A 230,686-nucleotide genomic window follows, 5' to 3' on the forward strand; every position below is an offset into this window, starting at 1 on the left:
GAAGTAGTTAAATGTATCACCTTCCCTTTCAATTGAAACAATTCCATAATTGTCAGTTTCGATAAAACGTTTTTCAACAGTATCGTAAACACCGTTAGCAAAAGCATAGAATTTTCCTTTTTTATTCCATCCTAATTCCTGGACGGTGACAGTCGGAGTTTCATCGCGTTGTAACATATCCTGCAATCTTATCAAATCAAAATCCTGTCCCTTCCATAGAAAATTCCCTACACGCGCGATGACCTTCTTAAATGATCCTGCACTAACAAAATCGTCAGTATTAATCCGAACAACTCTATCTAATCCATGAATATTTTTTATGCTAATCAATCGATAAGCGGCTTCATTGCTTGTTGTCATGTGAAACAGGATCTTCATTTTGAAATTGGAAATCTCCCGTGGACCTCCCTTCGTATCCAATGAAAAATAAGTTTGGGTTCTTTTATTGAGATAGATACCATATTTAGCCCAATCTTCTCCCGAATCGGGATCACCAATTATTGATTTTGCATCAGCTAGTTTTTGCTGTTCTTCGATAGTACGAGGTAATTTAATCTCGCATCCTTCTGATTGCGCTATTTTAAAAAATTTGCCAGCAGTTTGAAACCTTCCCTTTTTTACTGCATCATCAAACTTATCATCAGTAGCTTTTGGATCATATTCAGCATGGAATTTTGATACCCTGTGGAAAATGTTTCTTCCGGGTTCACCTAGTGCGGCCAAAGAAAATGCAATAAGCTGCCAGTCATCGTAATCCGAAGTAAGATCGATTTGCTTTTCCTCAATCTGTTCCACAACGTACAATGCACGTCTTAAATCCTTATTCTTTTTAAATTGAGCTTGGGCATCTTCTTCCTGTTTTATGAGTTTCGGTGATTTTTCTTGCTCCAACTCAAATGGTTCAAATTCATAAGGTTCCGAAAGTTCTATTTCAAATAATTTACTACCAGGATTGTAGTAAAGATTTGGATCATAAGAAAGAAAACATGCACGTGCTATATCTCTCACACCCTTATCAACAATTAATGAAAGCTCTTTTTCGAAAAACTCTTTTAAAACATCAAACGTATTTCCGTGGTCATCGGGAACGATCTTTATGCCAACTTTATATCCATTACCGGATGGAGATCTAAAAACAAAACACACAAAATCTAACTGACACAATTCGTCAAAAACAATATCAAATTCTTCCAACAAACGAGGATTTGAAATTTCTTCTTTGCCTTTAACTTTTTTATATGGATCCAGGTCAATGCAAATTATCCCTGAATGCTTAACCAAAAATTCCGTATCTCGTTGTTTAAATTCACCCGAAAAAGTAACGTATGGCAAACAGTTTTTTAATGTCTTACGAACAATCTTATTGTTGCATGCCCTTAGCTTCTCAATGTCGGCTTTGTAACTTTCAGACTTAATAAGATCCAATGTCTCCTTAATGCCCAATTTTTTTGAAGGCTTTGTATTTTTTATTGGTCCAGGATAAAAACTAAATATATATGAATTATCCATTATCTACCTCCTTTACATGATTGTAATAGTTTACAGCTATCCCATCCTTTATCAGATAATTCAAATCTCCGTGCCTTTTGTAAATCTCTTTGAAAAACTTTTCATAATCGAATGCGTACCCAAATTCATTTGAAATGCCATTTTTTCCAATTGAAAATTTAAAAATTGTTCTCTTTGGGTGAATTAGACCCCATTCCTCAGCATTGAAATCATCGTATAACCTAACGCTCCTTCTACTTACATATACTTGCAAATCATCCTTCAATGACTCAATCTTTTTACAGCAGGAAATAAAGATTTCCTTCCATTCTTCATGAGTGAACGAGGTTATAGGCCGCAAGATCGGCCTTATTTTATTTAACGATGGTTTACTACCTCCAACAGTCAAAACACTCCAAAACTGACCGTTCTTGTCCCATTGATGTAATCCAACTATTGTATCAAATTGCTTGTTGACGTAGTCATTTTTATAATCAAGCATTTCAGCTTGCAAGCCATATGGTAGATAATTTGATAATATTTCTACAGTTAGTGTTTTCATTACTTTCCCTCCTCCAAATCATTTAATAAATATTTACCTAAGTCATCGCAATAAGAAATCTCATCTTCAAAAGAATGAATCGGCATACAGAACACCTCTACCTCATTTATTCTAAAAACTGTTTTATCGTATTTCTTAGTTTGAGATACCATTGTAACCGTATTACTATTTAATATTTTAGCGGCTTCAATTAGCAGAATCAAACAATCACCACTGAAAATGTGATGCCCAATTTTAACACCTACATATTCACTAAAAACTTTACTGTGGTAGGTTCTTTGATATTTATCTTTCAATCCGGAGCCTTCACATATAGGACACTCGTTTTTATGTTCAAAAACTTTATTTTGATACTGGAAATTGAATTTTACATCTTTATCCCCCTTACAAGCCTCGCATAGAGGAGACTCCATTGGTATTTTTTTCATTGCCTCATTCAGCCAACTTAATGGTATATCTATCCAAAGATTTTCCGAATAGTACGCTAAAACAGTAACTAAATCGCCACGATCTTGATAATCACTTTTCTCAGGAATCATCACCAAGGAATACGAATTTGTTGCAACTGTTTTATCATAGAAAGTAAATGGAGATTGCATCCACGTTCTACCATACCTATCGTTTTCCTCTTTTAGTTTAAAGAGGTCAAGCAGCTTTACATATTCATCTTTCATCTTTTCTATTTTTTAGGTTCACTATATTTTTTTAGTTCGATACATGCAGCAATGACGATAACCACCATCATTGCTGCTAATTCGTAGGATGCCATTGCTAGAATGGTAGATCATCTTCTGCGTCGGCGGCAACTCTGACCCTATCTCCAAGCTTGAACACCTTGATATTCATACCTACTGAATAACCTTTACCCTCTCCATCTTTGCGATCAAATTCACGGCCTTTTAGATAAACCTCAACATCTATTTTTCTACCGATATCATTTGTAGTAATTGGGTTCTTATCGATATTATCATTGAATTGATCGATTTGAAATTTTTCGTCAGGACCTTTCTTTTCACCATAACTGTCGGTCCATCCAGGGACCATTACGACAATGCTCTGTCTTTTTCCGGTTTTTAAACCTTCACCATAATTTGAGATTTCAACGCTTTCGACGATTCCTTTAAAACTTGTTGTAGCCATGATATTTATGTATTTAGAATGATAGATTTTATTAACTAACTAATGCTCTTACTTGATCGAGATTGACCATTGGAAGTAATGACCCACTAGATTCCTTTGGTAGTAAATCAAAAGCCTCAGGAAAGTGCTTTTTAACCTGTAATGCTGTTTTTAAACCAAAAATAGTTTCACTTACTATCTTAAATGATTGTCTGTACTCACTTCTGAGTTTATCATATTGAGCATCTAGTTCGAAAAGTTTTTTGATCTCATCAGAATCTCCTGATATAACAATTGTATTACTCCAACCTTCACCATTGAATGGGACCCTGTGCGATAAGTTAACTTCAATACGTGATTTGTTGGTGTGAGGGTAAATAAATTGTGCTGCTTTAGCATATTTAAAGTATCCTTTGTACTTGTAAGAAGCTTCCAAAATAGTCTTTGGAACAGAATTAGTAGCTATTACTGTAGCAATTTGTTCCATTTGAGATTCAATAATTTTGTAAGATTCTTTTTTCTTTGCCAGTAATTGTTCGGCTGTAGCCTCAGCTAGATTTTTTGATATTCTCATGTTTTTATTGATTAGTGTTATTTTACTTGATTAATTTCTTTGAACTCGGCGCACCACAATACGATCGGTGCAATTGTGTCCTGGAATAATGGGAAAAATCTACTTTCCCTGTGAGGGGCGAGCATTTTGATAAAATCCATATTGCGAACAACTTTGGCGCAAACAGACTTTAAAGAACTCTCCATATTGTTTGCTATCATCAAAAGCAGTTTGTCGATTGCTGCTGCCCTGCGACCGTCAAGGCGTTTGGAAGCCCTAAGATTATTTTGGCGACTCACCACCCATTTACGTATTCGATCCAAAATGTAAGAGCGAACCTCACGTTCCCAAATGATAACAGCAAAATCCATCGGAACGATATTCAAAGTTTTCTTTGGAAGCCTAGCCTCCTTTGGAAAGCAAACGACACCTTGACCATTTGCTTGATTTACATTAATCTGTAGCATAGTTTATATTTATTATTTAATAGGTTTGATATAGATCATTTCGGAGTAGGGCAAAACGCTTGTAAGTTGCTTACCCATGACGTATAGAGACAATTCTATTCCATCTTCGCGAACATCGGTTACGTAGCACATGTGCGCACCACCTTTACGGATGATTTGCAACTTATTACTTCGATCCATGCTAAATCGGAAAGACGATGACCACATTTTGTTAGCTAGTTCAAAACACTGTCCTACTTTGACCAGGTCTTTACACATTTTCTTTGTTGCCATAATTTTTAAGATTGGTTATCTGATATTTTTTAGAATCGCAAATGATACCATTTCAAGCTTGTTATCTACACCGAGTTTGCGTTGTATATTCTGATTATGCGTACTTACAGTATCTTCAGAAATTGAAAGTATATCAGCTATCTCTTTATTAAATTTTCCCTGAGCTACGCATCGAAGAACTTTTACTTCCTGCTTAGTAAGGAATCCATTTGCTACCTTAATTGTAGCGCATAGCTTACCTTCATGCACACAATTACCACGTCTACCACAATCAAAAAATTCAGTGTAATCAATATTTCCTTTGGAATCTATATCCGGCTCTAAATCGAATCCTCCAAATCGACAGATAATATATTGCTTAAGCATTTCATCGCGCTGAGTGAGATCCCATGCCACTAAAGCATTAAGGGCTTCCTGATTTTGTAGCATATCAATTGCCACTACTTCTAGTATCCAATTGGGAATATTTTCCCAATCAAATGTTTGACCTCTATGCAAACATTTGATATCATTGTTATGAACATAGAACTCAACGCCATTATCTTCAAGCCCTGCAGGTAATACCTGGGATATTTTATTTAGGTTAAGCATGGTCTATAGCTCTTCAATTTTTCTAAACAATTCCGACTTCTCCTTTTTATCCTCTTCGATTACTTCTAATGCTTTTGCAAGAACATCATTCAATTGTTTCTTATTTCTTCCTGAGAATACATTGCTAACAGTGCTTACACTTACATTAAGTTGATCAGCTATTTTCTCCATAGCACCGTTGGGAAGTAAGGACTTAACCTTGTTAAGTTTTTTGGTAGTAATGTGGGATTGTGGTTGCATATTTTTATAACGTAATTTGATGACACAAATATGCAATCAAATAACATAAATGCAAAATATTTACACTCTAAACGCAAAACAAATGTATAACGCATTGATTATTAACGCAATAATTTTACGTTTTTTTGTAGTATGAATACGGTTTTCGGAGAAATAATAAGAAAAGAGTGGAGAAAATCAGGAATTCCGCAAAAAGAATTCGCTGATAATCTAAAAATGTCATTAAGAAATGCTCAAAATCTGTTCGAGCGAGATGATTTCTCTATTTCACAATTAATGGAAATATCTAAAGTTTTAAAACATGACTTTGTATCACAATATTTAAAAGATAAAAATTATACACTTTTAAATTCTTCTGAATCAACTAAAGGTTTTGAAGATCACATAGAAGAATATATAACATCGAAAAAAGCCGAAACAAATCATATTAGTGTGAATATTAACATCAAAGGGGATATTGATGCTATTTCGCGATATTTTCCAATTTTGATTCAAAATATAAAAAAAGAAGCTGATAAATACGGTCTCGCCATAGCCTAAATTACTTACATTTTATGAAAAGATTATTACTAGTTTTTATTCTAAGTTTGGTATTAACGTTATCCTTTAGTTGCAAAAAAGATGACGGTCCAAAAATGCCTGAGGGAACTCCAACGAAATTTGATATTCACACAGACCAACCTATCACAAGTCTTACTGTAGAAAATAAAAAGTTTAAAAAAATAATATTCCCAACTCAGCCTATAAAAGTATTGAAAACATACTATGACAAGGCAGGAAATCAAATATTTCTGTATTCCGAAAAAGTCAATGTAGCCGTAGGTGATAGAATAGAATTTCGAGTACCTACTAAAACTACTCGAAAAATTTTCAAAGTTGCGATATATGAAAATAAGTTTTTTGAAGGCTTTTATGAAGATAATGGCAACCAAGTAAGAGTATTTGTTGTACCTGAAAAATTATAAAAATGGAAAAATTTGAAAAGAAAGCAGAATTTGAAGCATTAAAGCATACAACTTTCATGGCACTGACAGATATTGCCAAAAAAGTGAACCCTTCGCTTGTTATGGCTGAATATCTCACTATGCTCCAGCATAACTTCGAAACCGAAAAAAATAGAATTGCTAACAGAACAATAAGAGGCGAAGATTGGTAGAACTTCGCAAAACCTTCGCAATAAAGGCTTAAAACCCTTAAGATCAATACAAAAAAATACACCAGGTGGGAGCACAAAACAAAAAGTCGCTTTTCTGAACAAGAAAGCGACTTTTTTGTTTAATACCCAAAAAAACGGCTACTTCAATTTATTCGCTTTGGGTAGACCCAATAGCGTTGACAATCAAAGATAAACGAAAGGGTGTCCTTGTTATTTTTTGGAAGGTATACTATCGAAAATGACAGCATGAGCACTCCAAGAATCTACCTCTTTCTTCGGATTAGCCGGAAATTTATCTCCATTTTTATTGTAACTCTCCGCCAGTAGAATCATGGATTCACTTGTTGTCTCAAGTAAATAGTCTTTACCAGTAGCCTTATCTTTCCAAAAAGTTCGTTTCACCATCCGCGGGTGTAAAGCCCGCTCCATTTGTTCAGGTTTCACCTGATGCTGAGATTCAATATCATCAAGGGCAGCTTGTTTGATCGCTACACTATCCTGTTTTGTCTGCGCCAATAAACTACAGGTAAATGCTAAAGACATGACTGGAGTAAAAAGATATTTCATTCTCATTTCAAAATTGATTTACTCATCGCACTAAATAACATAATAATAAGACAACACTTTATAGTTATTGATAGGCTTTAATCGTCCTATAGGTACTAAAGCTCGAATATATTCTGGTTTCTTTTAGCTTGCCTTTTTTATATAGCTCAATTTTTTCGGTGTCACCGGATTCTTTATTAAAATAACGTATACTGGTCAGTTGCTTTTTAGAATCGTAAAACTCAGCTGTCTTATTTCGTCCGTCCTCCTGAATATAAATCGCCTTCAAATCACCATTCTTTCTATAGGTATAACGCTTTGAATTATAGAAGTTCCCCTCCTTGTAAGTGACACCTTCATAAATAAAACTGGCACTAAATTTCCCCTCCAAAACCAATTGTTGTTTATCATTGTAAATGAGATAATATACCCCATCTTTCGGGGCGATCAATTCGTAGCTTTCTACCAACTCTGGCTTACTACAGGGGCGAGCCACGATATTTTCTACGCTTCTAAAAATTGTTGTATCGTGCTGTGAGACCCGCAAAGTATCGGTCTCACAGCACATATTTCCATACGTCATTGTTGAAATATTTCCACCATTTCCACTCTCTTTTGATATAACACTATCATGGGGAGCAATAAACAACCAACAAAGTAAGGTCAAATAGTACATATCCATGCAATTACTATAAAATTATCTACTGAATACCTATATCAAATATACAAGCTATTGTCATTGCCGGATGATAACAGTTAAAATTCGTAGACCCTTATCTATTATTCGCTGGATAAAACCCGTTTTTAACTATTGAATACTTCGTACACCGCTTTCATTGCTTAGTGGAGCTAAATATCTTTTCTATTATCATCCGAATCTATGTCAATCAGTTTGTTATATGGATCAATACCGACCTGAATAGGCTGCTGATCAACAATCAATGTCAACTTATTATTAATTTGATCAATACGATGTTTTCTCAGATAAAGTTCCTGTGGTTTTCCATTTTTCTTATCCATTGATTTTGAAAAAACGCCAATCTCAATATAATCCCTAAGAGGCAAAGATTCCAACGTCACCCGATCAGATTTCTTAAACACCAGTGGTTTGCTCCCGTGATCATTATAGCTCTTTTTCCCATTGGCATCCACGCGATATTTGGCAACTTCAAATTGAATATCGACTTGGTATTTTCCATTTTTCAGTTTTTTAGAACTCACACTTTCCACCCTATTGTTATATAAGGTAATCGTTTCAAACATATCTTTGATCAGATAACGCAACGAATCTGGTGTGGCTCTTCGAAAGGAATCCACAAACTCAATTGATGTTGTATAAGGCGGATTTTGAAAGGCAGTACTTTTCAAATACGCTTTTGCTGTCTGGTTGAAAACAGCTTCACCTAGATAGTCACTCAGTGCGTACAATACTAATGACCCTTTTTGATAATGGATATACATCTGATTTTCATTGTACATCAATGGTCTTTCACCCAATGCCTCCGCACCTCTTCCCTTTAAATAGCCGTCCAGTGCGTCTTTGAGAAACTTGCGCATCTGTCCTTTTCCATACCTTTTTTCCAGGACTTTCAAAGAAGAATATTCAGACATACTTTCAGACATCAAAGTTGCTCCTTGCGCGTTGGCACCTACCACTTGATGCGCCCACCACTGATGAGCTATTTCGTGTGCTGTGACAGCATAAGGATAATCCACCGCATCATCTTTTTTCTCATCCACATCTGCTATAAAGCCTATTGCCTCGGAAAAAGGAATAGTATTGGCAAAAGACTGCGCGAAAGTTCCGGCTGTCCGGGGAAATTCAACAATACGCAACTGCCGATGCTGATAAGGACTATATTCGGCAGTATAATACGCTAAAGAGGCTTTGCTCGAAGCCATCATCCGATCGAGGTTGTAGGTATGTCCTTTGTGGTAATATATCTCTAAGTTGACCCCATTCCATTTGTCTTTTTTAGTTTCATATCGAGCAGAGTTAAATGCAAAGAAATTCAATATCGACGAATCCATTTTATACTGATAATATTTCCGCCCATCTTTCTCCCATTGCTTGGTCAGGTACCCCGGAGCTATGGCCAGCTGGTCCGGATCCGTGCTCACAGTTGCCTCAAACCGGACCCAATCTGCATCATTTGAGATATAATTATTCCGCAATGCTATTGAATCAGTGGGTGGAGCCATACGATCGCGATGAGGTAATCCGTATTTCTTGCGAATATCATTATCCACCAGTTCGCCTCGATCCAGATAGCCAATATTTGGAAACAGCATATTGTTAATAAAGGTTCCGTTACCTTTGACAGGAGATTTCTCGTTCACCCAGGTGTTAAGCGGACTAACTGTACTGAAATTTAAGACGATGGAATCTCCCGGAGCCATTGGCTTGGCCAACTTGTAGATATTGAAATTGTAAATATCATCTGCAGAGACCAACTTATTGGGAACATTGAAGGAGAAAGTATAGTCATAATCATTATAATTGACAAAAATAGAATCTATAGCGACCGCAGTCTTATTCTTTAACACATAAGACGCTTGCGCTTTAAAACTACGTTTAGAAGGATAAATATCCATATTAAACTTAATATCAACAACACGGGGTTGTGGTCTAAATTGATATTTTTTAAATTTCTTCTCCCATTCTACAGATTGTTTTTCGTGATCCAAGCTGGTATAATAAGGGTTTTTAATATGATCTTCATAATAGATCCCACTACCGATAGCAATAAAACCAACAAAACTCAGGATAAGTACGGTCATACTGCTCGCCTTTACATTCGATCGTAAGATAGCCCAACGCTCTCTTATACCAGCGAATCCACCTCTCCGCCACAGCAAAAGGGCTAGGGTTAGAAAAAACACAGCAAATAACAACCAATACACCCGATAGGTTAAAAAAGGTAAGATATAGCCAAAACCGTCCATATCTGAATAATCGAGATCAGGTCCCTGGTTAAACTGATAAATCGCCTGCTCTACTCCCATAAAAGACAAAAATGGCAATCCGATAAATAAGGTTAACAGGATAAAAAAACCAGCCAGATAATTTTTGAAGAGCGTATGTACAAAGATCGATACAAACAACCATACGATATTTCCCAACATACCATATACCATCAGGTGCATAATGTACTGCCCGATTTCGAAATTATAATAATGATGGTAAACCTGAAATGCCATACAGGTGAACATGACCACCGCAAGCAAGGTTAATTGCATCAAGATGATCGCGATTATTTTGGACCCCATGAGCGCCCAATTTGGAACGGGTGTCGCATCCAATAATCCGCCCATACGAGTGATGCTACCACGGTGAACCAATAAACCGCTGAAGAGGAAGGTCAAGATCAACAAAAAGAACTTAAAAGTCGTTCCTGGTATCATCAGCATTTTCCAGGTAACAGGATATGTCGAAGTACCGAATATTGTACCGATTGTACTAGCCATCAAGATGATAAAAAGTACACCGACCAAAGTCAAAATCAGAAAGACTGGATTCTTAACAATATAGCGATAATCATACCGTGCCAGTGTCCAGGTCGTTTTCAGGTAATGGACTATTGAGAAATCGTAACTCACTTTCGGGAGATTGATACGAAAAACACTGTCAAAATTATTTTTTGTCAAGCGCTTTCCTTTTTTCCCTGTTTTTATCGAGATGGAATCCTGCGAGAAAGAAAATAACAGGTAAAATCCACCGATAAATAAAGCCGCTACAGCTAACCAAATCAGTCGATTATAAATTATTGCACCAAGAAACGGAAGATTGTTTGTATTCTTTTCCTCCGGAGACCAATATTGGGTATAGTAAGAAATGGCACTATCGCCAAAAGGGTCTATCAATGCCCCAAGATAACGGTTATCAGCATTTGTGGTCAGATTTTGAATAAGCACCTGTAAAATAATAAGCACCAGAACCGCAACAAAACCCACATACACATTGCGGGTGAAGGTTACCAATACGAAAATAATGGCACTTAGAATAACCAGATTAGGAATAACCTGAATCAAATAGGTCTGAAAGTAAGCTAAAACATGTACCGGCCCCAATAAGCTTGGATTGATACCAGGGATAAACTGTGCGACGATAATACCTAGTGTGGATGCCAGTACGATTATCAGTACAACAGCAACTGATCCAAAAAACTTACCCAGTAAATAGTCTGTTTTGGTAAATGGGTAACTAAAAAGGATGGTATGTACATTATATTGAAAGTCCCGATAAACGCAGGCTCCCACAATCGATGGAATTAAGAAATAGATAATGGAAGACATTCCATTTATCATCTCGTTAATAGCCCAGGGTGAATTTCTGATCGTATTGGATGAAGTGGTCGCTGTGACCCCATCAAATATCCCTAGTGAAGAGAGCATGATGAAAAGCGAGAGCGCAAAGAATAAAGCCATATAAATATAGACAGCAGCATTCTTAAACCAACGCATAAACTCAAATTTAAAAATCGGACTAAACATGGCGCTGGTCATTTTTTAGTGCTACAAAATAAACATCTTCCAGTTGCCCTTGTGCATTGACAAAAGATTCATCTGGTTGCACATCACTATAAACCCGGATATTGAGCGTATTATCCTGATTGTAGTTGGTAGAAATGACATTATATTTCTGGGTATATTCATCCAATTGATCGCGACTAATAATACGCACCCAGATCTTGCCTTCCAATTGTCCTATCGTCTCCTTTGGTGTCCCCCGCAATAGTATCTTACCACCATTGAGAATCGCAAGTTCATGACATAGTTCACGTACATCATCCACAATATGTGTAGAGAAAATAACGGTATGATCGGTACCGATCTCACGTAATACATTCAAAAAACGATGTCTTTCGGCGGGATCAAGTCCTGCGGTAGGCTCATCAACAATTATCAGCTTTGGATCATTCAATAATAGCTGGGCTATTCCAAATCGCTGTTTCATCCCACCTGAATAGCCACTGACACTCTTATTACGAACATCCCAAAGATTGGTAACCTCGAGCACACGCTTGATGATGGCCTGTCGGTCGGCACTTGTTTTAATGCCTTTGAGCTTTGCAAAGTATTGCAATAAATCTGTCGCTGACAGGTTCGGATAAACACCGAATTCCTGTGGTAGGTAACCCAGAACCTTTCGCAGTTCCATCTGCCTGCCAAGTACATCAATATCACCAAAAGTAATGCGACCGCTATCTGGCTTTTGTAGCGTCGCTATGGTACGCATCAAGGATGACTTTCCCGCTCCATTTGGCCCGAGAAGACCAAACATACCCGGTTTAATTTCCAAATTTACTTCATCAAGGGCTTTTACACCATTCGGATAGGTTTTACTGAGGCTTTCTATTGATAAATTCATAAATTAGTTTAACTGTTAATAATTCGTTAGTATGCTAAAACGACAATTTGTTACAACAATATAACAAAAGTTCATAAGAAAATCCGTAGATCTATCTATTTTTCAGCACAATATCAAATAAAAACAGCTATTAATCCAGCTTCCACATCTCGAAAAAACAGTGTAAACAAATTGGCTTGATTACTTCTCTCAAAGCTTTATCTCAAACAAACTTACAATAGCATTGTCATAATGTGCTGGTAAGCCTGCTGTATTACGAAGCTTCTTTAAACCCAAAAAATCAAAACCACATTTGGTGTAGTAGTCAATCAGTCCTTTATTCTCACCTACTGTATCCAATCGAACAAACTTCTTATTATTTGCAATAGCATATCCAATCGACCAATTCACAATATTGTTAACAAGATTCTTACCTCTAAAATTGGGATTCGTTGCGATGCGATGGATGTAAACTGCTGGGTCGTCATTTCTCTCTTCCCAAATATCAGGGTCGTCGAATGTTGTCGCCCAGACACAGGCGATATCCTGATCAGTAATCATTTTCCATTGTCTACGCTCTTCCAGCTCCTGTTCGATAAGTTTCCGATCAAACTCAGGCCAATAAACCATGGATTTTGCCTTTTGAAAATCAGTTGCAATCCTATAAAACTTAAAGATCGAATCAATATCGTAAAGTGTGCTATTCTGTATCTGTAATTCCATGATGATGACTAAGCTATTTATAATAAAACTATGCCTAAAGCATATACAAAGTTACAGTTCGGCGAATAGTAGTAATGGGTACAGATCAGATACATCTTGCGGTATCAGTCCTGGCTTCTGAACGAATATCATCCGCTTAAAATCGTCGCAATAGGGGTTGCGTACTACAGCGGAATGAACCACCAAAACTTCTGCTGATCTGGAAGTCAATATATTCGACATATATCCCATAAAGTGAAAGCTTATCGCCAATAGGTTTAAATACAGGGTCAGTGACGTATACATTGGGGTTGATCGGTAGACCGTTGGTTGCCAACTGCCCGGCCTCGGTTAGGGTAACATTAATCTTATCCCATTGTTTTAAATGTTCCGGTATGCCCTCGAGAAAAGCATCTTCACAAACAACCATTAGCCCTTCACGAATAAGTCCGAGTGCACAGTCCAAATGCAAAATATCCGGATGCAATCTTATTTCCTCGACCTGATAACCATAGGGTTTGAGTAATTTTGACAACCAACGAATTCCTAAGCTATTGGATGCAAGTCCAGAGTTACCGACAAATACCTGCTTGCCAAGTACCAACACATCCCCACCCTCGATAAAAGGCCCATGCCAACGCGAAAGATCACTATGATCATGGATCGCGGGTTTGGGTGCAGCAACATAGAGGCAGTCATCTGGATAGACCTGTTGTTCAAAAATATCCCGGATCGGCAAGATTTCATTTCTTCGTTGGAGAAAACGCAAGGAACCTTCGATGACAGCATTACCCACAGTAAAAAAAGGATCGCGTACAAAGAAGTTGGCATAGCCGTCTTTAGCTTCGGCTTCTTTCTCCAATTTTGTCAACTGACGGGGACGCAACACTTCTACCCCATATTTTTCCAGTACAGCAGCAAAATTTGCACGTTCAAGATCCCATGCTTTTTGTTGCTCAGGATGCACTTCTGCGAAATCTTTTCCCGCATTTGCAACATCACTTTCAGTGTCGGTATAGGGGAGAAAACGAAGATCTTCCGCTCGAATTGCTTTCGGAAACCCAAACTCTGAAACCGCCAAGATCACTTTCTGCAAAGGAGCGAACTCATTTTCTACATATACCATAACAATAAAGCTTTTTATAATACTACTGATTTTGCCTTAACTTAACAAAAAAATAAGATTTAAAAATCACTATTGAATCCCCAATATCCACCTTACGTCGAAAATATCTGTTACTTCTACCAGCTGGTCTGTCTCATTATTTCCCAATACAGCTTGTCGTCCAGCCGCAAGCTTGGTGACAAGACGACCACGATCAATCACATTTGTACAAGGCAAAAACACTGAAAGATAATTGCCAATTTTTCGTCCATCATCATGTACCAGATCCGAGCCGTAGATGACCACACTTGGGGAAGTAAGAGAGGCACTTACAATGGGTAACTCTGAATACCCATTTATCTTTTTATCCAGCCTGTCAAAATGTAGGCTTCCGCCAAAACAGGACTGATAAAAACGAAGTGCCTTTCTACAATTCCCTGAAAACGTGATAAAAACCCCGCTTCTTAACCCTTCCATATCCTAAATTAATTATGCGTCTGGTATGACGGGTTCTACAAGTTTTTTCATTTTTTCCAAAGATTCCTGCCAGCCCAGGTAACACATTTCAGCAGGAATAACTTCAGGAATTCCTGTTTGCTCTATTTTAAGTTCAGTACCACAGCTGACAGCACGCAGTGAAACTGTGGTTGTCATTTCTCCGGGTAAATTCGGATCATCAAAGCGGTCAACATACTTGATAAATTCATTGGGTGTAATTTCCAAATACTCTCCCCCAAAGGAATGACCATGACCTGTACCAAAATTGATAAACGTCATCTTAAATTGACCACCGACTTTAAAATCCATCTGTTGTACAGTACAGACAAAACCATAAGGAGGCAACCAAGTAGCGTGCGCTACTGGATCCGCGAATGCGCGGAAGACTTTTTCAGGGCTTGCCTGAATAACCCGATGTAAAGAAACACTATTTGTTTTCATCTCGATTGATTGTTTATAATGTAAATAGATAATACTACTTTTTGTTCTTTCTAATAAATTTTCGCAGGATCCAACCTTTCGGAAGCGAACACTGTCATACCAAGATATTACGATATCGCCGATGCGCCAGTATGTGCATTCTGCTGCGAGGTACGACTTGCACCAGCTAGCTTGGACCGATAGACATAAGATAACATCAGTATACCCAATACGATAAGTGGCAATAACATATAGGTTATATTTTTATCCACACACGCATGACTGATAAAGGCAAATAGTAAACTGAATGTCAATCCTGCGTAAGCCCATTCTTTTAGCTTAGCCGGAAACTGTGGAATAGCAATGGCAATAACCCCAAGAACCTTACAGATAATAAGGGCATAGGCAAAATAATCAGGGTAACCCAAGGGTTTGGTTCCTGCATTCATATATTGCGGTGCAAATAGTAATGTGCCCAGTGGCATAACGCCTTCCCAGATAACAATAAATATTGTCGCTATCCAGAAGATAATTTTATTCTTTTTCATGATGTTGGTATTTTGTGGTGATTAATTTGTTGATTCAACGTGTTTTACAAAATTATTGAGAATAGCTTGCCAACCTTGCTTCTGAAATTCAGGATCATTCATCTGCTCCGCATCAAAAGTGGTACTCATCATTGTCTTTCCATCTCTTTCGGAAAACACTGTGCTTACTGTCCGACCATCAGACATGGTATAGGCGATTTCCTGATGCAATTCAACCTTATCATAAGTTCCCTCAAAATCGAACCCAAAACTTCCATCCTTTGCTTCCATCCGATTTTTAAAAGTGCCATTCACACGCAAGTCGTTTTGACTGCTTGGACAATGCCAGCTTTCATCCGCGGCATTCCATTGCATAATATCTGCTGGCGCATTCCATTGTTGCCATACCTTTTCTACTGGCGCGTTTACCGCTGCTTCTACCTTAATTTTTGTTTGTCTTTCCATGATTTCTTTTTATTTGTTGATTATGATATAGCAAAGATGCGAAGGATTTTAAGGGGAGGTACATTGTAAAAACGACAACTTTAGGGGTGGATTACGACAAAAACAATTTGTACCTTTATCTTATAAATCAAAAAGATATGCAAATCTCTGTTTTTGTTCCCCAATATGGTACTATTGAAGGCATTACACCAGCATTTAGAACCTTTCTCACGGCCAATGAATTTCTTTCGGCTTTTGGAAAAAAACCGATATTCAATGTTGAGTATGTAGGTCTTAGTGAATATGTACCGGCTAATAGTGGTGAGTATACCATAAAAACCAATCGTTTGCTGCAAGATGTGGAACGGACAGATTTATTAATCATACCACCGACTTTCGGAGATGTTGACACCGGAATAAAGGATAATGCCGAAGCAATACCCTATTTCAGAAAACTCCATTTAAAAGGTACCCGCCTGGCCAGCTTATGTGTGGGAGCTTTCCTCTTAGCCGAAACGGGTTTATTAAATGGTAAAAAATGCTCAACCCATTGGGCCTATGTGAGCGAATTCAAGGAAAAATACCCTGAAATAGAAGTGGAAGATGGGGCAGTTATTACAGAAAACGATAATATTTACAGCAGTGGTGGTGCCAGCAGTCTATGGAATTTGATTCTATATCTTGTCGAAAAATTTTCCGACCGTGAAACGGCAGTTATGATAGCCAAATATTTTGCGCTGGATATCAGTCGTGATAGTCAGTCCCAATTTGCGATATTCCGCGGCCAACGCAATCACGAAGATCTGGATATCCAAAAAGCGCAGGACTACATTGAACTGAAGTATGAGGAAAAAATTACGGTCGAAGATTTAGCCAATTTTGTTAATATTGGCCGCCGAACTTTTGAACGAAGATTTAAAGAAGCAACAAATAATACACCCGTGGAATATATCCAGCGTGTACGCATAGAGGCCGCAAAGAAATTTTTTGAAGCTTCAAGGAAGAATGTTTCCCAAGTGATGTATGATGTCGGATACACAGATACAAAAGCATTTCGGGATATTTTCAAAAAAATAACAGGCCTTACTCCAATAGAGTATCGAAACAAATTTGCTAAAGTCGCTTAAGATAGAACGACTTATTAACAAAAAGTAGCTGTATAGCATAGCAATAAAATCAGAAAGCCACCCGGTATCAGGTGGCTTTCCAATGCGGTTTCTTATACCTATTTTTTCAGCATCATTTCCCGGATATATTTTACGGGCGAATTACCAAAGCTCAGAAATTTCTCATTGAAGGCTTTCAGCTTAAATTGAGCACCCTCCTCCTTTTTCACAGCCTCTCTTAAATCATAGATTTCTTTATATCCCGTAAAATAAGATGTTAGCTGTACGCTACTGACAGATACCCTTTTCCATTTCCCAGCGGCCTCTGCCTGTTGTTGAAATGCCTCGTCAACCAATAAATGCATAGCATCCTTTTCACTCATATTCTTCACATGCACACTATAGTCCAAAATAGCATTACATACAGTACGTAGATGCCATTTATACCACATCAACCACATTTCAGGTGCATTATCGCCATAGCCATTTTCTAACATCATCTGCTCGGTATATACAGCCCAGCCTTCGATCATGGCTCCATTACCCAAAACACTCTTGATTAAGCTAGGCGACTGGTTGGCATAGACCAACTGCGTATAATGCCCAGGAATAGCTTCGTGGATATTCAGAATCTGCAAAATATAGTGATTATATTCCCGCAGATAGCTTTCTGAAGCTTCTTTGGTCCATCCGGCAAGGCTACCAACATTATAATACGTATTCCCACCTTTATCATAAGGCCCTGGAGCACTGATAGACGCTCCAGCAACACCGGCCATATAAGCAGGTTCTTTCCGTACAACCAAAGGTTTGCTATCATCTATGTACAGGAGATCTTTGTTTTTCACAAATTCCACCAATTTTGGAATCTGCGCTTCAATGGCCGATTGAAATTCATCTGCTTTGACGTGATTGACAGACAAGGTATCAATCATCTTGCGAATCAGCACTAAACTATCTGTGGGCTGTACCGTCTTTCCAAAATACTTTGGCCACAGTTCCTTACTGATTTTATACATTTCGCCATGTAAATAGCTCTTACGTGCCATTGCCGCATCATAGATCTGTGCAGCAGTAGACCCCGACTGGATATCAAACTTGAACTTTTGATCGTATAGCTCCTGCCCCAATCTAAAGCTTCGTGGCGATGGATTCGGATTCGTTTTTAAAAATGTTACAAATCCATTGATCGCCTTTACGGCTTGATCGGCTTTCGCTTGAATAGCAGCTTTTTCAGTCGCTGGAAGACTAGATTTTTTCAAGGAATCACGTAGATCCGTTTCAAACACAGATAATCCGCCCAAATTCTGCTGTATAGCCAGATCTGTTAATACCAACGCTGGATTCTTAATCTGTCCTTTCGCAGCCTCATAATAAGCTGGAATTTGTGCCATCCGTTGTTCAATAGCGTGAAGACGATCATGCAATGGAGCATAATTCTCAGCCAACATAAAGGCGATAGTTCCACTTACATTGTAGGATGAAGGATTCCACTCATAAGAACGCTCTTTTTCAATTGACCATACATTAGATTCTAGGTAATTCTGGATCAAATGGTAATCGGTCTGTTGGGAGAGATTCAGCTCGTTCAGATCAAAACTTTTCAAATGATCTAAATGTTGCTTAGAAAATTCCAAACGTAATGCCCTGCTTTTGGCATCGGGTATCGTTAACAGCGAATCGTATCGATGAAAACCCACCTGTGTAGCCCATTCTGGATTTTCTTTCCAGAGCTGCTCGATGAATCGATCTTCATAAGCTTTAAAATTTGCATTCGAAGTCGTATCCGCAAGGGCTTTTTTTGTATTGGATCCCGACCCACAGGAAGCCAGGATTCCCAAACCCAGGACAGTGAATGTATATGTTATCAGTTTCATTGGAGTAATTTGATTAAAAATAACAATTGTTGTTGATTTTTAATCAAACCACCTCAAGGATTTTACAATTAAAAATAGTTCCATCATTTTTACTTACAGCCAGGTATGGAATTTTCTGATAAACCAATTCTTAACAAACTGTGTCAACAAACAATAACCGATCAAAATAACTATCAGCCAAGGAAAATAAGACAATGGTAGCGCCTGTAATTTCAAAGCCTCCGCAAAAGGTGAAAATGGCAGCAGAATACCGATAACCATAACCAAGGTAGTCAAAGCCACAACAGGAGCTGCAGCCCAGCTTTGTATAAAAGGTATTTTGCGTGTACGGATCATATGGATGATCAAAGTCTGTGAAAGCAGTCCTTCGACAAACCACCCCGATTGAAAAAGCGTCTGATGTTCGGCCGTATTTGCCTTGAAGACAAAATACATTAATGCAAATGTCGCAAAATCAAAGATAGAACTGATCGGACCAATAAAAAGCATAAACTTTGACACACTCCCCGCATCCCATTTTTTCGGTTCTAGAATAAATTCTTCATCCATACTGTCCCAAGGAATAGAAACCTGTGAAATATCATATAAAAGATTCTGTATCAGCAGGTGAACCGGCAACATCGGTAAAAAAGGAAGAAACGCGCTTGCACCGAGCATACTGAACATATTTCCAAAATTACTACTGGCTGTCATCTTAATATATTTAATGATGTTACCAAAAGTACGTCGACCATAGATCACGCCTTTTCGCAGAACCATCAGATCTTTTTCCAATAGGATGATATCCGCACTTTCTTTGGTAATATCCACTGCCGTGTCCACACTAATGCCCACATCAGCCTCTTTAATTGCCGCAGCATCATTAATACCATCGCCCATAAAACCGACAGTATGTCCCTTGGCGCGTAGAGCTTTCACCACACGTACTTTTTGCAATGGACTTAATTTTGCAAAAACAGAAACGTCAACGATACATTGATCCAATTCTTGATCATTGATCTGATCCAGTTCGCTACCATTAATAATACGTTTCACAGGGATCCCCACGTCATTACAGATTTTACGTGTGACGATCTCATTGTCTCCTGTCAGCACTTTTACAGCTACCCCCAATTTATGCAGGGCTTCAATTGCTGGTGCTGCAGAAGGTTTGGCTGGATCCAAAAAACCGATAAAACCAGTCAATGTTAACTGGGCTTCATCAGCAACGGCATAAGTCAATGGATGTGATCCCTCAAATTCCCGAATGGCAACCAACAACACGCGCAAACCTTCTTCATTCATCTTTTTTGATGTATTCAGCACGATTCTCCGCATGGTATCATCCATAGGTACAGTGCGATCATTTTCAATATGCAGGCTACGATCATCCCCAGGATCAAAAGCATGGGTACACAATTCCAGCATTTCCTCCACAGCCCCCTTGCAGATCAAAAGATGCTTACCATTGTACTTTTTTAGAATGACCGACATTCTTCGCCGTTGAAAATCAAAGGGTATCTCATCCACTTTCAGGTATTGATCTTCCACTTTTAGATAATCATGCAGTTCAACATGTTCCAGTACAGCCTTATCCATCAAATTTTTTAAGCCTGTCTGATGAAAACTATTGAGGTAGGCCCATTTGAGTACCTCGTCATCTTCCACACCATAGACATTGAGATGCTTTTCCATCACAATCTTGTCCAGGGTCAGTGTACCTGTTTTATCCGTACAGAGAATATCCATCGCACCGATATTCTGAATGGAATTCAGACGTTTGACAATGACTTTACGTTTACTCATATTAACCGCTCCTTTAGCCAGATTTGCTGTTACAATCATGGGCAGCATCTCAGGTGTGAGCCCTACGGCCACAGCAATCGCAAATAACAACGCTTCGGTCCAATTCCCTTTCATCAGGCCGTTGATCAAAAAGATCAGTGGAACCATCACCAACATAAAGCGAATAAGTAGAAAACTCACCTTGTTTATCCCTTTGTCAAAACTTGTTTCAGGCCGTTCGCCTGTAATGGATTTACTGAGGCTTCCAAAATAAGTATAGTTACCTGTAGTTACAATAATCGCTATAGCTGAACCACTAACAACATTGGTTCCCATAAAACAGATATTGCTAAGGGCAATGGCCTGCTTTTCTTTTGCATCCCGAATTGGCAAATAATTCTTCTCTACGGGAAGCGCCTCTCCCGTCAGCATGCTTTCACTCACAAAAAGATCCTTACTCTGTATAATCCGGCAATCGGAGGGAATCATATCGCCTGCAGAGAGATAAACAATATCCCCTGGTACGAGCTCAGCAATAGAGATCTCTCGTCGTCCTTTGAATTTTCGCAATACAGTAGCTGTGGTCTTCACCATTCCTTTGAGTTTCTCAGCTGCCGCATTACTTCTATACTCCTGTATAAAACGTAAGAGGGCACTGATCAATACCATAATAGAAACCACAAAGACAGTCTTATAATCTCTGTCATCCGGTGATGCAAGCCAGACATCTAGAACGAAAGAGACAGCAGCAATGACAAGCAATATGTAAATAAAGGGATTAGCGAATGCCATTATCAATTGGATATACCATTTAGGAGCCTTTTGATGTTGTATTTCATTCAGTCCAAATTTCTGGCGGCGCTCAACCGCCATATCCTCTGTAATCCCCTCATCACTACTTTCCAGCATAGCACAAGCCATTTTTTCATCCTGACTCGCGACTTCATGCAATTTGGTGATCGTTCCCACGTTCATACCATTTGAACTAATCATGCTATGCAATGGATTTCTTATTTTGTCTCTAACGCTGATCATAACCCTAGTCTTTGTTTAATTTATATGCGATACAACTTACCGCCACAAGAAGTGGCACAACAGTTTTACAGATCGGCTTCAGTGCCGATAATTTTCCAGCTTATTTTGCTTACTTTTTCTTCCATCGTCAGTCGACTGGCTATCCGTTCAATCAGACTATCTTGTTGGCCAACAGCTTTGATAACAGCAGTAATTGCGGCCGCATTCGCCTCTACAGTATCATCGCTGGATAGTGAAGTCAATAATACCTTCTCCTCATTGCCCAACATTTGGATCAACAGCACACGGATATGATTTTCGATAGCGATGCCGCACCGGATGGATACCAGATAGTCGGTTTGTGCCACTGCTGATTTACTGAATTTGATGAAACCCATCCGCTGGCCAATGGGCCGGAAGATCAAATGCGTCAGAATAATGGCCGTCGCTACAAGCGCTGCCTGTGGATACAAACCCAACCCCGATAATGCACCTACGGCAGCTGAGCACCAGATCGTAGCCGCGGTATTGAGACCATGCACGTTCAGTCCGTCCTTCATAATCACTCCGGCACCGAGGAATCCAATCCCACTAACGACATAGGAGGCGATACGTCCAGTAGCATCACCACCTATTTCAATAGAAAGAAGTACAAAGGCTGCTGAACCGAGTGACACCAATGTATTGGTGCGAAGTCCGGCATTCTTCTGACGCCATTGTCTTTCGGAACCAACTGCGGCCCCCAAAAGTAATGCTGCCAATAATCGTAGTGCAAATTCAAAAATAGCCATAGCTCATCCTCCTTTGCGGGCAAAGGTCAGCAATCGTTACCAGGATGGCTGTTAGAGATCATATAGAAAATCATTAGAATTTCATTAGAAAAACAATAAGATTAAAAGTCTGTAAAACAACAACTTAAAAAGAAATAAAAATATATTTCAAGCCTTATGTCCAATTTCTTTAACTTCAATCATTATTGTAGTGTAAAACAGTTACACTTAAAACAATAATAAAATGAAACAACGAATCAATTTTTTCGCAAAAGGCCAAAATGCTATGAAAGCTATGTTTGGATTGGGTGCTTATTTAGGTAAATGTACAATCGAGCAAGAGCTTTTGCATCTGATTTATTTTAGAGTATCACAGATCAACGGATGTGCTTATTGCCTAGATATGCATTCAAAAGATTTGCTTGCTACTGGCGAAAATCCACAGCGTCTATTTTTATTGGACGCTTGGCGCGAGGCACCACTTTATAGCGCACGCGAAAGCGCTGCCTTGGAATGGGCCGAAGCTGTAACAAAAATAACCAATGGTGATGTATCTGATGACGTTTATGCTATTGCAAACCAGGAGTTTTCTGAAGAAGAATTGATAGACCTAACTTTGGCGGTAACAACAATCAATGCATACAACCGTTTTAATATTTCTTTCCGCACTGAAGCTGGAGGGTACAAGGTCGGTCAACATAAGGTGCAGACAGCATAATAACAAAAACTAGACGAATAATATTATTTAACATATTAAACTATAAGCATGAAAGATTTCATCTTATTATTTAGGCAAGCAGGCAATGAGCAGCCTCTTTTAAATGACGAAGAAATTGCCAAAATAAACAAAAAATGGTTCGATTGGATCGGCGACATTGAAGCGCAGGGAAAACTATCCGACCATGGTTCACGACTTGAAAAAGCCGGAAAGGTGTTAAAACCCGGGGGCGTCATTACGGATGGTCCATTTGTGGAGATCCGGGAAAGTCTTGGCGGGTTTATTGTCATCTCAGCAGAAAATCTTGAGGAAGCGACAACATTGGCACATGGTTGTCCTATTTTAGAATCTAATGGTAGTGTTGAGATCAGGGCACTTTTAGTTTAAAAAAATTAAAGGGCAGTTGTATAGCATACAACTGCCCTATTATGTATGATGGAATCTAACTTTCTAAAACAGCTTTTCCAACAAGAATTCACCAAGATTGTCGCTGTAATTTCAAAAGGTTTTGGTCTACAATATATTGAAACTGCGGAAGATATCGTAAGTGAGACATTTTTGCTGGCTACGGAATCGTGGCAGACAAAAGGTTTGCCTCCAAATCCAACGGCATGGCTTTACACGGTAGCCAAGCAGAAAACCTTAAGCCACTTTAGACGGAATAAGATTTTCGAAGACAAAGTAATCCCTGAAATACATCAAAAACAAATCGCAGTGGATCATACCGATGAATTTAGCTTCACGCAGGAAAATATTAAAGATAGTCAGTTAAAGATGCTGTTTGCCATCTGTACACCTGCGATTGCTAGTGAAGCCCAGATCGGACTGGCACTACGGATTCTCTGTGGTTTTGGTATCGAAGAAATCGCCGAAGCCTTCCTCTCAAATAAGGAAACAATTAATAAGCGGTTATTCCGGGCAAAAGAGAAACTCCGCACAGAAAAGATCCAGCTTGAGTTGCCATCCGAAAAGGAGATCGTCCAAAGACTGGACAATGTGCTGCATATTATCTACCTCTTATTCAATGAGGGGTATTATTCCAAAACCCAAAACCAGATTTTACGCAAAGATCTGTGTATAGAAGCCTTGCGTCTCGCGTTAATGTTATCCACCTACGAGAAGACCAATGTTCCAAAAACAAATGCACTCATCGCCTTAATCTGTTTTCATTCTTCACGTTTCGACGCCCGGCACAGTACCGATGGTGAATTTATCTTGTATGAGCAACAGAACGAGAAACTTTGGAATCAAGAGTTAATCAATCAAGGGGTTTATTTTTTGAATCAATCGGCCGATGGTAATCAGCTGACCTCTTATCATATCGAAGCAAAAATTGCACAATGCCATTGTACAAAAGCAGATACAGCGGAAAAATGGAGCGAAATCCTTCAGCTTTACGACCGTCTGCTACTGGTCAATTATTCACCTAGCGCAGTACTCAACAGAACATTTGCTTTATATAAGGCAAAAGGAGCAAAAACGGCATTGATTGAAGCAAAAAAACTGAATCTATCAGACAATCACTTTTATTTTGCATTCTTAGGAGAACTCTACAGGGATATAGATAGACAGAAAGCAATCGCGAACTTTCAGCGTGCGCAAGCATTAGCAAAAACCTCCCTGGAACGGGAGACTATCCAACGCAAGATCGATATGCTGTAAAGTTCGCGAGCTAGTGTACATTGTTAACGCATGCACGCTAATGCATGTACTCTTCTAATTACTGCACTTTAGTGTATCCCCGATTCCTTTTTTGAGAGCTTCCAATAACTCATAAACAATCCGTAGAGCTCGTCAGATTCGATGGTTATTACAGAAGCTGAATACATGATATTTAATTCTTGTGTAGCTGCATGATAAGCCATTTTCCATAACATCGATGGAAGCCGGTCTTTATAATTGGAAGCATTCCTCAAAGTGACAACCACCAAAGTATCACCACCGACTTTTTGCAAGTTAATTGCTGTAACATCTTCCCAATTTCCTGCGCCAAAAGCTTTTGCCAATGGGGTTGTTTTTCCAGAGAAATAGCTTTCATTCAAAACAATCTGAGCAGACTTGTCCCGAAGGCTTAATAAACTATTCAACAACAGGATCAGCATCACCAGTAATGCACCACCCGAAAATACGGCGGGTTTAACTTTTAATTCACCATCAAAAAGTCCAATACAGTACAAGAAGATCAATAAAAGAACGACACAAATCGCACCAGACATACGTAAAAGCTTAGCTGTTTTGCTTTTATTTCTATATAAGTTAGTTTCCTGCCCCATCTTAGTTACCCCAGTTCACATTAAGATTATGTTTTTCTGCATACGATTTTCCTAAAACATATACTTCATCAAATACTTTGTCGATCTCAGGCATAGCATCTTTTTGAATCTTTTCAAGTAATGCCTGCTTTTCCTCAGCAGATCCCTTCGTATCGCAAAGTTTGGCATAGGTAGTATACTCATTTTTATAAACTGGAAGTACCTTTTCAAATAAGGTGATAGACTTTTCTTTTAATGCTTTTGCATCATCATCCGAAACATGAAGTTCATTGATGTCTTTCAATGCTTTTTCTACAGTTTGAATTTTAAAATCCACTGTTTTTTGAGCCTCATTCCCTTCTTTCTTGCTGGAGGGGATATCTGGAAATTCGACGGTTTCCTGTTCAAGACGTTTACCAAAACGCTCGGGAGCAAAGTCTGCTACAAGGTTTGTATTTAGAACAACTTTTCCGAAAAAATTTTCCGGACTTGGGGATTGGCAAGCCGTGAAGAATAAACTCGCCGACATGAAAATAATAAATAGTAAGTGCTTCATATAAATTTTATTTTGTTCCAAAGTAGCTAATATTACTTAAACACACAAACCTGTTCGTGATCCCCCCCTCCATCCAAAATAGTCAGCAAATCATTATATTGAATGAAATACCGCACGATGTTTTATATTATACTTGCCCAACACACTAATTTTTAATATTTTAGTAAATACAAAAAGAACAGATTAAAAACCGCTGATTATGGGCTTTGATATTAGTTATCATCCGATTTCTGAAGAACAGATTAATACCTGGTATTTTGAAGTCATTACAAATCCAGAAAAAATAGAGGCACTAGCATCCGATCACCAAATTGACGACTTCTATAAAACCAAATATCAGGACACAATAAACGCTGGTCGAGAAACAGATCAAAATGATTATTTTGACAAAACACACGGTTTCTTTATTGCAGTTGTTCAAGGATTTTTTGAAACCTACTTTTATATCCGTGGCGGTGCATTATCATTCTCAGAAAATAATCAGTTAGATTCGTACTATAAAAAATGGGAAGAGTTTATCCCTTTGGAATCACTAACGAAAAAAGTTGAAAACAGGCTGGTTGAAAATTATTGCTCGGGTGTATATATTTCTGCTGATCAGGTCGTACGTTTATTGGAAGACTATCACAATAAAGTAGAGATTAAATCAGAACTGGATCAATTATTTTCCGAGGGTCGCATCACTGTTTTCCTAAAAGCGTTAAATTTTGCCAAAGAGCACGGATTGGGTTTATTGGAAGCGACTGAAGTAGTAGAACCTCAGCCTTTTGATTTGAATGAATCTAAAAGTTACTCCAATCTCTTTAACTGTGATAAAGAAGGGCCATTACTCTATCAAGCCGCAGCATTTGAACAGATCAAAGACATCGAACAACGCAATGGCCTTCCTGAAAATGAGGTCCTACACAATGTTAAAGTCGAGAAAGTGCATGTAGAGCCAGAGCATACAACGGCTGATACAGAGAAGACAGATGTCGTTGCCCAAAAGAAAAGTTTTTGGAAACGATTATTTGGTTAATATAAGCACAGCAGAGACCATGACCAAAACCCCTTTCATACTTTCACCTGACAATGAAATTGTCAGTTCGAGAATAGTAAATGCAGCAATAGACCTAGTCTTTGAAGCATGTGCCAATCCTTCTCATTTAGAAAATTGGTGGGGTCCAGCCGGATTTACCAATACATTCGAAGAATTTGACTTTAGGCCCGGTGGACGATGGAAGTTTATCATGCATGGCCCAGATAAAGGTAATTATCAAAATGAATGCATTTTTTCCGAAATAATTTACCCCAAATTAATTACCTGGGACAGACTGTCCAAACCGCTTTTCCGAATGGAGCTATCGCTGAGTGATATTGCTCCCGGTAAAACAAAATTCGGTTTTCGAATGATATTCAATACTACTGCGGAATGCAACAAAATCAAAAGCTTTGTCTTAGATAAAAATGAAGAAAACTTTGATCGGCTTGAACGTGAATTAAAAACAATCATTTAATTACATTCGCCTAATAATTTTATTTGCTGCTATGGACATCATACTTATTGTTATCGTTGCTTTATTTGCTGGATTGATTTATCTACTACGTTCTACAATAAAAAAACAGAATAAAAAGATATCTTCTGTTGGATATGCTGTTATTATTGGCTACATCCTGTCCTTAGCTATCTCTGGAGTTGGTCTATTAACCCATTCCAGTCAATATCATGAGGCCGTTGATCCCGTTGATGGCGCTTGTTACTTACCTTTTGGTGGAAAACATGCCTTATCATTGTTTATATATTTTGTTGCTTTCAATGTCGCCGTGATGGCTATTTGGATAAAAGGCCGAAAAATACCACCTATTCCTCTTGTCCTCGCCCTCATTATTTTGATGATAGGATCAATAATCAGTATCTTCGTATTGACGCAAGTAAGCTATCACGATACATCTACCCTAAGTATCTATGTCGGTAATGAAGGAACATTTTACTTTATTTTCACTCCTCTTTTCTGTTTCTGTTTTGGCATAGGCTTTATTTGGAAAATCATCCAGGAGGAGAGGGAAACATCGTTGCACAGAACTTATCGCAATCCCATACTGAACAAGATCAATATACTGCTTTCCTCCAAACTAGATTATCCGCTATGGGCGCTTATCCTGCTCGTTCCTGTCTTTCTCGTGGTGACCGCAATTCTTATTCTATTTGGTCAAGATAGCGATTCAATGGCCAAGGTATTCACAGAGACCACGACCTGGGCTTTCTCTCAAAAAATGCACCCTCCTATTTTAGATCACCGTGGACATTACCTTTGTACAGTGGCTGCCAAAGGGGGTCCAACAGTTGTAAAGCCACTACGCTTAGGTAAGCGACATGGAAATACGATCATTGTTAACCGTCAACTATTGGTAGCTAATGCTTTTGAAGAAATTTTAAGTGATCTATCTCCAGTCCTTCATCGTTATGTACGCTCTTTTTACGACAGGTACGGATATAATATCTCCACCAGAATCAACTCGGTCAGGGCATCAAATCTGACCTACATGATGATGAAACCACTGGAGTATATATTTCTTTTCTTTTTATATATGTTATATATAGAACCAGAGAAGAAAATCGCCAAACAATACGCTTAATCATTTTCGATTATTACACAATAATATCTCTTAAACAGACAATGCTGGGCTGTATTGGAGGGGTATGACATTTTTTTAATATGGATCAGACAAATTATTTTATTGTCCTCACCGGGGGACCCGGTGTAGGCAAAACCACACTACTTAACGAACTACAAAAGCAGGGGTATAGAACTGTACCGGAAGATGCACGTAGAATCATTAAAGAACAATTGGAGAGCAATGGTGATGGTTTACCCTGGAAAAACAAACAATACTATGCTTCATTGATGTTGACTTCGTCCACGAATAGTTTCCTTCATGAAATAAAAGAAAGCTCTGCAGATCCAGGCTATGTCTTTTTTGACCGTGGAATTCCTGATACACTGGCCTATATCGAAATGGAAAATCTAATTATCGAAGAGTCCCTGCTTGCCGAAGCCAAAGCACACCGCTATCATAAAAAGATATTTATCCTCCCCCCTTGGCAGGAAATTTATAAAACTGATAATGAGCGAAAACAGACTTGGGAAGAGTCCGAAGCCACATTCAATCAGATGAAAAGGATATATGAGCGGCTTGGATATGAGGTCATAGAAATACCTAAAACAACGGTCGAACAACGTTATCAATTTATACTTGAAGCGCTCAAATCAGCAGATCATTGATTTTTCATTAACTTTTAGTTGTTTTTATAAACTGGCGTTAAAAATTGATATTGCAATCCCAAGCGAAATACATTCAATCGAGCCGGCCCCGGGTTAGCTCCAATTAACCCATCGAGATAATCCTTTAAACCCCAAGAATAACCTGCAAAAACCGTATAACGATCATAATTGACATTAAACTGTAGTCGCGGACGGATATCTACATCAATTGCTTTACCTCTATCATGTGTAAAACTTGTTTTATTGCCACTCTTATCTTCAATACTTCCATTTTCTTTGATGCTCAAGGTCTTCGCTACATCAATACCGAATTGCAGATCCATTGTCATCGGTTCAAAATAAACGCGATAACCAACAAAGGGATTAAAATTCAAAAATTGTTGATTGAGTTTGGTCAGTCCGCGACTACCATTAGCGAATTCGCTGCCTTCTAGGTCAACCTTGGTCTGTAAACGTTCAAAAGCTCCCTCTACGCCTAAAAGAAAATTATTCGCAAAGACATAACGGTAATTCACTGCGCCACCCAAATTAATTCCATACTTTTTACCGTAAGGACTATTGGTATAATAATCCTGTTGACTAGAACCATTGAGGTTACTCTTGGCAGTGCTTCCAGATCCCGTAAAATTGGAAACGCCCGAAGTGATACCTACACGAAGTTCATGGGACTGTGAAAAAGCTGCAAATGGAACCGTACTAGCTATACATGCGATAAGTAAAAATCTCTTCATCATAAAAAAAGTAAAAACAAACTAAAATTAAGAAAATTTATGCGATTGAACTTACATTAGCATTTAATTTTTCGAAGAGATATTTTTCATTCCGTCGCCCAACATATAGCTACGAATTTAAGTGGGTAAATAAACAGCTATTTTTTCGATCTTTTCTATATTTATTGAACTACATCAATGGAATTGAATCAATTCGACTTTAATTTTGTTCTATAAGAAGCAATAGAGAAAATTGTATGAAATATATTTTAGAGAATCCCATCAGCGGTCATATCGGCCAACAAAAATATAAAACGACCATCTTATGGCGAAATGGTGAGCTTATTACAGATGAGCCTGAAAAACTTGGTGGAAAAGATCTCGGTCCGGATCCGTATACACTATTGATCTCTTCCCTCGTTTCCTGTACATTGGCAACCTTACGTATGTATATTGACAAAAAGGAACTTAACATCGATGAGATTCAGGTAACTGCCAATATGTATCTACGAATTGAGAAAGAGCAAGTGGTTACTTATTTTGACCGTGAAATTTCATTCGGGCAGGCTATTGAAGAAGACACTCTATTGCGTCTTCAACAAATTGCAGATGAATGTCCGATTTCTAAGATATTAAAGGGTAACGCCATCGTCAATACAACTATGAAAACCAACTCTTAGATGAAAAATTTAATCATTATTGTATTTGGAAAAAACGAAGAAATTCTCCAGACGTTAAAGCGGATTATAGAAAGTAATCATGGATGGCAGGCCATCATTCAACAAGATATGTCAACTTGTAAGGGTTACCTCTCAAACTATCCCAGTGATATCCTCTTGTTGAGCTCCGGTCTATCGACTCAGGAAGAGACAGAGATCACAGACTATCTATCGCATTTAGACCATCCTATTGGCTTAATAAAACATTATGGCGGTGGAAGCGGGCTTTTGAAAAATGAAATTTATAGCTTATTCCCCGATTTGATTCCCAACAAATAAACCCATAAGCATCCTTATTTGCCAATTTCCCAAAAGCAATGAATTTCGATTACAAAGCTTTTATTAAACTAGTTCAATGAAAATTAATCCCTCGTAGATTAATTTTGAACACATCAATACGAAGATCATGAATAGACAAAATTTTATAAAAAAGGGACTTTTAGGTTCTGGCATATTCGCAGCAAGCGCTGCCTCAGCACGTATTATGAAGAATGACATCGACGAAATAGAACCTTTGGAAGCTCTAGATGCCGATGCCGTCCATTACGATTCAGATCAATTGGAAAACCATAGTGTACTCCATAAAGCAACGAGCCGAGGGCATGCAAATCATGGTTGGTTGCAGAGTAATCATACCTTTAGTTTTGCAAATTACCATAATCCCGAACGCATGCATTTTGGTGTACTCCGTGTGCTTAATGATGATATTGTTGCAGCAGGCAGAGGCTTCGGATTACATCCGCACGATAATATGGAAATTATCAGTATTCCTTTAGAAGGGGACCTGGAACATGAAGATAGTATGGGGAATCAAGCCATTATTCGAAAAGGAGATATCCAAGTCATGAGTGCAGGAACGGGTATCATGCATAGTGAATACAATAAAAATAACGATCAGGCTGTTAAATTTTTACAGATCTGGGTCTATCCGAATAAACGCAATGTAGCACCTCGCTACGATCAGATTACCTTGGATAGATCGCAAAGACACAATAAGTTGCAGCAGATCCTCTCTCCAGATCCGTCAGACGAAGGCGTATGGATACATCAGGATGCCTGGTTCCATATGGGACATTTTGACAATGGTATCAGCACAAATTATAATATTAAACAAGCTGGAAATGGTGTTTATATTTTCGTCATCAGCGGAAGTATCAACGTTGAAGGACAAGAATTGGAAACAAGAGATGGCTTTGGAATCTGGGATGTTTCGGAAATTAAACTCACGGCGACCTCAGCAGATACCGAAATCCTTTTGATGGATCTCAACATGATATTAAACTAACGAAACATCATCTTGAAGCTACTATTCCCATTGATAATCAAGACATAGATTAGCTTCATAGCTTCCATTGTCGAACAAGTTCAGGGATAATGACCAGCAAAATTACAGTTTCACTGTTCGCATGATTTTACAAAAAGCGAGGGTATCCAAAACAGCTATTGGATACCCTCATTTTTGTTTGATTCTATTTGTATCCCCTATCGTCTCTTTTCAAAGATTCAATGTTCAGGGGTTTGCCTTTACTTTCTAAAAGCTTATTTGTTCATTGTATAAAATCTATTTTAAAAGCTTATCGAATTGAGTTTTTTATCAACTAAAATACCATCTACAGCCTTTAAATTGAAATTAACGTTACGTTTGGCTTTCAGCTTAATCTTAAACAGAATTTCAGAACCATTCAGTGTTTCCTTATTGCCCAAATTCACAAAAGTAGGATACAACGCTTTACTACCGTTTGTATGCAGACGGTCATTGGTGTAATTACTCATCTCTTTCAGCTGTAATGGATCTATTCCCACAAACTCAAAATCTCCTTGATTATAAGGCAATGCAAAGCTAAGTGCGTTGACCGCTTTAAGGTTTTCACCACTGACCGCTATTTCAACGATATCACCAGACTTCAAGGTAGTCTTGGAGGCTGTCAATTTCAGCTTACCAGCAACTTTCTCCTCTTTGGTTGGTTTCGCTCCACCCTCGATCATGACGGCAACATTTGAGATATCATAGGCATCAATCAGATTATTTTTATTGACGTCACCATTACTCACATAACCCTCAAAATCGCCGTCACCCATTCTTAATCCAGTATAATTGATATAAGAAGTCAAATCATTTTGATCGATCAGACGGTCATTATTGATATCACCCGGTAGATAGCTAGTAGATCCTGGCACCTTAAAGACATAGAGTTCCCGACCTGAGCCAAAACCTCCGACAGCATCTGTAACCGAAATCTTAATAAAACGAGCGACAGGGTGTTGGCTAAAATTAAATTGCTTCATTTCACCATCACGCTTCCAATCAAAGCTTCCAGCCTCAGACCATGTATCTTTGTCATTGCTGTAAAAGACTTTACCTTTTAAAATGATTCCGTTGCCACCGTCTGTGCGAGGAAGATACTCAAACTTATCCAGTTGATTGACTGATTTCAGATCTAGTGTCATGTCAAACGGAACAGCAGTTTGTCCCCATTTGGTATGCCACATATCCCCTTCATCATAGTTGAACAACTTATTGATGCCATTGCCACCTTGATTGTCCACCGAGGTCTCTGCTTTAATACCTTCGATCGCAAATTCTAACGGATTAGCTTTTGTTTTTGCTGTAAATGTACTCCAATCGGAAGCACCGGCTTTATTGACGGCCCTAATTTTAAAGGCATAATCCGTCTCAGCGTCTAAACCTTCAAAGAGCAATTGATTGTCTTTAATGGTAGAGTAGATCAGGTCATTGAAAGCAATCTCATAATAGTCCGCATTGGCAACCTTCTCCCAAGTTGGTGTTACAGTATAAGCTTGTATATTACTATCCGTTACTTTGGCTGTAGGAGCGGTCAGCGAAGCTGTCTGCGATAAATACTTATCAGCTGGCGTAAATTTGAAACCATCAACTTGTATTTCAATTGCTGTCGATGATACATCCTGTTTACCAATACGCACCAATACCATCGGATTTTTGATTAAGGCAACTTTCTCAAATTCCGATCCCTTTGTCGCAAATTGATTCAGATTAGGCTGTGCATCATAGAAATAGGCATTTTCTAAGCCATTAAACTCGGTTAGTGAATGAGCCTCTTGAAGTTTTACTCCTTTTTTGTTCACTTTAGCTGTTACCTTCTTTGGTGCCGCAGTTACATTGAAACGAACCTCAGTCGATTTCGCCTTTTCGAAGCCTTCAAATTCACCTTGTGATGGCGCTATTGTGAACAACACTTTATTGTCTTTATGTAGAGAAGAAATCTTTGTATTCACTCCTTTTCCGTAACGATAGGCCTCAGTTTTCCCATCATCATCATATTCCACGAAATCGGAATTCCCTGATGGATAAACTTCGTAAATACGTTGATCCTTTTTGATTTCCTGCACATTATTGTTAGGATTAGTGATTGGGATGATAGCACCATTTTTAACAAACACAGGTAGCTTCCAAATTGGCACATCAAAATTATTAATGATACGCCCACCTTTATACTTTTCACCTGTAAAATAATCGATCCACTCTCCATCTGGCAAGTAAATACCATTACGAATATCATTGCCCTTCTCATCTACACGTGTTTCCTGATAGATCGGTGCAACCAAAAAATTCGGTCCATACAGATATTGATACTGCGTTGCTTTACCAAGCGTATATTGATTTGCTTGCTCCAAAAACATCGCACGGATGATTGGCAAACCATCGACAGCCTGTTTAGCAATACTATAGCTATAAGGAACTAATTGTGATTTCAACTTTAGGTAGAGGCGGTTAATGGAAGTCGCGGGTTCACCCAGAGCATGTGGATACTTTTCATTGGATCCCCAACCGTCCATATTCAGTTCCATTGGCGTCCAGGTTTTCCACTGAAAGTCTCTAATGTTGACTTTGAAATTTTTACCTCCAAAAATACCATCCATGTCGGAAGTTATATTTGGCTGTCCAGAAAGTCCAGAACCGATATAGGTTGGGATATGGAATCGAATATATTCCCATACACCACCTGTCTGATCCCCTGACCAAATACCGGCATAACGTTGAGTCCCAGCCCAACCGTCTAATGAAATAATAAATGGTCGTGCATCGTTACCATAATAAGGCATCGTATGACCTACATCAGCAACACCATTTAGACCAAAGGAATAACCCGGGCCTACCCAAGCAACGTCTGTCTTTAATACCCGTACACCGGCATCGCGCACTTCCTTAACGATATCTCTTTGCAATAATGCACTAATGCTGTCTTTGGGATGTAAATCAGACTGTGTCCACAAACCGATTTCCACACCATTTCTACATGCGTAATTACCAAATTCTTTTAGATTATTAATATTACCATCCAATGTTTCGGTCTGACCATATCCAGCACCATAACCATCATTGGGTAGAATCCAGCCCAAAGGCATATCATGCGCTTTATAACGGTCTATCACTGCACGAGCTGAAAATTGGTAGTTACCTTTTTCACCATTTAATGATTCTTTTGTACCACCATTGTCTTTTTGGCTTTCTTTATAACGTTTACCATCTTCAAATAGAATCCCTTTTTCATCCTCTTTCCAAAAATCCCTATTATATGCATTTAAGTGACCTTCATATAAGCCAAATTTTGGAAGAAGAATAGGATTACCTGTTAGCTGGTAGAAATCATTCAACAGCGGTACAGTACCGTCATTAATCATAAAAAAGACATCCAGGTAATCTGTATCATGGGAGAGTTTAACTGTTCCTTTTGATTTTGTACCAAATGCATAATTTCCCTTTTTAAAGGTATGCCACATAAACCCATAGCCATTGGTTGACCAAAAGTAAGGTGTGGGTGATGCTACACCGCCATCGGTCCAGCTATTTTGGTTCTCAATTGCGATCGCTTTACCTTTATGGGAGAACCGTCCATTCTGAACACCCCCGCCAAAGAAGTACTCATCCTTATTTTCCTTTAATTCTAAGCTCACTTGTTTAGATTCGAAAGCGATGGGTTTTAAACTCTCTACGACGATTTTATTCGTGTTACGGTTTAGGATACTAAACTGTGATGTCTGTTTATCTATGGAGAATATGATGTCTTTGGTCCTTATTACAGCCTTACTACCATCATCCTTTACTTCCAAGTTATCCACTGCTTTCCGTGGCTGTTCGACAAGGATCTTCGCCTCAGGTTTTGCTTCCGGATCGCGGATTATTCCACCATGTATATCTTGAAACATCCTGAAAATATGATTTCCATAGAAATCCAATGTCAGCCTTTGGTTGTTGTCATATACAATCTCTACTGTTGTTGGGTTAATTTTCTGTACAGCAATAATTTTACTAACAGGAGTGGTCTGTTCTATGCGATAATATGCAACTGTGCTAGTCATCGCACTAACTCTATTCGTTTGAAAAATAAACGGAGAAGCCAATCCAACCAACAAACTAACTTGCGCTTTTGTACTCCAAAAAGATATCTTCATGTATATAATTTATAATATTGAATAGCACAATTGCTTTTCCATCGTTGAGATAGACAGCAAGATGCTGTTAAATTAACAGAACAATAATACAATAGTAAATCCAAGTAAAAAAGAGCCTGCGAAATGCAAACGATTGTCTAATAATAATGTTGCAGGAGTAAAGTGATTTTAGGATGTCTCTGTGGAAAAGGAAAATAGCAAAAGTCTGTAAACGAAAGAAGCCCTTGACTGTTTCCAGCAAGGGCTTCCGTGTAAAAAAAGGCACCGACCTACTCTCCCACCTGTTACGGCAATACCATCGGCTCTGGCGGGCTTGACTGCTCTGTTCGGAATGGGAAGAGGTAGACACCGCCGATATAGGCACCTAAAGATCTTGTATAGTATCAAGTTTTAGATAGCAGTATGTAGACTTTCATGTGAAAGTTTATACCCATCTTATAGCTTAAACCATAATGACATATATATTGAAAGATTAATTCAAAAATTAAAGAGGAAGACAACAGTGTCTGTCTGCTTGAGAAAGCTTCGGGCTATTAGTACCACTTGGCTTTGGTCTCTCAACCTTTACACCTATGGCCTATCAACGTAGTCATCTCCTACGACCCTATAAGGAAGTCTCATCTCGTGGCTAGTTTCGCACTTAGATGCTTTCAGCGCTTATCTATTCCAGACGTAGCTACCCTGCCGTACACCTGGCGGCATAACAGGTTCACCAGAGGTCTGTCCAACCCGGTCCTCTCGTACTAAGGTCAGATCCACTCAAACTTCCAACGCCCACAACAGATAGGGACCGAACTGTCTCGCGACGTTCTGAACCCAGCTCGCGTGCCACTTTAATGGGCGAACAGCCCAACCCTTGGGACCTTCTCCAGCCCCAGGATGTGACGAGCCGACATCGAGGTGCCAAACCTCCCCGTCGATATGAGCTCTTGGGGGAGATCAGCCTGTTATCCCCAGCGTACCTTTTATCCTTTGAGCGATGGCCCTTCCATACAGAACCACCGGATCACTATGTCCGTCTTTCGACCCTGTTCGACTTGTTGGTCTCACAGTCAAGCAAGCTTATGCCATTGCACTCCACGTACGGTTACCAAGCGTACTGAGCTTACCTTTGAAAGCCTCCGTTACCTTTTTGGAGGCGACCACCCCAGTCAAACTACCCACCAAACAATGTCCTCCTCATAAAGGAGTTAGAAACCGAATACAGAAAGGGCGGTATTTCAAGGTTGATTCCACGACTCCTGGCGAAGCCGCTTCAACATCTCCCGCCTATCCTACACATCCTGTACCCAATCTCAATGTTAAGCTATAGTGAAGGTGCATGGGGTCTTTCCGTCCCGTTGCGGGTAATCGGCGTCTTCACCGATACCACAATTTCACCGAGCTCATGGCTGAGACAGCGCCCAGATCGTTACACCATTCGTGCAGGTCGGAACTTACCCGACAAGGAATTTCGCTACCTTAGGACCGTTATAGTTACGGCCGCCGTTTACTGGGGCTTCGATTCAATGCTTCTCTTACGATGACATCCCCTCTTAACCTTCCAGCACCGGGCAGGTGTCAGGCCTTATACCTCATCTTGCGATTTTGCAAAGCCATATGTTTTTGTTAAACAGTCGCCTGGGCCTTTTCACTGCGGCTGCTCTTACGAGACAGCGCCCCTTCTCCCGAAGTTACAGGGCCATTTTGCCGAGTTCCTTAGCCATGACTCACTCGAGCACCTTAGGATTCTCTCCTCGACCACCTGTGTCGGTTTGCGGTACGGGTCTTCATAACCTGAAGCTTAGCGGGTTTTCTTGGAAGTCTGTTTACCTGCTCTATCAGCGCCACCGGAGCTTTGCTGTACTATTGGGGTTCAGCAGGGTCGGCGGATTTGCCTACCGTCCCTATACCTACGCCTTTCAACGAACTATTCCGTCAGTTCGCGGCAGTGTCACTACTCCGTCACCACATCGCAGTTATGAAGAGTACTGGAATATTAACCAGTTGTCCATCGGCTTGCCCCCTTCGGGTGCGCCTTAGGTCCCGACTGACCCTGATCCGATTAACGTTGATCAGGAAACCTTGGTCTTTCGGTGGGCGGGTTTCCCACCCGCCTTATCGTTACTTATGCCTACATTTGCTTTTCCATACGGTCCAACACCCATTACCAGATATCTTCGCCCCATATGGAATGCTCCCCTACCAGATGCATATCTTTCAATGCAAATCCATAGCTTCGGTACCGTTCTTGATGCCCGTTTATTATCCACGCCCGGCCGCTCGACTAGTGAGCTGTTACGCACTCTTTAAATGAATGGCTGCTTCCAAGCCAACATCCTAGCTGTCTGGGCAACCGGACCTCGTTAGTTCAACTTAGAACGAATTTGGGGACCTTAGCTGATGGTCTGGGTTCTTTCCCTCTCGGCCTTGGACCTTAGCACCCAAAGCCTCACTGCCGGCCATATTTAATAGCATTCGGAGTTCGTCTGGATTTGGTAGGATTTGACTCCCCCGCACCCAATCGGTAGCTCTACCTCTATTAAACTCGATGCCGACGCTGTTCCTAAAAACATTTCGGGGAGTACGAGCTATTTCCCAGTTTGATTGGCCTTTCACCCCTACCCTCAGGTCATCCGGAAACTTTTCAACGTTTATCGGTTCGGTCCTCCATTACATGTTACTGCAACTTCAACCTGCCCAAGGGTAGATCACAAGGTTTCGCGTCTACCTCATCTGACTATGCGCCCTATTAAGACTCGCTTTCGCTTCGGCTGCGTCCCTGAAGGACTTAACCTTGCCAGACAAGAGTAACTCGTAGGCTCATTATGCAAAAGGCACGCTGTCACAGAACTTGTCTGCTCCAACCGCTTGTAAGCACACGGTTTCAGGTTCTTTTCACTCCCCTGTTCGGGGTTCTTTTCACCTTTCCCTCACGGTACTGGTTCACTATCGGTCTCTCAGGAGTATTTAGCCTTACCAGATGGTGCTGGTGGATTCCCACAGGATTTCTCCGGTCCCGCGGTACTCAGGATACCACTATGCCAATATTCTTTACCTGTACGGGGCTCTCACCCTTATCGCGCAGTTTCCCACCTGCTTCCAGTTCATAGCATTGTACAATATCGTGGTCCTACAACCCCGACTATGCCGTAACATAATCGGTTTGGGCTCTTTCCCGTTCGCTCGCCACTACTTGGGAAATCATTGTTATTTTCTTCTCCTACGCCTACTTAGATGTTTCAGTTCAGCGCGTTCGCGTATCATACGACTATTCTTCAAATAGTCAGGTTGCCCCATTCGGAAATCTCTGGATCAAGTCGCATTTGCCAATCCCCAAAGCTTATCGCAGCTTATCACGTCCTTCTTCGCCTCTGAGAGCCTAGGCATCCCCCGTGTGCCCTTATTTACTTTCTTCACCGGCATAGCCTTTTGCTACTATGCGGCTGCTTGTGATATATATACCCGTATGCTACGTAAAGATTCGTTCGGCCTTCGACCGAGGGTCTCCTCCCTACATCAAACACATACCAGCATTGTCTCTATACTGTTGTCTTCTCTTGTAATTTTTTTTCTCTTTCAATATGTCAAAGAACTCTTTTTCCGGTTTATATGATATGTATCTGTGATGCATATCCCCGGAGACGTGGAGAATAACGGATTCGAACCGTTGACCCCCTGCGTGCAAGGCAGGTGCTCTAGCCAGCTGAGCTAATTCCCCTTTTTGTTAGACCTGAGATGTTAGACATTAGTCCTTAGATCCCTGTATGTCGCCATCCATTTGTCTAAATACTAGATACTAAATACTCATTACTACCTGGTAGTCCCGAGCAGATTTGAACTGCTGACCCCTACATTATCAGTGTAGTGCTCTAACCAACTGAGCTACGGGACTAGCTATTCTGTTCATCTCTTCTCTCAGGGACCGCTCCATTAGGGGCGGGCACTTTCTTCTGATGTTTTTTCTTCTTTTGCAATCATATGTAACGTGACGAGTACCGATCCGCGATACTCTAGAAAGGAGGTATTCCAGCCGCACCTTCCGGTACGGCTACCTTGTTACGACTTAGCCCCAATTATCGGTTTTACCCTAACACGCTCCTTGCGGTCACATGCTTTAGGTACCCCCAACTTTCATGGCTTGACGGGCGGTGTGTACAAGGCCCGGGAACGTATTCACCGCGTCATTGCTGATACGCGATTACTAGCGAATCCAACTTCATGGGGTCGAGTTGCAGACCCCAATCCGAACTGTGAATGGCTTTTAGAGATTAGCATCATATTGCTATGTAGCTGCCCGCTGTACCATCCATTGTAGCACGTGTGTAGCCCCGGACGTAAGGGCCATGATGACTTGACGTCGTCCCCACCTTCCTCGCTGTTTGCACAGGCAGTCTGTTTAGAGTCCCCACCATTACATGCTGGCAACTAAACATAGGGGTTGCGCTCGTTGCGGGACTTAACCCAACACCTCACGGCACGAGCTGACGACAGCCATGCAGCACCTAGTTTCGTGTCCCGAAGGACGAGACCGTCTCTGATCTCTTCACTAACTTTCAAGCCCGGGTAAGGTTCCTCGCGTATCATCGAATTAAACCACATGCTCCTCCGCTTGTGCGGGCCCCCGTCAATTCCTTTGAGTTTCACCCTTGCGGGCGTACTCCCCAGGTGGATAACTTAACGCTTTCGCTAAGACGCTGGCTGTCTATCGCCAACATCGAGTTATCATCGTTTAGGGCGTGGACTACCAGGGTATCTAATCCTGTTCGATCCCCACGCTTTCGTGCATCAGCGTCAATACCAGCTTAGTGAGCTGCCTTCGCAATCGGAGTTCTAAGACATATCTATGCATTTCACCGCTACTTGTCTTATTCCGCCCACTTCAAATGGATTCAAGCCCATCAGTATCAAAGGCACTGCGATGGTTGAGCCACCGTATTTCACCCCTGACTTAATAGGCCGCCTACGCACCCTTTAAACCCAATAAATCCGGATAACGCTCGGATCCTCCGTATTACCGCGGCTGCTGGCACGGAGTTAGCCGATCCTTATTCTTCCAGTACATTCAGCTCTCTACACGTAAAGAGGTTTATTCCTGGACAAAAGCAGTTTACAACCCATAGGGCAGTCATCCTGCACGCGGCATGGCTGGTTCAGGCTTCCGCCCATTGACCAATATTCCTTACTGCTGCCTCCCGTAGGAGTCTGGTCCGTGTCTCAGTACCAGTGTGGGGGATTCTCCTCTCAGAGCCCCTAGACATCGTCGCCTTGGTAGGCCGTTACCCTACCAACTAGCTAATGTCACGCGAGCCCATCTCTATCCTATAAATATTTAATAATCTCCCGATGCCGGAAAATTATATTATGCGGTCTTAATCTCTCTTTCGAGAGGCTATCCCCCTGATAGAGGTAGGTTGCTCACGCGTTACGCACCCGTGCGCCACTCTCACCAATGATAGCAAGCTACCACCGGATCCCGTCCGACTTGCATGTATTAGGCCTGCCGCTAGCGTTCATCCTGAGCCAGGATCAAACTCTCCATTGTAAAATGAAGTTTTTGATTCCAACTATTTACATAATCAGAATTCTTTTTTTATATCTCTGATCTTGGATCGAATTGAACTAATTCTTGAATTTGTTCATGACTTTCGTTTTGTCTACTCGTCACGCTTACATGATTGTGTTTTCTTAAAGAACTTCTCTCGCTTCAACTTCCGTATCCGCTATATTCCGATGGCATTGCGCCCTCTTTATCTTTTTATCTTTCCCTCCGTTTCCGTTAGGACTGCAAAGGTAGAAATCTTTTTTGAAATACCAAAAAACTTTTGAAGTTTTTTTCTTTTCTTTTTTTTCGATTTCCGCGCCTAACTCCCGTCAGACCCTTCTTTTTTTCAGTGGTATCCCCTTCCGGAGTAACCGTTCCTCCCTTGCGGAGTGGTGCAAAGATAGGGAGTTTACTAACAAACTTCCAAGCCTTTTGTTCTTATTTATTTCAATATATCTGTAACTCGCTGGGAACTTGGCGGATTGTTTTTGTAAAACAGCATCTCGGGGGGCGCCGGGGAGCAAAAATGGACAGTTATACGGGAAAATGCTGTGGAAAGGCCGCGGGAACGTGGACGGAGGAACCGGAGAATCCGGCACGGCAGTGGATACACTGGGCGCAGGGGTTATGGAAACGGTGGACTCATGGGGAAAAGTGTCCCGGAGCGAAACGGGACACTAAAAATAACAGTCGCGTCCGCAAGGGCTCCCTACCAACACGCCGCAGTAGGCACAGAAAGCCGGTATGCCCACAGCAGCGAACATCCCGGAAAGATAGACGACCAGAAAAAAAGCCGATGAACCGCAGCAGGCAGATCGGATCATGGACAGGCATAAAAACCGAGGCCGGAAACAGAACGCGGAGACTGCAGAAAGATAATGCAAAAGTGGAGTCTTCAAGGTTAGCAGAAATTCATCGTTTAGTTAGGGTTTGTTTAGGTTTAGTTTAGGTATTGGTTAGGTTTTGTTTAGCTAAAACCTAACCAATACCTAACTGTACCCTAACTTAATAGTAGGTTATTGCTACTTTAATATTTGACTTATACCTAAAAAATACCAAAATTGGTATCCCTAAAAGCAAAAGCATCCTGCTTCCGGGCTCTGTTCGCACCTTCCTGTTATCTCGCTCGGCTTTTCTCTACCGTTTATCCATCCATTACCTTTCGTTTGTATAGGGGATGGATAGAGAATCTATAGGAAAATCCCGAGCATCGGCGAACAAGGTATGGCCAAAGCGCGATACAGATACCACATGTTGCCCAACAGCAGCAAAAGAACTTCACCCTTTTTCGGGAACGGGACAAAATATACTAAACACGCGAGCTCACTATTGGAATCGCTGTTTTTCGGAAAAGCAATAGAAAAAAAATACAAATTAAGCCGTACATTAGTAAAGGATAAATGATCATTAACAGGAATATTTAATACCTGCATTAGTTTTGAACGAACTTTTCAAAATATATCAAGTCGATGCGAAAGAAGCACTACGCATCCAAGAGTCGAAAAATGAAATGCACCAACATGATTTCGAAGAACTGATTATTGGTGTAAAGGGACAGTTAGAACATTTCATCGATTTTAAAGCACAAACATACAGTGCTCCCTTTGTCAGCTTTGTAGCGCAAGGTAAAAATCATCGTGTGAAACCGCTTCTCCAAGATAATAATATTGATTTTTGGGTTATCCGATTTAAAAGCGAATTCATCCCCGAAACCACCTTCCAACTTTATGCGCATTTTCATGAAAATGCGACATTGACTTTTTTCCAGCCAACTTGTTTTTCCAGATTGGTCATCCTGTGCCAAATGATCCAACAGGAAACACAACAATCTTTAGTAGACTATGCCGTTATTAAGCATTTGTTGAGTACAATTTTTATTATGATCGAGTCGGAACGAAAAAAACAATTTCCGGATACCCAACAACAATTGAAAAACCAGAGCACAACGTTCACCAGCTTTCTAGCTATATTAGAAGAGAATTATCGTCGACCAGAGGGTGTTAATTATTACGCAGAAAAACTTTTTATGTCTGCACGGAATTTAAACTTGATCTGCCAAAGCATATTGCAACAAAGCGTATCGGAGATAATCGAAACAAGAAAACTGATAGAAGCCAAAAATCTATTGTTAACAACCAATAAGACGATTTCGGAAATAGGTTTCGAATTAGGCTATCAGGAAAAATCTTATTTTACCAACGTTTTCAAAAAGAAAGCCGGAATGACGCCATCTGAATTTAGAAATGAAATACAGAAGTTGATTTCCGAATAATACAACAGATTGACTAAAAAACAATACCTCCCTCCGTCCTACGCTACTTAATTTTGTAATAACAATTAACGCTATTAGGAATATTCAAATGCGTAGAAAGGATTTTATAAAAATTATGGCAACATTACCCTTATCAGGCATAGCTAGTCCCGCAAGTTCATTACGTAAATTGTCTACTGAGCTTACTGCGACAGACAAATTTCCAGCTCTTTTTTTAGGCCATGGAAGTCCCATGAATGCTATTGAAGACAATGAGTTTGTTCAAGGATTCAGAAAAATAGGACAAACATTCGAGAAGCCCAAAGCAATCCTCGTCATCTCGGCACATTGGGAGACACGTGGAACATTTGTTACCGCTATGGAGCATCCGGCTACAATCCATGACTTTGGCGGTTTCCCCCAGGCTTTGTTTGACGTACAATATCCTGCGCCCGGAAGCCCCTCGTTAGCTCATGAAACACAGCGTATCGTCACGAAAACCGAAGTACATCTTGACGATAAATGGGGATTGGATCACGGTTCCTGGTCTGTTGTCAAACATTTATACCCCAATGCTGATGTCCCCATTATTCAGATGAGTATTGACTACACCCAACCAGCTTCCTATCATTATGAAATTGCGCAGCAGCTGGCTGAGCTCCGGAAAAAAGGAGTATTGATTATCGGAAGCGGCAATATGGTCCACAATCTCAGCATGGTTGCCTGGGATAAACTCAACACAACCGGATACGCCTACGAATGGGCCAGCATTGCAAATGATAAAATGAAAAAGTTTATTCAAGACGGCAACCATCAGGCTTTAATTGATTTCAGGCAACAGGGCAAGGAGTTTGACCTAGCAATCCCCACACCGGAACACTATCTTCCTTTAATTTATACACTGGCTTTACAGGAAAGAAATGAAGACTTATTTTTGTTCAATGACAATTCTGTAGCAGGCTCACTCACTATGACTTCATTAAAGATCGGTTAGTCAAAAAATATGATGAAATAAGATTCCACCCCAGCCTATCCGAAGACTATTATCAACAGTCTGGGGTGATTTCTTATGGATGTTTTGATGACAGCAGTGAGATAAGTACATTTGTTTTATTGAACGCATACTATCTTAGTTTAAATCATGGCATCAAAACCTGTTATCGAAATTGAATACTGTCCGAAATGCAATTGGATGTTGCGTGCAGCTTATATGTCCCAAGAGATTTTGAGCTCATTCACGGAAGATATCCACGGCGTCCTGATTATTCCAAGTGAAATTGCCGGCCGTTATACCATACGCATAGATGGTCAAGAAATCTTTGACCGAAAAAGAGCAGGCCGATTTCCCGAAATAAAGGAATTAAAGCAACTGATCCGGGATATTGTCGCCCCTGAAAAATCATTGGGACATTCGGATAAAACTTCTTAAAAAACTCGTTCAATTTAGCATAAATCGGATTTTATAAACTTCTTCTTCTTAGCAACTTTGTATAAACTAAATGGACAATCATGACTATTCAACAAGAAGTAGATTTTCAACGTATCGCCAAGGCAATACATTTCTTACAAGAAAATTTCAGAACTCAACCCACACTGGGACAGATCGCTTCTCATGTCTACATGAGTGAAGCTCATTTCCAACGGATGTTTACCTCCTGGGCAGGCACAAGCCCAAAGAAGTTCTTGCAATATATAAGTTTAAATCACGCCAAATCACTATTGAAGGAAAACAATATTGCAGAAACGACTTTTCAGCTGGGTCTTTCAAGTAGCAGCAGATTACATGAACTGTTTATCAATATCGAAGGGATGACACCTGCTGAGTACAAGAATGAAGGTGCCAATCTGCTCATTTCATACTATTATTATGAAACACTTTTTGGCCCCATCATTATCGCCTCTACTTCAAAAGGCATCTGTCATATTGCTTATGAAGAAGATAAAGAATCTGCGTTCGAAACGCTTCAAAAGCGCTTCCCAAACGCAAAATACATACTGCGGCAGGATGTAATGCATGAAAATGCACTAAAAGCATTAAATCCACAGGATAATGATATCGGTCAGGTGAAATTGCATCTCAAAGGAACAGAATTTCAGTTGAAGGTATGGGAAGCACTGTTAAAAATTCCCATGGGTAATTTAAGCACTTATGGTTCGATTGCTTCTCAAATTGGAAATCCCAAGGCTTCACGTGCAGTAGGCACAGCCATTGGCAGTAACCCTATTGCTTATCTAATTCCCTGCCATCGGGTTATCCAAAACAGTGGCATATTTGGTGGTTATCGTTGGGATCCGATAAGAAAGACAGCGATTATCGGCTGGGAGAGCCTCCACACTGCAATATAAGTCAACAAAATAGTAAGGATAACATGGAACTTTTCGACAATCTTTTTGATGGAAACAAAAATATACTTCCCTATGACGGGACAGTCAATTACTATGGCAAAATACTAGATCCGCAACAAGCGAATCACTATTTTAACCAGTTGATGAATTCCATCGAATGGGTAAACGATCGTGCGATTATTTTCGGAAACGAAATTATCACTAAACGCAAAGTTGCCTGGTATGGGGATCAGGCTTTTGAATATAGCTATTCCAATACCACCAAAAGAGCTCTCCCCTGGACAAAAGAACTACTCGAGCTAAAAACACTTGCTGAATTAAAAACACAGGAAACTTATAATTCTTGTTTATTGAATCTATATCACAATGGTGATGAAGGTATGGCCTGGCATAGTGACGGAGAAAAAGACCTAAAGAAAAATGGCGCAATTGCTTCTTTAAGTTTTGGAGCCGAAAGAAAGTTTGCATTCAAGCACAAAACGACAAAAGAAAAAGTAGATCTTATTTTGGGAAATGGTAGTCTCTTAGTTATGAAGGATCTTACACAGACGTATTGGTTACACCGTCTCCCTCCTACGAAGAAGGTATTTATGCCTCGTGTGAATTTGACCTTCAGAACTATTGACAATTTTCAATAACATGGACAATTGATTCGTCAAGCTGATTATTTTAAAGTTACCCATCCATATAGGAAAGGATAATCAGCACTGAAATCATCAGCAGCAAAGACATCAACTTTATGTTGGGAGCTGACCTAAGTGCATAACAATTTCATTTTCAGAGAATGTTCAGTTATAAATTTGACAGGAATTGTGTCAATCTCTCAATAAGAAGGAGATTGACACAAATAACGTTGTTACTTTACAGCTTCCCAATCATTGTCTTTGGCGGTGTAATCCATAAAAACGCCACCATCCAGCGTAATTTTTTTCACTTTCTTTGAAGATGACCAACTGATCGTTGCCTGTTTTTCATTCTGTTGCCAAATTGCAGGTGTTTGATGTTTTGTCTCCAAAGTGCCGTCTGTATAGGTAATCAAGACGTCAAAAGGCACCGCAAATCCACCTACGTTTGTGATCGACAAGGTATTTTTATTGCCAGACTGCTTAAAGCTATCCGCCTTTAAATCAATGTAATTATTGGTAAAATACCAGTTCTTCCAAAACCAATTTAAATTCTGACCAGCTCCAGCATTGATACTATAAAAGAAATCCCACGGCGTAGGGTGTTTACCATGCCAATGGTCCATATAATGATGTAAGGCTTTTTTGAAAACCGCATCACCTAAATAATCCCGTAGCGCGATATACGATAAGGCAGCTTTGATATAGGCATTATTTCCGTAACCCAGACCATTTAACTGTGAAGTCATCGTAATCAAAGGCTGATCCTCTTCTGTGGATGGGTCGAAGATATATCGTTTCACGCGTGACTCTTTGAAAAGCTCCTTATTCTTTTCGGCTCCGATCTCCGCATTACCAATCCAAAATTCAAGCGCTGTAGCCCAGCCTTCATCCATATAACCATATCGGGTCTCATTGATCCCCATGTAAAAAGGGAAATAGGTATGTGCGATCTCATGATCTGCTGTTTGTCGGGCGTCAACAAAATTGTCGGGCACACTCGAATCATTGATCATCATCGGGTATTCCATATCCGCAAATCCCTGTACTGCTGTCATTGTCGGATAAGGGTAGGTTACACCGGGCCAATTTTTGGAAAACCAGTCGATACAGTATTGCTGCCAGCCAATATATTGCTCAAAATCGGGTGTACCAGCAACATAACTGGATTGTACACTGACCCGTTTGGTTCCTAAGTCCACACTGCCGGCATCCCAAATATAATTGTCGCTCACACTGAAACAAAAATCAGGAACATAGGTCGCTTTAAACTTCCACTTGTTCCATTCTTGCTGCGCGGTGACCTTACCCGCCTTCATCTCAGAGGCTGTAGCAACATGGATAGGCTCATCACTTTTTTTCGATTGCTCGAAGCGTTCCAAAATAGGCTTTTGTAATACTTCTGCCGCATTCTGAAGCTCGCCTGTGGCCCAGACAACAAAATTTTTGGGTACAGCAATCTCAAACAGATAATCATTGAAACCATTATAGAACTCCTGTCTACCGTTATGCTCCAAAACATCCCAGCCATTGTAATCATCATAAACAGATACACGTGGATAGGAATAAGCACAATAGAAAGTAGATGCATTGAGCATGCCATCGCGGTCGCTCTCAACCGATAACGGATACTCCCAGCTAATCTCTAGGGTTGCCACCGTCCCGGGAAGAATTTTCTGCCCAAAATCACCGAGTTTGACTGTTCCCCAATCCTTGCTGTTTACTTCGTAAACCTGTCCGTTGAGCTTAAAGGATTTTATCTTTAACCCGGATGTCAAATAGTCGTCCGAAGCATAGTTAGCACGCGCAGCATTGGGTTTGTGGACATTGTTCACAAATCGGATCGCCAATTGCTTCAATGTATCAAGGCTATTATTGCTGTATAAAATGGTTTCATTTCCGCGGACGGTCTTCGCGATAGGATCCAACTGTACCTTGACATCATATTTCCCAAAGTTTTGCCAGTAATTTTTACCAGGCACACCGGTTGTGGTCCGCGTGCCTTTTTCAATGGCTTGTTTAATATTCCTGGGTGTATAGAGTTCCTGTGCTTGCGCAAAACCTGTTAACAACAGTAGGGCCAAACCGCAGCTATATATATTCTGTCTGATCATATCTCCGAATTAAATAATCAAAACTAAGATAAATTTCCCCTTACTTCCAAGTTTAATTAACCGATTCTCCCGTAACACTAAAAATTGCTCCACGCGCACAGTTATCATATAGCCCCTAGACGGTTCAAGCAGACAAATAGTTTTTCACGGTGATTCGCTCGGGCCAATAGCAGTGCTTTATGGAATTGGCTTTTATCCTTTTAGAAAACATTTTAATATTTTTGACGTTTAGATCTAAGATAAACCCCAAGGTATGCAGCAATTTTTACGTCATCGTTATTTATTCACTTTCATTTTTTTACTACCCTGCTTTCTGCTGATACCCAATAGGCTTGTGGCTCAATCTGAAACTGAGATAGATTCGGCTTCCGTCTATAAAAAGCAACGTGATTCGATTCTGGCGAGCCAATATGATATCTCGGACTTGATCGGCCGGATTATTCACCCCAAACGTAAAAAGGAAAAATCCAGCAAACGTTCTCCGATTACCTTAATGCCAAACATTGCCTATAATCCGACGATTGGTGGACAGATTGGTGTCAAGGCTGTTGCGGGAAAAGTTCTGGGTGATCCCAAAACAACCACCATGTCAATCGCAGCAACTTCAGCCTCTATTACGACCAAAAACATCATGGTTTTCTATATTAGCCACAATGTATTTACCCCTAACAATAAACTGAATTTTCAAGGAGCTTTTGCATTGGTCAAAATGGTTGCCCTAGACGCAGGTTTGGGTATGACCGCACCGGGGAAATGGAATAATGAAGAAGAGGAAATACTTGCTAATCCCGAACATAAAAAATATGGTGCCAAATACAATGCCTTTACTTTTAACGAAAAGGTCTATAAAAAGGTGTCCGACGGATTGTTTTTAGGAGCTGGACTAGCCTTCGACCTGCGCCGGAAGATTACGAGCAGTGGCCCCAATGGAAATGTTACCCCAAATACCATTTATACCGAAAAACATGGTTTTGCTCCAGATAGCTACAATTCTAATGGCCTCCTATTGAATATGCAGTACACTACGCGGGATAATCCCAATAGACCCTACAAGGGGATCTATTCAGACATTGGCCTACGTTGGAATACCAAATTATTGGGCAGCAGTAAAAGTGCCGTCCAGCTCACGACCGACTTTCGGAAATACTTTAGTTTATCACAGTCAGATCCAGCACATGTGCTTGCTTTTTGGTATTGGGGTTCTTATAAACTTGGTGGTGTCCTCCCCTACTTCGACCTCCCTGGTACAGGAAGAGATGCCGCTGTAAGGACAGGTCGCGGGTATACAATTGGTTATTTCAAGGGACCTTCTTTTGCTTATGCTGAAACAGAATACCGCTTTCCAATTTTAAAAAATCGCTTTTTGAGTGGTGCTGCATTTTTTAATCTCCAAAGTGCAAGTGATGAATTGGGCACAAAACTTTTTGAAAGATGGCAACCAGGCGGTGGTGCGGGATTACGCGTTCTGTTTAACAAGGCCACCCGAACAAACCTCTGTCTGGACTATGCTATAGGAAAATATGGGTCTCGTGGATTCTTTCTTGGATTGAACGAAGCATTTTAATTTATCGAAAGCGGCAAGACTTCTTTTCTATAAAATCATTAAATTAGCCGATATTGTGACTTCGTCTAAAATCCAATAGACGGAGTCCCCCATTGAAGATAAATACACATGAATTTACAGACAATTTTTCTATACCTTTTGCTTTTTGGATTTGCTTCCTGTCAGCAAACATCAAAATCTAATCCTCAGACTATTCCGACAAAAGACAGTACGGTCAATAACCAAAGTCAGCAGGTGGCTGAAAATCCCCATGCAGTGAAACCTCTGCTTGATACGTCTACCTATACTAATCCACGGTCCAATGAATTGGCCAATCAGCAACGACAACAGCTCGTCAAATTAGCTGATGAAGGGCTCTTTGGAAAATTACATCTAAAACTGCAAGCAGACCTTACCGAAGATCAAAAGAATTATTTCGAGACCCATACAAACCTCAATATATTGGCTCATACAAGAGGGGATATTTTTGGAAATAAAGGGAACGATTTTGCCTATGTTGTGTATGATAAAGAAAAATATCAAATTGAAATACTTCTTTTCGATCAGAAAAATAAACTCTTTAAAACACTGTATCGGGACGTACAAGTATCCAATTTGCTGCGTCAATCCGATTGTTACTATGCCAATGGAACAGTAGATTATAGTATTGGCGCAGAATTGATTTATCAAGAGGATTATATCCGTTCAAGTCAATCAAATTATTTGATTGATGAAAATGCATTCTCGATTGACAATATTTCAACCAATAATATCTTTGATCTAAAACGGGGCTGCTTAAGTAAGGATTTCCCGGCGAATGCGATGGCCAATACCCTGTGCATACCGACGAGCTCGGTATATGCCAATTATCAATGCTTGAAATATAATAGGACCAAAGCAGTTTTTGAAATTTACTTTAGCCAAGAATTTGCGGACTAGGCCAACCTAACCATTAACAATGAAAAGAAATTACCTACTTGCCGCAATTTGTCTATGTGGTAAATTATATGCCCAAACAACTGACAGCATCAACAATAGACTTGAACAGGTCGAAATTAAAGCTTATTTTAATAAACAACCCTTACTACGGCTTACATCATCAGCGGCCGTATTAAGTCAGCAGCGGATTCAATCTCAGCAATCGCCGGCACTTGTCGCTGTCATGAATACGGTACCCGGACTACGCATGGAAGAACGCTCTCCCGGAAGCTATCGCTTGGCATTACGGGGTAGCATGCTCCGTTCTCCGTTCGGTGTCCGTAATGTAAAGATCTATCTGGATGACTTTCCGCTCACAGATGCTGGAGGAAACACCTACCTCAATCTGATTGATCCTTACACAATAGACCAGATCAATATTTTGAAAGGACCTGATGGTTCTATTTATGGTGCCAATTCTGGCGGTGTAATCTCACTCTACAGCAAGGGTTTTAATACCCTGACCAAACCCGAAGTCAATTTACAGCTAACGGGTGGTTCATATGGATTATTTCAGCAGCAGCTCAATGCTGTGCTTCCAATCAATCAGACGCAGCAATTGGCGATCAATCAAAGCTGGACACGCAGTGACGGTTATCGACAACATTCATCTTTGAACAGGAAAACCATCCAGTTGAACTATAATTGGCAATATGCAAAGCATTCTGAACTCAAATTCACTGGGTTTTATGCTGACTTGGGATATCAAACTCCCGGAGGTCTTACTGCTGCACAAATGGAGAGCGATCGCCGGCAATCCCGACCCAAAGGTGGCCCGAATCCAAGTGCAACGGAACAAAAAGCAGCAATCTATGATAAAACTTTTTTTGGCGGCGTGAGCAACCAAACGAGTATCAGTTCTAAATTAACCCTGTTTGCCAATGTATTCGGTTCGTCCAACCAGATCAAAAACCCCTTTATCACCAATTATGAAAAAAGGGATGAAAAAAACTTGGGAACACGGCTCTATTTATCCTATGTTGATCAGCTTAGCAAAAACTTAAAGTATGAACTCCAAGTTGGTTTAGAGGCTCAAAAAGGTTGGTACGATATAGACAATTATGATAATAATCAAGGGCAGGCTGGTAATCCACAAGCCAAAGATAAGCTGGAAAATAGTCAACAGTCATTCTTTGCACGCACTCAGCTAGCTTGGTTGGAACGTCTTCAAGTCGAACTATCCATTGGACTCAATGAAAATAAAATCGCTTATCAACAACGTTATCCAGTTGCACAAGAGAATAAAGCAGCTATCAATTTTGGTAATACCTGGATGCCACGAGCCGCCCTCTCCTATTTGGCGATGCCAACACTAGCAGTCCGGGCTTCTATTTCAAAAGGGTTTTCAGCTCCGACAATTGCTGAAGTGCGCTCATCTGACAATATGATCAATAAGGACCTAAGGCCTGAGACTGGTACCAACCATGAATTCGGCGTTCGATGGCACCTGTGGAATCGTCGTGTGATATTAGATGCAGCAGCATATACCTATCAAATGGATGATGCCATTATTCGGCAAGTACGCGAATCTGGAGCAGAATATTTTCAGAATGCAGGAAAAATAGATCAGAAAGGAATTGAAGCTTCTATATTTGCCTATTTGTTAACACCAAGGTCAGCCGGACTGATCCGTAGTTTACAGGTCGGAAGCAATTTTTCATTAAATGACTATTCTTTCAAAAACTATCAGATTGGGGATAAAAATTACAGTGGCAACAAATTAACCGCTGTCCCAAAAACAGTTTGGGTAAATACCTTAAATGTTCTTTTCCCTTATCAACTTCATTTGGATCTACTTTCCAATTTAACCGCTGCCATACCATTGGATGACGCTAATACCGTTTATGCAAAACGTTACCATCTTTTACAAGGCAAAATATCCTGGAGCAAAGCTATAGGCCATGGACATAAAGTCAGTATTTTTGCTGGTGCCGACAATCTGTTGAACCAAAGATATAGCCTTGGCAATGACATCAATGCTTTCGGTGGTCGGTATTTCAATCCAGCCCCATTGCGAAATTATTATGGTGGCATGAATCTTAATTTTTAATATACTCCGTATGGATTTCCATCAACATACATTGACAACAATAGATTTCGGCACAGTAAGCCGTTACTCTTATTTTCCCTGGATGGATACCACCTTGGCAAATATCCAAATCAATGTCCTGGAGATGGAATTCAATCAAGCTACCTTTCACGTGGTCGAGAGCTATACGAATTTTCAGGTGATGGTTATTTACAAATCGCCTGTAACTTCACTTTTCTGCAACTGTGCGCAGAAAGGCTTTTGTACTCACCAGAAGGCGGCCTTAACTAAACTATTCGGCCAAGAAAATTGGTTATCTTTTTTCGACTTCAACCGTTATCGAAATCTACTAAAAAAGGCCGCTGTTCAGTATGGTTTAGAAAATGAGCAAGCGCTGGAAACCTATTTTTCGGCACAAGTTAAAGATGGAGATCTACAATTCGTCTTAAAAGACAAACACTTGACCTCCATAGATGATTTTGATCTACTGGAACCAAATGCAAGTCCCTCTAAACCTTCAAGTGAACAGCAGCATAGTTTTATTGTACTAACCCGCAATCGCTATTATAAGCAATTACAAGTCTTGTTATGCCAAGCGCCACATTCGAAATCGGGTATGCCTAAAAACCCTATTTCCGTCATCGAAAGTCAAACCCGTATCTGGCAAACTGATTCCATCGAAGAAACCCAGTTTTTTGCAGCGATCTACCAGCTTGCCCAACCTTTGCAACAAGCGGATGTCGCTATTGAACGCAGTTTGCGTGCTATTGCCAAAAATCCGCTGGTCCTGAATTTCTACCTCCACGATTATGAAAAAGCAGAAAATATAACGGCTACTTCGTTATTTCCGATTCAGATCAGTTTGAACAAGGGAGAGATTAAATTGTTAGTCGAGCAAAATGACGCATTCTATATTATAAAAGGGGAATTATCCATTCACGGTATCGCTTACGAGCTACAGGATCTGAGCATTCTGTTTGACCACTTTATCTTGATAAAAAAGCACCTCTACCTTGTTGAAAATAAACTTCACCTCAAGCTGATTCGCTTATTTGGAAACAAAGGAAATCAACTGCGCATACACCGCAACAAGTTTAAAGAGTTTAACGAGCTATTCCTAGAACCCCTCGCCAATTCAGTCGTGTTAAATTTCAAGGATATCCCCAAGGCCAGCAAACCACAGTTGAAGGAAAATCTCTACTATCAGGATATGCAAGCACTCCTTTTCATTGAGGAATCGGAAGACTTTGTCAACATTATACCTGTCATGCGTTATGGCGATGTTGAAGTGCCAATTTTGAGTAAAAGGAGCATTTTTGGAACTGATGCAAAAGGATCCCAATTTTTGGTCGAACGAAAAAAAGAAATAGAAACCAGAGTGATCTCACTGCTGCTCAAGCAGCATACTTATTTTCAGGAGCAATTGGATGATGATAGTTTTCAGCATCTCTATTTGCACCGCAAATATTTTCTGGATAAAGACTGGTTTTTGAATGCCTTCGATGAGTGGCATAATCAGGGTATCCAGATTATTGGGTTCAATACTTTGAGAGGAAATAAGCTAAGCCGTTTTAAAGGCAAAATACAAATTGAGGTATTAAGTGGACAAAATTGGTTTAATGCCAATATACAAGTCAAATTTGGTCCTAAAAGTGTTTCGCTGAAGAAACTTGAAAAAGCTGTTCGCAATCGTTCTCAATTTATCAATCTGGATGATGGTACGCTTGGTATTTTACCCGAGGAATGGCTGGAAAAATTTGAGGCCTATTTTAATGCAGCTGAAATCATCGAGGATGAACTTATTCAGATTCCCAAATATAAGTTTAGCGAAATCGACCTGCTTTTTGACAAAAAAGAGCTCGATCAGGAAGTATCAGCCGAGGTTAGCTATTTAAAAAATCAGCTTTCCTCTTTAGCAACATGCCCACCAGTAGAATTACCCGATATTTTTGTTGGAGATTTACGTACCTATCAGTTGCAAGGGCTGCAATGGCTCAACTTTTTGGACCAGTTAAATTTCGGAGCCTGCCTGGCTGATGATATGGGGTTGGGGAAAACTGTCCAAATCCTTGCCTTTCTGGCGACTCAAAAAGCAAAGGGTATATCCGCTCCGACACTGTTGGTTCTTCCGACCACACTGATTTTTAATTGGAAGCATGAAATTCAGCAATTCTTGCCATCTTTTAACATATTGATCCTCGAAGGACCAAACCGAAGCGATATAACTGACCAGTTTGAAGAACTGGATATCGTGCTTATTTCTTACCATAATCTACTGACCGACATCAATAGATTAAAAAAGTTGACATTCAACTATGTCGTACTCGATGAATCTCAACACATAAAAAATCCGGATTCACAACGGTACAAAGCAGTAAATCTATTGCAATCGAGAAACCGTATTATTCTTACAGGAACACCTATCGAGAATAACACAATGGATTTATTTGCACAGCTCTCGTTTACCGTTCCGGGCTTATTGGGCAATAAAAAGTATTTTAAAGACGTCTATACGACACCAATTGATGCTTTTCACGATCGCAAAAGAAAAAGGATACTGAAGGAAAAAATCAAGCCATTTATCCTCAGGAGAACAAAACAGGATGTATTGGATGATCTTCCCGTAAAAAATGAATTGGTACTCTATTGTGAAATGAAAACTGCGCAGCGTCGGATCTACGATCTCTATGAAAAGGAATTCCGTGAGTTTATTTCTGCTAAAGATGGGGATGAAATCAAGAAAAGTCCCATGCATGTTCTTAAAGGTTTGACCAAATTGCGTCAGATCTGCAATTCCAGTAAATTGCTTCAAAGTGAAGACCTGACATCTGCGGAAGATTCGGCAAAGATCGAAATGCTAGTGGAACAAATCCAACACAAAAAAGATCAACATAAAATCATCGTCTTCTCGCAATTTGTCAGCATGTTGCGACTGATTAAAGAAGCATTGGATAAGAATGGAATCCTCTCGCTTACATTGACCGGTCAGTCCAGAAACCGGGGACAGCTGGTCAGCGATTTCCAAACGGATCAAAATATCCATGTTTTTCTCATTAGCCTTAAAGCTGGCGGGACGGGTCTTAATCTCACAGCAGCAGATGTAGTCTATCTGGTCGATCCATGGTGGAATCCAGCCGTTGAACAACAGGCGATCGACCGTATCTATCGTATTGGCCAACGAAAGAATGTTACTGCCGTTCGTCTGATCAGTCCAAATACGGTTGAGGATAAAATTCAGACGCTACAACAGCATAAAAAAGAAATCAGCAGCACCATTCTTGAAGATGGTGGAAGTTTAAACGCTTTCTACCTCGATAAGGAATATCTATTGAAAATATTACGGTAGAAATTATTGATTATACATAAAAAGGGGCATGCATGGATGCCCCTTTTTATGTATAATGTACTATTAAATGCTATTTTTTATCAGAAATATAGGTTTTATTACCATTTCCATTGATGTAATATTTACCTCCTTTTGGACCTAGATAAACTGTATGACCGTTATATTTTTCGCTGGTTGCCTTATCGGCTGTTGCTACTGCGTCTTTTTTAACTGCAGACACCTGTTTTTGAGCTTTAGTAACGTCCTTCTTTACAGCTTTCTCTTTGGTTTCTACTTGAGCAGTTTTTGTCTCAGCAGCTTTCGTAGCTTCCTTCTTTACGGCTTTCTCTTTCGTTTCCACCTGAGCAGCTTTGGTTTCAGTAGCTTTTTTTGCTTGAGTAGATTTCTCTTTGGCTACTGCATCTTTCTTTTCCAACGCTTTCGCGGGGGCAGCTTTCGCTTTCGTTTCGGTCCCGGAGGCCTTAGTCTTTACCTCTTTTACTTTTTGTTCTGTTTTTTTTGCTTCTTTCTCCATTTTCTTAGGAGCAGTTTGCGCATAGGATTGTCCCAATCCAAATGTTGCGATCAGAGCTAATGCAGCTGTGATTTTTTTGAAACGATTTATTGATTTCATAACCCAATTGTTATTTAAATAATTATAGGTAAAAGTACAATACAAATGCCAAAATTTCTTTACAATATTTTTTTTAACAAAGCTTTAACTTAACTACATAATTACTTGATGATCTGCTTTCTATATTTCGAATCAATTATATATTTTACCCCTTTTGCATCCACAAAAACTTGCTTTCCATCATAGCGCTCGTCAAGCTGTTTATCCAAGGCTACACGATATAATGTGCTTGAACGGGAAGATGAGTATTTTATCCCACCTTTAGGCTTGCTATCTTCTACAACGGGAATCGAAACCTCTGTGGGCTGACTATCTACCTTATCTATAGTTTGTTGCTTTGCTCCTGAATTTTTGGCTTTATCATTGACGTCTAATTCCAATGCAACCACATTAGCCTGAATATTTAAAGGGAAAAAAGGATCTATCCAACGATTCGCAAAATGAAAATTTCCCTCCCAGCTACTGAAGGAAGTAAGCTGTTGACCGTTTACCCTGCCTGCCAACACGAAAATTGGCACTAGAAATAAACATCGTCTAAAGAATATTAATTCAACTCCAAACATATCTTTTTAACTTATCCCTCAATCACTTCCAAATAAAATGCCATGTACCTATTCCAATGAGATCTTTAACATTTTTTTAACTATCACAGACATCGGTGATCCCGAATGCCATACACTTTCCAATCGGTATCCGCGGGCACGGATAATGACCGGTGCTTTCTGCCCTCTAAAAGCACCGTAACTTAAGCTGGCTAAATCATCGCTGGAAACCTCCCGTCTCTCCCTTGCCAGATCATATTCTAGCGCTAATGACACGCATTCGGGCCGACCAAACTCTTCTTCAGCGAAAAAAATGCAACAAAGCCTCCGACAGATTCCGCTAGCGTGGCTTAGCTGATAAAGATTTCAGTAATATATCTAAACACGATACGTTGAGAAATTGCATACTTTTCAAACAATAGGCGAAGGTCATCGTATAAACTTTTATTTTCATCTCCTTCTTTAGGAAAATAAGAGGATGATCTTACCCTTCCCAGAAACGATTTTAGGTCGAATACCTGCTGGTTAGGTAAGGACACTTTCGTCATTGGCCTATCCGCAAAAAAACTCCGAAGGTCGTCATCAGTTATATTTTTATGACTGACAGATTGATAATTAGGGATATGATTACGCAAAAACTGTTCATATTCCTGCTGGAAAGCATCCGCTGGATCACGTTGATTCCACACCAAGACGATATGACCAGTTTTTGTAAGAATACGATTGAATTCGTTGTAACTGGCTTTCCGATCGAACCAATGAAAAGACTGTCCGGCGAAAATTAAATCCACACAACCCGATTCTATGGATGTATCTTCAGCGGTTGCATTTAATGCAATTAAATTCCGATAGGTTTTAAAATGGTGTATTAAAGATTCCCGCATCTCCCGGTTGGGCTCAACAGCAAAGACATCATTTCCATTTTCTAAAAACAGCTGTGTTGATAAACCTGTGCCACTACCAATATCCGCAACCAGCCATTTCTTATCCAAACCTATCTTTTCTTTAAGAATCTGAATAATTTCCTTTGGATAATTGGGTCTAAATTTTTCATAATCCACAACCCGGTCTGTAAATCGCTCAATACTATTTTTGTTCATGTTAGATTGTCCTATAGCTATTCGATTATATCTTCATCTCTGAAGCTATAATATCCATTGTCTGTAAAGATCAGGTGATCATTTACCCTAATATCCATAATTTTTGATGCTTCGACAATTTTTTGCGTCAGAATTCTGTCAGCATTACTGGGTTGCAAAGTCCCAGAAGGATGGTTGTGAATCAATACGATAGAATGTGCTTTTATTGCGAGGGCATTTCTTAGGATGATTCGAACATCTACCGGTGTAAAATCATTTCCACCACGACCAATGAGCTGTTGATCCAATAATTTGCATCCAGTATTCAGATATAGTGTCCAAAACTCCTCATGTGGTAAATCCTGTAGAATGGGTTTCATAAAATCATACACGCGCTTGCTGCTATTTAAGATCTTCTTTTCTTCTACTGGGGACCCCTTCTTACGTCTCCCCAGCTCCAACGCTGCAATAATCGAGATGGCTTTAGCCTCACCAATACCTTTATATCGACTCAATTCACTGACTTCCATCTTCGAGACTGTGTCTAAGCTATTGTTCGCATCGGCCAATATACGTCGGCATAGCTCCACTGCACTTTCGTCCATTGAGCCAGACCCGATCAATATTGCCAATAACTCTGCATCGGAAAGGGCCCTCCGTCCTAAATTTAATAATTTTTCGCGGGGTCGATCCGCCTCAGACCATTCCCTGATAACTAATTTGTGCAGATTTGACATTGTTAAAACTTTAATTGGCTAGCTCACATAAATATACAAAATATTTCGCATTATTTTCAGGTCGTTGATCCGTAGATAGATCAATTAAAAAAAAATGGAGATTACGAATTACTTCACATTTCACTCTGAAACATTATCTTTGTATTTCATAAAAATTTTTGAACATGAGTAAAGCGATTATTAAAACAGAAAAAGGCGACATGACTGTGGATTTCTACACAGCTGATGCTCCAAATACAGTAGCAAATTTTATTAAACTTGCTAAATCAGGTTATTATGATGGTTTGGCTTTTCACCGTGTTATCCCTGATTTTGTTATTCAAGGTGGTTGCCCAAATTCACGTGAAGGTGCTGCAGGCATTCCTGGAACAGGTGGTCCTGGTTATAAAATCGATTGTGAATTAACTGGAGAGAATCAATATCATGACAGAGGTGTATTGTCAATGGCGCATGCGGGTCGCAATACAGGTGGTTCTCAATTTTTCATTTGCCACAGCCGCAATAATACAGCCCACTTAGACCGTAATCATACTTGTTTCGGAAAAGTAATTGAGAATGTTGATTTGGTAGATGATATTAGACAAGGAGACCGTATTTTATCAATTGAAGTAATCGAAGATTAATTCTTGAAGATTTAAAAAAAATTAAAATGAATTTAAGAGCATTAGTATCTGTAACTGGTAAACCAGGATTGTTCAAGTTGGTTGGACAAAATAAAGGTGGTTTTATTTTAGAAACCCTTGATCAAGCGAAAATTAAGTCGATAGTAAGTTTATCTTCGACAAAAATGGCTACATTGGAAGATATCACCATTTATGGTGAAGAAGAAGAAATCCGTCTTTTAGATATTTTCGAAACCATTAAAGAAAAAGGTCTAACATTACCGGACACAAAATCGGATGGTGCTACATTGCGGGATTTCTTCCGTGAAGTTGCTCCTGGCCATGATGAATCTCGTGTATATACATCAGACATCAAGAAAGTTATTACTTGGTACAATATTATCAAGGAATTCCCTTTATTTGAAGAAGAAGCACCAGCTCCTTTGGTATAACAGGATAGCGAATAAATAGGAAAGGAGTTGATATGATCAACTCCTTTCCTATTTATTCATGCTTTGTTGTTATGCCTCGTTTCATAAAAAAGCCCCAGATTTTTCTCCGAGGCTCTAATTATCAACAATTATCTTTTACGGGCTACTTATTCCCAAATTAAGACTAGTGGCCTTTCGGTTCCACATCTACACGTTTGATATCTGCCCCTAGTTTACGTAGACGCTCCTCGATATCTTGATATCCACGTTCGATCTGTTCGATATTATGGATCACAGATTTTCCTTTCGCCGATAATGCTGCGATCAATAAGGATACTCCCGCACGAATATCTGGAGATGTCATTTCGATACCTTTCAAAGAATGCGATTTATTCATACCAATTACTGTAGCACGATGTGGATCACACAAAATGATCTGTGCCCCCATATCGATCAATTTATCGACAAAGAACAATCTGCTTTCAAACATCTTTTGGTGAATCAATACATTGCCTTTCGCTTGTGTTGCTACCACGAGAATGATACTCAATAGATCCGGTGTAAACCCTGGCCATGGTGCATCCGAGATTGTCAAGATAGAGCCATCTATAAAAGTATCAATTTCGTAAGAATCCTGCGCTGGAATAAAAATATCATCCCCACGCAATTCAAACTGAATACCCAAACGGGAGAATACCGATGGAATTACACCCAATTCTTGGAAACAAACATCTTTAATAGTAATTTCTGAGCCGGTCATTGCTGCTAAGCCTATAAAAGAGCCGATTTCGATCATATCAGGCAACATGCGATGTGACGTTCCACCAAGACGTTGTACCCCCTCAATGGTCAACAAATTGGATCCAATACCTGATATCTTAGCGCCCATGCGATTCAACATTTTACAAAGCTGTTGCAAATAAGGTTCACATGCAGCGTTGTAGATCGTTGTTACTCCTTTGGCCAATACAGCAGCCATAACGATATTTGCCGTACCAGTCACAGAAGCTTCGTCCAATAAGATATAATTACCTTTTAACTCTGTTGCATCCACATTAAAGAAATGTGTGGCAGCATCGTAAACGAATTTAGCGCCTAGTTTTTCGAAACCTAGAAAGTGAGTATCCAAACGTCTACGGCCAATTTTATCACCTCCTGGTTTAGGGATGGCAGCCTTTCCGAATCGAGCCAGTAACGGCCCTACAATCATAATGGATCCACGTAAGCCGCCACCTTTTTCTTTAAATTCAGGTGATTGGAAATAATCTATATTAATATCTTTCGCTTCAAAAACGTACGTATCTTTATCTATTCGATCAATTTTAACACCCAATGCGGCCAACAAATCAATTAACTTATTGACATCCTTAATATCGGGAATATTACTGATGGTCATGGGTTCCTCAGTCAGTAAAACCGCTGACAGAATTTGTAAAGCTTCATTTTTTGCTCCCTGAGGAATAATCTCTCCCTTTAACGGTTTTCCACCGATTATTTCAAATGCATTCATTTATATAACTGATATCTTCTTATTACAACAAAACCCGACTCATAATTTAGCTTATGTCACTAAATGACATTCCGGGATTCTTAAAATCGATAAATTGTATTGAAAAAATTTTGTGGAACTGTCTAATCAACAATCCTGAGTCGTCTAGGATCCTATTGATCGATCAACTAAACCAGGACTGACAGACAAATCCATACTATAAATAAAGAAGGCAATTGTAAAGAAATCTATGAATCACTTCGCAATTGCCTGCTTCTTAAATCAAAAACTTAAAGAACTAGCCTCTTTTATTATTGTAATTATTTTGAGGTTTTCTATTTCTATTGTTGTTGTTATTATTGTTACTGCTATTGCTACCAAAGTTGTTACGCTTCATATTGTTATTGTTATTTGACATACGAGGCTTACCACTACCACCGCCGCCTTTCGACTGATAACCTGAAGAGCTATTATTGTTGCTATTGCTATTATTGTTTCCACCAGAGTTGCTCGTTGTAGGACCTTTGATACGATTTCCTGGAGGCGGGGTTTTAAAATCAAGTTTAGTCAATACCGTACCTTCAGGTAAAGTTAATTGATATCCTGACAATTCTTTCAGATCCTGAATAATCAATTCATCAGATACTGAATCCTTGTTCCAAGTGACGTATGCCATTTTCATAAAATTAGCGATGCCGATAACCATCTGCTCGCGCTTAGGTTCATCAGTTACCTTCAACGCCTTATCGATCATTTTCTCCACTGTAAATCCATAGTGTTTGAATTTAATCGAATGTTGTGGATAGCCTAAGTGTTCAACTTCGTGTTTAACACTTTTTGCTGTGGCAATAGGATATGGCGAGTCGATATCAAGCTTAAAATCAGAGATAATCTGTAAGTGATCCCAAAGTTTATGCTTAAAATCTGAAACGTCTCTTAAATGTGGATTCAACACTCCCATCATGTCGATCACGATCTGGGCATGTTTATTTCTTTCTTCCTTTGTGGGTAAACTACAGATGTAATCTACCATATTTTGCACATTGCGGCCATATTCTGCAAGGATCAATTTTGGCCTAGTGCTGTTGTAGTCAAAGTTCATATAGCTAATATAAGTACCTAATTAAACGGTTAAGATCTCGTTTTGGTATTTTATTATTGAATTATTCTAAGTTTTGCAAATTTAAGCAACAATTGTTTCTGTCCCAACTCTTTAAAGAAAATAGTTGCTTTTATATCTCCTTTGTTTCCTTCGAGATTGACAACTTTACCAAATCCAAAACGTTCATGTTCAACTTCCATGCCGACCTGAAGATTTGATGTGTCAGAAGGAGCAAAACCCGCAGTAGGTTTGTGGGCTTTTGGCAGTATAGACGTTGTTTTAACCATTGCTTTAGGCTTAGGTTTAGAAAACGTATCATCACTGTCCTTTTGTTGCCATGCAATTCGTTCGCCTTGAAAACTGCCGGCTGAGGCGGAAGTTTGTCGTGGTTTAAAATCCAGTGCAAGACAAGCAGGATTCAATTCATCCAAAAAACGACTGGGTTCGCAATTATTCAACGTTCCCCAACGATATCGCGAAGTAGCATACGAAAGTAGTAATTTTTTTTCAGCTCTCGTAACAGCAACGTAAAAAAGTCTTCGTTCTTCCTCTAATTCTGTCCTGGAATTCAATGACAACTGAGACGGAAACAAGTTTTCTTCTAGACCTACGATAAAAACAACGGGAAATTCTAGTCCTTTAGAAGAGTGTATTGTCATCAAAGAAACTGTATCCGCATTTGGGTCTTTATCGTTGTCGTCATTGGTCAATAACGCGATATCCTGCATATAGATGTCGAGACCACGGTCTTCAATATCTTCCCTTTCAGAAAACTCTTTGATACCATTGAGTAGCTCCTGAATATTTTCATAACGTGCCAACCCTTCTACCGACTTATCCTCGTAAAGTTCTTTCAAGATACCACAATGCTGTGCAATATGCATGGCGGTATCAAATGCGTTGCTATTTTTAGCCAAAGCCTGAAAACTCTGTACCATCTGCGCAAAACCACCTACTGAGGTCGCACTACGACCATCCAGGAAATGAGCCGCATTGGCAACAACATCCCAAATACGATATTGATTTTGATCTGCAGCAATCATAATCTTTTCTATGGTTGTATCTCCGATTCCCCGCCGTGGGTAATTGATGACACGTTTCAATGCTTCCTCATCATTAGGATTGAAGGTAAGACGGAAATAAGCGATCAGATCTTTAATTTCCTTACGTTGGTAAAAGGATGTGCCACCATAGATCTTATAAGGTATATTGATCTTACGCAGTGCTTCCTCCATCGCACGTGATTGGGCATTGGTACGATAAAGAATCGCAAAATCTTTGTAATAGAGCCCCTTTAACGATTTTTCCTCAATAATCTGGTCCGCAACGATCTTCCCTTCTTCATTATCGGAAAAAGCACGTGAAACTTTTATTTTTTCTCCTTCTTCATTATCCGAAAAAACATTCTTTTCCAGCTGGTTCTGATTATTGGCGATCACCGAGTTTGCCGCATTGACAATCATTTTGGTGGATCTATAATTCTGCTCCAATTTGAAAATCTTCACGTCCGGATAATCTTTCTGAAAATTCAGAATATTCTGGATATTCGCTCCCCGAAAGGCATATATTGACTGCGCATCATCACCAACAACACAGATATTTTCATTGACTGCGGCCAGTCGTTTTACAATTAGATATTGAGAAAAGTTAGTATCCTGATACTCATCGACCATCAGGTAACGGAATTGATGCTGGTATTTGTGCAATACCTCTGGATGCTTATTCAATAAAACATTTGTCTTGAACAGGAGATCATCGAAATCCATGGCACCTGCGCGATAACAGCGTTGTGCATAGGTCATGTAAATCTGTCCCAATTGCCCACGTCCATTCGAAATATCTTCGGCTAATATAGCTTCATTTTTATTGTATTCCTGCGGCGATATCAAGTTATTCTTGGCTTGTGATATCCGGCCATAAACATGATTGACGTTGTACAATTTGTCATCCAGATTCATCTCCTTTAGGATGGCACGCAGCAGACTTTTGGTATCGTCCGTATCGTAGATGGTAAAATTTCTAGGGTATCCTATTAGTTCAGCTTCTACGCGAAGTATCTTTGCGAACACCGAGTGGAATGTTCCCATCCAAATATTTTTCGCTTCACTCCCTACCACTGAAACAATACGCGCGCGCATCTCCTTTGCCGCTTTATTCGTAAATGTCAACACCAAGATATTGAATGGATCAACGCCTTTTTGAATCAAATGCGCGACACGATAAGTAATCACCCGTGTTTTTCCTGAACCAGCTCCTGCAACAATCATGACAGGGCCTTCTGTTTGCTCTACGGCTCCTCGTTGTGAAGGGTTTAAACCCGCTAAATAATCCAAATTAACTCCTTAAATTTTAAAACCTGAGAATAGGGTATAAAAGTACAAATTTCCAATTGATCACTAAGGCAATCACACCAATATTTTTGCACAAAAAAATCCGACAATTTAAAATCGTCGGATTTTTATAGTATCACTTGTGTTTAACCTCTGCTATTATAGTTTGGTGACTCTTTGGTAATAGAGATGTTATGTGGATGAGACTCTCTCAATCCAGCACCTGTAATACGAACGAATTGTGCATCTTGCAGTTTTTCGATCGTTGCAGCACCACAATAACCCATTGAAGCACGTAATCCGCCGATATACTGATATACAACTTCAGCCAATGTACCTTTGTAAGGGACACGACCGACAATACCTTCAGGAACTAGCTTTTTGATATCATCTTCCACATCTTGGAAATAACGATCTTTAGAACCTTTTTCCATTGCTTCGATAGATCCCATACCACGGTATGATTTAAATTTACGTCCTTCGTACATGATAGTCTCTCCGGGAGCTTCTTCCACTCCGGCAAATAAAGATCCAGCCATAATTGTGCTTGCTCCAGCAGCGATAGCTTTTGCGATATCACCTGTTTGTTTGATACCACCATCAGCAATCAGAGGTACGCCTGTTCCTTTAAGTGCTTTAGCGACTTCATACACCGCATACAATTGAGGAACACCAACACCTGCAATAATACGGGTTGTACAGATCGAGCCAGGTCCGATACCTACTTTTACGGCATCTGCCCCAGCTTCAGCCAATGCTGTTGCGGCGGCTCCTGTTGCAATATTCCCTACGATCACCTGTAGTTCTGGAAACTTGGATTTCACCAATTTCAACTTGTCAATAACACCTTTAGAATGCCCATGTGCAGTATCTATGGTTACTACATCCACACCAGCTTTTACCAAAGCCTCAACCCTATCTAATGTATCTGGAGTAACACCCACTGCAGCACCTACTAATAAACGGCCGTGGCTATCTTTAGCTGCATTCGGATAATGCTTATATTTTTGGATATCCTTAAAGGTAATCAAACCCTTCAAGATACCTTCGTTGTTGACAACTGGAAGTTTCTCAATTTTTTCGTTCTGAAGAATTTCCTCTGCTTTCACCAAATCCGTTCCTTCGGGAGCAACAACAAGATTATCTTTCGTCATCAGCTCATTGATCGGACGAGTCATATCTTTTTGGAAACGAAGGTCACGATTGGTTACGATCCCCACTAATTGGCCTTTTTCATTAACCACTGGAATTCCCCCAATCTTATGTTCCTTCATAATATTAAAGGCATCACCAACAGTAGCATTAGCTAATAGTGTTACTGGATCTTGGATCATACCACTTTCAGAACGCTTTACTTTGCGTACTTCAGCAGCTTGCTCCGCAATAGTCATGTTCTTATGTAACATACCAATACCGCCCGCTTGTGCTATAGCAATTGCTAAATCAGCACCGGTTACCGTATCCATTGCCGCAGAAACCAATGGAATATTTAATTTGATTTTTTTTGTCAGCGAGGTACTCGTATCGACGTCACGTGGTAAAATTTCAGAATAAGCTGGAATTAATAAGACGTCATCGTAAGTGAGACCTTCTGCTACGAATTTTTGTGGATCTAATTGCATGGCAAATATGTATTGGGTTTTCTATTTGCCAGGCAAATCTAAGAAAAATAAGCAATATAAAAAAATAAAATAAACAAATTACAATCGCTAGACAAATTAGAATGGATATGAATTAATACAAAAGATCATCCCAGCGGATTGCATCTTTTTTTTGGCAAGCTATTTGCTTTTGGTTACACGAAAAGTAATTTTAATTAATGAAAATATAAAGTAAAGATAATTATGAAAAAGACCTTACTCTCATTAGCTGCTGTTGCAGCATTAGCATTTGGTGCACAAGAAGCGAAAGCTCAATCTCCACAACGTGCCGCTATTGGTGTTGTTTTCGACGGAACTGGTGGTGATCTTTGGGGTGTGCAATACAAGCAATCTTTTGGCGGAACAAACAATGGTCAAGCGCAAGTGATGTTTGATGACAACGTTGTTGCTGTAGGTGCGGATTATCAATATGCTAGACCATTCCGTGGTGTAAACGGACTAGGATGGTATGCAGGTGTTGGTGCTCAATTAACCTTTGTTGATGCTGGAAACGACAACATGACTCTTGTTGGTTTGAGACCACAATTAGGTTTGGAATTTAAAATCCCTGCTGCCCCTATCGGATTTCACGCAGACTGGAAACCAGACTGGAGATTAAACCACAATAGTGATTTTGATGCTTCAACTTTCTCTTTTGGTATTAAATATACATTGAGATAGTATTAAAAAACTACAAAAAAGGCCCTGTTCAAGTTTGAACAGGGCTTTTTTTATAAAATAAATCCATTAAATATTTCTTTTTTTCAGCATTTCTTCTAATTTTATGCCTTTGACCTAAATGGCATAAATAAAGCTTTTCATTCTACAAAAATTTTATACCTTTGCCATTCTTGGTAAAGTGTGATTAAACAAGAACTAATTATCAATTACATAAACAGTATTTAACATTAAAATTAATACAATTAATAACAGACGATGCAAGGTAAAGGGCTGATTAAACTTTTAGTGATAGTGGTGTCATTAGCGTGTCTATACTCCCTATCATTTACTTGGGTGACCCGCAAGGTGGAGCAAGATGCTGAGAATTTTGCCAAAGGAGATTTGGCAAAAGAAAAGAGCTATCTAGACTCTATGGCAGGTGAAGTAGTGTACAATTTAGGTTTTGCGAAATACACCTATAGGGAAGCAAAAGCGAATGAACTGGCTTTAGGATTGGATTTGAAAGGTGGTATGAACGTTACCATGGAGATCTCATTGGATGAGTTGATCCGTAATCTGGCCAACAATCCAAAAGATGAGAAATTCAACAAAGCGTTGGAACAAGCGGTAGCAAAAAGCAAAACCAGTCAAAAAACGGTCGTAGCTTTATTCATGGAAGAATACAAATCCATTGGAGCTTCTACCCCACTTTCGACATTCTTTTCTACAAAAGACAACGCTGCTTTAATTAAACCGGGTGATTCTGATTCAAAAGTTGAATCATTCCTTCAAAAAGAAGCTGACAATGCCATTCAAAATTCTTACAAAGTACTACGTACACGTATTGACAAATTCGGTGTTGCTTCACCAAACATCCAGATTCAACAAGGTACAAATCGTATCTTAGTTGAGTTACCTGGTGTAAAAGACGAAAGCCGTGTCCGTAACCTACTTCAAGGTTCGGCGAAATTGGAGTTCTATGAGACTTACACCAATCAAGAAGTTTATCCTGTATTAGAAAATATTGACAGAACATTAGCAACTACTTTAAAAGCTGCACCAGCTGCGACAAATAATGCCGTTACTGACACAACGAAAAAGTCAGACGATTTATTGTCCAACCTAACCGGTGGTCAAAAAGACAGCAAAGCTAAAAAGGATAGTGCGGCACTTAATCTAGGTCAGAAAAATCCATTATTTGAAGTATTACGCCCAGCAGTTTACATGGGCGAAAACCAACAAATGTCACTTATGCCTGGCGCTATGGTCGGTTTTGCTTCATTGAAAGATACCGCTAAAGTAAACGCTTATTTGCAACGCACAGAAGTAAAATCAATCCTTCCGGGTAACTTAAAGCTTTTATGGGCCGTAAAACCAGAGCAAAAAACACCAGAGCAACTTTCCCTATATGCTATCAAAGCAGTAGGAGCAGATAATGGTGCTGTATTGACTGGTGACGTCATCACTGACGCAAATGCCAACTTTGATGAGAAAAACCAACCTGTTGTTGGTATGCAAATGAATAATGAAGGTGCACGTGAATGGAAGAAAATCACAGCAAAAGCGGCTCAAAATAGAGATGCTATCGCTATCGTCTTAGATAATGTAGTTTATTCCGCTCCTTCTGTTAATGGTGAAATTCCAAACGGAAGCTCATCGATCTCAGGTTCGTTTACTGTAGAGGATACAAAAGATTTAGCAAACGTATTGAAAGCTGGTCGTCTTCCGACTACAGCTAAAATCGTTGAAGAAGCAGTTGTCGGCCCTACGTTGGGACAAGCGGCGATTGATGCAGGTGTCAATTCAGCGGTAATCGGTATTATCGTTGTGATGATCTTCATGATTGCTTACTACAACACTGCAGGTATCGTGGCTAACATTGCTGTATTGTTGAACGTATTCATTATCATGGGGGTATTAGCCTCACTCAATGCCGTACTGACATTACCTGGTATTGCTGGTATCGTATTGACAATGGGTACTGCTGTCGACGCTAACGTACTGATCTATGAACGTATCCGTGAGGAATTGGGCTTAGGAAAATCAATTCGCCAAGCAGTTGCTGATGGTTATAAACACGCTTTACCATCTATCTTAGATTCACAGATTACGACATTCTTAATCGGTATCATCTTATTCTTATTTGGTAGTGGTCCAATTTTAGGTTTCGCAACAACATTGATGGTTGGTATTATCACATCATTGTTTACAGCAATACTTGTAACACGTGTTATTTTTGAATGGATGCTGGAAAAAGATATCAAAATTAAAGTATCTTTCCCTTGGTCTGCAAACACCTTGCACAATGCAAACTTCAAATTCGTTCAAAAACGTAAAGTATTCTATGCAATCTCTGTTGTAGCAGTATTAATTTCCGCAGCTTCAATTTTTACAAAAGGCTTCAGTTTAGGTGTAGATTTCCAAGGTGGACGTACCTATACGGTTCGTTACGATAAATCAGTTGATCCAGAAGCTGTTCGTACCAGTTTGGATGATATTTTCCAAAAAACAACTGAAGTAAAAGTATTTGGTGCATCCAATCAACTTCGTGTGACAACAACGTATCATATTGAAGAAACTTCTGATGCTGCCGATAAAGAAGTATTGGATAAATTAAACCAAGGACTAGCTAAGGTAGATGCTTCTAACAAACATGAGATCCTGTCTTCACAAAAAGTAGGACCAAGTATCGCATCAGACATCAAGTCAAGAGCGACTAGTTCAGCAATCTTCTCCATTATCATCGTAGCGGCTTATATCTTAATCCGTTTCCGCAAATGGGAATACTCTGTTGGTGCAGCTATTGCAACCATCCACGATGCAATTATTCTATTAGGTTTATTCTCCATATTAGATGGTATTGTACCATTCTCTTTGGATATCGACCAACACTTTGTGGCGGCCATCTTAACGGTAATCGCATACTCGGTAAATGACACCGTCGTTGTATTTGACCGTTTGAGAGAGTTCGTATCAAAACCTAATGCACATAACGAAGATCTTGGCGAGGTTGTAAATCACGCAATCAACTCTACATTAAGTAGAACAATCATTACTTCATTGACGATCATTTTCGTTCTTGCGGTCTTGTTCATCTTTGGTGGTGAGGTTATCCGTGGATTCTCTTTCGCGATCTTAATCGGTGTTATTGTAGGTACTTATTCTTCCATTATCCTGGCAGCGCCTTCTGTATACGACTTACGTAAAGGAAAGCACTTAGCTGAAGGTAATACAGCAAAAAAAGCTGAAGTAGTAAGACCATAATAAGCTTTAAAATATCATAAGAGGGCGTTCAAAAATTTGAACGCCCTTTTTTATTGCATTCAAATTACTTGTTGTACTAAATAATTTTAGATATATTTGTTGCACTAAATATTTGTATGCTAAACGAAAAATTCGACCGTTATTCTTTCATCTTGGATCAAACGGCCAAGAAGGTAAAACAATTTGCACAATCTTCCTTTACAGAAAAGGGATTTGACATTACAGTGGATCAATGGGCTGTCTTAAAGGCACTATATGAAACTGACCAGCTATCGCAGAAAGAATTAGCCAAACGATGCGGCAAAGACCAACCTACGTTGACCCGTATCGTGGATATCTTACTAAAGAAAGATTTGGCTGAGCGTGTTATTGACGAGACAGACCGCCGGAGCCTCTATCTCCATTTGACGGAAGAAGGAAAACTTAAGGTGGCTTCCTTATCCCCTATCGTTGCAGAGATCCGCATGAAAGCCTGGGAGAAATTAACGGAAAAAGATTTCGAGGATTTTACAAGAATATTAAACACCATTTACAACAATTTAAATGTATAATAGCTATGATAAATACTGATATTTGTATCATCGGTGCTGGACCAGTAGGATTGTTTGCAGTTTTTGAAGCTGGACTTCTAAAAATGAGATGTCATTTGATTGATGTTTTACCTCAAGTTGGCGGACAGTTATCCGAAATATATCCACACAAACCCATTTATGATATACCGGGCTACCCGAGCATCACAGCTCAGGAGCTTATTGATAATCAACTCGAACAGATAAAGCCTTTTGCACCTACTTTTACACTGGGTGAACGTGTCGAACAGATCGAAAAACAGGATGATGGTTCTTTTATCATCGCCACAAGTGACGACACAAAAGTGCACGCACAAGTTATCGTCATTGCCGGTGGACTAGGCTGTTTCGAACCCCGAAAACCTGAGATTCAAAATCTACATCTCTTTGAAGGTAAAGGGGTGGATTATATGGTAAAAGATCCCGCAAAATATAAGGACAAAAGGATCGTTATTGCTGGTGGAGGTGATTCAGCGCTCGATTGGACTTACCATTTAGCTGATATTGCACAACAGGTTACGCTCATTCATCGCAGTGATTCTTTTCGAGGCGCCCCCGATTCAGCGGAAAAAGTCTTTAAATTGGCCCAACAGGGTAAAATCAATTTACTTTTGTCCCATAATCTAAGTAATATACACGGAAATGGTATGCTTACAGCAATTGAAACTGTAAATAAAGACAAGGAAACGATTGCGGTCGAAGCGGATTATTTCATTCCCCTATATGGATTGACACCCAAGCTGGGTCCAATTGCTGACTGGGGATTAAATATTGATAAAAATGCAATTGAAGTCAATACCTTCGATTATTCGACCAATGTTGAACGTATCTATGCCATTGGCGATATTAATACCTATCCAGGCAAACTAAAGTTGATCCTCTGCGGTTACCATGAAGCTGCGCTGATGTGTCAAAGTGCTTTCAAATTTGTTTACCCGGATCAAAAGTTAACATTTAAATATACAACCGTGAACGGTATCAATACTTTTTAACGATGGAAGACAATTTGATACAAGTAACTGTCGTCGATCGCGATGGTTCGGAAAACACAATCGAGATACCTACGGATATCAATCTTTCGTTGATGGAAATTTTAAAAGCCTCAGCATACGATATATTGGCTACCTGCGGAGGTATGGCCCTATGTGCGACATGCCATGTTGAAATCCTTGAAGGCCTGGATAATCTTCCAGACGCTAGCGACCAGGAATTGGATATGTTAGATACCTTACCGGATGCAGATGGACAAAGTCGACTCGCCTGCCAACTTCATCTTCATAATAATAACAATGGCATGAAAATCAAGCTGAAAGGTTCGTTGCAATAACAAAGTCATTGTGTATAAAATACACAATGACTTTGTTATCTATGCAAGTTTTTTTTAGCGTCTTTCTGAAACATAAAATACTTAAAACCAAAACACTACAAAATATTTTATTAAAAGAATTGACCTTGTAACGATAAATTTCACAACGTATTGCCATAATAAATAAATATTTTTTAGTTTTTTGGTTCAAAATTTAAGATATTTGCAGCTTAATTCGATTGTACGAATTTTTACAACAAACTATTAAAAATATGCCAAGCAATAGTTCAAATAGAAAATTCCCAAGAGTAATCATTATTGGTGCTGGATTTGGAGGAATTGAAGTTGCTAAAAAGCTTAAAAATAAGGAAGTTGAAATTCTGTTATTAGATAGAAACAACTTTCATACCTTTCAACCATTAATGTACCAAGTTGCTACTGGTACGCTTTCGGCGGACTCAATTTCCTTCCCTGTCCGTAAAATGTTCAAAAATCAGGAGAACTTCCGTTTTAGACTTGCCGACGTAAAAAGCATCGATAACGAGGCTAAAATTGTTAAAACCGATATTGGAGATTTTGACTATGATTATTTGGTTGTTGCCACAGGTGCAACGACAAATTTTTTCGGCAATCAGCAGATTACAAAATATGCCTTGCCAATGAAAAACATCCAGGAGGCACTTAATATACGCAGTTACGTTCTTCAAAATCTTGAAGAAGCAGTAATGATCCCTAACCCTGAAGATCGTAAGCCCAATTTGAACTTTGTGATTGTTGGTGGTGGTCCTACTGGGGTAGAGCTTTCTGGAGCTATTGCAGAAATCAAGAATAATGTACTGGAAAAAGACTATCCTGAATTAAAGAAATCAGAGATGTCTGTTTACCTGGTGGAAGGCCTACCAAAAGTGTTGGCTAATCTATCGGAGAAAGCCTCAAAAAATTCCGAAAAATATTTAAAGGACTTAGGTGTTGAAGTACTATTGAATGTACAGGTAACCGGATACGATGGTAACTCCATTACCTTCGCAGATGGCAGAAGCATCGAAACAAAAACAGTAATCTGGGGTGCGGGCGTTGCTGGTCAATATCCGGATGGATTCAAAAAAGAAGTTATCCAACGTGGTAACCGTATACAGACAGACGATCAATGTCGTGTCATTGACATGCCGGGTGTCTATGCCATTGGTGACGTATCTGCATTTATTACAGATGATCTACCTCGTGGTTTACCGGGTGTAGCTCCAGTAGCACAACAACAGGGTGGATATGTAGCTAAACACATCCTTCAGACGATGTCTAATCAACCTACCGAAAAATTCAGCTATTTTGACAAGGGTTCAATGGCTACAGTAGGGCGCAACAAAGCTGTCGTTGATATGGGCAAAATTCACTTTAGTGGTTTCTTCGGATGGATGACATGGATGTTTGTCCACTTGATGTCCATTTATGGTTTTAGAAATAAGTTGATCACATTTGTAAACTGGACCGTGAAGTTCTTCACGAAAAACAGTGGTGTCCGCTTAATCTTCCATAAGTATGATGAACCTACGCCAGAAGAACAAGCGAAAACGATACAATAAAAGCCGATAAGTAAAGAATTGTAAAAGACAGGGTAACACTGTTTTTTACACAAAAAAAGAATGCTATTATTCAATGAAAATAATAGCATTCTTTTTTTTTTCCACCGCCACTAAAAACGATCGAAAGTTGACCAAAAAAAATATCTGATATTAAAATTTGGCAGCCACACCCCATATAGTTGTCAAAGCTACTATCCTGAGGATTTCAGTGCTCATACGGATTGCAAAGAATTCAAAAACACATTTTTAATTTCTGCTTATTATTGCTTCCAATAAAAAATAAGTTCCTGTTAAACGTAACAATTGTAGATTATATTCGTTAAATTTAAAGACAGTTTTTTCCAGATAGAATTTACTTGCAGAATATAGTTTTTTTTGATGTAGAACCTCAAAAAGATTAATTTTTTTTGTGTAGGTTTGCATATTATTTTAAAATAGCTTAAGGATTAGCAAATGGGCTTATTTAATTGGTTTACGCAAGAAGTTGCGATCGACTTGGGTACTGCGAACACCCTGATAATTCATAATGACAAAGTAGTAGTGGATGAGCCTTCTATTGTTGCATTTGACCGCACCACAAACAAAGTGATTGCCATCGGTCGACAGGCCATGCAAATGGAAGGTAAAACACACGACAATATAAAAACGGTACGACCTTTACGTGATGGAGTAATTGCTGATTTTACAGCCGCTGAACATCTGATTAGAGGGATGGTAAAATTGGTCAACAATGGTAAGAGTTGGTTTTTTCCATCCTTGCGAATGGTAGTCTGTATTCCATCAGGTATCACCGAGGTAGAGAAGAGAGCTGTACGCGATTCTGCAGAAATTGCAGGTGCCAAAGAAGTTTATCTGATCCACGAACCAATGGCAGCTGCCGTAGGTATCGGTATCGATGTGGAAGAACCAATGGGTAACATGATTATAGATATTGGTGGGGGTACGACAGAAATTGCGGTCATCGCATTATCTGGTATCGTATGTGATCAGTCTATCCGTGTAGCAGGTGACAACTTTGATTCTGATATTGTTCAATACATCCGTAGACAACATAATATCATGATCGGTGAGCGTACTGCGGAAAAGATTAAAATTGAAGTTGGTGCGGCACTTCCTGAATTACAGGAACCGCCTGCAGATTTTGCAGTTCAAGGTCGTGACCTCATGACTGGTGTCCCTAAACAGATTACCGTTTCTTACACAGAAATTGCCCATTGTTTAGATAAATCAATTTCAAAAATTGAAGAGGCCATCTTAAAAGCGCTTGAAATTACTCCACCCGAGTTGTCTGCCGATATCTATCAAACTGGTATCTATCTAACTGGTGGTGGTGCATTATTACGTGGTTTAGACCGTCGTATTCAAGCGAAAACAAAACTTCCTGTACACATTGCCGAAGATCCTCTTCGTGCTGTTGTAAGAGGTACTGGTATTGCGCTTAAAAATATTGGTCGATTCAAATTCTTGATGCAATAATTAGCGTTCGATAATTAACAAGATTTTATTAAAGAGCGATATAATATGCAAAATTATTATATCGCTTGCTTATTAAATACCCACGATAAAAAATGAGAAACCTTTGGTTATTCCTGAGACGATATAATGCATTCTTTTGGTTTATCCTATTTTTTGGATTCTCATTATTTTTGATTATCACCAACAATTCGTTTCAACGCAACTCTGTGTTAAATTCGTCCAACAGTGTAATTGGTAACCTTTATGCAAAGGTAAATTCGTGGAAAAGCTACTTACATCTAGGTGAGACAAATGATGCTTTAGCTAAAGAAAACGCGCAGTTACGGAAAGACCTTCAGGCCTATAAATCAACGGATAGTATTAAGATCGGACCAGTACCGGTCATGGATAGCAGTGAATTTGGGCGTTACCAATTTATTATTGCAAATGTAATCAACAACAGTATCCATCAAAAAGCGAATACAATCACGTTGGATAGAGGTAGTAAAGATGGTATTGAAAAAGGCATGGGTGTCATTGCTCCAAACGGAGTCGTTGGTATTGTATTAAATGTTTCGCCTAATTTTTCCACTGTGCAATCATTATTACACCCTGATACCCGTATATCGGTCACCTTGGGCCGTAGTGAGATCTTTGGTTCCTTAGTATGGGGTAACAACATCGATTATCGCGCAGCTACGGTTAAGGAGATTCCAAATCATATCAAAGTAAACAAAGGCGACAAAGTCTATACTTCAGGGTATTCGGGGCATTTTCCAAAAGGTATTTTTGTGGGAACAGTTATTCAAACGGGTATTTCGTCTGGAGACGCATTCCTGGATCTACGCATTCTTTTAAGCACCAATTTCTCTAATCTACAACATGTATATGTAGTAAAGGATTTATTAAATAATGAATTAAAAACATTGGAGGAATCGACTAAAGACAATGGCTAGGATTTTAATATTTAATTTTATTCGATTTATAGTCTTGATTGGAATGCAGGTATTTTTGTTCCAAAATATTGGCTATTATAACCTGGTTGCAGCGTTTCCTTATATTTTATTTATCTTTTTGCTGCCGACCGGAACACCCAATTTTCTGGTTTACCTGATTGCTTTTCTAACAGGCTTGACAGTTGATTCCTTTTACGATACATTGGGGGTCAACACCGCCGCATGCGTGGCTTTGGCTGCATTCCGAATTTTCTTTATGAAGATCACTCTTGAAGTAGAGGAACGGGACTCATTTCTTACACCAATGTTGGGGTTGATGAATGTAAGATGGTTTTTCTCTTATATCTTTTTTGGTACATTGATTCATCATACATTCCTGTATCTACTGGAATCTTTCTCTTTCCAACATATTCAATACACACTGCTCAGTATTGTTTTAAGTTGTATATTTACGGTAATTATTATGCTGTTATTTAGCATATTATTCTACAAAAAGAAAGATCGATTGTAGTAGATCGGTGAATAGAAATTTATTTCTATGAATAGTTTTTTTGCTCGCAAGTACGTCGTTTCCGGAATCTTTGTTGCCATCGCGCTGACTTTGGTTGCCCGCCTATTTTATTTACAGATCATCGACGATTCCTATATACATTCAGCCAACAGCAATGTCATGCGGAAGGTCATCGTTTACCCTGCAAGGGGTGTTATTTTAGACCGCAAAGGAAAAGTATTGGTACAAAATGAACCTGTATACGACCTGATGGTTACGCCTCGCGAGGTCAAGGAGATTGACACTGCTTTGTTTTGTAAATTAATTGATATTGACAAAGAAGGCTTTATTAAACGGATGGATAAGGCTCGTGCCCATTCCCCATACAGGGCATCAATTTTTGAAAAACAACTATCCGTCCGGACTTGGGCACAATATCAAGAATATCAATATCAGTTTCGTGGATTCTATGTACAGAAGAGAACCATTAGAAGCTATCCTGATAGTATTGCAGCTCAATTTTTGGGTTATGTTAGCGAGGTAAACGATAAAGATATTGAACGATCCAATGGGTTTTACCGAAGTGGTGACTATATTGGAAGAAGTGGTGTTGAACGTTCCTACGAAGATCTGATCCGCGGTAAAAGAGGAGTCAACAATTTGATGGTGGATGCGCTGAATCGTCCCAAGGGAATATTTATGGAGGGGAAATATGATACCTTAGCCGTTGCCGGTGAAGGATTAGTTTCTTCCTTAGATAAGGATCTCCAAATATTAGGTGAAAGTTTAATGAAAAATAAGCTCGGCTCTATTGTTGCCATTGAACCTGCAACGGGGGAAATTTTGGCCTATATAAGTAGCCCGAGTTATAACCCCAATCTGATGGTAGGTCGACAAGTTGGCAATAATTATATGAAATTATTGAATGACGAAACCAAGCCCCTTTTTAACCGTCCTATTCAAGCCTCGTATCCTCCAGGATCCGTTTTTAAGGTTGTTTCAGCCCTGACAGCACAGCAAGCTGGCGTTATTGACCGAAACACCGTATTTTTCTGTCCACATGGTTATAGCTATGGTGGCGGACGCGGTTGGATGGGATGTACCCACTACCACGGTTCGACCACTTTACAGCGTTCTGTAGCAGTATCCTGTAATACCTATTATGGTTTTACCTACGCCAAAATGATCGATGGACGGGGCCTCTCAGGTCCAAAAGCCTACGACCTATGGCGCAATGCAACCACACAGTTTGGAATCGGCCACAAATTGGGAATAGATCTACCAGGGGAAAAACCGGGATTATTGCCCACATCGGAGTTTTATACAAAACGATATGGCAATGACAAATGGCGTTCAAGTTTCAATATATCCTTATCCATTGGTCAGGGAGAGATGGGTATAACACCACTGCAAATGGCCAATATTATGGCTATTGTAGCCAACAAAGGTTTTTACTATAGACCACATCTCATCAAGGGTATAGGTGCGCAAAAAATCGCTAAAAAGGAATTTACAGAAAAGATCAGCGCTGGGGTAGATGAAAAATATTATCCTGTAGTCATCCAGGGGATGAGCGACGCTGTCAACACACCTGAAGGAACAGCTTGGTCGAATCGTATCCCAGGTATTGAAATGTGTGGAAAAACAGGGACGGCACAAAATCCACATGGAGAAAATCACGCGGTATTTTTTGCATTTGCACCACGGGAAAATCCGAAAATTGCCATTGCAGTATTTGTTGAAAATGCTGGTTATGGCGGAACTTGGGCTGGCCCAATAGCCAGTATGATGGTTGAAAAATACCTGAAGGATACCATTACGGCACCAAAATATATTCAGGATCGGATCTATAAAGCAAACTTTCTTCCTGCACCAAAGAAGGTAATAGATCCCAAAAGTAAAGATGTCAAGAAAGCGGATTCGATCAAATCAAAAACAGATACTGTTAAATCAAAACGACAATTAGCGGCATTGGTAAAACCAAAAGAAACAATTGTTCACCATAGTGAGGTAAAAAGAAGATATGAATAATCAAAAAAATAGTTTCTTTGGAAAAATAGATTGGTTAACAATCATACTCTGGCTTTCACTCTGTCTGATCGGTCTATTTAATATCCGTGCGGCTGTATTTAATCCGGAAATGCCTGGTTTTTTCACTTTAGGCACCAACTATGGAAAGCAGTCACTCTACCTGATCTCAGCGATTATCCTCGGCATATCCATCTTGATTATCGATGCCAAATTTTTCAGTTCGGCCTCACCCATATTTTATGGTATAACAGCCATACTCCTTGTCATTGTTTTGGTTGTCGGGCGAAATGTCGGCGGGAATCAGGCCTGGATTGATTTGGGATTTTTCAGGTTACAACCCTCCGAGTTTGCCAAGCTATCCACCTGTCTGTTGCTGGCCAACTTTCTAAGTGCGCAGAGTAATAAAGCCCCAACTATGCAAACACTGGCTATGGGTGCAGGTATTGTACTATTTCCTGTATTCCTGGTTATGCTGCAGCCCGACACCGGCTCTGCACTTGCTTTCTTTTCGCTAATTTTTGTCTTTTACCGCGAAGGCTATGTAAACAATGAATTACTGATTTTTGGAGGCCTATGTATCTTACTTTTTGTTTTAGCTCTGTTATTCAATCCATGGATTCTTATTTTAGTCTTGGCGGCTATTATCGGATTTTTTATGTGGAGCTTCCGAAAGAAGAGAAAATATATTATTAATCTAAGTATCCTTTTTGCAGCCTGCACCGCATTTATATTATGTGTGGATCTGGTTTACGACCACGTATTACAACCGCATCAACGTGACCGAATCGACATCATTTTGGGTAAAACAGAAGACCTCAAAGGAAAGGGTTATAATTTGAACCAGTCCAAAATTGCCATAGGGTCAGGCCAATTTTGGGGAAAAGGCTATTTGCAGGGAACGCAGACCAAATATAACTTTGTTCCCGAACAAAGCACTGACTTTATCTTCTGTACGGTTGGTGAAGAATGGGGCTTTGTAGGTTCGGTAACATTAATTGCTATCTATCTCACACTGCTCTTGCGTATCATCCATATTGCAGAACGACAGCGTTCGGCTTTTGCCCGAATCTATGCCTACGGCGTGGCCTCTATCCTATTTTTTCACTTGTTTATCAATATCGGAATGACCATAGGAATTATCCCTGTCATCGGGATTCCATTGCCTTTTGTCAGCTATGGAGGTTCTTCACTCTGGAGTTTCACGATACTACTCTTTATCATGCTAAAATTTGACTCCAACAGGAAAGGAGTTGTTTAATACACATGTGGCACTGGGAGATATTTTTCTAAATTCTTTCCAGTACCAGTTGAATAGCTTTTTCCACGACCGCTTCAGGATTCGGCGAAAATTCTCCTGCTACCCTACTCGCTAAAATGGCATTTATGGACAGGGCCTGATGGCCAAACATTTTCGCCAAAGCATAGATACCCGCAGTTTCCATTTCCAGATTGGTCAAACGAAAATTGTTATGCTTAAATGAATTTACCAAAGGAATCAAATCTGGAATCGTATTATCTGACCGCAGACAACGCCCTTGTGGTGCATAGAATCCCGGTGCCGTTAATGTCATTCCTTTTGGCAGATCAAAAGCAATTCGGTCCAATAAACGCTCTCCGGACCTTGCTACATAAGGTTTTAAACTCAATTGTGGAAAATACCGAATTAAAGCCTGCTGGATATTCAGTTCAATCTCATCGTAAGGCTTTTGGTAGAATTGCATCAACGCATCAAAGCCAACCCCATATTCCGAAGCCAGTATACTTCCCATTTCAACATCCGTCTGTACAGCACCAGAAGTACCGATACGAACGATATCCAAAGAGGTCAGCTCGCTTTTCACAACCTTATGCTGAAAATCGATATTCACCAACGCATCCAATTCATTCAATACTATATCAATATTGTCTGTACCTATCCCTGTAGAGATCACGCTCAGCCGTTTAGTCCCAATATATCCTGTATGGGTGATAAACTCACGCTTTCCCTTTTTGAGTTCGATACGATCAAAATATTTTGACACCTTGGTCACACGGTCTGGATCTCCTACCGTAATGATCGTATGGGCTAAATCTTCTGGCATTAAATTCAAATGGTAAATACTTCCATCTGAATTTAAAATGAGTTCTGAATTGTTTATCATATCGTTCTTAAATAATTCAATTGACAACCTTCAATTTTCGAAAAACGTTCCACGACACGGTTTACCTGCATTTTCCGTACCTCAAATTCCAGATAGCAATTATTGTCAAATTCCTGCTTTTCGATTTCCAGTCCTTCTTCCTTAATAATACGCATAACATCATTCATATTTAGATAATCAAAGGTCAGCCCATAGCTATCATTCACCGTTCGTTCGATTATCTGAACTTGATCCAAGGCATCCTGCGTAGCCGATTTATAAGCATTAATCAAGCCTGGTACGCCCAACAGTGTTCCACCGAAATAACGAACAACAACGACGATTATATTTGTAATATCTGCCGAGAGCAAAGCATTTAAAATAGGACGCCCTGCGGTGCCAGAGGGTTCACCGTCATCGTTTACGCGAAATACATTACGATCCGGAGTCAGCCGATAAGCCCAGCAGTGGTGTCTTGCTTTTGGATGTAGGGATTTCACCTCCTGTAGCAGATCTTTTAATTTCTCCTCAGATTTAAAAGGAAATGCATAGGCAATAAATTTGCTTCCTTTATCTCTAAAAATTCCTTCATAGTTTGCACCGATCGTTCGATAAGTATCTTCAAATAAACTCACTGATATGCGATAATTAAAACTGAAATAATGGAAAGAACTATCCCCAGGTAATTCAACCATGAGAGTCTTTCTTTAAAAAATAACACACCCACCAAAGCACCCAACGAGATAACACCAATATTCATTCCAGTAAATACAATGGAAGGATTCTCGGGTAATGCCCGATGTGCTTTCATATAAAATAATATATTACAAAAATTGAAAGCGCCTAAAATCAGGCCATAGACGACAGCTTTACCTGAAAAGCTCTGTTTTTCAACAAAGATAAAATAGCCTAATAAACCAAATGCGATCAGCATGGCCATGACAAAGATAATAAACATCGAACTGACATAAGGTATCGTCACATGCAATGCCACCTGTTTAAAAAGGATATCAATAATCCCCATACCAATAAAAACAAGCAATGGGTAGAGACTATTTTTATATCCAGTATTTGACAGGGTTACTGTAGGGAGAGATTTTCGCCAACCGATGGAACATATTATCGCCAATAGACCTATCCCTATCCCCAACAGTTTATTTCCCTGTAGCTTTTCGTGGAATAAAAAAAACGCTGCCAGTAAGGGAATAAATAAAGATAGTCGTTGGGCTACCTCCGTTTTTACCAAACCACTATAACGGATAGATAGCGCAATAAATACAAACATCCCCGGTAATAGTACAGCCAGTGTTGCATACAACGGGAATGGTAAGGCATCCCAGCTAATTTCTTTTATTTCGGGTCGTAATATAAAGTAGGTCAAAGCAACTGCCATAGGATAATTCCAGACGATTACTTGTTTTGTTTCTACGCCATACTGTTTTGCCAATTTTAATAATACGGCTACAGTGACGCTGCAGATAACACTTATGAGGACAAAAATCATTATTCTGTTACTAAATTATTTCCAAAGCCCACGCTTAGCCTGACGTGCCTGTCGTTCTAATTTTACAAAAAAATCAGCATACTGAACATTCGGCGTCAAGGTGTAAGTCACAGCATAGCCCTGCGCTACCAACTCCGCGTTAACAAATTTCTCCCTAAGATACACATAAGCTAGAAGTCTTCCATAACGATCTTTTTTACCAACATCAAATACCAGCTTCACATTCTTTCCGGTCAACATAGTTTTTAGATATTCTTTTGCCTCCACGCCATAGTAACCAATTTCCTTTCGTGCTGTTCTCCTTGTTTCGGGAGCATCAATCCCAATCAATCGTACCCGTTCGCCTTTTTTACTACCATTTTCAATCACAAAGGTATCGCCATCAATTACCCGTCGCACCTTCACATACCGCTCCTCCCCTTTATAAGAAAAACCTAAAAACAAGAGACAGATGATAGTGGCACTCACTAAAAAATTAAATCGCTTTAGCATAAAAATTACATTTGGGCAAAGGTAATAAAATACTTTTTCAGCAAACAACGGATAAAACACAGCATATTTCAACAAAAAAAACAACTATTTTCAATAAAAAAAACTCAAAAAAACATAACCATTTTTAATATGTTTTTTATGTTAAAAAATCATAAAAAAAACCGACACAAAAAAGACGACAAAAACCATAAAACACTATATAAAAGAAAATTACAAAAATAAAAATATCAAAAAGGCAATAAAAAACACTTATTTTCAAGGTAAAAAAAGCAATAAAAACCAACCAAAAACACATATATAAATGATGCATTTTTTATGAAAAAAAATATTTTTTCTTTGATATTTCAAAAACATTCGTACATTTGAAATGTCAAACAACACAAGGATGAACAGATCATATACATATTTCTATTTTAACTTCTTTTATTTTAAAAATAAGAGCCGGGATTAGATTGTGTATACATTAAAATATAACAAGAAAGAGTCCCGGTTTAGATCATCGGGACTCTTTCTTGTTTAAGGGCAAAATAGCAACAAAAAAATGAGTTTAAAAATTGCGATACAAGGAGCAAAAGCTTCATTCCACGAGGAAGCAGCATTTAAATATTTTGGACGCGAAGTCGAAATTGTTGAATGTGATTCATTCAAAAAAACCTGTGAATTGCTGAAGCAAAGAAAAGTAGATTACATTGTTATGGCGATTGAAAATTCAATTGCAGGTAGCTTGCTACCAAACTATAATTTGCTTCGGGATTATAAATTTCATATCACAGGAGAAGTCTATCTCAACATTCAGCAGAATCTGATGGTATTGCCGGGCGTCAAATTGAAAGACATCAAACATATCGAATCACATCCGATCGCGATCCGTCAATGCGAAGAATTTCTTTCGGAGCTGGAGGGTGTACGTATTACCGAAGGGTCAGACACAGCGGCCACAGCAAAGATGATTGCTGAACGGAAATTGACTGATACAGCTGCTATTGCTGGTACTTTAGCCGCTGAAATTTATGGGCTTGAGATTCTAGAGAAAAGAATCGAAACTAATAAAAAGAATGCTACACGTTTTCTGGTTCTTTCAAATGAGGTGGTTGAACACAAAAATGCCAATAAAGCATCCCTATCTTTCCAAACGGGAAATACAGTTGGTTCCTTAGCGACAATCTTACAGTGTTTTGCTGAGCAAAATATCAACCTGAGCAAGATTCAGTCTATGCCTGTTATCGGAAAACGCAACGAATATGACTTTTTCGTTGATGTTGAATGGAAAAAACAATCAGACTATGAAGCTGCGATCCGAAAAGTACTCAAACATAGTATCAATTTCAATATTATGGGCGAATACATCAAAAACGAGAAACTATAATCAACAAATTAATAATTATAAAATAATCAACTTACCCTGAATCTGTTGAAGCGATAAAAACTTACAAAACAAGCATAACAGCTTAACAGACTCAAATACCTTTAAAAATTTATTCCGATGAAAAATACATTAGAAATCACTCCTTTGAAATCATGGTTGGATACTGGAGACAAACCTTTAATTATCGCAGGCCCTTGTAGTGCAGAGACAGAAGAGCAATTGGTATCTACAGCACATCTATTAGCGAATACTGGAAAAGTAAATATCTTACGTGCAGGAATCTGGAAACCACGTACTCGTCCAGGCGAATTTGAAGGTATCGGTTCCATTGGTTTGGAGTGGTTGAAGCGAGCGAAAGAAGAGACAGGTTTATTGACAGCTACAGAGGTTGCGACAGCAAAACACGTCGAAGAAGCTTTAGCAGCTGGTGTTGATGTACTTTGGGTAGGTGCACGTTCAACTGCAAATCCATTCACGGTGCAAGAAATCGCTGATGCACTACAGGGAGTAGATGTACCAGTTTTCGTAAAAAACCCTGTTAATCCAGATTTATCGTTGTGGATCGGTGCCTTGGAGCGTATCAACCGCGCTGGCATCAAAAAATTAGGTGCTATCCACCGTGGATTCTCTTCTTACGAGAAAACAGCATTCCGCAACGAGCCGATGTGGGATTTAGCCATCCAGTTAAAAACTGCTTGCCCTAATTTGCCGATCATCAATGATCCTAGCCACATCTGTGGTAACCGCGAATTGTTACCGTACATCGCACAAAAAGCAATGGATATGGACATGCAAGGTTTGATCATTGAATCACATATTGATCCTTCTGTTGCATGGACAGATGCCAAACAACAAGTTACGCCGGCAGCCTTAGCAGAGTTGATCAATCATTTGACATTACGTAAAGCTGATTCTGACAACCCATCATTTGAGGACAAATTAGCCGAATTGCGCAGCAACATTGATAAATTGGACGATTTAATTATCCAAAAAATTGGCGAGCGTATGAAAATTGCAGAGAAAATCGGTGAATACAAACGCGATAACAATGTGACGATCTTACAGGTAAACCGTTGGGATGAGATTGTTCAAAAACGCACAAAACTTGCTGAAGCACTTTCTTTAGGCAATGAATTTGCAACAAAATTCCTAGAATTAATTCACAATGAATCTATCCGTAAACAAAACGCGGTAATGAATTCACAGGAACAACCAACAGCAGAAGCATAATGAATCAACAAGTCATCAAGCTGACGCACCCATCAAAAAAAATAAAAGGCACGGTTCAACTGACAGGATCAAAATCCGAGAGCAACCGTGCTCTTATTATCCGCTCGTTGAGCAAGGGACAGGTTGATATAGCGAATCTGTCCGAGGCTGCTGATACGGTGACTTTAAACCGTGTATTGCAGATCGCATCAGATCCCCAACCCGGCTACAACACGATTGACATCGGTCCGGCAGGTACAGCAATGCGCTTTTTAACGGCCTATCTGAACCTTGTTCAAGGAAACTTTATCCTTACGGGGACCGAACGCATGCAACAACGGCCAATCGGTATATTGGTTGATGCCATGAAGGAAATTGGAGCTGACATTCATTATGAAAAAAAAACCGGTTATCCACCCCTAAAAATAGAAGGCGGCATATTTCAAGGAAAGGGCCGTGTCCGGATAAAAGGCAACATCAGTAGTCAATACATCTCGGCGCTGCTATTAATTGCTCCTGCATTGAAAAAAGGGCTTACATTGGAAATCGAGGGTGAACTGACTTCCAGACCCTATGTATCCATGACCCTCGATATGCTAAAAAGCGTCGGCATACAGCATGAGTGGACAGCGAATGAAATACATATTGCCCCACAGACTTTTTCAAAAAGCACGATTTATGTGGAGCCAGATTGGAGCGCAGCTTCTTACTGGTACGCTATTGTAGCTCTGGCAGAAGACGGAGCATCTATCGTCTTACCTGGGCTTAAAAAAGACAGTCTTCAAGGAGATATTGCAATTGTCGATATCATGACCCATTTTGGCGTGCAATCCAGTTTTGAATCCGATGGCTTGCATCTTCATAAAACAGCAATAGATTCGAAAAAAACGTTATTTGATTTCAAAGAATGCCCCGATCTCGCGCAGACTGTCGTCGTTGTCGCTGCAGCTTTAGGTCGTGACGTTTCATTTACAGGTCTTGAAACATTAAAGATCAAAGAAACTGACCGAATTGCCGCTTTACAGACTGAGATAGCAAAATTTGGTGCTGAATTGATAGCAGATAACGAAACCTATCATCTTAAAACAGCACAGGTATTCCAGCCAAAAGAGGTGACTTTTGATACCTATGAGGACCACCGTATGGCAATGGCGTTTGCGCCCCTTGCATTGGTTTTTGACCAGATCAAGATTGCGGAGCCAATGGTTGTAGAAAAATCGTATCCTGATTTCTGGAAACATCTGCAGGCCCAATCTTTTATCATTGACTAATATTTAAAAACCCGGGAGATGTATGCTCCCGGATTTTACAACCTATATACACGCTATTAATAGCTTTAATGGCAACGAAAGAAGTACTACCCGCACACAACCCAGACATGATTAAAAATAATCAAAATTGATAAAGTTGGGTTTTACAGTAGCGTTTTCATTGCATTTAAAGGCAAATTTATCTAAGTTTATTGAAATTTAATTCTTATGGCAGGAAACTCATTTGGCGATTTATTCAGAATCAGCACTTTTGGCGAATCACACGGAAAAGCGATCGGTGTAATTATTGATGGTTGCCCCTCAAATATAACGATAGACGAAGAGTTTATACAGTCTGAACTAGATAAACGGAAACCGGGACAGTCCAGAATTACCACACAACGAAAAGAAAGTGATACCGCTCAGATACTATCAGGCGTATTCGAAGGGAAGTCGACCGGAACTCCGATTGCCATTGTTATACCAAATGAAGATCAACGTTCTAAGGACTATACCCACATTAAAGATATCTTCAGGCCTTCCCACGCGGACTTCACCTATCAGATGAAATATGGTATCCGAGACTACCGTGGCGGTGGCCGCTCTTCAGCCCGTGAAACAGCCGCCCGCGTTGCTGCAGGAGCTGTTGCAAAGAGCTTTTTACAACAATTTGGCATCGAAATCTTCGCGCATGTTTCGGGTGTGGGTACGATCGAAGCGCCCAATTTGGACACCAAAGATCTTAAAGCCCTGCTTGAGCTACGTGAATCCAATATCGCACGCTGTGCTGATCCGGCCACAGCCAATGAAATGGTCGAATTTATAGATTCAGTAAGAAAAGCGGGTGATACAGTAGGTGGGCGCATTTCGGCGGTGGTAAGACATGTTCCTGTTGGACTTGGAGAACCCGTATTTGACAAACTTCATGCTGACCTCGCAAAAGCGATGATGAGCATTAATGCCGTACACGGATTTGAATATGGATCAGGTTTTGCAGGTTCAGAGTTGCGAGGTTCCGAACATAATGATATATTTGTAGCAGATGACCATGATTTAAATCAAGTGCATACACATACCAATTTCTCAGGGGGAATACAGGGCGGCATATCAAACGGTATGGATATTACTTTTAAAGTAGCATTTAAACCTGTTGCCACCATCATGAGAGATCAAGAAACAGTAGATATCCATGGCAACCCGGCCATCGCAAGTGGTAAGGGAAGACATGATCCTTGTGTTGTTTCGAGAGCGGTAATTATTGTAGAAGCCATGGCGGCACTTGTGATTGCGGATCATCTACTTAAACATCAAAGTTACAAACATGCTGCAAGATAATTATGTCGTAGGTGTTGATATTGGAGGCACTCATATTTCTGCCTGTATCATTGATACCAAACAATGGAATATACATTTAGAGAACGTGGTCAGAAACCACGTTTTTTCTCAAGGAGATGCTAAAACGATTTTACACACCTGGGCTTCCACAATACAGAATAGTATTGCTACCTCACCCACTGCTATTCAATTCATTGGCATAGCAATGCCGGGGCCTTTTGACTATGAAAATGGTATCTCTAAAATGTTAGGACAAAGCAAGTACGACAACTTGTACGATCAAGACATTAAAAGCCTTTTATCTGCTGAGTTGGGTTTACCTTCTACAGCTATTCACTTTATCAATGATGCAGCGGCTTTCCTACAGGGAGAGATATTTGTACAGAACCTTCAGACCAATCCGAGAATACTCGGGATTACTTTGGGGACAGGCTTAGGATCTGCGGTATGGAATAAGGGCGAGAAGGCCTTCGATGCAGACCTCTGGAATACACCTTATCAGGAAAGCATCTTTGAAGAATATCTTGTAACAAGGTGGTTTGTCAAACGGTTCAAAGAAATCACAGAGAAAGATGTCACTGGTTTAAAAGAAATTTTGGACAATCATAGAGAAACTGCTGCATTCGCAACCATCAAAGATGAATACGCAACACATCTATTTGATTTTATGCAGTTTTTTGAAGAAAAATATCAGACTAATCTCTTTATTATTGGTGGTAATATTGCGAGAGCACTTCCTATCTTTATTGCAGATCGGGAAGAATTCAATAAATTCACCATTCATACAGCTATATTGGGTGAGAAGGCAGCCATGATCGGCGCCGCAAGTATTTTCAGTTAGTCCAAGGACTTAAAACACAAAATAAGCATTTCCCCTAAAAATGAATGCTATTCAAAGAGTGTCTTACAAGAAGCTCTTTGAATAGCATAATTAAAATAACAGATCCAAAGAAATATCCATTTATTCAAACATAGATGGATATTTTTCTGGATTACCCTCATGCATGATCGCATACACAGTTTCCACAACATCATCCGAAGATGGTTTCGAGAAATAGTCACCATCCGAACCATAGGGAGGTCGGTGCGCTTTTGCTGTCAATGTTCGAGGCTGGCTATCAAGCAAATAATAACCATTTTGATTTTCAAGTATTTCCTGTAGTATAAATGCAGCAGCACCCCCAGGTACATCCTCATCCACTACTAACAACTTATTTGTTTTTTTCAGAGATTCAGCACATAATTGTCCTTTGTCAAACGGCAACAAGGTCTGGGCATCGATAATCTCGATAAATATCCCCAAACGTTCCAATTCTACAGCAGCTTCTTCGACAACGCGTAACGTTGAACCATAGGAGACTACCGTAATATCCTGTCCTTCTTTAATGCGCTCAGCATAACCGATTGGCACTGTAAATTCACCAACATTCTCCGGCAAACGTTCTTTGAGGCGATAACCATTCAGACATTCAACGACAATAGCCGGTTCATCTGAACGGAAAAGCGTATTATACATTCCAGCAGCCTGCGTCATATTGCGTGGCACACAAACATGCAATCCTCTTAAAGAGCCCAATATCACAGACATCGGTGATCCCGAATGCCATACACCCTCCAGGCGGTGTCCGCGGGTACGAATAATGACTGGTGCTTTTTGTCCTCCGAAAGTACGATAACTTAAGCTCGCTAAATCATCACTGGCAACCGTGATTCCGTAGATCAAATAATCTAAGTATTGAATTTCAGCAATTGGTTTTAACCCACGAATCGCCAATCCGATCCCTTTACCGATAATTGAATTTTCTCGGATCCCGGTATCAAATACGCGATGCGTACCGAGCTTATCCTGTAGACCTGCAAATCCTTGGTTGACATCCCCTATTTTCCCCACGTCTTCCCCGAATGCTAATAAACGTTCATCACGTTGAAAATTTTCTTCAAAACAAAGATTCAACACTTCCCGACCATCCACAATTTTAGAATCTTCATTATAAATCGCTTCTACTGCAGGCACATTGAAGGGAGAATCAACACCATCAGTAAATAATTTAGAATTATACCGCTTCTCGTTAATTTCTTGTTTAACCTTATACCAATTCAACAATTCCTGACGGCCTTCCGTATGTTTTTCCTTTAACTCATGCAATATCTTCCGGACCTGTCCATACACCTCTTTCAGAGAAGGCTCTACCATCGATTGCAGTTTTTTTGCTGCGAAGTCCGCTTTTTCATTTGGAATTCGTGACAATAAATCAATGGCTTCTTTTGCTTCAAGCGTCAAAGTTCTGATATAATCAGTCCAAGCCCTTTTTTGTTCCTGACGGACAAAATCCTTGGCATCACGATCCAACTGGTCCAGCTCTTCATCCGTAGCGATACCCGAGCTTTGTATCCACTCCTTCATTTTCGCGATACAGTCGAAATCCGTTTCCCACTGCAAGCGTTCCTGAGATTTATAACGTTCGTGGGATCCCGAAGACGAATGCCCTTGTGGTTGTGTCAATTCGGTCACATGGATCAGACATGGGATATGCTTTTCTCTTGCTATATTTGCGGCCTGTTCGTATGTTTCACACAAGCCTGCATAATCCCAACCTCTTACTTTAAAAATTTCAATTCCGTTTGTCAACTCCTCCTTTTGGAAACCCTTGAGTATTTCAGAAATATCACCTTTTGTAGTCTGGGTTTCATTCGACACCGAAATTCCGTAACCATCATCCCAAATAGAAATAACTGCAGGAATCTGATGTACTCCAGCAGCATTGATGACTTCAAAAAACACACCTTCTGAGGTCGCAGCGTTCCCTATTGTACAGAAGGTAACTTCATTTCCTTTATTCGAGAAATAGGACAAATAATCCAAATTTCTATTTTGTTTATATAATTTAGATGCTAGTCCTAAACCCAAAATTCTGGGCATTTGCCCTCCTGTGGTAGAAATGTCCGAAAAGGAATTCTTCTGTACCGTTTGATCAAGCCAATTCCCCTGATCATCCAGCACCCGTGTAGAAAAATGACAGTTCATTTGCCGACCGGCAGAAGAAGGATCCGCCTCAACATCCGGATGCGCATATAATTGGGAGAAAAAACGATAGACATCACTGATGCCTGAAGCAAATATAAATGTCTGGTCACGGTAATATCCTGATCGCCAATCGCCATTTCTGAAGACTTTAGCCATCGCAATTTGTGCCAACTCTTTTCCATCGCCAAAAATACCAAACTTCGCCTTGCCTGTAAGCACTTCCTTACGTCCCAATAAACTTACGTAACGACTTTCCAAAGCGGTCCGATAATCATTCACAATAATCTTTTTGAACTCGTCAAAGCTCAAAGTGGAAATAGATTCATTGTTTTGGTCAAATGCAGTATCAAACATATTCTTTTTTGTTTCAACAAATTTAACAAAAATATTATTCTATATAATTGGTGTTTGTCAAATAATTTGACAATCAATAGTTCGTATTTGAAATAGAATATTCTAATTTCTCAAATTAGTACTTTTTGAGAAAAATTCCTAATTTTTGCAGATTTTTAATTAATATAGATAGGGATTAAACGCTAGCGGGCGGGATCAGAAATACATAGCTCTCTGATCTCCTAAGACAAAGGCTCGGGATTGAGATAGATCTTCTTTTTAATTTTAACTTTTTACTGTGAATTTTTCGACATTACAACTCAATAAACTCCTTTTTTCCAACATTGAAAAACAAAAGCTTTCGGTACTGACAACCGTCCAGGAACGGGTGATCCCTGCTATATTAGCTGGTCAAGATTGTCTGGCGATTGCTCCTACGGGAACAGGAAAAACCGAAGCTTTCACTATCCCGATCGTACAACATTTATTGGAAAAGGAAGAAAGAGAACATGCCTCCGTACTTATTCTGCTTCCAACACGCGAACTCTGTATCCAAACGAAAGATCGAATTGCTAAACTGATTGAGGGTACAGGTCTCGATATCGCCAGCTTTTATGGTGGCGGAACTTACGACAGCCAGCTTGCGGCCTACCCTAAAGCTCAGCTGATCCTGGCTACGCCAGGCAGACTGCTCGACTTTCTAGAACAACAGGTTGTTGATCTAAAAGGGATAAACACTCTAGTCATTGATGAATTTGATCAATTGCTCGATCTTGGCTTTGCACTAGAAATCAATAAAATTATGCAGGCACTTCCCACCGAAAGACAGTCTATTTTCGTCTCGGCGACACGCACAGCAGAGATGGATAAGATCATTCTAAAAAGACTCAAAAATCCGATAGAAGTCACAGTAGAAGATCATCTTAAAAAAGGAAAAATAAGCGAGTATGTGTTGTATGTCGATAAAAACGACAAGAAAAATCTAGTCCGTTACCTTCTTGAAAACAGAATTAAATCACAGGCCCTTATTTTCACGCGGACGGTACATGCTGTGGAACGGATTGAAGCAGACCTCCATCGAAATGGCATTTCGGCACTAGCACTATACGGTGATAAGTCGCAACAGCAGCGTGAGGAGATTGTCGCCAAATTTAGAAATAAAGAAAACAGGGTTTTGATTGCGACGGACTTGCTGGCAAGAGGCATAGATTTCCCCGATTTGGAAGCTATCATAAACTATGAAGTACCGGACTTCCCAGAAATATATACACATCGTATCGGAAGAACAGGCCGCTCTCAGACCGACGGTACGGCCATCACACTCTGCGATGCCGAAGACAACCAGAAGTGGATCAAGCTACAGTTATCATTAAATAAACAGATACAGATTGACGATCAACATCCCTTTTTATTGAGTTGGGAGAAAATGCTGTCCAGTAGCCAAAACAATGGCCGAAAAGGACAATCAAAATCAAGAAAACGTCGTTAAATTATAATTATTCTTTTACTTTTACCTGCAATTAACAAAATCACAGTCCAAGATGAGTACAATACATTTATTTGACGATAGTAACAATGCGAACGACAATCGCTTAGGGGATCTGGAAAAAACCATCATCATTAATAATCTGATGGAGGTTCCTTTTGCAGAGCGGGATGAATTATGGCGTGATACCTTCTTAAATAACATCGCAGAGTGTACATTGAAACTCGCCGAAACCGAAGTAGTCATCGGTCCGGATGGATTTCCTTATTTCCAGTTGGAAAGTGTCCCCAAAGATCAGAATTTTCAGGCCTTTGTGATCAAAAACCGTTTAAAGGATTTTGTACTACCAAAAGGCTTTGGTATTGCCATTAATACACAAAATGAAAATCCAGACTGGATATTTACCTATGGCGATCTGGTCAATTATTTCCTGAATGAGGAATTTTATACAGACGAGAGTATTTTTTCGCAAAAAAATGAGCAAACCACAATCGGTAAAGATGAAGAAATTTTAGTTGGCCAACCCTCCGAAACGATCCTACCTTATCACGTTCGTACACAACTGCGCGAGTTTTTGGATTATTATGGTGTCAAGAATGCCAAAATTATGCTTATCGCACGTAATTATAAAGACGAAGAAAAGGCCTCTCAAGATCTGGCATTTAATATCGTTGCCAATCAGTTTAGAACAGAGAAAGAATTTACGAATATCATGGAAGCAATAGGTTGGTTTTTGCCAAGACATTATTCCTATATCGGGTTGGATGAATTTGCGGTTGAAAATGGTTTCATGCCATTATAAAAGAAAAAATTTGATTATATAAATAGAGAATAAATAATGTTTCCATTTAACGTAAGAGTATACGGGATATTGATCAACGAGAAACAGGAAGTGCTGATCAGTGATGAAAGAACGGAAAATGTTTCATTTACCAAATTCCCCGGTGGAGGGCTAGAGTACGGAGAAGGTCTATTGGAGGCTTTAATTAGAGAATATCAAGAAGAGTGTGCATTTGACATTGACGTCGTTAAGCATATCTATACAACTGATTTTTACGAAAAATCAAGCTTCAACGACAGTCAGATTATATCAATTTACTATCAGGTCAAAAATACATCAGCCATTCAGATCAGAACGACTACTAAAGCATTTGATTTTGATCTGGATCAGAAAGTCGAAGATAATAAGCGTCAATCCTTCCGATGGGTTCCGTTACATACACTTTCCATAGAAGATCTGACATTTAAAACCGATCAGATCGCCTGGTTGGAATTTTTGAAAACAATCAAATGATAATAAATTTCTAATTTTCGTCGATTTTATTTGTATTTAAAAAATAAACATATATCTTTACGTAAACCAATGGAAATACTTTGTTTTTTTAAAGTATTGACCTTAATAACTACATTTTATTATTTTTTTGATATCTCGCTAAGACGAGATGGGTGAAGAGGGAAGTGATATCAAACAGACATTGGTTTATTGAATTTGTAAATTCCTAGTCCTATAGGTTTTTTAATAGTTAGTGTGATTTTATGGCGATACTCCCCGTATCGCCTTATTTTTTTATCATTCCATTCACTATGTTTCACCCCTAGCGTTTATCTATGCATCTTGTCTGCTTTGTAGTGTTATTATCAAACAAGAGTACTATTTGAATGCGACGAAAGAAGCAAAACACAAATTCTTGTGTAGTACATCTATATCTTTAAATCCGACCTTAGCCAATAGCTCAAGCTGATAGACCAACGATCGCGGTGTATCCTCATGTTCCACATAGGCAAAAACATGGTCACGATACGCTTCGTTTTGCAAGTTAGTCAAATACGCACCATATTTTTCACGATAGATCAGCTGTTGAAGAGGGGCACTATTTTGTTCGATTAAATCGAAAATCCATACACTCCCCCCGCTTTTGAGAAGTTTAAAAAGTTTGCGAAATGCGGTCTCCCAATCTTGATCGTCTCTCAAATGATGCAAAACTGCTGTCGCAATAATCACATCAAATTTCTCCTCGAACAGATCGGCCTGTCGAAAATCGCCTTTAATCAAATGAACTGCCCCAGTTGTAAGTACGCCAACACGTTCTTTGGCTCGCTCCAACATAGGTAAACTCAAATCGACCAAGGTAACATCTGGATTGGACCTGACTTTCTGAAGCAGTTTCACATCATAATTACCTGCACCGCAGCCGATATCCAACACCTGCTCAAGATTCGGATAGAGCGATGAAATTGCATCTGTTATGAGTTCCATATTCCACACCGCATCCAATGTAGTCGCCTGACCTGTTTCTAAATTAGAGAACCGTTCGACATCTTTGTCAAATCGCGTTTCAATTTCTTGTAATGTCGCCTTATTCATAGCTAAATAAATATTTGTGAGCACAAATGCTCGGTTTATCATTCCATGGAAATATCGAATATCCAAGTTATTTTCATAAGCGCTTTTTGCATTCTATGCATTGATATCACCTATAAATTTTAATTATTTAAAGGTAGGGTTAACTCAAATTCATTAAAAATATTTATTTTGTCATCGATTCATACCAAAAAAGTATCAATGGAAATCCGACATCTTATTTATTTCAAAACAGTAGCCGAGGAACTCCACTTCGGAAGGGCTGCTGAGCGGTTATTTATGTCCCAACCACCGTTAAGTCGACAAATCAAAGATCTTGAAGATGAGCTGGGCGTTATACTCTTTTTCAGAACGAACAAAAGGGTGGAACTGACCGAAGCGGGTAAATACTTTTTGGAAGAGGTTGTTGAGATACTTCAAAATTTAGAGCATAGCAAAACTATCACAAAACAGATCCATAACAATATTTCAGGTGAGTTTAAGTTGGGTTATATCAGTTCCACACCAAAGCAGATGTTGGCAACGGTATTGAAACAGATTCAACAAAAATTTCCCTATCTAAGGGTCAGTTTGTTTGAGACATCAACACAAAAACAAAAAGCTGCGTTGGAAAATGGAAAACTGGATCTCGGTATTATGCGTGCCCCTATTTACGCGAGCGAACTCCTTATCACCCCCTTATTCGAAGACCCGATGGTTATTGTGGGATCCACGGAAGTAGACTTCAAGAACATCAATTTTTTCAATGAGAATTTTATCTCTTTCAATCAAAAATATGCTTCTGAATATCATCGCCTAACAATCAATACCTGTAATCGCATGGGGTTTGAACCCAAAATTGTGCATCAAAGCAATTCCATGTCTTCTATCCTCGAACTTGTTTCTCAGGGATTAGGTTTGGCTGTTGTCCCGGCATCCACAATAAAACAGTATCCACATCTAAAATTGAAAATCCTCAAACTTGATGACACAGATAGTAAAACAGAGGTAATTTTGGTTTCGAATATAAAAAGTAAGAATAGTGCTCTTGCTGAATTTATTCAATGTATTCAAAAAGAATATCTTAAATTCAATAAAGGTTAATAACCAATCCTGATTATTTTGTTCACGTACACAGCATGAAAAAGACCATCATTTCCCTCTTTCACTTAGCACTGTTGCTCCCCGTATTATTGTTCGGACAGGAGACTCCAGAAATTGACCAAAGATTGCAGACCATTATGCAACGATATCAAGCAATAGGACTTAGTGTAGTACTTGTAAAAAACAACCAGATTTATTTTCATAAGAATTATGGCAACAAAAATATTGAGGACAAGACTTTGCTAAATGACGATGATATCTTTCGGATCGCTTCCATATCAAAGTCGTTTACCGCGACCTCTTTTATGCAGCTTTTGAAACAGCGGCGCTGTTCTTTAGATGATGATTTCGGAGATCTTATTGGTTTTCCGATTAGAAATCCAAATTATCCCCAGGAAAAAATTACCCTTCGGATGATACTTTCTCACACCTCGAGCATTAATGATCAAAACGGTTATTTTAATCTGGATGTTATTAATCCAACCAAAAATCCGAATTGGAAAAGTTCTTATAATAATTATAGACCAGGCAGCCAATATCAGTATTGTAATCTAAATTTTAATATGGCCGGCGCCGTATTGGAGAAGCTGACTCAGATGCGTTTTGATAACTACATCTCCAAAAACATTCTTAAGCCATTGAATCTTTATGGTGGATATTGTGTTGACTCGCTAGATCATTTGAGATTAGTCCCTTTATATTCATTCGATAAAAAAGCTAATATTATCGAAGAACTGAATGCATATGCACCCAGACGTGATGAACTTGCAAATTATCAATTGGGCTATACGACTCCTGCACTCTCCCCGACTGGTGGAATGAAGATATCGACACTCGATCTTGCAAAATATATGCTTATGCATATGAACTACGGTACGGGTAACGGAAAGAAAATAATGGATAAAAAATATGCAAAGATAATGCAAACTGCTGTTAATAAAGATGCAGGGTATGGCCTCGCTATTATGAACGAAAATACGGTAATTCCAGGTGTTATATTAACGGGACATACGGGATCTGCTTATGGCTTATACAGTGCAATGTTTTTCAATCCTGTAAAAAAATATGGATTTGTAGTAATCACCAATGGCTGCAACATACCTGATAGCGAAAATTTTAATCCGCTACTCAAAGACTGCATCCGCGCCTTATATGACACGTATATAAAATAGGCTGAAATTCAGCAAAAAGTTTTACAATTTTTATTTTCAACCGTTTATTTTCAACTGCGAAAAAAGGGCTTAATAAACCGAAAAGCTGGAACACATTCAGAATCAAACTTCTGTCTTTCAGCCATAAAAATACCCCCAAATAGTTGAACACTATTTGGGGGTATAGCGTATTTCTTGCTTTTTACTTATTTCTTATTTCCCACCCAGTTTACAATCGCCGGATCCAGTGGATTGGTAGCTGATCGAAAGCGATGTACTAATTTACCATTTTCGTCAATCAGGAATTTTTCAAAGTTCCATTTAATCTCTCCTGTAAAATCGGGATTATCCTGCGTGATCAGATATTTGAATAAAGGCGAAATCTGCTCCCCTTTTACTTCTACTTTTTCAGCCATTAAAAAGTCTACTCCATAGTTCTGTTCACAGAATTCTTGAATCTCTGTATTGGAGCCTGGTTCCTGTTGTCCAAAGTTGTTCGCCGGAAAACCAATGATAACCAATTTGTCTCCAAATGTCTTGTGTAGTTCTTCCAGGTCCTTATACTGTTTCGTAAAACCACATTTAGAAGCTGTATTGACAATCAATATCTTCTTTCCTTTGAAATCGGACATTTTCACCTCTTGCCCTTCCAGCGTCTTAAAAGTGAAATTATAAATTTCGGGATTGCCAAATAACATTGACATATACACCATAATAGTTGCTACAATCATATTTATTTAATTTAAAGACTCAACAATGAGTTACTCTCTCTTTCCAGCACTGCACTGAACAATTCGTTAATAGGTGACTTTAGTATTGTTCCGACCTTGATCTGATGTGTTTCACACACTTCACGCAATAACAAATCAAAGCTATAAGCAATTGAGCCAACAAAGTGGCATTCATACTGTGTATAATCTGCATAAGTCAAAATAGAGGCCTGAACAAACTCTTCAAAACCACCTTTTACCAGATCAATAATAAATGGATGGGTAATATTATCAGACATAAATGGCGCAAAAGAGGCTAAAAAAGCATTTGGCCGTTCTTTCTGGTACACATTTTTAATAACAACCTCTTTATTTATACGGTATTTAACGGCGAATTTCTCATTCAGATCTTTCGGCATGCGCCCATATAGAAATAAGCGTAGGAGCTTTTTACCGAAGTAAGCGCCCGAACCTTCGTCTCCCAGCACATAACCATTACCATTGTGGGAGGCCATAAGCTCCTCACCATCAAAAAAGCTAAGATCCGATCCGGTACCAAGTGTGGCTACATATCCTTTTTTATTACCACAGGTCGCTAAAGCGCTACCAAAAAGGTCGTTCTCAACTGCGATATAAGCATTTTCAAATAAAGGAGTCAATGCATTTGAAACCATTTCACGACGGTCAGGGGTAATACAACCCGCTCCAAAAAAATAAAGCTCAGTAACCTCGTCAGCGTAGGGTATTATTTCAGGTATTTCTTTAATAACCCGTGTGATTTCTTTTTCATTAACGAAAAAAGGATTGAGTCCATTTGTACTGAACGAAATAGGAGCACTATCAGGCAATTCCAATTTCCAATCTGACTTTGACGAGCCACTATCAACAACTAAGATCATACAAATTCTTGATTATTTTCCCCTTATAAACTAGTGTATCAAATATACAAAAATTACCTCCAAACTGAAACGACGATTCTTAAAGAAAATATGTATCTTGGATTTCTTATGTGACATCTTTACAATCTGATGAAACTTTTTGAATCAATCAAAATTCGACAGGTTTAACAAACTATTGAAGAACCAACAAAATATTTTTTTGTTTGATTTAAGCATAAGATACTTTTAATTTTGTAAGCGCATACTAAAATTATTTTTCATGGATAGTGACCATTTAAATGTACCCACAATAAACTTTGAGGTATCATTTCCAGAAGTACAAGCTCATTACATTGACGTAAAAATGAGCCTCAAAAAACTCAATCAACCCTATGTTGATCTAAAGATGCCAGTCTGGTCACCAGGTTCTTATTTAATTCGTGAATATGCAAAAAATGTAGAACGATTTAAACCTGTCGATGCCAATGGAAATCCCATTCCTTTCAGCAAAATATCAAAGAATACCTGGCGCGTTACGACAGATGCACTAGATCAGATCGATATTCACTATTCGGTATATGGCTTTGAGGTCTCTGTCCGTACAAATTTTTTCGACAGCGACCACGCATTTATCGTCCCAACAGCAACATTTCTACATATTGAAGGTTATCTTGATGTCCCTTCGACTATCGTTATTGTGCCAAAAGAAACCTGGAAAAGTATATCAACAGGACTTGAACGGTTGACACAACATACCTTTCATGCGCCCAACTTCGACGTTTTATATGACAGTCCGATTGAAGTAGGTAACCAGGATATTTGGAAGTTTCATGCTGCAGGAGTAGAACATGAGTGTGCGATGGTGGGTGGTGGCTCTTATGACAAAGAGCGTCTTACCACAGATATTACACGTATTGTAGAAGAAGAAACCCGTATTTGGGGATCAAATCCCAACAAACGATATGTCATTATCACACACAACTACCAATCTGGTGGTGGCGGTCTTGAACACCTCAACTCCACTGTACTGGGAGCTTCGAGAAATGCCTATCGCAATGAACACAGCTACAAAACATATCTGAGCCTCGTAGCCCATGAATATTTCCACCTATGGAATGTAAAACGACTTCGCCCAAAAGCATTGGGTCCATTTGATTACGATGGGGAGAACTATACTACAGGATTATGGATTATGGAAGGGGTTACCTCTTATTATGACAATTTAATCATCAAACGCTGTGGGTTCTATGATGAAAAAGAATACCTTTCATTATTGGCCAATGATTTTAATATTATATTGAACCGTCCAGGACATGAGATACAGTCTGCTGCTGCATCAAGCTTCGATACGTGGATCAAATATTATAGACCAGATGAAAATGCCATTAATTCGGCCATTTCTTATTATAACAAAGGGGCTATGCTTACTGCTCTGCTTGATATCAAAGTAATAGCTGCTACAGATGGAAAAATAAAATTAGACGACATCCTCCGTGCTGCTTATGAAGAATTTTTCTTAAAACTTGACCGTGGCTTTGAAGAAAAAGAGTTTCAGAACCTAGCGGAGCGTATTGCTGGCACCTCGCTGGATGATATATTTCAGGCTGCGCATCAGGATGGCGAACTCGATTACAACGCTTATTTGAATTTGGTAGGATATGAAATTGTGGATACCAACAAAGATAACGATACATTAACCTTGGGTATCACAACTAACAAAACAGATGGTGTAATCAGTGTTGCAACTGTTGAAAAAGGGACGGGTGCCTACGATGCGGGTTTAAACGTCAGGGATGAATTAATTGCAATCAATAATATCAGACTTGATGTAAAAGACAAGGAGATTGATTTTATCATCCAACATGCTACTGATGGTGAAATATTGAATTTCCTTATTGCAAGAGATGGCCTGGTTCGAGAGATACCGGTACAGATCAGAAGAAATAACAAGAAGATTCATGAAATCCGTCCACTTAAAGATCAAACGTTCCTGCAGGAACTCTTGGGAAAAATCTGGATGGCTTGATGTGAACGTTAGCCAATATGTACCATTTAACAGAAAGAGCAGAAATATATTTCTGCTCTTTCTGTTAATATTAAAACTTATATCTTACCGAGAATCCAATAGGATCAAATATCTTGAGGCTGGATTCATTCAGAAAATCAAAATAAGGTTTTACATCCAATGAAATCTGAAATGGGGCTTGGGGAATATTATACTCTATTCCGACAATACCATCTATACTTAAATTAAGATGGGAGTCGAACGATTGACGTTGACCATTTATAATTTTATCTTTTTCTTTGTACGATCCGATACTTCCACCAAAACCATAGTACCAATTTAGACCAGCTGTTAAAGGTTTGTAAATTTCATACAATCCAACTACACGAAACCGACGGAAATCAGAATTGCTTTGAATACTCATAATACCTTCCAACGCATGGCTTGAATTTAGCGTATGACGATAAGTAATTCCCTGAGCAGAACCAAACCGCCCACCAATAGCGCCTCTATTATCCAACTGAGCCACAGCTTTATTGGATAACGCACCAAACATCAGCATTCCACCGACAGCCAAAAATATTTTTCTCATAAAAATTGAACGCTTTATATTCTACTTTATATCTTTCAAAAGTAACAATTACAGCTATAACGACACAATGTTTAATTTGTTATGACATTAATCCCAATATCTCCAACTTTATTTCTGATATTTTTTTTATATTTAAGTCAATAGTGATAACCAAATAAACTCAAGTGATATGGGCAGAATTTTTGACTTTATAACCTTATATAAAGAAAAATACGCAAAGGACATTATGGTGGCGGGCAGAGACTCCAGTGGCAACTGGAAAACTTACTCCACCAAAGAATATACGGATGCAATTGATTCCTTGAGTAGGGCTCTATTGAAATTGGAGCTTAAGAAAGGGGATCGTGTCGGAATAATGTCCGGTAATAGACCGGAATGGAACTTGGTTGATTTTGCCTGCAATCAGATAGGACTTGCAACGGTTCCCCTTTATCCTACATTATCTACACAAGATCTTTCATTCATTGTGAACGATTCCGATGTTAAAGTGTTATTTGTAAGCAACAAAGACCTGACTGTCCGTATTGAGCAGGCGATCAAAGAACATGGCATCCAACCGCAGGTATATACCTTTGATCAGATTGAAAACCATACCCCTTTGACCGAGTTAATTGGGAGTGCAAAAGAAGATACGACCGAACTGTCCTCCCATCGCGATGGCGTTACCGAAGATGATCTATTAACCTTGATTTATACCTCGGGCACGACAGGCCGTCCCAAAGGTGTTTACCTCTCACATAAAAATGTCTATAGCAATGTCACCGCCTGTAATTATTTGATACGGGAGGATTTCAAAACTGCACTTAGTTTTCTTCCGTTATGTCATATTTTCGAACGCATGGTTGTGTATATGTATTATTCAAAGGGGATCCAAATTTACTTTTCAGAAACCCTGGATAATGTCGTTGCCGATATTAACGATGTAAAACCAGATGTCTTTACGACAGTGCCACGTGTACTGGAAAAAGTCTACGACAAAATCATTGAAAAAGGTAAGGCACTGACCGGTATTAAAAAGAAGCTATTCTTCTGGGCAGTAGACTTAGGGCTAAAATTCCAGGAGCCAGGCAAAAACGGCATGCTCTATTCGATTAAACTGGGTATTGCCCGTAAATTGATCTTTTCCAAATGGCAGGAAGCATTAGGAGGTAATATTAAAATTATCGTATCAGGTGGTGCGGCTCTTCAAGAGCGCTTAGCGCGTATATTTTGGGCTGCGGACCTTAAGGTACTTGAAGGATATGGATTGACGGAAACTTCTCCTGTTATTGCGGTAAACTCTTATTTACCAAATGGATTGAAATTTGGAACAGTCGGAAAACCGCTTAAAAACCTTGAAGTAAAAATTGCATCAGATGGTGAGATCCTAGTGAAAGGCCCTAGTATCACAACAGGCTATTATCAAAACGAGGAGGCCACTAAAGAAGCTTTCGATGAAAATGGTTTCTTCAAAACCGGAGATATTGGCGAAATTACGACGGATGGCTTCTTAAAGATCACTGATCGAAAGAAGGAGATGTTTAAAACAGCTGGCGGAAAATACATTGCACCGCAGTCCATTGAAAACAAGTTAATGGAATCAACCTTGATCGGCCAGGTGATGGTAATCGGCGAAAATCGCAAATTTCCAAGTGCATTAATCATACCTGCTTTTGATATCCTTTCAAAATGGGCTGCTCAAAAAGGAATATCCAGTAGTTCAAATGAAGAACTTATCAAAAATTCCGAAGTTATTCAGAAATACCAAGAGGAAATAAACCGATTATCAGGTAACTTTGGCCATTGGGAGATTGTCAAGAAATTTATTCTTTTACCAAAAGAATGGTCAATAAATGAAGGTCAATTGACGCCAAAATTGAGTTTGAAACGAAAAGTTATTTTAAAAGAGAATGAAGCTGCCATCGACAAATTGTATGTAGAGCAGAATCAAGAATAACAATTTGCACGATTATTGGAGCGGATGATCTCATTATGAAGCACGTTACACTAAAAGATCTATTTACATTCGGATACTGGAAAAATATTTGGCAGGTCATGATTGATGCCTTCAACGGGTTCAATGATGACAAGTGCATGAAAAAAAGTGCTTCGCTAGCCTATTATACGATTTTTTCGATCGGTCCGTTGCTAATGATCGTCATCTGGTGTATCGGTTTCTTTTATGGTGAACATCTCCAAAGTGGTTCTTCTGCGCAAGATGAAGTACTGGACGAAGTTACGATACTTTTTGGGCAAGGTGTGACCGAACAGATTAAATCTTATCTCCAGAAAATTACTTTTGAAAACAAATCCAATATGGGGATCACAATCGGTATTGTCACATTGATCCTTTCCTCTACGACTTTATTTGTCGATATCCAGGATTCAATAAACAACATCTGGAAAGTTAAGCCTAAGCCTAAGAAAGGCTGGCTAAAATTAATCATCAATAGGCTCATCTCCTTTTCCATCGTTATTGCTTTAGGCTTCTTATTAATTGCTTCATTGATGATAAATGGAGTTATTGTCGCGGTCACCAACCTGGTCATGACCTATTTCCCCATTATTCCAATTGCCCTGATATCTTGGGTCAATACTGGTATTACGTTTTCTGTCATTGTGATACTGTTTGGATTTATCTTCTCATTCTTACCAGATGCCAAGGTGAAATTCCGCGATATGCTCGGCGGGGCTATTTTCACTGGGCTTCTTTTTATGCTGGGTCGCTACGGAATTTCGATTTACCTCAACCTCTCTTCCACGGCGAGCTTTTACGGTGCAGCAGGTTCTATCATCATCATGTTATTGTGGATCTATTATTCCGCTGCAATACTTTACTTCGGAGCTGAGTTCACCAAGTTTTATGCGATCAAATTTGGGGCGGGGATTGTTCCGTCCGCATTTGCTGTTGCCATTGAACAAACAGAAAAAGTCAAGAAAATGGGTTCTGATGCTGAAGCCCACATCGGAGATACGATTCAAGTCTCAAAGTAATCACACTATTTTTTCTCTTTTTTTCCGCTGATAGAGCCGTCTATTCCGATCACATCGATCACCCTGTCACCAATTTGTGTGATATCTGATTTCAGACCGATCATCACAGTAAAAATATTGACCGGTGTATCCTGTATCTTTCTGAAATTATGTAAGTAGCCTAGCTCCAATCCAAGAAAAAAGCCATTGAATTTGTAGTCAGCTCCAGCACCCAATTTACTGGATAGGTTAAAACGATTTATATTTTCCATCTTAACCAGCTTCTGATCAGCTATCACATTCGCACGGGGCTCACTTGTCAAGCCTATTCCCGGCCCAAGAAAACCGTAAACATTCAATCGGCGCATCTGTTTTCGCACACCACCTGAAAATGCGAAAGTATAAAAGTTCGTATTTGCATCCTCAATACGATAGGCAAAATCGGGATCTGGCAGACGTTGCTTGTATTTGAATGACAAAGTATACAAGGTTGGGGAGACAAAAAACATCGAATTTTTAAGGGAAATATCCAGACCAATACTACCAGAAAATTTTGGGGAGAGTATATCTTTCGTTTTGCCTATAGGGAATCCCATTCCGGTTGTTCCCCAATAGTAAACTTTCCGATAATGTATTGTATCAACACCACCCTGGGCATAGGTAGCGATGCTAAACAAAGGAAGAAGAACGAAAACAAGAAGAAGTCTATTCATTTAAAAGCGTTTAATATTGAATAAGAACAATATTAAACGCAGAATGTTCAAAGTATCTAGAATATTTTAAAGATAACTTTTGGATTGTGGACCTTGATTAAACAAAAGATCGATAATACTCAAATCTGGATAGAAACCATTTTTGTCCAAAAAAACCTGATAGTACTCTTTGGGAGCAACCAGTATGCTTTCCTTTTTCGGATGTATGATTTCCCGATAATCGATTGCCTCCGCATCATTGACCGTATATTCCTCTGTAAAGGAAACTGTTCTTTTTAGCTTAATTGATTTTAGTATCAGCTCCAACTGTGCAACGTTAAAGTCCAAGAGATAATCGAATTTTTCTCGATAAAAACGACTAAAATCATCTTCATAATATTCGAAATATGCGGAACTCCGATAAGCGGTCTGAATACTCAACCAATGTAAACGCTGCCAGTCAAATTCATAACTGATCCGGATATCTTTCATCGGGACGCGTTCCTTATTACCATGTTGGATTGGAACTATTAAATCCTGTACCCCATTGGCAGAAGCAATGCGTGCCCGTGTACGATAGCTCTGTTTTTGAAAATGTTCATATTTTTCGATTACAACCGGGAGATTATTCTCCTGAATGGTATGAAAATAAGATATCGGCGGAAGATAACATGCTGGAAGTAATAACTGCGATTCCATAAAAACTGATGATTTTTGTTATAAGTGACGCAAAAATAACTTAATTTGAGGATATTTGTAAAATACAACTGGGAATTTTAGCTATAGCATGAAACAAAACGCGTTAAACGCATTAATCTATGTCATCTCTCTTCTCCCCTATTGGTTTCTATATTTGATTTCCGATGGGCTTTATTATATCCTCTATTATATTATTGGGTATAGAAAGGGTATCGTATTCCAAAATTTAGAAAACGCTTTTCCCGAAAAAACCGAGGCTGAAAGACTAGTAATCGCAAAAAAATTCTACCGCTTTTTTCCGGATCTACTTGTAGAATCCATTAAGCTAAAAACGATTTCAGCCAAAGAAGTCAAGCGGAAAATGACTTTAGAAAATGAAGAGGAACTAACGCGCCATCTTGCTGACGGGAAAAATGTGATTGGGGTAACCTCGCATTATGCCAACTGGGAACTCGGGATACACCGTCTGAGTTTGATCACTGATTTTCCAACATTGATTGTTTACAAACCGTTAAACAACAAGGACATTGATACAGTCTATAATTCGATGCGTGGTCGTTTTGGCGCAGAAATGGTTCCAATGAAACAAATTCTCCGACATATTGTAAAATTGAAAGGGCAGCCCAATGTCAGTATGTTGGTCGCTGATCAGACCCCACTATATTCCGACTCTGATTATTTTATCAATTGGTTGAATCAGGAAACATTAGTCTATACGGGAGCTGAACGGCTATCAAGAATAAGCAAAGCCCCCGTTGTATTTTGTTATATTGGCCGAAAAGCAAAAAGAGGACAATACTTCTGCAAGTTTACTACCCTGGTAGAAGACCCTTCCGAATTTGCCGAACATGAAATAACTGATTTACACAATCGCTTTGCGGAGCAAATGATTCGTGAAAATCCCGAATATTGGCTTTGGTCACATAATCGCTGGAAAAGGAAACGTAGAAAATGAGTAAATTACCAAAAGTAGCTGTTGTCATATTGAACTGGAATGGTCGTTTCTTCCTGGAGAAATTCTTACCTTCCGTCTACAACAGTTCTTATCCAAATATTGAATTCGTCATCGGTGACAATGCATCGGATGATGATTCTATTCTATTCGTCAAGCAGTACTATCCCACCATTACCATTCTTGAAAACGACAAGAATTATGGATTTGCTGGTGGTTACAACAAAGTCCTTGAACGTGTAGATGCGGATTATTATGTCTTGTTAAATTCAGATGTAGAAGTCAGCCAAAACTGGATAGAGCCTGTTATTGCTTATATGGAGCGCAATCCCGGTATTGCTGCCGCACAACCCAAGATCCTATCCTTTCATAATAAAGATAAATTTGAGCATGCTGGTGCCGCTGGAGGATACTTGGACTATTTCGGTTTTCCGTTTTGTAAAGGAAGGATTTTACACGAAGTTGAGGAAGACCATGACCAGTATAATCAGGAATCTGAGATTTTCTGGGCATCGGGAGCCGCGCTTTTTATCCGAGAAAAAGCCTGGAAAGAAGCGAACGGCCTAGACGAAGATTTCTTTGCTCATATGGAGGAAATTGATCTATGCTGGCGATTGAAAAAGATGGGCTATGGTATAGGTTACTGTCCAACGTCCGTTGTCTATCATGTAGGCGGCGGGACATTAAATGCCAGCAACCCTAAGAAGACCTACCTAAATTTCAGGAATAATCTCGTTATGTTGCAAAAGAACCTACCTTTGAGTAAAGCAATTTGGATAATTTTCCTACGCCTTTGGTTCGATTTAGCAGCATTGATGAAGTTTCTAATTGACCGCAAACCGAAAGATGCGTGGGCGATCAGTCGCGCACATCAGTATTTCTTCCTAAATATTTTTAAAAATGCTAGAAAACGAAAGAAATATACGGCAATAGAAAATCAGACAGGACAATATAATAATTCAATTATTATTGATTTTTACACGAATAATAAACATAAATTTTCGCAATTGAATCCAAAGGATTTCAAATAAGGCATCTGGAATTCCGATTCGTAAAATGCACAAAAACGCATTTTAAAAATAAGGCACTCTTTACAACAAGATTCTTTATTTATTTATTTAAACGTACATTTTATTTGTAATTTTGCAACATGTTGGCGATGGATATTGAAAAAAAGATAAAAGACTTAACAGCAGAACTTAATCATTATAACTATCAATACTATGTATTGGCGAATAGTCTTATATCAGATTATGACTTCGATCTCAAGTTAAAGGAACTCGAAGCACTGGAACGTCAATATCCAGAATTTGCTGATCCGAACTCACCTACACAACGCGTAGGTGGAGATATCACATCTAAATTTAAAACGGAAAAACATCGTTGGCCCATGCTTTCTTTGGGCAATACTTACAGCCAGGAAGAACTGTTTGACTTTGATCAGCGAATCCGCAAGATCATAGGCGATCAGTTTGAGTATGTCTGTGAATTAAAATTTGACGGCCTTTCTATCAGCCTCACCTATGAAAACGGAGTACTGAGCAAAGCAGTTACCCGTGGCGATGGAACACAGGGCGATGTCGTGACAAGTAATGTCAAAACCATTCGCTCCATTCCAATCAGACTCAAAGAGAGCGACTACCCGCAACAGTTTGAAATTCGTGGGGAGATATTTATGCATAAATCCGCTTTTTTACGTCTGAACAAGGAACGGGAAGATAATGAAGAACAGACTTATGCCAATCCGCGCAATTTCGCTTCGGGGACAATAAAACTTCAGGATTCAGCGGAGGTTGCCAAAAGGCCCTTGGATTGTTTTCTATACTTCTTGTATTGTGACAATAGAACCAATTTATTTCACGATCATTGGAACAGCCTGGAACAAGTGAAAAACTGGGGCTTTCCTGTCTGTGAACATACAAAAAAATGTAGTACACTGGCTGATGTCTTTGAATTCATTGACTATTGGGATATTGAACGACATAACCTTGGATACGAAATCGACGGCATCGTTATCAAAGTAAATGATTATGCCCAACAGGAAGATCTCGGTTTTACGGCCAAGAACCCAAGATGGGCAATATCTTATAAATTCAAAGCTGAACGTGTTGAGACAACACTCAATACTATTAGCTATCAGGTAGGACGTACCGGAGCGGTCACTCCTGTTGCTAACCTTCAACCTGTATTGTTAGCAGGGACCACAGTCAAACGTGCTTCACTGCACAATGCCAATGAAATTGCACGATTAGATTTACATCAAGGTGATACCGTCTATGTAGAAAAAGGTGGAGAAATCATTCCAAAAATCATTGCTGTGAACCTTGAAAAGAGATTAGCAGATACGACAGCCTTTATTTATCCGGACAGCTGTCCAGAATGTGGTACCACATTAATTAGACAGGAAGGTGAAGCTGTTCACTACTGCCCGAATGAAACAGGATGCCCTCCACAGATTGTCGGCAAAATGCAGCATTTTATCGGCCGTAAAATGATGGATATCGAGGGAATGGGCGATGAAACGGTAGAGACCTTTTTCAAAAAAGGTCTATTGCATAATATCGTAGACATCTACGGTCTAAAGAACCATCAAGAAGACTTACAACAACTCGAGCGCTTTGGTCAGAAATCCATAGACAATATGCTTGCGGGCATTGAGAAATCAAAAGAGAAACCTTTTGAGAAAGTATTATTCTCTTTGGGCATACGGCATGTTGGCGAAACAATCGCAAAAAAACTAGCACAACATTTCAAGAACATCGATGCCCTTGCTCAGGCTTCAACAGAGGAAATTGAAGGGGTTCAAGATATCGGACGCCGTATCGCGGAGAGTGTCAAAGAATATTTAGACAACCCTATTCATCAGCAACAGCTCATCAGCCTAAAACATTATGGCTTAAATTTGGAGATTGAAGAAAGGGAAATCATTCTGGCCAGCGAAAGTCTCAGCGGAAAGACCTTTTTGATTTCAGGTGTATTTGCGGATTATTCCAGAGAGCAGCTCGCAGAGCTGATTGAGAGCAACGGTGGCAAGATGCTTTCTTCCATTTCCGCAAAGTTGAATTATCTCGTTGCGGGGGATAAAATGGGACCATCTAAATTAGCGAAGGCGGAAAAATTGGGTGTCCCGATGATTAATGAGAAGGATCTCTTAGACCTTATTCATTCCAAATAGGATTTTTTAATTAAATTTATATAAATACAAAAACAAGATGAACGAGCTTCACGGCGCAGGAGTAGCATTGGTCACTCCTTTTAACTCAGATGAATCTGTTGATTTCGAGGCATTAGGTCAACTCATTGACTTGCAAATCAACGAGGGTATGGATTATTTGGTTTCTTTAGGTACAACTGGAGAAGTTGCCACATTAACTAAAGAAGAACGAAAGCGTATCTGGGATTTCACTGTCAAGCGCGTGAACGGTAGACTTCCTTTGGTTGCTGGCATCGGTGGTAACAATACCGCAGAGATTGTAGAACAGATCAAAGCTTTCGATCCGACTGGTTTTTGTGCCATTTTATCTGTGTCACCTTATTATAACAAACCGACACAGGAAGGAATTTATCAGCATTATAAGGCTATTGCGCAAGTTTCCCCTTTACCTATTATATTATATAATGTACCGGGCCGTACAGGTAGCAATATGACTTCACAAACGACATTACGTTTGGCGAATGATTTTTCAAATATTGTTGCAATAAAAGAAGCTTCTGGCAATTTTGCTCAATTCAGCGAAATCTTACGGGACAAACCGGTAGATTTTCTATTGATCTCCGGAGATGATCCGGTGACATTACCTATGATGGCACTCGGTGCTGCTGGCATTATCTCTGTTGTTGGAAATGCATTTCCAAAACGCGTTGCCACGCTTGCAAAATTATGTGCAGAGGGCAATTATCATGAAGCAAGAGCAATACATAACGATTTACTCCAGATAACAGATCTTTGTTTTGTGGAAGGAAATCCTGCCGGCGTCAAATATATTCTTAAAAAATTAGGCATCGGTAACGACACTTTACGCCTTCCATTGGTAGGTATCAGTGAAAAAACACAATTAGCAATAGCAGAAGAAATGTGCAAATTAAACTAAGCGATCAATTTGTTTGTTATTGAAAAAGTTTAGATCTCGCTTGAGGTCTAAACTTTTTTGCTTCAAGGCGTTGCAATATAACAATATAATACCTACCTTTGCACTTCCACAAATGTGGAATTTTAAATAACAAAATTAATTAACAAAATGCAACAGTACGAATCTGTAATCGTTCTTACCCCGTTGCTTTCTGAAGATGCTGCGAAAGAAGTAATCGCAAAATTCAAAACCATCTTAACAGAAGGCGGAGCCGAGATTGTCGCTGAAGACAATTGGGGTTTGAAAAAATTAGCGTATCCAATCCAGAAAAAATCTACTGGATTTTATCACTTAACTGAATTCAAGGCTCCAGGTGAATTAATCAACAAATTAGAGGTTGAATACAAACGTGATGAGCGCATTATGCGTTTCTTGACTGTAAGTTTAGACAAACATGCTAGAGCTTACAACGAGAAAAAACGTAGCGGTGCATTCAACAAAAAAGCTGAAACTAAAACTGAGGAGGGCGCAAACTAATGGCTAACGAAAATATCCAATACGTAACTGCTCCTAAAGTAGAGGACAACCGTAAAAAATACTGTCGTTTCAAAAAGAATGGTATCAAATATATCGATTATAAAGATGCTAACTTCTTGATGAAATTTGTAAATGATCAAGGTAAAATCTTACCTCGTCGTTTAACTGGTACATCTTTGAAATTTCAACGTAAAGTAGCTCAAGCTGTTAAACGTGCTCGTCACATCGGTTTGTTACCTTACTTAGCTGATGCAATTAAATAAGGAGGACGATAGAAAATGGAAGTAATTTTAAAACAAGATATCAAAGGCTTAGGTGAGCAAAACGATATCGTTAATGTAAAACCAGGTTTCGGTCGTAACTACTTAATCCCTCAAGGATTTGCTATTCAAGCGACTGAATCTGCAAAGAAAGTTTTAGCTGAGAACATCAAACAAGCTCAGTTCAAACAAGATAAAATCAAAAAAGACGCTACTGAATTAGCTGGTAAATTGGAAGCTGTAAAACTTTCGATCGGTGCTAAAGCAGGTGAATCTGGCAAAATCTTCGGTAAAGTAAATAGCATCCAAATTGCTGATGCATTGAAAGCAAAAGGTTTTGACGTAGATCGTCGTCGTATTACATTCGAAGTTGAACCTAAAGAAATAGGTGAATATATTGCTAACTTAAACTTACACAAAGAAGTTAAAGTTCAAGTTCCTTTCGAAGTAATCGCTGAATAATTTTATATTATTTAGTACAACATACTGAAGCGGCTATTCATTAGATAGCCGCTTTTTTATTGGCATCTTACATTACCTTACCTGCTTAAAACAAAAAACTCGCGCTGCTGAGAACAACGCGAGGCATAATCTAGGGTATTTGAAAGGGAAAATCTTTGTTTATATCAAAAAATCAATAAAAAACCAAAAATAAAACAAATAAACCAATAAAATATTCATTTTTATCTCGTTTTCATATTCAAAAGAAGCAAAAATTATCCATTTATCAAAATAAAATCTATTTTATTTTGATAAAAACATATAATAATAAAAAATACACGGTAAAAAAGTAAAATAAACACATATAAAACAATAAAAATCAAAAAAAACTAATAAATATTAGTAAAAAATCAGTATTAAATAATATAAAAACAAAAAATATAAAAAAAAAAGACCTGAAATAAAAATATTTCAGGTCTTTTCTGTTAAAATAACAATTATTATGCTAATTGCTTCTCTAATTTCTCATTTAAAACAGACTTTGGAACTGCTCCAATTTGCTTATCTACAATTTCTCCATTTTTGAAGAACAATAAAGCAGGTATATTGCGGATACCATAACGAACTGAAATCTCTGGATTTTCATCTACGTTTACTTTTCCTATCACAGCCTTACCTTCGTAATCTTTAGCTAATTCTTCAACAACAGGACCAACCATACGACAAGGACCACACCATTCTGCCCAAAAATCAATTAATACGGGTTTGTCCGCTTTCAAAACAACTTCTTCAAAGTTGCTATCTGTAATTTCTAATGCCATAATCTTAATCTTTTTAATTTTATAAACCGAAGTTATATTTATGATACTACTTAATTGCTAAAATCAATAAACAAAGATAGTAACAACTGTCAATGTAATTGTAATCTTAATTACACAAAATCTAATCCAAATTAGTTCAAACGGTAATTAATCCCTTCAAACTTATCTATACACTCCAAAAACTCATTTGTGAGGTTTATTTTCAGACTTTTAGCTGGCATTTCGACAGAGATTTCGTCCTGAGGATCCCAGATTTTAAATTTCAATTGACAATTTGGCACAACGCCTTCAATCTCGTTCTGCGCCAAGATATCTTTAATGCCATCTAAGAATTCTTCATTCAGCTTTGGCAGAGGAATATTAATTGTAAAACTCTTCGCCATCTTTTCGCGGAGCTCAGAAAGCAACTGTACACTTCTTAATTCGAAGCCCCAGTTTCCGACCTGCCTGAAACGCTCCTGAACCAATCCGCGCAATTGAACGAAATAACCCTCTTGTAAATAACCCTTTAATTTCACATACTCTTCACCAAACACCGCCATATCGTAAGAATCGCTATAATCCTCAATAATAAAGGATGCAAATGGCTTACCATTTTTAGTCAGGCGGTGGTTTGCCGAAGCTATAATCCCACCAATAACCAATTCTTTGTTCTTGATACGATTAAATTCGAGTAATGTCTCTTCATCTACCTCGGCAGCTTTCGCTTTGTTAATCAGAGAGAGATCAGACACTGGATTATGACAGAAATGTTCGATCTCAAACCGATAAGTATCTAACGGATGACTTGTCAGGTATATACCGATGACATCTTTTTCGTATTTAAGCTTCTCGATCAATCCCCATTGTGCACAAGGTGACAATACAGGTTCTGGCAGTTCGGCAGCTTCACCAGCGCCAAATAAGCTAGCCTGTGCAGAGTTTTCATTTTCTTTATACCGTTGTGCAAATCGGATTGCTTTCTCCATACCTGTTGAATTATCCTCAGCATGGAAATACTGCGCACGATGGGTACTTTCAAAACTATCAAAACCACCGGCGTAAGCCAAACTCTCAAAAGCTTTTTTATTGACCGCACGTAAGTCGATACGCTTGGCCATATCAAAAACAGACTTATACAATCCAGATTGTCTCGTTTGCACAATAGCATCTACAGCACCAGCACCCACACCTTTAACGGCACCAATACCAAATCGAATCGCTCCACGTTCATTTACCGTAAATTTATAGTATGACTCGTTCACATCAGGACCGAGTACCTCCAAGCCCATACGCTTACATTCCTCCATAAAGAATGTAACCTGCTTGATATCATTCATATTATTGGAAAGCACCGCCGCCATATACTCTGCAGGGAAATGTGCTTTTAGATAAGCTGTCTGATAGGCTACCCATGCGTAACAGGTGGAGTGTGATTTATTGAACGCATAACTAGCAAAAGCTTCCCAGTCAGTCCATATCTTCTCCAGCACTTTTGCATTATGTCCTTTTTCCTCCGCCTGCGCAACAAACTTAGGCTTCATCTTATCAAGTACAGCCTTTTGTTTCTTACCCATCGCTTTACGCAAAACGTCAGCATCACCTTTGGAAAAACCCGCCAGCTTTTGGGATAAAAGCATTACCTGTTCCTGATAAACCGTAATCCCGTACGTTTCCTTCAAATACTCCTCACAAGCATCCAAATCGTAGACAATAGGGTCAATCCCATGTTTACGTTTAATAAAACTCGGGATATACTCGATTGGCCCCGGACGGTATAGGGCATTCATCGCAATTAAATCGGCGAATACCGTAGGCTTCAGATCGCGCATGTATTTTTGCATCCCAGGAGATTCATATTGGAATACACCGATTGTTTCACCACGCTGAAAAAGCTCGTAGGTCAATACGTCGTCTATCGGAAATTTGTCGGGATCTAAAACTATACCATGACTTAATTTAACATTCTCAACAGTATCCTTGATGAGTGTCAGGGTCTTCAATCCCAAAAAGTCCATTTTCAATAGACCAGCACTTTCAACGACGTGGTTATCAAACTGGGTTACATACAGATCGGAATCCTTTGCCAGGGATACAGGAACGAAATTGGTAATATCATCCGGTGTGATAATCACACCACAGGCATGAATACCTGTATTCCGGACAGACCCTTCCAATACCCGTGCCTGACGAATTGTTTCGGCTTCGAGTCCGGCGCCATCTGCAATTGACTTTAAGCGATTGACGGCCTCGATCTCTTCTGTTCTTAACTTCTCCTTTAGACCAGCATCATCCAATGTAAATATTTTGGATAACTTCAAATTTGGAATCAATTTGGCAATTTCATTTGCATCTCCCAGAGGCAAATCCAGCACACGGGCAGTATCTTTAATCGAAGACTTGGCGGCCATTGTACCATAAGTAATGATCTGAGCCACCTGACTGGCGCCATATTTATTGATTACATACTGCATGACCCGTCCACGTCCCTCATCATCAAAGTCAATATCAATATCGGGCATGGAAACACGATCGGGATTTAGAAAACGCTCGAATAGCAAATCGTATTTTATGGGATCAATATTCGTGATACCGAGGCAATACGCAACAGCTGACCCAGCCGCAGATCCCCTGCCCGGCCCAACCGAAACACCCATATCACGTGCTGCAGCAATAAAATCCTGTACAATCAAAAAATATCCGGGATATCCTGTTTTTTCAATCGTTGCCAATTCAAAATCCAGGCGTTCCCGAATATCATCTGTTATCTCTTCGTAACGTTTCGCTGCACCAACATAACATAAGTGGGCAAGATATTTATTTTCCCCTCTTTTTCCACCATCTTCATTGTCCTCGGCAACCTGAAATTCTTCTGGTATATCAAATTTTGGAAGTAGGACATCCCTATTCAATTTGAAGATCTCCACCTTATCTACGATCTCCTGTATATTAAGAATCGCTTCGGGCAAATCTTTGAATAAGGTTTTCATTTCATCAGAAGATTTAAAATAATACTCCTGATTTGGCAATCCGAACCGGAACCCACGCCCCCTACCTTTAGGTGTGGAAAGCTTCTCGCCATCCTTTACACATAAGAGGATATCATGGGCGTGTGCATCTCCTTTCTTTTCGTAATAGGTATTGTTGGTGGCAACAACTTTAACATCGTATTTACGGGCAAACTTAAGTAAGGTCTGGTTTACCCGATCCTCATCTTCCTGTCCATGTCGCATGAATTCCAGATAAAAATCTTCCCCAAAATGCTCCTTCCACCATTGCAAAGCTTCTTCCGCCTGGTTTTCACCTATATTAAGCACTTTACTAGGCACTTCTCCTTGAAGGTTTCCCGAAAGCACAATGATATCTTCCTTATACTGTAAAATAAGATTTTTATCTATACGGGGCACATAATAGAATCCAGCTGTATAGGCGAAAGAAGCTAATTTGGCTAAATTATGATAACCGCGTTTATTTTTCGCCAACAAAACGACCTGATAACCATTATCCTTTCTGGATTTATCTTTATGATCTTCACAAACAAAGAATTCACAACCCACTATTGGTTTTAGGAGCTGACCAGTAGGTTCCTCCCCCTTTTCCAGCGCTTCCGCATTCTGTGCTTCCACCTCTTTATTATGTCCAATGACTCTGGAAACGAATTCAAATGCCCCCATCATATTACCGTGATCGGTAAGCGCAACAGCAGGCATATTGTCCTTTACCGCAGCCGAAACCAACTTGTCATACGACATTGTTGACTGTAGAATAGAAAATTGAGAATGGTTATGTAAATGTGCGAATTTCGCTTCTTTAAGTGCTGATAATGTATCTGCATCTACGACAACACGAACATCATCCGGTTCAGCCCGTTTTCTGATCTCATCAGAAGCGGCTTTTAAATTAATGTGTTTAAGCCCGGCAGTAGGAACGGGACCAGGATTATTCGTTTTGAAATCAACAAAGTAACCAGTATCTACCTGGAGTTCTTCCACCGTAAACACCTCTCTTCTGACCAATTCCAGAAAACAACGTGTTGTCGCTTCAACGTCGGCAGTAGCATTATGGGCCTCAGCAAATGGCACACCAAATAAATAAGAGTGCAATTCAGTCAGATTAGGCAGCTTGTATCGACCGCCACGACCACCAGGAATTTTCAATAGATCTGCTGTTACCTCAGTACAGGTATCCAAAACAGGCATGCTCGCCATTTTAGATTCTACACCATAACGATAAAACTCACAGCCCATGATATTGAGGTCAAAACCAATGTTCTGTCCGACTACAAATTTTGCACTATTTAATGCGATGTTAAATTTCTCCAAAGCAACCTGTAAGGGCACCCCCTGCTCTTCTGCCAATGCTGTGGATATACCATGTATTTTTTCGGAGTCATAAGGTATATCAAATCCATCCGGTTTAATCAAAAAATCCTGATGTTCGACCAAGTTTCCCATCTCATCATGAATCTGCCATGCCAGCTGTATACAACGTGGCCAATTATCCGTATCCGTAATTGGCGCGTCCCAACGCTTAGGCAAACCCGTCGTCTCTGTATCGAAAATAATATACATAAATCTCTAAACCTCTTTAATACAACACATTAAATGTAATCATATTTACATTTATTTGAACTTGAAATTTACGAAATTCTTAGGGAAGATTATGTCAGATTTTTGCGAAAAGTATTAACAGCTATTTAATATTGTACCTGTTACACTATTCCTTTATTTACTATATTTGAACTTGATTCCAATTTCTATGATTAAAGCGATTTTTTTTGATATAGATGGGACATTGTTAAGTTTCAAAACACATCAGGTCCCCGAATCCACACAACAGGCATTTCAATTACTAAAAGAGAAAAACATAAAAGTTTTCGTTTCAACCGGTCGTTCCTTTAATCAATTGGGACATATCCGCTATCTTGATTTCGATGGCTTTATAACATTTAATGGAGGTTATTGTGTCACCAAAGATGAACAGGTTATTTATAAAAATAACATTGCTCAAACGGATATTCGTTCATTAATTGGTTATGCGAAGCATCATCCCGAGCTTACCTTTTCATTTATGTCCGAAAAAGAAATCTCCTTAAATCAGGTTACGCCCGAAGTGCTAAAAATGTATCAACAAGTCAACGTAAAGACGCCGCCTATACGCAATTACGAAGACAACTTTGACCTGGAATCTGTCATGCAGATCAATGTTTTTATCAATCCGGAAGAAGAGGCTGAATTTATGGAAAACGTTATGCCCAACTCGATTGCATCACGATGGACATCCGTTTTTGCAGATGTCAACCCAATGGGCCAAAGTAAAAAAGTTGGTATAGATGTTTTTTTAGAACATTTTGGCATCGAACTTTCGGAAACCATGTCCTTTGGTGATGGGGGAAATGATATTACCATGCTCGCCCATACACAGGTTGGTATCGCCATGGGAAATGCGAATCCTGAAGTCAAGGAAATTGCAGATTATATTACTGACGATGTGGATAGCAACGGCATCTGGAATGCCTTAAAACATTTTGGTGTTATTTAGAAGTGAATTGTGAGTGTAGCGCGACAGGTATTGCTATTGCTGTTCAATAGCAAACTATGTCGTTCTGGGAAAAGATATTCCAATCTGTTCTGGAAATCTGCCATTAGGGTATTTTCAAATTGACCGTTCAGGTAATGATTCATACGATGACTTACCTCAAATAGCATTATTTTGGGAGATCCCGAGAGGCGGATTCGGATAGGATGTGAAGACATGCTATTATATCCGTTTGCAACTGCATTTTGCACCATCGGAAATAATAGAAGTGGAGGTATCATCAGCTCATTTTCCGATTGGAAACGGTTTTCCCATTTCAGTGAGAAACCGGCAGGCATCAACCTATTGACGATTTCGAAATATTGGTTTAATAAATCCAGCTCGACCTCTATTTCCTGATAGGCCCCGAGCTCCAATAGCAGCATTTTTTTTTGAAATATCCGATATTCCGGTTCCACCACAGCCTCTTCCGCTAAGATCTTTTCCATTAGAAAATGATCTATTTGACTGTTACCAAATGACAATCTATCGGACAGTGCTAATGCCTCTTCATTTCTTACAGACTTTTTACGCAGAATGCGATCGATTATACCTGACATTTCTTAAATTGCTATAGATTAGATACACAAAAATAAGGAAACATTATGTCAAATATTGCAATAGTTATTGAAGAAAGAGCCGCAGACATAGGTAATTTCTTGGTGGGAAGACTACTTCCATTCAGACAAAAAAGGATGGTCGGTCCGTTTATATTTATTGACCATATGGGACCTGAAACGATCTCCGAGCCTCAGTTCATGGATATTGCTCCACATCCTCATATTGGATTATCAACATTAACTTACCTCTTCGAAGGGAGCATTATGCACCGCGACAGTCTAGGAAACGAGGTCGAAATAAAACCGGGAGCGGTAAACTGGATGACAGCCGGAAAAGGAGTAACACATTCCGAACGAACTCCAGACTACCTAAGGTCTATCACTCATGAACTACACGGTTTACAGATCTGGGTCGCATTACCAAAGGATCTGGAAAAGATGGAACCAAATTTTGTTCACATTGAAGAACCTCAACTTCCCCATTGGAGCGAAGACGGTGTAAACTATCGGCTGATAGCAGGTGAGATTAACAATCATCGTTCGGAAGTACCCGTATACAGTCCCTTATATCTTATTGAAATTAAAGCTGACAAAGACTCTCTTATTAAGCTAGGTGAACATCTCTACGGAGAAAGTGGATTGTATATTCTTCATGGCTCAGTACATGCAGAAGGCCAAGAGTTTGGCCCAAAACAAATTCTGATTGCAAAGGACGCCAAATTATGTGAATTCGAAATCAAAGCCGGCACCTCAGTGTACATCTTTGGTGGTGAACCTTTCCCGGAACAACGCTATATCGACTGGAATTTTGTTGCTTCGGACATTGAGACCCTCAAAATCGCCAGAGCAAAATGGGAACAACACGAATTCCCAGAAGTTCCCGGTGATAATGGCTATATTCCCATTCCGCCAGTAAATCCGACTTTAGGACAAAAGAAAGCTTAAAAACAGTACAAATGTTGGTTGAATAGCATAAAAAAGGGCATCCGAAGAAGATCATCGGGTGCCCCTATTTTTTTATTTACTTTCTGTATAGATCCTTTATTCGTTACAATCTATTCCGTTAATGTTCAATCCCACTGACACCACCAGAAACGACAAGTTTCATTGCATCGGTCGGTGACATATCCAGTTTTTTCACCTTATCCGCGCTGATGATAACAACCTGACCGGCAAAAGAATAAGAATAAGGAAAATAAACCATCACCTCATCTTCCAAACCAATACTTTTTAGATCATGTTGTGTCAGGAACCCTATCTTTTTTAGTCCGAACTCGTTTACAGTTACCAGCACGGGTTCATTGAATTTTTTCGCATCACCCACAAATGCTTCAGTAAAATCCTTTATCGAAGTATACAACGTATTCAAAAGCGGTATTCTTTTGATCTGATGATTGATCCACACTTTAATCGGGTCAGTCACAAAATTCGTAAATATCACCCCCGCAAGAACAAGGATAAGAATTACTGTCAAGATTCCAATTCCGGGAATATATAGCGGATGCCCTTTTTCATCCTGAAAAAAATGTTCAGTCAGATTCAGCGCTGAGTCTATCGACGCAAAAATCCATACGATCAGAAAGACAGCACCAGCCAAAGGTACAACAACGAGAATACCTCGAATTAGATAATTAATAAATCCCCTGAATAATTTGCCCAGCATGAGTTAGAAAATCAAAATATATTTATACAAAAATGCAGAATATCCTTTATTATTCATAAAAATATACTCTTTTTACCCGTTGCGAGATACTCGTCAACAGTTCATAAGGAATAGTTCCGATAGATTTCGCGGCCAGCTTAATATCGGGATAAACAATTACCTCGTCTTCCTCGGCCACTTCGATATCCGTAACGTCAAGCATACACATGTCCATGCAAATATCTCCGATCGTCGGTACAAGACAGCCATTGACCATCATCTTACCTACACCATTCCCAAAACGTCTGTCATAACCATCTGCATAACCAATTTTTATGGTTGCTGTTTTGCTATCCCGGTGCAATACCCCATGCCTATTATAACCTACTGTCTCTCCAGCAGCCAAGTGTTTTATTTGCGTCACATTGGTCTTCAAACTACTTACTTCTTTAAGCGGAAGATCATGTCGCTCAATATCGATCCCATACAATCCAATTCCCAACCGAACCATATCAAAATAAGCCTGCGGCCATAGTTCGATGCCCGATGTTGCTGCAATATGTCTTAAGAATGAATAACCAAGACCTTCTTCAAGGCGCTTTGTAAATTGATCCAAGAGGTCAATCTGCTGTTGGGTAAAAGTATTATCCTCTTTATTTCCAGCAGAGGCCAAATGGGAAAATGCTGATTTTACCTGAAGTATTGAACCATCTTTTAGCTCCGTAATGAGTCTATCGACTTCATCAGGCATAAAACCAAGACGATGCATCCCTGTATCCACTTTGATATGAACCGGAAAGGATGCGATCCCCTTCCCTTTTAAGTAATTCAAGAAAGAAGACAGAATTCTAAAGCTATAAATCTCAGGTTCAAGATTATGTTGAACGATGGATTCAAACGTATTTTCATCCGGACTCATCACAACGATTGGCAATGTTATGCCTGCTCCTCTCAGATCAACCCCTTCGTCGGCAAATGCAACAGTGAGGTAATCTACCCTATTGAATTGTAAAAGGTTTGCAATTTCAAAGCTTCCACTCCCATAAGAAAATGCTTTGACCATCGACATCAATTTTACATGTTTTGGCAACAGCTGGCGATAGACATTCAAGTTATTCTCCATGGCATTCAGGTTGATTTCAAGCACGGTGTCATGTGATTTAGCCACTAACAATCGGCTGATTCGTTCAAAATGAAACTCACGGCCCCCTTTCAATAAAATAGTAGAATCTTCCAATTGAATAGCCCTGATATCTTCCAAAAATGCTGTTGTGCTAGGGTAAGACAACGATGGAACAGCAAATTGATCAGCAACCTGGCCCAAGATCTCCCCGATCAAGATCAGTTTATCTAGACGGTATTCTGAAAGTAAACGTTTCAATTTTGACAGACTTTTCTCATCTGTTATATTTACTCCCGGTATATCGGAAAGGATCAATATTTTTCGAGGATGCTGTCCCTGTTGATTTAAAAACTCGAGCGCGATCTGCAACGCATCCAGATCATTACTATAGGAATCATCAATAATCGAGCTATTCTTTTTTCCCTTTTTTAACTCCAGTCGCATCGCTACTGGTTGCAACTCCTTAATTCTTGATGCAATTACCTCTCTTTCATAACCAAAACGCAACATAACAGCTACGCAGTTAATTGCATTTTCCACATTTCCCTTATCGACAAAAGGTACTTCGATGGCAAATGTCCTTCCGCCATAGAAAAGTGTGGCTACCGTGAACTTATCATCTACCTGTTTGAGGGAATAAACCTCCAATGAAAGCCCTTGATCAAATCCCCAGGAAAACTTTCGAGGTCGATAGGGCAATTGAATATCCTCTACATAACGGCTGGGAAAGATCATGGTTTCAACATCCTTGAACAGGTTTATCTTTTCGTAGATCTTTTCGTTCTTTGACTCAAAACCAGTTTTATGAGCCACGCCTATATTTGTTAGCAGGCCAATTGTTGGTTTGATCATATTTTCCAATTTCATCATTTCACCCTTTTCAGAAATTCCAGCTTCGATAATCGCTAGATTATACTGATCTGATAAACCCCATAGTGTCAGTGCAACGCCCAATTGCGAATTATAGCTTTTGGGACTACGGTAGATCTTATATTCCGGAGACATGAGTTGATACAACCATTCCTTGACTATAGTCTTCCCATTGCTACCAGTGATCCCTATAACCGGAAAACTAAACTTCTGCCTATGAAAAGCCGCCAATACTTGCATAGCTTCGAGACTATCCGAAACCCAGATCAGATTTGCATCCGGAAATAACAATTCCTGTTCCGCATCAATCTGCAGAACAAAGTTTCTCACGCCCTTATCATAGGCTTCTTTGATATAATGATGGCCATCCCTACTCTTCTGAAGTGCGAAAAACACACCGTTATCTGCCTGAACAATTTTCCGACTGTCATAAAATAAGTGTTGAATTAAAGAATTGGGATCCGTGATAAATGTGCGATTAGGGTGTAAAATCTGGACGATTTCCGATATTTTATACATTCTCCTGATATTTTGATTGGATCAAAACTGAACATTTTTTTAGTTATTTCATATTATTTTTGAAATTTTGACAATATGTTTGAAGAAGATAAAAAAAACAAAAAGATCCTAACACCACGTCAGGCTCAATTAAAGGCTGAAAGTTATTGTGCTTACCAGGAAAGATCCCAGCAAGAAGTGCGGGACAAACTTTACAGCTGGGGGCTACATGAGGAGGATGTCGAAAATATTATAGCAAATTTGATTGCAGAAAACTTTTTAAATGAAGAGCGCTTCGCAATAGCCTATTGCAATGGTAAGCTTCGTATGAAGGGGTGGGGCAAAATCAAAATCAAACAGGCTCTAAAAGGAAAGCGGGTTTCTGAGCAATTGATAAAAATTGCATTCAAGCAGATTGACCTAGATGAATACGAGGCTATATTGAAAAATATTATTGACAAAAAAATTCGGGAAATAAACAGCAAAGATTCTTTCATCGTTAGGAACAAAGTCTATCAATTTGCGTTGTCTAGGGGATTTGAAAGCGATTTAATTTTTTCTATACTGAATTCAAAGGAGTTATAAAAAACAACAAAATAAAGTAAACAAATATTTTGCAATATTAAATTTTCGCTCTATATTTGCATCACCAAAAAGGAACACGAGGTTCTTTTTAAAATTGAAATAAAAATTCCATGCGAAAATAGCTCAGCTGGTAGAGCACAACCTTGCCAAGGTTGGGGTCGCGAGTTCGAATCTCGTTTTTCGCTCACCTGCCTAGGTGGTGGAACTGGTAGACACGCAGGACTTAAAATCCTGTTCCCGTTAAGGGAGTGCGGGTTCGATTCCCGCCCTAGGTACAAGAAAGCTCATCAGTCGATGGGCTTTTCTTGTTTATGACAGTAGATATAGCAAAAAGCCATAAAGTAAACTCAAAAGTATAAGATGCAACATCCCGATCCGATAGCTAAACAATAGAAAAATTGAAACAGCACCCCATAGCAGTGCTTTCCAATCCAACTCAGCCACAGCGAATGCCTTAGGAAACAAAATACCCTGTCCCAAATAACAAGCTAAATTAACAATCACCCCCACCACAGAGGCGGTGACCAAAGAAAGTACGTATTGGATGGCCGTATTCTTTTGAGACCGCTCGATCAAGGGAGCCCCAACGAAGATCAATGCAAAATTTGGCAAAAAAGTAAAATAAGCAGTAGCAGTCAGACCTACCGCAGCCATGACATACGAATGGTCGAAATGGTTGAATCCAGCCATAAATCCCACATAAGCCAACACGATTACCAATGGACCTGGCGTCGTCTCGGCCAAAGCAAAACCATCTATCATTTGCGTTTTTGTCAACCAAAGAAATTTTTCCGTAACCAGGCCGGCGATATAGGGAATAACAGTATATGACCCTCCAATGGTAAAGTATGCCGATTTCGTAAACAAAAAAGAGAGCTCTTTCCAAAATGCAGCATCTGGCATAAATACATACAGGAAAATAAACGGTCCCAACCACAACAGGAAAAATTCAGATAATTGAATGCAAATCTTACCTACAGAAATTGGTGGCACTTTCTCTAACGAATTAATAGGATAACATTCTTCGACATCTTCCGCGTCTTCCTTTTCAAATGTAGCAGTGGCTTTTTTGGTTTTTAGGAAATAAAGAATGAAGCCCCCAACAATAACCCCCAGAATAATCCAGGGCATAGGTATTTTAACAAAATAAGAAAGTAAAAATCCCGCTAGAGCTACGATATAATGCCATGCGCTCAATAATGATTTTTGCCCAACTTTATAGGTTGCGAACAGTATAATCGCTAGAACTGCGGGTTTTAAACCCGAAAATAACGCAGAAAGAATTGTAGAGCTTCCAAAGTAGACATATAACAGACTAAGTCCAAATATGATAAACAAAGAAGGTAAAATAAAGAACAACCCCGCTAATATCCCCCCTTTCAAACCATGCAATTTCCACCCAAGATAGATGGTCAATTGATGCGCCTCAGGTCCGGGTAGCAACATACAAGCATTAAGTGCCTGAAAGAACTTCTTATTGCTTACCCACTTTTTCTTGTCCACCAAGAAATCATGCATGAGGGTAATATGCCCTGTTGTTCCACCAAAACTTATCCAGCCCAGTATAAACCAAAACCGGAGTGCCTCCCGAAAATCAGGAGGAGGCCATTCATTTCTTTCAACGGGTATCTTTTCTTCCAATATTGTCTAAAATTTATATTATGATCACTGTGATTATACTAGTGGGGATAGGAGCTAACTCCATGACGCATTTTAACAAGAATGCTTAATACCTCCGATAAAGGCATAAAAAAAGCGATATATTTATAAAATATCTCGCTTTTTAGTTCAGAAAAAAGTCCTGATAATTCTATTTTTTATCGAGGATAGTCACTTCCACCCTTCTATTTTTTTGACGTCCATCTGGCGTTTTGTTATCACCCACAGGATTTGACTGACCAAAACCTTTAGCAGTAATGCGGGACTCCTGTACGCCTGAATCTACCAAGAATTTCTTTACAGATGCTGCACGTTTATCCGAAAGCCATTGATTATATTCGACAGTACCAGTCGCATCAGTATAACCATCAACTTTAATTTTATTATTGTTCTCGTTTAAAATTACGGCCAGCTTACTTACTTCAGTCTTCGCTTTATCAGACAGATAGGAAGAATTTGTCGGGAACAATAGATCGGAGGAAATACTGAATTTAATTCCCTCATCAGTCCTTTTCGCATCATTAAAATCCTTTTTCACATTTTTCAAACCATCATCAGTTCCATCTTTTGTGACAACAGCCCCAGGATTAACTACAATAGCCTGTTGTTTACAAGAAAATAATGATAAACTTGCGCATAAGGCTAATAGTCCCAAATTAATTTTTCTAAGCATCGTTTTTAACGTATTTATTGTCGATTTAAGCAGGGTAAATATAAGGAAAAAACTCTAAAAAGGAGCTGCTTTTCCTTATACAGGATCGTAACAAATCTATTTCTTCACATAGACTGTATCCAATGTCTTTTTAATCTCTGGAATCCGTTCATACAATTTCCAGATCATCCCCGTATTGGCATTTTCAATCATTATGGCTATTGTAGCTTGATTCCTTGCCCGATAGCTCTCAGAAACATCATTGTTTTTCAGGTCGATCCATGCTCTGAATCCATATTGTGTAAATAGCACATCAGCATATTCTTCGTAAAATTTACGCATGGCCTTCAGACCAATCTCCCTTTCAAATGGATAGGAAGCAATTGAAATTGCGGGATTGACAAAATATCCCTGATAAGCATTTTCGGTGTGTTCAACACCCCAAATATCCGTAAATCTCGTCCCGATATTCAATTCATTGTCTCTCCGTTTATAGGCAAGGATATAATCAGACAGATATTTTTTATAATCCACAAAATTATCCACTTTCCCCTTAGGATCCATGATTAAGAATGGCCGATAAACGGACATTAGTGACTCCGTCAGATTTCCTCCCGCAATACTTTTCGCGAAGATAACCTTATCATCCGAATAGATTGAGGCAGGTGCATTCCAAATACTACCAATCAAAGGGTTGTTGCTTATAGACTGCGCAAGTGAGTCATTTAATTTTGTTTTTATCTCAGGAGCCAAAGTACTTAGCTCATCAGTAAAATCCATTGCATCCGCATGTTTGGTTGCAAATCCGTTCATGTAAGCTGAAGCGGCTAAAGGATGTGTAGGAGAAGACATCGCTAGCAGATAGGTACTTAGACTCTCATTAAATCCACCCAATGGACGTGACCTCGCTGTACTATCTATAGGCGACCATTTGCTCCAGAGAACATCTGTATTATTTGGATCTGTAAAATAACGCCAATTTATTCTTTCCCATAACGTGGTAATTGATTTCCGCAGAGATTGTTCTTCCGGATCATCCTTAGCAAAGTATTCACGAGCGATTAACAATGACTCCATTAAATGTGAAGTTCCTCTTATATCATAGATAGGCACAGAATCCCGATAAAAGGGCACACCCGATCTCCCATCGTAAAAAGCAGTAAAAATACCCTGATGATTTTGTGCTGCCCCTAGGAATTTCACCATACGTGTCATCCGTGATAATAAGGCTTGTCTGGATATCAATTGATTTTCAGCGGCAACAAGTAGGCCCAAAATGGCATACCCTGTTTCATTCGTTGAAACAATAGCCTGCCGATTTCCGCGATCAGGGAGGTACATACCACTGTTTACATCATAATTATCAATAAAATAATTGACATGTGCATTCCGAATAAAACTCAGCATCTCAGCATCGGTGCCCTTTTTGGTCTGTATTTCTTTTACATCTGAAAAAGGGGACTCTACATAGTTGTAATCAACCCATGCTATTTTATAATAATATTTTTTATTATACTCATTCACCCTGTCGAGACACTTCTGCACATAGATCGGTAAGATTGCAATTGGTTGAAAATTGAGTTTATCCTCTGATCTATAAATTTTCACATAGCGGATACTCGGGGTTAATGGCAACTGCCACACAAGTTCAACTTGCTTGTCTACAGAACCTATTTTAGATAAAATAGCTGCCGACGACAGTTTCACTTTTGGATAATTTCTTGGCAGAAACTCTATTTGATCAATAAAAAGCTGATGTGTAGTTGCGCTGGTTCCATTTTGTTCTAATAGTAATGAGGAAACGGCTTTTCCAATAGTAATTCCTTCAAATTTTGACACTGGGATAGAAACATTGAGCCAAGTATCATAAGCAAAGTCTTCGATGTAATGGGTAATATCCAAGGCATTAGTGCGTATATCATTTTGTTGCAACGCAACTTTCGGCAACTGTCCCTTTTCGGTATTACTTTGGATAAACAATTTAAAGGTTAAATGATCATCCTTAGCGATCATATACTGAAATTTTTGCTTATCATTTAATATACTGGCCTCCCATTTACCATTGGGGGATGAAACGTATCGTAGCGAAAGCGAGTTCCCTGGAGTAAAAAATAGGCTATCCGAAACAGGAAGACTATGATTCACATTTTGTACCCAAGACTCCCCAGTGTAATGCGCCATGCTTTTTGCATAGCTTCCATTGATTATACTATTATCAAATAGAACCTCCGGATAGCTCTCCGATCTTGCAAGTATGGGTGAAATCAATAGAAAAAGAAAGTAAAAGTATTTTTTCAGCATAAGTCAACATTTTTCACAGGCTTACAATCAAAAATTAAGCCACCACCGAGATTATAACGCAAATGTAACAAAGGATTTCCAATGATATTGTATGCTCAAATTTTAATTTCGGAAAAAATGCGCTAAATTAGCCCTCTGAATATTTTCATAAAATAGATATATGAAAACCACGTTTGATTTTGAAAAGCCAATTGCAGATTTGCAATTGCAGATTGAAAAGGTAACACAAGTTGCCGAAAAAACCCAAGTTGATATGAGCGCAACCGTTCGTGAACTTGAGGAAAAACTTGCTTCTACGGAAAAAGAAATATACAGCAATTTAACTGGATGGCAGAATGTTCAAATGTCCCGTCATCAGGATCGTCCACAGACCTATGATTATATCGAAGCTATCTGCGATGAATTTATTGAATTGCACGGTGATCGCACGGTAAAAGATGACAAGGCAATTGTAGGTGGAATGGCCTCAATCGATGGTAATCCTGTTATGATCATTGGTCATCAGAAAGGTAAAAACACCAAAGAACGTCAATATCATAATTTTGGTATGGCCAACCCAGAAGGTTATCGTAAAGCACTGCGATTGATGAAAATGGCTGAAAAATTCAATAAGCCAGTTATTACTTTGATTGACACGATGGGAGCTTATCCTGGTTTGGAGGCTGAAGAGCGTGGACAAGGTGAAGCCATTGCACGCAACCTGATGGAAATGGCAGTACTTAAAGTTCCTATTATCTGCGTTGTTATCGGTGAGGGTGCTTCTGGAGGAGCCTTGGGTATTGGGGTAGGTAATCGTGTGTACATGATGGAACATACGTGGTATTCTGTCATTTCACCAGAATCTTGCTCGTCGATCTTATGGAGAAGCTGGGATCACAAGGAGAAAGCAGCCGAAGCGTTGAAACTAACTTCAAGCGATATGTTAAGCAATGGACTGATAGATGGTATCATTCCCGAGCCATTAGGTGGTGCGCACCAAGATCCGGCAAAAGCAGCCGCTAATCTTAAAGAACAATTATTGAAAGATCTAGCTGAATTAACAGCGAAAGACAGTGATACATTGATCAAAGAACGAATTGACAAATTCAGCAATATGGGCGTTGTGACAGAATAATGTTACTCCCCTATTCATCAAAATAGAAAAAAGTCGGCACCAAATGCCGACTTTTTTCATTTTAACAAGTTATTGGTTTCATAAAAGCCGAAAAAGGTCTAACCAAAATCGCTCGATTTACGATCAAATTCCAATGACCTCAAATAGTAATCCACATCGTTAAGAAAAATAAATACGTAATTTATAAACGGTTATAAAATATATCAATAAAAAACACAAAAAGACTTGTATACAATCATCTATTTTTATACCTTTGCATCACTTTCAAAAACAGAAAGGATTCCGTAGCTCAGCTGGTAGAGCAATACACTTTTAATGTATGGGTCCTGGGTTCGAATCCCAGCGGGATCACAAAAAAAGCTAATCGCAAGATTAGCTTTTTTTATTTAGCTGCATCAGAATCTCCTCCCTCATGAACTGTTTTTAATCATGCGTTAGCACGACCTCCAAAAACTTCACTGCTTCTCCCCCAACAATATTTTTTGTACGAAGTTCCACAGATTGCTTTCCTACTGGCAAGTCTATTTGTCCAAGCCCAAGCGATTTTCCTCGTCCACTTGTTGGAGAAGTGGAATCAATTGAAAAATTAAATGCTTTCCCACCTATTTTTAAAACCATATCTCCACCTGTATTTGCCACATCCCTAACATAGCGTACTGAAACATTAAATTGTGCTGGTTCTAATACATTGATATTCCATCCGAGATATTGATTGCTATTTTTCCATCCGGACACATAATAACGGTCTCTTTTACCATCCCCAAATTTCATCGGATCGCCATGCTGTTTTGCATAGAAAGACAATAAACGATTATCAGTACTTTGTGCATCCACATAAATCAGATCATTGGATTCAGGCGCAGCTATATCCTTTTTTAACTGGACAACAATAACTTCATCTGCCGGGTCAGCAGCTATTTGATCCAATGGGATATGAAGCCCCACGGCATCTGAATTATACCCTTTTATACTCTTCTTTGAAGACAATAAAGAGATGGATTTGATACCAGCCGTAAGACCTCCCACAGTCAATAGCTCTCCTTTTGGTCGCTTAAAGACATGCAGATACAATGTGTTTTTTCTTTTTGTGATCACCCCCCATTGTTGACGTGGCAAGGGAGAAGGCGCTACATCGATGACACTTTCCTTATTATTCGCCATCCATGCAGCTATTCCTTCCAAAATAGTCACATCAGGTCCATCAAAACGGCCATCAGCTTTTGGACCGATGTTCAATAAAATATTCCCTCCCATAGCCGTTGCTTTCGCCAACAGTTGAATAAAATGCGCTGTTGGTTTATGATTCATATCCGTTGACGAATAGCCGTACGAATCATTGGTTGTCGGAATAGCCTCCCAATAAGCCCCATTGGAAACAGGGTAAAATTCTTCCGGCCGGTCAGCGGTATTTAAATAATCACCATAATTCTTGTCGCCTGTACGTGCTAATCGCCCGTTAACAACAATCGTAGGATCTGCTTCTCTGATAGCTTTCAGAATCCTTAAATTTTCCGACAAAGGCAGCTTATGCGGTGTATCAAACCAGAGTAAATCGGGGTTATATTTATGGATCAGTTCTTGTATTTGTGGAATTGCTTTGTCATCCACATAACGTTCTGCTTTGGGTAACCAGTCTGGGTGGTTGTCAAACCAGTTTGCCCCGCCCAACAACTTATCCCCGCCCGGGCTGTTATAATTCCAGTCATTCCCCGGCGCATTAGGATCTTCCCAATCAAACGCATGGGAATAGTAAAATCCAAATAGCAAGCCATGTTTATGGCACGCTTTCGCAAGCTCCCCCATTGGATCTCGTTTGAAGGCAGTGCTTTTGATAGAATAAGCGCTAGCATACTGCGATGGGTACATTGCAAAACCATCGTGATGTTTGGCGGTGATGATAAAGTACTTCATACCTGCATTTTTAGCTAGCATCACCCATTCTTCCGCATTAAATTTTACAGGATTAAATCTCGCGGCAGAATCCAAGTATTCCTGACGGGGAATCTGCATGACACGCATGAGATGCTCAGCATATCCACCTCCTTTTTTCCCCTTCCAGATATTACCATATTGTGAATAAATGCCCCAGTGGACAAACATTCCAAAGGAGGCCTCTTTCCATTTTTTGAGACGTTGTTCCTGCCCCACTAAAGATTCTTTCCACCAGCCTGCTTCAGCAACTAATATTGCATTTCTATCCCTTGTACTCGGGTCATTAAACATATCTGCAGCTTCATTTCCCTTATTTACATTCTGAACCTGTCCCATCACCACCATTACAGTAGTTGAAAGCATTAGAACAAAGCAATACCTGATTTTTGTCATAAGCTTCGATATTATAATTGTCTCCAATAGCCGAACTAAAGCTTTGAGGAAGACAATAGTTCAACAGAAAAATTTGTCTTACCTTCAAAAATAACTCAAAAAGCTAAAGATAAGGTGCAATTTTTGTTCATTTTAGGGTAGTAACAACCAAAGTCAGAAAAAATAAAACCTATCCGTTTCTGTGGTGTTTATTTTATACTATAAACTTAAAGACTCATGAGCAATCCCTCAGATTATTGGCATATTCAAATAGGATCTACAGCCAATACCAGTGAAATCTTTATCGAGGTCACCAAAGACGGCCCGTATATTTTACACGGGCAGGTACCTTTTCATTTACAATATATTATTCCAGATCGACAGGGAGTCTCCAGATCCTATGAAAACGGGGAATCTTTTAAAACTGAACAACAGACCTATCTATGCCGCTGTGGGCTGTCCAAAAATAAACCCTTTTGCGACAACTCTCATGAGCAGGCCAGGTCTTTTGGTGTTGACCTGACCGATACAGCGACATTACATGATTCGCTCCAAACAGCGCAAATTATTGAAGGGCCTGTATTTTCTCTCAGTGACGACGAAAAACTATGCGCATTTGCACGCTTCTGTGATCAAGGGAAAAGAATTTGGAATGAGATATCCTATAGTGATGAAAACTCCTTAGAAAGCGCTGTCAATATGGCCCATTACTGTCCCAGTGGCAGACTGCTTGTGTGGAACCAGGAGAATACTCCCATCGAAGAAAATACCATAGCCGAGGTAGGTCTCATTGAAGACGTATTGAATCAGTGCAGTGGACCTATTGCTCTTTGGGGTGGGATCCCTGTAAAAAGCAGCAGTGGCAAGTACTATGAAGTGCGAAACCGCCAGACCCTTTGTCGTTGCGGCCAATCATCCAACAAACCATTTTGCGATGGCACGCATGCTTCAATGGAATTTCAGGATGGACTCAGTAAGTACACACAAAAATAGCAGATACAAGTTATCGGTATTTATACAATATTTGTTTAATATTCAGAACATGGAAAAGTTAACCGCAAAAGCAAGTATTCAGATCCAAAAACCCATCAGTGAAGTTTTTGAAGCCATCGTTGATCCCAACAAAATGAATCACTATTTTATTAAGTCCTCAACAGGCCGTCTCGAGACTGGAAAAACAGTAGAATGGAATTTCCCTGAGTTCCCCGACAGTTTTCCTGTAGCTGGCAAAACAATCCGTCCAGACACCTATATTTCCTTTGACTGGAGTGGCGGATTAGCAAATCAACTGGTTGAAATCAGCTTATCTTCCTTCGGAGAGGGATCCACTGTTGTCAAAATTACAGAACACGAAATGAACAACGATCAGGAAGGCATTTTGATTATGATGCGTCAGACCGAAGGATGGGCAAATTTTCTAGCCTGTATGAAGGCCTATCTTGAATATAATATCAATCTTCGAAAGGGTGCTTTTGATTTTATGTTTTAACGGAAGTAAAAAATGGCGGCAAATAAAACCTCTTATATCGAAAAAAGTGTCGATGATTTTATTCTGGATATACCCGATTCACAGAAGCGGGAAGACAGCATCCAATTGGTACAATTGATGCAATCTGTCTCAAAAGAAGCACCGAAGATGTTTGGCGAATCGATCATTGGCTTTGGACAGTATTACTATAAATATGCCAGCGGGCATGAAGGGTATGCACCCCTAATCGGATTCAGTCCCCGTAAGGCTGCCATTTCACTTTACGTATATACCGGCCTCGAAGAACATCGGGCACTCGTGGAACAACTAGGCAAATATAAAATAGGCAAAGCCTGCATTTACATTAAAAAACTGAGTGACATCAATACGGAGAATCTGACCATTTTAATGCAAGAGACCATCCAATTTATAACAACCAAATACACAAGGACCAAGGATTAGATACAAGATTATGACAAGTAGCGTTTCAACAATTGAAGAGTATATTGACCAATTCGAAGGGGACAAGAAGACGTATCTCAATCAGGTACGGCAGCTGATTGCTGGAGTAGTCCCAGCTGAAACCACAGAAACCATTTCCTATCAGATGCCTACATTTCGATTTAATGGCAATCTGATCCATTTTGCAATGAATAAACAGCATCTCGGAATATACCCCGGACCTGACGCCATCGAACATTTCGCAGCAGAACTTAAAGATTTTAAAACATCAAAAGGAGCAATACAGATTCCGATTGACCAGCCCTTACCAAAAAAAATCATTCGTGATATTATTGCCTTTAATATCGAAAAACTCAAGGACAAACAAGGCCCCAACTGGCATAAAAGCAGAGGGAATTGGTTAGAAGCCGAAGAATTGATGCAACAGATTATGCTAAAAACCACACTGAAAAAAGAGTTCAAATGGGGCAGCGACATCTATACACACAAAGGGAAGAATGTCATCGGATGGGGTGGTTTCAAAAACTTCTTTTCCCTATGGTTCTATAACGGTGTATTTTTAGAAGATAAGGAAAATGTCTTGATCAGCGCGTCCGAAGGTAAAACCAAAGCTCTTCGACAATGGCGTTTTCAGCATGTCAGCGAGATGGATAGCACCAAAATCGAGGCTTACATCCAAGAATCTATTCGAACAATTGACGAGGGAAAAGAAATAAAACCCACCAAAAGTGAAGCTATACCTCCCTCTGGAATTCTTTTGGAAGCACTTCATTCAGATCAGGTATTCCATGATCACTTCAATGCGCTTACACCAGGCAAACAAAAAGAGTATATTCAGTATATCGACGAAGCGAAACAGGAAAAAACCAAATTATCCCGTCTGGAGAAAATCAAACCAATGATTATTGCGAATAAAGGATTACATGATAAATATAAATAAGTGAGTTTTAAACTAAAAATCGACGCTCATGGAAAATTCAATTATACCGTCCCTATGGTTTGATCACAATGCGAAGGAAGCTTTTGATCTATACTGCCGGACTTTTTTAAACAGTCATATCGAAAGCGACTCCCCGATCGTTGTCCAGGCCCTGCTCAATGGCGTAAAATTTATCGGCATCAATGGAGGACCGATGTTTAAGCCAAATCCATCCATATCATTTATGGTGATCTGCGAATCAGCCGAAGAGATAGATCGCATCTGGAATACATTATCAGTAGACGGAAATGTACTGATGCCACTAAACAGCTATCCATGGAGTGCCTACTACGGCTGGGTAGCGGACAGATACGGTGTAAACTGGCAGCTATACCAAGGCAACGTAAGTGACACAAACCAGCAAGCGATCGTCCCTACACTGATGTATTGCGGACCTCAACAAGGCAAATGCGAAACCGCAGTTCAATTCTATGAAGGACTATTCAAAGATTTTCACAGCAACGGTATTTTACGTTATCCGGAAGGCGAATATAAAGGATCAATCCAGCACACCCAATTCCTTGTCAATGGGTTTACCTTAATGGCCATGGATAGTGGAGTCGCCCAGGACTTTACGTTTAATGAAGGTATTTCCCTCACTATCCTCTGCCAGGATCAAGCTGAAATTGACTATTACTGGAATCGTATTACACAACAGGGACAAGAGAGCATGTGTGGGTGGTGTAAAGATGAATTCGGAGTGAGTTGGCAAATTGTACCGACACAAATTTCTACATACCTTCAAAATCCAGGAGCCGGAGAAGCATTAATGAAGATGAAAAAAATCATTATCAAAGATTTGATCGGATAATGTTAGCTAAGGCAACAGTAGTTCCCATCTGAGGGGTGGATAGATAAAAAAACGGGAGTATCCAAAAAGGTTGGACACTTCCGTTTTTTATTAATATCATTTTTCTACGATCTCCTTTTAAAATTTCAATTTCAGGACAGTCCGCTTTTAATTGTTGACCAGTTCTGGTTATGCGTTTACCTGCAACGCCAATGCGTATAATTTCATCTGTTTGATCATCGACAATAAACCATTGGCCCGGGTTGGCGACAAGTGTTCTTTTAAACCGATTTCATCAACGAAATACAGATCTGCATCAACAATCTCTTTTGCTGTATGTCCAGACAGCACTTTGACCATCAGACTAACCAAACCCTTGGTGATAATTGCGTCACTATCTGCTGTAAAAAACACTTTTCCATCTTTAACCTCCGGATACAGCCACACCTTGGACTGACAACCCTTGATAATATAGTCTTCTGTCTTATATTGCTCATCAATTAAAGGAACTTCCTTCCCCAGCTGGATGATGTACTCATATTTTTCCATCCAATCCGTAAAGAAAGCAAAATCTTCAACTAATTCGTTTTGTATTTCATTAATTGTCATAATCGTTTTTATTACACTAACATATTGACCGCACGTTGAATACCTGCCACCAAGATATCTATTTCTTCTTTTGTGTTGTAAAGTGCCAACGAAGCCCGGATCGTTCCAGGGATACCAAAGCGATCCATTACAGGCTGAGCACAGTGGTGTCCAGTTCGCACAGCAATACCCAATTTATCCAAAATCACCCCTACATCATAGGGATGTGTACCTTCAATGATAAATGAAATAACAGAACATTTTTGATCTGCAGTACCTATAAATTTCATTCCCGGGATCTGCGACAATTTTTCCAATGCATATTCCAGCAACTCGTGTTCGTAAGCCTCAATATTTTTTAAGCCGATCGAATTGATATAGTCAATCGCTTCATTCAAACAGATTCCTGCTTCAATATTCGGAGTGCCCGCTTCAAATTTAAAAGGCAACTCATTATAGGTTGTCTTTTCGAAAGTCACTTCCTTAATCATATCGCCACCGCCTTGATAAGGAGGCATTGCGTTTAACAGCTCTTCCTTACCATACAACACACCCACACCAGTGGGGCCATACATTTTATGCCCTGAGAAAACTAAAAAGTCAACATCGAGATCTTGCACATCAACCTGGATATGTTGGACAGCTTGCGCTGCATCTACCAATACGACAGCCCCATGCTTATGTGCAATCGAGATGATCTCTTTTACCGGATTGATCGTACCCAGTGCATTAGAGACATAAGTTACAGCAACAAGCTTCGTTCTTTCGTTAATAAGGTCTTGATAGGCGTCCATATCGAGCTCCCCCTTATCATTCATCGGAATAACACGGATCTTACAGCCTTTTTCATCACAAAGCATCTGCCAGGGCACAATATTGGAGTGGTGCTCCATTGCAGAAATAATAATTTCATCTCCCGCATCGATAAATGCTCTACCATAGCAGGTCGCAACCAAATTGATACTATCTGTCGTCCCCTTGGTGATAATCACTTGCTTGTCTTCAGGCGCATTGATAAAGGATTGAAGCTTTTTACGAGTCACCTCAAAAGCATCTGTAGATATCTGGCTGAGGTAGTGAACTCCACGATGTACATTACTATTCATATCTGTATAATAATGTGCAATAGAATTGATTACCACATTGGGCTTTTGTGTTGTCGCACCATTGTCCAGATAAACCAAAGGCTTGCCATTTACCTGTCTTTTTAGAATAGGAAAATCTGCACGTATTTTATCTATATTATATTTTTCCAAAGTCGTCTAAATAATTTATACAAAGTTAATAGTATTTTATCGAATACAGGGCCGACAATCTGTTTTTTATGTCATTATCAATCATCCAAGTTACTTGACAAATCAAATTAAAAAATGGCTCAACACTATTAAAGAACCACTTTTTGTAGGTCATTTGCCATTTTTTACAATTATATCTTGCTTTTATAATTTATTGATGCTATTTATTTACCTTTGTATTGATATGCAAGAATTACCTCTAAATTTACCAGAAGGCTCACGTAAAGAAGTGATGGCCTACTTGGAGCCTTTCATGTTGAATGAAATGAGCGAATACCTGAAGCCTGTAGAAGAAATGTGGCAACCTGCTGATTTCCTTCCAGACGCTTCAAGGGATACTTTTTTTGAGGAAATAAGAGATTTACAGGAAAGTGCGAAAGAACTGTCCTATGACTTAGTTGCAGTATTAGTTGGTGATACGATTACCGAAGAAGCCCTTCCAACCTACGAATCTTGGCTGACAATGGTTGAAGATGTCGATAAAAACGAACAAGGCGGATGGATGAAATGGGTTCGTGCATGGACTGCAGAAGAAAACCGTCACGGCGATCTATTGAACAAATACCTTTATCTGTCTGGTAGAATAGATATGCGTCAGTTTGAAATGTCTACACAATATTTGATACAAGATGGTTTCGATATCGGCACTGGTGCTGATCCTTACCGTAACTTTATATATACATCATTCCAAGAACTTGCAACCAACGTATCTCATCGTCGGGTGTCGGGACTTTCAAAAAAAGGTGGTGATAAACTTCTGGCGAAAATGTGCGGTGTCATTGCTTCGGATGAAGCACGCCATGCCAAAGCATACATGTCTTTCATATCAAAGGCTATGACAGTAGACGCAAGTGAAGTAATGATTGCATTTGAAGATATGATGCGTAAAAAGATTGTCATGCCAGCACAGTTTTTGAGAGAAGCAGGCGAACCTCAGGGCGAAGCTTTTGCACACTTTTCGGATGCTGCACAGCGACTAGGTGTGTATACTGCATTGGATTATGTCGATATCTTGAAAGAACTTAATAATGAGTGGAAAATTGATCAAGTTACAGGTCTAAATGAAAAAGGTGAGAAAGCAAGAGACTACCTCTTAAAATTACCGGATCGCTTGACTAGATTAGCTGACCGCATGAAGATTCCTGAAAAAGATTATAAATTCAAATGGATTTACGGATAAACAAAAAAGCTTGACCAGAAATAGTCAAGCTTTTTTGTTTATCCTATTTCCTATAGGTAATTAAGATCGAAGCATTCTATTTACCTTGTTGTCGGCTGTATGATTGTAAATATTGCAAAACAGTAATCATACTCCCCCTTAGGCCGATTATCTCCATACATAAGTAATTCAAAAATGTATATATTTTTAAATACAAAAGAATATTTAATCTTAAAATCAGCTTATATGCATATATTAATTCATTTTATTTGAATATAAAAAACATATATATGATATTACATACACACCATATATATCATTTTTCATAACGCAGTCCGAGTTTCGTGCATTGTTCGGTTGTTCTTCGACTATGCTACGGAAGATATTTACCCCTTCTTCGCCTCTGAGAGCAGATAAGAGCATGGTGTAACTTAGGTCTTTAAACCATATCTCCGTGTTAAACTCGGACTCACCTCGGACTCATGTCGCATTCACCACGGTCACAGTGCGACGACGTTACGACGATGTATCGAAGTTGGTACGATGCATTGACCAAAAAGGTTTGCACCTGATATAAGAAAGGGAGCAAACTCGCTATGAATTTACTCCCTTTCTTATAAGCATCTAGTCTGTCAATCATGACTAAGTACTAATTCCCAAAAAGATTTTTAATACGATCTCTTTTGGATAATATTTGATTAGGGATTATTTCACATTTCCCATTAATTTCCGCACAACAGGTGACAATGCAATAAGTACCACACCAGCAATTAAAGAATATAAGCCCAATTGCTTATAACTTTCAGTGTACGTCAGTAAGTTGTCTGCCAACGAACTTCCTTCTTTTGCTTCAGCCATACTCGCACCGATCAAGCCCGCAACATATTGTCCATAAGCACTTGCCAAAAACCACATTCCCATCATAATACCCTGTAACCTCGCTGGGGACAGTTTCGTCATAATGGATAACCCAATCGGCGAAAGACAAAGCTCCCCGACGGTAATCACTAATAATGCAAGTGTAAAGATATCCAATGAGGTCATGCCTTCATGAGCGAATAAACGCGTCGCAAAAAGTACATAGTAACCTAAACCTAAGAAAACAAAGCCCAAACCAAACTTGATAATAGTATTCGGCTCAAGTTTACGTTTTCCCAACCAAATCCAGAATAGTCCAAATAACGGCGCTAAGGCGATAATAAATAATGCACCCCCAGAATTATTGACACCATTTGGATCAAGTGTCACTGCCCCCAGTAAAGAGTCATTCAGGTGCTTGGCTGCAAAGATGCTCAATGAACCACCACTCTGTTCATATATCCCCCAAAAGATAATGGAAAACAAAATAAATACCAGTGCAGCAATTAATTTCTTGCGTTCCTCCTTGGTCACTTGTGACATTTCATAAAACAGATATAAAAGTGTCAATGGTCCAATGGTATACATAAAATAGTCAGTATATTGGGTTTTCGACACCATGATCTGAATAACGGGTATAAAGATCAAGGTCAGTGCATATACCGCATATTCAACCCATTTTGGCAAGGCTTTCGTCTTTACGATAGCATCTGGGTGTCCAGGTTTAAGCCCGATAGGTCCAAGGTGTCTTTTGGTAAAGTGAAAATTAATCAAACTTGCCAGCATCCCTATTGCAGCTAAACCAAAGGCAACATTCCAACGGTGAGGTTCGGAGATAACCGAGCTCAACATATACCCTTTACCAATGGCGACACAAACATAGCCCCCTAAAAATGCACCTAGATTGATCCCTGCGTAGAACAAGGAGAAACCACCATCACGACGGCTATCTCCATCACGATAGAGTTCTCCCACCATGGTAGAAATATTTGGTTTGAAGAAACCAGTACCAATAATAATAAATGAGAGACCAAAAAAGAAATATTGATGTGGATCCGCAGCTAGGAAAAGACTCCCTACAATCATTAATATACCTCCCCAGAACAATGATTTTCTAAAACCTAAAATCTTATCTGCAAAAAGACCACCAATAAATGTAAAAGCATAGACAAATGCCTGAGTAGCTCCATACTGTAAATTAGCCTCTTTCTCCGCAAAGTTTAGTTGTGTGATCATAAAGAACACCAACATACCCCGCATGCCATAAAAACAAAATCTTTCCCACATTTCCGAGAAAAAAAGGCTCCAGATCTGTCTTGGGTACTTTCCCTTAAAATTTTGAATCTCCTCTAGCGATTCCCGTGTACTAACCTCCATACTGTATTTATATTAATCAAAAAAGCTTCTTTCGTAAAAGAAGCTTATATAGTTATTATTTAACTCCGTGCATCAATCTTTTGATCAAAGGATTGAACAGCATGACAAGCAATCCGGCCAAAGCTGGAATAGCCGTAAATAAAAAGAAAAAGTGACTCAATGAATATTCTTGTTGAATTGTTTCCACCTGTCCGCCCAATACCGCTGCAACTTTTTGTGCAATAGCGATTGCTAGATACCAGATGCCAAACATAAAAGCCAACATCCTAGCTGGAACCAATTTAGAAACATAGGATAGGCCCACTGGAGAAATAAACAATTCTCCCAAAGTATGAAATAGGTAAGTCAAGACGAGAAATACCATAGAAATTTTCATCCCTGGAGCTATACCCCATGAACCTAATCCGATAATCAAAAATCCTATGGCAACCAATATCAGACCAAAACCATATTTAAAGGCAGCTGAAGGATTGTATTTCGATTCCCATATCTTAGACACCGAGGAAGCTAGTGCAATGATAAAAAATGAGTTGAGGATAGAAAACCAGGATACTTTTATTTCCGAAGCTTCTTTATTAAACTCCTGATAAAGCATCCAGATTGCTGCGCCCCAGATCAGTCCAAAACAGACAAATAATACGATATTAGAGATGGCAATCTTATCCCAGGTTACCTTTGCTAGTTTTATTAAAACCCAGCTGATAATTGCTAATGGCACAACCGTTAATAAACCATTGACCACATTAAATGTCGTTAATGCAGCACCTGTAAGCGCTCTATCGATATTATCCCTTGCGACAATGACCAATGAGGTTGCCCCCTGTTCAAAGCTCATGAAAAAGAAGATGAGGAAAAACGCCAAAAGCACCACGGCAAACATTCTATCCCGCACAGTCTTGTCATAACGCAAAATCCGGGAAACGATCAAATAAATAAACAAGATCAATGCAATAATGACCATAATATATTGACCTCTCAAAAAAGAAGTATCCAGCCCGGCGAAAACATCAATAATACCATTTTTCGACAATGGGTCATTGAAGGCATATACAAAGCCTATTATAGCGACAATACCGATAAGCACGAAATCCTTTATTGTAAACGGGTTTTTAGTATCCGTATCATTGACAATAACTTCTTTCTTCTCTCCGGCCGCAGATTTGTCTAAAATACCAAGGTTGCCCATGAGTGGTTTTGCGAATACAAACTGAAGTGTACCTAGTAGCATAAAAATACCCGCCAATCCAAATCCCCAATGCCATCCATATGTTTCAGCGATGTAACCACATAGCATCATCCCAAAGAAAGCACCTGCATTGACACCCATATAGAATATTGTATACGCTCCGTCCTTCTTTTCAGGAAGGTCTTTATACATTTCGCCAAGGATTGAAGGCATGTTCGGTTTGAAAAAACCTGTTCCGATAACCAAACAGATCAATCCCAGAAAAAACATGATCGCAGTATCAAAAGCCATTGCAGCATGTCCCAATGTCATGATTGCTGAGCCGATAATAACAGCTTTTCTGGATCCGATGTATTTGTCGGCGATGATTCCACCGAGTATTGGTGTCAGATAAAGCATCATTGCATATGTTCCGTACAATGCACCTGCTTGTTGTGCTGTCCAGGCCCAGCCAGAGAACGGGTTACCTTGGATAACTGCAGCAGTTAAAAATTGCATCAATAGGACACGCATTCCATAGAATGAAAACCGTTCCCACATCTCTGTAAAGAAAAGTACGAACAGCCCTGAGCGCTGTCCTAGTACATTCGATTTAAAAAAATCGTTCGACGGGCTAGTAGTTATATCCCCGTTTAATCTCCCCATAAGTAATCAACCTTTATTTTTATAAAAATACTTACAAAGAAACAAAAACAAAATCACTTTTGGCCAAAATAAAGTTGCATAAACAAAAAAAGGCAACCCATTTGGATTGCCTTTTCAGTAACATTTTTAATATGCCCTATCTTTTGTGCAATTGTTCGTAAAGATCAATGACCTTTTTCTGAAGTTCGATAACTTCGCCATCACGTAGTTGCAACTTTTGCGTTAACGCATTGACCTCATTGACATACTCTTTATCCTCTTCCGAATCAGAAGTAGATAGTAGTTGAACAACTGTCAAATTGAATAATTTTGAGATTTGATTTAGGCGCGACAGATTTACATCTGTAATACCTGTTTCAATTTTAGAAAATGCTGGGATTGAGATATCCAATCGCTTTGCAACATCCTCTTGACTCCACCCCTTCTGGTGTCTAAGTAATCTGATTTTTTTTCCTAATGCATTCATCTGGTAGATATTTTAAACAAAAATAGTAAATAAAAATATAATTTACATTAAATTATATTTTTTTCTCTAAAAATCCCTAAAAAACCGATCAGCGAGCACGGAGAGATTAACCCCATTATAATTATTTAAACTCATAAGTAGTAAATTGTAACCCTTAGATTTAACCCCATCCAAAAAAGAATACAGGCCATCTAAGCTCACAACAACCTCTAAATCAGGATTATTAAAACTGTTTTTGATGTTCTCAGGAACACTTTCGATATCCTTATTAAGTTCCTTACAGGAGTGGATATTCACGTAGACCACAGAGAGATCCGACTCTCCCATCGAGTCCGCATATTGTAACAAAAAGGACGAATCTAAACTATCATACGAGTTTAATTCGATAATTGTGACCAATTTCTGATTAGGAAATTGTTCTTTTACAGCATGAATACTCGACCTAACTTTATCCGCATTGCAGGCATAATCTTGATAGACCACAGATCCTTCTGAGCTCGCCACAAACTCCAGATAACGGATAGATGTATTAAAACTCTTTATTGCATCAAAGAACTCTTTCTTTTTAATACCCAACCATTCACAGACGGTATAAGCGCCTGCGATATTAGACAGATTATGTTTCCCGAACACTTGTAAAGGAACTTCTCCGTCTGCGGTATTTAGATAGGTAACACCCTTATTGATTGTGTAATCGGGGATCTTATAGCCATGCCGGTTAATCTTGCAGTCTTTGGTATCCTGCAAAACTTTTTGGAGAACAGCATCTTCTTTATTATAGATCAGCGTTCCTTTAGGAGGTATGGAATCAATAAAATCTTCAAATTGTTTAATATATTCCTCTTGAGATATTTTGGAATTAAATTCATTCCATACGATACCAGAGATTAGGGCGATATTAGGCTTATAATATAAAAATTTCGACTTGGAATCAATTTTGGACGAAACATATTCATCTCCCTCGATAATAATAATCTTATTATGCTTGGTAATATCCACAAGTTTATCAAAACCTCTTAATTGCGCCCCGACCAAATAATCAAATTCTTTTCCTAAGGAGCGCATGACGTGCATAACCATGCTCGTAATCGTTGTTTTCCCGTAGCTCCCTGCAATAACCACACGGATTTTATCCTGGGAGAGTTCCTGTATAAACTCTGGAAAAGAATAGATCTTCAGGCCTAATTCCTGCGCTTTTTTTAATTCGGGATTATCTGCTTCCGCATGTGCCCCCAAAATAACGGCATCAATATCTTCCGTCACCTTGTCGGCAAACCAACCCAATTGATCTGGCAATAACCCAGCTTCGATGAGATGGGAACGGGAAGGTTCCACAATCTGATCATCAGATCCAGTAATTTGGTGCCCCTGCTTTGCCAAAGAAATGGCAAGGTTATGCATCACACTACCACCTATCGCTATAAAATGAATACGCATCGCTCTGTTACCGTTTCACAAACTTGGCTGCACACCAATTATTTAAAACTTTTTTGGAGATAAATTCGAAACCTAAAGACGCAGCGGTATCACGTAACATCGCCAAATCTTCCTGTTCATAAAATCCGCTTAAGTACAACTCTCCATTTTTATTGATACTTAAAGCATATTGTGGTAATTGTTCCAATAGAATATTTCGATTGATATTTGCTAAGATAGTATCGAAAATTCGGCCTTCTAAAACTTCGAAGGAACCACAAATAGCCTCGATATTGTCTACGGTATTAAGCAGTCTATTTTCGATCACACTGTCCACACAGATTTCATCATAATCTACTGCCAGAACAGCATTAGCGCCTTTTTTGGACGCCAAGATCGCTAGAATACCCGTACCACAGCCCATATCCAGCACCTGCTTACCCTCAAAATCATTCTCCAAAATATATTGGAGCATCATCGATGTGGTCTGATGGTGTCCTGTTCCAAAGGACATTTTAGGATCAATGATTATTTCATAAGGGAAATCAGGTTTTGCGTCATGAAACGTAGCACGTACATAACACTGTCCACCGACTTCAATGGGATTAAAATTACTTTCCCAGAGTTTGTTCCAATTCTGGTTTTCAATTTCCTGAACCTTATAGTCTACTTCAAGTCCTTCATCAAGATTTAGCATTAACGTTTCTAATGCTTGCAAATCAAGATTTGCAGCTGGAATATAAGCTGCAAATCCTGATTCGGTATCTTCAAAAGTATCAAAGCCGATGTCTGCCAAATCAGATACCAATAGATCTTTTTGCCATTCCTCACCCGATAGCATTTGAAAGATAACCTCTATGTATTTCATTTCTAAAAATTAGCCGTTAAACACTTTGGCAATATCTATAAAATCTCTCGATTTCAAAGAAGCTCCTCCAATCAAACCACCATCAATATCTGCCTGTGCAAATAGATCCTTGGCATTGCCCGGATTACAAGACCCACCATAAAGGATACTTGTGTTATCCGCTGCTTCTTGTCCGTATTTTTCTGCGACAACCTGACGGATAAACTGATGAACTTCTTGCGCTTGCTCTGGACTAGCCGTAAGTCCTGTGCCGATCGCCCAAACTGGCTCATAAGCCAATACGACTGCAGCAAAAGCTTCATTGGACAAATGGAACAATCCAGCTGTCAATTGTGTTTTAATTATTTCAAAGAAATCACCCGATTCACGTTCTTCTTTTGTTTCTCCGATACAAAATATAGGCGTCAGGCCATGTTTCAGCGCGACATCTACTTTAGCAGCCAACAACGCATCTGTTTCACCAAAATAAGCACGTCTTTCAGAGTGACCTAAGATCACATGTGAAGCACCTACCGATTTTACCTGACCTGCTGAAATCTCACCTGTGTATGCTCCAGACTCCGCCTGATGAATATTTTGTGCACCAATATTCACATTAGCAACATTCTTAGATAATTGCCCAAGACTTGACAAGTGGATGAAAGGGCTACAAACAACCAGTTCCTGATTTCCAATTACTTCATCTTTGGCCATATTGATAATTTCAGAGAATAAACTTAATCCTGATTGATAGTCTAAATTCATTTTCCAATTACCAGCTACGATTTTCTTACGCATGATTTTTACGATTTAATTATATTTTTGTTAAGTTGATTCAATTCCCTTATGAGCCGTTCCGGTAGTTCCTCATTTTTCGACATATATAGCGCTTCCAGATACTCCATAAACTTATCAAAGTTATAGATCTGTGTATCTCCATTGAACACCCAGGCAAACGACGGTACAAATTTAGCATAAAAACTTGTATCTGCTAGCATACTTGCAATTCCAATTACAGTTCCGGTATTGAAAGATGAGTTGATCCCCGCTCGTGTATAGTCACCTACAAAAACGCCACACTTCAATAAGCCTGTATCTCTAAAGTCTTCCAGTTTATAATCATAGATCGTTACCGTTTTTAGATTGTTTTTTAGATTTGAATTGGATGTTCCTGCACCGAGATTACACCAGTCACCAATGACCGAACAGCCCAAATAGCCGTGATGACCTTTTGCTGAGAAGTCACCAATAACTGAATTACCTACCTCACCACCTACAACACTCTGCTTACCAACAGATACATTCCCATAGATTGTTGCGCCCATTTTCACGACAGCCCCCTTCCCTAGGTATAAAGGCCCCCGCAGATATGCTCCTTCCATAATTGTAACACCTTCATCAATGTAAATGGGTCCAGTGGTCGAGTTGAGTGTCACACACTCCATCGTGACCTGTTCAGCAATGTAAAAATCCGTACCCAGCAACCGGTTTGTCGGAGAGACTGTCACAGCGGCTGTCTTTTTTGCTAAAAGGTTGAAATCATTGACAATTTCAGCGCCCGTTAATAAAAACAGGTCCTCTACCCCTTTCAACAAAGATATGGTGTCATCAGCATCCTTTAATTTAAAGGTACCCTCTTGATGATATCGCCAGGCGAAGACTGTTCCATTTTGTTGTAAGGCCTCTCCCGCTTCCATTGCAGTAATAGCCCGCAATAAGCCCTCAGATGGAATAATATTCTCGGACAGGCATACAATACTATCTTCCAGAACATCACCTTCAACAAACTCTAATTTGAACACCTGAGCCAACCTATACCATTTCTCCCTTAGTGTCAGTATACCGACACGTAAGTCAAGACAGGATTTAATAAAGGTAAAAGGATATAAACTCTTTTTATCAAAAGAAGTCAGCGGGAAAGTGAGCTTATCCAACGGTCGGATAGCATCAAAACAATCTACAAAAAAGATTTTCACAAAATAAAAATAATAAAAAAAACCCGACAAATAACATTTATCGAGTTCTTAATATTGTAATATACAGATCTGCTACAATTATTTTTTGTTGTAACGGCTACGGAATTTGTCGATACGTCCAGCAGTATCAACCAATTTCATTTTACCTGTATAGAAAGGGTGTGATGTATGAGAAATCTCTAATTTTACAACTGGATACTCATTACCATCTTCCCACTGAATAGTCTCTTTCGTGTCAACACAAGATTTAGTAATAAAAGCATAGTCGTTTGACATATCTTTAAATACAACTAATCTGTAATTTGAAGGATGCAAATCTTTTTTCATTATTATTATGATTACGTATATTCAATTATTGAGGTGCAAAGATAATTTATAAAAATGTAATTTGCAACAATTGCAAAGAATAATTCGCTGAATTTTTCCACACTTTCAGTTACCGGCACTTAAACGGTTACAAATGTAACAATCTTTATTTATCCGCCAAGAATTATTTTGTTTTCCAAGTTTTTTCTCCTAACTTAACTTACTACAATTAAATCATTTACATAATTATGAGCAAATTAGATGAAAAAATTGCTGCATATACTGCAGAATCCAAAAAACTAGGTCTATCACTAGATGATGCGTTTATTGCAAAAGTGACAAAAGGAATGGGACCTTCCATTTACAATGCAGATTCAGAAACTATTGCAGCATCAGATCCCGAGGAGCTTAATCGTGTCAAGCAAAATTTCCTGATCAAAAAATTAGGTCTTAAAGATGGTCCTGATTTAGACAAGGCATTAGAAGAGGTTATTACCGCTATTGGTAAATCCAATAAAAATAAATACCGTGTTTTGGTGTATGCTTTATTGGCAAAAAAATTCAAAAAAGAATCTGTTTACCAATAAGCATCAACATTTTAATAATCCAACTTCTATCCAAAAATCAATTCCCCAAAGAATTGAGGTAAATGGAAATTAGGGGTTGGATTATCTACTTTATTCCATGACAGAAAATGCGGACTTTTTAGGTTGTCACCACACTTGTAGAAGTTCCCATGTATTTTCTTCCCTTTCAGATCACTTGTATCATTAAATTTAAAGACAGCCAGTGGAATGACTTGGATCATACTCCAACGCCTGTCAGTGCCACTATGCCGTTCAATCATGGAGAATGCCTGCACCGTCTCAATCTCCGCCGCACTGAGCCTATTTCTCGTTGATTTATCAGGAGTGCCGTAGCCGATCAGTCCTGTTCCTATCAAATTAAACTCAATATTATAATAATGATTATAATAATGCTTACGATCGTCAAACGAAACGAAAAGCTCTACACAACTATCCTCCCATACATTTTGATTCACCTCCGCATAATTTCCACGCAATTGCTCTTCTGCGACATCAAACTGCAACAGCAATGCTTTTTGTGTGTAACCAATTTTAAATCGCACCTGCGGCTTGTAAGGATACGACTCGCTCCAATTACTATATTCCAATGTATTCCATTCCAAATCTTTGACAAGATCCGAAAGCTGATTAAAATTGTGACTGCCGGTCAAATCTGATGCAATAGGCAGAATGGTTAGTTTCTTCATATACAATAAAGTTAAGAAAAAGAAGCTTCATCATCAGATGGAAGCTTCTCAAAAATATTAAAGGTATAAAATCGTTAAATACAATCAAAAATTACCTTTCTCATAAATTCCTCATTCTTTTCCATCTCCTCTACCAATTTCAGCTGTGTATTGGTGCGTACCAAATTATGTTCGTCATATTTGGTTTTATAATAGTGGTCACCCTCGATATAATCAGTCAAGAAACGTACACCTTGCATATAAGGCAACAAAAATGCGCCATCCACTAAAGTTTCTTTTTCCAGTGTAGTCAAAAATTCGTTTGCTTCTTCCAAATACCCTTCCGCATAAGCCTTATACAACGAAAGGTTCAGCACGATTTTCGATATATCCTTCTCATCTTCAGCAACGGGGTTAATAATGGTGCGGATGGCATCCCCAAAATCATAGGCCACATACCCTGGCATTACTGTATCCAAATCAATTACACATTGCATTTTATCATGAACGTCAAGCAATACGTTGTTAAACTTTGTATCGTTATGTGTGATACGTAGCGGCAATGCACCTTTATTTCCCAAATCCAGAATCGTCTTCATGCGGTCTTCACGGCTAAAGATAAAATCCAGCTTATCTTGCACCAGACGAACACGTTGGCAGACATCTTTTGCGATAGCCTTTCTCAGGTTATCAAGTCGGAATTCTACATTATGAAAATTAGGAAGCACCTCCACAATACGGGAAGCATCCAGGTCAGAAAGCTGTTTCTGGAACAGTCCAAAAGCACGTCCGCCTTCCGCCGCCTGCACTTCTGTCTCTACAATATCATAACTCTTCGTATCCTCGATCAGGATAAACATACGCCAGTAATTCCCGGTACTATCCGTTGTATATAACTTGCCCTCCAGTGTAGGAATGATCGTCAGAACATGATCACTAACCTGCTTGCCGTCGGCAACTTTTACTTTTTTGCTGAGGTGTTTTGTTACGATTTCAATATTATGCATCAAGCCGTCCACATTTGGAAAAACGTGATGGTTAATGCGTTGCAATAAATGCGATATTCCACGATCTATAGAGGTAATTACACGATAAGTATCATTGATATGACCAGAACCAAAAGGCTGCACTGAAATGATATCTCCTTCTAATGTGAATTGTTTTGCTGCGTTCTCTACTACTAATTGGTTAAAATCAGACATTAAACTATGTTTTTTAAATCATCAATGTGCTTGCAATATCATAAATTGAATTAATAAATGATAATTTTTATTTCAATCAAACGATTGCATGAAATTTAATAAATTTAAACAATCGTTTGCACTTTCATTTATAGCAAATGAAATAATATATTTGTTGATAAGAGCCAGTCACATAGACGGTTCTTATTTTAAGATAAATAACTAATATACAAACTCCTCATATCTCAAAACAATGGATAGAAGAAATTTTATTAAATCAACTGCCATCACTACCGCTGGAATCGGCGTTCTTTCAAGCACAGACTTATTTGCTCAAACAAACGGGAAGATAAAAATCGGCTTTATCGGGGTTGGCCTTCGTGGACGTAATCACGTTCAGATTGCCTTACATAGAGACGATTTAGAAATTGTGGCAATATGTGATACACAAGAAGAATCTCTTGCACAATGCCGTAAACAGTTCAATGAGAAAGGCACCAAACTTCCGAAAGAGTATACTGGAGGCGTTGATGCTTATAAAAAAATGTTGAGCAGCGAAAAATTAGATGCCGTTATCATCGCAACACCTTGGCAATTTCACAAAGACCAAGCTATTGATGCCATGAAAGCGGGTTTATATGTAGGTTGTGAGGTTATCGCAGGCTTGACCGTACAAGATCACTGGGATGTCGTAAAAGCTTCTGAAGAGACAGGAAAACCTTACATGACATTGGAAAATGTTGCTTTCCGTCGCGATGTGCTTGCTGTACTAAATATGCACAGACAAGGTTTATTCGGCGAATTGTTACATCTTGAAGGTGGTTATCAACATGATTTACGCGAAGTTCTATTCAATGATGGAAAGAGTTATTACGGTCATGGTGTAGAGTACGGACCAAAAGCACTTTCTGAAGCACAATGGCGTACACAGTTCAACATTGACCAAGATGGTGACCTTTACCCAACACATGGTTTAGGTCCAATCATGCAATTTGTTGACATCAACAAAGGCAATAGATTTACACACATCACATCTTACTCAAGTAAGGCACGTGGTTTGGCGGCTTATGTGAATAAAGTATCACCAGGACACGCTAACAGCAAGCTGAACTATAAAAACGGCGACATTACACAAACGATGTTACAATGTGCAAATGGTGAAACAATGTTGTTAACACATGATACCCATTTACCAAGACCATATTCTATCGGTTTCCGCGTACAGGGTACAGACGGTATCTGGATGGACGTAGCTAAAGGTATCCATATCGAAGGTAAATCAAAACCACATACTTGGGATCCGGCAGACGAATGGGTTAAAAAATACGACCACCCTATCTGGAAGAAATACGAAGAATTAGCAACTGGCTCAGGTCACGGTGGTATGGACTGGTTTGTATTCAATGCTTTTATCCAAGCTGTAAAACAAAAAGTTCAAACGCCAATTGACGTTTATGATTCAGTAACGATGAGTGCAGTATTCCCACTTTCTACAGAATCTATCAAAAAAGGTAATAAAACTTTAGAGTTCCCAGATTTCACAAAAGGGAAGTGGAAGACAAAGAAAAACACCTTTATGCTTGACGATAGCGGTATGTAATATCAAAAAATAGTATAAACCAACGAAGCTGTATCCCGAAAAGATACAGCTTCTTTCGTTATGGTATTTAATATAATACCGATAGTTCTACTATTTAGGCTGCCTTTTTCTTAAATTAGCGTTCACAAACAATTTTTCCATAACATTATGCTCACCGAAGCAATTATAATCTTAGTACTAATCATCTTAAATGGAATCCTGTCTGCTTCCGAAATTTCAATTGTTTCCAGCAGAAAGGCGCGCTTACAGGCCGAGAGCGATAAGAATAATCCAGCTGCCAAGATTGCACTACATCTCAAGGAATCCCCCAATAGCTTCCTATCCACAGTACAAATTGGGATTACGCTAATTGGTATCTTAACAGGTTTCTTTTCGGGTGGTAGCATCTCTGCCTACCTGATCGAAGTTTTTAATAAATCAAGTATACTCGCCCCCTATAGCCACGAGTTAGCAGTTGTTTTGGTGGTGCTGATCATTACCTATTTTTCTTTGGTTCTTGGCGAACTGGTACCCAAGCGTATTGGCATGGCTATTCCTGAAAAATATGCTATGTTCATTGCTTACCCCATGAACTTGCTCAGCAAGATTGTCAGACCATTTGTCTGGTTATTGAGTGCCTCTACTGAGTTTATTGTCAAGATCCTCAATATCAAAAGTACGGGAAACAGTGTTACCGAAGAAGAGATCAAGGCATTGGTGGACGAGGGGGTTGATAGTGGTGTAATTGAAGGTATTGAACACGACATCGTGGATCGTCTTCTCAGCTTAGGCGACAAAAAAGCTATCAATCTGATGACTCACCGCAAGAATATTGTATTTCTGGATCTTGAAGATAGTTTTGAAGAAAACAGGCAGATTATCCTTGACAATGACCATTCCATTTATCCTGTTTGCGAAGGTGGACTGGACAATATCAAAGGTGTTGTTCATGTCAAATCTCTGCTTAGACAGTGTTTTCAAGACAAACCCTTTGATCTCAGGGAACTTCTGCTGCCGATCAAGTTCGTCAACGAATTCAGTCCTTCATATAGTATTATGAATGCGCTGAGGACATCGCAGGTGCACCAAGCCGTGGTTATTGACGAATATGGCTCTCCACAAGGTATTATTACACTACGCGATATCGTAGGCGACCTGGTTGGTAACATTACCGAAAGCGATATCAGTGTACGCCCCAAAATGCGTCAATTGGAAAGTGGCGACTATGTTGTTGATGGCCAATATCAGATCGAGGATCTCCTGGATGAATTTGAGGTAGGCCTTTCAGAAGAAGACGAGGACGACATCAACAATGTCACGACAGTCGGAGGCCTGGTATTTTTATTACTGGATCACGTCCCTGAGGAGGGCGAACGTGTACGCTTCAAAAATATGATATTTGAAGTATTGGACATGGATGGCAATCGTATAGATAAGCTGTTATTAAAAATCGAGGAATAAAACAAAGTTTATCACTTTCAATAACAATAAAGGGCCGATCATGTATGATCGGCCCTTTATTGTTATTCTAATTTTAAGACAGTTATCTTAGTTAATGCCGTGCATCATCTTCTTCAGAATAGGATTGAAAACGATCAATAATAATGCAGTTACAGCTGGAACGATAGCAAAGATCATGAAGAAATAAGACATCGAATGCTCCGCTGTAATTTTATCAATATAGGAACCTAAAAATCCACCAATAAAATTAGCGATGGCCGAAGCACAGAACCAACAGCCAAAAAGTAAGCCTAAAAACTTCTTTGGAGAGAGTTTACTAACATAAGAAAGTCCTACGGGTGACAGACAAAGTTCTCCCGCTGAGTGGAAGAAATAAGCGATAACAAGCCATATCATACTAACTGAAGCTGTTTTTGCCCCCTGCGGAATATCATTTGCACCGTAAGCCAAGGCCGCAAAACCAATACCGACCAAGATCAAACCCATAGCGAATTTTACAGGTCCCGAAGGATTCCATATTTTTTCCCAGAATTTACTGAAAGACGATGCTAGCGAAATAATAAAAAATGCATTTAATATCTGGAACCAAGAAGCGCCAACCTCCGAGCCTGTTATACCGATCTCACGAAATACTTTCCATAAGCCCAAACACCAGATAATACCAAAGGAAATCGCTGTAAACAAAATTGTCAATGGATATTGCTTATAGATCTTTCTTGCCAGAGCAGTCAATACAATAGTTACAATAACAATGGGAACAATCGTTAGGATAGTATCAATCCATTTAAAGGCCACTGCTGAGTCCCCCGAAAGTACGCGCTGTGTATAATCTTTGGCAAAAATAGACATTGAACCTCCGGCTTGCTCAAAAGATAAAAAGAATACCACACTGGCAAGCATGAATATTGTGACGACAATAAGACGGTCTCTAACGACATGACCAGGTATGACCTCATCAACCTCTTCTTTATTTTTGACTTTCTCATCGTGATAAGCCTGTAAAGCTTTGGGAGTATCGCCGATAATTCCGAATATTTTCTGACCAAAATAGAATTGTAACATTCCAAAAAACATGAAAACGCCTGCTAAACCAAATCCATAGTGCCAACCGATCTTCTCACCGATATAACCACACAAAAGCATTCCCAAAAATGAACCAGCATTGATACCCATATAGAAAATCGTGTAACCAGCATCTTTCTTCGCACTTTTATCTGGATATAGATTTCCAACCATTGAGGAGATATTCGGTTTGAACATCCCATTTCCCAAGATCATCAAGAGTAGACCTAAGAAAAAGAAGCCTGAATTGACGGCCTCAAAAGCCATGGATAGGTGACCCAGCGTCATAATCAATGCACCGATCAAGATAGCCTTCTTAAAACCGGTCAATTTATCCGCAATCATACCACCGATCAGCGGAGTCAAATAAACAAAACCTGTATATAAACCATATAACTTCATTGCGCGTTCATTGCTCCATTCCCATCCCCCATCAGCGATAGTACTGATTAAAAACAAGGTCAATAGCGCCCGCATTCCATAATAACTAAAACGCTCCCACATTTCCGTAAAGAACAGCACAAATAATCCGGCAGGATGCCCATTTACCATCTTGTCATCTATCCCCTGCTTGGCCAGATGTGCTACAAGAACTTGATCTTTTTCTTGATTCATATAATTTCAATAATTGTTTTATAACTCAGGTTTTGTTTTTAATTTGATAAAAATCGCATGAAGATACACTATTTTTCTATGAATTAATCAATCCCATGCATCATCTTTTTTATTTTTTTATTACCAAGCAGTAGAAATACTGCCGCTATCATAGGTATCACGGTAAACACAGCAAAGAAAAAAGACATGGAGTGTGATTCGGTAATCTTATCAATGTAAGAACCAATAAACCCACCAATAAAATTAGCGATGGCGTTGGCACAAAACCAAAAACCAAATAACAGTCCCAAGAATTTCTTTGGCGACAATTTACTCACATAAGACAAACCCACGGGGCCGATGCAAAGCTCACCCACTGTATGAAAAAAGTAAGCGAGCACTAGCCAGATCATACTGACCGAAGCCGTCTTTGCCCCTGTTGGAATCTCTGCACTCCCTATTGCTAAGGCCGCAAACCCAACACCGACCAAGGTTAAGCCCATCGCGAACTTAATCGGTCCGGAAGGGTTCCATACACGCTCCCAGATCTTACTGAATGAAGTTGCCAAAGTAATGATAAAGAAAGAATTGAGCATGGGAAACCAGGACACGGTCACTTCCGAATTCATGCCATGATATTCACGGTACACCTTCCATAGGCACAACGACCAAATAATCACAAATGAGACGCTGGAAAAGAGTATGATTAAGGGGTATTTACGGATTATTTTCTTCGCCAATACCAACAGTACTCCGGTAATCACAACAATAGGTACGATAGTTAACGCGAAATCTGCCCATTTAAAAATTGTGGCAACATCTCCGCTCAGTACACGCTGGGTATAATTTTTGGCGAATATGGTCATCGAACCTCCGGCCTGTTCAAAAGCTAAATGGAATACAATACTTGAGAACATAAAAATCGCGATGACCAATAGCCGATCACGAACAATATGCCTTGGGTGTTCATCGTCCCGATTCAATTTTTCCGAAACCGTGTTTTCTTTTTCAGGCGTATCTCCTATTTTCCCAAAAATACGTTGTGCAAAGTAAAACTGCAACATGCCCAGAAACATAAATATACCGGCAAGTCCAAAACCATAATGCCAGCCTATTTTCTCGCCAATATAACCGCACAGCATCATGCCCAAAAAGGCACCACCATTGATCCCCATATAGAAAATCGTATATCCGGCATCCTTTTTACCACCCTTATCAGGATATAGTTTACCAACCATAGAAGATATATTAGGCTTGAACAAACCATTTCCCAGAACAATAAGGATCAATCCAGCCAAAAAGAAATTTTTATTAAATCCCTCCATAGCCATCGAAATATGGCCTAGGGTCATGATGATCGCCCCTACCATGATAGACTTTTTATATCCTGTCAGACGATCCGCGATAATTCCACCGAATAAAGGCGTTAAAAAGACCATCCCCGTATACAGACCGTACAACTTCATAGCTTCCGAATTTGTCCAGCCCCAGCCATGTTGCGCAATCGTCGAAACCAGAAAGTTTACCAATAGCGCACGCATGCCATAGTAACTAAAACGTTCCCACATCTCCGTAAAAAACAAGACAAATAATCCTGCGGGATGCCCTTTCACCAATACTCGTTCAGCCCCCACTTGATTTAAGTGAGATTCCAGAACAGCATCTTTTTCAAAATTCATGTTTTTCTAATCGTTATTTTTCAATATCAGGTAGTGTGATTTCAATTTATCCATTGCTATCCAGACCAGATCGTCCTATATTCATAGGTCACCAAAGAAGGTGCTGCAATCAAATCGGTTGACAAAATAAATATGGACAAAATTTAGATTTACTTCAATAGGATATCTCCTACCGATTAAATTCTCGGTTAAAAACAAAGTTCTTCCCAATAGTATGAAAAGAACTTTGTTTATATACTTTTATATTAGATCAATGGACGCAAGCGCTCCAATAATTTTTTAGTTGCGAAGATTCCTTCCTCTTCACTCAATTTACTTCCTTCGTACTCAATCCCAACATAGCCTTTGAATTTCGCCTTTTTCACGATTTTTAACATACGATCATAGTCAATTTGAGTTTCATTACCATTCGCATCAAAATCATGTGTTTTCGCGCTTACACCATGCGCATAAGGCATTAAGTCTGTCACACCTTGATAACGGTCATATTCATAAAAATTACCCAAATCAGGTAAGCTTCCACAATATTTGCTTCCCACAGCTTTCAGAGTTTTAGCCAACCAGTCACCATGCGAGGAAATACCACCATGATTTTCAACGATAATACTGATACCTGCTTTCTTTCCGATATCAGACAACGCTGTCAAGCTTTCCACCACACGTTTGCTGACTTCATCAGGTGTACCTTTACCAGCTGCATTGACGCGGATGGCATGGCAACCTAAAAAGTTAGCCGCAGAAATCCATTTATAGTGATTTTGTACAGCCTGTTTTCTTTTAGTTTCATCTTCGTCACCAAGATTTCCCTCACCATCAACCATTATTAACACATTCCTTACACCATTATCTTTTGCACGCATGTTCAGCTCAGTCAGGTAATTGTTATCATTAGCCTTGTCTTTAAAGAATTGATTCACATACTCTACACCATAGATACCATATTTTTTTGCAGCTATAACCGGGAAATCCAAATTGTTCAGATCACCTTTAAATAAAGTTTTATGCAATGACCATTCAGCCAAGGAAATGTCAAACCAGTCTTTCTTTGCTACAGCAAAGCTCTCCAACGATGGCGCCAATGCTACACCAGCAGAGGCTAATGCAAGGTTTTTAAGAAAATCTCTTCTAGAATTCATGTGTTTAGATTTAAAGTGTGTTATTTATATATTTCCCCAACCAGTAGTCAGTACATCCACGAGATGCATGGTCTGGATGGGTAAATTATGTTTATCAATATACGCTTGCAGTTGCAACAAGCAAGACGAATCTGTCGAAATTATATAATCAGCATTCAATGCCATGGCATTCCTGACTTTCTGTTCCGCCATGGCGGCCGATATCCCCTCAAACTTGACAGCAAAACTTCCACCAAAACCGCAACAGGTTTCACTATCTTTTACTTCTACCATTTCCAATCCCAGCACCTTGCTCAACAGTTTTCTCGGTTCATCCTTGATCTTGCACTCGCGCAGGGCTGAACAAGAGTCATGATATACTCCAACACCTTCCAACTCAGCACCAAAATAATCCTTTTTCAATACATTGACCAAGAAATCGGAAACCTCTATGACCTGTTGTTGTATTTTATGACATTGGTGGGAATCTGCAGAATTTGCGAACAGATCGCTATAACCATTTCTGACCATACCGGTACAGGAGGCCGAAGGAGAAATAATGACATGGTCTCCCGAAAAATCTTCTAAAAACTTCTTTCCTACCTGCTTCGCATCGTCCCAAAAACCGGCATTATAAGCTGGTTGCCCACAGCAAGTCTGATCAGGATTATAACTCACCTCACAACCCACTTTCTCCAATAAACGGATCGTGTTAAAAGCGGTTTCTGGATAAAGCTGATCTATAAAACAAGGAACAAAAAGTTCTACCTTCATATTTAATTCAATCAATAAAATTAAGATTTATTGGATATTAATATCCGAACCAAAAGTAACAATCCAATTACAAAAAATAAAGAAAGTACCAATGCAGAATAGCGAATATTGTGTGTAATCTGTTCTATCAGGCCAAAGGAGAACAAGCCTATGACGATAGCCACCTTTTCTGTAACATCATAAAAAGAGAAAAAAGCCGTCGTATCCTTAATATCCGTTGGGATCAATTTGGAATAGGTTGACCGCGATAAAGATTGAATTCCGCCCATAACCAAACCGACTAATGCGGCAATAATATAAAACTGCATTGCTGTAGACAAGTAGAATGCAGCGATACAGATTGCAATCCAGATCATCACAACGACGATCAGCACCTTAATATTTCCAAAAAGCTTGGATAGGTACGACATCAAAAATGCGCCTAAGATCGCGACAAGTTGAATTAAAAGAATTGTAGCAATTAATCGCTCAGCCCCTAGATGAAGAATTTTCTCTCCAAACGAGGATGCGACAATCATCAATGTCTGTACCCCGATCGCGTAGAAGAAAAAAGCGGGTAGAAACTGTTTTATTTCGGGTATACCTTTAATTTTATGGATCACATGGCTAAATTCATCCCGCACATTCTGTACAAAGCTTTTACCAATATTATTGCCTGTGGCTTCAATTTTAGGTAAATATTTAAATGGAATCATGGAAAAGCCCAACCACCACAGTCCCACCATCAGAAAAGATATCCGGGCAGGCAAAGATGGATCGATAATACCAAACCACTCCGGTTTCAAAACCACGATAAAACAAAGTATCTGTAAGGTCACACAACCGATATAACCAAAAGCAAACCCCTGCGCACTCACCCGATCCTGTTGATCTACAGTTGCTAACAGCGGCAAGTAGGAATTATTGAACAACACCCCACCGATATAACCCATTGCGGCCAAAGCAAAACAGATAATACCGACCTCCAAGGTATCGAGTTTGAAGAAAAACAGGCACATACATGAAATTGCTCCCACATAAGTAAAGAATTTCATAATCGGTTTTTTCAATCCTTTGGCATCTGCATACGATGATATAAAAGGCAAAGAAAATGACATCAACAAATAAGCAGCAGCCAGAGCAAAATTAGAAAGCGCAGTATTGACAATCTTCAAACCAAAGAAATTAACAACATCACCATGTTCCTTTGTCGTTGTAATTGCGGTATAGTATACGGGGAAAATGGTCGAAGTAATCACGAGGTTGTAAGCGGAATTGGCCCAATCAAACATCGCCCATGAACGAATCAGTTTTTTATTGTTTTTTACAATTGCTTCCATTTAAATTGGCTTAATAAGTTTGACGAATATAAGTAATTATTTTAGCCATTTCTTTACGAATTACACTCGCGCGATCATCAATATAATTATTATTCATAAAAGAGAAAGCAAGCCGTCTTCCAGATCTTGTGACCAGATAACCACTCTGGTTATAGACAGACGTAATTGTTCCGGTCTTTGCGAAAACAAAAGGTTCGCCCTGGTCTTTACCATAGGTTCTTTTCAACGTGCCATCTATCCCTCCGGCAGGAAATAGCCGAAAACGCACCTTTTCGTCTGGTATCTTATTTTTCAAAAGCACCAGCAGATCCACATTATTCTGTGGCGTGACTTTGTTATAGGAAGACAATCCCGATCCATCAAAAATCGCTACTTCATTCGAAAAAAACTTATAGACCTTATTTTTCATCCAATCCCGAACCAAATAAGTATCAAATTGACCATACTGCTTCCAAGAACACATCATCAAAAATTGTTCAGCGATAAAATTATCACTTGGCAACATCATCTCTCGGATCAGATTTTTGGTTTCTCCTGAATACAATATTTTTGTATCATTGGGCTTTTTATAGGTTATTAGATTTACTTTTTTGCCAAGTGTGTCTGACAGTAATTTCACAAATAGACTATCCGAATAGATAAAAGGCACTTCATTTACGTAATCATTTGGCACAGGACGTTTCGACATCCAAAAAACATTGCTCCGAAACGAGCGGGAAAGTTCAAAATCACCCGTTTTAGGCTCAGGTAAAAAATCCAGGTCTTTCTGAAAAATCCCAGGAGAAGTATTTAAATGATTATACCCTCTTTGACGGAAAGTGACGACATTTCCATAAATCGGAAAAGTGCTTATCTCAGGCTGATAGTATGCTTCAAAGTCTTCCATTGCCCAACCGTGGGCGTAGAATTTATTTTTCATTGTTCCGGGTACAACATAGATCGCTTTGTTCGTTCTTTTCAGAAAATTATAGACCACTCGCGTGTCGAGTCTATTATGCAAAAAGGTCGGATCTCCCGTTCCCCAGATCAACAGTGAGTCCCCCCTTTCCGCATACTCCAATCCGGGAATGGAGTCACCTAACAGCTCCAGTGCCGCATAGGTTGTGTACATTTTGGTATTTGAAGCTGGTGTAAAATGCTTATTACCATTGACGTCCAGGACAAACTTATTGGCGTTTAAGTCGTACAGTGAAAATCCATAGAAATGATCATTTAATATTTTGGATTCCTGAAGCATCCGATAGACGTCTTCAAAATCCTGTGACTTTACAATAAGGGTAGAGAATGGGATAAGCCAAAGCAGCAATATCGTGCGCAAGAAATTTTTCATTGGTTCAAACATACAAAAAAGAGCAACAACTCCTTTTCTCCTATTGCCAAAATTCAGATACAAATCATTTAAAACAGCAAAAGGAGGAACGAATTTCCTCCTTTTGCTGTCTTTATATCAGGTATTAATAACCGGGGTTTTGCTTTAAGGCGCCACCGCTTCTATCAATTTGTGACTGTGGAATTGGCAGATATTCATTTTGAGGCTTAAAGTTTAAGCCTTTGTAACGAGCCATAAAACCGCCTTCAAAATTCGCGTAGCTTTCCAGAACGGTTTTAGCTTCGCCCCATCTTACTAAATCATAAAACCGGTGTCCTTCCATCGCTAATTCCAGACGACGTTCAAAACGGACAGCTTTACGTGCAAAATTTTGATCAGGGAAAGTAGGGTAAGGTTTTACATCATACGCTGCAGCGGGAACATCATCTCCTGTTAGTTTTGGAGGTAATTTAGCAGCTCTTTCGCGAATGGCATTGACCGATTTCAAAGCACCATCCAGATCACCAAGTTCAACCTGGCACTCTGCTGCCATGAGAATAACGTCAGCCAAGCGAATGATATTTACATCCAGATCAGTGATATAAGCCGCACCAGCTGCCGTGTGTCCACTGTGTAAACTTTTTGGGATCATTGTTTTTATTCCCACAAAAGGCCCTCCTGAACTTACCTCACGGATCCAGGCATCTCCCGGCATTACACCATAATCGTAGAAGTGTACACCTCTACGACCTACTGTATAATCCAAACGAGGATCGAAACGTAAGGTAACATCCAGTTTGTAATGCGTTTTTACCGAATCACCCGGTTTGTCCACAAGACCAAAGTCAGATTTATACGGATTATTACGGTAAGTATCTAACATTGGTAGACCCTTAGCATCGACTTTATAAGCATTTACCAGATCGATTGTTGGTTGATAGAATCCACAACAGCCAACAGGATTGCTCCCGTTCAAACCAGATAACATATCCCCCACATTAGCGTTATCGCCGCTTCCATCAGGATTGATGGCATGCTTTGCTAACAAAAGCGCCTCTGGTCCATCTTTAGTAAGTACATCGAAATTATTCTGATAAGGCATTGTACGGATATCTTTACTTCCGATGACATCTTTAAATAAAGCCAAGGCATCAGCATATTTCTTTTGATATAAATACACTTTTCCCAAATAAGCTTGCGCTATTCCTTTATCCATACGCCCTGACTGCTTATTGATTTTTGCCTGTGGGAGGTTAGCGATGCCAAATTTCAGGTCATCGATAATTTTAGGAACAACATCATCTGTGTTTGGTTTTACTTTAGCATCATCGACGGAGGTATTTTCATCGACATAAGCCAAATTTTTAAAAACTCGCCACAGGAAGAAGTAATAATGCGCACGTAACACTTTTGCCTCGGCTTCAATTTCCGTTGCTCTGGCAGAGGTAACGGTTTTTCCTCCTGCCTGATCCAATTTTAGTAGGCGCAATGTATTATTTGCACGTGACACCCCTTCATAATACACTTCCCACATGGTGCTCAGATTATCGTTAGAGCTATTTGGCGTATGGAATTCGATCATATTCATATTGGGCTGATCCGTCGCCTCAGAGCCTTTATGTGCATTATCGGCCCCTACTTCGCCAAATAACCATTGGCTCGGCGCTGAAGCATAGTTCCCCCAGGTGCCGTTCACATTCCCATTCAGGATTCCATAGGCGCCTATTAATGACGCTTCGATCCCTTTCGAATTGATGACCTGGCTCTCAGGCAGCTCACCCTGTGGATCTCTTTCTAGAAAAGATTTACCACATGAGCTCAATAACATCAATGATATACCTAGAACTGTAATTATATTTCTTTTTTTCATTTCAATCAAATTTTATCGTAATTCATTCCGTGCTTAAAATCCAAGACTTACACCCAACATATATTGACGTGCCTGTGGGTACACACCAAAGTCAACACCCAATGCGGAATATGTAGACGGTGTTGCACTGACCTCTGGATCCAAACCTTGGTATTTCGTAATGGTAAACAGATTCGTAACCCCAACATAGGCTCTCAGTTTCTTTATGCCAGTATTGTTACCAAAAACCTTATTGGTATCAAAATTGTAGCCGACCTGAAGGTTCTTTAGCTTTAAGAAACTAGCATCTTGCACATAATAGCTCGAAGAAGCATATTCATATGCTGAGGCATTATTTACCTGCGAAGGAATCATGCTTGAGGGATTGTTCTTTGCATCCCAGGCATCCAGCACCCGCTCGCTTTTTTGCCCTCTGAATACACCGAAGTCGGTAAAATAACGTGTCGCCTCATAGTTTTTATTTCCTTTTGACCCATAGAAATAAGCCATAAAGTCAAAATTCTTGTAACCGGCGTTAATATTGAATGAATAGACAAAATCAGGATGTGGACTTCCTATTACTGTACGGTCATTAGCGTCAATTTTTCCATCACCATTGACATCTTCATATTTAAGCGCTCCTGCTCTGGATTTTCCATCCTCATACTTCGCGACAGCGGTGTTGGCCATATCCGCATCAGAATAGATTCCGATTACCTTATAGCCATAAAAAGCACCTATTGCTTCGCCGGGTTTGAGGATAGAGGTTTCCATACTTCTAAAACTTCCGTACACCTGTTGGCTAACAGAAGGGGCCAATGACACGATCTTATTCACGTTACGTGAGATAGTACCCGACAAATCCAATGTAAAGGCACTCTGTTGGCGTCTCCCGTAATGATAATTTAAAGACAGTTCGATCCCTTTATTTTCCATATCCCCGATATTGACATAAGGCGATGCGGCACGACCTGCTGCAACGGCTGGCAAAGGAAGCAGATACAACATATCTTTGGTCTTCTTATTGTACCAATCGAAGGATCCATCAAAATCACCTTGCAATAAGGTAAAGTCCAAACCAAGGTTCAACGCAGAAACCTGCTCCCATTTTACATCAGGGTTACTATAGGCATTGTGCCACATTCCTGATGTCAAGCTTCCGTCAATTGGGTAGGATGAAGAATTCACCGCAACTTGATAACGATCTAAATATTGATTGGCAGGAATACGTTGATTACCCGTCACCCCATAACCAGCTCTGATTTTCAGATCAGAAAGCCAGGATATGCCTTTCATGAATTCTTCTTGTGACAAACGCCAAGCTGCACTGGCGCCTGGGAAAGTACCATATTTGTTGTTCGGACCAAAATTGGACGACCCATCCCGACGCACCGTCGCGCTCAAGATATAGCGGTCTTTGAACGAATAGTCAACTTTTCCAAAAATAGAAAATAAGGAGCCTACCGAGCCACCGCCTTCACTCACACGTCCTGTTGATGCAGCGTCCAAATAAAGGTAATCCAGAGTCGACATAGTAAAGAATCCATTTCCTTTACCCCTGATCTGTCTGTTTCTATTTTGAATAGCCTCAGTACCTGCTAAGATAGCTAGACTGTGATCTTCATTAAATGTTGCTTTATAATTTAACGTATTTGTCCAAGTCCATTCTTTATTTAACCCAAAGAACTCATTGATCCCATTATTAAAACTTCCCTCCGTAAATTCGGGATTAGGGTAAGTATATGATATGCCGTTATAGTTTTCATACTTCATACCAAAACTGCTACGGAATGTCAGTCCCGATAAGATATCATATTCCCCGAATACGTTTCCGAAGAACATATTACTCTTATTCTTATTATCTTTCGCACGATAGGCGATAGCGACCGGGTTTTCACCGTTACCAAATTGTCCCCCAACGGATCCAGCAAAATTTCCGCCCATATCATAGACCGGAATAATATTATGGATACGATAAGCGAAACCTAGGGCACTTCCTTCACCGATATAATCACCCGCAGTATTTGTATTCACCCCAACACCAAAGCCCTCTGTAAAACTATATTGCATGTTTTCTCCAAAGCGCAACTTGTTATTGAAAGCAGAGAACCGTGTATTTGAACGAAGATTATATTTTTCAAAACCGGTATGGATAATGGTACCTTTTTGTTTCAGATAACCTCCGGAAATCGCATATGAAGCATTCTCTCCACCACCAAGCACACTTAACTGATGTGATTGTGTAGGTGCATTTTGGGACAATGCATCAAACCAGTTGGTACCCATCTTATTTGCTTTTGTGATCTGGAAAAAATCAGCACGACTACCTGCGTCAAATTTATACTTTGACATGTCGATATCAGCGTCTGTTATTACATCTTTCCCGCCTACTTTTGGACCGTTTATAAGATAATCTGGCAACTTTTTACTTTCGCCGTTTAATAAATTTTCGATATCCAAGGTCTGTTGTGGAGACAACATCTTTGGAAAACGAGAGCTATTTGGTACTTGTACACCATAGTATGAATCAAGGTTAAATTGAGGTTTTCCTTCCTTTCCGATCTTTGTGGTAATGATAACCACACCATTATTCGCGCGTGAACCATAGATTGAAGCTGCGGAGGCATCTTTCAGCACTTGCATGGATTCAATGTCGTTTTGATTAAGCCAGCTTAATTTGCCTTCATAAGGAACACCATCTATAATATAGAGTGGTTCATTATTGTTGATCGTACTATAACCCCGGATCTTAATTTGCGGAGTTGATCCCGGCGCACCATCTACGACAATCTGAACCCCTGTCGCCCGTCCTTGCAATGATTCTACAGCACTGGCAGCAGGTGTCGTTTTAAGGTCTTTCACACTGACAACTGCAACGGCACCGGTCAAATCTTTCTTACGTTGTGAGGAATAACCTGTGACCACAACCTCTTCCAGTGCACCTTCAGCAGAATTTAACGAAATTGCCAGATCCGCTTTTCCCGTGACAGTCACTTCAGCGCTTGAGTAACCGATGTAACTCACGACCAATACATCACCGACTTTTCCCTGGATCGTAAATGCACCATCCGCGTCTGTTGATGTTCCCTTACTTGTTCCTTTGATTTTAACCGATACACCGGTAATCGCCTGGCCTGTAGTGGCATCTTTTACAACACCTTTAATAGGTATTTCCTGCAACCCTTTAGTTTTCACCAACGAAACGACTTCAACTCGACCATGAGTAACAGCTCCTTTGGCAGATACCTGAGCAGTCATTCCGCCTGCGATGAGCAGAGAACTCATCAGCAAGAACCTCTTATTGAACTTTTGGCCCAATATGAGATCAAAACAGCAATTTTTGTCCGTTTTTTTCATCATAATTTTAAATAGGTGGTTTAAAAAAATTTATGTTTATTTATCTGTTTGTTTAGCTTGGTATTGGTTTATTTTAAGTCTTGGTCGTTCAGCTCCAACAGAAACAACATGCATTGCCACTGATTATGAGCCACTTTGGTTATCATTTTCAATTTCAGTTTGGTTATTTACAGAAATGTTAAAATCTGTTAAATAAATGTAAAGAATAAAAAATATAAAAAAAAGAAAATTCTTAATTTAAATCACAACACACTATAAATCAAGTTATTGTATTTAATACACTAAGTCAAACATCCATATTTCTGTTACAAAGGAAAGTTGAGAAAATTTAGTTTATCTGCTTCCCGCTCAATATCAAGTCGGAATGTCAAATATTCGCCAAATACATTTAAATCCGCTAAAAGGTACTTATATTTGTTTTGATGAATGTAAGTAGTTTATTAGAACGGGCGCTCCGATTTGAGTTCCTTTCCAAGGAAGAGGGTGTTTTTTTATATCAGAATGCACCCACAGCTGATTTGACTTTCGTAGCCAATGAATTGCGCAAGATACAAGTACCACATGGCAAGGTAACCTGGCAGATCGACAGGAATGTCAATACGACCAATGTCTGTATTGCAAACTGCAAGTTCTGCAATTTCTTTCGTCGTCCCGGTCATGAAGACAGTTACATCACCGATATCGAGAGTTACAAACAGAAGATCGAAGAAACATTTAAATTCGGTGGCGACCAACTTTTGCTACAGGGAGGACACCATCCGGATTTAGGTATTGAATTCTACAAAAATCTATATAGACAGTTAAAGGAACTTTACCCTACACTGAAACTCCATTCACTCGGTCCACCGGAAATCGCCCATATTTCTAAACTGGAAAACATGAGCCATATCGACGTGTTGACTCAATTGAAAGAAGCAGGTCTTGATTCTTTACCGGGAGCCGGAGCCGAAATTCTCAATGACCGTGTCAGACGTTTGATATCCAAAGGAAAATGCGGTGGCAAGGAATGGCTCGATGTGATGCGTGCGGCGCACAAAATCAATCTGCCTAGTTCCGCTACCATGATGTTTGGGCATATTGAAACCATCGAAGAGCGTTTCGAACATCTTGTATGGATTAGAGAAGTGCAAGATGAAAAACCGGCCGATTCTTATGGTTTTATAGCCTTTATACCTTGGCCTTTCCAAGATGATGGCACATTATTAAAAAGACTCCGCGGCATTACCAATGATGTTACCAGTGAAGAGTATATCCGTATGATCGCTTTAAGCCGAATCATGTTACCAAATATCAAAAACATCCAGGCATCATGGCTTACGGTTGGAAAACGCACCGCCCAGTTATGCTTGCATGCTGGTGCCAACGATTTTGGATCCATCATGATCGAGGAGAATGTCGTTTCGGCAGCAGGTGCTCCCCATCGGTTTACCTCCAGATCAATACAAGAAGCTATTCTGGAAGCGGGTTTTGAACCGCAATTAAGAACCCAAAAATATGATTTCAGAGAACTGCCTGCGCACATGGTCGAACAAGTCATTAACTATTAATACCCTACATTGAAAGACGTCATTAGAAATATTGAAGCAATTATTTTTGCTTCTGCAGAAGGAATAGATCTTGCCGATATCAAACAGATTCTACAAGAAGCCTTGGCTATTGAATTATCGAAAGAAGAGTTGCGTGAATTAATCAAAAAGATTGAGGACAAATATCAGGATGAAGATCAGGTATTGGAGTTACGGTATATCAATAATTCGTATCAGTTTCTGACCAAAGCGGTCTATCACGAGGCGATACAGCAATTACAAAATCACAACAACAAACGCAAGCTCAGTCAATCGGCTTTGGAAACACTTGCCATTATCGCATACAGACAGCCGATTACCAAACTGGAAGTTGAGCAGATCAGAGGTGTCAGTTGTGATTATTCTATCCAAAGACTACTGGAAAAGAAACTGATCAAAATAGCTGGAAAAGCCGATACAATAGGCAAACCATTGTTGTACGCTACCAGCCAACAGTTTATGGATCATTTCGGAATCAATGGTGTTCGTGATCTTCCGCAGCTAAAAGATATCGTTACGGAAGACAATGCAATTGGCGAAACAAATGAGTAAATAAAATAAAATAAATTTTTATTTTTAAAAAACAATTCAACATACTGATTAGCAGAAAAATAAAGGGCTATATTTTTTTTAAAAAAAGTTTTAAAAAATAGTTTTCTTCTCTAATTTTACAACATTGAATAAGCAACAATAAAGTATTATTTTATGAACACGGCAATATTAGCTAACGAAGATCTTGAAGAAGTAAAATTCGCGTCTTTCAATGGACCTGATGACGACGATGATGATTTCGAAAACGATGATTTCGAAATTCCTGAAATTGAAGGATTGGATGACTTCGACGATGATGATGAGTTTTAATATTTAGTGCTATATAACACTACCTATCAAAACCAGAGAATCATTAAAAAAAATAAGGCGTTCAATTTGATTGAACGCCTTATTTTTTTTACCCACCGATTTATTTCGCCTGGTCGATCAGCTTATGCAATTCCATCTTTGGGATCATCCCACTCTGGCGCCACAGCTGTTGACCATTTTTAAATAATATAAAAGTAGGTACTCCACTTACTTTATAAATGGAAGCAATTTTTGGATTCTTATCCACATCTATTTTTATAATCGATAGATCCTCCTGATAAAATTCCTTTACATCCTGTAACACCGGCACCATCGTCTGGCATGGACCGCACCACGTCGCAAAAAAATCCACTAAAACCAGCGAATTTGATTGAATAATCTGGTCAAAAGTTGCCATTATTAATTCTCCTTTATTTCATCTTTCAATGCCTTATATCCACCCTGAATATTGCACACGTTTTTAAATCCTTTGGCACGCAAAATAGAAACGGCAACCGCACTGCGATAACCCGATTGACAATGCACATAAAGTGGCTTATTATCTTTTTCTAGCGTGTTACCAAAATTAATGAAATCCGTCAAGGGAATGTTCATTGCATTGTCAATATGTCCCTTATCAAATTCTTTCACTGTCCGTACATCCACAATATGACCTGGATCTGATCTTTCTCCAAATCTTCCTGCGCTTAGGTTTGTGACAGAATCTACAGGTTCCCGTTCTTTCCAGCGGTCTATACCACCGTCCAATATACCGATAACACCTGCATAGCCCAATTGCGCTAGACGCTCTGACACCACTTTATGGTCTTGCTCCTCAGCAACAATTAAGAGCTTTTGGTTTTTATCAGGGACAACCTGCTTTAGGAAAATATCAAATGGTCCCTTAAAACCTACATTGATCGATCCTGGAATGAAACCCTTTAAGAAATCATCACCTGACCTTGTATCCAAAACCACCACATCATGCTGTTTACGCAGTTTTCTAAATTGCTTCAAGGCAAGTAATGGTAAATCAGCTGTGGTATAATGTGATTCTTTTTGCTGTAGATTTGATTTTGCATTAGCTGGCAGAGCACCAGGACATATAAAGACAGCCCCTATCAATGCGGCTACTAAAATTCTGTTCATCTTATTTGCTATTTAAAGGGGATAAGTAATTTTTCCAATTCAGTTATTTTACCATTATAGATATTTAAATCAACATTTCCACGAATACCTGCCACAGAGCCTTTTTCTGAAAATTGCCAAAATGCCCAATGCTCTTTTGGATTTTCAATCCAAAAATTATAGTTCGCGATCCAGAGGGTATAGTTTGCGAATTCCTTTTCTAAAAAATCACTATAGAATTTATCTCCGGAGTATAGGATAGGTTTGACTTTATAATGTGCTTCCACCTCCTCGAGCCAACGTTTCAATCCCACTTTCAGGCTATCCATAGATTGCTGTTTCGGATGCTCCTCAATATCGAGTACGGGGGGAAAATCTCCTGGATGGAGCTGAACCTTACGGATAAAATTTTTAGCCTGTTTGACCGAATTCTCATTTGGCCGAAAATAATGGTATGCACCCCGTAAGATAGCCCGGTTACGTATTTTGGACCAATTTCGGCTAAATTTATCATCTATACCCCTCTCCCCCATCGTCGCCCGGATAAATACAAAGTCGATGGGAAATTGATCGTTGATCGTATTCACTTTCTGCCAATCGATATCATCCTGATAAGTCGAAACATCAATACCAAATACCTTGTCATCATGCTTACTCATGATTTCGATATTACGGATATCATACTTAGCCTCCTTTGTTAAAGATTTATTTTTGGATGTTGCCACACGGAAGTAATATATTATTCCGGCTTTATAGTGCCATGCAACAAGAAATAAGAAAAATATAAACATCCCCACGATCATCCATATCCATTTGGTTTCGCGAGGTTGCTGTTTCTTCCCACTCCCTTTTGTTCTTTTTGATTGCTGTTGCGCCATACGATGATGAAGTTACGGGAATCACAATTAACTCGCAAAGTTTTCATAACAATTTATATTTTTGTATATGATCGTATACAACCCTAAAGATTGGCTGTCAGCAACTTTCAAATTGCATAAATCAGACACCTTTAACAAGCTGTTACCTTTTCTTATTTTAATAGCTGTCTACTCCTGGGCTATAGCCTATCTCGAATTGGAATATCTCAAATTAAATGAAAGAAGCTGGGTTAAAAACATTACCATCGTCCATAACCTGTTGGGTTTTGTGATCTCCTTACTGTTGGTATTTAGAACCAACTCGGCCTATGACCGTTGGTGGGAAGCACGTAAACAATGGGGTACATTGACCAATGTCAGCCGGGCCTTTGCCTATAAGCTCAACGCCATGCTCGATGCGGATGACAAGGTCAATCGCAGTTTCTTCCGAAAAACTATACCCTTGTTTGCGGAGACCCTATATGATTTTTTGCGATCTGACTACACCAAGTTTATGCTCGATGAAAACGAGCATCCCGAACTTACGGCGTTGGACAGCAAGAAGCATGGTCCAAATCAGGTTTCCAATATGATTTTTCAGAAGATAAACGATCTTTACAAAGAAGGAATTGTCAGTGGAGACCAATTGATTATACTCAATGAGGAGATTGTCTCCATGACCAATGTATGTGGAGCCTGTGAACGGATAAAAAATACGCCAATTCCATTAGCTTATAGCGCGTTTATCAAGAAGTTCATTATCTTCTATACAATGACACTTCCTGTAGGCTATGTTTTTTCGATCGGATATTTTGTTGTCGTCGCCGTTCCGTTTATTCTATACGTATTAGCTTCGCTTGAATTGATCGGTGAATCCATTGAGGAGCCTTTTGGTATAGATCAGGATGATCTACCGATAGATAAAATAGCTGCCAATATCAAAAAACACTGCCACGAGATTATTCCGGCATAGCATTTTTAAAATAATCTTGCTCATTTTCAAACCATAAGACATTGCTGCAAAAATAAGTTTTGCAAATCTATTCAGAATTTCTACTTTTGTCGCGGAGAGTTGGCAGAGTGGTCGAATGCGGCGGTCTTGAAAACCGTTAACTGTCACAGGTTCGGGGGTTCGAATCCCTCACTCTCCGCAGAACAAGCCTTTCAGAAATGAAAGGCTTTTTTCGTTGTATTCGGATTCGAACCAAAAGGGTTGGCCGGGGTTCGAACTTTATCATCGCGGATTATAGCAAGGGGATGTGTGACGTGATAAATCCCTCACTCTCCGCAGAAAGATCCTTCATCGAAAGATGAGGGCTCTTTTATTTTACAGACAAGTTGATAGAAATTTACACTTATTCATAATCTGGTATATTTTTGTCGAGGATGATATTTCGACTGATTGTTAGCTTACCCGATTCTATTATTGGGAGAACTCTCCCTGAGCCACCACGATTTTCAGCAGTCTCTTTTTTCACAATTGATCCCTCGTGATCGAATAAAAGATTGATTTTGCCGTCTAAGCTATTTGTAATTTTTTAAAAAAATCATTCAATAAAAACCTGATATCCAGGAACATTTTTGGCATAAATCGTCCAAATGGTACATTAAACGAAGAAAAATGTAAAATAAGTTTTGTAAATCTGTTCAGAATTTCTACTTTTGTCGCGGAGAGTTGGCAGAGTGGTCGAATGCGGCGGTCTTGAAAACCGTTAACTGTCACAGGTTCGGGGGTTCGAATCCCTCACTCTCCGCAGAAAGATCCTTCATCGAAAGATGAGGGATCTTTTATTTTAAAGACAAGTTGATTCGAACCAGAAGGGTTGGCCGGGGTTCGAACTTTATCATCTTCCCCTACCGTCTCTCAGGATAACAATTAGAAGATTTTTCGATAAAAAACCTGAGTTCTTTCATTCAGATATCCAGGTACTTTTTTGTAGATTTACAGTATTAACCGATTAACTTTTATGGAGTCACCTAAATCCAAATATTACCTTACAGCAAAGAAATTCTGGAAGACAGTTGTAGACATTGAGAAAACAGCAGATACCTCACACTTACAACAACAGATCGAATTTCATAGACGCTTGTTAAATATATTTCAAGCAGGAAATTTCTATTATTTAGTGTTCAACATGTATACTGGGGATGTCGAGGTCATCAGCGAAGAATGCCAAAACCTGATCGGCTATAAACCAGATGAGCTTTCTATTCCATTCCTCATGGAACGTATCCATCCTGATGACAAACCCTATTTTCTCAACTTTGAATATAAAGTCGTAGAGTTTTTTAAGAGTTTACCTTATGAAAAAATAAAAAGCTATAAAGTCCAATATGATTTCAGGTTCAAAAGAAAAGATGGACACTATATCAGGATCTTGCATCAGGCTATTCAGATAGATTATGATGAAAATAACTTCTACCGGACACTCTCTCTGCATACCGACATATCGCATATAAAACAAGAAGGAAAACCCTGTTTCTCACTTATTGGACTTGATGACGAACCTTCTTTTTTTAATATTCAACTCGATCAAGCGTTCACAAAATCCTATGATATGTTTACAAAGCGAGAGCGAGAAATTTTAAAATGTATCGTTGAGGGCAAAATGAGCAAAACAATTGCAGATGAGCTGTGTATCAGTCTTCACACAGTAAACACGCACAGGAAAAATATTCTTGCTAAAGCTGGCCTAAAAACACCCGTGGATCTAATAACCAAGGCGATAAAGGAAGGCTGGTTGTAGGTTAGCGCCTACTTTCAATCAAACAATGTCGGAGTCCGATCTTTCTTTTCCAGATCAATAAGAATAGACTTATTTTTCAGGCCGCCTGCAAAACCAACGAGTTTCCCAGATCCACCGATGATCCGATGGCAGGGTACAATAATGGATATCGGATTTTTGTTCAATGCACCACCGACTGCGCGTACAGCTTTGATATCGCCAAGCTGACGCGCCAGATCCCCATAGGTTCTTGTCTGGCCATAAGGAATAGTGAGCAAAGCTTCCCACACCTTAAGCTGAAAGGGAGTTCCCTTCATATCCAGCGGCAGGTCAAAAACAGTGCGCTTGCGATCAAAATATTCCAAAAGCTGTTGCTGAGCGAGTAAAAGTAATGGCGCATGGTCATCTTTATCTGGTTGAGATAACTTTGTCCGGGTATAGTCTTCACCTTCCCACAATACAGCAGTAAGACCACGTCTGGTCGCCACAAGCCTTATGCTCCCTACCGGTGATAGGATATCTGTATAGACAAGTCCTTTATCCTGCTCCATATTTTTTATTGGCAAGTTACTAATCTTTTTTATTTCATTTCCCTCAACGAAAATACGTTCCTCAACAATCTCCCCTAACTGACTACCTATGTTATACAACCGCCACGACCACTTTATCTCTGCTTCACCTTTTTGCGATAGTTACTACCAGAGAAGACAAGTTCTCAACCTTAGAAGTTAGTATCACTACAACACTATTATTAGCACTAGCAAATCTTGGTCTATCATCTTCTATTAGGCAATTCTTTAACCTATTGTAATTGAACCCTCTAAAAAAAATCAAAGAAAAAAACGGCTCCCATTGTCAAAAAAAATATGGAATAGTTCTCTCTTGGGCATCATATCAATGTGTATGAACAAGAGTTATAACCTAAAGACAAAGCATCATGGCAGAATTAAACCAAAAAACACAAGAAAGCGGAAAGAAAAAAATTAGAAGCCGAAAAATGGCCCCAAAGGTAGATCTGACAGCAATGGTAGACCTTGCTTTTCTTTTGATCACCTTCTTCATGCTAACCACAACCCTAAACAAACCCGCAGCAATGGATATTGCCATGCCAGACAAAACAAAAGGCGAGGCTACACCACCAGTACTCATTGACGAAAACCGGACAGCGACATTGATCCTTGGGGATGGAAAATTTATGTGGTATCATGGCGACTTCAAGAAGCCCATTGCCGCTTCCGAAAAGCCAAGCGATATAGAAAAGACATTACCGCAAGTGCTCGCGCAATTGAAAGCAAAGATCAGTACCCTGCCCAACAACAAGGATATGATCGTACTGATCAAGCCGAGCAAAGACGCTAGAACGAAAGATGTGATCCATACAATTGATGAGATCAAACATCAAAACATTACACGCTATGTCATTGGTAAAACGCAAGAAGAAGAGGAAAAACAATTATTGGCTTCCATTCAGTAAAATACGAAAGGGAAAGCACCAATAGCAATGAAAATTGACTGAAGTTCTTTCTGATCAATAAACCGAGCGTAACGAGTTCATTGATGCCTGAATGAAAAATACGAATCAATAAAAACAGGCAATTCAGAAAAAAAAGCCTATGTATTCAATATTCCAAACAGGACTGTAGCGATCCGAGCATAATCAAAGACAAAAGGGTCATTCCAAAATTGAATGGCCCTTTTGTCTTAGCGTTCAGTATTACAATCTATTATCTTTTGTCCAGATTTTCCCAATAGCGTTCCACATTCTCCTTCACTTCATTAGGCAAAGAAGCGTAGTTGTCCGAATAGGAAGTCTTAGTATATCCATCCTCCGCATCTGCGCGCAGACGATAAAATTGTCCCTTATATAAAACCAAAGCAATACAGCTCAGCTGCTTTTCGACATGATCCTTAGGATGTCTCGAATAGATAAACACCGCATCCAATTTACCATCTTTGTCAGCATCAAAGAATGCTTTTCTAGATTCCCACACCGAAGTAATAATACCATCTTCAACGATAGTTTCCTCCACAACAGGTACCCACATACCATCTTTTCGCTGAAATTGCTGAGCATATAGTTTATCCGGATCTGCTCCGCGTTCCTCTTTTGAAAAAATGATATAATTATCTTCCTTTTCGGTCTGAATATGCTCCACCTGCAGCACACGTTTGCCTTTAAATGGAAAACCCGAAGATTCAAAATTTTCTTTGTTGACTGTAATATCGGTGATTTGTGCCTGCGCGGTGTAACATCCCAGCAGCAGCAGGACAAAAAAAGTGTATTTTCCCATGTGTTTTCCCTAAATATCTATTCAAATTACTGACAATAAAAGAAAAATCCAATATTTTTAACACACATCTTTACATCAACCTGATTCAATTCTCCTATATTCTCGCTAAATTTATCCTATTCATAAACCGTGCAACAGCTACAGATGAGGTATCCGTTTCACAAAAGCAGGCATTAAACCCATGAAACAGGACATTCAAACCATCGCGGACATAAAAATATTAGTCGATCAGTTTTACAGCACAGTTCGTCAGGACAATCTCCTAGGCCCTATTTTTCAGGAACGTATTCAGGACAATTGGGGCTTACACCTGGAAAAAATGTATCGCTTCTGGCAGACGATCTTACTAGATGAACATACCTACTTTGGCAGTCCATTTCCACCCCATATCCCCCTCCCCATTGAGGCAAAACATTTCGATCAATGGCTCCTTCTGTTTGAAGCGTCCGTCGATCGGCTATATACAGGTGAAAAGGCTGACGAAGCCAAAAGGCGCGCACAAAAAATGGCACAGATTTTCCAGTTTAAAAAAGAATATTTTAATGCCAATCCAAAAAAGAAACCCCTGATATAAGGCATTTCGTATTCCAGGTTAGATATGCAGTCTCACTTCATTTTCCACTAGCATTCCAGATAAAGTCCCCCCCCCAGTATCCCATAGGCTCATTATTTTAGCAGTCGCCATTCTCTTTTTTTGTAACAAAAATTGTTTATCACAAGCACGAAAACAAAAATATAACACTAAAAATCAATTAAATACAAGTAAATAACAAATTTTAACATTTTTAATTCTACAAAATGTAGAATAGGTTCTATATTTGTAGTATGAATAAATTATCAGCGACTGAAGAACAATTGATGGGGTACATCTGGGACATGAAAAAGGCCTTTATGAAAGACCTTATGGAAGCCTATCCTGAACCCAAACCTGCTCCGACGACGATTGCGACATTATTAAAACGAATGACCGAAAAAGGAGCCATATCGTATGTATTATATGGCAATTCACGTGAGTATTATCCGTTGTTCGACAAGGACAGTTATTATCTCGCACACGTCAATGATATTGTTGAAGCGTATTTTGATAATTCAGCGTTAAAATTCGCTTCCTTTTTTACAAAACAATCGCAATTGAACAAGGAGCAATTGGAAGAACTGAAAAAAATAATTGATTCAGAAATTAAAAACAAAGCGACATGATTATCTATTCGGGAAAATTGATCGCCTGTTCAGGCTTACTGTATCTGGTATACATTTCTCTTCTGCAACAGCATAAGCTATTGGCATTTAACCGGTTTTATCTGCTTGCCATTATACCTATCGCTCTTTTTGCACCATTGGTGCAAACTGCTCTGCCGTCATTTATCCCTGATTTTTTTCATTTTAATAGGGTTCAACCGGAAGTCGTTCCAGAGCATATGGAGCTTGCCATCACAGCCCCTGCAGCCGTCCCTCAGGAATCGTTGATATCAACCAACACAGCTATTTTCCTTGCCTATCTACTGATTGCGATTGTACTTTTGATTAGGTATATAGTAAGCTATAAAAAGTTTTCATCCTACATCGGTCGCGCATCAGCAACAAACAATCCTTCAATTTATAGTATTCATGGCCTTAAAACTCCCTTCTCATTTTTCAGACGGATCTATGTACCCCGTGGCGCATATTTACAAGGAGAGATTGAGGCTTCGATTATCGCTCATGAACAGGCACATGTAGACCAGCGACATTCCATAGACGTGATGCTCATGCAGTTCATGCGCATTGTATTATGGTTCAACCCCATGGTTTACCTGATCGACAGGGCTGTTCGACAAAACCACGAATACCTGGCAGACGATGCCGTAGTACAGGTTTATGAACGCGCCAGTTACCAACATCTGATTATCCAGTGGAGCATGTCCTCCCCCGATATAAACGCATTACCGGCCAGTAATTTTAATTTTTTAACAACAAAAAAACGATTAATTATGTTACAGAAAAGAACGAACAGTGGTAAGCTCCTGCTGATGCCTGCGCTTACCTTATTGCTGACAACAGCAATAAGCCTGTTGTTTTCGACTCATGTCGAAGCACAGAAAACAACGCCGGCCAAAACAGAAAAAACTGAGTCTGCGAAACCGGCCAAGACTCCCCCCACTTCCAAAAAACCGGATGCCCCAAAAGCGGTATCTGAACGGCCTAATCCGCCCAGAAGAGAAAGAGCTCCCGCAATGGAACCCAAGAAAAATGCTGCTCCAAAAGAAGAAACAATACGCTTTCCAGAACCCCAAAAAACAGGTGGAAACAGCAAGAAAACAATGAAAAATAAGCCGCCAGTACCTAAAGAGGTAAAATTCGATGCGGCACCCAAAGTGGAAGAGGTGTATGTTGAAAACGTAAAATTTCAGGAACCTAAACGGATCAATGTAAACGGTAATGCGAATAGAAATGCTACCGATAATGGCACCTCCGGCGGAAGTTCAAGTGAAAAGCATCGGGAACCTAAACGGATAACTATGCGTGGAACGGCGAATGTGAGCACTGTCACATCGGTAAAAGCAAACAATGTTCAAGTCAATGATCCCAAAGCTGTTTCGATAGTAAAAACAGGAACTGCTACATCCGGATCGGCAAAGGTAACAGAAATTAGGTCGGCAGAACCAAATACTATAACGAATGTAAACGTGCGTTCTACTAGTACCATCAGCTCCGAAGCAAAGGAAAACAACGGAAAACAAGCCGCCAAAATTGTACTTCGCGGTGAACCGGCAAATAAAACAAACTCATCCAAGTAACAGGAACTGATTTCAAGTAAAAAACTAATTTCAAGTAAAACTTGATCTTACCTTGGATTTTAACGAAAAAAAAACAAAAAGAGGAATCTAGGTTCCTCTTTTTGTTACTATAAATTTAAAGAATACCAAAACACAGGTAAATAGCTGACGAAAGTAATATTTATCCTAAATTAAACATAACCTTCCCCAATTGTCTTTTTGATCAGCTGCATGGGAGTCTTGACTCCCGCCTTAGCTAAGATATTTTTACGGTGAGTATTGATTGTATGAATACATAGGCACAAACAGTCTGCGATCTCCTGACTATCCATACCATCAACTATTCCTTTTAACACCTCTTTTTCACGCACATTAAAAAACATCTTCCCAAAAGATACAGCCATCGCATCGGAATTATATTCAGTGAGGGCTCACTATACAATCCGATAATCGAACAACTTGGTTTGCCTCTCTTTTGCAAATGTAAGAGAAAATGGTTATATCGGTTTTATTTCTGACTAACAAATGGGTTATTCAATTGTTTAATCAGTTTGTGATGCATTATCAGTTACAGCTCCAAGATTGAGTATAGCAATTGTCTCTATTTTTTCTCCTCACATATTTCTACATTAGGATCAATTTAAAAATAAAAAATCAGAAAAATATGCCAACATAAAATTAATCATCTTTTCTGTTTCATGGCAAATTGTTTATTTAAAATAGAGTTAATATACAGCTAATATCCTCAGAATACCTTTGCGGTATGAGAAGAAACCCAATTACAATCCTGAGTTTGCTTTTGTCAGTGGCAATAGCTGGCTGTAAAGACAACGATAAAATCGGAGATGGTGGAGAGAATCCGCCAGTGGAAAATTTAGAAAACTATTCGAAAGAACCCGCTTTTGTCTTTGGCATGCCAGGTTTTGAAAATTTAAAGATCACCACCCTGATCTCAAGTTCAGATAAATTATCCGGTAGTCCCGAATTCGTATTCGCTGGTCAACCCGATGGCGCTGGATTTATGAAGGATGACAAATCAGATGGTTTCCTGATGATCAGTAACCACGAAATCACGCAATCGGTATCCCGTGTTTATCTCGATAAAAACTTCAAACCAATTAAAGGCGAATATATCATGGATGGTACTGGCGGTAGTACCAGACTTTGTTCGGCTACGCTTGCCACACCTGAAGAGCATGGTTTCTCCGCTTTTCTAACAGCGGGCGAATCGGGCGAAGAGAGTATGGTTCATAAGCTGGATCCGCTGGGATCTGTAGCCCAACGCTCGGACAAAAACCGTGTTAAACCGGCTTTAGGAAAAGCTTCCATGGAAAATGCGGTACCACTTCCAAAAGACGTATCCAATGGCAAGACCTATATCCTGATCGGAGAAGATCAATCGTACGGTTCAGACCATCAATCTGCCGGCCAATTGATCCTTTATATCGCTGATCAACAAGGTGACTTGGATAATGGCAAGCTATACGCCCTAAAGCGTAGCAATAATGACTATACCGAAACGAATATGAAAAAGGGTGGTTCTTATGATGTCGAGTTTGTCGAAATTCCAAATGCCAAAAACAAAACTGGTAAAGAAATCAACCAAGCTAACATAGACAACAAAGCCATTCGTTTCTCCAGAGTAGAAGATGTGGATTACCGTAAAGGTGCTGGTAATGGACGTGAAGTCTATTTTACCGCAACAGGCCAGTCGGGTGACGGCAAGACCCCAACAGAAGGATTAACAATGTGGGGCCGGGTCTATAAATTGAATATGGACTCTAAAGATATGCTGAAGGGTAAATTGGAAGTTATTGCTGAGGGAGATTCTGATCCGGGAAATAACCTGATCAATCCTGACAACCTATGTGTAACTGAGAACTACGTGTATATACAGGAAGATGGTGATTCTTATTATACTGATGCCAAACACGATTCTTATATCTGGCAATACAATATGGCGACCAAGACCTACAAGCCTTGGTTAAACATGAAACATGAGCGCAATAACACAGATTGGCAAAAAAATTACAACCAAAGTGGCAACCTCAATAAATTTGGTTCATGGGAATTTGGTGCGATGACAGATGTTTCCAAATTGGTCGGCATTCCAAATACCTTTGCTGTCAATATCCACTCCCACACTTGGCGGAATGATAAATTTGCCAACGCTGATGGATCCGGAGCTGTTACCAACAAGGAAGGTGGTCAAGTCGTTCTTATCCGTAACGTACAACGATAATTTTACTAAAAATCAACATTAATACCCAACAAGGGTATCCCTTCACTGCGAAAGGATACCCTTGTTGTTATTTTATTCAAACATAAAAAATAGATGAAATATTGGCTTGTGAGCGGTCTGATAGCAATTGTATTATTCGCTATCATGTGTAAAGGAAATCATACGACAGATCCTCAAGATCTACCAGATATCAGACAGCGGGTGTTAACGATCAATACCACATTTGATAAACAGATTGACCAACAGATCGCCAACGTCGAAAATAATAGCATTGACCAACAGCTGCAACAGGGATTTGATCAGTTGCGGTCCACGTACAAATCCATGGAATGGGCAGTTGGCTATTTTATGCCCGAGACCGCCCGTTTTTTGAATGGCCCCAATCTAGACGAAATTGAATTGGAAGAAAATGCCGTCATCGAAGCCGAAGGTTTGCAGACATTGGAGGAATATTTCTACCCCAGCTATCAAAAGGAAGAAAAACAACAGATTATTCGATTTTTAAAGAAACTAAAAAACAAATCCCTGACGATCGACACTTATTTTGAGGTCAATACCTTATCACTCCCCCAACTCATGGAATCATTGCGCAACCAGATATTTCGGATCACTACCTTAGGGGTTACGGGCTTTGACACCCCGATCTCGGGTAAAGGTCTCATCGAATCAACTCATGCCCTCAATGGCGTAGCTGATGTGTTGGCGATGATCAAAGAGCAGGTCAATCATCCTGAAGAGATTGAAAAGATCCTGGTTTTAATCAACAGGACAAATAGCATCTTGGGCAAGAGTGCAGATCGAAATCAATTTGACTACCTCAGTCTAATGGATCAACATTTGAATAAAATTTCCGATGCACTGCATCAGTTTCGGCAATTGGAAAATATCCCATCCTTGAATGTCAATCACCCTATTTCGCCCGAAGCCTCCAATTTATTTAGCAAAGACGCCTTTAATCCGGATTTTTTTGTTCCCTCAGAACGACAAAAAATGAGTTCCGAAAAAGTTGTTTTAGGAGCCAAGTTATTTCGGGACAATATCCTTTCTGGTGACCAGAGCAGATCCTGTATTTCCTGTCATCACGCAGACAAGGCCTTTGCAGACGGACTCAAAGTGCCAACTACCCTATCGGGTGCAAAGATGGATCGCAATACCCCTTCCCTTTCCTATAGCAATTATCAACATGGGCAATTCTGGGATATGCGTCGTGAGGATCTTGAAGGACAGAGCGTGGACGTTATCACCAATAAGGATGAGATGCACGGATCCATGCTGGAAATTGCCAACCGTCTGAATCAACATAAGGTCTATACAAAAGAATTTAACAAGATTTATAAGACCGATACCGTTGAGAATTGGCAGGTACAAAATGTATTGGCTAGTTATGTCCGCTCGCTGAGTACATTCAACTCCCGGTTTGACCGCTATATGCGGGGCGAGTCACAGCTACTGACAGCAGATGAGAAAGCAGGCTTTAACCTCTTTGTCGGCAAAGCCAAATGTGCTACCTGCCATTTTGTTCCACTGTTTAACGGGACTGTGCCGCCTGAATATGCCAAGACCGAATCCGAAGTATTGGGCGTGGCCACAGACTATCGTAATAAGCAACTGGATCCAGACCGAGGCAGAGGACGCTATCATGAGACGGTCCACCAATTGCAATACTCCTTTAAAACACCAACTATCCGCAATATCAGCAAAACGGCTCCTTACATGCACAATGGAGGTTATGTTACCTTAGAGCAGGTCATGGACTTTTACAACAAAGGCGGTGGTCAGCAGTTTGGCTTTAAGCTGGACAATCAGACCCTACCGACGGATACATTAGGTTTAACAGCTAAGGAAACAGCCAAAATTATTGCATTTCTTAAAACATTGGATGACGTACCCAAAAGCAGTACAGTCCCTTCTCAAAAATAAAAGGTTGGACAACAACCATCAACTACACAAAGAAGCCGCATGAGTGGGGAACTCATTGCGGTTTCATCATTAACCTATGATAAAAAACATATACTTAGGAAAAGTAGTTATTAGTATGATGGTCGAGTCCAGCGATTGTCCCAAAATATTTCAAAAAATTTATAAGAGTCGAACAGAAGAGTAACATAAATAAAAAAGACCGCAAGAACGGGTAATTCAATGCGGCTATAACCAAACTAAGAATAGATAATTAAATATCTGTGTCAATAGTAAGGCGGTTCAGAATCGCGATTGTCCAAAAAAATAAAAAACTTTTTTATTACCTTAGATTCATAAAATGAACAAGAAAAACCAGCTTGTTTTTCATTAACTATAGGAATACATATATGAAATCGTATGCACTTGTTTTAGCAGCAGGCCTGCTTCCCTTTGTGGCATTAAGTCAAAAGATAGTCGCACCCGGCAGCCCGGATATCAATACCAAGTATATAAAACCGGAGAAGTCACTTTACACGGTATACTATGTCAAAGATAACAACTGGGACAAACAAGGAACAATTACTTATGATATTGTTGCGGCCAACAATCAATTGAGCCTGACAAGTTCTTATACCCCCAAAGACAATGCCTGGGTCACAGCGCGTACCAGCGTCGTGGATGGAAGCACACTAAAATCCATCAGCTATGCCAGTGACGCCAAGAAAACAAAATTAAATCTCAACTTTGGGGAGACCATCACTGGTAATTATTATTCCAAAGAAACAAAAAAAGATAAAAAGCTGAATTTACGTTCTACCGAACCATTTATTGACTTCAACTGGACAGACCATCTGATGGGAACACTTCCTCTGGATGTCGGATATAAGGCACGGATCCCCCAATTTTACTACAATGACGAATCCAATGTTCAGGTGGAATACTATACGATTAAAAAAGTCAAAAGCTATAGCTATGGCTCTCCGAAAACGGGCAAACATGACACCTGGTTAATCACGCTATTGGAAGAAAATACGGGTGCAATCTATAATTATGTCGTGGATAAGAAAGACCGGCGACTCTGGCAGCGAGAAATGTCCATGGGCAATGGTAAGTGGGAAATTACAGTCAACGAGGAGCTCGATTACCAGCCGATCAAAAACCGATTTAACAAAGGGCAGGCTATTCAGCAGATATCCAATGGTAATAGCGTAATCATCGGCACCGCTTATGCACGGTCAAGCTCTGGCAAAAGGCTGGCGGGTCTAGTCAATACAGCGAAAAAACAATATGCGCCAAAAGGAACGGAGATTATGCTTTTTCCAAATTCGGCATACTATGAAGAATGGCTTGAGGTAAACAAAAAGATCCGAAAGCAAAAGAAAGTTGCAGAGGTCCCGCTGGATCCCGATTTTGGACATTCCGTCAAACACGCGAAGGTTTATGATGATGAGGGACACTTTGAATTTGCTGAATTAATGCCTGGCAATTACATTATTATGACCAGCTTTGATTTTTCCAACTCCTATAATTATTCCTATGTATCGGGGTATACTAATTATTATAACTATTGGGGTTATACCGGATCTACCACAAATTACGGAACAGCTAGGTCATCCTATATTGACAAGGCGAATATAGAGAAACGCATCACCATAGATAAGGACGGCGAGAAGAAAGAAGTGAATTTAAAGGAAATGTAACAGAAACATAAAAAGCCGTACAAATGGGGAATTTGCTGCGGCTTCACACTAACCTATGAAAAACGTATTCTTTGTAAAAAAATCTATACTTATAAGACGGTTAAGAGCCAATTTTCCCGAAAAAAAATAAAAAAATCAAATTGTTTATTTTCTTCTATGCCGTTCCAAATAATTATCTAGGCTGAAGGGAAAAATTCGGTTTGTTCCCAATAAAAAACAAGCACTTGCACCCACCCAGACCGAATAGTTGAAAGTGACTTTGATCCCAAAGGACAGCATCATCGTCAATGCAAAAATTGTCAGCAACCCTCCAGACAACAGCGCTACCAAACGTGTCCGATAGCCGATCAAAAGCAAAATTCCCAAAACTACTTCGAGTACCGTAGCTCCGATTGCTAGTACATTCCCCATGGAAGCAGGCGCAAAAAAATTAAGCCGATTGGAATAAGCGACAAAATTTGCCCAGTTTCCCCATGAAGCATTCGCCGTGCCGGGTGCTCCCCAAAAACCCAAACGATCCGCCACCGCAGATAAAAAGGCTGTTGCCACAGCCAGACGAACAAAAAATTGACTATACATATGCTTTAATTTTAATGATCAAATATAAAGCAACAATAATCGTGTCAACTTAAACCAGTTTAAGAAATCAATTGACCAAGAACAATAAGGCCGCCAGTACATCGGGTACTGTGCGGCCTTAAACATCAATTAATACGAATAAGAATTTATATGGTGTATCTCTCCATTAAATTGTGATACACTATTTAAACAACAACCGAATTGTCAAATAGTCCCAATAAAATTTTCAATTACTTATACCACACCGGGTCAAACTAGGATTTACGTCTAAATCCTTAGTCACATCAATACAAACATTTGATGCGCTACCACTTCTCTGATCCGTCTCCAATTAAACGAGTAGCCATCATTAAAAAAATACATCAGGTGGCTAAAGTACTCCTGTTTTCTCCATACAAGCTTTCATACGCTGATACGTTCGCTCAATATCATGATCCAGTCCGATAGAAAAGCGGATCAGCCCATCCGAGATCCCCATACTTACACGTTCTTCCTCAGGAATTTCAGAGGACGTCGAACTGCCCGAGCAGGAAAATAAGGTCTTATAAAATCCAAGGCTTACCGCCAAATAACCTAAGTTCTCCTTTTGCATCAGTTCCATTAGTTTATTCGCCTTATCCGTAGTTCCAGCATCCAGCGTCAATATCCCACCAAATCCATATTCAGTGTGCATCATACTTTTTAGCAGTTCATGATGTTTGTGGGAGGACAATCCTGGGTACGAAATCCGTAGTCCGTCCCGTTCAAAGCGTTCGGCGAGATACAATGCGTTGTAACTATGCTGCTTCATCCGGATATGGAGTGTCCTTAGATTTTTAAGAATACTGGCCGCACGGAGGCTATCCATTGTCGGACCGAGCAACATGCAGGCGCCCGAATTGACATTTTTGGTGTCGTTGATAAATTCCTGCGGTCCACAATAGACTCCACCGACTGTATCACTGCTACCATTAATAAATTTTGTCAGGCTATGAATCACAATATCCGCTCCCAGTAGCTTCGGTGAAACAGATAGCGGTGAAAAGGTATTGTCGACCACAAGTTTTAGATTATATTTCTTACAGATTGCCGAAAGCTTCCTTAAATCTGCGACTTCCAATAGCGGATTGCTGACACTTTCACAATAGATCACTTTCGTTGTCGGACGTATTGCTTGTTCGATTGCATCGAAATTGCTGATATCGACAAAGCTGGTATCAATTTGAAATGGTGGCAAGAAATTTTTCAGAAAAGCATAAGTCCCCCCATAAATGGTCCTGCTGGAAACAATATGGTCACCACTTTTACAGAGTTGCAATAGTACAGTTGTAATAGCCCCCATTCCCGAAGCTGTTACATTGGCTGCCGCTGTATTTTCCAGCTTCGCCAATGCCTGCGCAAGATATAGATTCATAGGTGACGAATGCCTTGAGTATAAGTAACATCCATCTGCGTTCCCTTCAAAGGTATCAAACATGGTCTTAGCCGAAAGGAAGGTATAAGTAGAACTATCCGATATCGACGGATTTACACCACCGAATTCTCCAAAATATTGCAAATCCTGTATTTCATTTGCTGCATTAAAATCTTCCATAATTTTTTACTTATAAAATTGGGCTATTTTAAATTTTATAACAACATTTTATCGGTATATTAGATCATAAATCTAATATTTAACAAAATATCAGAAAATATATCTATAACAGATACAGTGTATATTTTTAAACCAAAAAATAATCTATGCAATTCGATGAAACAGATAAGAAATTATTGCAATTTCTACAGGAAGATGCCAAACAAACCAGCAAAGAGCTTGCTTATAAGCTCAGATTATCTGTAACGGCGGTGTATGAGCGTGTGCGCAAACTCGAAAACACAGGGGTAATCTCCAAATATATTGCCCTCCTCAATAAGCACAAGATTGCCAAGGATTTTATGGTGCTCTGCCATGTCAAACTCACACAGCATAAAAAAGAATATATTCAGCAGTTCGAGCGCGAGGTGATGGATTTACAGGAAGTCACTGAATGCTTCCATGTCAGCGGCGACTATGATTACATCCTAAAAATCTGTGTGCGCGATATGGAAGACTACCGCCATTTCATGCTGAGTAAGCTGACCTCACTACAGCATATTGCTAGTACACACAGTTCATTTATGATAGCTGAGGTAAAAAACACATTGACCATTCTCATTTAAACAACCTATTAAACGAGAAGGTACTGCCAAATCCATGTATTATTAAACCAATACGCCATTCTTTGATGCGATCGGCTCGGGCAGATTTTCTTCACCCATCATTTGCAATAAGTCAATCTCGATCGTCCGACAGATCGACAGCATCGGGATATCAAACATCAGTCCACCAAATGGATTTTCGGTATAATCCCCGACCAGCTCCATTACAATATAGATCCATCCGATCACCACACAAAAAGGAATACTTGTCCAGATTCCCCAATGACCCAACTTGGCAAATTCATTGACCAGCCCTAAGGGTAATAGCATGATCAAGATAACATTAAAAACAAATGCCGTACTTGCAAACTGCCTTGGCGAGGGAAACTTTTTGATCCGCTCGGCTTGCCCCTGGTAATCATAGAATTGATTGAGGCTATTCTGCAATTGCGTTTGATTAAAATCCGAGATTATCCCATCATTTTTTAAGGCATTGATATCTTTTGCCTGTTCGGCATTTAAATAAGTTGCAAAGTTTCTATAGCTTGATTGCAATGCAAATTCCTCCGCCGAAAGATATTTATGTAAAAAAATAGGTGTACGGCTATAGTCCGGAAAACCAGCCTTTATTAAACGATGCCTTTTTACGTTCAATGCCCCAATATGTCTCTTCAGGCTGATGTGCTCCCATTCGGTTGGTATCAAGAGCTGTTCACGCAGTTGATATAACCAGGCAATATGACGATAGGTTATTTTTTTCCTGAATTCTTCCAAATTTTGCTGATCCCCTTGTTCGGTATTAAAAGCATAAAGCATAGATACAAAGGAACGGCTAGAGTTGACGATCCCACCCCATATCTTACGTGCCTCCCATAACCTATCATAAGCCTGGTTATTTTTAAAACCCACATAAAAAGCCTCTGCTGTACCAATCAGTGCCAGGGGAACCCAAGGAATGATCATCCATTCCCATTGAAAAAAATAATAAACGACAGCAACAAGAGAACACCAGGCTGTCAGCCAGATCAGGTGTACCCCAGCAAGGTTAAAGATCTGTTTGTAATTAAAATATTTTGTTGTGATCATAAAAGGTATATGTCATTAAGGCCTTCCAATATCAGTTAAATCAAAAATCCTTGTTTTTCAAATTGCTTGACCAATTTTGCAGCATCTCTTTCAGCCTCGTTCTCCTCCACCTCATAATTATCCAACAAAACGGCTGTTACACTTTCGACATTAAATTCCTTTCCCTGCAGTTCCAACCAGATCTGTACAGCGGTCTCATTAAAGGTATACACCTTAGAAGCATCCAGTTGATCTTGCCCTGGATAGACTAGAATATGGTCATCGCCCAATTTGCGTAATTGTAAATCTCCTCTAAGTTTCATCTGGCTATTCTTCTTTTTATTTCTATGACATTCAAACCGTCTGTTTGGTTTGTCCTATTACGAAAAAATATATACTTATCCAATGAATTCGAATGGCATTTTCGTCTCCAAGGTGGCTTTCTATCAAAGATAGAAAAGACAGTGGAAAATACAGCACTCGATTTATTATATTATCATATCCTGCAATAAAAAAATTGAAATGGAATAGTGGATAACATAAGTTAACAATTTTATTAAATATATCGGCAATTTTTAAAAGTTATCTGCAACCGCTATTCTATAGGACGGTTATACCCTGCGAATGACCTAAGAAAAAAGCAAAAAATGGCTGCAGGAGATTACATGAATCTTCCGCAGTCTACAACTTATCTATTTCCTTCCCATATTTAGCAAGCGGTCTGCTAACATGAATATTTATAAAATATTAAAACCATTATTTGTATTTAATCTAAATAAACTTATATTTGTCCCGCTTTGAAAAACTTATACTCCTATAAAGCTGATTGGCAGGAGCATAGTTAAACGATCCAATCATATGTCATTATAAAAACATACATAACGCTAATAGCATGCTCAAGTCAACCTACATTTTTTTCCTCTCGGTATTTTTCCTTACCTCCGTTGCGCAAGCTCAAACATCCTTTTCAGGGTATGTGAAAGATGCCTTCGGAAAAGCGATCGAAAGCGCCACCATTACCGTTGTCGGCACCAACCTCAGCACATCGACTGATATAGATGGTTTTTACAAATTAAAAATAGATTCTAAACAGAACCTTAAAATTGAGGTGACCTCTGTTGGTTACATTACGCAAACTATCCTATTGAAAAGTAATGAAACGTACAAAGACTTTCAGCTCAAAAATGATGAACATATGCTGGAAACTGTCCATGTAAAAGGGCAAACGGAAAACCAAAAAAAAGTCAACGAAATAAAAAGATCAGGATTCAATGTGAGTGTTGTTGACATGAACCGATATGCCAACCAAACCGCCAATGTGAGCCAAATTCTTCGTACAGCTCCCGGCGTGACCTTTCGGGAAGACGGTGGACTAGGCTCTAATTTTGTCTTCCGTATTAACGGTCTTGCTGCCAAGATCTATATAGACGGTGTTCCGATGGATGATTTTGGGTCTGCCATGTCCTTAAATAATATCCCGGTCAATTTGGTCGATCGAATAGAAATCTATAAAGGGGTTGTTCCCGCATTTTTAGGATCGGATGCCCTCGGGGGAGCCGTCAACATCATTACCAAACAACGGAATAGACATTTCCTTGATCTCAGCTATAGTTATGGCTCCTTCAATACCCACCAGGCATCTTTAGTTGGTATGTATACCAATCCTAAAAATAAACTATCTGTCCGGACAAATGCTTTCTACAACTATTCGGACAATGACTACAAAATGTATACAGAGGAAAAGTACGGTATCGTTTTTGAAAAAGTAGTAAATAATAAATTCGTACCTATTGATGTGGTGAGACGCTTCAATGACCGCTATTATTCGTCTATGGCCCAAGTTGAGATAGGCCTACGCGACAAAAGCTGGGCCGATCAGTTTTTCGTTGGTCTGACTTATTCCGGAAATAATAAACAAAATCAACTCGGCGCCACGATCAACAAACCTTATGGTGGCGACTGGCGAGAATCAGCTTACATCATGCCTACCCTGAGCTATAAAAAGCAAAATTTCATTATTGACAGATTATATGCTGATATCTACGCAAACTATGGCTTTGACATCACCCGCAACAGAGATACTGCCCAATATAACTATGAATGGACCGGCAATCCGATCAGCAACCCAAATGGTCAGAACAGACGAAAGGAGATCTATAACAAACAGAACACCAATAGTGTACTTGGAAGGATAAATCTAAACTATGACTTCGACGAAAGTCGCAACCATAGTTTGAACCTCAACTACAATGTCAGTACCAATTACCGTAAAACTTTTGATGAAATAGCAAACAATAGTACCTCAGGTTTGCCCAAAAACATGGTTAAGCATATCGCAGGACTAGCCTGGCAGAGTCAATGGTTGGATAAACGATTGGTCACCAATATTGCGATCAAATACTACGGCATAGATACCGATCAACAGGTTGATCAGCGTAAATTCGGCGATAACAATGAATTATTGAGTGGTGCAATTATCACACAATCAAAATATCTAGGTTATAAAGGTTATAGCCTCGCTTCCCGTTACAGGATCTTCAAAGATGGCGGGGTTAAATTCTCTGCCGAGCGAGCTTATAATATGCCCGAAATGATTGCCATTTATGGTGATGATCAAAATTATGTTTCAAATTGGGATCTCAAGCCTGAGCGCAGTGATAACCTCAACACGGGTTTTTATTATAATACATTTTTTAATGAAAACCATTTTATAAATCTCGACGTTTCGGGGTTCTACCGCTTGGCAAAAGATTATCAAAATGTACGTATCGTCACCCAAGATGAACGCGACAAATTTCAGTACTACAATATTCCGGGGGTAAAAATATATGGTGGAAGTTTCGAATTTCGCTACGGCTATAAAGATATCATCACAGCCGCATTAAATGGAAGTTATGATAGAGCCATCGATAATCAGAAATTTACCAACGAAACCAGTCAGGAAGTTAGCTTGTCTTATGGCTATCAAATACCCAACCGTCCTTGGACATACGGTAATCTAGATCTTGGTTTTGCTCAAAATGACTGGTTCAGCAAAGGGAGCCGTACACAGTTTAACTGGACGACCCAGTATACCAAATGGTTTTATTTAAGCGATAGCCATCTTGGTTCACTCGCTTCCAAAAATTATATTCCTACCCAAATTGTTCACTCCTTGTTAGTGAGCTATTCATGGAACCGCAACCGATATAATATTTCAGGTGAGGCCCGCAACATCTTTGATGAACGCGCTTATGACAACTTTCGTCTCCAAAAGCCCGGAAGAGCATTTTACGTAAAATTTAGAATATCAATATTATAATTCATCAAACACCATCAATAATCATGAAGAAAAATAGACTATTTGGCTATTGTGCATTAGCAGGACTATTACTATCCTCCTGCAAAGATAGCCCGAGCATCCCCGAAGTTACAGAAACTATACCATCCACATATTCTGTCTGGGTGGCTACGGCCAATGGATCGTACCTGTTGACAACCGATAAAATCATGAAAGATACCTTATTATCGCCTGCAAATAATAAAGGGGTAGACATCACGGGCAACCTGCCGCAAGCACGATATGCAGGTTATGCCTATATATTCAATGGCTACTATTACTTATCCAATGACGGAACCCGTTTTAGTAAACACCAACTGACAGACAACGGACAATTCAAAGAGGTTGATAATTATGCTTTTCCAACCGATTTCTATTTAGGGAAAGTCGCAGCCCAGTTTAGCAGCACGGAAGAAATTGTTTTTACGGGAACAGGAGCGAGTGATGCAAACTTGGAGAAAAAAGTATTCGAAAAGGACATCTACTTTATGAATACCAAGGATATGACGATCTCAAAAACCTTAAAAGCGCAGATTCCACTGTTGGATTACACAGTTTACAAACCCGATGGCAGTGTTGATCCGACGATCCTCAATGTCACCAGTATGCGCATTGGCGGCGGAAAGGCATATTTTGGTTTCTTCTATTATAACTACGATTACAAACCGATAGACAAGAAAGCTTACGTCTATATCTGCGATTACCCAAGCATGCAAAACGGTCATGTGATGAGCGACGACAGAGCGAGTTATGTAGCGGGCCACTGGCAAAGAGAGAATTACTCCTTCCTGGATGATAACAACAATCTATATATATTGACCCGTGGTAAAACGGATGGTACATATGCGCTGATGCGTGTCAATAATGGTCAAACTCAATTTGATAAAAACTATCTATTTGACCTAAAAGACTACGCGGTAAAAGGTGGTGACCTCGCTTGGTTGGGTGAAGGAAAAGCATACATCAGACCTTATGTGATCGATGTAGCCAATAAAAGAATTGTAGCCAACCTAGCTGAAATGACAGGTGGAGATCCAACGACAACAATCAACCTGATCGAAAACGGGAATCTGTATACTGCTGTAAAAACCCCAGCCTCAAAATGGTTTATTTACGAGTATAATATTAAAAATAACACCGTTAAAAAAGGTGCTGAAATTGATCCAGGTGTAACCCAGGTATATCACATCAATAAATTAAAATAAGATAGATTGCAAACGCAGTGTAAAAATCCGCTCCAGATAAGGGGCGGATTTTTTATGTAATTAAAACTAAAGCCTTCCCTACTGAGGGGAACTATTTTTTTCATTTTCTTGAAATGTACTAATATTGAAGTTCCAGGACCGGTTTGTTTGCCGCAGCTTCTTTACTGCTAAACGACATGTCATTTGTAGAGGAAACAGCACCTGTATTGAGAAATAGAAATGATACTTTACGATCGGTACCCGTGAGCAGTCTATTAATGGCATTCGTCACGTCAATGCTCTGAAGACCGTCCCCCGAAACAACAATCTTCCCAGCCGATACTGTATCCATTGGTGCATTATTCCAATTGATGGTATTTTCCAGCCAGGAACTGGTACCCGTCGTATAGATATTGATTGCACGCTGTGGTGCCGTGTTGACCCCACTGACATACATTTTTAAGACCGCCAAACTTACCTTCGGTCGCGTAACAGCAGCGATATCAAATTTTACATATGATTTGCGGGCATAAGATACCGCATCAGATTTTACGATCAGATCCGGCGATGTCCCATAATTGACACCAGCATAAGTACCATTGCGCACATAGGCATCGGCAAGACTACTGCCTGCTAGTGAAACTACAGCATGTTGAAACGCACCGACATCTGGATTACCCGCAGGTAAAACATTGCCTACAAAATCTTTTCCGCCATTGCCAGTGATAAGTATCCCCGCATTGCGGACCAGTGAATTGGGATCCACATCATAGCCCTTGGCAATATCAAAGCCCGTTCCTGCAACTGGATTTAAGAACGCGGGATCTGTATAAAAGCTATTACTCTGCACCGAGGTTCCCCAGTTGAACGCGGTAAATATATTGCCGGGGTAAAAATTATTGTTGTTGAACCTTGTCTGATTTGTCAATGGAATCGAATTGCCGGCATCGTTTCTGGCTAGAGCCAAACCTGTAGCCGATGGTGCTACATAAAAAATATTATTTGAGTAGGTACCATACGGAGCACTATGGAAGATAGTCCCCCCTGGATTCTTAATGTAGAACACATTATTATAAATCTGGTGATTGCGGTTTGTACTACCATTAAAAAGAAACAGTTTTTTCTTACCACTAGTTCCGATATCATTGACACTGACATTATAACGTACTGTAATATTCTGCGAATTGTACATAAACAGCATAAAGCCGCCGTTGTTGTCATGCGAATAATTATATTCAAAAACATCACCATTAGTCGGGGAATTGGCATCATAGCCATCAGCGTCGAAGGCCATACCATCATTGGCGCCTCCACCGGTCAGCCCATAGACCTCATTATAGGCGACTACGGTATTCTTGCTCTTTACGGTCCAGATACCTGCATAGTTATAATTGGTTGTATTCATACAGGCTTTATAGACCGTATTATGAGTAATCTTGCAACCTCCCGTCGCTCCGGCCATGATAATGCCATCGCCATAGATATATTCCAGCAGATTATCGTCAAACAGTACATTGGTTGCTGTTCCGGTAGTGCGTATACCGGTGACTGAGGAATTAGCAATATGGCAGCTTTGCACCAATACATTGCTTACGGTGCCATCAATAATAATACCGCCGGTAGCTTTTTGAAAATTCGGCTGATTATCAAACGCAGCATTTACATGGTGGATGTAACAGTTCTTTACAGCAATGTCAGTACCACCATTTACCCTGATTCCGGTTGCTGCATAACTGGTTCCGCTTGGCACCATATTGGTCAATTCCAGATTATTAACTTCGACATATGATACCTTATTTAAATATAGCGTATTGGAACCATTTCTTTTCCCGCCACCATTGATAATGGGCCGTGTCTCACCATCGTATTTGTCGAGCACAATAGCCGCTCCACTGGCTCCAGAACTTTTGATATGCAGGGTATCATTCCATACGGCACCACTCTTGAAAAGGATCCGATCTCCAGGACTGAACACAGAAGCATTAATTTTGGCTAGGGTCTTCCATGCCGCTCCGGCACTTGTACCAATACTGTCATCGCTACCGGAAGGGTCTACATAGTAGGTAGCCCCCAATGTCATGCCATTGACAAGAGCCTTTGCTTTAAGTACATCATTTGCAACGAGCCTGTCGGTTTTCTTGCAACTTAACAAGCCTAGCAGGCCAATTGAAATCAGGATAATAGATTTTCTCATAATTTTGGTTTAAAATTTTATCGTAAGGATTATTCATTAACGCTTAACACATAACGTTTGAAACTGCAAATTGTCCTAAACTATTTTCAAAATTATTTATTTTTCCTCCTGAACCGTCCACTCCACTTGTCATTCATTCCATGATCGAACCTACTGTCCCCTGCAACAGTTTGCTTTCAATCCATAAGCGAAAATAATTTCAGCAAACAGACAAAAGTGCTTTGTAAATAAAGCTGAAACACGCTACTTTTACGGTAGGTAAAAGCGAGAACATGAATTTTATTGACGACATCCATCCCATCTTATTTTCCATTATTGTAGGTGGTATTATTGGACTCGAGCGGGAGTATCAGCTGAAATCTGCTGGATTAAGAACCATGATATTGGTTACATTGGGGTCCTGTATGTTTACTATGCTCTCGTTGAGTCTGGGTGGACCAGGGAGTCCCGACCGTATCGCCGCCAATATTATCACCGGAATAGGTTTTGTAGGCGCAGGTGTCATCTTTAAGGAAGAAAACCGTGTATCGGGGCTCACTACGGCAGTCACCATATGGATCTGTGCCTCTCTGGGCATGACCATTGGCGCAGGCTATTACAAAGAAGCAACGATTAGTTCCATTGCAGTGTTTTTAATGTTGATTGTCTTTAAATACATTCAGAATATTATCGATCGGATCAGCATGCGCTATACCTATGAGATTACCCTTCCTTATGATGAGAGAGCGTTAGCAAAATATGAAGAGATCTTCAGGCAACATCATTTAAAAGCAAAACGTGGTAAACAGATCCGACGTGGTGGAAAATATACCGTCATCTGGTATGTACAGGGCACTACCCAGAATCATGAAAATTGTGCAAAGCTACTTTTCAACGACCTGACAATTGACGAGTTTAAATTCTAAATCTTTTATCCCCTGGCTTTGGCGAGGCTATTGATTTTAGAATTGACATGTTAACGTTATCCTTTTCTATCTATAATTTCTGAGCCAAGCAATAATTTTCTTCAACAATACTATTTTCGGGAGACGTGTATGAAATAAAAAGGAGGTTGTCACTTCACACTTTGGACAACCTCCTTTTATTATTGTACTAGGCTATTAATCATACCCTAGATGACTTACTAAAGTTGCAAATCCAACTCCTGCTGTTGTTGGTTTCTAAAAAGGACAACCTTAGGTTGATCGGCATGCACATATTTTTTAATAGCTTGCTGCAAATCTGTTAACTTATCGATTTTCTCACCTTGATAGTTGAGGATAACATCCCCTACCCGTAAACCGCTCTTATAGATTGTGCTATTTTCATCCAATTGAAGAACCAACACACCGGCAATCGATGGAAGTCCAGCGGCTGACTGTTCGCCCAATGTTTCAACAGATTTAAAGTTTCCACCTTTCCAAGCCCACTTCACGCCCTGTTCTTTTGTGTCTTTTTGGATCAGCTGTGGTATCTCCGGACTGGTAGCAAGACTTTTCAGTCTTTTGCTGGTCACACCGAAATGCAGCATATCAAAATTTTTAAAACCTTGGTTTTTCCAGTTCTTCAATCGGAAATCGCCAAGAGTAGGTGCAACAAAATTCATTGCAACAACACGACCATGTTTTTCTATACCTTTAGCCTGATCTTTTTGAAGATCTTCTTGCCGTGCATAAATATTGTAGTCCACCTCATCTCCCCAGTACTTCACCTGAATATCTTGATGAGCATGCATCACAATATTATTGCGAAAGACATCGTGGCTATTTTGGAACCAGACATGTGGATGGAAACCATTGTTGAGCATCACATTATTATATACTTTGCGGTAAAAGCCCTCCCGCAATTTTAATCCACCGCTTAAACAGAGATTGTTGTAGATTTCATAGTTGGAAGATCCATCATCCAAATCAATATCCCAACCGTGGTCACAGCGAAAACGGTTATCGTGAATTTTGGTTGTTTTGACCGCATCCATTAAGATCAAGTTTGGCTGAGCCGCTGTCAGCTGATCCATCTTGTTTCGATCAGGATGCCAAAAACGATCACGTCCCCAAGAGTTAAACGCGCCGTGGTCGCTGGTCTCCAGTACCGTGCTAAAGACATCATTGTAAGCGATCTCATGACCGCCCCAGGTACCATCGCCAACATTGATACCAGCACGGGGTACATTGTAAATGGTATTGTGCAAAATACGTAAAGACTCAGCCATGGAGACCTGCACACCGGCGACCTGTTTTTCGATCAATCCGATAGTGTGAATCAAATTGTCACTGGCTTCACAATCCATGGGGTAATTATTACTTTTAGGCCCCTTAACGGTATCCATCTGACTGAGTGGAACAAATTTCTCATAGCGAAAAGCGGGTGAGCGTACTGCCTCAGGATCGCCCACAAAGTTGATGGCACTGGCACCGATCTGTTCAATACGGTTGCCACTGATTTTAACGCCACGGTTGTAATTGTTAACGAAGACTGCATTTCCTCCCAATTCGATAAAATCATTGGCACGAATAACACAGTTTTCAGCACCTTCGATCTTCACCGCTCCTTGACGATAGATGGTCCAGTCACTACGCAATAGTGGCTCGGCCGTTTTCATAAAAGTAGCTGCCGTATGCATAAAGCGGATACCGCTGACTTCGATATCCTGCACTGGATTGCTGGCAGATCCAGCAATCGTAATCAAATTTTCCAACTGCGGCGCCTCAAATTTCAATTGATTGGGATCCTTACCTTTGGATGGCATATAATATAGGGTCGCTGTCTGCTCATCCAAATACCACTCTTGCGCGGTGTCAAGTTCTTCAACTATATTCTCGACATAGCGATAGGTTTCATGCATTGGACTTGGTCGGTTATTTTGCTCACCACCTCCAAGTTTAACCTTTGATGCTCCATCTTTTCCGGTAATACGATAATGGAATCCACCCCAACGACCCGAATGTAAAGCATGGACAATACCTCCTGTTGGATTTTTCCAGGTCGCAACACGCTCCGGACTTAATGCATCAGCAGCATAGCCCTGAAAAGGTAGTACGGATGCATCATAATTTGGATAACGCGCCCTCACGAGATGTGCATCGTTTGCATAAAGGCTTTGGAAACTCATTCCTGCGGGGATTTTAGTTTTCCATATGCCTTTTTCTCCTTGTTCCCATTTCAAATCAAGAGGTTTGGCTCCGCTGAGGATGACTTGCTTTCCGTCTGCTGCTTTGATACGCAAAGGTTGCTTTTTTGTACCTGAAAATGCCGCCGATAATTGAATCGGTTTGTCCAGATAATAGGTGCCGCCGGTAAAGATAATTTCAATACCTGTTGTCGCTTTTCCCTGTTTGGATTTTTCAACGGCTTTTAAAGCCGCTTCGGCTGTAGCAAAAGGACGCGTTACTGTTCCCGGATTTTGGTCACTGCCCTTTGTACTGATGTAAACACGCTTGATCGTACCGGACTGTTGCGCTTGTGTTGTAAAAATAGGTGCACAGCTCAGACCAATAAACAATAATTTGGGAACTAGACTTGGTTTTATCTTCATAATTTTAATATTTCATTTGGTTATAGTTTGGTCAATCTTAAAATAAATTTAGCTACTTATGATAAAGACGTCGAATAAACGAATTTGTCCCTATAAATCCGTTTATTTTAATTATTTTATTTTTAGAGGCCGCCTATGCTGCGGACCTTTTCTATTTAATTTTTGCTCTTATCTCCCATTGTCTCTTTTTAACTATTCAATTTTCAGAAGGCTCATTTTCTCCTTTTGAACAGCTTGTTGTTTCATATTCCTCTAATTGTCCAAGTTAGTTTGCACTTTATTTACCCCTAATCTTGTTATTTATATAAGGGATTCTGTGGTATATTATTGTTAGTCACTTCGGTGGTCGGAATAAGCCAGGTCTGATTGTATGGTCCGACCGGAACGTTCAGCGAGGCACCACGTTGTTTCTGAATACGGTCAAATGTATTAGTTCGCTTCATTATCGTCCAAGACTGTCCCTCCTCATGCAATTCCCAATCAAACTCTCTCCAAACTGCCTGTTGGAATTGTTCCTTGGATAATCCACTCAAATCAGGTACCTGTGTGGGATCATTTTTATCTATACGTGCTCTTTTACGAATAGTATTAATATAGCTATAGGCATTTGCGGGACCATTGATTGCATTTTCGGATTCAGCAGCGATCAGATACATCTCGGCCAATCGGATAATGGGAACAGAATACGGAATACTTGCCTGTGAGGGCAAATCTCCTCGATTGATAGAGGCGGTATCTACAAATTTCTGAAAAAACGGGCGGTCCAGAACCTTTTTATCAGGCTTGACATAGTTGCTAATGACCCCCCAGGAAAAACGACGATCACCTTTTGAAAAACTCGCCATAAAATTGTTTGATGGAACAAGGGTCGGATTATAGCCAGGAGAAGTATTGGATGAGCCGTTCAAGAAATTGGAACCACGACCTGGTTCATATAACTTCTCCCAAATGGATTCACTGGTATACTTCGTATTGTGAAATACCTGTGCATAGTCATCCATCAATTTGTATTTTCCGGAGTTGATCACCGCGGTAGCTTTTTGCAGCGCATCTTTATAATAATGGGTCTGCTTGAGCGGATTGCCGGCCATGGTCAGGTATACGCGAGCCAAAACCGCTGTGGCTACGCTCTTATCCACACGTCCTTGCTGTGCGGCTTTGTCAGGAAGATTCTGCTCAGCGTACAGTAAATCTTTTAACACCTGTTCGTAAACCTGAGCCTGTCCAGTTCGGGGCAATCTTAGACTGTTGTAATCCTGAGGAATCTTCAATGGTAACGGCACATCGCCAAACAATTGTACCAGATTAAAGAAAGCATACCCGCGCAAGAAGCTGGCCTCGGCAATTAATTGCGCCTTTTTACTATCATCCAATGGTGCATTAGGAAGGTATTCCAAAATAAAATTAGCATTCTTAATCACTGCATAGGGTGTATTCCATGCACCACCTGCATTATAATAATCTGCTGTAGGTTGGTTATTATAAATTGGCAAGGCTTGTTCGGCTGATGCAGAAGGTGTTGCATAGAGGTCGGTAATCATCTCATGCGTATACACGACATATAGTGGAAAATCAGCGTAGATACCTGTAACTGCCGATTCATAGCTACTCGGGTTCTTAAAAAATTCATCTGGTGAAATCACCGTCTTCGGCGTCTCTTGTAAGGATTTTTCACAGCTCTGTAGCAGACATGCAGTCAACAGGGCACAAAGGATATATCTCGATTTCATAATTGTTCGTATTTAAAAATTAACTCTTAAACCTGCGGTAATGGACTTAAAAGCGGGATAGTTACCGCGGTCCCAACCATTTACAGAGGCGGAAGCCCAAGATACCTCCGGATCATAACCACTATACTTGGTTATGGTCAAATAATTCTGTGCACTGAGATACACCCGCAGGTTGGACAAATGCCAAGATTGCAACAGGTTCTTGGGAAAAGTATAACCTATGGTCACATCACGCAGGCGCAAATAAGAGCCATTCTCGACCCACAGCGAGTTGGCATAGTCCCGGATTGCACTGCCACTTTTCTCACTTGGACGATCAAACTGCGCTTCTCCTGTACCCGTCCAACGGTTATTGTAGGCCTCATACGTAGGATTCCAACTGCCATTGAGCGAAATATTGTACTTACGGAATTCATTGACAATATCATTACCATAACTTCCGACGATCAAAAAGGAAAAATCAATATTTCTGTAGGTAAAGCGATTGTTAAAACCGAAGGTAAATTTGGGTTCCAAATGACTGATTACCGTCCGATCATCACTCGCTGAAACAAGGCCCTCACCATCCCAGTTTTTAAAACGGTAATCTCCAGCACGCTTATCTGGCTCTCCATTATCCTTTGCCTCCTGATCGGTTTTGTAGGTGCCTTCCACGGTAAAACCATATAACTGCATCATGGATTGACCTACAATGGTCGGAAACCAGTTACCTCCAGCGCCGATTTCCTTGTAGGTAATCGGCTGTCCATATGCGTCGCGTCCGATGTCTAATACTTTGGTACGATTGGCGGATAGATTAAGTGAGGTATTCCAAGTAAATTCCTCCCCAATATTCGGTCGGGCAGAAACCTGAAACTCAAATCCACGATTTTGAACAACACCGATATTTTGTAAGACGGAGTTAAAGCCACTTGATCCTGGTAAGGTCACATTGAGCAACAAGTCTTCTGTGCGTTTGTTATAGTAGTCCGCCACAACCTGAATCCTATTGTCCAAGAATCCCAACTCTAAGCCCAAGTCTGTCTGCTTGGTTGATTCCCATTTGAGGTTTGGATTAGCCATCGAAGACAGGAAAAAGCCTGTTCCGATCTTACTGTCAAATACTATATCCCTTGCACTCACGTTGGCCAGTGTTTGGTAGTTACCTATACCTTGATTTCCGGACTTTCCATAAGATCCGCGGATTTTAAACTGAGAAAGCAGTTCCTGGTCTTTTAAGAATTCTTCCTTATGAACATTCCAAGCCAAGGCAGCAGAAGTGAAAAAGGCGAACTTTTGATTGAGACCAAAACGTGAAGAGCCATCATATCGGCCTGTCAATGTCAGGAAATAACGGTCTGCGAAACCATAATTGATCCGCCCAAGATAGGATATCAGTTTATTGTCTCCATAAGACGTAGAAGGCAAGCCCTTCGTAATAGCCGAACCAATAGCATTGTTTTCATACAAATCACTGACAAAACCAATACCACTACCACTGTTGAGATTATCACCTTTGCTCTTCTGATAAGTAAATCCAGCGACCGCATTTATGTGATGCTGCCCGAAATCTTTTTCGTACTCCAGGACATTTTCACTAATAATCGTAACGGAACTATTATAACTTTTGGAAGCGACGCCAAAAATTGGTTTTCCATTTGCATCTGTCCGTTGTCCCAAACTAATCGTCCCTGGATAGTAAAGATCATTTTTAGTTGTTCCTTGATCTATTCCAATACTGCTCTTTAATTTTAAACCGTCTGTAATATCCACGGCCAAACTTGCATTTCCAATAATCCGGAGATTATTGGAGGTATTGTTCCAATTCTCGGATAATCCCACAGGGTTTGTCTCCCCCCAGGATACCCCCGTAAATTTGGTATAATTCCCATTTTGGTCATAAACCTGCATCGTCGGAGGCAATACCATACTTGACCAAGGAATCCCTCCACCACCATCAGCACTTTCATATTGTGCGCGGTTGTACTTCGAATTTTGTAGAGACATCGATGTCGAAAAGGTCACTCTATCCCAAAGCCTATGCTCGATATTACCCCGAAAGGATAAACGTTGAAATCCAGAATTTCGGATAGTTCCATCTTGATTAAGATAACCAAAAGAGGTGTAGTATTTTGTCGCATCATTACCACCGCTGAGATTAAGGTCATGATTTTGTACCATTGCAGAACGATATACCAAATCCTGCCAATCGGTCCCTTTACCTAGGTTGCGGATCTGTTCATCAGTCCAGGGCAAAGGTTTATTTTCATTTTTGCTGATATTATTATTTTGGGTTACTTCATTTTGCAGATTGGCAAAATCCTGTGCATTGAGCACATCAATACGTTTCCGCAAATTTTGTACACCGAAATAGTTGCTATATCCAATTTGTGTTTTTCCACTTTTCCCCTTTTTTGTGGTAATCATAATAACCCCATTGGCTCCTCTGGAACCATAGATTGCCGTTGAAGAAGCATCTTTCAGTACCGAAATGTTCTCGATATCTTCTGGGTTCAACTGTGCCGATAGACCATCCAAAGGCATACCATCGACTACGTATAGGGGATCATTGCTGGCGGAAAGTGAATTGACACCTCGGATCTGAATTTTCATTGCTTCACCGGGTTGTCCTGAGGCCTGATTGACCCGAACACCAGCGGCTTGCCCCTGTAATGCCTGCGCCACATTGGAAACGGTATTGACCTGTGTAATTTGACTGGATCCTATGCTCGATACTGATCCTGTCAAATCAGACTTTTTGACGGACCCGTAACCTATGACTACAACTTCACCAATGTCCATATTGGAATTTTGTAGCACAACTTGTATCGTATTTTTACCGTTTGTCGACAGCTCCTGCGTCATGTAACCCACAGAAGAGATTTGCAAGATAGCCTGCGCCGCTCCACTCAATTTAAATCGGCCACTAGCATCCGTCTGGGTGCGATTGTTTGTTCCTTTAATCTGCACAGTAACCCCTGCAATCGGTTTACCGTTGTTGTCCTGTACGACTCCAGTGATTTCATGCTGTACATAGGTATAGACGGGAATCGTCTTTTCTGCTTCCCGGATCACAATCATCTTATCGACGAGGGTCCATTGCAAATTTTTCCCCGCGACGATCATATCCATAGCTTGTTGTAAACTCGCCTCTTCGATACGCGCTGTAATCGGAATATTGGCAATCTGCGCACCGCGAAAGAAGAAGTGATACCCCTGTTGCTTCTGAATGGATTTCATCACCTTTTTTAAAGTTTCATGCTGCGCGTTTACGGTAATCTTCTGTGCTTTGACACTTGCGAAGGTCTGTAGGACAGCAGCAATACATAGCATAACCGTTAATTTCATATAGAGTAATAATCGGATCGCCGGACGATACATAGCCCGTCCAGTATATGGTTTTAAAAACATATCTTTGTGTGTTTGATTGGTTATTTAATTCACGTTAATAAGTCCAGTGTTATACACTGGTGCAAGCCCGTCAACAATTTAACTGAGTGATGTGTCCAGCATCGCTCAGTTGTTTTCTTGGCCTATTCGATTGGTTATTGTATTTCCGAAATGACCTCCTTTCTATAGAATTTCCCCTTATTTTATTGTTATTCCCCTTCAATCATTAGGCATGTACGGTCGGCTTTCCGCTCCAAGCGTAATTTGACCCCACTTTTTTGCAATATTTCAACGACTGTTTTTAAGCTCTTATTCCGCTCAATTGTTCCGAAAAAAGCAACACGCGGTTCTTTGCCTATGTATTGTATATCGATATCATACCATTTACCCAATTGCCCAAAAGCTTCCTTTGCATCTTCGCCATCAAAATAGAATAACCCGTCTTTCCAAGCGATGGCCTGATCCACATCAACTTCTTTGATTTGAAAGGCATTGCCATCAAATGAACTTTGTTTCCCTGGTGTCAGTAAGACTGATTTCGAAGGATATCCTGCAGCGGATACTGCCACTTTACCTTCCAATAAAGTTGTCTTCGTGGTCTTGATATTAGGATAAGCCGTTACATTAAACTTAGTCCCCAAAACTTCCAACAACTGCCCCTTGGTTTTTACCAGAAAAGGGATACGGGTAGGTTTAGCTCCACGAACAGCATTGTTTGATGTAAGTTTGGCGACTTCAAAATAAGCTTCCCCTTCAAGTTCAACCACGCGGTTATTTTTCTCAAATCGTAGCGGGTAATGCAACTTAGAACCTGAGTTAACCCAGACTTGAGTGCCATCGGAAAGGATTATTTTATAAAAATTCTTTACAGGAACCTCCAATGTTAGCAAAGTATTATCTGCGATCTTTGTATTAGTCAAATCTGTCGTGGCAAGTCTATCACCATTTACATACTGAATTTCCTCCCCCATTTGAATGCCCTGATCGTCTGATTTTAGTGCGATAACAGTACCATCCGCTAAGGTTAAGCGCGCGCCACTTTTCCCCGGTTTTATATCTTCGGTATTTTTATAGGCCAATGTTTGCCCTTTTTTATCCGACTGTCTCTGTTGTACGATGAAGTAAATGGAGAAACAACAAAGCAAAATCGCTGCAGCCACATACCACCACAAAGCGGAGACTTTCCTAGTTTGCACAGGCTCTTCCATTGCTTGGACTTTCTCCATCACTTTTGTCAGGAGCATCTGATCATCTTGACTTTTTTTCGAAGTATTGTTCAGACGATGCCAAATCGCTAGATCGTGTTCCCATCCGCTATTTTCTGCGAGTTGCTCAAAGAACACACGATGTTGTGGATCCGAATTGAGCCAAGTCTGCAGCTCATGTTGCTCCAAATCCGTAAGCTCGCCCTGAAAGTGATGAAAAATAAGGTATGCAATATCTCTAGGCACAGTCATAATCGTGGTTTTTATAGATAAACCGGAAACTGAACAAAACCTTAGTGAAAATTTTACTTATTTTAAAGATGCTGAAAAAGATAGGGGGCTAGGAACAATGCCAATAACATATCATTCCGTCCAAATCGTTGTCTGAGATGGCTCAATACCTTAGATTTGGCGTAAAACACATTATTAGCGGTGGTGTTTAGTAATGTACAGATTTCCTCCGTACTGTAACCTTCCAAATAACTCAATCTAAAGATTTGTGCTTGTTGTGTTGGCAGTTTATCCAACTCGGCATATAATAATTGAATAAACTCGGCATAAATCATATCGAATTGTATATTTCGATCGTCCTGTTGGTCTATCCCCTCAAGCCCATGGTAGACAAAGGGCGATGATTTTTCCTTTTCAAGATGGTTCAGACAGGCATTCTTCGTGGTTTTAAACAGGAAATATTGAATATGGCCAAGATCAGTCATCCGCGCACGATGCTGCCAAAGTTTGAAGAAACTATCAGCAACAATTTCTTCACATACGGTTTCATCTCGAATAAATTTGTAAGCGAAAAACAATAAGGATGACCTATTTTGCTGAATGCAAAATTCTAGCATCCGCTGGTTTCCAGCCTTAAAGTCTTCAAAATAATTGTAATCCATTTGAGCTAATCAATAAAGCAATTTATCATAGTAAGACGATTGAAATAAGGTATTTTCCTGTTAAAAATGCTATTTTTTTATCTTTTTTAAGATATCCATGTATTTTTTCTTTATCCCATTATCTTCCTCCAACTCACAAAGGAGTTCCACTTCGGAGATTAAAAAATCATTTTGATCGGTTTTTAACTCGATTATTTCGGTTAGAGCATAGGCCGTAGCCCAACGGACAACCGTTCCACTATTACGTGTATTTTTCAATAAACTAGCGACAGTATTATCCAATTGATCTGGGAAAAGCCGAACGATATTACCGATAATTTTGGCACTTTCCCATTTTATTCTCGGTTCACTGCCCCCTAACACTTTTGTCAAGTATTCCAATAGTGTGCTGTTACCGATTGCCGGGTTCTTTTTCGTCGCATATTCAATAGCTTCTAGGCAAGTCGCCCTTTCAACAGCTTTTTGTTGATCTGCATATTCTAATAACAATTGGAGAGAAAGGTCGCCATTGAGTAATCTAGCTCCAAGAATAGCGACCTTACCCTTTAATTTTATCGATTTGTCTTGAAAAATTTCTTCTATTTCCATCTGTAGATAAATTGCTTATTATTTTAAGAGAGCTAAACAAAATTATGCTGAAAATAAAGTTAAAAATAAAAGTCGTTTGCTTTTCACAAACGACTTTCTTCAGGTCTTAATTTTAAATAGATCCTGATTATTCTACCACTTCATTAATCTGAACTTCGGGATTGACATTGGTGTATTTTGGAAAATCCTCTGCAAACTTACTCCCATTCTCTTTCATAGGCCCCTCATAACCTGCTACCGATTCAAAATACAAATGACAGATGGCTAAATATGTTGGTTCACCCTGTGATCCTTTTCCAGAAAGCCCTTTGTCAATCGCGATACCTTTTAAATTTTTTCCAAAAACTTGTTTCACCAAGGCCATATGTTTATCGAGATAATAATTCCAGTCAAATGTTTTTCCTGGCCCATTAGGATAAAAAACAGTCAATTTGATCATCCCTTTTTTCTGAAAAGGTGGATCTGCCTTCACCCCATTTTGGAATCCGAACAGCATAGTGATCATGACAAGAATTAAAATGATTTTTGTTTTCATGTTTGTTTGAAATTAAGTTTATCTTAGTTGTTTTATATTATTTACTATAAATATACTGATCAAGCAGTTAGGTATGGTTATATTTTTTCATTTTACCTATTCTCCCTAATTCCATTTCTAGAATTTGCATAAATCTGAAGCTTTGATAATGATTCCATATTTTTAGTATCTTACTCTCTTATTGACGGTTGAAGACTCAAAATGTCTTTCTAATATAGAATCTGGTATTCAGTCAAATACAGTGATCTAAAGGGGAATAAACCTAAGCTTGAAGAAATTAAATGTATACCAAATAAATTATGAACAAAACACTATTTTTCCTTGCGCTATATCTTAGTCTAGTGACGCTAGGTCACGCACAGGTACAACAAGCTGGGAACAAACCGAATCAAACCCAGAAAGAAATGATCAAACGTGGCTATGGCATGTTTATGCATTTTGGCGTCAACACGTTTACTGATATGGAGTGGTCCGATGGAAGCATTCCGGTAGAAAAATATAACCCAACCCAACTCGATCCGGATCAATGGGTACGTACCGCGAGGGATGCGGGATTCCGCTATGTCCTATTGATTACAAAACATCATGACGGTTTCTGTTTATGGGATAGTAAATACACTGATTATGATGTTGCTGCCTCTCCTGTGAAAACAGATGTGGTCAAGGCGGTATCCGATGCCTGTAAAAAATATGGTCTGGATTTCGCTATCTATTATTCCCTTTGGGATCGCAAAGAACCATCTTACAAACATAAGGATCCCCAAAAATATATTGACTATATGAAAAACCAGTTGACAGAACTCTTTACCAAATATGGTAAAATCAGTGAACTATGGTTGGATGGGGGCTGGGATCGTCATCCTGATAATTGGGGGCTGGACCAACTTTATAAACTGGTCAAATCCTATAATCCACACTGCGCCATCAGCATTAACCATACAATCGTTTATAAAGAAGGTGAGCGAAATGCCGCGTTACCATCAACTATGACCGAGGATAATAAATATTATTTTCAATATTTTCCCTCTGATTTCCGTCTCTGGGATCCTAAGTTGATCACCCGTTATGATAAAAAACAATATCTATATAAAGGTCAATCCTATTACCTTCCCTATGAGCACACCATCTGCCTAAGCAGCCGTTGGAACTGGTTTCAGAAATCGACAGAGTTACCAATCAGATCTCTTGACGAACTGGAAGAACTGTTCTACTGGAGTACCGATAATAACAACTGTCTAGTTGTCAATGTGCCTCCTGATCAGACTGGTCGAATCCGTGAATATGAGGCTAATGCTGTTATTGAATTGGGAAAACGATTGGGACTAAAAAAAGGAAAACCTTTGCCTAAAAATGGTCAGTTTGTTTCGGCAAAAGTACCCGTTAACGCAAGCTCAACCAAACAGGATGCAAAAGTGAACTACACCGCTTCAAATATTACTGATGGAAGTCTAGATAGTCGTTGGGTGGCTGCAGATACATTAGCAACAGTTGACATTCAATTGGATCCTAAGCAAAAATTTAACAAAATCAGCATATTTGAATACCAGGATACCAAAAATCTAGGTGATGGGTTTTCCAATGTCAGAATCAATAGAATTCAGGAATATAAAATACAGGTCTTTAATAAGGGCAACTGGGAGACCATTTATTTGGGAGCGGAGTCCATGGGAGACTGTAAGGTGATCAGGTTACCGAGAGCCTATCAAACAGAAAAGCTACGATTGAATATTATAAAAGCAAGTGGCATACCTTCCATTTATGAGATTAATGTTATTGACAAATAATGGAATAATCAACTAACTTATTGTGATCTTATCCGAATAAGGGAAATCATACTATTTTGTTTGACCTTTTCGCCTCGCCGCCGCTTTCAGCAATATCTCTTTACTTATCGCAGGAACTTCACCATTTCCGTCTGGACCTATATTTAACAATAAATTTCCGCCTTGCGCGTTAATCTCCACCAACTTTTTATTTACTTCCTCAGGACTCTTCCATACACTGTCTGATCGTTTGAATCCCCATGAGTGATTCAATGTATAACAAGCTTCCCAATCATAATCTACTTTCGCACTGAGGTGCTCTTGCTCTGGTGTACCAAAATCACGTTTGAATTGCTCACGTTTGGCCACCCGATTATTTACAATAAGGGATGGCTTTAATTCACGTAAATATTGGTAGAGTTCCTGCCCTACGGCCATATCCCACCAATTAACCCAATCACCATCAAACCAGAGCATATCGGTATCGTACTTGACAATTAGTTCTTTCAACTGATTTTTCATATACTGCATATAAGCAGCCTTCTGATCTGGTTTCATCGCTACTTGTCCCCATTTGTCCCAACCGCTTTTTCCTTCGCTATTACGATATTGTGAATCGTGGTGCCAGTCTATAATACTATAATAAGTACCAAATCGGATTCCCTTTTTCTTACAGGCAGTAGCCAATTCTTGTATGAGATCCCGCCCCTTCATTGGTGTTGAAGCAATATCATAATCTGTATATTTTGAATCCCATAGGCAAAATCCCTCATGATGTTTGGTCGTAAAGACCAGATATTTCATACCAGCATCTTTGGCTAACTGGACGATTTGATCCGCATCAAAATGCGACGGGTTCCAGCTATAGATCAATTTAGCATATTCTTCCTTTGGAATATCAGCCCCTGCCTGAATCCATTCGGCATAACCTTCAATTGACTTTCCCTTATAGTCTCCACCAAGTTGGCTATAAAGTCCAAAATGGATGAACATGCCATACTTGGCTTCTCTAAACCATTGCATGTGTTTGTCAAAATCTGCTTTGGATTCATTTAAATAATTGATTTGAGCTTGTACCTTACTATTAAACAGCAACGCAATAAGAGCGAGTGCAACACCTTTTATTCTTTTCATTATTTCATAATTTATGATTGTTACACGAATTGACAAAGCAAATACAGGGGTACCGGATGAACTTTTTGACCAAAGAAAATACGTTATCAATTCATGAATAATAATCAGCATGAAGCATTCCATACTTTATCTAAATATCGCAAATCTGTTTGGAAAGATTTATATTTACGCAAGAAGTTTTAAAATATTAACACAACAAGAAACCAATAATTATGAGCTTAAAAACCTTAATTACCAAAAGCGTACAGTACAACAACTGGGTAGTCAACAAGTATGTGGATTGGTTAAGTACCAAGCCGGATGAACAACTCAATCAAGAAGTCCCATCGAGCTTTCCAACGATCTTAAAAACATTGCACCATATCTGGCAGACGCAGGAGTACTGGTGGAGTCATATTTCAGAACGTAATGACTTTGATTTCGAAAAAACATTCAGTAATAAAGAGGATATTTTTAATGCCATCAAAGATAGTTCGCAGAAACTCCAAGACTATGTAGAAGGCTTATCGGAGCAGGATCTAGAAAAAAATGTAAAAGTCGAATCGCCTTGGTTCCAGTGTGATTTTTCAAAATATGAATATATTCAGCATTTGATCATCCATGGCACTTATCATCGTGGACAGACCGTCACTATGGGCCGGAATATTGGTATAACAGATGCTCCAATGACGGATTATAATTTTTGGAATATCTATAAAGACCAAAAATAATGGATCAAATAGTGCCAATTGAAAAAATCTCCAGTAAGGTTCGTGTAAGAGAAATCCTAGGGCAGGCTAAACAAAGCTGGGAACAGCAGGGGCAGGATGCTCTCCTTGTAACCATAAATGAAGGTTTATTAAAAAATAAGGTTAGCTTTCCTCTTTTAGAATTCGCGGCAAAGGAAATGGCATTATGGATACCCGAAAATGAACAGCTGCACTTTATGGATATAATGGTCGCAACCAAAGAAATGGGGAGTTACGTATTGGCGGGTATGATGCTACAACTACGCCTGCCCTTACATCTTGAACAGTCGATCCAAAGAGCATGTGCTTATATTCTATCCGGAGACCAATGGTATGTCTGCGATATCATAGGTGAGCGTGTACTTGGTCATGCCCTACTTACCTATCCAGAAAAAACAATCCCTTTGTTGGCGCTATTGGCCAAAAATTCAGATAAATGGATTGTACGCACCATCGGTGTAGCGACACATTATGCGGTAAAGAAAGGCCTCTCACCAAAATTTGCAGAAACAATGTTTAGGCTTTTGCTTATACTATCCAATGCAACAAATCTCCACATCAAAAAGAGAATCGGTTGGGGTGCCAAAACCATCGCTAAATTCCATCCTACAATCATAGCGCATTACCAAAAACAGATTGAATTGCCAGAGACCAGGCAATGGTTCCGAACGAAGGTTAATATTGGTCTCAATCGGAACAAAATAGCAAAGTCAGTATAGATAACACCAAGAAAGTCTCACAAATAGGCAAACCTATGTAAATAGTTCAAAAAGACCGGTACTATTGGATTAGCGAAAAGGTCTTGAAAGGTAAAAACTGCCCGTCTCTTGGGAGTTGAAAGTTTAAAATGAGGCCGTGGACGAAAAAAATGCATTCTTATAAAATTTGTCCGAAAAGTAAAGTCGAACCCCAAGGATTAGAATATTTGAAATGATCCTGTGGAAGGGTAGATACTAAATTATAAAAGAATAGGGCTACTGAGGATTCAGTTAGCCCTATTCTTTTATAACCTGCTGCTATATATGCAGCTAATCTTTCTTCATAGTCCCTTTTTCTCTTAAGTTGATATGCCAGCTGAAAGCTTCCTCCAACAAATGTGGCGTATGCCCTCCCCTTTCGCAGGCACGAGTATAATAATCCAACAATTGCGCTTTGAAATCGGGGTGTACACAATTTTCAATAATAACTTTTGCGCGTTCTCGTGGTGCTAAACCACGTAAATCGGCCAAACCATAGTCTGTAACCAAAATATCAACATCATGTTCCGTATGATCCACATGAGATACCATCGGAACGATATGGGAAATCACATCGCCCTTAGAGGCCGCTTGTGTGACGAAGATACTTAAATAAGCATTTCGCGCAAAATCCCCTGAGCCACCGATACCGTTCATAATATTAGTACCAGAAGTATGCGTCGAATTTACATTTCCATAAATATCAAATTCTATCGCTGTATTGATCGCAATAATACCCAAACGTTTGATCAAGCCCGGTGTATTGGAAATATTTTGAGGACGTAGCACAATCTTGTCGCGGTATTTGTCCAAATGATCAAATACGCGTGAGTAACATTCCTCTGATACGGTAATAGAAGAAGCTGAGGCAAAATCCAGCTTTCCAGCATCAATTAAATCAAATGTGCTATCTTGCAATACCTCAGAAAACATCGTTAAATTATGAAATTTACTATGGATAAAGCCTGTAAGCACCGCATTGGCCACCTTTCCGATCCCTGCCTGCAATGGCATCAAACTCTCAGATAGATGTCCCAATTCAACTTCGTTTTCAAAAAACGCCAATATATGTTTCGCTATTGCTGTTGTTTTGGCATCTGGCTCGGCGATATCTGCCGGACTGTCAAGCTCATTGGTAAATACAATACCCACGATCTTGCTGGGATCCAATGGAATTGTCTTTCGACCAATTTTATTTTCGGGCGCTACAATAGGGATAACATTACGACGTGGGTAGTCTTCTGCCTGGTAGATATCATGTATCCCTTTAATCGTGGTCGGTATAGCGGTATTGACTTCCAAAATAACCTGTTTAGCCAATGCGGCAAAAGTAGCTGAATTACCAACCGAAGTCGTTGGAATAATACTGCCATCTGACTCGATCGCAGCAACCTCCAAAACGGCAATATCGACAGGGGGTAGATTTTTATTATGCAACAGTTCAGCAGTCTCGCTTAAATGCTGATCTATAAAAAGTACATCTCCGGCATTGATCTTATTGCGAAGGGTACGGTCCACCTGAAAGGGCATACGCTTGGATAGGGCCCCAGCTTCTGCCAATTTACCATCGGTACCATGCCCTAAAGAAGCCCCAGTAATCAATGTTATTTTCAAAGGTTCCTCTTTGGCTCTTTCCGCTAAAGCCGGTAATACCACTTTACTATCGCCTGCCTTGGTGAATCCACTTGCTCCGACGACCATACCATCCTGAAATAATTTCGCAGCTTCGGCAGCTGTAATAACTTTATCGTGTAAGCTTTGAATTTTTATTCTTTCGTAAGCCATATCCTTATAATTTTATATTGTATGCTATTCATGTAAACTTAAGAAATTGAAACCTATTTATATCCGCTATTTAAAAAGATATTAGCCCTTCATGACCATTTCTCAAACAAACAATTTTAACGCTTTTTTCAACAGTGAATTTATTACCATTCGACACAAAATTATTCAATAGAGACGAAACAATAATAACACCCTGTTTTTCAAGTAGATAAATAAAAATATATTTCCAGATATTTTTATTAAAACAGAAACGAATACCATATCTATTTAGTTTTCAGCTATTTAAAAATAACGAATCAAAAACCAAGTAAGTAAATACTAACTCGCCAGCGATTTAATTGCAATTTTATTGTAAGCATACACTCACTTTAGTAGATACAAGGTCAGGTCTAGTAAAAAAGTCTTACCTTTGCAGCGTAGTTTTATAGCAAAAAATGAACATAAAAGATACAACGAGCGACGCAAAATATGTCAACCGCTATTATATGACAGAAGTTGATTCATTTGAAGATAGCATCTATTGCCATCATGCCATCATAGCGGAAAATCATATTACCGAGCATTGCCATGATAAGGATCAATTTTTATATACAGAGGGTGGAGTCGTTTTTATAAAAACAGATGAAAAATCATATTTTCTGCCGGCTCGGCATTATCTATGGATTCCTGCAGGTGTGAAGCACAGTATCCATCCAAGTACCCCTGAGGTAGTGATGCGCAATCTTTATTTTCCAAAAACGAATAACGATACCGCATTCTACGGCAAAATGGGTATCTATCCGGTAAACGACCTGCTGATTGAATTAATTATGTTTACCAATCGTTGGAATGGCAATATATTTCCGGTTGAAGAACCTAAATATAGCTTAGCTACAGCATTTAAACTTATTCTCCCTGAACTATCCTTGCACGAACTTCCCTTGGCGCTACCTTATCCAAGCCACCCGAAATTAAAAGATATTGTTACTTATCTGGAAGAGAATATCGAAGAAAATGTAAGCTTCAAAAAACTTGCGAGCCTTTTCAATATCAGTGAACGCACATTGGCTCGACTTTTCCAGAAGGAATTAAATATGTCATTTATCCAATATTATACCATCTTGAGAATGTTAACTGCACTCAAGTTATTATTGGATGAAAAATTAAGTGTCAATGAAGTAGCTTTGAAAGTTGGATATAACAGCTTACCTACATTTAGTAATACATTCAATAAGGTCGTTGGTATTCGCCCGAGCGAATATGTCAAACAAAAAGAATTGCTTATTTAAAAATGTTTCCCTAATTTAGGTCAATAAACCTAATTCAGGATGAAATTCAAACATATTATTTATGGTGCTGGAATTTTATTATTCAGTACTTCCGTATTTGGCAATTCTCAAGACAAAAAACCCAAACCCATTCAATTATTTAATGGGAAAGATTTAAAAAACTGGACCCCTAAAATCCGAAACCACAAGGTTGGAGATAACTATAAAAACACATTCCGTGTTGAAGATGGTTTATTGAAAGTCAGATATGATGGCTATGATAACTTCAATTTTCAATACGGCCATTTATTCTTTAATAAAGAATTCTCAGCTTATTTATTACGTGTAACCTATCGTTTTGTAGGCGAACAAGCACCAGGTGGCGAAGGTTGGGCTTGGCGCAATAGTGGTGCTATGCTACACGGACAAGACCCGAAAACAATGGGTGTAGATCAAGATTTTCCGATATCAATCGAAGGACAACTTTTAGGTGGCAATGGTAAGGACGAACGTACAACGAGCAATCTCTGTACACCGGGAACAAATGTTGTCATCGATAACAAACTATTTACCCCACACTGCATCAGCTCCACATCCAAAACCTATGCTGGAGACCAATGGGTAACAGCGGATTTTCTGGTATTGGGAGATTCACTTGTACAACATATCCTTGAAGACAAAGTGGTGATGCAATACACCAAACCTCAAATCGGTGGTGGCAATGTAACAGCCTTTGATCCTGCTGTAAAAAAAGATGGACAACTATTAAAGAAAGGAAGCATTTCGTTGCAGAGTGAGAGTCATCCCATCGACTTCAAAAAAGTAGAGCTATATGATTTGGAACCTTATATGAAAGATCCCAATAAGTTGAAAAAAGTCATTGCGGAGTTATTGCCCAATTTAAAGCAATAGCTTATCGCTAATAACATAAAATAAAAAAAGCATCAGTATTGATGCTTTTTTTATTACTATTCGCTTGGAAAGAGAAATCCAAAGTATATAACATAAAGAAAAGGGATACAGCGAGCTGTACCCCTCAATATCTATACAGAAAGCTTACGCTAAACCGTTAACGAATTTAGTTAACTTAGATTTGTTGTTAGAAGCTTTTTTCTTGTGGATCACATTTTTCTTTGCCAAACGATCAAGCATAGAAATTACGCGTGGTAACAATGTTTTTGCTTCTTCTGCAGAAGTTGTATGACGTAATTTTTTGATTGCGTTACGCGTTGTTTTTGCTTGGTAACGGTTTCTTAAACGTTTAGTAGCGTTTGCTCTAATTCTTTTGATCGCTGATTTATGATTTGCCATTTTTTTTAGCTAATTTTTATTCAATTTTTTCTTGTAATTCGGACTGCAAAAATAACACCTTATTTTCAATATTCAAAATCTATTTTGTTTTTTAGGTTTAGTATATTTGCGACATGCAAAAATTATCGATGGATGAACTTCAACGTACAGATGTTGAATCGTTTAAAAAACAAGAAAAAACGCCTATCGCAATCGTTTTAGACAATGTTCGCAGTATGCACAATGTCGGCTCGGCCTTCCGTACCGCAGACGGATTTGCTATTGAAAAAATATATTTATGTGGCATTACCGGCACTCCTCCACATCGGGAAATCGAAAAAACTGCTTTAGGTGCTACACAATCCGTGTCTTGGGAATACCATAAAGATACAGCTGACGTCGTAGATCAGCTAAAAGCAGAAGGTTATATCATCATTGCCGTTGAACAAGCGGATGATAGTGTCATGTTACATCAATTTGAGCCAAACTCGGATAAAAAGTATGCATTAATTTTTGGAAATGAGGTCAATGGAGTTGATGAAGAAGTAATGGAAAAAATCGATACTTGTATCGAAATCCCCCAATATGGCACCAAGCATTCACTTAATGTATCTGTCGCAATTGGCATTATCCTTTGGGATTTTATCCAAAAACGCAATCTGAACTAAAAATTTATTAATAAAGGTCATATTCCTATCCACATTGCTTCCATTTTAGAAAGCAAAATAGTAGATTTGTGTGCAAAATTTAAAGAAGAAATGAGTGTATTAGTTAATAAAGATTCAAAAGTAATCGTTCAAGGTTTCACTGGAAACGAAGGTACTTACCATGCGACTCAAATGATTGAGTACGGAACAAATGTAGTTGGTGGTGTGACTCCTGGTAAAGGTGGTCAACAACACTTAGACCGTCCTGTATTCAACACTGTTCAAGATGCAGTAGACGCTACAGGAGCTAATGTTTCTATTATCTTTGTACCTCCAGCATTTGCTGCAGATGCAATCATGGAAGCTGCCGCTGCGGGTATCGAAGTGATTGTATGTATTACTGAGGGTATCCCTACAAAAGACATGATCCAAGTAAAATCATACTTAAGCGACAAGAAATCTCGTTTGATCGGTCCTAACTGCCCTGGTATCATCACTGCAGGTGAAGCTAAAATCGGTATTATGCCAGGATTTATCTTCAAAAAAGGTAACGTAGGTGTAGTTTCTAAATCAGGAACTTTAACTTACGAAGCGGTAGATCAAACTGTAAAAGCTGGATTAGGAATCACGACAGCTATCGGAATCGGTGGTGACCCTATCATCGGTACAACAACTAAAGAAGCTGTTGAATTATTAATGAACGACCCAGAGACTGAAGCGATTATCATGATTGGTGAGATCGGTGGTGGAATGGAAGCTGAAGCTGCACGTTGGATCAAAGAACACGGCACTAAACCTGTTGTTGGGTTTATCGCTGGTCAAACAGCGCCTCCGGGACGTCGTATGGGCCACGCTGGTGCAATCGTTGGTGGTGCTGATGATACTGCTGCTGCAAAAATGAAAATCATGCGTGAGTGTGGTATTCGTGTAGTTGAATCTCCAGCTGAAATCGGAAAAGCAATCGCTGAAGAATTGGCTAAATAATTAGACAATTCAACATATAAAAATAAAGGGGATCAAATTGATCCCCTTTATTTTTATATCTATTTTTCTATACCATATCCAAATGATACTACATACTGGGCATCGGTTCATCCGCCGAAGGCCCATATAAACCCGGTACTGGAATACCGAGTAACCGTAAATATACAGTCAGCTGTCCACGATGGTGGACAATATGGTTGTTAACAATAAAACGTATAGCGCCAGCGCGTGGTAAACGTGCTATTTCATAGTCTCCAGCTTTCAATACCCAGTCCTTAAACCAGTCTTCCTCAGCTATATGTTCTATGGCAGCTTTGTTCTTTTCCAATCCTTCAGAAAGCGCCAATTTAAGCTCTTCTACCAAAGACACCTTGAGTGGATGATAATCGACCTTAAAATCAAATGCATCTTTTGGTATCGCTTTAGACACCCAACTGTGTAACTCCACAACATGGGCTGCAAGCTCCCCTAGAGTCATCGATTTTTCATGCGGACGCCAATCTAATTTTTCATCTGGTATCCGATCCAAAATACGTTTGGTATTTTTTGTTTCATGATCCAATTCGATCAAATAGCTTTTTTTGATACTCATATAAATATATTATTTCATTAATTGAAAATCCTTCAATACAGTAACCCCATAAGGAGATCCCACCGCTTGATGTGCAGCTTCACGTGCAATCTGTCCTTCAATATAGGTCACTTTGAGTGGCAAAAACGTATTATTGACAACATTTTCCTTAAACAGTGCCTCGTACCAGGTACATGCGGCTACAAAACGTCCATAATCCAAATTAAGATGATATCCATCCCGTGTGAATTGATCGCCTAAATAGCTTGATCGTGCATTTTGTATAGCTGTTCCCGAAGGTACCAATACATCAAAATTCCCCCAATTAAAGACTTCCTGAGAGGTGTTTACGATAGCCGTATACATCGCACTCTGATGACGATTATACCGGACAAAACCTTCATGCGATGAACCATTCTGATAGGCCCAGGTTTGATGTAATATATAGTTTGTTTCCGGATACTTTACATGTTTTGTGACGTACTCATATAAAAGTGGTAGATCCTTCGCATAGGAATCATAATCCCCCGACAAAGGGCTTGCCTGCTGGAAACTAATATAATCCCAAGCTTCATCTACCAAAGCCGTAGAAAGTCTTTCATTTGCCCGCTCTGACATCCGACCGTCCAGATTGATCTTCCGGTAGCGATAAGCTGGCTTATCTTCTTTCGCATTGCTTACATGTAGGCTTAATGGTGCCCCACCAATATAAAGGTTACCGATGACGATCTTTTTCTTCCCCGCTTTGGCTAATTCGTAAAGGTTCTGCTCGATCGCATCCTCCGAAAAGCTATTCCCAATCGCCAATATGCGCAAAACACTATCATCCAATGCTTGCCCCCGTGCATTCAAACTATTGCTGTTAAAGAAAAATAAAAGTAAAATACTGAGTAAGGATATCCGTTTAGCTTTCATCATATATACATTGCTGTAATGACTAAATTAGATAATATCTCTTAGAATTGCTAATCGTATAAGAGGAAAAACAGTAAAACCTGTAGACCAATACCGATTTTAGTGGATCCCTGCAGCGTCGATGCGTGGTCCATTGAAAAGTAGATTATATAACTTAAGGGCCGCGCCATTGCTCTCTGGAAGTTTTTGGGAAGTCTGTAAACGAAAGAAGCCCTTGACTGTTTCCAGCAAGGGCTTCCGTGTAAAAAAAGGCACCGACCTACTCTCCCACCTGTTACGGCAATACCATCGGCTCTGGCGGGCTTGACTGCTCTGTTCGGAATGGGAAGAGGTAGACACCGCCGATATAGGCACCTAAAGATCTTGTATAGTATCAAGTATGTAGATATCAGTATGTAGACTTTCATGTGAAAGTTTATACCCATCTTATAGCTTAAACCATAATGACATATATATTGAAAGATTAATTCAAAAATTAAAGAGGAAGACAACAGTGTCTGTCTGCTTGAGAAAGCTTCGGGCTATTAGTACCACTTGGCTTTGGTCTCTCAACCTTTACACCTATGGCCTATCAACGTAGTCATCTCCTACGACCCTATAAGGAAGTCTCATCTCGTGGCTAGTTTCGCACTTAGATGCTTTCAGCGCTTATCTATTCCAGACGTAGCTACCCTGCCGTACACCTGGCGGCATAACAGGTTCACCAGAGGTCTGTCCAACCCGGTCCTCTCGTACTAAGGTCAGATCCACTCAAACTTCCAACGCCCACAACAGATAGGGACCGAACTGTCTCGCGACGTTCTGAACCCAGCTCGCGTGCCACTTTAATGGGCGAACAGCCCAACCCTTGGGACCTTCTCCAGCCCCAGGATGTGACGAGCCGACATCGAGGTGCCAAACCTCCCCGTCGATATGAGCTCTTGGGGGAGATCAGCCTGTTATCCCCAGCGTACCTTTTATCCTTTGAGCGATGGCCCTTCCATACAGAACCACCGGATCACTATGTCCGTCTTTCGACCCTGTTCGACTTGTTGGTCTCACAGTCAAGCAAGCTTATGCCATTGCACTCCACGTACGGTTACCAAGCGTACTGAGCTTACCTTTGAAAGCCTCCGTTACCTTTTTGGAGGCGACCACCCCAGTCAAACTACCCACCAAACAATGTCCTCCTCATAAAGGAGTTAGAAACCGAATACAGAAAGGGCGGTATTTCAAGGTTGATTCCACGACTCCTGGCGAAGCCGCTTCAACATCTCCCGCCTATCCTACACATCCTGTACCCAATCTCAATGTTAAGCTATAGTGAAGGTGCATGGGGTCTTTCCGTCCCGTTGCGGGTAATCGGCGTCTTCACCGATACCACAATTTCACCGAGCTCATGGCTGAGACAGCGCCCAGATCGTTACACCATTCGTGCAGGTCGGAACTTACCCGACAAGGAATTTCGCTACCTTAGGACCGTTATAGTTACGGCCGCCGTTTACTGGGGCTTCGATTCAATGCTTCTCTTACGATGACATCCCCTCTTAACCTTCCAGCACCGGGCAGGTGTCAGGCCTTATACCTCATCTTGCGATTTTGCAAAGCCATATGTTTTTGTTAAACAGTCGCCTGGGCCTTTTCACTGCGGCTGCTCTTACGAGACAGCGCCCCTTCTCCCGAAGTTACAGGGCCATTTTGCCGAGTTCCTTAGCCATGACTCACTCGAGCACCTTAGGATTCTCTCCTCGACCACCTGTGTCGGTTTGCGGTACGGGTCTTCATAACCTGAAGCTTAGCGGGTTTTCTTGGAAGTCTGTTTACCTGCTCTATCAGCGCCACCGGAGCTTTGCTGTACTATTGGGGTTCAGCAGGGTCGGCGGATTTGCCTACCGTCCCTATACCTACGCCTTTCAACGAACTATTCCGTCAGTTCGCGGCAGTGTCACTACTCCGTCACCACATCGCAGTTATGAAGAGTACTGGAATATTAACCAGTTGTCCATCGGCTTGCCCCCTTCGGGTGCGCCTTAGGTCCCGACTGACCCTGATCCGATTAACGTTGATCAGGAAACCTTGGTCTTTCGGTGGGCGGGTTTCCCACCCGCCTTATCGTTACTTATGCCTACATTTGCTTTTCCATACGGTCCAACACCCATTACCAGATATCTTCGCCCCATATGGAATGCTCCCCTACCAGATGCATATCTTTCAATGCAAATCCATAGCTTCGGTACCGTTCTTGATGCCCGTTTATTATCCACGCCCGGCCGCTCGACTAGTGAGCTGTTACGCACTCTTTAAATGAATGGCTGCTTCCAAGCCAACATCCTAGCTGTCTGGGCAACCGGACCTCGTTAGTTCAACTTAGAACGAATTTGGGGACCTTAGCTGATGGTCTGGGTTCTTTCCCTCTCGGCCTTGGACCTTAGCACCCAAAGCCTCACTGCCGGCCATATTTAATAGCATTCGGAGTTCGTCTGGATTTGGTAGGATTTGACTCCCCCGCACCCAATCGGTAGCTCTACCTCTATTAAACTCGATGCCGACGCTGTTCCTAAAAACATTTCGGGGAGTACGAGCTATTTCCCAGTTTGATTGGCCTTTCACCCCTACCCTCAGGTCATCCGGAAACTTTTCAACGTTTATCGGTTCGGTCCTCCATTACATGTTACTGCAACTTCAACCTGCCCAAGGGTAGATCACAAGGTTTCGCGTCTACCTCATCTGACTATGCGCCCTATTAAGACTCGCTTTCGCTTCGGCTGCGTCCCTGAAGGACTTAACCTTGCCAGACAAGAGTAACTCGTAGGCTCATTATGCAAAAGGCACGCTGTCACAGAACTTGTCTGCTCCAACCGCTTGTAAGCACACGGTTTCAGGTTCTTTTCACTCCCCTGTTCGGGGTTCTTTTCACCTTTCCCTCACGGTACTGGTTCACTATCGGTCTCTCAGGAGTATTTAGCCTTACCAGATGGTGCTGGTGGATTCCCACAGGATTTCTCCGGTCCCGCGGTACTCAGGATACCACTATGCCAATATTCTTTACCTGTACGGGGCTCTCACCCTTATCGCGCAGTTTCCCACCTGCTTCCAGTTCATAGCATTGTACAATATCGTGGTCCTACAACCCCGACTATGCCGTAACATAATCGGTTTGGGCTCTTTCCCGTTCGCTCGCCACTACTTGGGAAATCATTGTTATTTTCTTCTCCTACGCCTACTTAGATGTTTCAGTTCAGCGCGTTCGCGTATCATACGACTATTCTTCAAATAGTCAGGTTGCCCCATTCGGAAATCTCTGGATCAAGTCGCATTTGCCAATCCCCAAAGCTTATCGCAGCTTATCACGTCCTTCTTCGCCTCTGAGAGCCTAGGCATCCCCCGTGTGCCCTTATTTACTTTCTTCACCGGCATAGCCTTTTGCTACTATGCGGCTGCTTGTGATATATATACCCGTATGCTACGTAAAGATTCGTTCGGCCTTCGACCGAGGGTCTCCTCCCTACATCAAACACATACCAGCATTGTCTCTATACTGTTGTCTTCTCTTGTAATTTTTTTTCTCTTTCAATATGTCAAAGAACTCTTTTTCCGGTTTATATGATATGTATCTGTGATGCATATCCCCGGAGACGTGGAGAATAACGGATTCGAACCGTTGACCCCCTGCGTGCAAGGCAGGTGCTCTAGCCAGCTGAGCTAATTCCCCTTTTTGTTAGACCTGAGATGTTAGACATTAGTCCTTAGATCCCTGTATGTCGCCATCCATTTGTCTAAATACTAGATACTAAATACTCATTACTATCTGGTAGTCCCGAGCAGATTTGAACTGCTGACCCCTACATTATCAGTGTAGTGCTCTAACCAACTGAGCTACGGGACTAGCTATTCTGTTCATCTCTTCTCTCAGGGACCGCTCCTTATAGGGGCGGGCACTTTCTTCTGATGTTTTTTCTTCTTTTTCAATCATATGTAACGTGACGAGTACCGATCCGCGATACTCTAGAAAGGAGGTATTCCAGCCGCACCTTCCGGTACGGCTACCTTGTTACGACTTAGCCCCAATTATCGGTTTTACCCTAACACGCTCCTTGCGGTCACATGCTTTAGGTACCCCCAACTTTCATGGCTTGACGGGCGGTGTGTACAAGGCCCGGGAACGTATTCACCGCGTCATTGCTGATACGCGATTACTAGCGAATCCAACTTCATGGGGTCGAGTTGCAGACCCCAATCCGAACTGTGAATGGCTTTTAGAGATTAGCATCATATTGCTATGTAGCTGCCCGCTGTACCATCCATTGTAGCACGTGTGTAGCCCCGGACGTAAGGGCCATGATGACTTGACGTCGTCCCCACCTTCCTCGCTGTTTGCACAGGCAGTCTGTTTAGAGTCCCCACCATTACATGCTGGCAACTAAACATAGGGGTTGCGCTCGTTGCGGGACTTAACCCAACACCTCACGGCACGAGCTGACGACAGCCATGCAGCACCTAGTTTCGTGTCCCGAAGGACGAGACCGTCTCTGATCTCTTCACTAACTTTCAAGCCCGGGTAAGGTTCCTCGCGTATCATCGAATTAAACCACATGCTCCTCCGCTTGTGCGGGCCCCCGTCAATTCCTTTGAGTTTCACCCTTGCGGGCGTACTCCCCAGGTGGATAACTTAACGCTTTCGCTAAGACGCTGGCTGTCTATCGCCAACATCGAGTTATCATCGTTTAGGGCGTGGACTACCAGGGTATCTAATCCTGTTCGATCCCCACGCTTTCGTGCATCAGCGTCAATACCAGCTTAGTGAGCTGCCTTCGCAATCGGAGTTCTAAGACATATCTATGCATTTCACCGCTACTTGTCTTATTCCGCCCACTTCAAATGGATTCAAGCCCATCAGTATCAAAGGCACTGCGATGGTTGAGCCACCGTATTTCACCCCTGACTTAATAGGCCGCCTACGCACCCTTTAAACCCAATAAATCCGGATAACGCTCGGATCCTCCGTATTACCGCGGCTGCTGGCACGGAGTTAGCCGATCCTTATTCTTCCAGTACATTCAGCTCTCTACACGTAAAGAGGTTTATTCCTGGACAAAAGCAGTTTACAACCCATAGGGCAGTCATCCTGCACGCGGCATGGCTGGTTCAGGCTTCCGCCCATTGACCAATATTCCTTACTGCTGCCTCCCGTAGGAGTCTGGTCCGTGTCTCAGTACCAGTGTGGGGGATTCTCCTCTCAGAGCCCCTAGACATCGTCGCCTTGGTAGGCCGTTACCCTACCAACTAGCTAATGTCACGCGAGCCCATCTCTATCCTATAAATATTTAATATAAAACTGATGCCAGTCTCATATATTATGCGGTCTTAATCTCTCTTTCGAGAGGCTATCCCCCTGATAGAGGTAGGTTGCTCACGCGTTACGCACCCGTGCGCCACTCTCATGGAATCAGAGCAAGCTCTGGTTCCAATCCCGTCCGACTTGCATGTATTAGGCCTGCCGCTAGCGTTCATCCTGAGCCAGGATCAAACTCTCCATTGTAAAATGAAGTTTTTGATTCCAACTATTTACATAATCAGAATTCTTTTTTTATATCTCTGATCTTGGATCGAATTGAACTAATTCTTGAATTTGTTCATGACTTTCGTTTTGTCTACTCGTCACGCTTACATGATTGTGTTTTCTTAAAGAACTTCTCTCGCTTCAACTTCCGTATCCGCTATATTCCGATGGCATTGCGCCGTCTTTATCTTTTTCTGTTTCCCTCCGTTTCCGTTGGGACTGCAAAGGTAGAAATCTTTTCCGAACTTCCAAAAAACTTTTGAAGTTTTTTTTCTCTTCCTTTTTTCCGATTTCCGCGCCTAACTTCCGTTAAGCCCTTCTTTTTTCAGTGGTATCCCCTTCCGAAGTAACCGTCCCTCCCTTGCGGAGTGGTGCAAAGATAGGGAGTTTTCGGGCAAACTTCCAAGCCTTTTGTTTATTATTTTTTAATATTAAGGTTAACTAACTGTAACATTGAAGGATTCATTTAAGACAGAATTACAGTAAACCGTCCAATCAGGTTAAATTAACCAATTAAATGGCCAAGCTGCTCGTTATAAATTTCAGTTCGAAGCCCTCCCTTAACAAAACAATTTCACAGCTAAAAGGACAAGTTAAATATTATTTACTGCATTATTCTATACCACATAAAGTCGATATAGAAACAAAAAAGGTCCAGACATACGCCTGGACCTTTCTCTATAAAATAATCTATGATAGATTAATCTTCTTCTTTCGAAGCCAACAATTGATCGTACTCTTCGCGAGAACCAACAATTAAGTTGCTGTATTGACGAATACCTGTACCTGAAGGAATCAAGTGACCAACGATTACGTTTTCTTTCAAACCTAACAAGTTGTCACGTTTACCTGCGATAGCAGCTTCATTCAATACTTTTGTTGTCTCTTGGAAAGAGGCAGCAGAGATAAACGATTTGGTACCTAATGACGCTCTAGTGATACCTTGCAACAATGGGCTTGAAGTCGCTGGAATTGCTTCACGCACTTCTACAAGTTTTAAGTCACGACGTTTCAAGCTGGAGTTTTCCTCTCTCAACTTACGTAAAGAAACAATCTGTCCTGGACGTAAGCTATTGGAATCTCCGGCATCAACAACGACTTTCTTGTCGAACAAGGAATCATTCTCTTCCATGAAGTCCCATTTGTTTACAGCTTCCTTCTCTAAGAAACGTGTATCTCCTGGATCCTCAATGTTAACTTTCTGCATCATCTGGTGAACGATCGTTTCGAAGTGCTTATCGTTGATCTTCACACCTTGAAGACGGTATACCTCTTGGATACCATTCACGATGTAATGTTGCACCGCTGAAGGTCCTTTAATAGATAAGATATCCGCTGGAGAGATCGAACCATCCGATAATGGCATACCCGCTTTCACGAAGTCATTATCCTGAACAAGGATATGTTTGGAAAGTGGCACCAAGTATTTCTTGATTTGACCATCACGTGATTCAATCGACATCTCACGGTTACCACGTTTCACACCGCCTAATGTTACCACACCGTCGATTTCTGTTACAACAGCTGGGTTAGAAGGGTTACGTGCTTCGAACAACTCGGTTACACGTGGAAGACCACCCGTGATATCTCGTGTTTTACCAGTAGAACGAGGAATCTTAACTAAGATACCGCCTTCCTTAACAGTTACACCGTTAGCAACAGCAACGTGGGCGCCTACTGGGATATTGTACGTACGGATAACCTCTCCAGATTTATCAAGAATCTTGATGGATGGGTTTTTCGTTTTATCACGTGTTTCAATAATTACTTTCTCTTTGTGACCAGTTTGCTCATCTGATTCCTCACGGAAGGTAACACCTTCGATGATTGCATCAAACTCAACTTTACCAGCAAATTCAGAGATAATTACTGCGTTATATGGATCCCACTCTACCAATTTATCACCTTTAGCTACTGTACCGCCATCCTCAACGAACAACTGTGAACCATAAGGGATATTTTGTTGGAATACAATCTTATTATGTGCATCAATGATCTTAACCTCACCAGAACGTCCTAAGACAACCTGATGTGTACCATTGTCATTTGTTTGCGAAACGGTACGCACATTTTCAAATTCGATTTTACCATCGTATTTAGAAATGATGCTTGAGTCAGCGGCAATATTTGATGCCGTACCACCCACGTGGAATGTACGAAGTGTCAACTGTGTACCTGGCTCACCGATTGATTGTGCTGCGATAACACCGACAGCTTCACCCAATTGAACACGTTTACCAGATGCCAAGTTACGACCATAACAACAAGCACACACACCACGTTTCGATTCACAAGTTAATACAGTACGAATTTCGATACCTTCAATACCTGCTTTTTCGATAACCTCCGCAATTTCCTCAGTGATATCTTCATTTGCTGAAACGATCAACTCCTCTGTCTCCGGATGGAATACATCATGTAATGGAGTACGACCTAAGATACGGTCGAATAATGGTTCAACAACATCATCATTATCTTTCAATGCAGTTGTGTAGATACCACGTAAACCACCACAATCTTGTTCAACAACGATCATATCCTGAGCGACGTCATGTAAACGACGTGTCAAGTAACCCGCATCAGCCGTTTTCAAGGCTGTATCGGCAAGACCTTTACGCGCACCGTGGGTAGAGATAAAGTACTCTAATACGGACAAACCTTCTTTAAAGTTCGACAAGATCGGGTTCTCAATAATCTCACCACCTGAAGTACCAGATTTTTGAGGTTTCGCCATCAAACCACGCATACCACACAACTGACGAATCTGCTCTTTCGAACCACGGGCTCCAGAATCCAACATCATATAAACTGAGTTGAAACCTTGGTTATCGTTGGAAAGAATATCCATTACGTGCGCAGTCAATCTGTTGTTGATACGTGTCCAGATATCGATGATTTGGTTATAACGTTCGTTGTTCGTAATGAAACCCATGTTATAGTTGCTCATTACTTCTTCAACTTCGTTTGTTGCTTGTTGGATCAACTCAGCTTTCGCTGCAGGAATGTTCAAATCTTCCAAGTTGAAAGAAAGACCACCTTTGAAGGCTGTTTGATATCCCAACTCTTTCATATCATCCAAGAATTGTGCTGCACGAGCCATACCCGTAGTCTTCACAATCTCACCGATGATATTACGCAAAGATTTTTTAGTCAGCAATTCATTGACAAATCCCATTTCTTCAGGAACAACCTGGTTGAAGATCACACGACCTACAGTTGTCTCTAATAAGGTATCAACGATGCTACCATCTTTTTGTCTGACTTTTGTTTTTACTTTAATCCAAGCGTGAAGGTCAATTTGCTTCTCATTCAAAGCAATGATAACCTCTTCAGCTGAATAGAAAGTCATATCTTGGCCTCTTACGATATGGTCACCAGCAGTCTTACGACCTTTAGTAATATAGTAAAGACCCAATACCATGTCTTGAGATGGTACAGTGATCGGTGAACCGTTCGCAGGGTTCAAGATATTGTGTGCTGCTAACATCAAGATTTGGGCTTCCAAAACTGCAGCATTACCTAAAGGTAAGTGAACTGCCATCTGGTCACCGTCAAAATCGGCGTTGAACGCTGTACAAACCAATGGGTGTAACTGAATCGCTTTACCCTCTACCAAAGTAGGTTGGAAAGCTTGAATACCCAAACGGTGAAGCGTAGGTGCACGGTTAAGTAATACAGGATGACCTTTCAATACATTTTCAAGGATATCCCATACCACTGGATCTTTACGATCTACGATTTTCTTAGCGGATTTTACTGTTTTTACAATACCACGCTCGATCATCTTACGAATGATAAACGGTTTGTAAAGCTCAGCAGCCATATCTTTAGGAAGACCACACTCATGTAATTTCAAGTGAGGACCTACCACAATTACCGAACGAGCTGAATAATCGACACGTTTACCTAATAAGTTTTGACGGAAACGACCTTGTTTACCTTTCAAAATATCAGATAACGACTTCAATGCACGGTTACCTTCTGTCTTAACAGCATTCACTTTACGTGAGTTGTCAAACAAAGAATCCACTGCCTCTTGAAGCATACGTTTTTCGTTACGTAAGATTACTTCTGGAGCTTTGATCTCGATCAAACGTTTTAGACGGTTGTTACGGATAATAACACGACGGTATAAATCGTTCAAATCCGAAGTCGCAAAACGACCACCATCCAAAGGCACCAATGGGCGTAATTCAGGTGGAATGATAGGAACAATCTTCACGATCATCCATTCAGGACGATTCTCGATGTTTTCACGTGAGCTACGGAAAGCTTCAACAACATGAAGACGTTTTAACGCTTCATTTTTACGTTGTTGAGAAGTCTCGTTAGCAGCTTGGTGACGTAAATCGTAAGACAATTGATCCAAATCAATACGTTTCAACAAATCTTCCAAAGCCTCAGCACCCATCTTAGCGACAAATTTTTGAGGATCAGTATCGTCTAAATATTGATTTTCTTTTGGTAAGGTATCTAAAATATCTAAATATTCTTCTTCAGTCAAGAAGTCCATAAAGTTGATACCATCTTCTTCCTTAATACCAGCTTGGATAACGACATAACGTTCATAGTAAATGATCATATCCAGTTTCTTTGTAGGAAGCCCTAACAAATAACCGATTTTATTAGGAAGAGAACGGAAGTACCAGATGTGCGCTACAGGAACCACCAAGTTGATGTGTCCCATACGCTCACGACGTACTTTTTTCTCTGTTACCTCAACACCACAACGGTCACACACGATACCTTTATAACGGATACGTTTGTATTTACCACAGTGACATTCGTAATCCTTTACAGGACCAAAAATACGCTCACAGAATAAACCATCACGTTCTGGTTTGTAGGTACGATAGTTAATCGTTTCTGGTTTTGTAACTTCACCACTTGAACGCTCCAAAATAGTTTCTGGAGAAGCCAAGCTGATCGTAATCGAAGTGAAGTTGCTTTTAATTTTATTATCTTTTTTGTAAGACATACTTATTCAAAAGTTAAAGCTTTATAGAGAAGCTTTGAAGAACTGCAGTCCTTCAAAGCCCTAATTGCTTAATTAATCCAATGTGATATCTAGACCCAATCCGCGCAACTCGTGTACCAATACGTTGAACGATTCTGGTACCGATGGTGTCGGAAGGTTGTTGCCCTTAACGATTGCTTCGTAAGTTTTGGCACGACCAACTACGTCATCCGATTTCACGGTCAAGATCTCTTGAAGGATGTTAGATGCACCAAATGCTTCCAATGCCCAAACCTCCATCTCACCAAAACGCTGACCACCGAATTGTGCTTTACCACCCAGAGGTTGTTGTGTGATCAATGAGTAAGGACCGATTGAACGTGCGTGCATTTTATCATCAACCATGTGACCTAATTTCAACATGTAGATTACACCTACTGTTGTTGGTTGATCGAAACGGTCACCTGTCAATCCATTGTACAAATATGTACGACCTGATTTTGGTAAACCAGCTTTCGCAACCCAGTCTTGTACTTGATCCATCTCAGCACCGTCAAAGATTGGTGTAGCAAATTTAATACCCAATTTTTGACCAGCCCAACCTAATACAGTTTCATAGATCTGACCCAAGTTCATCCGTGAAGGTACCCCTAATGGGTTCA

General features: G+C 39.8%; 194 protein-coding genes, 9 tRNA genes and 6 rRNA genes (2 of these 209 cut by a window edge). 98 read left to right on the forward strand and 111 right to left on the reverse strand.

Features of this window, described 5'->3' with window-relative positions; translation table 11 throughout:
• The 9 genes from OGI71_RS14645 to OGI71_RS14685 all read right to left on the reverse strand — a co-directional run.
• A protein-coding gene (locus OGI71_RS14645) for a BT4734/BF3469 family protein (RefSeq protein WP_282249907.1) crosses the window boundary here: on the reverse strand, positions 1-1,509 show its 5' portion. 1,359 nt of this gene lie to the left of the window's left edge; only the first 1,509 of its 2,868 coding nucleotides appear in the window; its start codon is at positions 1,507-1,509; the stop codon falls past the left edge of the window.
• The gene (locus OGI71_RS14650; RefSeq protein WP_282249908.1) at positions 1,502-2,050 is read right to left on the reverse strand and encodes a hypothetical protein; all 549 of its coding nucleotides are present in this window, start codon (positions 2,048-2,050) and stop codon (positions 1,502-1,504) included. Before OGI71_RS14650 ends, OGI71_RS14645 begins: the two co-directional genes overlap by 8 nt.
• Positions 2,050-2,724 carry a hypothetical protein gene (locus tag OGI71_RS14655; RefSeq protein WP_282249909.1) on the reverse strand — a complete coding sequence of 225 codons (675 nt, stop codon included), beginning with the start codon at positions 2,722-2,724 and terminating at the stop codon, positions 2,050-2,052. Before OGI71_RS14655 ends, OGI71_RS14650 begins: the two co-directional genes overlap by 1 nt.
• Before the next feature lie 97 nt (positions 2,725-2,821).
• Positions 2,822-3,190, reverse strand: coding sequence for a hypothetical protein (locus OGI71_RS14660; protein ID WP_282249910.1), 369 nt, complete (start codon positions 3,188-3,190; stop codon positions 2,822-2,824).
• A 31-nt stretch (positions 3,191-3,221) separates the two neighbouring features.
• Positions 3,222-3,743, reverse strand: coding sequence for an Nmad5 family putative nucleotide modification protein (locus OGI71_RS14665; RefSeq protein ID WP_282249911.1), 522 nt, complete (start codon positions 3,741-3,743; stop codon positions 3,222-3,224).
• Positions 3,744-3,760: 17 nt separating this feature from the next.
• On the reverse strand, positions 3,761-4,189 hold the full coding sequence (locus OGI71_RS14670) for a hypothetical protein (RefSeq protein ID WP_282249912.1): 429 nt from the start codon (positions 4,187-4,189) through the stop codon (positions 3,761-3,763).
• 12 nt (positions 4,190-4,201) lie between these two features.
• Positions 4,202-4,462, reverse strand: a complete 261-nt coding sequence (locus tag OGI71_RS14675) for a hypothetical protein (RefSeq protein WP_282249913.1) — start codon at positions 4,460-4,462, stop codon at positions 4,202-4,204.
• 15 nt (positions 4,463-4,477) lie between these two features.
• The gene (locus tag OGI71_RS14680) at positions 4,478-5,053 is read right to left on the reverse strand and encodes a helix-turn-helix transcriptional regulator (RefSeq protein ID WP_282249915.1); all 576 of its coding nucleotides are present in this window, start codon (positions 5,051-5,053) and stop codon (positions 4,478-4,480) included.
• Between the two features lie 3 nt (positions 5,054-5,056).
• Entirely contained in the window at positions 5,057-5,293 is a 237-nt protein-coding gene (locus tag OGI71_RS14685) for a hypothetical protein (protein WP_282249917.1), read from the reverse strand.
• 132 nt (positions 5,294-5,425) lie between these two features.
• On the opposite strand from OGI71_RS14685, the gene OGI71_RS14690 reads away from it, so the two are divergent.
• The 3 genes from OGI71_RS14690 to OGI71_RS14700 are packed head-to-tail and all read left to right on the forward strand — an operon-like array spanning position 5,426 to position 6,449.
• Positions 5,426-5,833, forward strand: coding sequence for a hypothetical protein (locus tag OGI71_RS14690; RefSeq protein ID WP_282249919.1), 408 nt, complete (start codon positions 5,426-5,428; stop codon positions 5,831-5,833).
• Positions 5,834-5,847: 14 nt separating this feature from the next.
• Positions 5,848-6,258, forward strand: coding sequence for a hypothetical protein (locus tag OGI71_RS14695; protein WP_282249920.1), 411 nt, complete (start codon positions 5,848-5,850; stop codon positions 6,256-6,258).
• A gap of 2 nt (positions 6,259-6,260) precedes the next feature.
• Positions 6,261-6,449, forward strand: coding sequence for a hypothetical protein (locus tag OGI71_RS14700; protein WP_282249922.1), 189 nt, complete (start codon positions 6,261-6,263; stop codon positions 6,447-6,449).
• A gap of 210 nt (positions 6,450-6,659) precedes the next feature.
• Here OGI71_RS14700 and OGI71_RS14705 read toward each other — a convergent pair whose 3' ends face one another.
• The 10 genes from OGI71_RS14705 to OGI71_RS14750 form a co-directional block, all read right to left on the reverse strand.
• The gene (locus tag OGI71_RS14705) at positions 6,660-7,022 is read right to left on the reverse strand and encodes a nuclear transport factor 2 family protein (RefSeq protein ID WP_282249923.1); all 363 of its coding nucleotides are present in this window, start codon (positions 7,020-7,022) and stop codon (positions 6,660-6,662) included.
• Positions 7,023-7,080: 58 nt separating this feature from the next.
• Complete coding sequence (locus OGI71_RS14710) at positions 7,081-7,677, reverse strand: hypothetical protein (RefSeq protein ID WP_282249924.1); 597 nt, start codon at positions 7,675-7,677, stop codon at positions 7,081-7,083.
• Positions 7,678-7,844: 167 nt separating this feature from the next.
• Positions 7,845-11,489 (reverse strand): M1 family aminopeptidase, encoded by a 3,645-nt coding sequence (locus OGI71_RS14715; protein ID WP_282249925.1) that lies wholly within the window; start codon positions 11,487-11,489, stop codon positions 7,845-7,847.
• Positions 11,482-12,366: an ABC transporter ATP-binding protein gene (locus OGI71_RS14720; RefSeq protein ID WP_282249926.1), complete on the reverse strand. Its 885-nt coding sequence runs from the start codon at positions 12,364-12,366 to the stop codon at positions 11,482-11,484. The genes OGI71_RS14715 and OGI71_RS14720 overlap by 8 nt, the downstream gene beginning before the upstream one ends.
• A 189-nt stretch (positions 12,367-12,555) precedes the next feature.
• Entirely contained in the window at positions 12,556-13,068 is a 513-nt protein-coding gene (locus OGI71_RS14725) for a GNAT family N-acetyltransferase (RefSeq protein WP_282249927.1), read from the reverse strand.
• Between the two features lie 136 nt (positions 13,069-13,204).
• Positions 13,205-14,173 (reverse strand): arginine deiminase family protein, encoded by a 969-nt coding sequence (locus tag OGI71_RS14730; RefSeq protein WP_282249928.1) that lies wholly within the window; start codon positions 14,171-14,173, stop codon positions 13,205-13,207.
• 69 nt (positions 14,174-14,242) lie between these two features.
• Positions 14,243-14,629 carry a glyoxalase gene (locus tag OGI71_RS14735; RefSeq protein WP_282249929.1) on the reverse strand — a complete coding sequence of 129 codons (387 nt, stop codon included), beginning with the start codon at positions 14,627-14,629 and terminating at the stop codon, positions 14,243-14,245.
• Positions 14,630-14,641: 12 nt separating this feature from the next.
• Positions 14,642-15,091 (reverse strand): SRPBCC family protein, encoded by a 450-nt coding sequence (locus OGI71_RS14740; protein WP_282249930.1) that lies wholly within the window; start codon positions 15,089-15,091, stop codon positions 14,642-14,644.
• A 107-nt stretch (positions 15,092-15,198) separates the two neighbouring features.
• Positions 15,199-15,618 (reverse strand): DoxX family protein, encoded by a 420-nt coding sequence (locus OGI71_RS14745; protein ID WP_282249932.1) that lies wholly within the window; start codon positions 15,616-15,618, stop codon positions 15,199-15,201.
• A 21-nt stretch (positions 15,619-15,639) separates the two neighbouring features.
• Entirely contained in the window at positions 15,640-16,062 is a 423-nt protein-coding gene (locus tag OGI71_RS14750; RefSeq protein ID WP_282249934.1) for an SRPBCC family protein, read from the reverse strand.
• A gap of 137 nt (positions 16,063-16,199) precedes the next feature.
• Here OGI71_RS14750 and OGI71_RS14755 point away from each other — a divergent pair, with 137 nt between their 5' ends.
• Complete coding sequence (locus tag OGI71_RS14755) at positions 16,200-17,168, forward strand: helix-turn-helix domain-containing protein (protein ID WP_282249935.1); 969 nt, start codon at positions 16,200-16,202, stop codon at positions 17,166-17,168.
• Between the two features lie 98 nt (positions 17,169-17,266).
• On the opposite strand, the gene OGI71_RS14760 is transcribed toward OGI71_RS14755, so the two are convergent.
• From OGI71_RS14760 to OGI71_RS14770, 3 genes are all read right to left on the reverse strand, one after another.
• Positions 17,267-19,024, reverse strand: a complete 1,758-nt coding sequence (locus OGI71_RS14760; protein WP_282249937.1) for a DUF885 domain-containing protein — start codon at positions 19,022-19,024, stop codon at positions 17,267-17,269.
• 93 nt (positions 19,025-19,117) lie between these two features.
• Positions 19,118-21,823 carry a magnesium-translocating P-type ATPase gene (gene mgtA / locus OGI71_RS14765; RefSeq protein WP_282249938.1) on the reverse strand — a complete coding sequence of 902 codons (2,706 nt, stop codon included), beginning with the start codon at positions 21,821-21,823 and terminating at the stop codon, positions 19,118-19,120.
• A 65-nt stretch (positions 21,824-21,888) separates the two neighbouring features.
• Positions 21,889-22,593, reverse strand: coding sequence for an MgtC/SapB family protein (locus OGI71_RS14770; protein ID WP_282249939.1), 705 nt, complete (start codon positions 22,591-22,593; stop codon positions 21,889-21,891).
• 223 nt (positions 22,594-22,816) lie between these two features.
• On the opposite strand from OGI71_RS14770, the gene OGI71_RS14775 reads away from it, so the two are divergent.
• The 3 genes from OGI71_RS14775 to OGI71_RS14785 are packed head-to-tail and all read left to right on the forward strand — an operon-like array spanning position 22,817 to position 24,952.
• Positions 22,817-23,290 (forward strand): carboxymuconolactone decarboxylase family protein, encoded by a 474-nt coding sequence (locus OGI71_RS14775; RefSeq protein ID WP_282249941.1) that lies wholly within the window; start codon positions 22,817-22,819, stop codon positions 23,288-23,290.
• A gap of 48 nt (positions 23,291-23,338) precedes the next feature.
• Positions 23,339-23,677 carry a YciI family protein gene (locus tag OGI71_RS14780; protein WP_223583409.1) on the forward strand — a complete coding sequence of 113 codons (339 nt, stop codon included), beginning with the start codon at positions 23,339-23,341 and terminating at the stop codon, positions 23,675-23,677.
• Positions 23,678-23,722: 45 nt separating this feature from the next.
• Positions 23,723-24,952: a DUF6596 domain-containing protein gene (locus OGI71_RS14785; RefSeq protein WP_282249944.1), complete on the forward strand. Its 1,230-nt coding sequence runs from the start codon at positions 23,723-23,725 to the stop codon at positions 24,950-24,952.
• 68 nt (positions 24,953-25,020) lie between these two features.
• On the opposite strand, the gene OGI71_RS14790 is transcribed toward OGI71_RS14785, so the two are convergent.
• The gene (locus OGI71_RS14790) at positions 25,021-25,506 is read right to left on the reverse strand and encodes a hypothetical protein (protein WP_282249945.1); all 486 of its coding nucleotides are present in this window, start codon (positions 25,504-25,506) and stop codon (positions 25,021-25,023) included.
• Positions 25,507-25,564: 58 nt separating this feature from the next.
• Positions 25,565-26,098 (reverse strand): hypothetical protein, encoded by a 534-nt coding sequence (locus OGI71_RS14795; RefSeq protein WP_282249946.1) that lies wholly within the window; start codon positions 26,096-26,098, stop codon positions 25,565-25,567.
• Between the two features lie 199 nt (positions 26,099-26,297).
• Here OGI71_RS14795 and OGI71_RS14800 point away from each other — a divergent pair, with 199 nt between their 5' ends.
• The 4 genes from OGI71_RS14800 (at position 26,298) to OGI71_RS14815 (ending at position 29,361) form a co-directional block, all read left to right on the forward strand.
• Positions 26,298-27,116 (forward strand): hypothetical protein, encoded by an 819-nt coding sequence (locus OGI71_RS14800; protein ID WP_282249947.1) that lies wholly within the window; start codon positions 26,298-26,300, stop codon positions 27,114-27,116.
• 19 nt (positions 27,117-27,135) lie between these two features.
• Positions 27,136-27,594: an SRPBCC family protein gene (locus tag OGI71_RS14805; protein ID WP_282249948.1), complete on the forward strand. Its 459-nt coding sequence runs from the start codon at positions 27,136-27,138 to the stop codon at positions 27,592-27,594.
• Between the two features lie 31 nt (positions 27,595-27,625).
• On the forward strand, positions 27,626-28,714 hold the full coding sequence (locus OGI71_RS14810; RefSeq protein WP_282249949.1) for a DUF6688 family protein: 1,089 nt from the start codon (positions 27,626-27,628) through the stop codon (positions 28,712-28,714).
• 80 nt (positions 28,715-28,794) lie between these two features.
• Positions 28,795-29,361 carry an AAA family ATPase gene (locus tag OGI71_RS14815; protein ID WP_282249950.1) on the forward strand — a complete coding sequence of 189 codons (567 nt, stop codon included), beginning with the start codon at positions 28,795-28,797 and terminating at the stop codon, positions 29,359-29,361.
• Between the two features lie 14 nt (positions 29,362-29,375).
• Here the strand turns inward: OGI71_RS14815 and OGI71_RS14820 are convergent, their stop codons facing one another.
• A complete protein-coding gene (locus tag OGI71_RS14820; protein WP_282249951.1) occupies positions 29,376-30,095 on the reverse strand; it encodes a hypothetical protein in 720 nt (239 codons plus the stop codon).
• 233 nt (positions 30,096-30,328) lie between these two features.
• Between OGI71_RS14820 and OGI71_RS14825 the strand changes: the two genes are divergently transcribed.
• The 3 genes from OGI71_RS14825 to OGI71_RS14835 all read left to right on the forward strand — a co-directional run bounded on the left by OGI71_RS14825 (position 30,329) and on the right by OGI71_RS14835 (position 32,075).
• The gene (locus OGI71_RS14825) at positions 30,329-30,751 is read left to right on the forward strand and encodes an OsmC family protein (RefSeq protein WP_282249952.1); all 423 of its coding nucleotides are present in this window, start codon (positions 30,329-30,331) and stop codon (positions 30,749-30,751) included.
• Positions 30,752-31,069: a hypothetical protein gene (locus tag OGI71_RS14830; protein WP_282249953.1), complete on the forward strand. Its 318-nt coding sequence runs from the start codon at positions 30,752-30,754 to the stop codon at positions 31,067-31,069.
• Positions 31,070-31,196: 127 nt separating this feature from the next.
• Positions 31,197-32,075 (forward strand): pirin family protein, encoded by an 879-nt coding sequence (locus tag OGI71_RS14835; protein ID WP_282249954.1) that lies wholly within the window; start codon positions 31,197-31,199, stop codon positions 32,073-32,075.
• Between the two features lie 281 nt (positions 32,076-32,356).
• On the opposite strand, the gene OGI71_RS14840 is transcribed toward OGI71_RS14835, so the two are convergent.
• The 6 genes from OGI71_RS14840 to OGI71_RS14865 all read right to left on the reverse strand — a co-directional run bounded on the left by OGI71_RS14840 (position 32,357) and on the right by OGI71_RS14865 (position 41,747).
• Positions 32,357-36,223 (reverse strand): TIM-barrel domain-containing protein, encoded by a 3,867-nt coding sequence (locus OGI71_RS14840; RefSeq protein ID WP_282249956.1) that lies wholly within the window; start codon positions 36,221-36,223, stop codon positions 32,357-32,359.
• 256 nt (positions 36,224-36,479) lie between these two features.
• Positions 36,480-36,591: ribosomal RNA gene (gene rrf, locus OGI71_RS14845) — 5S ribosomal RNA — on the reverse strand.
• Positions 36,592-36,737: 146 nt separating this feature from the next.
• A 23S ribosomal RNA gene (locus OGI71_RS14850) occupies positions 36,738-39,619 on the reverse strand.
• A 230-nt stretch (positions 39,620-39,849) separates the two neighbouring features.
• Positions 39,850-39,923, reverse strand: a tRNA-Ala gene (locus OGI71_RS14855).
• A 97-nt stretch (positions 39,924-40,020) separates the two neighbouring features.
• A tRNA-Ile gene (locus OGI71_RS14860) sits at positions 40,021-40,097 on the reverse strand.
• Between the two features lie 122 nt (positions 40,098-40,219).
• Positions 40,220-41,747, reverse strand: a 16S ribosomal RNA gene (locus OGI71_RS14865).
• Together the 16S, 23S and 5S rRNA genes with 2 tRNA genes alongside form the textbook arrangement of a ribosomal RNA operon.
• Positions 41,748-42,096: 349 nt before the next feature.
• On the opposite strand from OGI71_RS14865, the gene OGI71_RS14870 reads away from it, so the two are divergent.
• From OGI71_RS14870 to OGI71_RS14895, 6 genes are all read left to right on the forward strand, one after another.
• Complete coding sequence (locus tag OGI71_RS14870; protein ID WP_282249957.1) at positions 42,097-42,696, forward strand: hypothetical protein; 600 nt, start codon at positions 42,097-42,099, stop codon at positions 42,694-42,696.
• A gap of 489 nt (positions 42,697-43,185) precedes the next feature.
• Positions 43,186-44,019 carry a response regulator transcription factor gene (locus OGI71_RS14875; protein ID WP_282249958.1) on the forward strand — a complete coding sequence of 278 codons (834 nt, stop codon included), beginning with the start codon at positions 43,186-43,188 and terminating at the stop codon, positions 44,017-44,019.
• Between the two features lie 115 nt (positions 44,020-44,134).
• Entirely contained in the window at positions 44,135-44,992 is an 858-nt protein-coding gene (ygiD, locus tag OGI71_RS14880) for a 4,5-DOPA dioxygenase extradiol (protein WP_282249959.1), read from the forward strand.
• 147 nt (positions 44,993-45,139) lie between these two features.
• Positions 45,140-45,427 (forward strand): SelT/SelW/SelH family protein, encoded by a 288-nt coding sequence (locus OGI71_RS14885; RefSeq protein WP_282249960.1) that lies wholly within the window; start codon positions 45,140-45,142, stop codon positions 45,425-45,427.
• 80 nt (positions 45,428-45,507) lie between these two features.
• Positions 45,508-46,344 carry a methylated-DNA--[protein]-cysteine S-methyltransferase gene (locus tag OGI71_RS14890; RefSeq protein WP_282249961.1) on the forward strand — a complete coding sequence of 279 codons (837 nt, stop codon included), beginning with the start codon at positions 45,508-45,510 and terminating at the stop codon, positions 46,342-46,344.
• 23 nt (positions 46,345-46,367) lie between these two features.
• A complete protein-coding gene (locus OGI71_RS14895; RefSeq protein WP_282249963.1) occupies positions 46,368-46,982 on the forward strand; it encodes an alpha-ketoglutarate-dependent dioxygenase AlkB in 615 nt (204 codons plus the stop codon).
• A 218-nt stretch (positions 46,983-47,200) separates the two neighbouring features.
• On the opposite strand, the gene OGI71_RS14900 is transcribed toward OGI71_RS14895, so the two are convergent.
• Positions 47,201-49,081: a M1 family metallopeptidase gene (locus OGI71_RS14900; RefSeq protein ID WP_282249975.1), complete on the reverse strand. Its 1,881-nt coding sequence runs from the start codon at positions 49,079-49,081 to the stop codon at positions 47,201-47,203.
• A 253-nt stretch (positions 49,082-49,334) separates the two neighbouring features.
• Here OGI71_RS14900 and OGI71_RS14905 point away from each other — a divergent pair, with 253 nt between their 5' ends.
• The 4 genes from OGI71_RS14905 to OGI71_RS14920 all read left to right on the forward strand — a co-directional run bounded on the left by OGI71_RS14905 (position 49,335) and on the right by OGI71_RS14920 (position 56,977).
• Entirely contained in the window at positions 49,335-50,645 is a 1,311-nt protein-coding gene (locus OGI71_RS14905; RefSeq protein ID WP_282249976.1) for a BamA/TamA family outer membrane protein, read from the forward strand.
• Between the two features lie 108 nt (positions 50,646-50,753).
• Positions 50,754-51,563, forward strand: coding sequence for a hypothetical protein (locus OGI71_RS14910; protein ID WP_282249977.1), 810 nt, complete (start codon positions 50,754-50,756; stop codon positions 51,561-51,563).
• A 19-nt stretch (positions 51,564-51,582) separates the two neighbouring features.
• Positions 51,583-53,652 carry a TonB-dependent receptor gene (locus OGI71_RS14915; protein ID WP_282249979.1) on the forward strand — a complete coding sequence of 690 codons (2,070 nt, stop codon included), beginning with the start codon at positions 51,583-51,585 and terminating at the stop codon, positions 53,650-53,652.
• A gap of 10 nt (positions 53,653-53,662) precedes the next feature.
• A complete protein-coding gene (locus OGI71_RS14920; RefSeq protein WP_282249980.1) occupies positions 53,663-56,977 on the forward strand; it encodes a DEAD/DEAH box helicase in 3,315 nt (1,104 codons plus the stop codon).
• A gap of 70 nt (positions 56,978-57,047) precedes the next feature.
• On the opposite strand, the gene OGI71_RS14925 is transcribed toward OGI71_RS14920, so the two are convergent.
• The 5 genes from OGI71_RS14925 to radC all read right to left on the reverse strand — a co-directional run bounded on the left by OGI71_RS14925 (position 57,048) and on the right by radC (position 59,948).
• The gene (locus OGI71_RS14925) at positions 57,048-57,590 is read right to left on the reverse strand and encodes a hypothetical protein (protein WP_282249981.1); all 543 of its coding nucleotides are present in this window, start codon (positions 57,588-57,590) and stop codon (positions 57,048-57,050) included.
• Positions 57,591-57,691: 101 nt separating this feature from the next.
• Positions 57,692-58,153 carry a hypothetical protein gene (locus OGI71_RS14930; RefSeq protein ID WP_282249982.1) on the reverse strand — a complete coding sequence of 154 codons (462 nt, stop codon included), beginning with the start codon at positions 58,151-58,153 and terminating at the stop codon, positions 57,692-57,694.
• Positions 58,154-58,201: 48 nt separating this feature from the next.
• Positions 58,202-58,408: a hypothetical protein gene (locus OGI71_RS14935; RefSeq protein WP_282249984.1), complete on the reverse strand. Its 207-nt coding sequence runs from the start codon at positions 58,406-58,408 to the stop codon at positions 58,202-58,204.
• 74 nt (positions 58,409-58,482) lie between these two features.
• Positions 58,483-59,232 (reverse strand): class I SAM-dependent methyltransferase, encoded by a 750-nt coding sequence (locus tag OGI71_RS14940; protein WP_282249986.1) that lies wholly within the window; start codon positions 59,230-59,232, stop codon positions 58,483-58,485.
• A 17-nt stretch (positions 59,233-59,249) separates the two neighbouring features.
• Positions 59,250-59,948, reverse strand: a complete 699-nt coding sequence (gene radC / locus OGI71_RS14945) for a DNA repair protein RadC (protein ID WP_282249987.1) — start codon at positions 59,946-59,948, stop codon at positions 59,250-59,252.
• Between the two features lie 164 nt (positions 59,949-60,112).
• Here radC and OGI71_RS14950 point away from each other — a divergent pair, with 164 nt between their 5' ends.
• Both OGI71_RS14950 and OGI71_RS14955 read left to right on the forward strand, forming a co-directional pair.
• A complete protein-coding gene (locus OGI71_RS14950) occupies positions 60,113-60,571 on the forward strand; it encodes a peptidylprolyl isomerase (RefSeq protein WP_120261942.1) in 459 nt (152 codons plus the stop codon).
• A gap of 26 nt (positions 60,572-60,597) precedes the next feature.
• Positions 60,598-61,002 carry a DUF5606 domain-containing protein gene (locus tag OGI71_RS14955; protein ID WP_120261943.1) on the forward strand — a complete coding sequence of 135 codons (405 nt, stop codon included), beginning with the start codon at positions 60,598-60,600 and terminating at the stop codon, positions 61,000-61,002.
• A 163-nt stretch (positions 61,003-61,165) separates the two neighbouring features.
• Here the strand turns inward: OGI71_RS14955 and murA are convergent, their stop codons facing one another.
• From murA to guaB, 4 genes are all read right to left on the reverse strand, one after another.
• Positions 61,166-62,491, reverse strand: coding sequence for a UDP-N-acetylglucosamine 1-carboxyvinyltransferase (gene murA, locus OGI71_RS14960; protein ID WP_282249989.1), 1,326 nt, complete (start codon positions 62,489-62,491; stop codon positions 61,166-61,168).
• A 277-nt stretch (positions 62,492-62,768) separates the two neighbouring features.
• Positions 62,769-63,572 (reverse strand): DUF4290 domain-containing protein, encoded by an 804-nt coding sequence (locus tag OGI71_RS14965; protein ID WP_282249990.1) that lies wholly within the window; start codon positions 63,570-63,572, stop codon positions 62,769-62,771.
• A gap of 53 nt (positions 63,573-63,625) precedes the next feature.
• Positions 63,626-65,905 (reverse strand): UvrD-helicase domain-containing protein, encoded by a 2,280-nt coding sequence (locus OGI71_RS14970; RefSeq protein ID WP_282249992.1) that lies wholly within the window; start codon positions 65,903-65,905, stop codon positions 63,626-63,628.
• Positions 65,906-66,048: 143 nt separating this feature from the next.
• Complete coding sequence (gene guaB / locus OGI71_RS14975) at positions 66,049-67,524, reverse strand: IMP dehydrogenase (RefSeq protein WP_120261947.1); 1,476 nt, start codon at positions 67,522-67,524, stop codon at positions 66,049-66,051.
• 222 nt (positions 67,525-67,746) lie between these two features.
• Between guaB and OGI71_RS14980 the strand changes: the two genes are divergently transcribed.
• The 11 genes from OGI71_RS14980 (at position 67,747) to rodA (ending at position 81,111) form a co-directional block, all read left to right on the forward strand.
• A complete protein-coding gene (locus tag OGI71_RS14980) occupies positions 67,747-68,223 on the forward strand; it encodes a hypothetical protein (RefSeq protein WP_282249993.1) in 477 nt (158 codons plus the stop codon).
• Positions 68,224-68,478: 255 nt separating this feature from the next.
• Positions 68,479-71,466: a protein translocase subunit SecDF gene (gene secDF, locus OGI71_RS14985; RefSeq protein WP_282249994.1), complete on the forward strand. Its 2,988-nt coding sequence runs from the start codon at positions 68,479-68,481 to the stop codon at positions 71,464-71,466.
• 116 nt (positions 71,467-71,582) lie between these two features.
• On the forward strand, positions 71,583-72,017 hold the full coding sequence (locus OGI71_RS14990) for a MarR family transcriptional regulator (protein ID WP_282249995.1): 435 nt from the start codon (positions 71,583-71,585) through the stop codon (positions 72,015-72,017).
• Between the two features lie 5 nt (positions 72,018-72,022).
• Positions 72,023-73,027 carry an NAD(P)/FAD-dependent oxidoreductase gene (locus OGI71_RS14995; protein ID WP_282249996.1) on the forward strand — a complete coding sequence of 335 codons (1,005 nt, stop codon included), beginning with the start codon at positions 72,023-72,025 and terminating at the stop codon, positions 73,025-73,027.
• 2 nt (positions 73,028-73,029) lie between these two features.
• Positions 73,030-73,362 carry a 2Fe-2S iron-sulfur cluster-binding protein gene (locus OGI71_RS15000; protein ID WP_282249997.1) on the forward strand — a complete coding sequence of 111 codons (333 nt, stop codon included), beginning with the start codon at positions 73,030-73,032 and terminating at the stop codon, positions 73,360-73,362.
• Between the two features lie 251 nt (positions 73,363-73,613).
• Positions 73,614-74,921 (forward strand): NAD(P)/FAD-dependent oxidoreductase, encoded by a 1,308-nt coding sequence (locus OGI71_RS15005; RefSeq protein WP_282249999.1) that lies wholly within the window; start codon positions 73,614-73,616, stop codon positions 74,919-74,921.
• Between the two features lie 453 nt (positions 74,922-75,374).
• Positions 75,375-76,397, forward strand: a complete 1,023-nt coding sequence (locus OGI71_RS15010) for a rod shape-determining protein (protein WP_028071379.1) — start codon at positions 75,375-75,377, stop codon at positions 76,395-76,397.
• 92 nt (positions 76,398-76,489) lie between these two features.
• Positions 76,490-77,332 carry a rod shape-determining protein MreC gene (mreC, locus tag OGI71_RS15015; RefSeq protein WP_223585204.1) on the forward strand — a complete coding sequence of 281 codons (843 nt, stop codon included), beginning with the start codon at positions 76,490-76,492 and terminating at the stop codon, positions 77,330-77,332.
• Positions 77,325-77,843 carry a rod shape-determining protein MreD gene (locus OGI71_RS15020; RefSeq protein ID WP_077437419.1) on the forward strand — a complete coding sequence of 173 codons (519 nt, stop codon included), beginning with the start codon at positions 77,325-77,327 and terminating at the stop codon, positions 77,841-77,843. The genes mreC and OGI71_RS15020 overlap by 8 nt, the downstream gene beginning before the upstream one ends.
• Before the next feature lie 27 nt (positions 77,844-77,870).
• Positions 77,871-79,853, forward strand: a complete 1,983-nt coding sequence (gene mrdA / locus OGI71_RS15025; protein WP_282250013.1) for a penicillin-binding protein 2 — start codon at positions 77,871-77,873, stop codon at positions 79,851-79,853.
• The gene (rodA, locus tag OGI71_RS15030; protein WP_223585201.1) at positions 79,846-81,111 is read left to right on the forward strand and encodes a rod shape-determining protein RodA; all 1,266 of its coding nucleotides are present in this window, start codon (positions 79,846-79,848) and stop codon (positions 81,109-81,111) included. Before mrdA ends, rodA begins: the two co-directional genes overlap by 8 nt.
• A 28-nt stretch (positions 81,112-81,139) precedes the next feature.
• Here rodA and OGI71_RS15035 read toward each other — a convergent pair whose 3' ends face one another.
• Genes OGI71_RS15035 through OGI71_RS15050 form a run of 4 tightly spaced genes read right to left on the reverse strand, consistent with a single transcriptional unit; the run spans position 81,140 to position 83,969 of the window.
• Positions 81,140-81,994 carry a nucleoside phosphorylase gene (locus tag OGI71_RS15035; RefSeq protein WP_282250014.1) on the reverse strand — a complete coding sequence of 285 codons (855 nt, stop codon included), beginning with the start codon at positions 81,992-81,994 and terminating at the stop codon, positions 81,140-81,142.
• Positions 81,991-82,608: a YigZ family protein gene (locus OGI71_RS15040; RefSeq protein WP_282250015.1), complete on the reverse strand. Its 618-nt coding sequence runs from the start codon at positions 82,606-82,608 to the stop codon at positions 81,991-81,993. Before OGI71_RS15040 ends, OGI71_RS15035 begins: the two co-directional genes overlap by 4 nt.
• The gene (locus OGI71_RS15045) at positions 82,605-83,477 is read right to left on the reverse strand and encodes an EamA/RhaT family transporter (RefSeq protein WP_282250016.1); all 873 of its coding nucleotides are present in this window, start codon (positions 83,475-83,477) and stop codon (positions 82,605-82,607) included. Before OGI71_RS15045 ends, OGI71_RS15040 begins: the two co-directional genes overlap by 4 nt.
• Before the next feature lie 15 nt (positions 83,478-83,492).
• Positions 83,493-83,969, reverse strand: coding sequence for a thermonuclease family protein (locus OGI71_RS15050; RefSeq protein ID WP_282250018.1), 477 nt, complete (start codon positions 83,967-83,969; stop codon positions 83,493-83,495).
• 541 nt (positions 83,970-84,510) lie between these two features.
• Between OGI71_RS15050 and OGI71_RS15055 the strand changes: the two genes are divergently transcribed.
• The 5 genes from OGI71_RS15055 (at position 84,511) to OGI71_RS15075 (ending at position 89,970) form a co-directional block, all read left to right on the forward strand.
• Positions 84,511-85,335 (forward strand): prephenate dehydratase, encoded by an 825-nt coding sequence (locus tag OGI71_RS15055; protein WP_077437425.1) that lies wholly within the window; start codon positions 84,511-84,513, stop codon positions 85,333-85,335.
• Positions 85,336-85,452: 117 nt separating this feature from the next.
• On the forward strand, positions 85,453-86,565 hold the full coding sequence (locus OGI71_RS15060; protein ID WP_282250021.1) for a chorismate mutase: 1,113 nt from the start codon (positions 85,453-85,455) through the stop codon (positions 86,563-86,565).
• Positions 86,565-87,815 (forward strand): 3-phosphoshikimate 1-carboxyvinyltransferase, encoded by a 1,251-nt coding sequence (gene aroA / locus OGI71_RS15065; protein ID WP_282250023.1) that lies wholly within the window; start codon positions 86,565-86,567, stop codon positions 87,813-87,815. Before OGI71_RS15060 ends, aroA begins: the two co-directional genes overlap by 1 nt.
• A 207-nt stretch (positions 87,816-88,022) precedes the next feature.
• Positions 88,023-89,129 carry a chorismate synthase gene (gene aroC / locus OGI71_RS15070; RefSeq protein WP_108636941.1) on the forward strand — a complete coding sequence of 369 codons (1,107 nt, stop codon included), beginning with the start codon at positions 88,023-88,025 and terminating at the stop codon, positions 89,127-89,129.
• Positions 89,116-89,970 carry an ROK family protein gene (locus OGI71_RS15075; protein WP_282250030.1) on the forward strand — a complete coding sequence of 285 codons (855 nt, stop codon included), beginning with the start codon at positions 89,116-89,118 and terminating at the stop codon, positions 89,968-89,970. Before aroC ends, OGI71_RS15075 begins: the two co-directional genes overlap by 14 nt.
• Positions 89,971-90,090: 120 nt before the next feature.
• On the opposite strand, the gene OGI71_RS15080 is transcribed toward OGI71_RS15075, so the two are convergent.
• Positions 90,091-92,508: an alpha-ketoacid dehydrogenase subunit alpha/beta gene (locus OGI71_RS15080; protein WP_282250032.1), complete on the reverse strand. Its 2,418-nt coding sequence runs from the start codon at positions 92,506-92,508 to the stop codon at positions 90,091-90,093.
• A gap of 277 nt (positions 92,509-92,785) precedes the next feature.
• Between OGI71_RS15080 and OGI71_RS15085 the strand changes: the two genes are divergently transcribed.
• Genes OGI71_RS15085 through OGI71_RS15095 form a run of 3 tightly spaced genes read left to right on the forward strand, consistent with a single transcriptional unit; the run spans position 92,786 to position 95,267 of the window.
• Positions 92,786-93,976: a DEAD/DEAH box helicase gene (locus OGI71_RS15085; RefSeq protein WP_282250033.1), complete on the forward strand. Its 1,191-nt coding sequence runs from the start codon at positions 92,786-92,788 to the stop codon at positions 93,974-93,976.
• Between the two features lie 52 nt (positions 93,977-94,028).
• On the forward strand, positions 94,029-94,775 hold the full coding sequence (locus tag OGI71_RS15090) for a hypothetical protein (RefSeq protein ID WP_282250034.1): 747 nt from the start codon (positions 94,029-94,031) through the stop codon (positions 94,773-94,775).
• A 36-nt stretch (positions 94,776-94,811) separates the two neighbouring features.
• Complete coding sequence (locus OGI71_RS15095) at positions 94,812-95,267, forward strand: NUDIX domain-containing protein (RefSeq protein WP_282250035.1); 456 nt, start codon at positions 94,812-94,814, stop codon at positions 95,265-95,267.
• A gap of 357 nt (positions 95,268-95,624) precedes the next feature.
• Here OGI71_RS15095 and OGI71_RS15100 read toward each other — a convergent pair whose 3' ends face one another.
• On the reverse strand, positions 95,625-96,380 hold the full coding sequence (locus tag OGI71_RS15100) for a class I SAM-dependent methyltransferase (protein WP_282250036.1): 756 nt from the start codon (positions 96,378-96,380) through the stop codon (positions 95,625-95,627).
• 156 nt (positions 96,381-96,536) lie between these two features.
• On the opposite strand from OGI71_RS15100, the gene OGI71_RS15105 reads away from it, so the two are divergent.
• Entirely contained in the window at positions 96,537-97,418 is an 882-nt protein-coding gene (locus tag OGI71_RS15105) for a LysR family transcriptional regulator (protein WP_282250037.1), read from the forward strand.
• Positions 97,419-97,453: 35 nt separating this feature from the next.
• Complete coding sequence (locus tag OGI71_RS15110; protein ID WP_282250038.1) at positions 97,454-98,590, forward strand: serine hydrolase domain-containing protein; 1,137 nt, start codon at positions 97,454-97,456, stop codon at positions 98,588-98,590.
• A 185-nt stretch (positions 98,591-98,775) separates the two neighbouring features.
• Here the strand turns inward: OGI71_RS15110 and OGI71_RS15115 are convergent, their stop codons facing one another.
• The gene (locus OGI71_RS15115; RefSeq protein ID WP_282250039.1) at positions 98,776-99,300 is read right to left on the reverse strand and encodes a glutathione peroxidase; all 525 of its coding nucleotides are present in this window, start codon (positions 99,298-99,300) and stop codon (positions 98,776-98,778) included.
• An 11-nt stretch (positions 99,301-99,311) separates the two neighbouring features.
• Positions 99,312-100,178 (reverse strand): N-acetylglucosamine kinase, encoded by an 867-nt coding sequence (locus tag OGI71_RS15120; RefSeq protein ID WP_282250040.1) that lies wholly within the window; start codon positions 100,176-100,178, stop codon positions 99,312-99,314.
• A gap of 259 nt (positions 100,179-100,437) precedes the next feature.
• Here OGI71_RS15120 and OGI71_RS15125 point away from each other — a divergent pair, with 259 nt between their 5' ends.
• On the forward strand, positions 100,438-102,183 hold the full coding sequence (locus OGI71_RS15125) for a peptidase M61 (RefSeq protein ID WP_282250041.1): 1,746 nt from the start codon (positions 100,438-100,440) through the stop codon (positions 102,181-102,183).
• Between the two features lie 70 nt (positions 102,184-102,253).
• Here OGI71_RS15125 and OGI71_RS15130 read toward each other — a convergent pair whose 3' ends face one another.
• Complete coding sequence (locus OGI71_RS15130) at positions 102,254-102,754, reverse strand: hypothetical protein (protein WP_282250045.1); 501 nt, start codon at positions 102,752-102,754, stop codon at positions 102,254-102,256.
• 169 nt (positions 102,755-102,923) lie between these two features.
• Between OGI71_RS15130 and OGI71_RS15135 the strand changes: the two genes are divergently transcribed.
• The gene (locus OGI71_RS15135) at positions 102,924-104,690 is read left to right on the forward strand and encodes a long-chain fatty acid--CoA ligase (protein WP_282250046.1); all 1,767 of its coding nucleotides are present in this window, start codon (positions 102,924-102,926) and stop codon (positions 104,688-104,690) included.
• A 35-nt stretch (positions 104,691-104,725) separates the two neighbouring features.
• Positions 104,726-105,727: a YihY/virulence factor BrkB family protein gene (locus OGI71_RS15140; RefSeq protein WP_282250047.1), complete on the forward strand. Its 1,002-nt coding sequence runs from the start codon at positions 104,726-104,728 to the stop codon at positions 105,725-105,727.
• 5 nt (positions 105,728-105,732) lie between these two features.
• On the opposite strand, the gene OGI71_RS15145 is transcribed toward OGI71_RS15140, so the two are convergent.
• Positions 105,733-106,419 (reverse strand): hypothetical protein, encoded by a 687-nt coding sequence (locus tag OGI71_RS15145; RefSeq protein WP_282250048.1) that lies wholly within the window; start codon positions 106,417-106,419, stop codon positions 105,733-105,735.
• Between the two features lie 66 nt (positions 106,420-106,485).
• Positions 106,486-107,097, reverse strand: coding sequence for a WbqC family protein (locus OGI71_RS15150; protein WP_282250049.1), 612 nt, complete (start codon positions 107,095-107,097; stop codon positions 106,486-106,488).
• A gap of 88 nt (positions 107,098-107,185) precedes the next feature.
• Here OGI71_RS15150 and OGI71_RS15155 point away from each other — a divergent pair, with 88 nt between their 5' ends.
• The 7 genes from OGI71_RS15155 (at position 107,186) to rplI (ending at position 113,378) form a co-directional block, all read left to right on the forward strand.
• Positions 107,186-108,052, forward strand: a complete 867-nt coding sequence (locus OGI71_RS15155) for a lysophospholipid acyltransferase family protein (RefSeq protein ID WP_282250050.1) — start codon at positions 107,186-107,188, stop codon at positions 108,050-108,052.
• The gene (locus OGI71_RS15160) at positions 108,049-109,080 is read left to right on the forward strand and encodes a glycosyltransferase family 2 protein (RefSeq protein WP_282250051.1); all 1,032 of its coding nucleotides are present in this window, start codon (positions 108,049-108,051) and stop codon (positions 109,078-109,080) included. The genes OGI71_RS15155 and OGI71_RS15160 overlap by 4 nt, the downstream gene beginning before the upstream one ends.
• Before the next feature lie 119 nt (positions 109,081-109,199).
• Positions 109,200-111,224 (forward strand): NAD-dependent DNA ligase LigA, encoded by a 2,025-nt coding sequence (gene ligA, locus OGI71_RS15165; RefSeq protein ID WP_282250052.1) that lies wholly within the window; start codon positions 109,200-109,202, stop codon positions 111,222-111,224.
• A gap of 37 nt (positions 111,225-111,261) precedes the next feature.
• Complete coding sequence (dapA, locus tag OGI71_RS15170) at positions 111,262-112,140, forward strand: 4-hydroxy-tetrahydrodipicolinate synthase (RefSeq protein ID WP_282250053.1); 879 nt, start codon at positions 111,262-111,264, stop codon at positions 112,138-112,140.
• A 147-nt stretch (positions 112,141-112,287) separates the two neighbouring features.
• A complete protein-coding gene (rpsF, locus tag OGI71_RS15175) occupies positions 112,288-112,656 on the forward strand; it encodes a 30S ribosomal protein S6 (RefSeq protein ID WP_282250054.1) in 369 nt (122 codons plus the stop codon).
• Positions 112,656-112,919 carry a 30S ribosomal protein S18 gene (gene rpsR, locus OGI71_RS15180; protein WP_028071347.1) on the forward strand — a complete coding sequence of 88 codons (264 nt, stop codon included), beginning with the start codon at positions 112,656-112,658 and terminating at the stop codon, positions 112,917-112,919. The genes rpsF and rpsR overlap by 1 nt, the downstream gene beginning before the upstream one ends.
• A 15-nt stretch (positions 112,920-112,934) precedes the next feature.
• Positions 112,935-113,378 (forward strand): 50S ribosomal protein L9, encoded by a 444-nt coding sequence (rplI, locus tag OGI71_RS15185; RefSeq protein ID WP_282250057.1) that lies wholly within the window; start codon positions 112,935-112,937, stop codon positions 113,376-113,378.
• Positions 113,379-113,857: 479 nt separating this feature from the next.
• Here the strand turns inward: rplI and trxA (OGI71_RS15190) are convergent, their stop codons facing one another.
• Both trxA (OGI71_RS15190) and dnaE read right to left on the reverse strand, forming a co-directional pair.
• Positions 113,858-114,178, reverse strand: coding sequence for a thioredoxin (gene trxA, locus OGI71_RS15190; RefSeq protein ID WP_104385830.1), 321 nt, complete (start codon positions 114,176-114,178; stop codon positions 113,858-113,860).
• A 131-nt stretch (positions 114,179-114,309) separates the two neighbouring features.
• A complete protein-coding gene (gene dnaE, locus OGI71_RS15195) occupies positions 114,310-118,728 on the reverse strand; it encodes a DNA polymerase III subunit alpha (RefSeq protein WP_282250062.1) in 4,419 nt (1,472 codons plus the stop codon).
• Positions 118,729-118,915: 187 nt separating this feature from the next.
• Here dnaE and OGI71_RS15200 point away from each other — a divergent pair, with 187 nt between their 5' ends.
• Entirely contained in the window at positions 118,916-119,698 is a 783-nt protein-coding gene (locus tag OGI71_RS15200; RefSeq protein WP_282250063.1) for a Cof-type HAD-IIB family hydrolase, read from the forward strand.
• On the opposite strand, the gene OGI71_RS15205 is transcribed toward OGI71_RS15200, so the two are convergent.
• Positions 119,695-120,294, reverse strand: a complete 600-nt coding sequence (locus OGI71_RS15205) for a hypothetical protein (protein WP_282250065.1) — start codon at positions 120,292-120,294, stop codon at positions 119,695-119,697. The two genes, OGI71_RS15200 and OGI71_RS15205, sit on opposite strands and share 4 nt — an antisense overlap.
• A 45-nt stretch (positions 120,295-120,339) precedes the next feature.
• Here OGI71_RS15205 and OGI71_RS15210 point away from each other — a divergent pair, with 45 nt between their 5' ends.
• Positions 120,340-121,239: a pirin family protein gene (locus OGI71_RS15210; protein WP_282250067.1), complete on the forward strand. Its 900-nt coding sequence runs from the start codon at positions 120,340-120,342 to the stop codon at positions 121,237-121,239.
• A 118-nt stretch (positions 121,240-121,357) separates the two neighbouring features.
• Here OGI71_RS15210 and OGI71_RS15215 read toward each other — a convergent pair whose 3' ends face one another.
• Together OGI71_RS15215 and OGI71_RS15220 are read right to left on the reverse strand one after the other, a co-directional pair.
• Positions 121,358-121,957 carry a DUF502 domain-containing protein gene (locus OGI71_RS15215; protein ID WP_282250069.1) on the reverse strand — a complete coding sequence of 200 codons (600 nt, stop codon included), beginning with the start codon at positions 121,955-121,957 and terminating at the stop codon, positions 121,358-121,360.
• Positions 121,958-122,006: 49 nt separating this feature from the next.
• Positions 122,007-124,448, reverse strand: coding sequence for a bifunctional UDP-N-acetylmuramoyl-tripeptide:D-alanyl-D-alanine ligase/alanine racemase (locus tag OGI71_RS15220; protein WP_282250071.1), 2,442 nt, complete (start codon positions 124,446-124,448; stop codon positions 122,007-122,009).
• 75 nt (positions 124,449-124,523) lie between these two features.
• Between OGI71_RS15220 and OGI71_RS15225 the strand changes: the two genes are divergently transcribed.
• The 3 genes from OGI71_RS15225 to OGI71_RS15235 all read left to right on the forward strand — a co-directional run bounded on the left by OGI71_RS15225 (position 124,524) and on the right by OGI71_RS15235 (position 125,287).
• The gene (locus OGI71_RS15225; RefSeq protein WP_282250072.1) at positions 124,524-125,012 is read left to right on the forward strand and encodes a regulatory protein RecX; all 489 of its coding nucleotides are present in this window, start codon (positions 124,524-124,526) and stop codon (positions 125,010-125,012) included.
• A gap of 112 nt (positions 125,013-125,124) precedes the next feature.
• Positions 125,125-125,197 (forward strand) — tRNA-Gly (locus OGI71_RS15230).
• A gap of 5 nt (positions 125,198-125,202) precedes the next feature.
• A tRNA-Leu gene (locus OGI71_RS15235) sits at positions 125,203-125,287 on the forward strand.
• A gap of 34 nt (positions 125,288-125,321) precedes the next feature.
• Here the strand turns inward: OGI71_RS15235 and chrA are convergent.
• The 3 genes from chrA to OGI71_RS15250 all read right to left on the reverse strand — a co-directional run bounded on the left by chrA (position 125,322) and on the right by OGI71_RS15250 (position 129,624).
• The gene (chrA, locus tag OGI71_RS15240) at positions 125,322-126,653 is read right to left on the reverse strand and encodes a chromate efflux transporter (RefSeq protein WP_282250073.1); all 1,332 of its coding nucleotides are present in this window, start codon (positions 126,651-126,653) and stop codon (positions 125,322-125,324) included.
• Positions 126,654-126,822: 169 nt separating this feature from the next.
• A complete protein-coding gene (locus OGI71_RS15245; protein ID WP_282250075.1) occupies positions 126,823-127,344 on the reverse strand; it encodes an OmpA family protein in 522 nt (173 codons plus the stop codon).
• A gap of 96 nt (positions 127,345-127,440) precedes the next feature.
• Positions 127,441-129,624, reverse strand: a complete 2,184-nt coding sequence (locus tag OGI71_RS15250) for a glucoamylase family protein (RefSeq protein ID WP_282250076.1) — start codon at positions 129,622-129,624, stop codon at positions 127,441-127,443.
• Between the two features lie 160 nt (positions 129,625-129,784).
• Here OGI71_RS15250 and OGI71_RS15255 point away from each other — a divergent pair, with 160 nt between their 5' ends.
• Together OGI71_RS15255 and OGI71_RS15260 are read left to right on the forward strand one after the other, a co-directional pair.
• A complete protein-coding gene (locus tag OGI71_RS15255; protein WP_120259503.1) occupies positions 129,785-130,738 on the forward strand; it encodes an acetyl-CoA carboxylase carboxyltransferase subunit alpha in 954 nt (317 codons plus the stop codon).
• Between the two features lie 278 nt (positions 130,739-131,016).
• Positions 131,017-131,089, forward strand: a tRNA-Lys gene (locus OGI71_RS15260).
• Between the two features lie 72 nt (positions 131,090-131,161).
• Here the strand turns inward: OGI71_RS15260 and OGI71_RS15265 are convergent.
• Positions 131,162-133,063: an alpha-L-fucosidase gene (locus OGI71_RS15265; protein WP_282250079.1), complete on the reverse strand. Its 1,902-nt coding sequence runs from the start codon at positions 133,061-133,063 to the stop codon at positions 131,162-131,164.
• A 216-nt stretch (positions 133,064-133,279) separates the two neighbouring features.
• On the opposite strand from OGI71_RS15265, the gene OGI71_RS15270 reads away from it, so the two are divergent.
• The 5 genes from OGI71_RS15270 to OGI71_RS15290 are packed head-to-tail and all read left to right on the forward strand — an operon-like array spanning position 133,280 to position 136,762.
• Positions 133,280-134,035 carry a CDGSH iron-sulfur domain-containing protein gene (locus tag OGI71_RS15270; RefSeq protein ID WP_282250081.1) on the forward strand — a complete coding sequence of 252 codons (756 nt, stop codon included), beginning with the start codon at positions 133,280-133,282 and terminating at the stop codon, positions 134,033-134,035.
• A 49-nt stretch (positions 134,036-134,084) separates the two neighbouring features.
• Positions 134,085-134,531, forward strand: a complete 447-nt coding sequence (locus OGI71_RS15275) for an SRPBCC domain-containing protein (protein ID WP_282250083.1) — start codon at positions 134,085-134,087, stop codon at positions 134,529-134,531.
• A gap of 12 nt (positions 134,532-134,543) precedes the next feature.
• A complete protein-coding gene (locus OGI71_RS15280) occupies positions 134,544-134,972 on the forward strand; it encodes a DUF1801 domain-containing protein (RefSeq protein WP_282250084.1) in 429 nt (142 codons plus the stop codon).
• 10 nt (positions 134,973-134,982) lie between these two features.
• Positions 134,983-135,912 (forward strand): DUF1801 domain-containing protein, encoded by a 930-nt coding sequence (locus OGI71_RS15285; RefSeq protein WP_282250085.1) that lies wholly within the window; start codon positions 134,983-134,985, stop codon positions 135,910-135,912.
• Between the two features lie 28 nt (positions 135,913-135,940).
• Positions 135,941-136,762, forward strand: a complete 822-nt coding sequence (locus OGI71_RS15290; RefSeq protein WP_282250086.1) for a VOC family protein — start codon at positions 135,941-135,943, stop codon at positions 136,760-136,762.
• 168 nt (positions 136,763-136,930) lie between these two features.
• On the opposite strand, the gene OGI71_RS15295 is transcribed toward OGI71_RS15290, so the two are convergent.
• Positions 136,931-137,350 carry a SufE family protein gene (locus OGI71_RS15295; RefSeq protein ID WP_282250087.1) on the reverse strand — a complete coding sequence of 140 codons (420 nt, stop codon included), beginning with the start codon at positions 137,348-137,350 and terminating at the stop codon, positions 136,931-136,933.
• A gap of 11 nt (positions 137,351-137,361) precedes the next feature.
• Positions 137,362-138,585: a cysteine desulfurase gene (locus OGI71_RS15300; protein ID WP_282250088.1), complete on the reverse strand. Its 1,224-nt coding sequence runs from the start codon at positions 138,583-138,585 to the stop codon at positions 137,362-137,364.
• 223 nt (positions 138,586-138,808) lie between these two features.
• On the opposite strand from OGI71_RS15300, the gene OGI71_RS15305 reads away from it, so the two are divergent.
• Positions 138,809-139,804 carry an acyl-ACP desaturase gene (locus OGI71_RS15305; protein ID WP_120259999.1) on the forward strand — a complete coding sequence of 332 codons (996 nt, stop codon included), beginning with the start codon at positions 138,809-138,811 and terminating at the stop codon, positions 139,802-139,804.
• A 684-nt stretch (positions 139,805-140,488) separates the two neighbouring features.
• Here the strand turns inward: OGI71_RS15305 and OGI71_RS15310 are convergent.
• From OGI71_RS15310 to OGI71_RS15345, 8 genes are all read right to left on the reverse strand, one after another.
• Positions 140,489-142,018, reverse strand: coding sequence for a peptide MFS transporter (locus tag OGI71_RS15310; protein ID WP_282250090.1), 1,530 nt, complete (start codon positions 142,016-142,018; stop codon positions 140,489-140,491).
• A gap of 55 nt (positions 142,019-142,073) precedes the next feature.
• A complete protein-coding gene (locus OGI71_RS15315; protein WP_282250092.1) occupies positions 142,074-143,849 on the reverse strand; it encodes a peptide MFS transporter in 1,776 nt (591 codons plus the stop codon).
• 136 nt (positions 143,850-143,985) lie between these two features.
• Entirely contained in the window at positions 143,986-144,315 is a 330-nt protein-coding gene (locus OGI71_RS15320) for a helix-turn-helix transcriptional regulator (RefSeq protein WP_120259412.1), read from the reverse strand.
• A 66-nt stretch (positions 144,316-144,381) separates the two neighbouring features.
• Positions 144,382-145,752 (reverse strand): Mur ligase family protein, encoded by a 1,371-nt coding sequence (locus tag OGI71_RS15325; protein ID WP_282250097.1) that lies wholly within the window; start codon positions 145,750-145,752, stop codon positions 144,382-144,384.
• A gap of 7 nt (positions 145,753-145,759) precedes the next feature.
• The gene (gene prmA / locus OGI71_RS15330; RefSeq protein WP_282250099.1) at positions 145,760-146,599 is read right to left on the reverse strand and encodes a 50S ribosomal protein L11 methyltransferase; all 840 of its coding nucleotides are present in this window, start codon (positions 146,597-146,599) and stop codon (positions 145,760-145,762) included.
• Between the two features lie 9 nt (positions 146,600-146,608).
• A complete protein-coding gene (gene tpiA, locus OGI71_RS15335) occupies positions 146,609-147,376 on the reverse strand; it encodes a triose-phosphate isomerase (protein ID WP_282250101.1) in 768 nt (255 codons plus the stop codon).
• 5 nt (positions 147,377-147,381) lie between these two features.
• A complete protein-coding gene (locus tag OGI71_RS15340; RefSeq protein WP_282250102.1) occupies positions 147,382-148,554 on the reverse strand; it encodes a putative sugar nucleotidyl transferase in 1,173 nt (390 codons plus the stop codon).
• Between the two features lie 78 nt (positions 148,555-148,632).
• On the reverse strand, positions 148,633-148,881 hold the full coding sequence (locus OGI71_RS15345) for a type B 50S ribosomal protein L31 (protein ID WP_077437478.1): 249 nt from the start codon (positions 148,879-148,881) through the stop codon (positions 148,633-148,635).
• Between the two features lie 227 nt (positions 148,882-149,108).
• Here OGI71_RS15345 and OGI71_RS15350 point away from each other — a divergent pair, with 227 nt between their 5' ends.
• Entirely contained in the window at positions 149,109-149,447 is a 339-nt protein-coding gene (locus OGI71_RS15350) for a DUF2853 family protein (RefSeq protein ID WP_223585151.1), read from the forward strand.
• Between the two features lie 26 nt (positions 149,448-149,473).
• Here OGI71_RS15350 and OGI71_RS15355 read toward each other — a convergent pair whose 3' ends face one another.
• A complete protein-coding gene (locus OGI71_RS15355; protein WP_282250103.1) occupies positions 149,474-150,133 on the reverse strand; it encodes a carbohydrate-binding family 9-like protein in 660 nt (219 codons plus the stop codon).
• A gap of 74 nt (positions 150,134-150,207) precedes the next feature.
• On the reverse strand, positions 150,208-151,314 hold the full coding sequence (locus OGI71_RS15360) for an aminoglycoside phosphotransferase family protein (protein WP_282250104.1): 1,107 nt from the start codon (positions 151,312-151,314) through the stop codon (positions 150,208-150,210).
• A gap of 232 nt (positions 151,315-151,546) precedes the next feature.
• On the opposite strand from OGI71_RS15360, the gene OGI71_RS15365 reads away from it, so the two are divergent.
• Complete coding sequence (locus OGI71_RS15365) at positions 151,547-152,893, forward strand: Gfo/Idh/MocA family oxidoreductase (RefSeq protein ID WP_282250105.1); 1,347 nt, start codon at positions 151,547-151,549, stop codon at positions 152,891-152,893.
• Positions 152,894-153,040: 147 nt separating this feature from the next.
• Complete coding sequence (locus tag OGI71_RS15370) at positions 153,041-154,333, forward strand: hemolysin family protein (protein ID WP_282250107.1); 1,293 nt, start codon at positions 153,041-153,043, stop codon at positions 154,331-154,333.
• 87 nt (positions 154,334-154,420) lie between these two features.
• Here the strand turns inward: OGI71_RS15370 and OGI71_RS15375 are convergent, their stop codons facing one another.
• From OGI71_RS15375 to OGI71_RS15410, 8 genes are all read right to left on the reverse strand, one after another.
• Positions 154,421-156,010, reverse strand: a complete 1,590-nt coding sequence (locus OGI71_RS15375; protein ID WP_282250108.1) for a peptide MFS transporter — start codon at positions 156,008-156,010, stop codon at positions 154,421-154,423.
• Between the two features lie 83 nt (positions 156,011-156,093).
• Positions 156,094-157,668, reverse strand: coding sequence for a peptide MFS transporter (locus OGI71_RS15380; RefSeq protein WP_282250109.1), 1,575 nt, complete (start codon positions 157,666-157,668; stop codon positions 156,094-156,096).
• A 245-nt stretch (positions 157,669-157,913) separates the two neighbouring features.
• Positions 157,914-158,804, reverse strand: coding sequence for a TIM barrel protein (locus OGI71_RS15385; RefSeq protein WP_282250110.1), 891 nt, complete (start codon positions 158,802-158,804; stop codon positions 157,914-157,916).
• 24 nt (positions 158,805-158,828) lie between these two features.
• Positions 158,829-159,557 carry a (Fe-S)-binding protein gene (locus OGI71_RS15390; RefSeq protein ID WP_282250112.1) on the reverse strand — a complete coding sequence of 243 codons (729 nt, stop codon included), beginning with the start codon at positions 159,555-159,557 and terminating at the stop codon, positions 158,829-158,831.
• A 20-nt stretch (positions 159,558-159,577) separates the two neighbouring features.
• Entirely contained in the window at positions 159,578-160,876 is a 1,299-nt protein-coding gene (locus tag OGI71_RS15395) for an MFS transporter (RefSeq protein WP_282250113.1), read from the reverse strand.
• A gap of 10 nt (positions 160,877-160,886) precedes the next feature.
• Positions 160,887-162,206, reverse strand: a complete 1,320-nt coding sequence (locus tag OGI71_RS15400; RefSeq protein ID WP_282250114.1) for a D-alanyl-D-alanine carboxypeptidase — start codon at positions 162,204-162,206, stop codon at positions 160,887-160,889.
• A 124-nt stretch (positions 162,207-162,330) separates the two neighbouring features.
• Positions 162,331-164,055, reverse strand: coding sequence for a RagB/SusD family nutrient uptake outer membrane protein (locus OGI71_RS15405; RefSeq protein WP_282250115.1), 1,725 nt, complete (start codon positions 164,053-164,055; stop codon positions 162,331-162,333).
• A gap of 33 nt (positions 164,056-164,088) precedes the next feature.
• A complete protein-coding gene (locus tag OGI71_RS15410) occupies positions 164,089-167,394 on the reverse strand; it encodes a TonB-dependent receptor (RefSeq protein ID WP_282250116.1) in 3,306 nt (1,101 codons plus the stop codon).
• Between the two features lie 419 nt (positions 167,395-167,813).
• On the opposite strand from OGI71_RS15410, the gene mqnC reads away from it, so the two are divergent.
• The 3 genes from mqnC to OGI71_RS15425 all read left to right on the forward strand — a co-directional run bounded on the left by mqnC (position 167,814) and on the right by OGI71_RS15425 (position 169,817).
• Positions 167,814-168,938, forward strand: coding sequence for a cyclic dehypoxanthinyl futalosine synthase (gene mqnC, locus OGI71_RS15415; protein WP_282250117.1), 1,125 nt, complete (start codon positions 167,814-167,816; stop codon positions 168,936-168,938).
• A gap of 9 nt (positions 168,939-168,947) precedes the next feature.
• Positions 168,948-169,508 (forward strand): SMC-Scp complex subunit ScpB, encoded by a 561-nt coding sequence (gene scpB, locus OGI71_RS15420; RefSeq protein WP_282250119.1) that lies wholly within the window; start codon positions 168,948-168,950, stop codon positions 169,506-169,508.
• 153 nt (positions 169,509-169,661) lie between these two features.
• Positions 169,662-169,817, forward strand: coding sequence for a hypothetical protein (locus OGI71_RS15425; RefSeq protein ID WP_167457266.1), 156 nt, complete (start codon positions 169,662-169,664; stop codon positions 169,815-169,817).
• Between the two features lie 100 nt (positions 169,818-169,917).
• Here the strand turns inward: OGI71_RS15425 and trxA (OGI71_RS15430) are convergent, their stop codons facing one another.
• Genes trxA (OGI71_RS15430) through OGI71_RS15440 form a run of 3 tightly spaced genes read right to left on the reverse strand, consistent with a single transcriptional unit; the run spans position 169,918 to position 171,802 of the window.
• On the reverse strand, positions 169,918-170,214 hold the full coding sequence (gene trxA, locus OGI71_RS15430; RefSeq protein ID WP_282250122.1) for a thioredoxin: 297 nt from the start codon (positions 170,212-170,214) through the stop codon (positions 169,918-169,920).
• A 2-nt stretch (positions 170,215-170,216) separates the two neighbouring features.
• Positions 170,217-170,945: a rhodanese-like domain-containing protein gene (locus tag OGI71_RS15435; RefSeq protein ID WP_282250124.1), complete on the reverse strand. Its 729-nt coding sequence runs from the start codon at positions 170,943-170,945 to the stop codon at positions 170,217-170,219.
• Between the two features lie 8 nt (positions 170,946-170,953).
• Positions 170,954-171,802, reverse strand: a complete 849-nt coding sequence (locus OGI71_RS15440) for a GH25 family lysozyme (protein ID WP_282250126.1) — start codon at positions 171,800-171,802, stop codon at positions 170,954-170,956.
• Positions 171,803-171,869: 67 nt separating this feature from the next.
• Between OGI71_RS15440 and OGI71_RS15445 the strand changes: the two genes are divergently transcribed.
• The 4 genes from OGI71_RS15445 to OGI71_RS15460 all read left to right on the forward strand — a co-directional run bounded on the left by OGI71_RS15445 (position 171,870) and on the right by OGI71_RS15460 (position 174,528).
• Positions 171,870-172,754 (forward strand): bestrophin family ion channel, encoded by an 885-nt coding sequence (locus OGI71_RS15445; RefSeq protein WP_282250128.1) that lies wholly within the window; start codon positions 171,870-171,872, stop codon positions 172,752-172,754.
• A 93-nt stretch (positions 172,755-172,847) separates the two neighbouring features.
• Positions 172,848-172,932 (forward strand) — tRNA-Ser (locus tag OGI71_RS15450).
• Positions 172,933-173,450: 518 nt separating this feature from the next.
• Positions 173,451-173,535, forward strand: a tRNA-Ser gene (locus OGI71_RS15455).
• Between the two features lie 213 nt (positions 173,536-173,748).
• Entirely contained in the window at positions 173,749-174,528 is a 780-nt protein-coding gene (locus OGI71_RS15460; protein ID WP_282250130.1) for a LuxR C-terminal-related transcriptional regulator, read from the forward strand.
• Between the two features lie 14 nt (positions 174,529-174,542).
• Here the strand turns inward: OGI71_RS15460 and OGI71_RS15465 are convergent, their stop codons facing one another.
• Complete coding sequence (locus OGI71_RS15465) at positions 174,543-175,058, reverse strand: methylated-DNA--[protein]-cysteine S-methyltransferase (protein WP_282250131.1); 516 nt, start codon at positions 175,056-175,058, stop codon at positions 174,543-174,545.
• 386 nt (positions 175,059-175,444) lie between these two features.
• On the opposite strand from OGI71_RS15465, the gene OGI71_RS15470 reads away from it, so the two are divergent.
• Entirely contained in the window at positions 175,445-175,981 is a 537-nt protein-coding gene (locus OGI71_RS15470; protein WP_282250132.1) for a biopolymer transporter ExbD, read from the forward strand.
• A gap of 250 nt (positions 175,982-176,231) precedes the next feature.
• On the opposite strand, the gene OGI71_RS15475 is transcribed toward OGI71_RS15470, so the two are convergent.
• Complete coding sequence (locus OGI71_RS15475) at positions 176,232-176,798, reverse strand: hypothetical protein (RefSeq protein ID WP_282250133.1); 567 nt, start codon at positions 176,796-176,798, stop codon at positions 176,232-176,234.
• A 181-nt stretch (positions 176,799-176,979) separates the two neighbouring features.
• Between OGI71_RS15475 and OGI71_RS15480 the strand changes: the two genes are divergently transcribed.
• The 3 genes from OGI71_RS15480 (at position 176,980) to OGI71_RS15490 (ending at position 179,575) form a co-directional block, all read left to right on the forward strand.
• Positions 176,980-177,372: a group III truncated hemoglobin gene (locus OGI71_RS15480; RefSeq protein ID WP_282250134.1), complete on the forward strand. Its 393-nt coding sequence runs from the start codon at positions 176,980-176,982 to the stop codon at positions 177,370-177,372.
• 251 nt (positions 177,373-177,623) lie between these two features.
• A complete protein-coding gene (locus tag OGI71_RS15485) occupies positions 177,624-177,998 on the forward strand; it encodes a BlaI/MecI/CopY family transcriptional regulator (protein ID WP_282250136.1) in 375 nt (124 codons plus the stop codon).
• Positions 177,995-179,575 carry a M56 family metallopeptidase gene (locus OGI71_RS15490; protein WP_282250138.1) on the forward strand — a complete coding sequence of 527 codons (1,581 nt, stop codon included), beginning with the start codon at positions 177,995-177,997 and terminating at the stop codon, positions 179,573-179,575. The genes OGI71_RS15485 and OGI71_RS15490 overlap by 4 nt, the downstream gene beginning before the upstream one ends.
• Positions 179,576-179,745: 170 nt before the next feature.
• Here OGI71_RS15490 and OGI71_RS15495 read toward each other — a convergent pair whose 3' ends face one another.
• Entirely contained in the window at positions 179,746-179,958 is a 213-nt protein-coding gene (locus OGI71_RS15495; protein WP_282250139.1) for a helix-turn-helix transcriptional regulator, read from the reverse strand.
• Positions 179,959-180,317: 359 nt separating this feature from the next.
• Here OGI71_RS15495 and OGI71_RS15500 point away from each other — a divergent pair, with 359 nt between their 5' ends.
• From OGI71_RS15500 to OGI71_RS15510, 3 genes are all read left to right on the forward strand, one after another.
• Entirely contained in the window at positions 180,318-181,796 is a 1,479-nt protein-coding gene (locus tag OGI71_RS15500; RefSeq protein WP_282250140.1) for a hypothetical protein, read from the forward strand.
• Positions 181,797-181,889: 93 nt separating this feature from the next.
• The gene (locus OGI71_RS15505) at positions 181,890-183,716 is read left to right on the forward strand and encodes a cytochrome c peroxidase (RefSeq protein WP_282250141.1); all 1,827 of its coding nucleotides are present in this window, start codon (positions 181,890-181,892) and stop codon (positions 183,714-183,716) included.
• A 386-nt stretch (positions 183,717-184,102) separates the two neighbouring features.
• Positions 184,103-185,395, forward strand: coding sequence for a hypothetical protein (locus OGI71_RS15510; protein WP_282250143.1), 1,293 nt, complete (start codon positions 184,103-184,105; stop codon positions 185,393-185,395).
• 144 nt (positions 185,396-185,539) lie between these two features.
• On the opposite strand, the gene OGI71_RS15515 is transcribed toward OGI71_RS15510, so the two are convergent.
• Together OGI71_RS15515 and OGI71_RS15520 are read right to left on the reverse strand one after the other, a co-directional pair.
• Complete coding sequence (locus OGI71_RS15515) at positions 185,540-185,974, reverse strand: DoxX family membrane protein (RefSeq protein WP_282250144.1); 435 nt, start codon at positions 185,972-185,974, stop codon at positions 185,540-185,542.
• A 370-nt stretch (positions 185,975-186,344) separates the two neighbouring features.
• Positions 186,345-187,547 (reverse strand): aminotransferase class I/II-fold pyridoxal phosphate-dependent enzyme, encoded by a 1,203-nt coding sequence (locus OGI71_RS15520; protein ID WP_282250145.1) that lies wholly within the window; start codon positions 187,545-187,547, stop codon positions 186,345-186,347.
• 146 nt (positions 187,548-187,693) lie between these two features.
• Between OGI71_RS15520 and OGI71_RS15525 the strand changes: the two genes are divergently transcribed.
• Complete coding sequence (locus OGI71_RS15525) at positions 187,694-188,152, forward strand: Lrp/AsnC family transcriptional regulator (protein ID WP_282250146.1); 459 nt, start codon at positions 187,694-187,696, stop codon at positions 188,150-188,152.
• Positions 188,153-188,194: 42 nt separating this feature from the next.
• Here OGI71_RS15525 and OGI71_RS15530 read toward each other — a convergent pair whose 3' ends face one another.
• Both OGI71_RS15530 and OGI71_RS15535 read right to left on the reverse strand, forming a co-directional pair.
• Positions 188,195-189,217 (reverse strand): bestrophin family ion channel, encoded by a 1,023-nt coding sequence (locus OGI71_RS15530; protein WP_282250147.1) that lies wholly within the window; start codon positions 189,215-189,217, stop codon positions 188,195-188,197.
• A gap of 35 nt (positions 189,218-189,252) precedes the next feature.
• Entirely contained in the window at positions 189,253-189,519 is a 267-nt protein-coding gene (locus OGI71_RS15535; RefSeq protein WP_223585120.1) for a PqqD family protein, read from the reverse strand.
• A gap of 569 nt (positions 189,520-190,088) precedes the next feature.
• On the opposite strand from OGI71_RS15535, the gene OGI71_RS15540 reads away from it, so the two are divergent.
• Complete coding sequence (locus OGI71_RS15540) at positions 190,089-192,497, forward strand: TonB-dependent receptor plug domain-containing protein (RefSeq protein WP_282250149.1); 2,409 nt, start codon at positions 190,089-190,091, stop codon at positions 192,495-192,497.
• A 23-nt stretch (positions 192,498-192,520) separates the two neighbouring features.
• Positions 192,521-193,720 carry a hypothetical protein gene (locus tag OGI71_RS15545; protein ID WP_282250150.1) on the forward strand — a complete coding sequence of 400 codons (1,200 nt, stop codon included), beginning with the start codon at positions 192,521-192,523 and terminating at the stop codon, positions 193,718-193,720.
• A gap of 118 nt (positions 193,721-193,838) precedes the next feature.
• On the opposite strand, the gene OGI71_RS15550 is transcribed toward OGI71_RS15545, so the two are convergent.
• Positions 193,839-195,893: a DNRLRE domain-containing protein gene (locus tag OGI71_RS15550; RefSeq protein WP_282250151.1), complete on the reverse strand. Its 2,055-nt coding sequence runs from the start codon at positions 195,891-195,893 to the stop codon at positions 193,839-193,841.
• Positions 195,894-196,165: 272 nt separating this feature from the next.
• On the opposite strand from OGI71_RS15550, the gene OGI71_RS15555 reads away from it, so the two are divergent.
• Positions 196,166-196,798, forward strand: a complete 633-nt coding sequence (locus OGI71_RS15555) for an MgtC/SapB family protein (RefSeq protein WP_282250152.1) — start codon at positions 196,166-196,168, stop codon at positions 196,796-196,798.
• A 218-nt stretch (positions 196,799-197,016) separates the two neighbouring features.
• Here OGI71_RS15555 and OGI71_RS15560 read toward each other — a convergent pair whose 3' ends face one another.
• The 7 genes from OGI71_RS15560 to OGI71_RS15590 form a co-directional block, all read right to left on the reverse strand.
• On the reverse strand, positions 197,017-199,407 hold the full coding sequence (locus OGI71_RS15560; RefSeq protein ID WP_282250153.1) for a PDZ domain-containing protein: 2,391 nt from the start codon (positions 199,405-199,407) through the stop codon (positions 197,017-197,019).
• Positions 199,408-199,703: 296 nt separating this feature from the next.
• Entirely contained in the window at positions 199,704-201,137 is a 1,434-nt protein-coding gene (locus OGI71_RS15565) for a RagB/SusD family nutrient uptake outer membrane protein (RefSeq protein WP_282250154.1), read from the reverse strand.
• A 12-nt stretch (positions 201,138-201,149) separates the two neighbouring features.
• The gene (locus OGI71_RS15570) at positions 201,150-204,527 is read right to left on the reverse strand and encodes a TonB-dependent receptor (RefSeq protein ID WP_282250156.1); all 3,378 of its coding nucleotides are present in this window, start codon (positions 204,525-204,527) and stop codon (positions 201,150-201,152) included.
• 188 nt (positions 204,528-204,715) lie between these two features.
• A complete protein-coding gene (locus OGI71_RS15575) occupies positions 204,716-205,963 on the reverse strand; it encodes a FecR family protein (protein ID WP_282250157.1) in 1,248 nt (415 codons plus the stop codon).
• Between the two features lie 62 nt (positions 205,964-206,025).
• Positions 206,026-206,604, reverse strand: coding sequence for a sigma-70 family RNA polymerase sigma factor (locus OGI71_RS15580; RefSeq protein ID WP_282250158.1), 579 nt, complete (start codon positions 206,602-206,604; stop codon positions 206,026-206,028).
• Positions 206,605-206,673: 69 nt separating this feature from the next.
• Positions 206,674-207,192, reverse strand: coding sequence for a hypothetical protein (locus OGI71_RS15585; protein ID WP_282250159.1), 519 nt, complete (start codon positions 207,190-207,192; stop codon positions 206,674-206,676).
• 127 nt (positions 207,193-207,319) lie between these two features.
• Complete coding sequence (locus tag OGI71_RS15590) at positions 207,320-207,727, reverse strand: EthD family reductase (RefSeq protein ID WP_282250160.1); 408 nt, start codon at positions 207,725-207,727, stop codon at positions 207,320-207,322.
• Positions 207,728-208,026: 299 nt separating this feature from the next.
• Here OGI71_RS15590 and OGI71_RS15595 point away from each other — a divergent pair, with 299 nt between their 5' ends.
• Positions 208,027-209,511, forward strand: coding sequence for an alpha-L-fucosidase (locus tag OGI71_RS15595; RefSeq protein WP_282250161.1), 1,485 nt, complete (start codon positions 208,027-208,029; stop codon positions 209,509-209,511).
• Between the two features lie 51 nt (positions 209,512-209,562).
• Here the strand turns inward: OGI71_RS15595 and OGI71_RS15600 are convergent, their stop codons facing one another.
• Positions 209,563-210,624: an alpha-L-fucosidase gene (locus OGI71_RS15600; RefSeq protein WP_282250162.1), complete on the reverse strand. Its 1,062-nt coding sequence runs from the start codon at positions 210,622-210,624 to the stop codon at positions 209,563-209,565.
• A 212-nt stretch (positions 210,625-210,836) separates the two neighbouring features.
• On the opposite strand from OGI71_RS15600, the gene OGI71_RS15605 reads away from it, so the two are divergent.
• Together OGI71_RS15605 and OGI71_RS15610 are read left to right on the forward strand one after the other, a co-directional pair.
• Entirely contained in the window at positions 210,837-211,334 is a 498-nt protein-coding gene (locus OGI71_RS15605; protein WP_282250163.1) for a DinB family protein, read from the forward strand.
• Positions 211,334-212,071 carry a DNA alkylation repair protein gene (locus OGI71_RS15610; protein ID WP_282250164.1) on the forward strand — a complete coding sequence of 246 codons (738 nt, stop codon included), beginning with the start codon at positions 211,334-211,336 and terminating at the stop codon, positions 212,069-212,071. The genes OGI71_RS15605 and OGI71_RS15610 overlap by 1 nt, the downstream gene beginning before the upstream one ends.
• 309 nt (positions 212,072-212,380) lie before the next feature.
• Here OGI71_RS15610 and OGI71_RS15615 read toward each other — a convergent pair whose 3' ends face one another.
• Complete coding sequence (locus OGI71_RS15615; protein WP_282250165.1) at positions 212,381-213,874, reverse strand: succinate CoA transferase; 1,494 nt, start codon at positions 213,872-213,874, stop codon at positions 212,381-212,383.
• Between the two features lie 434 nt (positions 213,875-214,308).
• Here OGI71_RS15615 and OGI71_RS15620 point away from each other — a divergent pair, with 434 nt between their 5' ends.
• Both OGI71_RS15620 and OGI71_RS15625 read left to right on the forward strand, forming a co-directional pair.
• Entirely contained in the window at positions 214,309-215,142 is an 834-nt protein-coding gene (locus tag OGI71_RS15620) for an AraC family transcriptional regulator (protein ID WP_282250166.1), read from the forward strand.
• Positions 215,143-215,181: 39 nt separating this feature from the next.
• On the forward strand, positions 215,182-216,033 hold the full coding sequence (locus tag OGI71_RS15625) for a DUF1080 domain-containing protein (RefSeq protein WP_282250167.1): 852 nt from the start codon (positions 215,182-215,184) through the stop codon (positions 216,031-216,033).
• A 144-nt stretch (positions 216,034-216,177) separates the two neighbouring features.
• Here OGI71_RS15625 and rpsT read toward each other — a convergent pair whose 3' ends face one another.
• Positions 216,178-216,432: a 30S ribosomal protein S20 gene (rpsT, locus tag OGI71_RS15630; RefSeq protein ID WP_046671646.1), complete on the reverse strand. Its 255-nt coding sequence runs from the start codon at positions 216,430-216,432 to the stop codon at positions 216,178-216,180.
• Positions 216,433-216,545: 113 nt separating this feature from the next.
• Between rpsT and OGI71_RS15635 the strand changes: the two genes are divergently transcribed.
• Positions 216,546-217,079, forward strand: a complete 534-nt coding sequence (locus OGI71_RS15635) for an RNA methyltransferase (protein WP_282250176.1) — start codon at positions 216,546-216,548, stop codon at positions 217,077-217,079.
• A 90-nt stretch (positions 217,080-217,169) separates the two neighbouring features.
• Positions 217,170-218,042 (forward strand): succinate--CoA ligase subunit alpha, encoded by an 873-nt coding sequence (gene sucD, locus OGI71_RS15640; protein WP_077438675.1) that lies wholly within the window; start codon positions 217,170-217,172, stop codon positions 218,040-218,042.
• Between the two features lie 88 nt (positions 218,043-218,130).
• Here sucD and OGI71_RS15645 read toward each other — a convergent pair whose 3' ends face one another.
• The 9 genes from OGI71_RS15645 to rpoB all read right to left on the reverse strand — a co-directional run.
• On the reverse strand, positions 218,131-218,634 hold the full coding sequence (locus tag OGI71_RS15645) for a DinB family protein (protein ID WP_282250183.1): 504 nt from the start codon (positions 218,632-218,634) through the stop codon (positions 218,131-218,133).
• 9 nt (positions 218,635-218,643) lie between these two features.
• The gene (locus OGI71_RS15650) at positions 218,644-219,531 is read right to left on the reverse strand and encodes a DUF4886 domain-containing protein (protein ID WP_282250184.1); all 888 of its coding nucleotides are present in this window, start codon (positions 219,529-219,531) and stop codon (positions 218,644-218,646) included.
• A gap of 243 nt (positions 219,532-219,774) precedes the next feature.
• Positions 219,775-219,886 (reverse strand): 5S ribosomal RNA (gene rrf / locus OGI71_RS15655).
• 147 nt (positions 219,887-220,033) lie between these two features.
• A 23S ribosomal RNA gene (locus tag OGI71_RS15660) occupies positions 220,034-222,915 on the reverse strand.
• A gap of 230 nt (positions 222,916-223,145) precedes the next feature.
• Positions 223,146-223,219 (reverse strand) — tRNA-Ala (locus OGI71_RS15665).
• A 97-nt stretch (positions 223,220-223,316) separates the two neighbouring features.
• Positions 223,317-223,393 (reverse strand) — tRNA-Ile (locus tag OGI71_RS15670).
• Positions 223,394-223,516: 123 nt separating this feature from the next.
• Positions 223,517-225,046 (reverse strand): 16S ribosomal RNA (locus tag OGI71_RS15675).
• Between the two features lie 721 nt (positions 225,047-225,767).
• A complete protein-coding gene (gene rpoC, locus OGI71_RS15680) occupies positions 225,768-230,045 on the reverse strand; it encodes a DNA-directed RNA polymerase subunit beta' (protein ID WP_120261639.1) in 4,278 nt (1,425 codons plus the stop codon).
• Between the two features lie 72 nt (positions 230,046-230,117).
• A protein-coding gene (rpoB, locus tag OGI71_RS15685; protein ID WP_223583977.1) for a DNA-directed RNA polymerase subunit beta crosses the window boundary here: on the reverse strand, positions 230,118-230,686 show its 3' end. 3,241 nt of this gene lie beyond the right edge of the window; the window shows 569 of its 3,810 coding nt (coding positions 3,242-3,810); the start codon falls outside the window, past its right edge — the gene reads right to left on this strand; its stop codon occupies positions 230,118-230,120.

It is taken from the genome of Sphingobacterium sp. ML3W (assembly GCF_029542085.1).
Lineage (GTDB): Bacteria > Bacteroidota > Bacteroidia > Sphingobacteriales > Sphingobacteriaceae > Sphingobacterium.

What these genes read in the sequence shown, in the direction of transcription:
- OGI71_RS14650 (WP_282249908.1), bottom strand. Translation starts at nt 2,050, where the DNA reads ATGAAAACACTAACTGTAGAAATATTATCAAATTATCTACCATATGGC.
- OGI71_RS14655 (WP_282249909.1), bottom strand. Translation starts at nt 2,724, where the DNA reads ATGAAAGATGAATATGTAAAGCTGCTTGACCTCTTTAAACTAAAAGAG.
- OGI71_RS14660 (WP_282249910.1), bottom strand. Translation starts at nt 3,190, where the DNA reads ATGGCTACAACAAGTTTTAAAGGAATCGTCGAAAGCGTTGAAATCTCA.
- OGI71_RS14665 (WP_282249911.1), bottom strand. Translation starts at nt 3,743, where the DNA reads ATGAGAATATCAAAAAATCTAGCTGAGGCTACAGCCGAACAATTACTG.
- OGI71_RS14670 (WP_282249912.1), bottom strand. Translation starts at nt 4,189, where the DNA reads ATGCTACAGATTAATGTAAATCAAGCAAATGGTCAAGGTGTCGTTTGC.
- OGI71_RS14675 (WP_282249913.1), bottom strand. Translation starts at nt 4,462, where the DNA reads ATGGCAACAAAGAAAATGTGTAAAGACCTGGTCAAAGTAGGACAGTGT.
- OGI71_RS14680 (WP_282249915.1), bottom strand. Translation starts at nt 5,053, where the DNA reads ATGCTTAACCTAAATAAAATATCCCAGGTATTACCTGCAGGGCTTGAA.
- OGI71_RS14685 (WP_282249917.1), bottom strand. Translation starts at nt 5,293, where the DNA reads ATGCAACCACAATCCCACATTACTACCAAAAAACTTAACAAGGTTAAG.
- OGI71_RS14690 (WP_282249919.1), top strand. Translation starts at nt 5,426, where the DNA reads ATGAATACGGTTTTCGGAGAAATAATAAGAAAAGAGTGGAGAAAATCA.
- OGI71_RS14695 (WP_282249920.1), top strand. Translation starts at nt 5,848, where the DNA reads ATGAAAAGATTATTACTAGTTTTTATTCTAAGTTTGGTATTAACGTTA.
- OGI71_RS14700 (WP_282249922.1), top strand. Translation starts at nt 6,261, where the DNA reads ATGGAAAAATTTGAAAAGAAAGCAGAATTTGAAGCATTAAAGCATACA.
- OGI71_RS14705 (WP_282249923.1), bottom strand. Translation starts at nt 7,022, where the DNA reads ATGAGAATGAAATATCTTTTTACTCCAGTCATGTCTTTAGCATTTACC.
- OGI71_RS14710 (WP_282249924.1), bottom strand. Translation starts at nt 7,677, where the DNA reads ATGGATATGTACTATTTGACCTTACTTTGTTGGTTGTTTATTGCTCCC.
- OGI71_RS14715 (WP_282249925.1), bottom strand. Translation starts at nt 11,489, where the DNA reads ATGTTTAGTCCGATTTTTAAATTTGAGTTTATGCGTTGGTTTAAGAAT.
- OGI71_RS14720 (WP_282249926.1), bottom strand. Translation starts at nt 12,366, where the DNA reads ATGAATTTATCAATAGAAAGCCTCAGTAAAACCTATCCGAATGGTGTA.
- OGI71_RS14725 (WP_282249927.1), bottom strand. Translation starts at nt 13,068, where the DNA reads ATGGAATTACAGATACAGAATAGCACACTTTACGATATTGATTCGATC.
- OGI71_RS14730 (WP_282249928.1), bottom strand. Translation starts at nt 14,173, where the DNA reads ATGGTATATGTAGAAAATGAGTTCGCTCCTTTGCAGAAAGTGATCTTG.
- OGI71_RS14735 (WP_282249929.1), bottom strand. Translation starts at nt 14,629, where the DNA reads ATGGAAGGGTTAAGAAGCGGGGTTTTTATCACGTTTTCAGGGAATTGT.
- OGI71_RS14740 (WP_282249930.1), bottom strand. Translation starts at nt 15,091, where the DNA reads ATGAAAACAAATAGTGTTTCTTTACATCGGGTTATTCAGGCAAGCCCT.
- OGI71_RS14745 (WP_282249932.1), bottom strand. Translation starts at nt 15,618, where the DNA reads ATGAAAAAGAATAAAATTATCTTCTGGATAGCGACAATATTTATTGTT.
- OGI71_RS14750 (WP_282249934.1), bottom strand. Translation starts at nt 16,062, where the DNA reads ATGGAAAGACAAACAAAAATTAAGGTAGAAGCAGCGGTAAACGCGCCA.
- OGI71_RS14755 (WP_282249935.1), top strand. Translation starts at nt 16,200, where the DNA reads ATGCAAATCTCTGTTTTTGTTCCCCAATATGGTACTATTGAAGGCATT.
- OGI71_RS14760 (WP_282249937.1), bottom strand. Translation starts at nt 19,024, where the DNA reads ATGAAACTGATAACATATACATTCACTGTCCTGGGTTTGGGAATCCTG.
- mgtA (WP_282249938.1), bottom strand. Translation starts at nt 21,823, where the DNA reads ATGATCAGCGTTAGAGACAAAATAAGAAATCCATTGCATAGCATGATT.
- OGI71_RS14770 (WP_282249939.1), bottom strand. Translation starts at nt 22,593, where the DNA reads ATGGCTATTTTTGAATTTGCACTACGATTATTGGCAGCATTACTTTTG.
- OGI71_RS14775 (WP_282249941.1), top strand. Translation starts at nt 22,817, where the DNA reads ATGAAACAACGAATCAATTTTTTCGCAAAAGGCCAAAATGCTATGAAA.
- OGI71_RS14780 (WP_223583409.1), top strand. Translation starts at nt 23,339, where the DNA reads ATGAAAGATTTCATCTTATTATTTAGGCAAGCAGGCAATGAGCAGCCT.
- OGI71_RS14785 (WP_282249944.1), top strand. Translation starts at nt 23,723, where the DNA reads ATGATGGAATCTAACTTTCTAAAACAGCTTTTCCAACAAGAATTCACC.
- OGI71_RS14790 (WP_282249945.1), bottom strand. Translation starts at nt 25,506, where the DNA reads ATGTCTGGTGCGATTTGTGTCGTTCTTTTATTGATCTTCTTGTACTGT.
- OGI71_RS14795 (WP_282249946.1), bottom strand. Translation starts at nt 26,098, where the DNA reads ATGAAGCACTTACTATTTATTATTTTCATGTCGGCGAGTTTATTCTTC.
- OGI71_RS14800 (WP_282249947.1), top strand. Translation starts at nt 26,298, where the DNA reads ATGGGCTTTGATATTAGTTATCATCCGATTTCTGAAGAACAGATTAAT.
- OGI71_RS14805 (WP_282249948.1), top strand. Translation starts at nt 27,136, where the DNA reads ATGACCAAAACCCCTTTCATACTTTCACCTGACAATGAAATTGTCAGT.
- OGI71_RS14810 (WP_282249949.1), top strand. Translation starts at nt 27,626, where the DNA reads ATGGACATCATACTTATTGTTATCGTTGCTTTATTTGCTGGATTGATT.
- OGI71_RS14815 (WP_282249950.1), top strand. Translation starts at nt 28,795, where the DNA reads ATGGATCAGACAAATTATTTTATTGTCCTCACCGGGGGACCCGGTGTA.
- OGI71_RS14820 (WP_282249951.1), bottom strand. Translation starts at nt 30,095, where the DNA reads ATGATGAAGAGATTTTTACTTATCGCATGTATAGCTAGTACGGTTCCA.
- OGI71_RS14825 (WP_282249952.1), top strand. Translation starts at nt 30,329, where the DNA reads ATGAAATATATTTTAGAGAATCCCATCAGCGGTCATATCGGCCAACAA.
- OGI71_RS14830 (WP_282249953.1), top strand. Translation starts at nt 30,752, where the DNA reads ATGAAAAATTTAATCATTATTGTATTTGGAAAAAACGAAGAAATTCTC.
- OGI71_RS14835 (WP_282249954.1), top strand. Translation starts at nt 31,197, where the DNA reads ATGAATAGACAAAATTTTATAAAAAAGGGACTTTTAGGTTCTGGCATA.
- OGI71_RS14840 (WP_282249956.1), bottom strand. Translation starts at nt 36,223, where the DNA reads ATGAAGATATCTTTTTGGAGTACAAAAGCGCAAGTTAGTTTGTTGGTT.
- ygiD (WP_282249959.1), top strand. Translation starts at nt 44,135, where the DNA reads ATGGCAACATTACCCTTATCAGGCATAGCTAGTCCCGCAAGTTCATTA.
- OGI71_RS14885 (WP_282249960.1), top strand. Translation starts at nt 45,140, where the DNA reads ATGGCATCAAAACCTGTTATCGAAATTGAATACTGTCCGAAATGCAAT.
- OGI71_RS14890 (WP_282249961.1), top strand. Translation starts at nt 45,508, where the DNA reads ATGACTATTCAACAAGAAGTAGATTTTCAACGTATCGCCAAGGCAATA.
- OGI71_RS14895 (WP_282249963.1), top strand. Translation starts at nt 46,368, where the DNA reads ATGGAACTTTTCGACAATCTTTTTGATGGAAACAAAAATATACTTCCC.
- OGI71_RS14900 (WP_282249975.1), bottom strand. Translation starts at nt 49,081, where the DNA reads ATGATCAGACAGAATATATATAGCTGCGGTTTGGCCCTACTGTTGTTA.
- OGI71_RS14905 (WP_282249976.1), top strand. Translation starts at nt 49,335, where the DNA reads ATGCAGCAATTTTTACGTCATCGTTATTTATTCACTTTCATTTTTTTA.
- OGI71_RS14910 (WP_282249977.1), top strand. Translation starts at nt 50,754, where the DNA reads ATGAATTTACAGACAATTTTTCTATACCTTTTGCTTTTTGGATTTGCT.
- OGI71_RS14915 (WP_282249979.1), top strand. Translation starts at nt 51,583, where the DNA reads ATGAAAAGAAATTACCTACTTGCCGCAATTTGTCTATGTGGTAAATTA.
- OGI71_RS14920 (WP_282249980.1), top strand. Translation starts at nt 53,663, where the DNA reads ATGGATTTCCATCAACATACATTGACAACAATAGATTTCGGCACAGTA.
- OGI71_RS14925 (WP_282249981.1), bottom strand. Translation starts at nt 57,590, where the DNA reads ATGAAATCAATAAATCGTTTCAAAAAAATCACAGCTGCATTAGCTCTG.
- OGI71_RS14930 (WP_282249982.1), bottom strand. Translation starts at nt 58,153, where the DNA reads ATGTTTGGAGTTGAATTAATATTCTTTAGACGATGTTTATTTCTAGTG.
- OGI71_RS14940 (WP_282249986.1), bottom strand. Translation starts at nt 59,232, where the DNA reads ATGAACAAAAATAGTATTGAGCGATTTACAGACCGGGTTGTGGATTAT.
- radC (WP_282249987.1), bottom strand. Translation starts at nt 59,948, where the DNA reads ATGTCAAATCTGCACAAATTAGTTATCAGGGAATGGTCTGAGGCGGAT.
- OGI71_RS14950 (WP_120261942.1), top strand. Translation starts at nt 60,113, where the DNA reads ATGAGTAAAGCGATTATTAAAACAGAAAAAGGCGACATGACTGTGGAT.
- OGI71_RS14955 (WP_120261943.1), top strand. Translation starts at nt 60,598, where the DNA reads ATGAATTTAAGAGCATTAGTATCTGTAACTGGTAAACCAGGATTGTTC.
- murA (WP_282249989.1), bottom strand. Translation starts at nt 62,491, where the DNA reads ATGAATGCATTTGAAATAATCGGTGGAAAACCGTTAAAGGGAGAGATT.
- OGI71_RS14965 (WP_282249990.1), bottom strand. Translation starts at nt 63,572, where the DNA reads ATGAACTTTGACTACAACAGCACTAGGCCAAAATTGATCCTTGCAGAA.
- guaB (WP_120261947.1), bottom strand. Translation starts at nt 67,524, where the DNA reads ATGCAATTAGATCCACAAAAATTCGTAGCAGAAGGTCTCACTTACGAT.
- OGI71_RS14980 (WP_282249993.1), top strand. Translation starts at nt 67,747, where the DNA reads ATGAAAAAGACCTTACTCTCATTAGCTGCTGTTGCAGCATTAGCATTT.
- secDF (WP_282249994.1), top strand. Translation starts at nt 68,479, where the DNA reads ATGCAAGGTAAAGGGCTGATTAAACTTTTAGTGATAGTGGTGTCATTA.
- OGI71_RS14990 (WP_282249995.1), top strand. Translation starts at nt 71,583, where the DNA reads ATGCTAAACGAAAAATTCGACCGTTATTCTTTCATCTTGGATCAAACG.
- OGI71_RS14995 (WP_282249996.1), top strand. Translation starts at nt 72,023, where the DNA reads ATGATAAATACTGATATTTGTATCATCGGTGCTGGACCAGTAGGATTG.
- OGI71_RS15000 (WP_282249997.1), top strand. Translation starts at nt 73,030, where the DNA reads ATGGAAGACAATTTGATACAAGTAACTGTCGTCGATCGCGATGGTTCG.
- OGI71_RS15005 (WP_282249999.1), top strand. Translation starts at nt 73,614, where the DNA reads ATGCCAAGCAATAGTTCAAATAGAAAATTCCCAAGAGTAATCATTATT.
- OGI71_RS15010 (WP_028071379.1), top strand. Translation starts at nt 75,375, where the DNA reads ATGGGCTTATTTAATTGGTTTACGCAAGAAGTTGCGATCGACTTGGGT.
- mreC (WP_223585204.1), top strand. Translation starts at nt 76,490, where the DNA reads ATGAGAAACCTTTGGTTATTCCTGAGACGATATAATGCATTCTTTTGG.
- OGI71_RS15020 (WP_077437419.1), top strand. Translation starts at nt 77,325, where the DNA reads ATGGCTAGGATTTTAATATTTAATTTTATTCGATTTATAGTCTTGATT.
- mrdA (WP_282250013.1), top strand. Translation starts at nt 77,871, where the DNA reads ATGAATAGTTTTTTTGCTCGCAAGTACGTCGTTTCCGGAATCTTTGTT.
- rodA (WP_223585201.1), top strand. Translation starts at nt 79,846, where the DNA reads ATGAATAATCAAAAAAATAGTTTCTTTGGAAAAATAGATTGGTTAACA.
- OGI71_RS15035 (WP_282250014.1), bottom strand. Translation starts at nt 81,994, where the DNA reads ATGATAAACAATTCAGAACTCATTTTAAATTCAGATGGAAGTATTTAC.
- OGI71_RS15045 (WP_282250016.1), bottom strand. Translation starts at nt 83,477, where the DNA reads ATGATTTTTGTCCTCATAAGTGTTATCTGCAGCGTCACTGTAGCCGTA.
- OGI71_RS15050 (WP_282250018.1), bottom strand. Translation starts at nt 83,969, where the DNA reads ATGCTAAAGCGATTTAATTTTTTAGTGAGTGCCACTATCATCTGTCTC.
- OGI71_RS15055 (WP_077437425.1), top strand. Translation starts at nt 84,511, where the DNA reads ATGAGTTTAAAAATTGCGATACAAGGAGCAAAAGCTTCATTCCACGAG.
- OGI71_RS15060 (WP_282250021.1), top strand. Translation starts at nt 85,453, where the DNA reads ATGAAAAATACATTAGAAATCACTCCTTTGAAATCATGGTTGGATACT.
- aroA (WP_282250023.1), top strand. Translation starts at nt 86,565, where the DNA reads ATGAATCAACAAGTCATCAAGCTGACGCACCCATCAAAAAAAATAAAA.
- aroC (WP_108636941.1), top strand. Translation starts at nt 88,023, where the DNA reads ATGGCAGGAAACTCATTTGGCGATTTATTCAGAATCAGCACTTTTGGC.
- OGI71_RS15075 (WP_282250030.1), top strand. Translation starts at nt 89,116, where the DNA reads ATGCTGCAAGATAATTATGTCGTAGGTGTTGATATTGGAGGCACTCAT.
- OGI71_RS15080 (WP_282250032.1), bottom strand. Translation starts at nt 92,508, where the DNA reads ATGTTTGATACTGCATTTGACCAAAACAATGAATCTATTTCCACTTTG.
- OGI71_RS15090 (WP_282250034.1), top strand. Translation starts at nt 94,029, where the DNA reads ATGAGTACAATACATTTATTTGACGATAGTAACAATGCGAACGACAAT.
- OGI71_RS15095 (WP_282250035.1), top strand. Translation starts at nt 94,812, where the DNA reads ATGTTTCCATTTAACGTAAGAGTATACGGGATATTGATCAACGAGAAA.
- OGI71_RS15100 (WP_282250036.1), bottom strand. Translation starts at nt 96,380, where the DNA reads ATGATAAACCGAGCATTTGTGCTCACAAATATTTATTTAGCTATGAAT.
- OGI71_RS15105 (WP_282250037.1), top strand. Translation starts at nt 96,537, where the DNA reads ATGGAAATCCGACATCTTATTTATTTCAAAACAGTAGCCGAGGAACTC.
- OGI71_RS15110 (WP_282250038.1), top strand. Translation starts at nt 97,454, where the DNA reads ATGAAAAAGACCATCATTTCCCTCTTTCACTTAGCACTGTTGCTCCCC.
- OGI71_RS15115 (WP_282250039.1), bottom strand. Translation starts at nt 99,300, where the DNA reads ATGATTGTAGCAACTATTATGGTGTATATGTCAATGTTATTTGGCAAT.
- OGI71_RS15120 (WP_282250040.1), bottom strand. Translation starts at nt 100,178, where the DNA reads ATGATCTTAGTTGTTGATAGTGGCTCGTCAAAGTCAGATTGGAAATTG.
- OGI71_RS15125 (WP_282250041.1), top strand. Translation starts at nt 100,438, where the DNA reads ATGGATAGTGACCATTTAAATGTACCCACAATAAACTTTGAGGTATCA.
- OGI71_RS15130 (WP_282250045.1), bottom strand. Translation starts at nt 102,754, where the DNA reads ATGAGAAAAATATTTTTGGCTGTCGGTGGAATGCTGATGTTTGGTGCG.
- OGI71_RS15135 (WP_282250046.1), top strand. Translation starts at nt 102,924, where the DNA reads ATGGGCAGAATTTTTGACTTTATAACCTTATATAAAGAAAAATACGCA.
- OGI71_RS15140 (WP_282250047.1), top strand. Translation starts at nt 104,726, where the DNA reads ATGAAGCACGTTACACTAAAAGATCTATTTACATTCGGATACTGGAAA.
- OGI71_RS15145 (WP_282250048.1), bottom strand. Translation starts at nt 106,419, where the DNA reads ATGAATAGACTTCTTCTTGTTTTCGTTCTTCTTCCTTTGTTTAGCATC.
- OGI71_RS15150 (WP_282250049.1), bottom strand. Translation starts at nt 107,097, where the DNA reads ATGGAATCGCAGTTATTACTTCCAGCATGTTATCTTCCGCCGATATCT.
- OGI71_RS15155 (WP_282250050.1), top strand. Translation starts at nt 107,186, where the DNA reads ATGAAACAAAACGCGTTAAACGCATTAATCTATGTCATCTCTCTTCTC.
- OGI71_RS15160 (WP_282250051.1), top strand. Translation starts at nt 108,049, where the DNA reads ATGAGTAAATTACCAAAAGTAGCTGTTGTCATATTGAACTGGAATGGT.
- ligA (WP_282250052.1), top strand. Translation starts at nt 109,200, where the DNA reads ATGTTGGCGATGGATATTGAAAAAAAGATAAAAGACTTAACAGCAGAA.
- dapA (WP_282250053.1), top strand. Translation starts at nt 111,262, where the DNA reads ATGAACGAGCTTCACGGCGCAGGAGTAGCATTGGTCACTCCTTTTAAC.
- rpsF (WP_282250054.1), top strand. Translation starts at nt 112,288, where the DNA reads ATGCAACAGTACGAATCTGTAATCGTTCTTACCCCGTTGCTTTCTGAA.
- rpsR (WP_028071347.1), top strand. Translation starts at nt 112,656, where the DNA reads ATGGCTAACGAAAATATCCAATACGTAACTGCTCCTAAAGTAGAGGAC.
- rplI (WP_282250057.1), top strand. Translation starts at nt 112,935, where the DNA reads ATGGAAGTAATTTTAAAACAAGATATCAAAGGCTTAGGTGAGCAAAAC.
- trxA (WP_104385830.1), bottom strand. Translation starts at nt 114,178, where the DNA reads ATGGCATTAGAAATTACAGATAGCAACTTTGAAGAAGTTGTTTTGAAA.
- dnaE (WP_282250062.1), bottom strand. Translation starts at nt 118,728, where the DNA reads ATGTATATTATTTTCGATACAGAGACGACGGGTTTGCCTAAGCGTTGG.
- OGI71_RS15200 (WP_282250063.1), top strand. Translation starts at nt 118,916, where the DNA reads ATGATTAAAGCGATTTTTTTTGATATAGATGGGACATTGTTAAGTTTC.
- OGI71_RS15205 (WP_282250065.1), bottom strand. Translation starts at nt 120,294, where the DNA reads ATGTCAGGTATAATCGATCGCATTCTGCGTAAAAAGTCTGTAAGAAAT.
- OGI71_RS15210 (WP_282250067.1), top strand. Translation starts at nt 120,340, where the DNA reads ATGTCAAATATTGCAATAGTTATTGAAGAAAGAGCCGCAGACATAGGT.
- OGI71_RS15215 (WP_282250069.1), bottom strand. Translation starts at nt 121,957, where the DNA reads ATGCTGGGCAAATTATTCAGGGGATTTATTAATTATCTAATTCGAGGT.
- OGI71_RS15220 (WP_282250071.1), bottom strand. Translation starts at nt 124,448, where the DNA reads ATGTATAAAATATCGGAAATCGTCCAGATTTTACACCCTAATCGCACA.
- OGI71_RS15225 (WP_282250072.1), top strand. Translation starts at nt 124,524, where the DNA reads ATGTTTGAAGAAGATAAAAAAAACAAAAAGATCCTAACACCACGTCAG.
- OGI71_RS15245 (WP_282250075.1), bottom strand. Translation starts at nt 127,344, where the DNA reads ATGCTTAGAAAAATTAATTTGGGACTATTAGCCTTATGCGCAAGTTTA.
- OGI71_RS15250 (WP_282250076.1), bottom strand. Translation starts at nt 129,624, where the DNA reads ATGCTGAAAAAATACTTTTACTTTCTTTTTCTATTGATTTCACCCATA.
- OGI71_RS15255 (WP_120259503.1), top strand. Translation starts at nt 129,785, where the DNA reads ATGAAAACCACGTTTGATTTTGAAAAGCCAATTGCAGATTTGCAATTG.
- OGI71_RS15265 (WP_282250079.1), bottom strand. Translation starts at nt 133,063, where the DNA reads ATGACAAAAATCAGGTATTGCTTTGTTCTAATGCTTTCAACTACTGTA.
- OGI71_RS15270 (WP_282250081.1), top strand. Translation starts at nt 133,280, where the DNA reads ATGAGCAATCCCTCAGATTATTGGCATATTCAAATAGGATCTACAGCC.
- OGI71_RS15275 (WP_282250083.1), top strand. Translation starts at nt 134,085, where the DNA reads ATGGAAAAGTTAACCGCAAAAGCAAGTATTCAGATCCAAAAACCCATC.
- OGI71_RS15280 (WP_282250084.1), top strand. Translation starts at nt 134,544, where the DNA reads ATGGCGGCAAATAAAACCTCTTATATCGAAAAAAGTGTCGATGATTTT.
- OGI71_RS15285 (WP_282250085.1), top strand. Translation starts at nt 134,983, where the DNA reads ATGACAAGTAGCGTTTCAACAATTGAAGAGTATATTGACCAATTCGAA.
- OGI71_RS15290 (WP_282250086.1), top strand. Translation starts at nt 135,941, where the DNA reads ATGGAAAATTCAATTATACCGTCCCTATGGTTTGATCACAATGCGAAG.
- OGI71_RS15295 (WP_282250087.1), bottom strand. Translation starts at nt 137,350, where the DNA reads ATGACAATTAATGAAATACAAAACGAATTAGTTGAAGATTTTGCTTTC.
- OGI71_RS15305 (WP_120259999.1), top strand. Translation starts at nt 138,809, where the DNA reads ATGCAAGAATTACCTCTAAATTTACCAGAAGGCTCACGTAAAGAAGTG.
- OGI71_RS15310 (WP_282250090.1), bottom strand. Translation starts at nt 142,018, where the DNA reads ATGGAGGTTAGTACACGGGAATCGCTAGAGGAGATTCAAAATTTTAAG.
- OGI71_RS15315 (WP_282250092.1), bottom strand. Translation starts at nt 143,849, where the DNA reads ATGGGGAGATTAAACGGGGATATAACTACTAGCCCGTCGAACGATTTT.
- OGI71_RS15320 (WP_120259412.1), bottom strand. Translation starts at nt 144,315, where the DNA reads ATGAATGCATTAGGAAAAAAAATCAGATTACTTAGACACCAGAAGGGG.
- OGI71_RS15325 (WP_282250097.1), bottom strand. Translation starts at nt 145,752, where the DNA reads ATGCGTATTCATTTTATAGCGATAGGTGGTAGTGTGATGCATAACCTT.
- prmA (WP_282250099.1), bottom strand. Translation starts at nt 146,599, where the DNA reads ATGAAATACATAGAGGTTATCTTTCAAATGCTATCGGGTGAGGAATGG.
- tpiA (WP_282250101.1), bottom strand. Translation starts at nt 147,376, where the DNA reads ATGCGTAAGAAAATCGTAGCTGGTAATTGGAAAATGAATTTAGACTAT.
- OGI71_RS15345 (WP_077437478.1), bottom strand. Translation starts at nt 148,881, where the DNA reads ATGAAAAAAGATTTGCATCCTTCAAATTACAGATTAGTTGTATTTAAA.
- OGI71_RS15350 (WP_223585151.1), top strand. Translation starts at nt 149,109, where the DNA reads ATGAGCAAATTAGATGAAAAAATTGCTGCATATACTGCAGAATCCAAA.
- OGI71_RS15355 (WP_282250103.1), bottom strand. Translation starts at nt 150,133, where the DNA reads ATGAAGAAACTAACCATTCTGCCTATTGCATCAGATTTGACCGGCAGT.
- OGI71_RS15360 (WP_282250104.1), bottom strand. Translation starts at nt 151,314, where the DNA reads ATGTCTGATTTTAACCAATTAGTAGTAGAGAACGCAGCAAAACAATTC.
- OGI71_RS15365 (WP_282250105.1), top strand. Translation starts at nt 151,547, where the DNA reads ATGGATAGAAGAAATTTTATTAAATCAACTGCCATCACTACCGCTGGA.
- OGI71_RS15370 (WP_282250107.1), top strand. Translation starts at nt 153,041, where the DNA reads ATGCTCACCGAAGCAATTATAATCTTAGTACTAATCATCTTAAATGGA.
- OGI71_RS15375 (WP_282250108.1), bottom strand. Translation starts at nt 156,010, where the DNA reads ATGAATCAAGAAAAAGATCAAGTTCTTGTAGCACATCTGGCCAAGCAG.
- OGI71_RS15380 (WP_282250109.1), bottom strand. Translation starts at nt 157,668, where the DNA reads ATGAATTTTGAAAAAGATGCTGTTCTGGAATCTCACTTAAATCAAGTG.
- OGI71_RS15385 (WP_282250110.1), bottom strand. Translation starts at nt 158,804, where the DNA reads ATGAATTCTAGAAGAGATTTTCTTAAAAACCTTGCATTAGCCTCTGCT.
- OGI71_RS15390 (WP_282250112.1), bottom strand. Translation starts at nt 159,557, where the DNA reads ATGAAGGTAGAACTTTTTGTTCCTTGTTTTATAGATCAGCTTTATCCA.
- OGI71_RS15395 (WP_282250113.1), bottom strand. Translation starts at nt 160,876, where the DNA reads ATGGAAGCAATTGTAAAAAACAATAAAAAACTGATTCGTTCATGGGCG.
- OGI71_RS15400 (WP_282250114.1), bottom strand. Translation starts at nt 162,206, where the DNA reads ATGAAAAATTTCTTGCGCACGATATTGCTGCTTTGGCTTATCCCATTC.
- OGI71_RS15405 (WP_282250115.1), bottom strand. Translation starts at nt 164,055, where the DNA reads ATGAAAAAAAGAAATATAATTACAGTTCTAGGTATATCATTGATGTTA.
- OGI71_RS15410 (WP_282250116.1), bottom strand. Translation starts at nt 167,394, where the DNA reads ATGATGAAAAAAACGGACAAAAATTGCTGTTTTGATCTCATATTGGGC.
- mqnC (WP_282250117.1), top strand. Translation starts at nt 167,814, where the DNA reads ATGAATGTAAGTAGTTTATTAGAACGGGCGCTCCGATTTGAGTTCCTT.
- OGI71_RS15425 (WP_167457266.1), top strand. Translation starts at nt 169,662, where the DNA reads ATGAACACGGCAATATTAGCTAACGAAGATCTTGAAGAAGTAAAATTC.
- trxA (WP_282250122.1), bottom strand. Translation starts at nt 170,214, where the DNA reads ATGGCAACTTTTGACCAGATTATTCAATCAAATTCGCTGGTTTTAGTG.
- OGI71_RS15435 (WP_282250124.1), bottom strand. Translation starts at nt 170,945, where the DNA reads ATGAACAGAATTTTAGTAGCCGCATTGATAGGGGCTGTCTTTATATGT.
- OGI71_RS15440 (WP_282250126.1), bottom strand. Translation starts at nt 171,802, where the DNA reads ATGGCGCAACAGCAATCAAAAAGAACAAAAGGGAGTGGGAAGAAACAG.
- OGI71_RS15445 (WP_282250128.1), top strand. Translation starts at nt 171,870, where the DNA reads ATGATCGTATACAACCCTAAAGATTGGCTGTCAGCAACTTTCAAATTG.
- OGI71_RS15460 (WP_282250130.1), top strand. Translation starts at nt 173,749, where the DNA reads ATGGAGTCACCTAAATCCAAATATTACCTTACAGCAAAGAAATTCTGG.
- OGI71_RS15465 (WP_282250131.1), bottom strand. Translation starts at nt 175,058, where the DNA reads ATGGAGCAGGATAAAGGACTTGTCTATACAGATATCCTATCACCGGTA.
- OGI71_RS15470 (WP_282250132.1), top strand. Translation starts at nt 175,445, where the DNA reads ATGGCAGAATTAAACCAAAAAACACAAGAAAGCGGAAAGAAAAAAATT.
- OGI71_RS15475 (WP_282250133.1), bottom strand. Translation starts at nt 176,798, where the DNA reads ATGGGAAAATACACTTTTTTTGTCCTGCTGCTGCTGGGATGTTACACC.
- OGI71_RS15480 (WP_282250134.1), top strand. Translation starts at nt 176,980, where the DNA reads ATGAAACAGGACATTCAAACCATCGCGGACATAAAAATATTAGTCGAT.
- OGI71_RS15485 (WP_282250136.1), top strand. Translation starts at nt 177,624, where the DNA reads ATGAATAAATTATCAGCGACTGAAGAACAATTGATGGGGTACATCTGG.
- OGI71_RS15490 (WP_282250138.1), top strand. Translation starts at nt 177,995, where the DNA reads ATGATTATCTATTCGGGAAAATTGATCGCCTGTTCAGGCTTACTGTAT.
- OGI71_RS15495 (WP_282250139.1), bottom strand. Translation starts at nt 179,958, where the DNA reads ATGGCTGTATCTTTTGGGAAGATGTTTTTTAATGTGCGTGAAAAAGAG.
- OGI71_RS15500 (WP_282250140.1), top strand. Translation starts at nt 180,318, where the DNA reads ATGAGAAGAAACCCAATTACAATCCTGAGTTTGCTTTTGTCAGTGGCA.
- OGI71_RS15505 (WP_282250141.1), top strand. Translation starts at nt 181,890, where the DNA reads ATGAAATATTGGCTTGTGAGCGGTCTGATAGCAATTGTATTATTCGCT.
- OGI71_RS15510 (WP_282250143.1), top strand. Translation starts at nt 184,103, where the DNA reads ATGAAATCGTATGCACTTGTTTTAGCAGCAGGCCTGCTTCCCTTTGTG.
- OGI71_RS15515 (WP_282250144.1), bottom strand. Translation starts at nt 185,974, where the DNA reads ATGTATAGTCAATTTTTTGTTCGTCTGGCTGTGGCAACAGCCTTTTTA.
- OGI71_RS15520 (WP_282250145.1), bottom strand. Translation starts at nt 187,547, where the DNA reads ATGGAAGATTTTAATGCAGCAAATGAAATACAGGATTTGCAATATTTT.
- OGI71_RS15525 (WP_282250146.1), top strand. Translation starts at nt 187,694, where the DNA reads ATGCAATTCGATGAAACAGATAAGAAATTATTGCAATTTCTACAGGAA.
- OGI71_RS15530 (WP_282250147.1), bottom strand. Translation starts at nt 189,217, where the DNA reads ATGATCACAACAAAATATTTTAATTACAAACAGATCTTTAACCTTGCT.
- OGI71_RS15535 (WP_223585120.1), bottom strand. Translation starts at nt 189,519, where the DNA reads ATGAAACTTAGAGGAGATTTACAATTACGCAAATTGGGCGATGACCAT.
- OGI71_RS15540 (WP_282250149.1), top strand. Translation starts at nt 190,089, where the DNA reads ATGCTCAAGTCAACCTACATTTTTTTCCTCTCGGTATTTTTCCTTACC.
- OGI71_RS15545 (WP_282250150.1), top strand. Translation starts at nt 192,521, where the DNA reads ATGAAGAAAAATAGACTATTTGGCTATTGTGCATTAGCAGGACTATTA.
- OGI71_RS15550 (WP_282250151.1), bottom strand. Translation starts at nt 195,893, where the DNA reads ATGAGAAAATCTATTATCCTGATTTCAATTGGCCTGCTAGGCTTGTTA.
- OGI71_RS15555 (WP_282250152.1), top strand. Translation starts at nt 196,166, where the DNA reads ATGAATTTTATTGACGACATCCATCCCATCTTATTTTCCATTATTGTA.
- OGI71_RS15560 (WP_282250153.1), bottom strand. Translation starts at nt 199,407, where the DNA reads ATGAAGATAAAACCAAGTCTAGTTCCCAAATTATTGTTTATTGGTCTG.
- OGI71_RS15565 (WP_282250154.1), bottom strand. Translation starts at nt 201,137, where the DNA reads ATGAAATCGAGATATATCCTTTGTGCCCTGTTGACTGCATGTCTGCTA.
- OGI71_RS15570 (WP_282250156.1), bottom strand. Translation starts at nt 204,527, where the DNA reads ATGTTTTTAAAACCATATACTGGACGGGCTATGTATCGTCCGGCGATC.
- OGI71_RS15575 (WP_282250157.1), bottom strand. Translation starts at nt 205,963, where the DNA reads ATGACTGTGCCTAGAGATATTGCATACCTTATTTTTCATCACTTTCAG.
- OGI71_RS15580 (WP_282250158.1), bottom strand. Translation starts at nt 206,604, where the DNA reads ATGGATTACAATTATTTTGAAGACTTTAAGGCTGGAAACCAGCGGATG.
- OGI71_RS15585 (WP_282250159.1), bottom strand. Translation starts at nt 207,192, where the DNA reads ATGGAAATAGAAGAAATTTTTCAAGACAAATCGATAAAATTAAAGGGT.
- OGI71_RS15590 (WP_282250160.1), bottom strand. Translation starts at nt 207,727, where the DNA reads ATGAAAACAAAAATCATTTTAATTCTTGTCATGATCACTATGCTGTTC.
- OGI71_RS15595 (WP_282250161.1), top strand. Translation starts at nt 208,027, where the DNA reads ATGAACAAAACACTATTTTTCCTTGCGCTATATCTTAGTCTAGTGACG.
- OGI71_RS15600 (WP_282250162.1), bottom strand. Translation starts at nt 210,624, where the DNA reads ATGAAAAGAATAAAAGGTGTTGCACTCGCTCTTATTGCGTTGCTGTTT.
- OGI71_RS15605 (WP_282250163.1), top strand. Translation starts at nt 210,837, where the DNA reads ATGAGCTTAAAAACCTTAATTACCAAAAGCGTACAGTACAACAACTGG.
- OGI71_RS15610 (WP_282250164.1), top strand. Translation starts at nt 211,334, where the DNA reads ATGGATCAAATAGTGCCAATTGAAAAAATCTCCAGTAAGGTTCGTGTA.
- OGI71_RS15615 (WP_282250165.1), bottom strand. Translation starts at nt 213,874, where the DNA reads ATGGCTTACGAAAGAATAAAAATTCAAAGCTTACACGATAAAGTTATT.
- OGI71_RS15620 (WP_282250166.1), top strand. Translation starts at nt 214,309, where the DNA reads ATGAACATAAAAGATACAACGAGCGACGCAAAATATGTCAACCGCTAT.
- OGI71_RS15625 (WP_282250167.1), top strand. Translation starts at nt 215,182, where the DNA reads ATGAAATTCAAACATATTATTTATGGTGCTGGAATTTTATTATTCAGT.
- rpsT (WP_046671646.1), bottom strand. Translation starts at nt 216,432, where the DNA reads ATGGCAAATCATAAATCAGCGATCAAAAGAATTAGAGCAAACGCTACT.
- OGI71_RS15635 (WP_282250176.1), top strand. Translation starts at nt 216,546, where the DNA reads ATGCAAAAATTATCGATGGATGAACTTCAACGTACAGATGTTGAATCG.
- sucD (WP_077438675.1), top strand. Translation starts at nt 217,170, where the DNA reads ATGAGTGTATTAGTTAATAAAGATTCAAAAGTAATCGTTCAAGGTTTC.
- OGI71_RS15645 (WP_282250183.1), bottom strand. Translation starts at nt 218,634, where the DNA reads ATGAGTATCAAAAAAAGCTATTTGATCGAATTGGATCATGAAACAAAA.
- OGI71_RS15650 (WP_282250184.1), bottom strand. Translation starts at nt 219,531, where the DNA reads ATGATGAAAGCTAAACGGATATCCTTACTCAGTATTTTACTTTTATTT.
- rpoC (WP_120261639.1), bottom strand. Translation starts at nt 230,045, where the DNA reads ATGTCTTACAAAAAAGATAATAAAATTAAAAGCAACTTCACTTCGATT.